Origin of the sequence: Bacillus proteolyticus, from assembly GCF_001884065.1 — a bacterium.
GTDB lineage: Bacteria > Bacillota > Bacilli > Bacillales > Bacillaceae_G > Bacillus_A > Bacillus_A proteolyticus.
On the sequence record NZ_MACH01000116.1, the window covers coordinates 230,687 to 417,517 of the forward strand.

Below are 186,831 nucleotides of genomic sequence, written 5' to 3' on the forward strand. Positions count from 1 at the left end.
GACCACCGCTACCACCAAATAAATCAAGAGCGATACCACCATCATAATAAGGACCTATCATATTAAAAATAGATTCTTTCACTTTATCTGTCGTTGGACGCGTTGTATTACCAGGTACCGCTTTAAGTGGGTGCCCTTTACATTTTCCTGAAACTACTCTCATCTGTTGTCACTACCTTTATTTCAATCTATAGAGCGATTACAGCAAATTCATTCCAATTAGGTAACCGCCACCAATTCATACTATTTCATACATTTTTTCATTAATCTATTATTTAACTAATTGAAAACCTCAGTTAAAATAACCGCTCGCTATTTCTTTCATATCCATTTCACTATTTGCAAGCAACAACCCTCTATGTACATCAGTTCCACTTTACCTTTTTTATCCTATCATAAAATAAAAAAAAGAAAAATAAAAAGCCTAACATAAATTTTAATTTCATTATGTATATCTTCATTTAGATTGGACATAAATAAATATAACAACATCACCTTCGATGTTGTTGCCAACCGCGGAGAAGACTTACGTTTCCCCATAAGTTCTTCCTCCGGTTTCTCCTCTCCCTTTGCCTTCTTACTAGTTCATACTAGTATAAGAAGGGCCCTGCATTGCAGGGTTTTTTTTCTTTGTCTACTTTTCATTTAAAAAGTGAGATGGTACAGTAAAAGAAAGAGGAGGAAAAAATATGATTCAACGCTTTATAGAACTCGGAGAAGGCTACTCTGATTTATATGAATTACTCGAAATTGCCAAAGCAAACAAAGAGCGTATAACACATATGTTACAATTTGAAACTGTAAAAAACGAAAAAAAAGTGTGTTCACTTGTTGTAATACTAAAACCTACAACTACTGGTGATTTCCAGCCATTATACATATGTCGTGAAGGCATTCCTGTACTTGAAAATAAAAAAAGCAAACGTGTTATTTTATTTGAAGAAACGGCAGAACAAATAGGGAAAAAAGTTACTACCTTTACTGTAAAACCGTCGACAACCTTCCCTGAAAAAGAACTCTTTTTTAATCATCTAATTGGTATTTTACGAATGAACAATTTCATTCCTCCAATGAAGTAACACGTTATTTCAAGTAAAAAAATCCCCTGCTAAATTTAGCAGGGGATTTTTTTTATTAGCTATAATCGTATTCCTTCGCCCGATCAGGACGTGAATTTTCGAATTCCGTTTTTAAAAATGGGCGATACGACTGTTCTACTTTTTTTACAAAAGGAAGTTTATTCAATTTTTGCATCATATGCTCAATTTGTTCCATATCACAATATACAACCGCATATTTCAATCGTTTTGATATGTAATGAATGTTACCATATTTCCTTAAAATCTTGGCATGTTTCAATGAATGTAAATAAACAATCATACTTTGTCGTTGCCCGAACATAATCTTCTCCATCTTCTCCTTTTAAAAACTTATATTCTTATCTTTTATGAAAACCAATCAGAAATTTATGACATTAAAGGACAAACTCTGTATACGTTTTCTTCCATATTCTAAAAAACGGGGTAAATTACCCCGTTTTTTTACAACCACAACCGCCTCCGGTACCACAACCACCGCCACAGCCACCCGCATCAAAAAACGGATTTCCTGTTGGAACTTTAATGGAAGAGGATACCTCCGAACCGATTGCTACACTAACTTCATCTAATAACTTTTGTAAAGCAGTTTCTGCTTTTTTAAAGGCTGCAATTTTATCATGCAAATCTACAGAACGCTTTAATTCCCTCATTTTCGTTGAAACGAAAGTGTAGTCAGGATGATATTTACCAAAGCGTTGCACTTCTTCATATCGCTCTTTCATCGCTGTAAACTGTTGAATTAGCGTCTGGACATCTATATCTTCTTGTATATCCTTATAACACTTACGATAATCTTCTGCTATATCTGAACAAATGATTGATTTTGCAAGCTGCTCTGCCTTATCTAAAATCAGTACGCTTTCCAGCGTCGCTACAATCATGAGAGACACCTCCGAGTATTCATCATAACACATTTGGGACAGAACTACTAATTGAAGTCTCTCACCTAAAAGAAAGATATGCTTCTAACTTCTTTTCATATAATCCTCTTATACTCCTATACGCTAATATGCTCCGCAATATTGTATTTAAGAACATCCCATTTCCCACTATTTTCTTTCACATAGCTAATACATGCGTTTTTTAACGGCGTTTTAAATGTAATTTCCTCTGGTGTAATCGCATGTAAAATCGCTTTTATTGCATGTGAATGCGCAACAATGATAATACGCTTATCTCCATGGGTTGCTGCAACCTCTTGTAAAGCGGTAAAACAGCGTTCTACAATCTCTTCGTCCCGCTCCATACCTTTTACATTACCTTCTGCAATTAACTCTCTAACTGTCGCAACTGGTTTCCCAGAAGCTTCTCCAAAATTACGTTCCATAAATCGCTCATCTAATAAAATAGATTGCAATCCAATAGCCTCAGCAATTTCCCTAGCTGTTTCTTGAGCTCTAATTAAAGGGCTACTGATAATAATATCCCACGATTCCGCTTGCAAGGCAGCTGCACTTTGACTCGCTTGCTTTTTCCCAACTTCGTTAAGCGGAATATCTTCGCGCCCTTGAATAATCTCTTGAAAATTCCAATCAGTTTGTCCATGTCGTACTAAACAAATTTCTGTCATGCTGCAACTCCTTTTTAAATAATCCGCTTCTATTGTATCAAAAGTTCTGCATGACGGACATAGTTTTCCCTTCCAATTATGTTGTATTTTGCTGCTTCATATACTGAAACATATCGATCATAATGGAAGCAACTGCTAATTGATTTTGGAATTTTTCAACTTTATCTGGTATCGTTTTTTTGAAATGTTGCATAGCAGCTAACTCAAAGGCTTCTTTTTCTTCAGGGTTTCGCGTTAGTTTTCTATACCAGTACGGTTGCTCCCTTATATAGCGAGATAAATCCTCATCAGCCTTTATAAACTCCATAATTTCTGCTCTCATCCTCTTTCCCCCTAATCCTTCTGAAAGAAAAATGGATTATTTTCGGAAGTACTTTCTGCTTGCTGTGTGCGGTTCCCTTGAAATTGTTGAATAACTTGTTGCACACTACCAATGGCACTCGTCACATTAGCTAAATGGTGTTGCATTTGTTCCACATCTAGCTTTTTAAAGAAAGAAAGCATTTGTCCCATCACATCAGCAGTTTTTTCCTCTTCAGTTCGATTATCTTTTTCTTTTTCTTGTTTATTTTCTTTTACCGAAGAAAAAGCAGGCGCTCCATCAGGTCTAAAAGTTGCCCATATCGGATCTTCTTCACCAAGTAAGTACCATTCTTCATAAAACTGTTGCCAAGTTTTGTGACCACTTCTAACCTCATGAACCATTTTAGGGTGATGGTTTACAAACTCTTTAAACTGTTGAACCGATGGATGTAACGGTCCTTTTGTTGTTGGCATAATCCTCACCTCTTCATGTATATCTACTATATAGTAAGAAAAAAAAGGCACATGGTTCGCCTATTTTTAGACGATTCATGCACCTTTTTATTTTCGAATAAAGTTTTGAGTATAAAACTTATCGTACACCCCAACACCTAATCCAGTAAATTGCTCATTTAATAAATTTTTTCTATGACCTTCACTATTTAACCAGCCTTGTACCGCTGCAATTCCATCACTATGTTTCGCCGCTATATTCTCACCAGCAAGTTGAAAAGCTACTTGACCACGTTGCAGGCGATCTCCTAACGTACCAAAAGTAGGCGAGTCATGGGAAAAATAATTATTATCCTTCATATCTTTACTATGGCCAAATGCAACGTCTGCCGTTTGTTGATCCCACGTTAACAACGTTAATTCATGACGACTTCGAATAATATTTGTTAAATCTAGGATTTGCTGCATATTTCCATTTTCTACTTGCTTCATTTTTTCTGGAGTCAATGGTTGTTCCGCTATTAATTCTCCTGAATAAACAAGCTGATACGGTCTTTGGCGTAATAACGTTTCATCATCCATATAACGAACACCAACAAGCTCATGTGTAAAATGATCAAAGTATAATTGTGCCCATCCATCTTCTACAGGTATTAGTGGTTGTTCCATTACTTCTGTATCAGATAGCTCAAATTGATAACTATTTTTTCCTCTTTTTAATGAAATCTCATGTGAAATCGGATTCTTTTTATATACTTCTTCATACTTTTCATTTATATAATAAGGTGTCACCTTAACTTGTTCACCAGCAACATACGCCGTTACAACTTTACGTTCAGCAACTCCAAATTGAACATACTGATTTAAATCTTGATTATACACCCACCATTCATATCCATAAGCAGACGGCTCTATTCGAGACGGTTCGCCCCACTTTGCTAATAAATTTTCAGAGTCCCCACCAATCATATTTAAAACAGTGTCTGAGGTTTCTTCATTTATTTGCTTTTTCTTTTTCACAATTTTATTTTCTTGCTTAGAGTGAGATGGGGTTAATATATATTGCGAAACGAGTAATTTCCCGTATAAATCCACAGCTAAAATTAAAAATGTAATGATTACGATACGTAATACTTTTTTCAAACGATATACCTCCTGAACAAAACATAAAATTGAGATATACACAAATCCTTTTCTTTCCTTTTTGTGTGTACCGTACTCTTTTCACTATATCATATTTTCACGAAAAAAGTCTGGATTATCCCTTTTCTCTCAATATGAATTGCACTTTCTTATTATTCATACTATTATAAAAATAATAGTATGAATAATAAGAAGGAGGTATTTTATGCAATTTACAAATGCGAAGTTTAATGATGCAGTCGTAGATTTAACTCTTTTAACTGAAATCATGGAAAACAACCATTTTGTACTCGCTGGACAATGGGATTATGAACGCATTACATATGATTATAAATTTGAAATATTAAAGGATATTTATTATTTACGTGTACAAGGTTTTGCTGTTGACGGTGACATCGGCGGTAGACACGCTCAAGTAAAACTATTACCCCCCTTATTAGGAAAACATTATTATCCTCATGGCGTTGAATATGGTGATGATGAGATTTTCCCAACGAATGTACTTCAAAAAAGCGAACAACTCCTACAAAATATTGAAAAAGAATTGAAAGAACTTCAGATTATTGAATAACAAAAAACGAGGGCATCAATAAGATGCTCTCGTTTTTATTTTGTCTGCAAATAAGGGGGTAATTCTTGCAACTGCTCTTTATCCTTTTCACGCTCTCTACGTGCCCATTTAAAGAACACATAGCCGATAATCGTACCGTACACTATTTCCTGGACAATTTTCATAATGATACCGCCTGTTTGCTGGTCTTGTACTACCGGCATCCAATGTAAAAATTCTGGTCCGGTTATATTTAAATCTGATAAAGTACCCGCTGGTACACAAAGTTCCATCGCCTTCATCCAAGCGGCTGGATCCGTATATGTTGCAAATAATGGTGCAGTCGCAAAAATTATTAATGCACAAGCTGGTGTTAATAATATACCATTAGCAAACATGTAACCAAGCTTCTTTATATCACTTAACGTTTGATATTCCGGCAACGGATTCAGCATAGGCCACCACATCATTATTGCTGCAAAAAACAATATAGCAAGGCAAATAGGATGCGCTATTTGACTTTGTTTTACTGTATCAAAAACAACTGGCAAATGATAAAAGGAAAACAGACCGTTAAATACGAACAACGCAATAAGCGGCTTTGCAAAAACCTTTAGCACAATTTGAACGAACTTAAAAGAAGTAATATATTGATATAACCATACAGGTATACCAAGCAGTAATAACGGGGGAACTGCAATATACATTATCGCCATTTCGAACATATGCGCGCTAAATATAATATGACCAATTAAATCAATAGGTCCTCCCTTTACAAAATACAAGAGGACAATCCCAGTCGTAAAATAAAAAATTTGCTTCTTACTTACCTTCGTCGCATTTTCAAATCGCGTTCTATATGGTCCAATAATTAAAAAGTACCCAATAAGAATCGAAAGCATAAATAATAAAAAGATCGGACTCCATAGAGCTTGAAAACCAAATATCCACAAGTTACTCATTGTCACACCCACCTTCTTAAGGTTATCCTTTCACATAATGTGAAGAGGGAGCTGTGACAACACAAGCCCCCTTATTTTTCACTTTTCAAATCCACACGATCGTCATAAAAGCTAAAATTGTAATTAACCCTATTAACAGACCAGAATAAAGAAAGAAACTTGCCGCTTCATGTCCTTTATGACTCATATGCATAAAATAATACAATTGAAAAATTACTTGTACCACTGCTAATAGTAAAATAAACGGTACAGAGAAAGTCGGACTAAAAGTTTTCGGATATGCAACTGCTACAAATGCAACTAATGTTAAAAAAATCATTAATGCAAACGTAATAACTTGATGCCTCATCTCCTCCGCACTTTTTCTCTTCCGATAAACAAGATCAACTTTAGGGTTATTCGTTTGCTTTACGGCCATTGTTTATCCCACCATTCCCATTAAATATACTACAGTGAAAATAAACACCCAAACTACGTCAATAAAGTGCCAATAAATTGATGCAACATAAAACTTTGGTGCATTGTATAAATTTAAGCCTCTCTTCGCATTTCTAAAGATTAATGTTAAAATCCAACATAATCCAAACAACACGTGAAGCCCGTGTGTACCAACAAGAGCATAGAATGCAGAACCAAATGCACTACTTCTCATAGTATGCTTAAATTCATGCGTATAATGATAAAACTCATATATTTCAAACCCCAAAAATCCTAAGCCAAGCAACACTGTTACAAGTAACCAAAGTTGCATTTTCTTAAAGTTGAAATTTTTCATATGATACATTGCATATACACTCGTTAAACTACTTGTTAACAAAAGCATCGTCATGATGAAAACGAGTGGCATTTGAAACATCTCTTGAGATGTTGGTCCGCCATTTGTAGAGTTCTTTAACGCTAAATATGTGCCGAATAAGGAAGCGAACAACACCGTTTCGCCTCCAAGAAATAACCAAAAACCGACAAACTTATTTTTCCCCTCAAGGGTTGCTTTTTCAGGCTCTGCTGGAAATGTTTCATTCGTTAATTTTTCATCTACATGCATTATGCCTTGCCCCCCTTATCCTCTAAATCTTCTTTATGAATATGATATCCATGATCATCGACTACTGAGCGAAGGAACATTGTGCCAAATGTAATGATTAAACCAATAATTGCTACTAACAACCAAAACTTATCTTTTCCACCCTGCATATACATCGCACCAAACGCGGCTATAAATAAACCTAAAGAAATGATAAACGGTGAAAACGAAGGGTTTGGCATATGAATATCACCAACTGGTTCCGCAGCTGTCATCTCTTTATTACCCTCACGTTTTTCAATCCAAAACGGATCTAACCCGCGAACAAATGGTAATTGTTTAAAATTATATTCCGGTGTAGGTGCTGGCATTGTCCACTCTAATGTACGTGCATCCCATGGGTCACGACCAGCCTTCTCTTTTGACACTGTTGTTTTAATTACATTGAATAAAAGAACGATTGTGCCAAGAGCCATAAATACTGCTCCAATAGAACTAATCATATTCCCCATTTCTAATCCTTGTCCCTCTAGGTATGTGTAATAACGACGTGGCATACCAATTAATCCAAGGAAATGCTGAATAAAGAACGTTAAATGGAAACCGATAAAGAATAACCAAAATGTTATCTTTCCTAGCGTTTCATTTAATACCTTATTAAACATAAGTGGCCAATAATAATGTGCACCTGCAAGTAAACCAAATACAACACCGCCGACAATTACATAATGAAAATGTGCTACTACAAAATAATTATCATGAAATTGATAATCAGCTGGTGCAGATGCAAGCATAACGCCTGTAACTCCACCCATAACGAATGATGGAATAAAAGCTACTGCCCACATCATTGGTGTTGTAAACCTAATACTTCCACCCCACATTGTAAAGAGCCAGTTAAATATTTTAATACCTGTTGGAACTGCAATCGCCATTGTTGCAACTGAGAAGATAGCGTTCGCAACAGGACCAAGACCAACAGTAAACATATGATGCGCCCATACCATAAACCCTAAAAAGCCGATTAATACAGTCGCGAACACCATTGATGAATAACCAAATAATCTTTTTTTCGAAAATGTGGCGAAGATTTCTGAGAATATTCCGAAAGCTGGGAGTATAAGAATGTATACTTCTGGGTGACCGAAGATCCAGAATAAATGCTCCCATATAATTGTATTCCCGCCCAATGCCGGATTAAAGAAACTTGTGCCAAATAAGCGATCTAGCATTAAAAGACCTAATCCTACAGTTAATGGAGGAAATGCGAATAATATAAGTGACGATGTTACAAATGTTGTCCATGTAAACATTGGCATGCGCATATAGGTCATTCCTGGCGCTCGCATATTAATAATTGTAACAAGGAAGTTAATACCTCCAATTAATGTACCGATACCTGATATTTGCAAGCCGAGTACATAAAAGTCAACACCATGCCCTTTTGAGGCTAAAGCTAAAGATGCATACGATGTCCAACCTGCATCAGGTGCTCCTCCTAAAAACCAACTTAAATTTAAAAATACTCCACCAAAGAAAAATAACCAGAATCCGAGTGAATTCAAAAATGGGAACGCCACATCACGTGCTCCAATTTGAAGTGGTACTGCGGCGTTCATAAATGCAAACACGAGTGGCATAGCTGCGAGGAAAATCATTGTTGTACCGTGCATCGTTAATACTTGATTATAAGCATCCCCAACAAGAAAAGCATTGTTAGGAATCGCTAACTGAAGGCGAATAAATAGCGCTTCTATTCCGCCTATTATAAAAAACACTCCACCTGCAATTAAATAGAGAATGGCAATCTTTTTATGGTCTACTGTCGTTAAATAATCCCATATGACAGCACCCATCCCCTGTTTTTTTGCTACAGAACTCACGTTTTCAACCTCCCCTTCGCAAATGATCCCTCTTTACTTTTCAATCTTTAACGTTTGTAAATATGCATTTAATGCATTAATTTGATCATCCGTTAAGTTGCCATATTTACCAGTCATTTTATTACCTGGCTTCATATTTTCAGGATCTTTGAGCCATTTTTTTAAGTTCTCTTCATTGTTTTCGGCAATACCAGCAACTGTATCGCGATCTGCAAAGTTTGCTAGGTTCGGTGCGATACGAGCAGAAGGTGGTCTACTATCATTTGATCCAACCGCATGACAACCAATACAGCTTTTATTAAATATTTCTTGACCTTCTTGCGCCTTTGTAGAAGCTACTTCTTTTTTTCCATCAATCTTCTTCATATCAGCAAGCCATTTTTTGTACTCGCTTTCATCCAGAGCTTTCACTTTGAATTGCATTAAAGAATGTGATGGGCCACAAAATTCTGTACAAAAACCATTATAAGTGCCCGATTTATCTGCCTTTAACCACATTTTGTTTACATTATCTGTATTTGTATCCATTTTCCCAGCTAAAGATGGAACCCAAAACGAATGTTTAATATCGGCACCCTTCAAATTCAAATACACTTTCTTACCTGTGGGGATGACTAAATCTTGAGAAGTTACTATTTTTTCTGATTTGTAAGAAAATTCCCACCAATAAAGATTCGCTGTTACATCAACAACGATAGTATCTTTATCAATATTCTTTTTCTCCATCGCACTTACATCAGCAAGCTTGAATGTATATGTAACAGTCGGAACAGCCAAGATTAACAAAAGAATAATCGGAATAACTGTCCATATAATTTCTAGTTTGTGATTTCCTTCAACTTGCTCTGGAATATAATCTTCCTCACCCTTTTTTTGTCGGAAACGCACAATTACATATAAGAAAATAATAGTAACTACAAGTACTACTCCTATCATGATTGCACTCGCTAGTAAGAGCAAATCATATTGCATTTTTGCTACTTCTCCTTGCGGAATTAAAGTAGATTGAAAGGCTTTACCGCATCCCCCTAACAGTAAAGCCAGCAGTGAAACGAACGAAAGCAGTCGCCACTGTTTCTTCATACAAACAACCCCCACTTTCTTTGTGAATTAGATTGTACTTTATAGTTAAGTAAAGTAAATCTCAACGTAAAGAAATCCAATCATGTCGTTGTCTTAGAAGAATGTAACTACAATCATTGACACAAATAAGATTGTTAAGTAATTCAGGGAATAAACAAACATTTTTACGGACCATTTGATGTCATCTTGCTTACGGAAGCCATAAAACCCTAGTACGATCCATCCGATGTTAAGCAATGTTGCAATTACCATGAATGTTATTCCAAGCCCACTCATATAAAATGGTAGTGGTAATAAACATACTGTCCAAATCATAATCTGACGTTTCGTAATATCAAATCCCTGTACAACAGGAAGCATTGGGATTCCTGCATTTCGATATTCATCAACACGTTTCATCGCTAATGCGAGGAAATGTGGGATTTGCCAAATAAACATAATTAAAAATAACATCCAAGCAATTGGATGATTTAAAGACGGATCAATTGCCGCCCATCCAATTAAAGGTGGAACTGCTCCTGATATACTACCTACAACAGTATTTAATGTATATTTTCTCTTCGTCCATAACGTATATAAAACAACGTATGTGAAGGCACCAATAAATGAGATGAATACTGCCATTGGTGTAGTAAGTAATAAAAATGCAAATCCAAGTAGTAAAATTACAAGTCCAAATGCCAGTGCAAATCCAGGTTTATATTTACCTGTTACCGTTGGACGGTTTTTTGTTCTTTCCATTAATGGATCGATATCTCGGTCAATGTAGTTATTTAAACAACATACCCCTGCCATAATTAATGCAGAACCAACGATTGTGAAAAACAGCTTATCTAGATGGTCCATAACACTTAATCCATTAAAATGTAAAGCCAGCCAAAATCCTGTAAATACAGTAAGTGTATTTGAGTTTACAATCCCCATTTTAACGAGTGCTGATAAATCTTGTAACCGAGTTGTTTCCGGTACACTTGAAACAGCTGACTCATCATGCAGCTCACTTGTTGCATGGTTCATCACTTTAACCCCCTCTTAAACCTATCATCTTTCTTAGCTTTTATTTCATATGAAATATTTCGCTTTATATAGCAATATTATTACAGTAGAAATATTGTTAACCCATTCTACTACTAATCTACGCCCATACTCCAATATATTAAATCATATTTCCCGAACTTTTTGTGAAAAAAACATGAACTTTTTGTGTCGAACATTAAAAAACTTTATTCTACTCTATCCTTATCATAACACGATGTTATCTTCTATAATAAACTATTTTGTCATATTTAGCATATATTCTCCCTATTTCTTTTTAAAATCGCCTTATTTTCACCTAAAATATGTATGTTAATTCCCATTTTTTCCTTCGCGATACGTACATTGCCCTCACCCTTCATTTCTTTGCTATTTTATTATTTTTTATATATCATAGGACTGTAGCACGTTTTATTCTATACATAATGGAATGAAAATATTTCGCAATAACTTCATAGCAGAAAGATGGTGAAAGAGATTGCAACGCTTTATTAAATGGTTAGCAGTCATTACAAGTCTCGATTTACTAATAGTTTTACTAGGAGGCGCTTTAGTTACAAAAACAGGGTCTGGCCAAGGATGCGGTAAATCATGGCCACTTTGTAACGGTGAATTGATTCCATCTAATTTATCAATGGAAACTATTATTGAGCTAAGTCACCGCCTTACATCAGGATCGGCAGGAATCCTTGTTACTCTTCTTTGTATTTTGTCCTGGAAATATTATAAACATGTGCGCGAAACAAAGACGTTAGCAATTTTATCCTTCGTATTTTTAGTAGCCCAAGCATTAATGGGAGCGGCGGCAGTTGTTTGGGGACAAATGCCTGCTGTATTAGCTATTCACTTTGGTATTTCCTTAATTTCATTTGCTTCTGTTATCTTGTTAACGTGTCTTATTTTTGAAATTGATCAAAAATTCGATGCACGTTCTCTTATTATGGACAAAAAAATGAAATTTCATATTTACGGTGTAACAATTTACAGTTATATCGTTGTCTACACAGGAGCTCTAGTACGTCACGAACGAGCGAGCTTAGCCTGTCCAGACTTCCCTTTATGTAGCAAAAATAGACCTATGCCAACTCAACTACATGAGTGGGTTCAAATGGGACATAGAGTTGCAGCGATGTTAATTTTCGCTTGGATACTATATGCGATGATTATCGCTATTCGCCATTACAAACAGCAACGTGTAGTATACTGGGGATGGATTATTTCATTTATCCTTGTTACACTTCAAGCTGTAGTGGGAGTTTTAGTCGTATTTACAAATGCTAGTTTATCAATGGCATTATTACATTCTCTCTTCATTTCTTGCTTGTTTGCTGTACTGTGCTATTTAGTTATGTTAGGTACAAGAAGTACGGTCAATGCAAAAGAAGCTGAATTGAATTCTAAGCAAAATAAAACAAAGTAAAACTTTAATCCCTTGCCAATTCGGCAAGGGATTATTTATACTAAAAAAAGAGCTGCTTTCACACAGCTCTTTTCTTTATTTTAGTGATCTAACTCAATGAGTAAGTCACCCGTTTGAATTGCATCACCATCATTAACATATACCTTCTTCACTTTACCATTGAACGGCGCTTGAACTGTCGTTTCCATTTTCATCGCTTCTGTAATTGCCATAGACTCGCCTTTTTTCACTTCATCGCCTTCTTTTACAACTACTTTAATAACTGTTCCTGGCATTGTTGCACTAATATGGTTTGGATTTTCACGATTCCCTTTCACACGTTGTGCAACTGTTGCTTTTACACTTTCGTCTTTCACAACAATCTCACGTGGTTGACCGTTAAACTCCAAGTAAAGTACACGGTTTCCATCTGGCTGAGGCTCCCCGATTGATACTAGTTTAACCATCAATGTTTTACCTTGTTCGATTTCCACATCGATTTCTTCACCTAGTCTCATTCCATAGAAGAATGTCGGTGTATCAAGCACAGATACGTTTCCATAAAGCTCAGCAACTTTTTCGTAGTCCATAAATACTTTTGGATACAACGCATATGCGACTACATCAAAAATCGTCACTTCGCGTCCAAGTTTATGGAATAACTCTTCTTGTAAAGCATCGAAATCTACTGGCTCTAATAATTCACCTGGTCTTACTGTTAATGGCTCTTTCCCTTTTAGAATTATTTCTTGTAATTTTTTCGGGAAACCACCATATGGTTGTCCTAAATCTCCCGAGAACATTTCAACAACAGATCCTGGGAAGTCCATAGAATGTCCACGCTCTAAAATATCTTGTTCTGTTAAGTGATTTTGAACCATAAATAATGCCATATCACCGACAACTTTAGATGATGGTGTTACTTTTACAATATCACCAAACATATCATTAACACGGCGATACATCACTTTAACTTCATCAAAGCGATCTCCTAAACCAACCGCTTTCGCTTGTTGTTGTAAATTACTATACTGTCCGCCTGGCATTTCGTGCATATATACCTCTGTGTGAGGTGCATTCATACCACTTTCAAACGGCGCGTAGTATTTACGTACATCTTCCCAGTAATGAGATAGTTTTTCTAATGAATCTATATTAACGTCTGGCTGTCTTTCGTTTCCGCCTAACGCATAGTATAGCGTGTTCGCACTTGGTTGTGACGTTTGACCAGCCATAGAACTTACTGCTACATCGACAATGTCAACACCTGCTTCAATTGCCTTCGTATACGTTAAAATACCATTTCCGCTCGTATCGTGTGTGTGCAGGTGAATCGGAATCGATACCGTCTCTTTTAATGCTGAAACTAGATCATATGCTGCATTTGGTTTTAGTAAGCCCGCCATATCTTTAATTCCTAAAATGTGAGCTCCTGATGCTTCTAACTCTTTTGCTAAGTTTTTATAGTAATTTAAATCATATTTACTACGTAACGGATCATGAATATCTCCTGTGTAACACATTGTCGCTTCTGCAATTTTACCAGTATCTCGTACAGCATCAATCGCAACTCTCATACCTTCTACCCAGTTTAAGCTATCAAAAATACGGAAGACATCAATTCCAGCTTGAGCAGAACACTCCACAAATTTTTGAATTAAATTATCTGGATAGTTTTTGTAACCTACTGCGTTTGAAGAGCGAAGTAACATTTGGAATAAAACGTTTGGCATTTTTTCACGAAGATCTAGTAATCGTTCCCATGGATCTTCTTTCAAGAAACGATATGCAACATCAAACGTTGCACCACCCCACATTTCCGCTGAGAATAAGTTTGGTAACATTCTCGCTGTCGGCTCTGCAATGTGATGTAAATCTTTTGTACGAACACGAGTTGCAAGTAATGACTGATGTGCATCACGGAATGTTGTATCAGTTAAAAGTACACGCTTTTGATCTTGTACCCACTTTACTAATCCATCCGCCCCACGCTCATCCAAAATTTGTTTCGTTCCATTTTGGATTGGCTCTGAGTGTATCACATTTGGTATACGAGCATCTGGGAAAATTGGTTTCTCTTTTTTCCCTACTCCTGGGAAGCCATTTACTGTTACTGTACCAATATAATTTAACATTTTTGTTCCGCGGTCTTTACGTTTCGGGAACAAGAATAGTTCAGGTGAAGCGTCAATAAATGAAGTGTCATATTCCCCTGATAAGAAGTTTTTATGTTTTACTACATTCTCTAGGAATGGAATATTGGTTTTAATACCACGAATACGGAATTCTTTTAAGTTACGTTCCATTTTTGCAGCGGCTTGTTCAAAAGTAAGTGCCCAAGTAGTAACTTTTACAAGTAAAGAATCGTAGTACGGTGTAATAACTGCACCTTGGAAACTATTACCTGTATCAAGACGAACACCAAAACCACCGCCTGATCGGTACGCCATAATTTTCCCTGTATCCGGCATGAAATTATTTAGTGGGTCTTCAGTCGTTACACGAGATTGGATTGCAAATCCATGCACAACCACTTCCTCTTGCTTAGGAACACCTACCATTTTACTATGTAATGCATGTCCATCAGCTATTAATATTTGTGATTGAACGATATCCACTCCTGTGATCATTTCTGTAATTGTATGTTCAACTTGAACACGTGGGTTTACTTCAATGAAGTAAAACTCATCACCTTTTACAAGGAATTCTACCGTTCCTGCGTTTAAATAGTTTACATTTTTCGTTAACTTAACAGCAGCATCACAAATACGTTGACGCAAATCATCTGAAAGCGATACACTCGGTGCGATTTCGACAACTTTTTGATGGCGACGTTGCACCGAACAGTCACGTTCGAATAAGTGAACAACATTGCCTTCTTCATCTGCTAAAATTTGTACTTCTATATGTTTAGGTTTTTCAACGAATTTTTCAACGTATACTTCATCATTACCAAAGGCCGCTTTTGCTTCTGATTTCGCGCGATTATACGATTCTCTTAATTCTTCACTAGCTCGTACTATACGCATACCTCGACCGCCACCACCAAGGGACGCTTTAATAATAATCGGGTAATCATACTTTTCAGCAAATTCTGCGACTTCTTCTAATGAATTTACTGGACCATCACTACCAGGAATAACTGGAATTTGTGCTAACTGCGCTTGTGTTCTTGCTTTAACTTTATCTCCAAACATATCTAAATGCTTACTTTTTGGACCAATAAAGATAATTCCTTCTTCTTCACAACGTTTTGCGAATTGAATATTTTCTGACAAGAAACCATATCCAGGGTGGATTGCATCTACATGATTACTTTTCGCAATCTCAATAATGCCTTCAATATCTAGATAAGCATCAATTGGTTTTTTCCCTTCCCCAACTAAATAGGACTCATCGGCTTTATAGCGATGATAAGAACCGCTATCCTCTTTCGAATAAATTGCAACTGTGTTTAATCCAAGTTCTGAACATGCTCGGAACACACGAATTGCTATCTCTCCACGGTTAGCTACCAATACTTTTTGAATACGTTGCAGCTTTGTCATGATTTTCCCCCTCTATTTTCCTACCACTCTAGAGATAAAATACATACACACTCTAAAGAGCGTGAAGTTCTTCACTTTCCACATTATATTATACTTAGAAAGCTTCACTTTATTTTTATCCATCATACCTTATTTTTCAACAAATGATAAGTTTTCTGATCAATTTGTTTCACAAAAACAGTATAGCATACCTCTTCCTTTTCTAACAACCTTATTGTATATCACATTAATTTTAATGTGATATATTTTTAATCAATATAACAAAATAGTATATCACATTAAAGTGAACGAAATAAAAAGCACACTGAGTTCTTCATCCCAGTGTGCTTTTTATTTTACAACAACAAGATGCGGTCCACCTTGTTCTCTTTCTTTAGTCATTTCGTTTTGTTGTTTCTCTTGTCGTTTTACATGACTAGCAATATTTAACAGTATACCCATTGCAAGCAGATTAGCTAATAAAGAACTACCACCATAACTTACAAACGGTAATGGTACCCCTGTAAGTGGTATTAACCCAGACATACCACCGACATTAATAAAAGTTTGAACTCCAAACAAACTTGCAATTCCAATTGCAATTAAACTTCCAAACGGATCTTTACACTTTTGTGCAATTCTAAATGAACGAATAATAATGAGTAGTAAACAGATTAAAATGACAGCTATACCTATAAAACCAAGCTCTTCAGATATAATTGCCATAATAAAATCTGTTTGCGGTTCTGGTAAGTATCCATATTTTTGTACACTATTTCCTAATCCTCGACCATTTAGCCCTCCTGAAGCAATTCCAATAAAAGAATTTATTAATTGGAACCCATCATTCTGAGGATCGTTAAATGGATCAAGAAAAACTGAAAAGCGAGCTTTTTGGTACGGACTTAACATATAATTCCCAATAAAATATAGCGCTGGAATCCATATTATAGACGTTAAGAGGAATCGCTTTATACTTAAATTAACATTAATTCCCGAGCAAAAGAACATAATCAGTACAGTTCCACCTATTAGTATATCAGTCCCTAAATCATTTTGAAGTAAAATTAACCCCATCGCTCCACCGACAACAGCTAGAGGAGGAATTATCCCTTGTACAAAAGCTGTTTGCGTTTCTTGTTTCTTAGCAAAAAAGTTTGCTAACGTAATAATAACCGTTATTTTCACAAACTCAGCTGGTTGTATACCTAATATCCATCCTTTTGCACCATTTACGTCCTTACCGAAAATCAAGGCTGCTAATAATAGACCAATACTCCCTATTCCCATTGCAATCAAAGCTATTCGCTTTCTCCACAACTTATAAGGAATAGAAACGATAATCGCTAACATTATCGTTCCAATAGCTAGAGCAATTAATTGTTTTTTAAAAAAGTAATTTGCTGGCCAGTTATGCCTCGAAATCGCAACAATGGAACTAGAACTATATACCATTATAACTCCCAGCACACATAAGATAACAAGAGGAAGTAACAATGAATAATCCATTGATTTCCATACTTTTTTCATTTCATTTCCTCTTTCTGTTTCAATTTAATTATTGTTGTATTCCATATGTATATAGGTTCTTCCTGCTTTATTATACAAATAAAAAGCCCAAACTATTTCAGTTTGAGCCCCCCTATTTGAACCCGTTATTGTTGTTTGTTTGTAAATGCTTCATGAAGTGCAGATAACTCACGTTCGAGCTCTCCTAACATTGCTTTCCCTTGTTCTTCTGCAATAAGACCAAGGCGAACTGCAAAATCGACCTCGCGGGATAGTCCAAACATTTGTGTGTCTAACACTTCTTCATATAATGGACATTGCGGCATTGTAAGATTGTCCATTTGCACCTTAATAAGTCTTAAGATTTTCTCCGCATCCGCTTGTAGAAGGGCTAGTGCCTTTTCCTGATGATTTGATACTGTCTCAGACGCCAAATTGATTCCCTCCGTTTCCGTCCTACTCTCACCTATCTATTAATATTAGCGATAGTTTTAATAAATTGCAATAGAAACATTTTTTGTGACAACAGTGTCTAATACTATTATACTGAAAAGTGGGAGTATAACACAAATGGGGGAACAACAATGAGCGAAATTTTATTTATTAATGGAAAAGTACGTTTTCCAATCACTATCGATCCAACTGTTTGGATTTTTGATGATCGAAAATTAGATTTGACAACTTACTTTGATGAAACTAGAGAAGAATCATCCGAATTAGAAACATACTTAAAACATACTTCAGAGCATTGGGATCGCGAAATCCGTGATGGCGCTGCCTTCCCGCCAATCCAACAAAGCGTAAAGAAATATAAAAAAGAACAGCTTATTAACGGAACATTTGGTATACCACTTCAGCCATTTCTTAAAAATGCTGAAATTTTAGAAGGTGCTACTCAAGTCGAAATTGAAACCACAGACAATTCGATTACACTCCCGTTAGAAACAGCCAATCAAGCAATTCTCGGTTTTTCAAAAGAAGGTAAACCATTAAGAGAAGACGGACCTGTTCATCTATATTTCCACGATGGATCTAATAAACAAAATCCGATTCGTAACATCCGTAAATTCACAATCATTTAAATTGTATAATTAAAAGACAAAAAAGGAGTGAGCTGAAGCTCACTCCTTTTTATAATAAATCCGCTGCTAGTTGAGCTAAATTAGAACGCTCTCCTTTAACAAACTTTACATGACCACTAATACGTTGCTCTTTAAACTTCTCTACAACATATGTTAAACCATTATTATATTCATCTAAATACGGGTGATCAATTTGCTGAGGATCTCCCATTAATACAATCTTACTTTTTTCTCCTACCCTTGTTAATATCGTCTTTACTTCATGCTTCGTTAAATTTTGTGCCTCATCAATTATAATGAACTGGTCTGGAATACTTCTCCCACGTATATAGGTAAGCGCTTCTACTTCAATCGAACCCATTCCAGCTAAAATTGCATCTAGCTCTCCAGGTTTTTTCGTATTAAATAAATACTCTAGATTATCAAAAATCGGCTGCATCCACGGTCTTAATTTTTCTTCTTTTTCTCCTGGCAAATAACCGATATCTTTTCCTACTGGTACGATTGGTCTCGCAACCAGTAGTTTTTTATATAATCCTAAATCTTCCGTTTGCATGAGCCCCGAGGCTAATGCAAGTAATGTTTTTCCTGTACCAGCTTTCCCGGTCAACGTTACTAGCGGAATATCTTCCCGAAGCAACAATTCTAATCCCATAATTTGCTGCACGTTTCGTGGGCGTATCCCCCACACTTGCTCATTGTGAAAAATAAGTTTCTTTACCTTCTTACCTAAATGATCCACAATCCCAAGTGCAGAACTAGAGCCCCCTAGTGCATCTTTCATTACAACAAACTGATTTGGATAAAAAGGATGATTTGCGATTTCAGATAAAGGTAGCTCACCTTTTTCATAAAAATAGTCTAACTGTTCTTTTGATATATACCCTTCTAAAAATCCTGAATATATATTTTCCACTTCAATTACTCGATCACTTAAATAATCTTCGGCCTGTAATCCGATTGCATCAGCTTTTACCCTTACGAGTACATCTTTACTTACTAAAATAACTGATTTCCCGTCCTCTTTTTCTTGCTCTTCTAAAGATAGGTTTTTCGCTACAGCTAAAATTCGATTATCATTTGTTTTTTCTACAAAAATATCTTGTAGTTGAACAAATGAGCGATGATTTAATTCAATACGAAATGTACCACCATTTTCTAGCGAAATACTTTCATGCAGCTTTCCTATTTCACGAAATTTGTCTATTAACTTAGACACATAACGAGCATTTCGTCCTACTTCATCCATATAACGTTTTTTCGAGTCAACCTCTTCTAATACAACTGCTGGAATCACTACTTCATTTGTTTCAAATGAAAAAATAGATAAAGGATCCTGCAAAAGTACATTCGTATCTAACACATAAATTTTATCCAACCTGTTACCCCCTGACTCCACTTTTAAATTTGTAGAACAAGGGTTTCATCCATAAAATATGGACGAACCATTGTTATAATTATATGTAACGTATAAACGAGGTAGAATCGAAATTCATAGAAATTAAACCTTTTCTTTATTTTTTATTCATTTCTATTCAATATATTACTTTTAATTATTATTTTTCACATTAAATCACAATACTCGATTACAAAAGTTAATGAACGACTTTCCTATTCATCCCATTTATAATTCTTTCATTCCTACCAACACTTGATTATCCAGCTTTTTCGCAGCTCGAAGATCATATGTTTTTTCATATACTGGTTCTGTAGCAAGTTTCGCTCCATAAAACATAACATCACGAACTTCTTGCACATTCACTTCTATTACAGCTAATTTTAGAGGAATCCCTTCCATTCTATCTGTTAAAATGTTACCTTCACCACATATGGAAAATACGGATTCATTCGCCATTATAGTCAATACTACCCCTATATTGCGCCGTATATTTTCCACAATACGTGAGCGTTGATCTACCGCAAATCGAATACTAGTTTCACTCACTGCATATACCCAAGAAATAGCACTTACGTTAGGAATTTGTTTTTCGAAATCTGTCGTTGCTACCATAACGATACACTCTTTACGTAACGATTGTACTAAATCATCTGTCAATGTAGGCTCTACTACATTCGCCATATCTCCACCTCCAAATAATCTTTCTATATCCCTATCATAACTTATTTTTCGAATTGCGAAAATATTATTTTTTCCCGCTATTATTCAAAAACATTATACTTCCATGATATACTTATACTGATAGAATTCGTATTGAGGTGACGAAATGAGAGTCAGATGTATGATTTGTGATAAAAAAGATATGTTAGATGACGAAAATCCTATGGCAAAAAAATTGCGTAATCGCCCTATTCATACATATATGTGCATGGAATGTACGGAACGCATTGCAGAGCGTACTATGGAACGCCATGCAAGTGGTAATTTCCGATTATATCGTGATAAAAAAGTAGAAGACGATTGGTAAACCGTAAATAAGTCCTTAATCATATAGATAAGGACTTATTTGTATTTTTCTGGTTCACGATTCATCTGATCCAAAAAACAATCAATTGCTTCTACTGGAAATCTTGCACACCTTATTTCTCCATCAATTTCATATGTAATTAAATACATTTCCTCGTTCTTTTCCACTTCTACATTTCGTAATTTATGCTCTTCATATATCATATTTCGAAATAATACATACGTTTCTTGTGCAGCGCTATCATCTGGACGCGCTTCCGCAACAGTTTTAATTGTTAACCAATTATATAGTGCATCTTGTACCGAGCGCATGAAGCTCCCCCTTTTCACCCTGCTTTTTGTTGTTTCACTTGACGTAAACGTAATCTATAAATTCCAAGTACAATTGCCGCTACAACAAGCCCCTCCCCCACAGGTAAAAAAACTGCAAAGAACGTTAAAACCGTACATCCAATCGCTAATGATATATATATCACTATATTTTTTATTATCGACAGTTTTCTTGCGAATCCCAAGTTATACACAAGCGCACTTAATATAATAATGATGCCATACAGTAACCACATCCCTAGTTCTGGATTTTCGTCAACTTTACACAATTTCGCAAAAAACGACATTCTTTCTAACACTATTTATCCCCCTTCTCATAAAAAAATAAAATCACTTTATGTACTTAATACAAGAGTAACCCGCGAAAAAAATACTGTCCACAAAAAAGAGTAAATATTCTAAAAAATACACACGATAAAAAAACAGCTACCTTTATTAAAGGTAGCTGTTCTATTATTTTACGCTTCTACAGATTTCTTTTTCTTAGCAGCTCTTTCGCGCTCGCTCTTATCAAGAATCTTTTTACGTAGACGAATTGATTCTGGAGTTACTTCACAGTACTCGTCTTCGTTTAAGTACTCTAATGACTCTTCTAAAGTCATTAAGCGTGGTTTTTTCATTGTTGAAGTTTGATCTTTCGTCGCAGAACGAATGTTAGTTTGTTGCTTCATTTTTACAACGTTAACTGTTAAATCATTTTCACGTGTATGTTCTCCGACAATCATACCAGCATATACTTCTGTACCTGGTTCAACGAAGATTACACCGCGATCTTCAACTTGCATAATACCGTATTGTGATGCTTTTCCTGTTTCAAGTGAAACTAGAACACCTTGGCGACGTCCACCAACTTGTCCAGCATGTACTGGTTGGTAGCAATCGAATGTATGGTTTAAAATACCGTAACCACGAGTTAATGTTAAGAATTCTGTTGTGTAACCAATTAAACCACGTGCTGGAACCATGAAAGTAAGGCGAACTTGACCGTTTCCGTTATTCACCATATCTAACATTTCACCTTTACGAGCACCCATTGATTCCATAATAGAACCAGTATATTCTTCAGGCACATCGATTTGCACGCGCTCTACAGGCTCACATCTTACGCCATCAACTTCTTTAATAATTACTTCAGGCTTAGATACTTGTAGTTCATAACCTTCACGACGCATGTTTTCAATTAAGATAGATAAATGTAATTCTCCGCGTCCAGATACGATCCATGCATCAGGAGAATCTGTATTATCTACACGCAAACTTACATCTGTTTCTAATTGTGAACGAAGACGCTCTTCAATTTTACGAGATGTAATGAATTTACCTTCACGACCTGCAAATGGGCTGTTATTTACAAGGAATGTCATTTGTAATGTTGGCTCATCGATACGTAATAATGGTAAAGCCTCTTCATGCTCAACCGGACATACCGTTTCACCTACGTTAATGTCTTCCATACCTGAAACAGCTACTAAATCTCCAGCTTTTGCTTCTTCAATTTCTTGACGTTTTAATCCAATATAACCAAATAATTTAGTTACACGGAATTGTTTTACACTTCCGTCAACCTTCATTAATGCAACTTGTTGTCCTACTTTCATTGTACCACGGAATATACGTCCAACCCCGATACGACCAACATAGTCATTGTAATCAAGAAGCGCTACTTGGAATTGAAGTGGCTCTTCGCTGTTATCAACTGGTGCTGGAATATGTTCAATGATTGTGTCAAACAATGATTTCATATTCTCTTCTTGATTTGCTGGATTTGAATCTAAGCTTGCTGTTCCGTTCATTGCTGATGCAAATACAACCGGGAACTCTAATTGATCTTCGTTTGCACCAAGTTCGATGAATAAGTCAACTACTTCATCAACTACTTCATCAGGGCGAGCGAAGTCACGGTCAATTTTGTTTACAACAACGATTGGCGTTAAGTTTTGCTCAAGAGCTTTCTTTAAAACAAATCGTGTTTGTGGCATACAACCTTCATATGCATCAACAACAAGTAGAACTCCATCAACCATTTTCATGATACGTTCTACTTCTCCACCGAAGTCAGCGTGACCAGGTGTATCTAAAATGTTAATTCGTTTATCTTCATAGTGAATCGCCGTATTTTTTGCTAAAATTGTAATACCGCGTTCTCTTTCTAGATCATTCGAATCCATTGCACGTTCTTCAACGTGTTCGTTTGCACGGAAAGTCCCCGCTTGACGTAATAATTGGTCAACAAGTGTTGTTTTACCATGGTCAACGTGGGCAATAATTGCTATATTTCGTAAATCTTGTCGTTTTTTCAACATGTCCAACTCCTAATGTCTTTTTAATCCTTCTCTATTATAAGAGCGAAGGGGATACTATGGCAATCAAAATAAAATCAAGAATGAAAATATAGTTGTATTCTTACTTTTGTGAAAGTAAAATGAGATTGGAGGGTGAAGAAATGGAACACATTCAATATCGCTTTTTATTAACTGCAATTATCGGTGTTATTTTCTTAATTGGTATCGGTATTATGATTGCTGAAAATAGTCCCATCGGTGTTATCATTTGCATTATCGGCACATTTGTTACAGTTGGATACGGTTTTGTAACAAAAAGAAAAATGCGTAAATCGCAATAACGTTAAAAAGTAAGAAGCTTCTTTTATAGCCTCTTACTTTTTTTGTTACTGCGATACAAATGGTAATAACTCTTCATATACTCCTGGTTTTGCAACTAACACACTGCTCTTCTCTATGATAGAAAGAGGAGTTCCAGAGAAGGTTGTTACTCTCCCGCCAACTTCTTCTACGATAATCTGTCCCCCGCCAAAGTCCCATGGCGATAAACGCGGTGTTACATACGCATCTAATCTTCCCGTTGCAACATATACCATTTCTAGCGCAGCACAACCATAAGACCTCGTTCCTCTCGCTTTCTTAACAAGCCTCATCATTTTTTTCGTATTCAGCAATGGATTATCAGTAAGCCATATCGCATTTAGAGCTATAATTCCCTGTTCTATTGTTCCTTCTTCTAGCATGGGAATAGGTAAATCATTATAAAAGGCCCCTTCTCCCTTTATCCCATGATATAATTCATCATGAACTGGATCATAAATAAGGCCAATTTTTCCGATACCGTTCTCATAAATTCCAATTGAAATTGCGAAATTTCTTTTTTGGTGAACAAAGTTCATCGTGCCGTCAATTGGATCAATTAACCAAACAACCCCATTAGAAGAAGTGATTTCATCTCCATAGCCTTCTTCTCCTAAAATATTATGGGACGGGAATGTTTCTTTAATTCTCCCAATTAAAAACCGCTCCGTTTCTCGATCCATGTTTGTTACTAAATCCGCTGCATTAGATTTTGTTTCTATAATAAGTGCTTTTTTCAGCGATCCCATTAAACGTTCTCCCGCTTCTCGAATCCACTGTTTTGCGTGTGTATCAATATCTTTCCATATCTCGTGCATGTTTAAACACTCCGATCTATACTGTTCACAGAAAAAACGAACCCTTTATAAGGTTCGCACCAACTAATTTTTTATTCATATACTATTATTACGCTTCTAAACGAATCATTTCAAGTCTTAACACTTCTAATTTTTCTACACACTCTTCTTTTTTCTGTTTGTCATTCTCCATCATTGCATCATATAAAGTTGCTAATTCATAATCTAGCTCCAAACGTAGCACCGGAATTCTTTTTTCAGCATCTGTTCTCTTTAACGCATTAATCACCTGTCTCATATTATTTGCCTCCTCCCAATATTCGTTTGCCCTCGGACTAGAATTGATTCAATTTTCTGATTTTTTGTTTTATACTATACTATGTTGGATAAATCATCTATGCAACAAAATTATATTTTTTTATTAAAATTTTTTTGTGCTGTTTTTTTTATGAATAGTACAAGCTATGCTAAAATAAAACAAAATAGGAGTTGGAGGAACAATCATGCCACTACAAACATTCACATCAACTGATTTTGAAGTTTTTACTGTTGATGGTCTTGAAGAACGAATGAGCGCAATTAAAACGAATATTCATCCTAAGCTAGAAGCTTTAGGGGAACAGTTTGCAGAATACTTATCAAAACAAACCGATGAAAACTTTTTCTACCATGTAGCCAAACACGCACGCCGCAAAGTCAATCCACCAAATGATACTTGGGTTGCTTTTTCAACAAATAAACGTGGATATAAAATGTTACCACATTTTCAAATTGGTTTATGGGGTACTCACGCTTTCATATACTTTGGTTTAATCTATGAGTGTCCGCAAAAAGTGGAGACGGCTCACGCCTTCTTAGAACATTTAAATGATTTAAAAACGAATATTCCAAATGACTTCGTATGGTCCATTGACCATACTAAACCAGGTGTAAAATTACATAAAACGCTTGAAACGGAAGACTTACAAAAGATGATTGAACGTTTAGCTACTGTGAAAAAAGCAGAATTATTAGTCGGTATTCATATATCACCAGAGGAGTTTTCAGCAATGACCAACGAACAATTCCTTGCTAAGATTGAATCTACGATGCAATCACTCCTTCCTTTATATGCAATTTCTAATCGATAAATCGATAGTAGAAAACGGACAATTTATATTGTCCGTTTTTAGTTGTTATCACATTATAGCACTTTGTATTTTATTTTTCAAAATATTTTTACATTTTTACAATCTTTTTTTCCGCTACTTCTTTTGCCTTTTGAATCGCACGATATATAGAATATCCACTTACTTCTTGAAATTCTTTATCAATTTTTTTCTCCGCTGCCTTCGATGGTACAATCTCTTTAAAACGACGATATAATTCCATCAAGTCTTCTCTCAAAACTCCTTTTTCATATACCTTTTCAATCGCTTCATAAAACTTTACAACTGCTACCATTTCTTCATTTGACCAATCGTAATCAAGTGGATATTGATATTCCATTTTTGCACCTCATTCAGTATTCTTTCTTTTTCCATTATGCTACCTTTAAAAGAACCTTTTATTCTTCACTATAGCCACTCTGCATTATACACCATTTATCCATTTCAATGGAATTGTCTTCCTCTTTGCAGTATTTAAAATATAACTATTAAACATACTCACCTTGAAAATGAAATTTTTCTATACATCTATAATTATTGGTGATATAATGCTTTTGTTTTATAGAAAGTAAAGTGAGACTACCATCCCCAAAAAAGCTTTTGTGAATGGCAGGAAAACAAGTCACGTTCTAAAAGTTAGTCATCTTAAATTCCTTTTAGAATGAGATGAAATCATATAAAACAAATTCTAATAAATATTACGAAGAAGAAGGGGTGTATAGATTGTCCCAATACGAAACACCATTGTTTACCGCTTTAGTTGAGCACAGTAAGCGAAATCCAGTTCAATTCCATATTCCAGGTCATAAAAAAGGACAGGGCATGGATCCAACATTTCGCGAATTTATTGGGCATAATGCATTAGCAATTGATTTAATTAACATTGCGCCACTCGATGATTTACATCATCCAAAAGGTATGATTAAAGAAGCTCAGGATTTAGCCGCCGCTGCTTTCGGTGCAGATCATACTTTCTTTTCTATTCAAGGTACAAGTGGTGCAATTATGACAATGGTGATGAGCGTTTGCGGCCCTGGTGATAAAATCCTCGTGCCACGAAACGTGCATAAATCTGTAATGTCAGCTATTATTTTCTCAGGTGCAAAACCGATTTTCATGCATCCTGAGATCGATCCGAAGCTTGGTATTTCACACGGGATCACAATGCAGTCTGTCAAAAAAGCTCTCGAAGAGCACTCAGATGCGAAAGGCTTACTTGTTATTAATCCAACATACTTTGGGTTTGCTGCAGATTTAGAGCAGATTGTAAAATTAGCTCATTCTTATGATATTCCTGTACTTGTTGATGAGGCTCACGGTGTTCATATCCATTTTCATGATGAACTACCAATCTCGGCTATGCAAGCAGGTGCAGATATGGCAGCAACAAGTGTTCACAAATTAGGAGGGTCTTTAACCCAAAGCTCTATTCTTAATGTAAAAGAAGGTCTTGTGAACGTAAAGCATGTCCAATCCATTATTAGCATGCTTACAACGACATCAACTTCTTACATTTTGTTAGCATCCCTTGATGTTGCTAGAAAACGTCTTGCTACAGAAGGAAAAGTTCTCATAGAACAAACAATAAAATTAGCTGAACATGTTCGTGATGCTATTAATGCTATTGAGCATCTTTATTGTCCTGGAAAAGAAATGCTAGGAACAGATGCTACTTTTAACTATGATCCTACAAAGATAATTGTATCTGTAAAAGATTTAGGTATTACTGGCCATGAGGCTGAAGTATGGCTTAGAGAACATTACAACATTGAAGTAGAACTCTCTGATCTATATAATATACTTTGTCTTATCACTTTTGGAGATACCGAAAGTGAAACTGATACACTTATCACAGCATTACAAGATTTAGCAACAACATACAGAAATAGAGTAGATACAGGTGTTCAAGTACAAGTAGACATTCCAGAAATACCTGTGCTAGCACTTTCTCCTAGAGATGCTTTTTATTCAGAGACGGAAGTCATTCCATTTGAAAATGCGGCAGGTCGTATAATAGCTGATTTTGTTATGGTTTATCCACCAGGGATTCCAATCTTTACTCCGGGGGAAATTATTACACAAGAAAACTTAGAGTATATTCGTAAAAATTTAGAAGCAGGGTTACCTGTACAAGGACCCGAAGATATGACGTTACAAACATTACGTGTTATTAAAGAGTACAAGCCTATCAGTTGATAGGCTTTTCTTTCACCTTTTTTTCCTTTTCTCATACGATATTAAAGAATGTAACGTATAGGTGGGGATACTATTATGATTGTAATAGGCCGTTCTATTGTACATCCTTATATCACAAATGAATATGAGCCATTTGCAGCTGAGAAACAACAAATTTTATCCATAATGGCAGGAAATCAAGAAGTTTATTCCTTCCGAACAGCTGATGAACTCAGCTTTGATCTTAATTTACGAGTTAATATTATTACTTCCGCGCTAGAACTTTTTCAAAGTGGCTTTCAGTTTCGTACATTTCAACAATCTTTTTGCAACACTCAGTTTTGGGAAAGAACATCCCTTGGCGGATTTAAACTACTTCCAAACATATCGCCTTCCATTGCCATCCAAGATATTTTCAAAAACGGAAAACTATATGGAACTGAATGCGCAACCGCTATGATAATTATTTTTTACAAAGCATTACTATCATTGTATGAGGAAGAAACTTTCAACCGGCTATTTGCAAACCTTTTACTTTATACATGGGACTATGATCATGATTTAAAGCTCATAACAAAAACGGGTGGCGATCTTGTTCCAGGCGATCTCGTTTACTTTAAAAATCCACAAGTGAATCCAGCTACAATCGAGTGGCAAGGAGAAAACACAATCTATTTAGGAAATTTCTTTTTTTACGGACATGGCGTAGGTGTAAAAACAAAAGAGGAAATTATCTACTCATTAAATGAACGACGAGTCCCTTATGCATTTATTTCGGCTTTCTTGACTGATACTATTACTCGTATCGATAGTCGTGCTATGAGCCACTACAGTTCGCCTAGCACACCACAAACATCAATAGGATTTATTCCAATTCGAGATGATGCAATCGTTGCAACAGTCGGACATACAACTACAATCTATTAAAAAAACGCCTACATGTGTAGGCGTTTTTTCTTCATTATTAAGCTTTTGAGTGTTCCTTTTGGTCACATTCGCAATGAGATCCACATTTCCCGTAAAGTACTGTTGATTTTTCATCTTCAAAATGTCCGATTGTTCCTTCACATACTTGGCATACGATTGTTCCCATTTTTCATTTCCCCCTGAGTTTTAATAATAATCTACTTATTTATAATTAAGCTTTCGCATTGTCTCTATTAGCACATTCACAATTTGTACCACATTTTCCGTAAAGCACTGTCGTTTTTTCATCTTCAAAATGTCCGATTGTTCCTTCACATACTTGGCATACGATTGTTCCCATTTTTCATTTCCCCCTAAGTTTATGGTCCTAAAAACTTTTAGCTGTCCATTTCCTATCAATTATTGGGCTTTTGTATGCTCTGTGTGATCACATCCGCAAGATCCACATTTCCCGTAAAGTACCGTTACTTTCTCATCTTCAAAGTGTGCAATTGTACCTTCACAATCTTGACATACGATTGTTCCCATTTTTCATTTCCCCCTAAGTTTATAATCCCAAAAACTTTTTTGTAACCGCTTAACTTTCTGTCTTTATTTTAATATGTTATACTTTTTACGTCAATAGGTTTTTAGTATAACACATTAAATATTTTAAAATTAAATTAGTATGCGATATTAACACAAAAAAACAGTCATATCTCATACGTACGACTGTTTCTTGTTAATTATTCTTCATACTCCGCATGCAAAGAAGTAGACGGAACAAGAAATTTAAAAAACTGTGCTAACTCCTCCGCCTCCTCTTCCGACCCTAACTTAAAAGTTTCTTTTATATAAGGAACATTTTCCACATCATCTCGTCCAAGCAAAGTAGATCTCCCTGTTTGCATACAAACAATAAGTGGCTTTCCAAAAAACATATTTGTATAAATAACTCCAAAATCATAACGTGTATCATGCGTCATAAATCCTAAAAATCGTACCTTCACACTTTCATGCTCATCATACAATTTTTCAAACATCAGTTTCCACCTTTCTCAATAACACTTCCTACTCAATAATATATTAAACAAAAAAAGTAATACTCCTTTTAATTGTCAAAAAATTCAGTAGGATGTAGAATGATATTATTCTACTAAACTAGGGGGGAATTTGTATGCAACACGCCTTTATCACACTTGTACCTAAATCCAATCAACAATCTGTTTCAATAGAGGATGTCAAACACCTTTTTGATAACTATAAAACCATTACTTCCAAGACTGGTGATCAAATTAATTACGCCTATACAAATACAGCTTTTCCTTATGAAATATTAGATACATCAGCAACAACATTAAAACTCCAATCGAGTCACGACCGATATAATTCTATTTATGTGGGGATTGGAATAGAAAATAAACGATCTTTCATACAAATTTCTTTACCCACCACAGCAACATTTGGCGATAAAGGAAAAGCAAATGAATTTAGCCGTTTTCTAGCGAAGAAATTGGAAGGAGAGTTACAATTATTTAATGGAAGAACAATGTATTTCTATAAACGTTAATTTAAAAAATTGAGAATATGATTAAAAAAAGTATGCAATTTGAACACGTAAGGAATAATGCCTGCTTCCTTGCGTGTAATACAAAACATGCAATTACATATGCCAAATAAAGAAATACGAAAAAGAGAATTACTTTATAATGAAACTTATCACCATTCGATAATGTTAATACAATGGAAAAACCACTCCATAATAGAAAATGATAAAATATAACATGTAATATTCTCATGGAACCTTCTCCTTTGACATGCCCTATTTTATTAATATATGGGATTAAGTTTGAATCAATTACATATTATATGAAAGTATATATACTGCTTTTGGATTAACGTATGTTCTAACGATTCATTTAAAGTATTATATATATTCATTCGACAAGTACATATAAAGACCTTGCAAGCCATTATATTAAAAATACCCCATCTCTTTAAATAAGAGATGGGGTATTTACATTACTTAAATTATTTTACAATGTGAATTGGCATTCCAAGAGCAACTTCAGCTGCTTCCATTGTGATTTCACCTAATGTTGGGTGAGCATGGATTGTTTGAGCGATATCTTCTGCTGTCATTCCAGCTTCGATAGCTAAACCAATCTCAGAGATAATATCAGAAGCGCCTGCACCTGCAACTTGTGCACCTACAAGAAGACCATCTTCTTTACGTGTTACAAGTTGTAAGAAACCGTCAGTGCTGTTTAATGATAACGCACGACCGTTTGCAGCGAATGGGAACTTAGATACAGCTACAGTCATTCCTGCTTCTTCTGCTTGTTTCTTAGTGTAACCAACAGATGCTAATTCTGGATCAGTGAAGCATACTGCTGGAATTCCGATGTAATCGATTGCTGATGCATGGCCACTAATTGCTTCAACAGCTACTTTACCTTCGTAAGAAGCTTTGTGAGCTAATGGTGGTCCAGGAACGATATCACCGATTGCATAGATGTTTGATACGTTTGTACGGCATTGCTCATCGATTTCGATGATACCGCGATCAGTCATTTTAACTCCAACTTGCTCAAGACCGATTTCTTGAGTGTTTGGACGACGACCTACAGTTACTAATACGTAATCTGCTTCTACAGTTTGGATTTCACCTTTAACTTCAAAGCTAACTTTTACGCCAGTTTCTGTTTCTTCAACGCCTTTAGCCATAGCTTTTGTATGGATATTTACGTTACCTTTTTTCTGTAGAGCACGTTTAACAACAGAGCTCATAGCTTTTTCGAAACCAGCTAAGATTTCGTCGCCAGCTTCTACTACAGTAACTTCTGTACCGAAGTTAGCATATGCAGTACCTAATTCCATACCGATGTAACCGCCGCCGATTACAACAAGTTTTTTAGGAATTTCAGGTAAGCTTAAAGCGCCTGTAGAGTTGATAACACGTTTAGAGTATTTGAATCCTGGAATTTCGATTGGTGTAGAACCAGTTGCAAGAACAGCATTTTTAAACGTATAAGTTTGAGCTGCATCTTCAGTCATTACGCGTAATGTGTTAGCATCTACGAAGTAAGCTTCACCGCGAATGATTTCAACTTTGTTACCTTTAAGAAGGCCTTCAACACCGCCAGTTAATTTCTTAACTACGCCGTTTTTCCATTCTTGAACTTTTGTAAAGTCAACTTTTACGTTCTCTGCAGTGATACCCATGTCATCAGAATGCATTGCATTCTCATAACGATGACCTGCATTGATTAACGCTTTTGAAGGAATACATCCAACGTTTAAGCATACGCCACCAAGGTTAGCTTTTTCGATGATTGCTACCTTTTGACCTAATTGTGCTGCACGAATTGCCGCAACGTATCCACCAGGACCTGCACCAACAACGACTGTATCTAATTCAATTGGGAAATCTCCTACTACCATTGTTATTACGCCTCCATTACTAATAATTGTGGGTCATTCAATAGACGTTTAATTTGGTTTAATGCTTTTTGAGCAGTTGCGCCGTCAATTAAACGATGGTCAAAGCTTAGAGATAATGCTAATACTGGAGCTGCTACAATCTCACCATTTTTCACAACTGGTTTTTCAGCGATACGGCCGATACCAAGGATTGCTACTTCTGGGTGATTGATAACTGGAGTGAACCATTGTCCACCTGCAGAACCAATGTTTGTAATTGTGCAAGAAGCACCTTTCATTTCAGCTGGAGCTAAACGACCATCACGTGCTTTACCAGCAAGATCGTTGATCTCGTTAGAAATAGTGAAGATTGATTTACGATCTGTATCTTTAACAACTGGTACTAATAGACCTTTGTCTGTATCAGCTGCGATACCGATGTTGAAGTAATGTTTATGAACGATTTCTTGAGAAGCATCGTCTAAAGCAGTATTCAACATTGGGAATTCACGTAATGCAGATGTTAAAGCTTTTACAACGTATGGAAGGTAAGTTAATTTAATACCTTTGTCAGCTGCAACAGCTTTGAACTTCTTACGGTGAGCAACAAGCTCAGTTACATCAACTTCATCCATTAATGTTACGTGAGGAGCTGTGTGCTTAGAGTTAACCATTGCTTTCGCAATCGCTTTACGGATACCACTCATTTTCTCACGAGTTTCTGGATATTCACCAGCTGGGATTGGTTGTGCTTTTGGTGCTGCTTCTTTCGCTGCTGCTGGAGTAGCTTCTACTGCTGCTGGAGCCTCAGTTGCTGCTACAGTTTGTCCACCATTTGCAAATGCATCGATGTCAGTTTTCACAACACGGCCGTTCTTACCAGAACCAGCTACTTTATGAATATCTACACCTTTTTCACGAGCATATTTACGAACAGATGGCATAGCGATTACACGCTCATTTACTACTTCTGCAGTTGCTGCTGGAGTAGCTTCCGCTGCTGGAGCTTCTACTGCTGCTTCTTCAGCTTTTGGAGCTTCATCATGATCGTCACCTTTAAATTTAAGGTTTTCGTATCCAGGAGCATCAAATTTAATTAATGTATCTCCTACAATTGCAACTGTTCCTTCTTCTACAAGTACTTCAAGTACTTTACCTTTAACAGGAGAAGGGATCTCTACTACTGCTTTATCATTTTGTACTTCAAGAAGTACGTCGTCTTCGTTTACTTCGTCACCTGGTTTAATAAACCATTTTACGATTTCACCTTCGTGGATACCTTCACCGATATCTGGTAGTTTAAATTCAAATGCCACGGAATTCAGCCCCCTGATTCATTTCATTATTATGGAATATGTACAAAAGAAACCAGCATGTGCTGATTTCTTTTGCACATGAAAAACTAAAAATTAGAAGTTCATTACTTTGTTAACAGCTTCAACAATATCTTTATGGTTTGGTAACCATACGCTCTCAGCTTGAGAGAATGGGAATACTGTATCAGCAGCTGCAACACGTACAACTGGAGCTTCTAAGTTTAAGATTGCACGGTCGTTAATTTCCGCTACAACGTTAGCTGCAATACCAGCTTGTTTTTGAGCTTCTTGAACTACAACTACGCGGCCTGTTTTTTCAACAGAAGCGATGATTGTTTCGATATCTAATGGTTGAACTGTACGTAAGTCAACAACCTCTAAAGAGATACCTTCTTTTTCAAGTTCTTCAGCAGCTTTTAATGCAGCATGAACCATAGCACCATAAGCGATAACAGATACATCTGTACCTTCACGTTTGATATCAGCTTTACCTAAATCAATTGTGTAATCGCCTTCTGGTACATCTTGACGGAATGAACGGTACAATTTCATATGCTCTAAGTAGATAACTGGATCGTTGTCACGAATCGCAGAGATTAAAAGACCTTTTGCATCGTATGGAGTAGATGGAATAACAACTTTTAGACCAGGTTGTTGTGCCACTAATCCTTCTAAGCTATCAGCATGTAGTTCAGGAGTATGAACACCGCCACCGAATGGAGAACGAATTGTTACTGGAGCAGTCCAACGTCCACCAGAACGGTAACGCATACGAGCTAATTGACCAGAAACTGAATCCATTACTTCATAAATGAAACCGAAGAATTGAATTTCTGGAACTGGACGGAAACCTTCAAGTGCAAGTCCAACTGCAAGTCCACCAATACCAGACTCTGCAAGTGGAGTATCCATTACACGATCTTCACCGAATTCAGCTTGTAAACCTTCAGTAGCACGGAATACTCCGCCGTTTACACCAACGTCTTCACCAAAAACAAGTACGTTAGGATCGTTTTTCATTTCAACGCGTAAAGCATCAGTGATTGCTTGAATCATTGTCATTTGAGCCATGGCTTACTTCGACTCCTTTTCTTTGTAAATTTCATATTGTTCAGCTAAGTTGTAAGGCATTTTTTCGTACATGATTTCCATTAAATCAGTAACTTTTTGTTTTGGAGCTTGGTCAGCCTTAGCAATTGCTTGTTTGATATCTTCTTTTGCTTCTTCGATTACTTTCTCTTCAACTTCTTGAGACCATAGGCCTTTGTTTTCTAAGAATGCACGGAAGCGTACGATTGGATCTTTTTGTTCCCATTCGTTTTCGATATCTTTTGTACGGTAACGAGTTGGGTCATCACCAGCCATTGTATGTGGACCGTAACGGAATGTTAAAGTCTCGATTAAAGTAGGGCCTTCGCCGTTTACTGCACGCTCACGAGCGAAAGCAGTTGCTGCGTATACAGCTAATGGATCCATACCGTCTACTTGAATTCCGTAAATACCTGCTGCTACTGCTTTTTGTGCTACAGTTTTAGCTGCAGATTGCTTTTCTACTGGAGTAGAGATTGCATAACGGTTGTTTTGTACAACGAAGATTGCTGGAGCTTTGAATGCACCCGCAAAGTTCATACCTTCGTAGAAGTCACCTTGTGAAGCACCACCGTCACCAGTGTAAGTAATTGCAACAGATTTTTTACCACGTAGTTTCATACCTAACGCAACACCAGCAGTTTGGATGATTTGCGCACCGATGATGATTTGTGGAGCAAGTGCATTTACGTTCTCAGGCATTTGGTTACCCATGAAATGTCCACGAGAGAATAAGAATGCTTGGTATAATGGTAGACCGTGCCACACTAATTGTGGAACGTCACGATATCCTGGTAAGATGAAATCTTCTGCTTCAAGTGCGAAATGACTTGCTAATTGAGAAGCCTCTTGTCCAGCAGTTGGTGCGTAGAAACCTAAACGTCCTTGACGGTTTAAAGAAATAGAACGTTGATCTAGTACGCGAGTATACACCATACGGCGCATTAATTCTTTTAATTGATCATCAGATAATTCAGGCATAGCTGCTTCATTCACAACTTCGCCTTTTTCATTTAAAATTTGTAATGTTTCAAATTGAGCTGCGATAGCTTTCATTTGCTCATCAACATTAAATAGGGTCTTTTTTGTTTTAGTACCCATTCCGTTCACCTCTTCCTCTCTTGAACCATATTCTGAAACGCTTTCACTATCTATTTGCTAGACTGAAAGCGCAACAATGTAAACCAACAAATTTGTTTGTCGGTTGAGAATAATTTTGTGTACCTAACAATCTGTACTAATGTTTTTCCAAAAACATATTAATACAATCTTGATCACGTTTTTTAGTTTACAACTATTCTAATTACGATGTCAATTACTTTGAATACGTTTTTTTATAAATAATATGCAGGTTTCCTCTACACAAACGTGTTTTTATTTTTCACATCTGTATTAGTAAGCAATAACCTACTGTTATATTATTCCCTTTTTAACTTGTTTTTTCTCTTAGAATAATATGTAAACGATTTAATTCTCTTTAGTTTTTCTCTCTTCTCAATAAAATTATACAAACACTTCTTCCTTTTATAGGTAAATACCTATACATTTCTGATCCTTCCTCCATACATTATAGTAACCGCAGTATTAGCGGGAAATGATAAAGGAGGTCATCTCATGTACGGATACTCATATTGCTATCCAACAACTTGTTCATATCCTTCCTACGGTTATGGCGGTTCTTGTGGCGGGTCTGGACGCGGCTTCGCCTTAATCGTTGTGTTGTTTATCCTTTTAATTATCGTTGGTGCTGCTTGCATTCGCTAATGTAAAATGAAACAACTATGGAAAGAAACAGACGGCTTTGCCGTCTTTTCTTTTATTATATAACTTATCTATAGAAGATTTGTTTCCAAGTAGATCTTCCTTACTTGCCGATGACTTTTTTTATCTCCTTTGGTAGACTAAAGAAGAAAGGAGAGATTACATATGCTTACAATGAATGAGGTAATTCGTGAAGGAAATCCGATTTTGCGCGACGTTGCAGAAGAGGTCTCCTTACCTGCTAGCGAGGAAGATACAAATACCCTTAAAGAAATGATTGAATTTGTAATAAATAGCCAAGATCCTGAAATGGCTGAAAAATATAGTTTGCGCCCTGGAATCGGATTAGCGGCTCCGCAAATCGGTATTTCAAAGAAAATGATTGCGGTTCATGTAACTGATACAAACGGTACGTTATATAGCCATGCACTATTTAATCCAAAAATCATTAGTCATTCTGTTGAACGTACATATTTACAAAATGGTGAAGGCTGTCTATCTGTAGACCGTGAAGTACCTGGTTATGTCCCTCGTTACACAAGAATTACAGTGAAAGCAACATCTATTAACGGAGAAGAAGTAAAATTACGTTTAAAAGGTTTACCAGCAATCGTATTCCAGCATGAAATCGACCACTTAAATGGTGTTATGTTCTACGACCATATTAATAAAGAGAATCCATTTGCCTCTCCTGATGAGTCGAAACCTCTAGAACGATAATAAAAAAAGGCGGAAGTTAATCTTCCGCCTTTTTTTATGAAATGGGTTCCATATTCACTTAAAGCAATCCAGCCCATTTTAATCCATGGTATATACCGTCTTCACTAACATCCTTTGTCACGTGATTCGCAAGTTTTTTCAAATCTTCATGACCATTCCCCATCACAATACCTGTCCCTACTGCTTCAATCATTTCCAAATCATTTAAGCCATCTCCAAATGCATACACTTGTTCACGGTTAAATCCTAATTTCTCAATGAATTTCTCAATTCCTTTTGCCTTAGAACCACCATTTGGAATAATATCCATTGAATACGCATGCCAACGAATAAAATGAAAATCTGGGTACTGATTAATAAACTTTTCTTCTTCATTTACTTCGCAGAAAAGCAGAGTTTGATAAATATTACGTTTCTCATAGAAATCAGGTTCATATGCTGGATGTTCAAAGTTTAAACTCCCAAAACCTTCTTTCACATAATCATGATATTCCACTGACGCTCTCATTTCTTGATGATCAAGATATACAAGTGGATATCCTTCTTGTTTTGCAAACTGAGTAAACTTATGTAGAGCCTCTGGGTGTAACGGATTATTAAATATTGTCTCACCTTCAAATACAACGTACTGTCCATTAAAACTAACATAATTATGTATATTGAGTTCCTTACGAATATCTTCAAACATAAATGGCGCACGCCCTGTCGCAATCGCTACGTGCACACCTTTTTCTTGTAAATCTTTTACTGCATCACGTGTAGATTGCGGAATTTTTTTATCATGATCTAATAATGTTCCATCAATATCAAAAAAGACAATTTTATCATTCATTTGTCAAAATCCTTTCTGGCACTCTATATTCCTATTTTAATTATCACTTTTCAAATTTCAAAAAAAAGTATAACATATTAAACATCTGTGAAGAAAGCGTTCACTTTCTGACCTTATTTATGAAATATGCATATAATAATAGTAAAAAAATGTGGATACTTGTTCGGATGAATTTTCTTTTCTATTCTTCCTCATACTATATCTATAACTAACGGCTACTAATCGTTACTACAGGATAACTTACACTATACTAAAAAGAACAAGATTCACTATTCACTTCTAATCTTCTTTCTTGTACGGGAGACGGAGTTATCATTAGTAACATGCATGTTTAAAATAAGGAAAGGAAGGAGTAATCATGCTGAAGAAGCTGAAGAAAAAGCTCAAGCGTTATTTAAACGATTTAGTCCGTAAGAAGACAATCGCTTAAATTGTGCCCATTTCGGGCTTTTTCTTCATTCCCATTCGAAAAAACATGAAAATCATGACTGTTTGCTTTATAATAAGTAACAGATAATGCAAAACATAGACAAGGAGAGGTTTTCCCAATGATTTTTAAAGTATTTTATCAAGAAAAATTAACTGAGGTCCCAGTACGTGAAAATACAAAAGTTTTATATTTAGAGGCTACGTCTCAAAAGGATGTTCGTAAAAAATTAAATAAGTTCGCATATAATATCGAGTTCGTTCAGTCTGTTACTGGTAATCATCTTGAATATGAAAAACAAAACGCTGATTTAATATTAGCGGAAATCGTATAGTCATATGAAATTTCTAAAGAATGATCAAGCTGCCGTTTTTGCTTTAGGTGGACTTGGTGAGATCGGTAAAAATACATATGCTGTTCAATTTCAAGATGAAATTATTATAATTGACGCTGGAATTAAGTTTCCAGAAGACGAACTCCTCGGAATCGATTATGTAATACCAGATTACACTTATTTTGTGCGAAACGAAGATAAAATTAAAGGATTATTCATTACACATGGTCACGAAGATCATATTGGTGGAATTCCTTACCTATTACGTCAAGTGAACATTCCGATTTATGGCGGAAAATTAGCAATTGCACTAATCAAAAACAAATTAGAAGAGCACGGATTACTTCGTAAAGCAAAACTTTATGAAATTCAAGAAGATGATGTTATTAAATTTAAAAAGACATCTGTTTCCTTCTTCCGTACAACTCACAGTATCCCAGATTCATACGGAGTTGTTGTAAAAACACCTCAAGGACAAGTCGTTCATACAGGTGATTTCAAATTCGATTTCACACCAGTCGGTGAGCCAGCAGATTTAACAAAAATGGCCGAAATCGGAAAAGACGGTGTACTTTGTCTCTTATCTGATAGTACAAACAGTGAAGTACCAAACTTTACGATGTCTGAGCGCCGTGTTGGTGATAGTATTCAAGATATTTTCCGCAAAGTAGAAGGTCGTATTATCTTCGCAACCTTTGCATCAAATATCCATCGCTTGCAACAAGTTGTTGAAGCAGCTGTTGAAAACAATCGTAAAGTGGCTGTATTCGGCCGCAGTATGGAGGCAGCGATTGAAATCGGACAAAACCTTGGTTATATTCGCTGTCCAAAGGATACATTCATAGACACATCTCAGCTAAACCGCCTACCAGCTAATAAGGTTGTTATTTTATGTACAGGTAGTCAAGGTGAGCCGATGGCAGCACTTTCACGTATTGCTAATGGTACTCATCGTCAAATTCAAATTATCCCTGGCGATACAGTTGTTTTCTCTTCTTCACCAATCCCAGGCAATACAATTAGTGTAAGTCGTACAATTAACATGTTGTACCGTGCTGGCGCTGATGTAATCCATGGAAAACTGTCAAACATTCATACGAGTGGACATGGCGGACAAGAAGAACAAAAACTAATGCTCCGTCTAATTAAACCGAAGTATTTCATGCCAATTCATGGTGAGTATCGTATGCAGCGTATGCATATGAAATTAGCTAATGATTGTGGTATTCCAGAAGAAAATTGTTTCATTATGGATAATGGAGATGTTCTTGCTTTACGTTCTGATGAAGCAAGCGTAGCTGGGAAAATTCCATCTGGCTCTGTCTATATCGATGGAAATGGTATTGGAGATATCGGGAATATCGTATTACGTGATCGTCGCATTCTTTCTGAAGAAGGACTTGTTATTGTAGTTGTAAGCATTGATATGAAAGAATTTAAAGTTGCAGCAGGACCCGATATCATCTCGCGTGGTTTCGTTTATATGCGTGAAAGCAGCGATTTAATCAACGATGCTCAAACATTAATTACAACACATTTAGAAAAAGTAATGGAGCGAAAAACAACACAATGGTCTGAAATTAAAAATGAGATTACAGACACATTAGCACCATTCCTATACGAAAAAACGAAACGCCGTCCAATGATTTTACCAATCATTATGGAAATATAAGAAAAAGGACAATGCCGAGGAGGCATTGTCCTTTTCTCTTATCTTAAAAAATGCTTAAAACGATCTACTTCATCGTCATGACCAATTACAATTAATATATCTCCCGCTTGAATGTTTTCTGTAGCTCGAGGAGATACGATAACTTCTTTTCCACGTTTAATTGCTACAATGTTCAAACCAAACTTCGCACGAATGTCTAATTCAATTAAAGAGTGTCCATCAATTTTTTTATTTGCAATAATCTCTACAATACTATGCTCATCTGAAAGCTCTAGGTAATCTAACACATTACTTGATGCAATATTATTTGCAATCCTTTTTCCCATATCTCGTTCTGGATGCACAATATGATCGGCCCCTATTTTACTTAGCACTTTTTCATGATAGTCATTTTGAGCTTTCACAGTAATATTTTTCACACCTAATTCTTTCAAAATTAACGTTGTTAAAATACTTGAATTTAAATTATCTCCAATAGCAACGACTACATGATCAAAATTGCGAATACCAAGACTTTTTAATACCATCTCATCTGTTGAATCTGCAATCACGGCATGCGAAGCTATATTTGCAAACTCATTAATTTTATCCTCATCTGAATCAATTGCCATTACTTCCATACCTAATTGAGCGAGTTCTCGGCAAATACTCCCACCAAAACGTCCAAGCCCAATAACAGCAAATTCTTTCTCTTTATCGCCCACAGGAATTCCTCCAATAATATCAAATACTATGTACTTTTATTGTAACATACTTTAGATTCGCTACAAAAACCTGTATATAATTCTTATTTTTGTTTTTGCATATAAAAATACTGTTGTAAATAAAATGCGATACCGAAAATTAACATACCGAATACAAAAATATTTCCAAATGAACTAAATGTTTCAAAAACAAACAATAACGTTTCTTGTCCGAAAAAAGCAAATAATAGTTGTGTAAATGCGAATACCAATGCCAATATATAATGATGTTGATGGAACAAATAATGTGTCGCGCCTAAAAAAGCTATAAACGAAACAATAAAAATCCACCAAGTTTCTAAAAACAGTTGCCAATTAGTAAATTGATATCCATTTACTAATACCGCAATAATTCCTATAACTGCCATCGTCGGCACACTCCATAATAATGCACGCCCTCTAAAGAAGCGTGTACCTTTTGCATCGCCTTTTTCATTTGCAATGTATGTTAGCACGACAGTACTTATATACAAAACCGAAAGGATTGTTAAAACAATGATAAGCCAAAAATGTAATTGATAATATTCATGTTCTATATTCGTCACGATTGCAGCTAACATACACGGAATTAGCATTCCTGTCCAACCATCTACTTTTCTTTCATTCCAAAATACCGTATTACCAATCCGAATTCCTAATAGCATAAAAATAATGATACCTAGCACAAATAATGTAGTCTTATTCCCTACTAAGCTCGTTGAGAAAGCAATTAATCCAATAAATAAAAAAAGAACAAATCCATTCATAATTTCTAGTACAGGTGATAAATATCTTTTCACCCATTTGTATGTTTCTTCATATTCACTATTATTCGCTAAACGATAGGCGTAAAAACTTATCCCAAAATAAACCGCCGCAATAATAACATATGCATATAAGACGAAACATAAAATCGCACTGCTAATTTGCACGTAATTCCCCACCCTTTTTTCTATGTATCACATTGATTTTACACACTTTTCATACTAAAAGTAAACATATATAAGTAGTTAAATAATTATCTTCTTTATTAGCAATAATTAATAATGAGCAGTGGCTAAAAACCCCCTGCTCATTATTAAAACACCAAATGTAACTTTACTCATTTGAATGAAAATGTCTAACACTAACAAATATGAAAGATATTTTCGTCTCGGAACTAAGAAGTCACCACTCTAAACTGTTGCAAAATTAGCGCGGGAGTTCACTTTCTATTTCCCTTCCACTTCACATATTGATTTAAAAATACAATCACTTTCTCAATAACCTCTTCGTCGGGTTTTAATTTTGCATGATGTAAACCATATTCTGAATTTACTCCAAGCCAAAACATAAATCCAGGTATCTCTCGAAGCATATAACCAAAGTCTTCACCTGTCATTGCCTCCGTACATGTAATTACGTCCATATTCGTTTGTTCACGTGTAAATTGCATAAACTCTCGCGTTAACTCTTCATGGTTATACACTTGATGATACATCGCTCCGTAGTCAATAACAGCCTCACATTGAAAAGAAGCTTCTATTCCCGCAACAATTGCCTCGATTCGGCTTTTAACACGTTTCATTGATTCCACTGATAGCGTTCGAATTGTTCCTTCTAAACGAGACTTTTCTGCGATGATGTTTTGGACTGTACCACCTGTAATTTTCCCAATTGTAATTACCGCACTGTCAAGAGGGTTCACATTACGACTAATAACTGATTGAAGTTGTGTAACGAGATGACTCGCTGCAACAATCATATCATTTGCTGTATGCGGATATGCAGCATGTCCACCTTTTCCTTTTAAATCAACGTATAACTCTGATGTATTCGCAAATAATAAACCTTCTTTTGTAGCAATTGTTCCCACAGAGTATTCAGGCGCAATATGAAGCCCAAGAATCATATTCGGCTTCCATTCTTTTAACTCTGCACTTTCTAACATAGGAAGTGCACCACCTGGCCCTTCTTCAGCTGGTTGGAATATAAACACAAGATCATCGTCTATTCTTTCGCTTACAGCCGCTGTTAGAAGTCCTAAACCGATTGTTGTATGCAAATCATGTCCACATGCATGCATCATTCCTTCATGGACGGAAGAGAATTCATATCCAGTTTCCTCTGTAATTGGTAGACCGTCTATATCTGCACGGTAACCTATTATTTTTTCTGGATTTTTTCCATTTACTTTAACAATTACACCTGTTTTCCATGTTTTCACTTCCAAATATTCATTAGGAAGCGTTCCTATATAGTCTAAAATATACCGTTGTGTTTTCCACTCTTTAAATCCGATTTCCGGAATTTTATGTAAATCTCTACGAACTTGAACAAATTTGCTTACTGTCATTTTTGCACCTCTATCTATAAAAAGCGTAAGAGCACATTCATGCTCTTACGCTTTTTGTTTTTTATTTCTCTGGGTTTAATTGACGAAGCTCTTGTTTAATTTCAGTTTTTGCTTTTGTCTTCTCATCAATTTCTTTAATTACACGTGCCGGAGTTCCCGCAACAACTGTATATGGAGGCACATCTTCTGTTACAACAGCTCCTGCTGCTACAACTGCACCTTTACCTACTGTAACGCCTTCTAGAACAACTACATTTGCACCAATTACAACATCGTCTTCAACGATAACTGGTTTTGCAGAAGGTGGCTCAATAACACCCGCAAGTACAGCTCCTGCACCTACGTGACAGTTTTTACCAACTGTTGCACGTCCACCAAGCACTGCGTTCATGTCGATCATAGTACCTTCGCCAATTACAGCACCGATATTAATTGTTGCATTCATCATGATAACAGCATTGTCACCAATTTCAACATTATCACGAATAATTGCGCCTGGCTCAATACGAGCTGTAATACCTTTTAAATCAAGCATTGGAATTGCAGAATTACGACGGTCGTTCTCAACTACATAGTCAACAATGTACTTGCTATTTTCATCAAGAATTGTCTTAATTTCAGACCATTCTCCGAATAATACACCAGATTTTTTATTTACAAATGCTTGTACTGTTTCAGGGAATGTTACTTCTTTTAAATCCCCTTTTATGTATACCTTTACAGGAGTTTTCTTTTCACTTTTTTGAATAAAAGAAATAATTTCGTTAGCGTCCATCATTTTCATTCTTGTTGCCTCCTAAATCCATTTATAATGTTACTCTACCAAACGATAGGGCGAGTAGCAAGACAATAATCTTATTTTTCCATTTGAATTTCTTCTATAATTTCTAAAAATGCTTGCACTTGCTTCAACTGCCTTGCCGAGTCACTCGTCAATAACCATGTTTCTCTCGTTAATTGAACAGGTGTTTTATACATGTTTTCCTGCACTTCTTTTAAAACAGTCGAAGGTAAAAGAGCATAGCCTATACCATTTAAAACAAGCTGTTTGCACGTTTCAATTTGGTCAACTACAATCGTTCGCTTAGGTGGATTGGAAAATAATCCATACCACCAATTTTGTATTTGTCCATAGTAGGTCGAATCACTTTTAAATTGAATAAAAGGTCTATTTGTCTCTTTCAACATTGTAATATCTTTTATTTCTTTATCAACTAAGTATAATTCATCTTCAAATAATTGTTGCTTCTGACCTTTATATTCTTGTGTCCCTCTTAATATGGCGACGTGAACGTCTCCTTCATAAAATTGCTTTTGCACTTCACTACTCCAGCCAGTAAACAGAGATATCTTCACAGAAGGATACTTTTGCACAAATTTTTTCAAAACAGGTGGAAGCCAATATTGACCAATGACTGACGCAACAGCTATTTTTAGCGTACCGTATGTTTCCGTTCTAAAAAGAGCCAGTTCACTTTTTATATCTTCTTCTTTTTGTAACATTTCTTTCGCATAATTTGCAACTTTTTCCCCTTCAGGTGTAATTGTCAATCCTTTTTGTGAACGAATAAAAAATTTCATTCCCCATTGTTTCTCCATAGATTGTAATCGTTGACTAAGCGCAGGTTGGGAAACAAATAAACGTTCCGCCGCTTTTCTCATATTTGATTCCTGAGCTAACACAACCATCATTTGAAAATCATCGATTTGCAACTTTCTCCCTCTTTCCTTAGCTTCCATACACCTAATTCTAATAAGCATTTCATCTTTAATTTAATTGAATAATTTTATACATTAGAACGGTTTGTTAGTTCAAACTTTTCTTATGTTTTATGTCCTTTTAAATATAATACATACACAACTGATATGCACGAAAAAAAGTGACTTCTCCTTTTCTGTGAAGTCACTTTTCCTATGTTATCGATTATGCTGTCTCACTTTTTTATTCAACAATTTTAAAATAGCTCGGCGTGTCAAAATACCCTCGAAGTAACCTTCTTCATTGACAGCGCAAATAAAAGGATGATCAATTGTCATTTCTAAAGCTTTTGCAAAGGAATCTTCTAACATAAGAACTGGAATCTCTTCCTTCATCACTTGTTCCACTTTCATATTCTCAAGTCTTTCAAACTCAATGCGCTCTAATCCTAAAATACCATCTAAAATCATAGCAGTACTAATCAACCCATGTAATTTATACGTAGGGTCTAAAACAGGAATCGCCGAATATCCAGATTTCACAAGAACGAGTAAAGCATGTTCTAAACCATTCCCTATTTGGACATGTGCTACTTTTTCTGATGAAATCATTAAATCCTTCACAAGAATTTGTTGAAACTCATCTTTCGGAATACTAATCATGTTACATCCCCCATTTTCCCTTTTTCCTGCTTATATTCTCTGATCCTATTCACATTTTATGATAGCGTTTTCATATTATTATTTTGTCCTGACATTCTTCTAATAAAAAAGATACACAGCTATTTTAGCATACAACATAAAAAAAAGACTACCATTCCGGTAGCGCTTAATACCCTTTATTTTTTAATCGGTAAAACAATCTTGTGATTTTTTTATATTGTGTCACATCTGTCTGTTTTAAACCATTCTCAATGTCTGTAAGCTCCACCGCTAAAATTTCGCTCGCAAAATTTTGCTGAAACAGAATATCCAACAATAAATCTTCTTCTTCTCTCGTTAAAACAAATTCCTTTTCCATATGTCCCTCTCCTTGCCCTCGCATCATCACTCTTATTATATAAAATTTTCAACTTATTTAATAGATGTAATATTCAGTTTTTAATAAAAGTATTTAGCGAACATATAGAAACCATTTCACATTATTTCGTATACCTGTTCGCATAACTAAACGCCGCATAAGCATCCGGTTTAATTTTTGCTGTTAATCCCATCGCTTGAATTTTCTTCGTCATATCTAAAATAAATTCTTTTGTTAAACCATCATTCCCAATATCTAAATGAATTTCCATTGTGAATCCCGCTCCATCTTGAGCGTATGGGTGCAATAAATCCCAGATTGTTTGTATATGATTTGGAGTAAATAGACAGGCAATTTCTTGACTAAACTGCGTTTCTAAATATATTTTCTCTCGCAAAGTTGCTGGCTTATTTTTTACTGATTTGTGGTGCAAACATCCCCATGCTCCTTTTCCAACCCGATGAATATGTATCGCTGTAATAAACCTCGTATCCTTTTGATGTGCTTGTGAGTCTGTCCCAATAGATAATCGATATAAATTTCGCGGATCCTTTTCAATGAAACTACAAATGCGGTTAAATACCATATCAAAATTCAAATGTCTCTCAGAAACATTATAAAATGTATGTTCACCGTCCACATAGTCACGTCCTTTCAATTAGACAGACTTTTCGTATTCTCATTGTATGGGACAAAAACAAAAATTATAACTCACTACCCTTTATTCGTTTCAATATTTCGGATTACATAATGACAAAACCTACACGTATAAATTACATTTTGATTAGACTGAGCAGTTAATACATGATTAATTTCAGCATGACTGTGACAATTAGGACAAATAACAATCGGTAAGCGTTCCATCCTTTTCACCTCCTATTACTATTTACTACCATTGTAGGAAAAATAAAAAATTCCTATACATATACATTTGTGGAAGTTCTTTTATTTCATTGCGACTTCCACTAATGTATAGCCTATTAATTAATATAACTAAAAAAGGTACTGCCAAATGGCAGTACCTTTTTTATATGTATCAAGAAATGATGTCGTAAATCTCAATTGCCACCATGTCGATGTTGTCGAATTGATACACTTGAGGTTTTTCACCTTGTTGATACACTTCTAACTCATACATTTCACTTTTATCGAAAAATTTCACGCTACATTTGCGCTCACCGTTCACTTCAAAATAGCGTTGTGCTACTTCACCGCTTTCAGCTTGTTCTTGTAGACTAACAAGTCGAGTTAAAATTCCTTGGAGTAGAGACATGAAATCTCTCCTTTCTCTGATCTTCCTACCAATAGGTTTTACAGCTATACTCATTCTATCCGTCATAACAGAAAAAATGTTCCACACTCTAGGATAAAGGTTCTTGGCCAGAAACTCAACTAAAATTTGTCGAAATACGAAGGAAAAAGAAGAAAGAATATCTTTTTCCTTCTTTATTGCTCTTTTTATACTGACAGAATATAATAAAACACAGAAAAAGGGAGGAATTACAATGAAAAAAATTGAGGTTTATACACAGCCTGATTGTCCGCCTTGTACCATTGTGAAAGAATTTTTAAAACATAATGACGTTGTGTATGAAGAATTTGACGTAAAAAAAGACGCCGCTGCACGCAATCGTCTTTTATATGACTATGACTCCTATTCAACTCCAACAGTTGTAATTGACGGAGAAGTTGTCGCAGGTTTTCAAATTGAAAAATTACAACAGCTACTTGGTATAGAATAGGAATAGGGAGAAACCTATTCCTATTCTCATAATTGTTGTAACCTTTTTATTTCAGCCAAAAGTTCCTGACTTTCATGATACCCTGCTAATTTCCATTTCCCATTATCCTTTTGTAATGTCACAATTTGATATTGTCCACTTTTTGCCCGTTCATAGACGTATAAATTTTTATGTTCCTCATCATATGACATTTTTGTTTCTGAATTAAAGGAAAACGGAGCTTCTTTTGCTGGAAGTAAATACTCACCACTTTGTTTTTCATTTCTACTGTTTTCATCTGTAAAAACTTGAAGGAAATTATTTGTAAAATATGGTGATAACGTCTCTATCATCTTATTCATTGGTATTTGCTTCCCTCGAATTGAAAATTGCGTCTCATAACCTTTTTGTATCGTTGTAAACACTTCTTTCCGATCCACTTTCACTTCTTCTTTCCCTAAAACAGTTGTGACGCTATAGCCAACTAGAAAGGCAACACATATAAATAGAACAAACCATATTCCATATTTCCTCATTTTTTCACCTTCCTTTTAAAAGAGCTTGTCTTTGTAGTATTCATTGTAACAATGATTATGCAAAGACAGGGATGATTTCGTTCGTAAAATCTTTACAACGATAGACAGCATTTTCATTATTATTTTCACTATTACCAATTTATGATAAAAACAAACAAAAAAATGCACGAATCTCTTCGTGCATTAAAATAAAACGTCTTCTTCATATAAATATTCATAAGATAAATCTATAAATAAAAAGTTTTCATCATCAATCGGAAAAGAAAATGTTCGTACCATTTCACCAGTTTCAATATCGGCATATAAATCCGAGAGCCTTGCCTTATTCTCAAAACGCATTTTCATGATATTCTCGAGAAAATACGGACGCCAACTCCAGTTTTTCATATAATACTCCGGCATCACAATCCATTCCCCATCTTTTTTCATAACATTACCTGATTGCTGGAAACCATCTTCATTACAAATAAATATCCGAAAACTACATTGTGATACACTTTGGCTAAATTGTAATAACCAGTCATTTATATCTTCATTCTTTTTTTGTTTTGACAGAACATCACCAATTCGATCACGTAACATCTCTGTTAAATTATAAATTTTTTGCAACTTCTTCTTCTCATGCAGAATAAATTGATGACATTCATTACCAAGTCGCTCTTTTAAAACATTCGTTTCAATAAAATCAGGTAAACATTCTTTCAAATAATTACCTTGATAATATCTACCACCGTTTTTCCAAGCATATTGTAGTTGATAAAAAGCATCAATCTCTTCATATAACAATGTCGCACCAATTCTTCTAGCAAGTAAAGATAAGGAATATAAAATATCTTGATAAGATTGTAAAAGTGCAGTTTGCCTTAGGTTTGTTAAATCTACTTTTAAAATATCCGGTGCTAACACGCTAATACGTTCTAAATTACTTGTACCCGTTCCTACTTTATTAATCGAAATTTGAATACCATATGTACGATAATACATCAGCAAATGATTAAATTGCTCGATATCTTCTTTACATTCATGTTCTGTAATCTCTAAAACAATGTGGTTCAAATTTAAACCTTGTTTTTCATACATCAATAAAAGTTGAAGTAAACTTTCATCTTCATCATTCATTAATACATTGGCATTCCGATGTATAAATAATAATAATTTTTGATCTGTTTCTAAATACCTATTTAACGCTTTTTCTACTATGATATTATCCGCTTCCAGTTGGAACTCACTCGGAATAGAATCATCATGGAAGAAAGACGCTAAACTTTGTATGCCCTCTTCTGTTTGAATACGTCCTACAACTTCATATCCAATTACTGTATGCTCATCAGCACTAAAAATAGCTTGATAATAAGGAAGGACTTTATCCAAGTTACTCATTACATCTAATGCATCTATCAACGTGCTTCCCTCCCTTTACTTTTCAAAAATTATAACACGATATTTACGGAAAAATAATAAAAAATCCCTTCAGTTTTCCTGAAGGGATTAGAGGGGTAAAATGCTAAGGGGAATTAGCAATTCTACTATGAAGAAAAAAGAGGTCTTAAATATACCGTATATATTCCCCTTTGTAAACACCTTTCTCTAACGTGTCACAATTCCGTCACATTTTACCAGAGAAAAATGAATACATCATCCATTTTTCATCCCTTTTAAAATGGATATTGGTGCAAATGTTGGCCACCATCCATTGTCATACAAGTTCCATTTATGTATGCAGCTTCATCTGAACATAAATAATAAGCTAGACCCGCGATTTCTTCTGGTGTCCCCAACCTACCAAGTGGGACACTCTGTATTGTACGCTTAGCCATTTCTTCTGAAATCCATAATTTATCGGCACCGCCCGTACGTTCAATCGGCCCTGGTGCGATAGCATTAACTCGTATCCCATATTTACGCCCCCACTCAACAGCAAGCGTTTTAGTCATCGCTAATACACCAGCTTTAGCTGCTGCTGAATGAATAACCCCTGGCCCTGCATCCCATGCATATGTTGCCACCATGTTAATGATATTTCCTTTTATGCCTTTTTCAATCCAATATTTTCCGACAGCCTGGCTACAATAAAATGTACCATTTAATACAATATTAATGACCGAATTCCAGCCATTCACTGATAGGTCCTCTGCTGGACAAATAAAGTTTCCAGCTGCATTATTTATTAAAATATCAATTCGTCCAAACTTCTCATCAATATGCTCAATCATCTTTTGAATTTCATCCGTATTTCGTACATCCATTTGTACAGGCAATACTTGCCCCGGAAACTGTTCAATCTCTAGCTTTGTTTCTTCTAATTTTTCTTTTGTACGTCCTGTAATAACAACTCGTGCCCCTTCTTTCGCAAAACGAGTCGCCATTCCTTTTCCCATTCCACTTGATCCACCTGTTATAATAACTACCTTCTCTTTCACATACATCCCCTCCAAAAAATGAATACACATTCATTTTATCATTTTATTTAACAGAAATCTTTATATTTTTAATATTTTCTGATATTTTAACGTAAAGAGGTTTCTTTTCGTTCATTTTTTCTTAATCTATACTACTTTTTTAATATTAAAAATATATTTTTAAAAAACTGAAAGGAGATTCAAGTAACCTGTATATGAAAAAAATTACAAGAAGAAATTTTTTAAAAGCTGGAATACGCACTTGTCTATATTCATTTATAACCGCTAGCATCGGCTATTATTATGCTAAATATATAGAACCCTATTTGCTTTCCTTTACCCAACACACACTTACATCACAACTCATACCAAAAAGTTTTCATGGTATGAAGATTCTTCAATTTAGCGATTTACATCTAGGATACTATCTCTCTCTCCAACATTTATCTCAAATCGTTTCCAAGATTAATGCTGAAAAGCCAGATATTGTCCTTTTTACTGGTGATCTCATTGATGATTATCAAACATATACCGAGGCTCCTTTTGTGGCATCCATTTTAAAGAATATACAAGCACCCTTCGGTAAATTTTCTATTTATGGTAACCACGACCATGGGGGATATGGAACCGAATACTATGATCACATCATGCGTGAATCTGGATTTGAACTTTTACAAAATAGTGAAAAGCGAATTCGTTTACTGGATAATAGTGAAATTTCCATTTTCGGACTCGATGATGTACTACTAGGTAAACCAAAAATAGCGGAAACTTTACAGCACGCAAAACAAAATATTTATACAATTGTTCTCGTTCACGAACCAGATATCGCGCCACAAATCGCTACATATCCAATCAACCTTCAACTTTCTGGTCATAGCCATGGCGGACAAGTACAAATTCCTTTTTTAGGTGCTATTATTACCCCGTCGCTTGCAAAACAATATATTGAAGGTTTCTATAACATTCAGGATTTGATTCTCTATGTCAATCGAGGTATTGGAAGAACACGTGTCCCATTCCGCTTTATGTCAAAACCCGAAATTACACTCTTCACCCTACAACATTCGTAACAATTCGCCTATTTTCTTACTTATCCTTTCTTGTACTCGCTCATCCACGCTTGGTCCACCATATGATAAAAATGAGTCCAATAAAGGAGGTTTGTTCATGTATCCATATTACCAACCTATCCCAGTTCGTTCAGCACCTATTGGCCCAGCAGGCGACTCACGCTTCTTTCCATTTTTCGGTGTTCCATTTCTAGCCGGAATTGCTGGAGGATTGCTCGGCGGAGCATTAGCTTTCGGCCCTAGACCGTTTTATCCACCTTACCCACCACCAGCACCTTATCCTTGTTACGGAGGGCCTTGTCAACAACCATACTATTACTAATTTAAAACAACGATTCTTCCACTTTTATTCTCTCAACTAAGCGATCCATCATACGCATATAATAAAAACTATTCTCCCTACTCATTCTTCCACTTTTGGAACACGTGAATAGAGACAAAGTAAAAACCTCTTAATCGAAATTAAGAGGTTTTTACTTTGTCTCTATTATTCAGCATCTGTATTTTGATAAGCCAACTTAAATAAACTCACTTGGCTATCAATTTCTTCTGCACCACTATTAATAATATAATAATAGTCACCATCTTTATTTTGTTCACGTGTTTTCACATTATCAGCTAAAGTAAGCTGTAAAATTGCCTTTATTCTCGCTTTCATTTCAATATCTAAAATTGGGAAAGATATTTCTACTCGTTTTTCCATATTTCGTGTCATCAAATCAGCTGAAGATAAGTATATTTTCTCATCTCCATTATGATGGAAATAATAAATACGACTATGTTCTAAATATCTTCCCACAACACTAACTACACGAATATTTTCACTTACATTTGGAATCCCAGGTCTTAAACAACATGTCCCTCTAACGATGAGCTCTACCCTTACCCCAGCTTGCGATGCTTCATACATTTTTTTTATTAACGGTTTATCTGTTAACGAATTCATCTTAGCGATAATATATCCATTTCCATATTGTCTATGGTAACGGATTTCCTCATCTATTAAATCCATAAATTGCTCTCTTATATCAAATGGTGCAACAGATAAATGATGAAAATGCGGTTTCGTTGTATAGCCACTCAAATAATTAAAGAAATTTGTTGCATCTATACCAAAGTCTTTTCGCGACGTAATATATCCAAAATCGGTATATAACTTCGCTGTTGCATCATTATAATTTCCGGTTCCGAGATGTACAAACCTTTCAATTTTTCCGTTTCTTCTTCTTACAACTAACGTAATTTTACTATGCGTTTTCAAGTGACTTACTCCGTAAATAACGTGACATCCGGCCTGTTCCAATTCTTTAGCCCAATGAACATTATTCTCTTCATCAAACCTCGCCTTTAACTCAACCAATACCGTCACTTGTTTCCCTTTTTCAGCCGCTACCTTTAGCGCCTGAATAATCGGAGAATCTCCACTTACACGATATAATGTTTGTTTGATCGCAAGTACATTCGAGTCATCTGCCGCATCACGGACAAAATCAACGACTGGCTGAAACGACTCGAAGGGATGGTGTAATAAAATATCATGTTCTATCGCTTTTTCAAATACATCTTCCTCATCACCTAAATCTTGAGGAGGTTGAGGAATAAGAGCCGGATATACTAGATGTTCATATAAAGGCGCTAGTTTTTTATATAAGGAGAATAAACATGTTAAATCTAACGGTCCATCCATCATGTACACATCTTCATCTTTTACTTCCAACACTTCATACAATAACGCTAACACTCTTTCATCAATGTGTTCTTTACCAACTTCTAAACGAACGGCAGCTCCCCACTTACGCTTTTTCAATTCTTTTTCAATTACTTTTAATAAATCGCGTGCACCTTCTTCATGGATTGTTAAATCCGCATTACGTGTAATACGGAAACGAGTAACGGGTGATACGTTATATCCTGTGAATAATTTATGAGTAAAACCACTAATTACATCTTCTAATAAAATAAATTTATGTTTTTGCCCTTCACTCGGTAAAAATATGAAACGCTCCAGTAAAGAAGGCACTTGGACAATTCCTAACTTCGTGCGATTTTCTTCCTCTGCCTGCTTCTCATCGTATAAAATAGTAGCTAAATTCAAGCTTTTATTTAATAACATAGGAAATGGACGATACGCATCAATAGCTACAGGAGTTAATACCGGAAAGATTTGTTCATCAAAATATTCTTCTATAAATTCTCTCTGCTCTTTCGTCAAATCATGGAATGTTAGACGCTCAATCCCCTCTAGTTCAAGCGCTGGCAATACATAACCTTTAAACGTGTCATACTGTACAGTCATTAACTCATGAGCTTTTATCGCAATCTTATTTAACTGTTTCTTCGGTGTTAAACCCGCTTTATTTTCTGGCTGATTAAATCCGGCACTTACTTGATCTTTCAAACCTGCTACGCGCACCATAAAAAATTCATCTAAATTTGAACTGAAAATACTAATAAACTTTAATCTTTCTAAAAGTGGATTATTTTCATCTTGCGCTTCTTGTAGTACACGTTCATTAAAAGCTAGCCAGCTCAATTCACGGTTATTATAATAAGCTGTATCATTTAAATTTACTAAATTCCCCTTTAGCAATTCCATTCTCTTCACACTTCCCTTTGAAACTTTTTCACTATAATTTAGTTACTTTTATTTTATCAAATTACTATATTCCAAAGTGTTAATTTTTTGTAAAGACATCCGTACAACTTAACGTTTTGATTCAAATGATAAGTTAATATTCGTTTTCAACACTCTTTCCAGCTGCTTTTTTTGCTTTTCAGCTTGTACTTTTTCTGATAACGCCGATTGCTCACATACAATTCTAAATGTTAATCCTTCTTTACTTTCTGTTATAGATATCGTTTCAACAAGCGATCTTTGTCTCACATTTAAAGCAGCTGAAAATTGCAAAACACCTCCTAATAACCGAATTTTTTTTTGTTCACTTTTCTCAAACCAACCTTCAAATGGAGCTAAATGTTGTTTAAATAACATTTTTGATTTGTATGAGGCAATAAGCGCTAATCTAACTCGGTCTTTATGCATCATACCATCAATTGTTTTATTCGCTAGTAAATAAAACGTATGTAATCGGCTCGCTTCTTCATCTATGTACTTCCCAATATTAAATACTTTCGCCGCTTGATGGAATATTTCCCAGTCTTTTTCCGACATAGAAATAAGCTCTACTCCTTCAAGTTGTTTACAAATCAATGTTCCTTGTTTAATAAGTTGAATTACAAATTCCATATCCATTTCGTATTCAAATGATAATAGATGTAAACTTTCTTCTACTACGTTTGGATAGTATGAAATCCCCAAATCTTTCGTTAATTCTTCATAGAAAACACCTTCTCTTAATCCTTTTTTACTCAATACAAATGCCGGCGACTCTATAACGTTAACAAGTATATGAAAGACTTCGATAGCTGGAATAATCGTATCCGCTCGATCTTTTGCTAACCCCTCTAACTTTTGAAGCTCTATGAACGACAATTCTTTTAATTCCTCTTTTACATGTTGAATATCTTCTTCTTTCATTTTGTATAAATGTAATCCAGCTATAGGATAACAAATTAAATTTTGATGGATTTTCACCAAGTTCCTCGCACTCCCACCAATTGCGATAAGAGGTAATTTTTTATCGATTAACCATGGTAACGTTCGAAATTGATTCCATAAATAGTTTTTGATTTCCTCTAACTCTTCTGTAGTAGGAATATCCCCTTGAATAAATTGTTGCTTTAAAGAAAGTGCTCCAAAAGGAAAGCTATGATATTCTAAAATTTCTCTATTTCGGAAGTATGTAACTTCTGTGCTTCCCCCACCAATATCAACTGTAATTCCTTCTGAAAATGAAGTAGAATTCATAACTGCTAAATAACCGTAACGCGCTTCTTCATATTCTGATAAAACTCTTAGAGTAAAATCTGTTTGTCCTTCAACAAGTTTTTTAATTTCATCTTGATTCTCTGCCTGTCTAATTGTTGCCGTTGCGACACAAAGCACATGGTGTAAATTATGGAATCGTGTACTTTCTTGAAATTGAAATAATGTTTGTAACAATACTTCTATTCCTTCTTCACTTAATACACCATCTACTAAGTAATTTCTTAACCTAGCGACCACTTTCGTATTTTCAATCTCTTTATAAAAGCCTCCGCTTTGTTTTTCATAAATAACTAAGCGCATTGTATTAGAACCAATGTCTATAATGGCATATTGTTGTTTTAATATTTCTTTCAAACTTCTCACTCTTTCATTATCAAATTTCTGAAACATATTCTATTACTATTATACAAAATAGTTGTTTTTTGTAACAATATTGCTTTAATATTGAAAATATATACAATTACTTTTTGCATATAATAAAAACCCATTTTATTTATGCTATAATAAGGAAAACTTGAAAGGAGATTCAATATGAAACCTTCACAACCACAATCTCAATTACATAACCAACATTCTATTAATAGACTAGCTCAATCTATTTTCGTTGTGAATCGTCATGCTAAAGCTGCAACTAACCCTAAGTACTTATACTGGTTAAAAAAGACTGCTTTAGAACGCTTAATTACTGAAAAGAAGGCTATCAAAGAAGGATTACATTTTTCTAGAAATCCACGTTTTAGTCAACAACAATCCGATGTCCTTATACGTTTAGGTGATTATTTTTTCCATATCCCTCCTACGAAAGATGATTTTCGCACCCTACCACATCTTGGTCACCTTGAATCCTCCTATCGAAATCCGAAAACAACCTTATCTTTAACAATAGCAAAAAAAACACTGCAAGATTATATTGGTCCTGAAGCATTAAAACAAGAAAAAAAATTAAGCGAACCAGTTCCATGGTATAGCCGTACCTATACAAAAAAATAAAACAGTTTGGCCAATTATAGGCCAAACTGTTTTATTTTTTCTCTTCTTTAATTTTAATATTTGCTTGTTTATAAAAAGCTATTTTTTCTGTATTATAGGATTTCGTGAATTCATTAAACTTATCTTTTTCTGATTCAATATCCTTATAAGATTGATTTACTACTTTTACTTTTTCACTTATATCTTTTAATTTTGTACCTTTATCTTGTAACATTGTATATAATTCTTTTTCTTGTTTTAACGATTTATTATAGCTATCATACATCTTATTAAATGAATCGTGTCGTTTCTCATATGTGCTTTTCACTTTATCCGCTTGATCTTTCAATTTCTTATCTTCAATTTTCTTCACATATTTATCTGCTGATTTCACTTCTTCTTGTGCCTTATTTAAAGATTCTTTTTCTTTTTTAAGTACTTTTTCTCGTTCATCTGTATTTTTCACTGCTTGGTTCAGTTTTTCCTTAACAGTTTGATTATTATCTTTTCCTTCTTGAACAATCTGGTTATATAATTCTTGTCCCTCTTTTTCTAAAGTTTCAAGTTTCTTTGCATCTTCAAACATTGTTTTTTCTTGCTTTGCAGCATTTTCAAATGTAACATATAATTCCTCTTCTGGTTTCGGTCCGAAACAACCGGCTAGTAAAGTCATTGATAATGCAGTTACAATTGCTAATTTATTATATTTCAACATCTTTTCCTCCTATTAGTAAACGATCATCGTGCCAAAAACCCCATGAAAACATGTAACTTCTTCATCTATTTCATGCTCGCATCTTTTTTACGAAGATCATCAATAATTATTTATACTGCTTGTACAATTTTAGCACTTGAAATTATGTAATGTCTTAAAACATAAAGGTATTTACTTTAATCTTACCTACTGCAAGAAACACTATAATGTTTCACCTGATAAAAGATAATCTATAACCTCTCATGTCTATCATTCCCTTTCTCGCTTTCTACCAAATAACCTCTTTGTCCATTTTACATAGTGCGAAGATGACCTCGCAACTCTTACAAAGATTCTTTTAATTTCTTAAAAAGGAAAAGTGTAGAGCATGTTTTCCTCTACACTTTTAAACTGAAAACATTGTGCAAAATGCATTGATACATCCACACACAATTATATGCTGATTCCATATATTTTTAAAGACTTTTGTTACAAAAAAGTTTTTCTTTGTAACAAAAGTCAAAAAAATGTTACAAAAACTCTTTATATCATACTTCTTCAAATCAAAATTTCATTCATGACTTTGCAATTTTCTATAATTATACAATTGATTTTGTGCTTTTCTAAGCAAATCTTCAAAAGTTTTCCCTTCTATCGGATAACTTGCAGCCCCAAATAATAGTGTGACATTTAATAAATCATTCGCTATTTCATTTTGAATATTTTTGATTAATCGATTTGTTATTGTTGACTTTTCATAGCCATTATCAACAGCTACGATAACATATTTATTTTCATCCCACCTCGTCACTACATCACCCTTTCGCACTGTCTTTACAATTGTACGTTCTACTCTTTGGACTAACTCATCTAATTTTTTTCTTGCACTGTGTCTTTTAATACATCCCATTCTTTTACAGAAAGGATATACACTGTAATATTACGAGAATCTCTTTCTGATAAAGCAGCTACTTTCCCGAAAAAATCAACGACAAAATCGTTGTTCGTCATTCCTCCTACTTCAATATTTTCATGCGTATTCGCTCTTTTATCGTACCGATGTCCAAAATAACAGCTTAGTATCATTTGCAGTATATAAATAATAAAGACGGTTAAAAATGATCGCGAATCTAGCTTAGCGATTACATCCTGAAGTGCAATCCATTCTGTAACCGCAACTGTGTTCCCAAGTAATAACCCACTAATTTTCCCTTTATATTTCATACTCTCCCCCCTTTTTATACCAATATATGTTTCTATAACAATAATGTTTTTCTACAAAATAAAAAATGTACATATTTAATGTACATTTCTACTTAAGCTTGTATACCTTTTCTAATTCATTTCATATATATAATATATATCGTTTTTAGAAAGGAGTGATATATATGCTTCAAAAAGAAAATCTATCAGATATTATACGTTTTCTAGCAGGTTTTCTGTTATCGTTAAAATTACTATTAAATTCTTTCGGAGTGAACTTTATTACAAACGATCAAATTGATGCTATTGTAAATGTTGCTTCCTTTCTTTTCATTCTATATTTTGGTTATAAAAACAATTATGTAGGAAAAAAAGGAATCGAGCAAAAAAAAGTACTCAAAAAACACAACCTTCACTAAAAAAGGAACCTTTCATACAGGTTCCTTTTTATCATTGCCGCACAACAACTTCATTTGTTTGCAGTGGACCATATGATAATCCTTTATATTGAAATGTATATGTAGCCTGAAATAATGCGTTTTTAAGTGCTTTATCTTTATTTGCTTTTATTTTACAAATTAGTTCTACCTTCTCATTCGGTAATAAATTTTCGATTCGCCACCTTACAAGCTGGAACAGAAACTCACTCATCCCCTTATCAACCTTTAATGAGTTTGGAATATATGCAAAATAATCTCGAATCATATGACTTACTACAACTCGTGAAATCATTTCCATTCCTTTATTTTCAACTTCAATTCGAATAATAAGTATGTCATTTACATCATAGGTCAGTTCATATGAAAATTTTTCTTTATACATACTACGGATTTGTAATGTAACTGCTACATTAGGACATTCGTTTTCCTTTTTTGAGCCATCAATCCATAACACCGGTTGTAGCGGTATTGAACGCCTTCCTTGATCCGAAATTCGTTTCCACATTTTCATAATAATATTCACCCCATTTCAGATGCATCATCCATACGACCTTATTCTGCCTCTCTACACGATATTAATAAAGCTTGTTACAAAAGATATATAGTTATTACTCTTCCTTTTATCCTATTCGACAATATAAAGAAAAAACCATTTTTCCTCTGTTAACAGCAGGTATTCTTACCGAAATATTTTTTTACAATTTCCTTCATTGACTTTATACCAATATTAAGTATTACTCACTCTTTCGCTGCCCATACAACAGAATATTTTGACGGAAGAAAAAGTTTGCCTTTTAGTCAAATTTGACTATAATATTCTTTATGGCTTTGTCAGTGCACTTGTGTAAATTGATTTGAAAGAACTATATTAATTTTTTTATGCGCTGCACTCAAAACTTAATATAGTGTACTTATTATTAAAGGAGGGTTATATTTGGAATCTCAATTATTAAAAAAAGACTCCAACAAGACAAAATTTGTTGTTGCTGGTTTACTACTTGGTATTTTAATGGCAGCAATGGATAATACAATCGTTGCAACAGCAATGGCAACGATTGTTGGAGATTTAGGAGGATTTGACAAGTTCGTTTGGGTCACATCTGCATATATGGTAGCAACAATGGCAGGGATGCCTATCTTCGGAAAACTTTCTGATATGTACGGACGGAAACGCTTTTATATTGGTGGCCTCATTCTTTTCTTATTCGGTTCCGCACTTTGCGGAACCGCATCTAGCATTGAGCAGCTAAGTATTTATAGAGCAATTCAAGGAATCGGTGGCGGCGCTCTTATGCCTATCGCCTTCACAATTATGTACGATATATTCCCACCAGAAAAGCGCGGAAAAATGACAGGTCTATTCGGTGCGGTTTTCGGGACATCTAGCGTATTTGGCCCTTTATTAGGCGCTTATATTACGGACTATATAAGTTGGCATTGGGTCTTCTATATTAATATTCCATTAGGGCTTATCTCCTTCTTCTTTATTACTAAATACTACAGTGAATCTCTAGAATTTAGAAAACAAAAAATTGATTGGGCTGGCGCTATTACACTTGTTATTAGTATCGTTTGCTTAATGTTCGCCTTAGAACTTGGTGGTAAAGAATACGCATGGAATTCCAATGTAATTATCAGTCTATTTACAACAGTTGTTATTATGCTTATTATTTTCTTCTTCGTAGAAAGAAAAGCAACTGAGCCTATCATTTCATTCCATCTATTTAAAAAACCTTTATTCGCAGCTAGCCAAGGGGTTGCCTTTTTCTATGGCGCCGCTTTTATCATCTGTACCGTATATATTCCAATCTTCGTTCAAGGTGTTCTCGGCGGTTCAGCCTCAAATGCTGGATTGATTTTAACACCAATGATGGTCGGCTCTGTAATTGGAAGTCAAACAGGTGGACAGTTAGCTTCTCGAACAAGTTATCGTAACATCATGATGGTGTCTGGTGTTTTCTTCGTTCTTGGTATTTATTTACTAAGCACCTTAACAATGGACACACCACGTGTACTCGTAACGCTATTTATGGTTCTCGCTGGACTTGGTGTTGGTTTCTCATTCTCAGTTTTAAGTATGTCTTCTATCCACAAATTAGAAATGAGAGACCGTGGTTCTGCTACATCAACAAACTCATTCTTCCGTTCACTCGGTATGACCCTTGGTGTAACGATTTTCGGTACCATTCAAAATCATATTTTTACAGATAAACTAAACACTGTGTTCCCTCCTGAACTAGCAAAATTAGCCCCAAAGGGTGGAGACACAAGTTTCTTATTATCACCAGGTGCTACCGATAAAATACCAGCTGAAATATTAACTGGTATTAAAGAAGCTCTTGCTACATCTATTGCCAGTACATTCTTCTGGGCACTTATCCCGGCTGTATTAAGTATTATTTGTATTTTACTTATGGGAAATGAACGCCTCTTTACCGGACCAAAAACGAAACAAAAACAAAAACAAGTAAGTTAGTATAGAAAAAAGAAACGGCATACCCTTTATGAAAAAGGGTATGCCGTTTATAATATATAAAGTAAAACTTTAATCAGCATAGGACCATTTCCACTGATTATAATCCCTCACCAATCGGGATTAAGTTTCTATATACAGGAGTTGAAACAGCATGAGCATAAAATTAGTCATTCTCGGCTTGCTACTCGAAGGGGATAAACATCCATATGAAGTGCAGCACATCATGAAAGAAAGACAAATGGATTGTTATATTAAATATGCAAAAGGATCACTTTACTACGCCTTCGAGCAATTAGAAAAGCAAGGTGCAATTAGTATTACAACTATTGTTCGAGATACGAATAGACCAGATAAAACAATCTTTCATATAACAGAAGAAGGAAAACGGTTATTTCACACGTTACTATTAAAACAATTCGAAGCAAAAAATCAAATATATAAACCAATTTATTCAGCACTCTCTTTCGCTCATTTTGGTGATGATCAAGAGTTACTTCCTATTTTAGAAAAGAAGAAAAATGATACCGTTCAATATTTACATAAAATGCAAACTATTTATGATTGTAGCAAAGGAAAAATTCCACGTGCACAACTATATATTTTGCAAAGCGTTATTGAACATATTACAGTTGAATTGCAATGGTTAAACACCCTCCTTACAGATGCAGTTGCAGGGCGACTTTCAGAAATTGATATAGATGAAGGTTAAGCTTGTAAAGAAGAGACTGTAAAAAGACAATAAAGTTATTTAATTTTAAAACCTAAGATAAACATACCCCCGTTCTAATTTAGGACGGGGGTATCATATAGTTGTTTAATTTTCGATATAGGATAATTCACTGTGCTCAAAAATATAACAATAAAATCGTTTGAAAATCTAATATTTATTCAACAATAGTGTCCTATAATAGAATTTCGTTTCTTAAAATTCTATATAAAAAGGTTGTTGATTTTCATCCAAACTGTATTCAATTCTTTGTCTAAAATTCATAAAACTCACCATTTCTAACGCCTGTTCAATAGGATAAAACCCTACTTCCAAACTTTCTGGTGTAGTCGTTAATTTACCGCCAACTGGTCTAGCTAAAAATAGCGTATTACATATTGAATGGTTCACATTTTGAAATACTCCACAAAATTTTAAAACTTCAATATCAATACCCGTTTCCTCTTTAGTTTCCCTTATTGCAGCATCTTTCAAAGACTCTCCTTCTTCAACTTGTCCACCTGGCATTTCCCACCCTCTTTTAGGTCCCTTGATTAATAGGATTTCTTTTTGTTCATTCATTACAATTGTCGCTGCTGAAACTATATGTTTTGGCGGTGAATAAATATTTTGTGTACTTTGTTCCAATTGAAATTCCCCGTTTCTATTAACTTAGTATATGCATCTTTATATAGCTATTTTGTTCTTTTTTTGTGATAACTTACTATTTCAAAATGAACTATCCAATTCCCTTCCTTATTCCAGAATATGGACCGGTTCTTAAATAACATAACTAGCATCTTATCCCTGTACAAGTACACAATTCTTTATAAGTTTAATCCAATTCCCCCTTATATCTAGTCAGAAAAATAAGAATAATAAAAATAAAAAACTTTGGAATTTTCTTATTTTAAAACAGTAGACAAAATTCTAAAAATTGTGTTAGAATTTGTTTCAATATCATATCGCTTGTTAAATTCCTTTCAAAAGGAAAATGGGTACACGAACATTTTGTTTCGTGTTTAAAAGGGAAGCTTGGTGAAACTCCAACACGGTCCCGCCACTGTAAATGCTGAGATTTCTTTTCTATACCACTGTGAAAATGGGAAGGTGAAAGAAATTATATGAAGCATAAGTCAGGAGACCTGCCTGTTTTAGCAACACTGATAGATTCACGGATGATGATGAGGTGTTAAAACAAAAAGGAAGGCTTATTTTCTATGCCTTTGTACTTTTTGTTATAGGTATTTCCTAGTAAACGGAAATGCTTACTTTCAATTAGGGAGGAATTTGAAATGGCAATTCAAACAAGTAATTTAGGTTATCCACGTATCGGACTACAACGAGAGTGGAAAAAAACATTGGAAGCCTTTTGGTCCAATAAAATCGATGAAGAACAATTTTTAACAACAATGAAAGAAATTCGCCTTCAACACGTTAAAGCACAGCAAGAAAAAGGGATTGAACTCATTCCAATTGGCGATTTTACATATTATGATCACGTTTTGGATACTGCTTATATGCTAGGATTTATTCCATCACGTTTTTCTGAGTTTACATCTTACCTTGATGTATATTTCGCAATGGCGCGTGGCTCTAAAGATCACGTAGCTTCCGAAATGACAAAATGGTTTAATACAAACTATCATTATATCGTTCCTGAATATGAAGAGGGATTACAAATCTCTTTAAAAGATAATCGTCCACTTCGCTTATATGAAGAGGCAAAACAAGAATTAGGAGTAGATGGAAAGCCTGTTATTTTAGGACCATATACTTTCTTAAAATTAGCGAAAGGCTATACACAAGAGCAATTTGCTACGATTTTAAACCAATTAGTTGCACCTTACGTACAACTAATTTCAGAACTACATGCAGCTGGTGCACAAATCATTCAAGTTGATGAACCGATTTTCGCTTCTTTAACGAAAGAAGAAATTCAACATGCAAAAGAAATTTACGAAGCTATTCATAAAGAAGTTCCAAATGCGACTCTTCTTTTACAAACATATTTTGATAGTGTAGAAGAAAACTATGAAGAAATCATTACATTCCCTGTATCTGGTATTGGATTAGATTTCGTTCATGGTAAAGAAGGAAATCTAAATGCTATTTCAAAATATGGATTCCCAGCTGATAAAATTTTAGCTGTCGGTTGTATAGATGGCCGTAACATTTGGAGAGCTGACCTTGATGAAGTTCTTACGTTATTTACAACGCTACAAAAACAAGTCCAAACGAAAGATTTCATCGTTCAGCCTTCTTGTAGCTTATTGCATACACCAATCGATAAAACAGAAGAAACTCACTTATCGACTGAGCTATTTGATGCGCTAGCATTTGCAAATCAAAAATTAGAAGAGTTAGTTCTTATTCATTCTGCTCTAACTCAGGGTACAGAAAGCATTAGTAATGAGCTAGAAACATACCGAAACGTACATCATACAATTCGTTCATCTGCTGCACGTAACCGAGAAGATGTTAAAGCAGCACGAACAGCATTAAAAGAAGAAGATTTCTCACGTCCTCTTCCATTTGAAAAACGATATGAACTACAGCAAGTAGCTTTACAATTACCGTTGTTACCAACAACAACTATCGGTAGCTTCCCGCAAACATCCGAAGTTCGTCAAACTCGTAAACAGTGGCGTAACGGTGATATTACAAATGAACAATATAATCAGTTCATTGAAAAGGAAACTTCGAAGTGGATTCGTTACCAAGAAGATATTGGTCTTGATGTACTAGTGCATGGTGAATTCGAAAGAACTGACATGGTCGAATATTTTGGTGAACGCCTTGCTGGTTTCTCATTCACTAAAAACGGTTGGGTACAATCATACGGTTCTCGTTGCGTAAAACCACCTGTTATTTACGGCGATGTTGCCTTTATAAATGGAATGACTATTAAAGAAACTGTATATGCACAAAGCTTAACAGAGAAAGTTGTAAAAGGAATGTTAACTGGACCTGTCACTATTTTAAATTGGTCATTCGTTCGAAATGATATTTCACGAAAAGAAGCTTCATATCAAATCGCACTAGCACTTCGTCATGAAATTGAATTACTTGAATCTTCCGGAATAAGAGTAATCCAAGTCGATGAGCCCGCACTTCGTGAAGGTATGCCGTTAAAAGAGAAGGATTGGGATGCATACATTACATGGGCAGTTCAATCATTCCTTTTAGCAACATCTTCTGTAGCAAACGAAACACAAATTCACACCCATATGTGTTACAGTAACTTCGAAGATATTGTAGAGGCGATTCGCGCATTAGATGCAGATGTGATTTCTATCGAAACATCAAGAAGTCACGGAGAATTTATTGATACATTAAAACATACAACATATGAAAAAGGAATTGGTCTAGGTGTATATGACATTCATAGTCCACGTGTCCCAAGTAAAGATGAGATGTTCGCAATCGTAGAGCAATCTTTACAAGTATGTGATCCTAAATATTTCTGGATTAATCCAGACTGTGGTTTAAAAACTAGAAGAACGGACGAAGTTATTCCGGCTTTAGAACACATGGTGCAAGCAGCAAAAGATGCTCGTTCCCTTTTAAAAACAAACGCATAATAAAAATGGGTTATCCTCCAAAAGGATAACCCATTTTTTATACTTTACTTTCAAAAAAGAATTCATATTGTATTTTATATAATTCATCATCCGTTGGCTCTTCAAGAGGAATTGCCTGTAATACAACGGTATACTCACCATTTGGAATATGGATTTGAAATTTATTTGAAAGAATACTAGTTACAACGATACATTCATTTTCAACTGTAAAAGGAACCGTAACCGTTCTAATCACTTCTTCTTTCTCAATATGTTTTCCACAAGTCACTTTTACTTCACAAGTATAATCAGAGAGTGCTTCAAAAATAACAGTTCCCTCCGCCTTAGCATAACCTCTTTCAAAATCTTCATCTGTCCAATCTACGTAAGGCTGCTCACCGTCATAGTTCATCAACATTAATTGTGAATAAGAAATTGTTAACTCCATAGTTCCCTTCTCCTTCATTATGAAATATGCAACTACTACTTCACTTCAAATTTCACACGCGTACCATCTGGATATTTGTCTAGCTTATTCCCTACCCAAGAACCTGCACCGCGGTTATCTGCTGGACTTATATATTCAATATGAGCTCCCTTTCCGCCTTCCTTACACATCGCCATCGGCCATTCATCGCGATCATAACCTTTCTTCGTCGGATATGGCGCTAACGATAATTTCCTTCTATCAGCTGCACCATTACGATCAATTGTACACATTTCTGAATGCCCTTCTTTTATAGCATCCGCTATATGTTTCCCGGTCTCTGGATATCGTTCTTTCGGGAACTCTAAAATTTGATCATACGTAGTTGTTTTTTTAGTACTTGTCTCCTCTGGCACAAGTACTTCATATACTGCTACCAAAAGAGAAAGAATTGCAATAATTGAAATGATAATACCTTTTAATTGCTTCATGTGTACCTCCGTGTTCCTACCAATTTCTTTTCCTCAGCTATTATAACAAACTTCTTCTATGTATGTTTTCAGACATTATTTTAGCTCTTCCTCTCCATTCCGCCAAAAACATTCATTTTTCCTCATCTTTTCACTAATGCTGTAGAAAACTAATAACCTTCCGACATTCTTTTTCAAAGGAAGTCTTCATAAAAGATTGAAATGATATATACGATACTTTTTGGGGAGGAAATTTCATGGAAGCTATTTATAAAACGAAAGATGTTACAAATAAAACAGGTATCCCAAAACATATAGTCCGAAAATATAGCCAACTCTTAGAGGAACACGGTTATATCATTTCAAAAACAGCTGATGCTCGTATTTATAAATTGGATGATTTAAAACTATTGAAATCTATACATGAAAGAGCTGCTACATTACAAGAAGATATTTCAGAAACAATACCTATTATTTTAAAAGAAAAAGAGTCCCCACCTGTACCTGTTATTCAAGATAAGCAAGAAATACAACCAAAAGAAAAAGAAGATGGACGTAACTTTGAGGAATTCATGTTAAAACTTGAAATGCTTGCTCAATTAAATGAAGCAATTATTCATCAAAACTCTACTCTCATTACACAAAATCGTTTAAAAGACGAGAAATTAGATGAACTTATGCAACAAGTTTATGTAAAGGAAGGATCTCAAGAAAAAATGTTACAAGAGTTAGTGGATCATGCGGCTCAAACAGATGCCCTGCAAAAAGAAAAGATGGACTTATTAATGAATCATATGTATAAACGAGAATCTAAGCAAGAAGAAAAAATGAATAAACTGGTAAATCAAATTTATAATAAAGACAGCAACCGTGATACACAACTTATGCAAGTGATTCGCGAAATTCAAGAAACAAAAAGATTAGTCGCAGCTTCGAAAGAACAAAGCTTTTTTCAATCATTTAGAAGTTTATTTAGCCGAACAAAACAAGAAAAAACATCTGAATAAAATACTATATTTTTTCCTATATAAAATAAAAAGTTACCTTCCATCGGTAACTTTTATTCCTTATTTCTTACAGCTGGCAATATAATAATCGCTTCAGTTCCTTTCCCACTTTCGCTTTTATATTCCAATGTACCATTATGTGCTTGTAAAATACTAAATGTTACCATAAGACCTAATCCTGTTCCTTTTTCTTTTAAAGAATAATACGGTTGTCCCAGCCTTGCTAACTGTTCTTTTGTCATCCCAACGCCACTATCTTTAACTCTTATTATTATCATTTCATCTTTTTGAATAGCCGTGACTTTTAAATACCCTTTGTTTCCTTGAATTGCTTCAATACCATTTTTAACAACATTCATAATAGCTTGCTTCAATTTCGTTTTATCACCGATAGTATAAAGGCTCTCAGAAATCTCAACTTGCAAATAAACGCCCTGCATCGCCGCAAATGATGACATAAGCGTTGTCATTTCAATTAATTGTGCTGATAAACAAATATGTTCTTTTTTTTCAATTTGAGGCCTTGCTAAATTTAAATAATCTGAAATAATCTGTTCAGCACGATCCAGTTCAGCTAATACGAGACGCATATAATCTTTGTTTTTTACGTCTTCCGTACTCTCTAGCAATTGAATAAACCCACGTACCACAGTGAGCGGATTTCGAACTTCATGTGCAACACTTGCAGCTAACTCACTTACAATATTAAGTTTTTCTGATTTTTGCATCTCAGTACGTAGTAATGCGTTTTCATTTAAATATTCCGTTAAATACACCTGAAATACCATAGTCATAACCATAATAAGCGAGGCAAATATAAACCCGCTATATATTTGCGAAATATACGGTGTAAAACCTGTTTCTAACAGCACATTAATCATGCCAAATACTAGAAAAACCAATACATAAAATGACGAAATCATAAATGCTAAAATTAGCTTCTTATCCCTTGAAAAAAGAGACCATTTCTTTGATAAGAACAATGGAACTATTAATAGAAATATTACTTCTACAACTGGAAGAAAGCTCATTCCTTTTAGTGCCCATTCATATGTAACAAAAATAACCGCTGGGATTAAACCGACAATCCCACCATATAAAAAACCACTGACAATTGGGATTGGGTGAAAGTTATACCCACAAACATTGTCAAAACAAATAGAATAGGTCATGGAGAGCACGAGCGTAACGCTAGATAAAAACATAATAAAGTAACGATTCGGCTTCGGAGGCATTTCTTGATAGCGATTTAAACGAATCGCTTCATATAAAAATAGTGGCAAAATAATGATAGCAATTTGGATCAATAAATCACGGATAAGCTCCATAGCCTCTCATCCCCTATATGTATTTTGATATGATTATATCATTTTATTAGTGCATTTGTTTTAAAATTTTGATTTTTCTTAACATATTTGTTAATTCTTTGTTAACAACCCATATTAATTGTTACAGATTTTCGAAATGATTGTAAACCCTGTACCAAATTCCCTTCATACAGTATACAATGAATACGGATTACAAAGAAAATATAAAAATACTTCACTAGACGGACAACTACAGTAAAATACAGCATATAATCCATACTATCTATGTTTACAAATAAGTGATCATTACTTTAGTAGGAGGAAGATAAATATGGCGGGTACTACGCTTGTTTTAAAAGAAGAAAATTTGGTTGTTCTAGAAAATGTTGAAAAATCAGTGTATGAGGAATTACAGCATAAAACAGGAGAAGCAGATTGCACATGTGCTGTGAACGAATCAGTTGTTCACCTTGGCAAAGTATCCTCTGTACTTTGGAATGAAGATGAAATAGATTGGGAATACGGATACTAAAAAGTCGCTTATAGCGGCTTTTTTTCTGTTCTCTCTTTCTAAATTTCATATACAAAGCGTAATCATAGAAAGTATGATAAAATGAACTTAATTTTCAAACGGAAGAAAGGGAGATACAATGGAACAATTCATTAATCCTAGAGTAAAGGACATCCAAATTTCTGGAATCCGCCAATTCTCTAATATGATTCAAAACTATGATAATCTTATCTCTTTAACAATTGGGCAACCCGATTTCCCTACACCTTCTCTCGTAAAAGAAGCGGCAAAACGGGCCATTACAGAAAATTATACAAGCTACACACATAACGCTGGTTTACTAGAATTACGAAAGGCCGCTTGTAACTTTGTAAAAGATAACTACGATTTACATTATTCAGCTGAAAACGAAACCATCGTTACAATCGGTGCTAGTGAAGCAATTGACGTTGCATTCCGAACTATTTTAGAACCAGGAACGGAAGTAATTTTACCTGCTCCTATTTACCCTGGTTACGAGCCGATTATTCGACTATGCGGTGCAACGCCAATTTTTGTAGATGTTCGTGAAACTGGATTTCGTTTAACAGCTGAAGCATTGCAACATGCAATTACAGAACGAACAAGATGCGTCGTTTTACCGTATCCTTCTAATCCAACTGGTGTTACCTTATCAAAAGAAGAATTAGAAGATATTGTATCTGTCTTAAAAGATAAAAATATTTTTGTTCTTTCTGATGAAATTTATAGTGAGCTTGTATATGAAGAAAAACACACATCTATCGCTCATTTCCCAGAAATGCGTGATAAGACGATTGTCATTAACGGCTTATCAAAATCACATTCTATGACCGGCTGGCGTATCGGACTTTTATTTGCTCCAGAATATTTAGCAAAACACATATTAAAAGTTCATCAATACAATGTTACATGTGCTACTTCAATCGCTCAATATGCTGCAATCGAAGCTTTAACAGCTGCTAAAGATGCTCCGAAGATGATGCGCTATCAATACAAAAAACGCCGTGATTACGTATATAATAGACTCATTCAAATGGGTTTAACGGTTGAGAAACCAACAGGTGCATTTTATTTATTCCCATATGTTGGACATTTAACATCTTCATCATTTGATTTTGCACTTGATCTTGTAAAAGAAGCCGGGCTAGCCGTTGTTCCTGGAACAGCATTTTCGGAATACGGTGAAGGCTACCTTCGCCTTTCCTATGCTTATAGCATCGAAACTTTAAAAGAAGGTTGTGACCGTTTAGAAGCCTTTCTAAAGCAAAAAGCTAAGAGTTAAACTCTTAGCTTTTTTTATGCATAGTGATCACAAGTTTGACGCTTCAGTAATTTATGCGGAATAATGATACACTTTGCAGTTAACTCAGCATTCTCTACTTTATCAACTAAAGCTTTTGCTGCTTCATATCCTAGCTGATATATATTTACATCAACTGTCGAAAGCGGAGGACTCGCAATTTCTGATAATAAAGCATTATTAAAGCTTACAATAGAAACATCCTTCGGTACAACGAATCCTTTTTTAGAAAGTGCGCTTAGTACACCAAGTCCAATTAAATCATCCGTTGCCATAATTGCCGTCGGTGGTTGCTTCAGTCCCATTAACTCTTCAACGGCTTGTTGACCACTTTCTCTTGAAAAATCAAAATGTAAAATATACTCTTTTGGTAATACAATGTCTGCTAGTTTTAAAGCATCACTCATACCGGCTAAACGATCTCTCGTTACAAGTAAATCTGATCCACCACCAATGAACGCGATCTGTTTATGGCCTAGTGAAATTAAATATTCTGCCACTTCTCTTGCAGCTGTATAATTGTCATTATCTACATATGTAATTTCATCTTTTCGATCATATGGTTTTCCAATTAAAACAAACGGGAAGTTTTGGTCATGCAAGTATTGAATAATCCGATCGTTCTCTCTTGAATATAAAAGAATAATACCACCGATTTGACGACCTTGTACCATTTTTACAACACCATTAAAAATTTCATCTTCCGTTTCACCAGTCGACATGTAAAGCGCATACCCTTCCACATGTGCAAATGAACTAATTCCTCTTATAACTTCTGGGAAAAACGGATTTTGAAAAGCTTTACTTGCAGAACTCGGCATAACAAGGCCAAGTGTCTTCGTCGTTTGGTTTGCAAGGTTTCTTGCATTTAAATTTGGATGATACCCTAATTCACTCATTACTTTTCGAACACGGCGCTTTGTCTTTTCACTTATACTTGGATTATCAGCAATTACACGAGAAACAGTTGATGGTGCTACGTTCGCCTTCTTCGCCACATCTTTAATTGTAACTGTCATAAAAATCCCCTCCTTTCACTTCTCTGCCATTTTCATATATTTTATCCCGCTATTTGCTGGGCAGTAAGACCCCCACCTCAAAATTCAGCGAAAGCAAAGAAGTTAGGTGGGGGACAGGCTGCCAGTAAAAGCCCGATTGGTGAGAGCTAATAATCAGTGAGGATGAACAACAACCCTACTGATTAAAGTTTCACTTTATCTTGCACTCTTTGCAAGTCATAGGAGAAGTCACAAACTTTCATTTATTTATTCATTTATTTATTCTATCTTGCAAAACTTATCATATTCTCCCTCTCCATGTATTGTAAGGGATATAGCTCTTTTTTCCTATACTATAATATACTATTTATTTCACTTCTTTTCATATGCGATGTCAAATCTCTTTTCATCTCTCTATAATTTTTTTATAGAGAGATGAAAAGAAAAATGGGACATAATGTCCCATTTCTCATCCCTTCGTACCTCCAGCTGTTAAACCAGAAATAAAGTATTTTTGTAATGATAAGAATAAAATCGAAATCGGGATTGCAATTAATACTGAACCGGCTGCAAACGTTGTAAATTCATTACCAAATTTCTTCGCTACCATTTCATAGAGTCCAACTGCTAAAGTATAATTTTCCGGTGTACGCAAAATAATACTCGCTAAAATGAAATCTGTAAATGGACCGATGAAAGTGAATAACGCTACAACTGCCACGATTGGCTTTGCAAGTGGCATAATGATTTGCCAAAAAATACGGAAATGTCCAGCTCCATCCATGCGAGCTGATTCATCCAACTCTTTCGGGATCGTATCAAAATACCCTTTCATAAGCCATGTATTCATAGGGATTGCTCCGCCTACATAAATTAAAATTAATGCAAGATGTGTATCGATTAATCCTGTTAACTGCGCTAATACATATAGAGCGATTAACGCCGCAAAGTTTGGAATCATTTGCAGAATTAAAAATGTTAATAAACCATTCTTTCTTCCAACAAAACGATATCTCGAAAATGCATAAGCAGTAAAACTAATTGCTAACACCGAGAAAATCATCGTTAAAACACTTACTTTTAATGTGTTTTTATACCAAAGTAAATAATTACTATTTTCCAGATCTAATAACTTACGATAATGATCTAACGTTGCATTTTGCGGAATAATACTTGATCCTGATAAACTATCACCCGGATTAAACGATGAGCCAATAATCCATAATAATGGATAAAAAATAATGGCACACATTACAAAGATAACTAAATAACTTAATGAGAGACGTAACATCTTTTGTCGTTTAATATTCATTTACATCATATCCTCTTCTTGGAATGATTTTGTTCTCTTAAATTGCCATAACGCAACTGTAATAACGATTAACGATAAAATCATTGTAAGAGCTGCTGCTTTTCCGTACTGCGCCGAAGTCATCGTTAACTTATAAATCCATGAAATTAAAATATCTGTTCCACCTGCATCTTGCCCCGCTACAGCAGGACCTCCGCCGTTAAATAGATAAATGATACTAAAGTTATTAAAGTTAAACGTATATTGCGTAATTAATATTGGTGCTGTTGCATATAAGACAAGTGGCAATGTAATTTTACGAAACTGTTGCCAAGCTGTAGCTCCATCTACTGTAGCAGCTTCATATAACTCCCCTGGGATCGATTGCAGTATACCTGTTGTCATTGCAAAGACGAACGGGAATCCAAGCCACGTTTGAATCATAATTAAAGCGATTTTTGCCCAAAACGGATCTGTCATCCAAGCAATCTTTTCGATTCCGAATAAAGCTAATACTTGATTGTTAATTGCTCCAAATGTTTCATTAAACATACCTGAGAAAACAAGAATAGATACGAATGCTGGGACCGCCCACGGTAAAATGAAGATTGTTCGAATAATTGCCTTCCCTTTAATACCAGGCTGATTTACGATAATCGCTAAGAAAATACCAAGCGCAACTTGTAATGTCGTTGCAACGAATGTCCAAATGACAGTCCAAGAAAATACGCTTAAAAATGTTTCTCTCCACATCGGTAATGTAAAGATATCAATAAAGTTTTTGAAGCCCACCCAATCTACTAATTTAGCTGGAGGAGAGTGGTATAAATCATAATTCGTAAATCCAATTAAAATTACGAAGATGATTGGAAATACAACTACAAAGATAAGTAATAGAAAACCTGGTGAAACCATTAAATATGGAAAACCTTGATCTAGTAAATTACGGTATTGCTCTTTTACAGAGTTTAATGGGGTTCCTATATCACGTTTCTTCCCGTTTTGGTATGCATCATATAAATTAAATGCATATATTCCGAGTCCAAACACGATGACAATGAGTGCCAAGATTCCTTCTACTAATAGAAAGACAGAATGGTCACGTGGAACTTCTGTACCAAGCGTTACAATTCCCCATAATCCCATATTTAATAAATCAGCAAAGGCTACAATAAATGAACCTGTTAATACTAGAAAAATAAGACCTTTTACAAATTGTTTATTATACATTTGGCCCATGCCTGGAATGATTGATAACATGGTTGCCATTTTCCTATGTTTTGAACCGTTTAAGCCGTTTGCTGGTTCCATAGATGTTTGCATGTTCCTTCCCCCTTTTTTCTGGGAGAGAATTCATGCCCCTCATATGAGAGGCACGAATTTCACCTTATTTTTTCTTACTATGATTTGCCTCAATATTACCTTTAATTTGCTTCACTGCATTATCAAGTGCTGCCTTTGGTGCCTCTTTTTCCGTAACAACTAATTGAAGTGCATCTCCAGCTGGTTTCCATACTTCTTGCATTTCTGGAATGTTCGGCATTGGAATCCCATTTTCAGATTGTGTTGCAACTGCTTTTGCAGCTTCATTATCTTTAATGATTGGATCTTCCATTACTGCTTTTACTGGAGGAATTTCTTTTGTTTTCTCAAATCTGATTTTTGCATTCTCTTCATTTGTTACCCATTCAGTGAACTTTGTAGCTAAATCATTTTGTTTAGAGAAACTTGTTACATGCCATCCTTTAACCCCAACAAATGTTTTCATCGGTTGACCGTTTGGTAATTTTGGCATTGGAGCAACGCCATAATCAATTCCGTTCTTTTCCATTGCTTGGAACGCCCATGGACCATTCATGATAGATGCTGCTTTTCCTTCGTTAAATAGTCCATCAGCAGCAGGTCCACCAGATTCACCGATAATACCTTTCGGGAATAACTTTTCTTTGTACCATTTTTGAAGATATTCCGCACCTTGTACTGCTCCGCTATTATTTAATCCAACATCACTTGCATTTGGCTTTCCGTCTTTTTCACCAAACACATAACCACCCATACCTGCCATGAATGCATTAGCAAAGTAGAAGTTATCTCCTAATGTTAAAAATCCGTACTTGCCATCCTTCGTAAATTCTTTTGAGAAGTTAAACAGCTCGTCCATCGTTTCTGGTGCTTTTGGCATTAATTTTTTATTGTAAATAAAGACCGGTGTCTCAATTGCTTTTGGTAAACCATATAATTTTCCGTTATATGTCTGTGCTGCTATTGATGAGTCAGTAAATTTACTCTTTACAGCATCATCAGCTTTCACTTCAGAAAGTAAACCTTCTGTTACTGCGTTTCCGATTTGATCATGTGGCAATGTTACAACGTCTGGTCCAGTCCCCGCTGGTCCATCAAGGCGTAACTTCTTCACTTGATCTGTCATTTGCATTTCAACAACTTTTACTTTTACTTTATATTTTTCCTCAAAGCTTTTCACGGCTGGTTCTAAACCAACACCTTTTTTATCATCTTCCCAAACGAGAAGATCATAATCTTTCTTCTCTTTACTTGCTTCCTTTTTCCCTGAATCTTTCGGCCCACATGCAGATAACATACCGATTGACAATGCCGAAATTGTTAATAGTGATAATGCTTTCTTCATCCCAAAAAACCTCCCTAAATTGTCTATGTACCTTAGAAATTGAAAACGTTTGCATTAAATAGTTTAATAGAAGCGCAAACAATATCCTAATCTATGAAAACGTTTGCGCTATTTGTCTATCATTATACATTCTTTTATTCATTTTGCAAATATTAATTTTCAAAATAATCCCCTCATACTCTTTATCCATTGACTTTACATAAAATGAATACTACTCTTATAAGCAATATTAAAGTTATGTGAAAGGAAATCGTTTGCAACATAATCTTTATTATTTCGTTTTAGGTAACAATATGTATAGAGATATTAAAGGGGGATTTTCTATATGCTTAAAGAAGCGATCTATCATAGGCCAAAAGATAATTATGCATACGCTTACAATGAAAAAACAATTCACATCCGAATACACACAAAAAGAGATGATGTTCACAGTGCCGCCCTCATCTACGGTGATCCCTACGAATGGCAAGATGGAAAATGGATTACAGCGAGTACACCGATGAAAAAAACCGGATCTACTGAATTATTTGATTATTGGTCGGTTTCAATCGAACCGAAATTTAAACGCTTACGATATGGATTCGAATTAAAAAACGACGTAGACACTCTTATTTATACAGAAAGAGGATTTTTTTCTAACATTCCAAATGACGATGTCGGTAACTTTTTCTGCTTTCCATTCATTCATGCAAAAGATGTTTTCAGGGCACCATCTTGGATTAAAGACACAGTATGGTATCAAATCTTCCCGGAACGATTCGCTAACGGGGACAGCTCATTAAATCCGATAAACACTCTTCCTTGGGGAAGTACCGAACCAACTCCAACTAATTTTTTCGGGGGTGATTTCGCTGGCATTCTTCAAAATCTTGATTACCTTGTGAAGCTTGGAATCTCTGGAATTTATTTCACTCCTATTTTTAAAGCCCATTCGAATCATAAATATGACACAATTGATTACATGGAAATCGACCCACAATTTGGGACGAAAGAAACTTTCAAAGAACTCGTTGAAGCATGTCATAAACGTGGTATAAAAGTAATGCTCGACGCTGTTTTTAATCACAGCGGATACTTCTTCGATAAATTTCAAGACGTGCTGAACCATGGTGAGAATTCCACCTATAAAGATTGGTTCCATATTCATGAATTTCCAATTATTACTGAGCCGCTTCCTAATTATGATACTTTCGCATTTACACCATACATGCCTAAATTAAATACTGCTCATCCAGATGTTAAAGAATATTTACTTGAAGTAGGTCGTTATTGGGTAAGAGAGTTCCATATAGACGGTTGGCGCCTTGATGTCGCAAATGAAGTCGATCACAGTTTTTGGAGAGAATTCCGTAGTGAAATAAAAGCATTAAATCCTGAAGTATATATTTTAGGAGAAATCTGGCATGATGCACTCCCATGGCTACAAGGGGATCAATTTGATGCTGTCATGAGCTATCCTGTGACAAACGCCCTACTTTCTTACTTCGCTAACGAGTCCATTCATGCGAATGAATTCATGAAACAAATTACGGATTCTCTACATTCCTACTCTATGAATGTAAATGAAGCGGCATTTCATTTATTAGACAGTCATGACACACCTAGAATTTTAGCAACATGTAATGGGGATACAAATAAGTTAAAGTTACTCTATGTATTTCACCTTTCTTTCATCGGTTCTCCTTGTATTTATTACGGTGATGAAATCGGTATGGATGGTGGTATGGATCCTGGTTGTCGTAAATGTATGATATGGGATGAAAAAGAACAAGACACTCTTTTATTCACACATATACAAACATTAATTTCATTACGGAAACAATATAAATCATTTGGAGGACACGGTATTTTTCAATTTATCGAAGCAAATGATGAACATAATTATATTTCTTATACAAAAACATATGAAGATGAAACTATCTTTTTCGCTTTAAATCCTACTAACAGTGAAATTACAGCTTCACTCCCTCTTCATATTACTGGGAAGAAAATAATTAACATTTACACAAACGAAGAATTTTCAGCGGAAGCAAGTGTATTACAAGTTACACTTCCACCATATGGATTCTCAATCTTAAAATGGTAACAAAAAATCCTTATGCCAAGGTGTGGCATAAGGATTTTTCTTATTTTAATTTAAATACCATCGCTTCATATGGGCGTAATGTAATATTATCTATCGACCCGATTTCCACGTCGTAATTGTGTATTAATAACTCTAATTCACTATAGCTAATATCCTCAGGCAATTCAAATACACTTTCGTCCGCAGTAAAGTTTGCAACAACAAGAATTTTTTCGGCTCCATAAGTTCTTACATAAGCAAAAATAGAAGGATTGTTTTCTAGTATTAAATCATATGATCCATACACAATAATCTCATTATTTTTACGTAGTTCAATTAATTTTTTATAGTAGTAAAAAATAGAGTTTTCATCTTGGATTGCATGCTCTACATTAATCTCTTTGTAATTAGGATTTACCGCAATCCAAGGCTCACCTGTTGTGAATCCAGCATGCTCTTTATTATCCCACTGCATCGGTGTTCTAGCATTATCTCGGCCTTTTATATAGATAGACTGCATCACTTTCTCTATATCTTCACCGCGATCTATAACTTTTTCCTTATACATATTTAACGTTTCAATATCTCGATATTCATCAATCGATTGGAATCGAACATTCGTCATTCCGATTTCTTCTCCTTGATAAATATACGGTGTCCCCTTCATCATATGAAGTACTGTCGCTAACATTTTCGCTGATTCATTTCGATAAGCTCCATCATTCCCGAAACGCGATACAACACGCGGCTGGTCATGGTTATTCCAATAAAGGCTATTCCAGCCTGTTTGTTCTAATGCTTTTTGCCATTTTGTTAAGTTTTCTTTCAGAGTAAGGAGTGAGCACGGTTTTACATCCCATTTCCCACCTTCTCCAGAATCTAAATCCATATGTTCAAATTGGAATACCATTTGTAGTTCTTTTCTAGCTTCACCTGTATATAATTTAGCCTCTTCTGTCGTTACACCTGGCATTTCCCCAACCGTCATAATGTCATAATGAGACAATACTTCTTCATTCATTTCATGCAAATATTTGTGAATGTTCGGACCGTTCATAAAATGTTTATGCCCTGAAACATATCCTTCTTCATCCGTTTCAACAGCTGGTAAGCCTTCTTCTTTAGAAATAAAATTAATAACATCCATACGGAATCCATCAATTCCTTTTTCTAACCAAAACTTCATCATGCCATAAACATCTTGTCTTACCTTTGCATTATCCCAGTTTAAATCTGGTTGTTTTTTAGAAAACAGATGTAGATAATATTCGTCGGTCATTTCATCATATTGCCATGCAGAGCCACTAAACGCTGCTCCCCAGTTATTCGGCTCTTTCCCTTCATTTCCAGGACGCCATATATAATAGTCTCTATATTTATTATCTTTGGATTTACGTGATTCAATAAACCAATTATGTTCATCTGAAGTATGATTAACAACTAAGTCCATCATAAGTTTCATATTACGTTTATGCATTTCATGTAATAGTTCATCCCAGTCTTCCATTGTTCCGAACTCGTTCATAATTTTACAATAATCACTTATATCATAACCGTTATCATCATTTGGAGATTCATAGACTGGTGATAACCAAATTACATCAATACCCAATTCTTTTAAGTAATCTAGCTTTGAAAGAATGCCACGAAGATCCCCTATGCCATCACCATTACTATCCATAAAACTACGAGGATAAATTTGATATACTACACTTTCTTTCCACCATTGCTTTTCCATTATGCTACCCCCATTTCATCTATACTATAATTTTTTCTTCTTTTAAGGCGCAAACGTTTTCATTAATGAATGATAACAGATTCTATCTTAATTTAAAATAGCGCTTACACTATTTATTCCTCTTTTTCTAAGAAAACAAGCGAAACTTACTATATTTTCTTGCGGAAATGAAAACGTTTTATTTTTTTCTAGTGTTTTTATTTCTTTTTTGAATCTATTCGTTTATAATGAACTCAAAGAAAACGTTTGCATAAATTTCTAGGGGGAAATATCATGGCAGAGCTTAAATTAGAAAATATTTATAAAATATATGATAATAACGTAACAGCCGTAACAGATTTTAACTTACACATTCAAGATAAAGAATTTATCGTATTCGTCGGTCCTTCTGGATGCGGAAAATCTACCACATTACGAATGGTAGCTGGCCTTGAAGATATTTCAAAGGGAGAATTTTCAATTGATGGTAAGCTAATGAACGATGTTCCTCCAAAAGATCGAGATATCGCAATGGTCTTCCAGAACTATGCTCTTTATCCGCATATGAGTGTGTATGATAATATGGCATTCGGATTAAAACTTCGAAAAATACCGAAAGATGAAATTGATCGTCGCGTGAACGACGCAGCAAAAATTTTAGGGCTTGAACAATATTTAACTAGAAAACCAAAAGCGTTATCAGGTGGACAACGACAACGTGTTGCATTAGGCAGAGCAATTGTTCGAGACGCAAAAGTTTTCTTAATGGATGAACCATTGTCAAACTTAGATGCAAAACTACGTGTTGCAATGAGATCCGAAATTTCTAAATTACACCACCGCCTTGGCACAACGACAATTTATGTAACACATGATCAAACTGAAGCAATGACAATGGCTTCACGTCTTGTTGTTATGAAGGATGGAAAGATCCAACAAATCGGAACTCCAAAAGAAGTATATGAAACACCTGAAAATATTTTCGTTGGTGGTTTTATCGGTTCACCCGCAATGAATTTCTTCCGCGGAAAATTAACTGAAACCGATTTCGTTATAGACAGTTCACTAAAGATTAAAGTATCTGAAGGAAAAATGAAGTTATTACGTGAACAAGGCTATGTAAATAAAGAAATTGTTTTAGGTATTCGTCCAGAAGATATTCATGATGAACTATTATTTTTAGAAGCTTCACAATCTACTACTTTCACAACAAAAATTGAAGTTGCAGAGTTGTTAGGGGCTGAATCTATTATATATATGAAACTTGGAAATCAAGATTTTGCAGCACGTGTTGATGCAAGACATACTTTTTCACCTGGAGATCAAATTAAACTTGCATTTGATTTAAATAAAGCGCATTTCTTTGACAGTCAAACAGAACAACGTATTCGCTAAAAAATTATCTTTTATATAACATACAAAAAAACCGTCCACATATATTGAGGGCGGTTTTCCATTATTATGCTAGGGCTTCTATTGTATGAAATGATTGTCCTCTCGTGCTAATAATACCAAAAACAGGTAAATCACTAAGCACCACTTCTTCTTGCTGTTTCATAAAAGATGACGTTAATTGTTTTATCTCTATCCAAACGTCATTAATACAAAGTACATTGGAATCGTTCTCTTGTTGGCGAGAAAAAATAGAATCTATTTTATATAGACCAGCATTTTGAAAAAGCATATCAACACGACTGTATGCCTCCATAGTAAAACTGATAACACGTTGCCAATCTCCTTGTTTTCCCATATCATAGGATACAAAAAGTGCCTCTCCGCCTAGATTCGTAATTTCTTCCACTGTTGCTTGTCCACTTTCTTGATCAATGTCCGTCACAATTACTTTTGCGCCTTGCTTAGCCAACAAAAGAGCTGTACTACGTCCAATACCGATGCCACCGCCAGTTACAATGGCAACCTTTCCTGCAAGCTTCATTTTCATTACCCCTTCTATATGTCTTACCGTCATTCAGTATACTCCTTTATTAGATTAGTCCGCAAGCAGGAAAAGTTAACCTCACAACTTGTAAGCGATTACTTTTTTGTTTCTTTTTTCTTACTATTATATTGATCAAAGGTTAAACCGATAAAAATAAGAATCCCCCAAAATATTAAGCTACCTCCGGTCATTCCAAATCCCCCTTTGTTATATAACAATATTATTTATATTCATTATAACATTAACTTAATTTTCAATCTATTCAAACGGAAAATAGGATGTTTGAATTAGCCACCGCTTCTTTAAACATCCTTCAGTAAGATGGAGAGTACTATATAGTAGATATCCAGCCCATATAAATTCCATTATATCAATTACATTTATCAAATTTCTAAAAAAAATAAGACTTTTTATATGCAAACAATAAAAAGTCTTATTTCACTATTATAACGTATAATCTAAATATCCCTTATACCAGACTCATCACTTTCGTCTTTGCAATTAAATCATGGAAACCACAATTATCTTTGCGGAATAACATCATATATACGTTACATATTAATGGGATTCCAAGTAACAATATGTTTGGTAATAACAATACAAAAAATCGTATTATTAATGTTTGTAACGTTAGTTTTTCACTTGTTAATGAAATTACTTTTGTTCTTGTTACCTTTTTACCTACTGTAGAACCGTTCCAAATAAAGGGTAACAAAATAAAATATATAGCCATTAGCATGAAAGCTACCGTAAGGTCATATCTATAGTCACCAAAACTTATATTAAAACGATTGAAAATAGCACTATAGTTTCCGGTGGTAACAGCTACTATCGCACCGTACATAACCGAGATTAAAAACATGTCAATAAGGGAAGCACCTATGCGATTCATTACAAGCGCTGGACGATGCATCTTTAACTTCATTCTATGTCGACTCCTTCATATCCTTCTTTACCCGTTTCATCGTACCACTTCTAAAAAACATTGTAAACTAGCGTTTCTCTTACTTTTCTTGTACAATGTGTTACAACAGCACTATAAAGGAGGTTCCCATATTGAAAAGATGGATAATCCTATTTGCCGCACTCTTATTAACAGGTTGTACAGGCAATACAAACCATTTAACCTATACAATTAACGACGAATATGAACTCATACATACTTCTGGAGATGCATTTGAACTTTTCCCCTCGCAAGATGCTGTATATGCTACACAATACATCCCTGCTAAAATCACAGAAATTGCTTGGGACGATAAATACATTATCGCAAAACAAATTGAGGAAAAATCAGATCCAAATAATCCCGATGCAGCAATTACAAATAAAAAAAGTGAACATTATTGGATTATCGATGTAAAGCATAATAAACGATTCGGTCCTTATAATGAAAAACAATTTAACGAACAAAAAGATGCATTTAAAATTACAGTACCTTTTCAAAGTGTAGATTCATATGTGAAAGAGCTAAAAAAACAGTCAGCATAAATTTTTATGCTGACTGTTTTCGTTTAAATACACACCTTACTTGGAAATTGAGATATTGAAAGTTTGTGGCTCTTGAACAGTTTCATGAGTATCTCCTGCCGCTAAATCATCTGTTGTAAACTTAATATCCTTTACCTTCTCTTTTCCATCATCAAGTATTAAACCGATAATTCCGGCTCGTGTCTCACCAGGCTTATAATCTTCCCTTGATACACTCTTTGTCCCCACCAGTGTGTCTTCTTCATATAAAAAGTTTTGAGTCGCTACATTAAAATGTTGTTTATCATTAATAATAACATCATTCATAGAGAAGAATTGCATGTTCTTATTTCCACTATTTTCTACCTTATATGTAATTTCAACATACCGAATCGTGTCGCTAATCTCTGTTCCACTTAACGATGCATATAATTCAGCATCTTCTTGACTCACTTTATCTCCCAATCTACGCTTTACTTCTTCAGGAGTTAATGCCGTATACACTTTCAATGTATTTTTTGCATCTTTGCTCATTTGTGATAATGAGATAACTTTAACGTCTTGTACATGAATTTTCATTGGGGCTACTTCAAATGTTTGATTCACAGAATGAATCTGTTCTAATTCAAATGTCCCCCATCCTTTTTCTTTCACTTTTTGTCCTACTTTTTTAAGCTCACGCCCACCATACTCTTTTGTTTCTGGAATAGATTCTTTCTTTTTAGGTTCTGCCTTCTTTTCTTCTTGATGGAAGCAACCACTTAACATAAGAAGAAAACTACATAATACAAAAATATTTTTCCATGCTTTCATCATTTAATTTCTCCTAACACTATCATTCATTAATATAAATTAGTCCCTTGCTTTGTAAACTATAGAAACAATGAGAAGTCCACAAAACGAACTTGTCAGTCCAGATACTATTATACCCCCTATTTGGAAAATATGAAAATAGGGATCTATGAACGCATGAACGATAAATATAATGGCTGCCAAACCAATAGATAAAGACCAGTACTTCCTTTTTTCCGAAGTTAAACTAGTATCTCTATCCATCCTTCTATATTTCCATAGTACATATATTAGTAATAGTAGACCGAAACATGTACTCCCATGCTGTAAAAACTTATAAATCGGAATACTATATACTTCTTGCTGTAACAGCGGCATTTTCATAACAAAATAGCCGGTCTTATGAGTAAACGCATCCCAAACGACATGCGTCACCATGCCAAACAATGCGGAATAGCAAAATACAAAAAAATCCTTCCAATTATAAAGCGCCCACTTCTCATCTACTACATATTTATAGTAACTAGCAAAAGGCTTAGGTAAATGTGTTATAAATGGTCCTTTTAAAATACAATGATATGCATACGCTAATAAAAAAACGAGTGGTAAATTCAAATATAAGAAACCAGCCCATGTATGGCCAATAATACCGTATGGCCTAAAATGTAAAAAATATTCAAAATCAGGTGCCATACTACCTAATATAAGAGCCGTTACTGAAATGTAACCTTTTTTCTTAACAAAAGGGAGAACAGCTGCTGGATGTGCAAATGTAAACGGCATGTTTAACTCCTTTTCATAATTTTAATAGAATACATACTATCATAACGACATGAATAATCTCCATGCAATATTTATTTTCACATTGGAATATGATAGTTTAAATGATATAATCCACATGAAATATTCAGAAAATAAGGAGGAGTTCCCGTGTCATTAACACTTGTCTTTTTTCTTGTTCTGTTTACCTTGTTTTTAAGTACATACATTGGATTTTTTCTATGGAAGCATTTAAGGATTATAAAATACACGCCCGCTCTCGTTGGCTTTATGAGCGTTCTTTTCATTTTTATATGGAAGAGGATGACTTTCGGCTGGGAAGGTCTCGGTTTTAGCGCACTTCAGTATACAATTCTAGCCGCAAGTTGTCTTACACTTGTATTCGCTGCCTTTTTAGAATCAAAATCCGTTATGAATTGAGGTTTATATATTGATTGACGTACCTTTTTTAAAAAATGTCACATTAAAAAAAGAAAGTATTCCTAGTTTTTCCGCATATCCTTACTGCTTACCCGCTATTCAAACATTACAATCACTAGATTTCCACCCAAATGTAACATTCATTATTGGAGAAAACGGAACGGGTAAATCAACATTACTCGAAGCAATTGCAGTTGCTTTAGGTTTTAATGCAGAAGGTGGAACAAAAAATTTCCGCTTTAGCACAAACGATTCACATTCGTCTTTACATGAATATCTTCGAATTTCCAAAAGTTTCAATACACCAAACGACGGCTTCTTTCTTCGCGCTGAGTCATTTTATAACGTCGCTTCTTATATTGATGAAATGGATGCTGATTCAGAGGCACGCGGAAATCCAGTTATTGACTCATACGGTGGTATCTCACTACACAAACAATCACATGGTGAATCATTCTTCTCATTATTTATGAATCGCTTTTCAGGACAAGGTTTATACATTTTAGATGAGCCTGAGGCAGCTTTATCTCCGATGAGACAACTTTCAATGCTCATTCGAATGCATGAATTAGCTAAGCAAGGTTCACAGTTTGTCATCGCAACGCATTCTCCCATTTTAATGGCTTATCCAGAATGTACTATATATTCTTTAACCCAAGAGGGAATTCATGAATCAACTTTAGAAGAAACGGAACATTACCAAACGACGAAGCTTTTCTTTGAAAATCGCGATCGATTATTTCATCATTTATTTAAGTCATAAAAAAGAGGCAGCAATCGCTGCCTCTTTTTTATAATGCTTCTATAAATAAAGCTACTCCAATGCCGCCTCCAACACATAGAGAGGCAATACCTTTCTCTAATCCGCGTCTTTTTAATTCGTGAATTAAACTTACAGTAATACGAGCTCCTGTACAACCGATTGGATGTCCAAGTCCTACACCACTACCGTTTACATTCACTTTCTCACGATCTAATCCTAACTCTTTCTCTACAGCTAAGTATTGTGCAGCGAAAGCTTCATTAATTTCAAGTAAATCTGCATCTTCTAATGACCAATCTACTTTTTCTAACCCTTTGCGAATTGCTGGTGCTGGTCCAATACCCATAATTTTTGGATCTACACCCGCTACTGAATATCCAACAATGCGAGCTAACGGTTGTAACCCTTTTTCTTTCGCTTTTTCCTCACTCATTAATACTAAAACCGCACTTCCGTCATTAAGACCAGACGCATTTCCTGCCGTTACCGATCCATCTTTACGGAAAGCTGGTTTTAATCCTGCTAATTTTTCCGCTGTAATATCTGCACGTGGATGTTCATCCTTCGAAAATACAACTTCTTTTCTACGTTCTTTTATCGTAATAGGAACAATTTGATCGTCAAAGTATCCAGACTCGATTGCTTGCAGTGCCAATGTGTGACTGCGAAGTGCAACTTCATCTTGTTCCTCTCTCGTAATTTCATATTGGTCAACTAAATTTTCCGCTGTTTCACCCATCATAATATGATGCAATGGATCTTCTAATATTTCCCACACTGTATCACGGATTTCTCCATGTTGTAGACGTTGTCCCCAGCGGTGTTGTTTTAATGCATAAGGGCTTGAACTCATTGCTTCTACTCCACCTGCAACAACAATATCACTTACACCTAATTGAATTTGCATTGCAGCAGACATAATTGCTTGCATACCTGAAGAACATTGACGTTGAATTGTATAACCAGTAACTGTGTCAGGAAACCCTGCCGCTAATGCAGCTGTTCTTGCCGTATTTGCTTCATCAGTTCTTTGAATACAATGACCTAAAATCACTTCATCAACTTCATGTGGCTCTACTCCGCCTCTTTTTACAGCTTCCTGAAGTACAGGAACAGCTAATTCTACTGGTGTGATATTTTTTAGTGCTCCTCCGAAAGTTCCAATTGGTGAACGAACTGCAGCTGTAATGACAACATTATGCATTTTGTACTTGCCCCTCTCTTATGTACCCTAGTAAGTTTTTAGATGGAATTCCATAAGATGTATGTCTACAATTATCATACTATAAACATACTAAAAAATCAAAATATTTAATATAATAAAAATAGAAGGAATTAACCTTCTATTCTGTTAATGCATATAAGAATTTTTGCAATATCTTCTCTGTCGTTTCATTCAATTTCGGTAACTTATCTACCGGAAAATATTGAAGTTGTAACCCTTCATGATCCAACCTCATGTCTCCACTCACATAATGTGCCTGATACAGATGAATTACATTAAAAACTTCATCTCCATTTGGATAACGGAAATAAACTTCTTTTCCCGAAAGAACACCCAGAAATTGCATTATTTTTGCACTTAGCCCCGTCTCCTCGAATAATTCTCTACGAGCAGTTTCTTCCGTCGTTTCTCCTAATTCCATTGCCCCGCCAGGCACACCCCAATCATATGTATCTGAACGATATTGAAGCAATACTTCTTGATTATCATTTAATATAATAATTGCTGACCCTACTAAAATAAGTGGTCTCGTACCAACTACTTTGCGTAACTCTTCAATATACCCCAATATGTAAACTCTCCTTTCCTCACCCTTCCTTATCATAACAAAATTCTCTTCCTTTTGTTGATGTAATTTTCAACAAAAAAGGAAGCTTTCGCTTCCTTTTTTTACCGTTACCTTGCTATTTGCGGGCGGTAAGACCCCTACCTCAAAATTCAGTGAAAATAAAGAAGTTAGGTGGGGAATGAACTGCCCGTAAAAGCCCGATTGGTGAGGGCTGATAATCAGTGAGGGATGAAGAACCACCCCACTGATTAAAGTTTCACTTTATTTCTTAAAGCTTTCATACTTTACAGCTTCAAAAGCTTCTTCAATTTCCTCATTGCTATAATGGACATATGTAAAACGCCCTAATTCTACTAATCTAGCTATTTCCTGTAACGCTTTATGCTGATCATATATTTCTTCAATTGTAATATGTACATAAAATTTCATTAATGGATGTTCATATAAAGGTTCTCCCACCTCTACATATACATCTTCAACCCCTTGCACAACTCTTACGTAACTCGCAAATTGATAAAGTGCTTCTCTGTCTGAAACGATTTTTAATGTATACATATATTCTCCCCCTTTCCTTTACTATAACAAAAAGATGACCACACTACGTTATAGAACTATGAAATTTTTTCGACTTGTAGTCTATATTTTCATGTAATAAGCAAGGCGTTTATCCATACATAGCATCTTTTCCCCACATATATTATAGGAAGAATTTTTTCATTTGAGGTGTCCCTTATGGATCCATACGTCAATATATGTATTTGCATTACTCCAGGCGCTAATGTTTCTGACGACCGCATCGCAAAAGATTTAGCAGTTGCAGAATCAATTTGGCATCCCATTACATTTCAAATTCAAGAAGTAATTGTGTTAAATGAGCTTTTCCGTTTTTCTGACCGTGAGATTAGTTATAAAAGTTCCATTCAAAGTCAGGAAAAATTAGCATCCTTTTTCCAAACGTGTGTAAATGAAGCTCCAGAATGTGATCTTTATATTTGTTATATTGGCAGTGATTATTTCAAAGAAACAGCAGTAATTGCCTGCGCTTATTCTTTAGCAAAACAACAACAACTTACTGGTTACATCGTTTTAACAAATTCAGCTGCTCCAATGAAAAATATATACACCCTCGCTCACGAAATTGGCCATATTTTATTCACAAGACGGATTCACGGAAAACTTACGCACGCAGATCCTCATTCTCCAACTGGCTCGGAACACCACCCTTCTCCATCAAATCTTATGTACCCTATCGTACCTCGTCCTGAAAACGTCCATATTCATTCCTTATTAACAAACGAACAAAAAGAGCTCTCTTTACAAAGCTCTTTATTGCAAAGAAAAAAACAGTAACTGTCCTGTTACTGTTTAAAACAACTGATTCCAATCCACAAACCAAATCCCGGCTGCTAGAAATACAAATAGGCAACTAAACATAAACGTAATACCTCTAAAAATCCCTATATAATATTTCTTTGGAAATAATTTTTTGCATATCCAGAGCAGCCCTTTTCCTATTAAACCGAAGAACAAAACATAACCCGATGTGTCATCTAATAAAGTATCGAAATAGTCATCATGTACCTTTTTTGAAAAGGTAGTATATAGCCCAAAAATCGTTAAACCTAAAAATATAATAGACAATATACCTAGAAATATACTTTGCATATTTGTTCCCCCTTAATAAAAAATTCAGTTCGCTCGCTATTAATATAAAGCTAGCTTACAGTTTTTTTCTCCTCATTTTTCAAAGACCATTTCATTAATACATATAAACTTCCGTACAAAAGTATAGGCTCTAACATTCCCAAATATGGGTTTTGCTTCCCTAATTCCTTAAATACAAACATAATTAATAACGGCACGATAACAGCTAATATGCCAATCCATCCAAGTATATATGCTTCAGCAATTAACAGCACAATTAAGATAGTTCCAGCTAATATATAACTTTGCATAGTAGTTAATTGTAATACAGGTGTCCCGTACCTTTTATTCATAAACATTAATAATACTAGTAATAAAATCGGTAGCAAAGATGCTACATAAATAATGCTAAATTCTTTTATTTTGCTCTTAAATGATGACATTTTAAAAGCAAATATAATTCCTCCAACAGTAACCATTAATACAATTGGATATCCAATCAACTGCACATTTGTTAATGTAAATTCATGATTAGGATTTTCAAATAATATATTAGTTAGTAGCCAATATCCACCAATACCAATAATCATCCCTAAAATACTCTTTATACTCCCACTTTTATCCCTCTCCATCTCTTTCGCCAATTCTTCCGCATATTCTTTTGGTGAATCACCGAATATATCCCTTACCGTCTTTCCCTCTTGCTCCCCTTCTATTAAATGAAGTTCTGCATCTTCTAGAAAAGCATCCACATCTTCTTCTTTAATTCCTTTTGTTATTAAATACACTTTCGTATCGATTAAAAACTTTTCTCCTTCTTTAGAAATTTGCATGATAACCTCTCCCTTATTTAACCGTTTCTCTTCTATTCGTCTTCATCATAATTTCAAGGAAAATTAAAATAAACAAACTTCCATATAAACATATAATTTGAAATAACATTGGCACGAGATCTTCCGATGTAAATGTTTGAAACACTAACATAATAGAAAGCGGAATGATTAAATATAAGTTTTTAAACCATCCTTCAAAATATATATTTATCGCTACTGTGATAATAAAAATCCCACCACCTAATATATAACTTTGCACTTGAGTGAATGTAACCATCTTTGTAGGGTATAACACATCCAATATCGTAAACGCTCCTAATAAAAACATTGGCGCTATCATGACTAAAAACCACATTGAAAACCATGTTTTTGTAAAGCTTGTTACAAAGGTCATTTTACGAAGTAGAAAATTAGGACCCATTACAGCTAAAATCAATGTAAAACTATAGCCAATGCACTGAATAAGTGAAATCTGTAAAACTCCATTATTCACTATTACAATAGAAGCAATAATCCAAAATGCTACGATATTCATTACCGTAAAACCAATTTGCTTCCACGTTTCCTGCCTATCTCTTTCCATCACTTTTACAAGTTCATTGGCGTATTCTTTCGGTGAGCTTCCGAAAATTTCTTCTACACTTTTCCCATCACTCTCACCTTCTATTAAATGCAACTCTGCATCTTCTAAAAAGCTTTCAATATCACTTTCTTTCACACTCTTTGCAGTCAAAAACAATCTCATATCTAACAAAAAATTTCGTGCTTCACTTGATAGCATTATTTTTTTCTCACCTTCCCTTCAAGCAAACGTTCTACGCTACTTTGCATCGCTTCCCAGCGATCCATAAATTCATCCAGTGCTTCCTCGCCTTTTTCTGTTAATGTATAATATTTTCTCTTTGGACCAGATGGTGACTCCTTCATTACGCTTGTTATTAACCCTTCTTTTTGCATTCGTATTAATAAAGGATAAATACTCCCCTCACTCGCCATTGTAAAACCATACTTCGCTAGCTTTTCACTCATTTCATAACCGTATATTTCACCTTCAGAAATAATAGCAAGTAAGCACCCTTCTAAAATCCCCTTCAGCATTTGACTTGTCGACATAATTCAAATCCTCTCGCTATCTTGTTTTACAAGATAGATAAGCGTAAGTATCTTGCTTTACAAAATAGTATAGCAAAGACTATTTTGCAAAACAAGATAGCTGGCAATATTTTTCCAAATTTTTGCAGGATTTTTATTATCCACTCTCTAAATAGAGCAATAAGAGAACTTTTATTATGAAGGAGTGTTTTTCATCATGGTTACAAATCGAGTTGTCTTTTTAACAGGTGCTGCGAGCGGTATTGGTTATGAAATGGGACGTGCTTTCGCCAAAGAGGGTGCTAAAGTTGTCATTAGTGATCGCCTTGAAGATCGTGCAAAAGAAGCTGCTGAACAATTGCAAAAAGAAGGCTATCAAGCTATCGGTTTAAAATGTGACGTTACAGTTGAAGAAGAAATTGTAGCAGCAATTTCTCAAACAGTTACTCACTTCGGCTCATTAGACATATTAATTAACAACGCAGGAATGCAACATGTTTCACCGATTGAAGATTTTCCAACTGAAAAGTTCGAGCTGTTAATCAAAATTATGCAAATCGCTCCTTTCATCGCAATTAAGCATGCCTTTCCGATTATGAAAAAACAAAAATATGGTCGGATTATTAATGTCGCTTCTATTAACGGCCTTGTCGGATTTGCTGGAAAAGCTGCTTATAATAGTGCGAAACATGGTGTAATCGGATTAACAAAAGTGGCTGCTTTAGAGGGAGCAACTCATGGAATTACTGTAAATGCTCTTTGCCCTGGATATGTTGATACCCCTCTTGTACGAAATCAACTACAAGACTTAGCAACTACGCGAAATGTACCACTTGAAAATGTTTTAGAAGATGTTATTTATCCTCTCGTACCGCAAAAGCGCTTGTTGCAAGTACAAGAAATTGCGGATTACGCTATGTTTTTAGCAAGCGAAAAAGCAAAAGGCATAACTGGTCAAGCTGTTATTATCGATGGTGGATATACTGCTCAATAAAGTGAAACTTTAATCAGTGGGGTCTTACTGCCCACAAATAGCGGGATAAAAAATAAAGTTTGCTCTTCGCGAGCAAACTTTATTTTACTTTCTATCGCGAGGATCTTTCTACTTTAGTAATTGTTTAGGGAGTTTCTCAATTGCAACAATCACTCCGTCTAATTTACTTTCAATGCGATGTAGTAAATATAGCGTTACAACAATTGGAAACCCCACATTACCTATCATCCTAATCCACTCTTCCATCTTTCTCTCCTCCCTTCATTACATAAATAAGAGAACAAGAGATTCTTAGGCATAAAAAAACAAGCTATTTGTGATTAGCTTGTTTTTTCAAATAATGATGTAATTTCTCGCTTATAATCTCCATGTAAAATACCTTTCTCAGTAATAATCCCTGTAATTAATTCATGCGGTGTTACGTCAAATGCAGGGTTAAATACAGGCGTTCCAAGTGGTGCTACTTGTTTCCCAAAAATTTTCGTAACTTCTGTTTCATCTCTTTCTTCAATAACAATTTCAGCGCCTGTTTGTTTCGTAATATCAAATGTAGATAACGGCGCTGCAACGTAAAATGGGATACCGAAATACTTTGCTAATATAGCTAAATTCAATGTTCCTATTTTATTCGCAGTATCACCATTTTCAACGATTCGATCTGCTCCTACGATAATCGCATCAATTTCTTTCGTACGAATTGCATGAGCTGCCGTATTATCTGTAATAAGCGTTACATCAATTTCCGCTTGTTTCAACTCCCAAGTCGTTAAACGTCCCCCCTGTAAAACTGGTCTTGTTTCACATGCATACGCATGTAAATGTACACCTTTCTCTTTCCCAATATAAAACGGTGCTAATGCAGTACCATATCTAGCAGTCGCGATACTCCCTGCATTACAAATTGTTAAAATTTTATCACCGTCTTTAAAACACGTTAAACCATGTTCTCCAATATTTCGGCACACTATTTCATCCTCTTGCTGAATGCGAAGCGCTTCTTCTTCTAATATTTTTTGAGCTTCTTTTATTGTAGTAATCTCTCGAATAGATTCTCTCATACGATCGATTGCCCAAAATAAATTGACTGCTGTCGGGCGTGATGTTCCTAAATAGTTACAATCTCTATTAAACTTCTTTTGAAACTCATCGATATTTATAGCATCGTATTTCTTTGCCGCAAGCGCCAAACCAAACGCAGCTACAATTCCAATTGCAGGTGCCCCGCGTACTTCTAACATAACAATGCTTTTCCATACCTCTTCAATAGTCGTTAATGTTTTAAACTCAGTAATATGCGGTAGTTTTGTTTGGTTTAATACCGCAATGGCATCGCCTTTCCAACTTACAGATCTCGGAACAGTAACAATTGTACTCATGCTTTTACCCCTCCAGAAACTGTCTGTTGAAATAGTGTTCGGAAGAGTTGAATATCAGCACTCTTAGATTCATATTTTATTAGTTCTTTTCCTAAGTATAGAGCTTGCTTCTTAGCTTGAATTCTTTTTTCTTTATTTGCTATTTCATCTAAATCAGCTACATGAGCTAAGCCAATTGTTCTACGAATCAGTTCACATCCGGCAAACCCGACGGCATCAGTAAAGATATTTTGCAAAATAATTGGTAACCATTGTTTTTCTTTCGTATATGCTTCTACCCCTTCTCCAATCCATAACCTCGTAAAAGCTTCTACAAAATAACTCCATGTCTTCTCTATATGGAAAAATAGTATATTTCTCTGCTCTTCTTCTCTTGATAAAGCATTTAATAATAAATTTGCAACAAATTGACCGATATCAAATCCAAATGGACCGTACGTTGCAAACTCTGGATCAATTACTTTCGTTTCAGAAGGTGATGAAAATATACTACCAGTATGTAAATCTCCGTGTATGAGAGCCTCTTTTCTCGTCAAAAACTTATACTTATACTGTGCTACTTTTAATTTTAAAGTTTTATCACTCCACAGTTCATCAACCACTAGTTGTAACTCTGGTTCATAATCATTTGTATCATAATGACTAAACGGATCTGTAAACACTAAATCTTCTGTAATTTTGCTAAGGTCTGGGTTTACAAATGTACCTTCTAGTACCCTTTTCTCTTCTGACTGTAAACCGAAATCTGAAGTATAAAACAACACATGTGCTAGAAAACGACCAATATGTTGGGATAAAAGTGGATATCCTTCTCCATCTATTAATCCTTTTCTTGTAATTGTTAGCCTTGATAAGTCTTCTATGACTGTTATTGCTAACTCTTCATCATGACTGTATACTACCGGCACATATTCCGGTACATACTTCGCGAAAATTTGTAATGCTTTACTTTCAATCGTCGCTCTTTTTATAGACAATGGCCAGCTCTCACCAACTACTTTCGCATATGGCAGTGCTTGTTTTATTATAATAGACTTCTCTCCATCATCTAATTTGAACACGTAATTTAAATTTCCATCTCCAATTTCATGACAAACTACATTTGCTTTCTTTTCAAAATAACCGTGTTCTTTCGCATATTGTATAGCTGTTGTTTCAGTTAATGAATAATATCCCATCGTCTTCTCCCCCTTTTAATTCAGAGGTTTTTCTAGCACAGAAAAACCTCTTTCCACAAAGAAAGAGGTTTGAAGTTTATCTTCTCCCCTCTTATCTGCCAGAAAGTAAACTTTCTGCTGGAATTAGCACCGTGCCTTTTGGCGTCATAAACGCCCCATTTCACAATGGTATTACGGTCGGTTGCTGGGCTTCATCGGGCCAAATCCCTCCACCTGCTCTTGATAAGAGTTATATAATTTTTTGAATTTTTAACTTTATGTTGAAGACTATACCAAGAATAAAAATCACTTGTCAACATTTTATTTGTATAATTCTGGACGGCGATCCGCAAAAACAGGAATTCCTTTACGTACCTCGTTAATTTTCTCGAATGTAAGGTCTCCAAATAAAATTGATTCCTCTTCATTTGCCTCTACTACAACTTCCCCCCAAGGATCCACAATTAAAGAATGGCCTGCAAACTCATTATTAGGATCCTTTCCTGCCCTATTACATGCCACAACATAACACTGATTTTCAACTGCTCTTGCTTGCAATAGTAAGCGCCAATGCGCTAAACGAACTAATGGCCATTCTGCTACAACAAATAAAACTTTTGCACCTTTAGCAGTATGAACGCGCATCCACTCTGGAAAACGAATATCATAACAAATGGTGCCGGCGCATTCTACATCATCTAGCTTAAATTCGCCTGTACTATTTCCAGCTACTAAATATTTATGTTCATCCATCAGCTGAAATAAATGTACTTTACTATATTCATTAACTAGATCTCCTTCTTTGTTTACAACATACATTGTATTTGTAACACCTTGCTCTGTTTGCTTCGCTATAGAACCACCAACAATATGTACACCATATTGTTTCGACCATTCTTTCAACGTTTCTTTCGTTTCTACTCCATCCCTATCTGCAATTTCAGAAAGTCTCGTTAAATCATATCCTGTCGTCCATAGTTCTGGTAAGACGATAACATCTGGTCTTTCCTTCATCGCTTCACTTATTTTATTTTTAGCGTTCTCCATATTTTTTGCTACATCTCCAAAGACAATATCCATTTGAATACATGCGACTTTCATTTTGTCAGCCCCATTCTTATTTTTTTCTTTACAAAATACTGGAAAGATTATATCATTTGTCACTAGAATTGTAACAACTTTCAAAAGAGGTGGAAAGTATGAAATTATTTCAACCTTCTGAGATAGTAACATCATTGCCTACACAATTTTTCGCTTCACTTGTTGCAAAAGTTAACAAGGTCGTTGCAGCTGGTCACGATGTTATTAATCTAGGTCAAGGTAATCCAGATCAACCAACACCGCAGCATATCGTAAAAGCTTTACAAGATGCTGCAGAAAAGACCATTCATCATAAATATCCGCCATTTCGCGGACACGAGAGCTTAAAAGAAGCCGTGGCAACATTCTATCAACGTGAATATGATGTAGTAGTAAACCCCAAAACTGAAGTTGCTATTTTGTTTGGTGGAAAGGCTGGATTAGTAGAATTACCAATGTGTTTTACAAACCCTGGTGATACTATTCTCGTTCCAGATCCAGGCTATCCAGATTATTTATCAGGAGTTGCTTTAGCAAAAGCACAATTTAAAACAATGCCGCTTATTGCAGAAAATAAATTTTTACCAGATTATACGAAAATTGATAGTACTATCGCTGAACGTGCAAAATTAATGTTTTTAAACTATCCAAACAATCCTACTGGTGCTACTGCATCAAAAGATTTTTTTGATGAAACCATTCATTTTGCTAATAAACATAATATATTAGTTGTTCATGATTTTGCTTACGGCGCTATTGGGTTTGATGGTCAAAAGCCGGTTAGTTTCTTACAAGCAGACGGTGCCAAAGATACAGGAATTGAAATTTATACTTTATCAAAAACTTTCAATATGGCGGGATGGCGTATTGCTTTTGCAGTAGGGAATGAAAGTGTTATTGAAACAATTAACTTATTACAAGATCATATGTATGTTAGTATATTTGGTGCAGTTCAAGATGCTGCCCGTGAAGCACTATTAAGTTCACAATCTTGCGTCGTAGACCTTGTAAATAGTTACGAATCTCGCAGAAACGCTCTTATTTCAGCTTGTCATTCAATTGGTTGGAATGTAGATATTCCAACAGGATCATTCTTTGCATGGCTTCCTGTACCAGAAGGATATACATCTGAGCAGTTTTCTGATATTTTACTAGAAAAAGCACACGTTGCAGTTGCTCCTGGTATTGGATTTGGTGAGCACGGCGAAGGGTATGTCCGCGTTGGTCTCTTGCATACAGAAGAACGATTACGAGAAGCCATTAATCGAATTGATAAATTGAATTTTTTCAAAAAGTCATTGACAACATGAAAAATATCTGACAAAATTCAGTTATCTTAAAAATTAAAACATTTCTAAATACTTCTTATCAAGAGCAGGTGGAGGGACGAGCCCGACGAAGCCCGGCAACCGATCTACATAATTGTAGACACGGTGCTAATTCTCGCAGCATTACGCTGACAGATAAGGAGCTGGTTGTAAAAAAACCTCTCCTTAGCTGAGAGGTTTTTTTATTTAACTAGGAGGTTATAACAATGAGCGGAATTATAGCGACGTATTTAATCCATGACGATTCACATAACTTAGAAAAAAAAGCTGAGCAAATTGCACTTGGGTTAACAATTGGCTCTTGGACTCATTTGCCACACTTATTGCAAGAACAATTAAAACAGCATAAAGGCAATGTCATTCATGTTGAGGAATTAGACGAACAAGAGCATACCAATTTGTATCTAGGTAAAAAAGTAAAACGCGGGATTATTAAAATCGAATACCCGTTATTAAATTTCAGTCCAGACTTACCAGCGATTTTAACAACTACATTCGGAAAGCTATCACTTGATGGCGAAGTGAAATTAATTGATTTAACTTTTTCAAACGAGCTAAAAAAACATTTTCCTGGTCCAAAGTTCGGTATTGATGGCATTAGAAATATTTTACAAGTGCATGAACGTCCCCTTTTAATGAGCATTTTTAAAGGGATGATTGGACGAAATATTGGGTATTTAAAAACCCAATTACGCGATCAAGCTATTGGTGGTGTAGATATCGTAAAAGATGATGAGATATTATTTGAGAATTCATTAACACCACTAACAAAGCGCATTATATCTGGAAAAGAAGTTTTACAAGCAGTATATGAAACATACGGCCATAAAACGTTATATGCAGTAAATTTAACAGGACGAACTTTTGACTTAACAGAAAATGCGAAGCGCGCAGTACAAGCTGGTGCTGATATTCTATTATTTAATGTATTTGCTTACGGACTAGATGTACTACAATCACTTGCAGAAGATGCTGAAATTTCAGTTCCTATTATGGCTCACCCTGCTGTGAGTGGTGCTTATTCATCATCCAAGCTATATGGAGTCTCATCTCCATTATTACTCGGAAAGCTATTACGTTATGCTGGTGCAGATTTTTCTTTATTCCCATCTCCATATGGGAGCGTTGCGTTAGAGAAAAAAGAAGCTCTCAACATTTCAAAGTATTTAACTGAGGAAGACACATTTTTCAAGAAGAGCTTTGCTGTCCCATCTGCTGGCATTCATCCTGGTTTCGTTCCCTTTATCTTGCGAGATTTCGGTAAAGATGTTGTTATTAATGCTGGTGGCGGGATACATGGGCATCCGAATGGAGCACAAGGTGGTGGAAAAGCTTTCCGCACTGCAATTGACGCTACTTTACAAAGCAAGCCACTCCATGAAGTAGATGAAATAAATTTGCATAGCGCACTACAAATATGGGGAAATCCCTCTCATGAGGTGAAATTATGAGTATTCAAGTATTTTGTGATTTCGATGGTACGATTACAAATAATGATAACATTATGTCCATTATGGAAAAATTCGCACCACCAGAAGCAGAAGAAGTAAAGAATAGAATTTTATCACAAGAGCTATCTATTCAAGAAGGTGTTTCTCAATTATTTCAAATGCTACCTACTAATTTACACGATGATATGATTCAATTTTTAAAAGAAACTGCCGAAATCCGTAGTGGCTTTCATGAATTTATACAATTTACAAATGAAAATAATATTTCTTTTTACGTTATATCAGGTGGAATGGATTTCTTCGTCTATCCACTCTTGCAAGGAATCATTCCCAAAGAGCAAATTTACTGTAATAAAACAGACTTTTCAGATGAACACATCACAGTGAATTGGCCTCACCCTTGTGATCATCACTGTCAAAATAATTGCGGATTATGTAAATCATCTTTAATCCGTAAATTAAGTGATACAAATGACTTCCATATTGTGATTGGAGATTCTATTACTGATCTACAAGCTGCGAAACACGCAGATAAAGTGTTCGCCCGCGACTTTCTTATTACCAAATGTGAAGAAAATCGTATTGCTTATACACCGTTTGAAACATTTCACGATGTTCAAGCTGAATTAAAACATTTGTTGGAGGTGAAATTATGAAACAACTTTTTCGTCAATGGTATGACTTAAGCGAGATTAAAAAAGAGTTAACAATACGAAATTGGTTTCCAGCAACAAGTGGTAATATTTCTATAAAAGTTAGTCATGAGCCACTTACTTTTCTTATTACAGCAAGCGGTAAAGATAAAACAAAAACTACTCCAGATGATTTTCTATTAGTAGATCATCTAGGGGTTCCCGTATTAGAGACTGAATTACGCCCTTCAGCAGAAACAATATTGCATACACATATTTATAACAATACGAATGCCGGATGCGTACTTCATGTTCATACAACTGATAACAATGTCATCACAAATTTGTATGGTGATGCAGTCACCCTTCAAAATCAAGAAATTATTAAAGCTCTTGATATTTGGGAAGAAGGTGCAACGATTCACATTCCTATTATTGAAAACCATGCTCATATCCCAACACTTGGAGAGGACTTACGAAAACATATACAAGGAGATTCGGGAGCAGTATTAATCCGTAATCATGGTATTACCGTATGGGGCCGAGATAGCTTTGATGCAAAGAAAAGATTAGAAGCTTATGAGTTTTTATTCCAATTTCATATAAAACTATTATCAATTCAAGGAGGCGTTTCTAATGGCGCAAATTCGTATTCATGAAGTAAATACTCGCATTGAAAATGAGGTGGAAGTATCAAAATTTCTACAAGAAGAAGGCGTTTTAAATGAGAAATGGAATATTTCTAAACTTCCTACTCATTTAAATGAAAATTATTCATTAACAGATGAAAACAAAGCTGAAATATTAGCGGTGTTTTCAAAAGAAATCGCTGATGTTTCAGAGCGCCGAGGTTATAAAGCATATGATGTGATTTCACTTTCTAGTAGCACACCTAACCTTGATGAGTTATTAATTAATTTCCAAAAAGAACACCATCATACTGACGATGAAGTTCGCTTTATTGTCAGCGGTCATGGCATCTTCGCTATTAAAGGAAAAGATGGTCGATTCTTTGACGTTGAACTTGAGCCTGGTGATCTTATATCTGTACCTGAAAATGCAAGACATTATTTTACCTTACAAGATGATCGCCAAGTTGTAGCTATTCGTATTTTTGTTACAACAGAAGGTTGGGTTCCAATTTATTAAGGTAGCTAGTTGAATAAAAGATTGGAACCCCTTTTCCAATCTTTTATTCACTCTACATATATACATCCTCCTATGGAACAGGCTTATTTCATAACATTGAAGTAAGCCTGATTTTTTATTCACTAAAATAATTTGTCCCTTTCGTTTATTCAAATCACACTTCCATTTTATCAAGTACATTTCGGAATACTTTTTGAACATTTATCGAACTTTTTTTGAATTTTTTCTGAAAATTCTGTTTTACGTATGATATACTACAACTAATAAGAAGGAAAAGAATATTGCAAGCAGAGGGGGATAATCATGAGTTTACTTATCGCACTTATACTAGGAGTTTCATGTGGAGCTATTCCTGTCATTTTAGGAGCTATTATGGAAGAATTAGAAGTTGGTGTTTTAGGTTTTGCAGCATCTTGTGTAAGCGCTTTATTTTTCGGTTTGTACGGTGCTATTCCTGTTTCTATCCTGTGCGCATTTTATATACTACGCCATGCTCGCGCAAAACAGTTTGGTCCTAATCACATTGCACAAGTTATTCCATTCCCAATTGAACGCTGCCGCCGCGCTTCCAGCCTATAAATTATCCAACTTAAATATTATGCCTGCCTAAATAAATAAAAAGTCCTCAGATGAGGACTTTTTATTTATTTTCTTCTAGAAATTGAAACAATTCTTGCAAATGAAGTGCATCTTCACTATAGCTAACGGACACGTGACATGTCCCTTCAATCTCAGCATGCATATAAAGGGCAATTCCATCTCGATCATATTTCAATGCCAAATAAAAATCCATTTCCTCTAACATCTTTTTCGAAGTTCGGATAACATAATGCCCTTTCTCATCTCGTCCATATTCGAAACTTGGCTCAAAATCGTATTTTTGTTTAAAAGCTTCTTTTTGCTTATCATTAATCTGTACACAAGTTGATTGCTGCACAGCATCAATCATCTCATCAAACTTTTGGAGATCCATCTCACTTACCCCCTATGTATTTTTTGTATAACACTTGCGTTCCGCTATTCTCTTCTCCAGCTACGATTAGTTCTTCATACAATTCCTTCGCTAAGGTTAAACCCGGTACTGGTAATTGTAGTTTTTCAGCTTCATCTAAAGCAATCTTCATATCTTTCATAAAATGCTTTACATAAAAACCAGGTTCAAAATCTCCCTTTAACATTCGAGGAGCTAAATTACTTAATGACCAGCTACCTGCTGCTCCTGTTGAAATACTCTCTAATACTTTATCTGGATCTAGTCCAGCCTTTTTCGCATAAGCAACAGCTTCACATACTCCAATCATGTTGGAAGCAATTGCAATTTGATTACACATTTTTGTATGTTGTCCACTCCCTGCTGGTCCTTGCAGCTGAATATTTGTTCCTAGTTTTTCAAATAACGGTAAACATTTATCATATATTTCGTTCTCTCCACCGACCATAATTGCGAGTCTTGCTTCTTTCGCACCGACGTCTCCTCCAGATACAGGCGCATCTAACGTATATATATTCTTACTTTTACCAGCTTCATTAATACGTTTTGCCAATGTTGGTGTAGATGTTGTGAAATCAATTGCGATCGTGCCTTCATTTGCATTCTCCAAAATCCCATCTATCCCAAAATACACTTCTTCTACATCATGTGGATATCCAACCATAGTCATTACAACATCAACTTGCTTTACTAACACTTTCGGTGTATCACACCAAATCGCACCCTCCTGTACTAAAGAATCCGCTTTTTCTTTCGTTCTATTATACACATATACTTTATAACCACTTTGCATTAAATGGTTAACCATACTTTTTCCCATCACACCTATACCAATGAAACCTATTGATAAATTTTTATTTTCCATCTTCTCATCCCCTTTGTTCTAATAAATCATTTACCATCTTTCGAAATTCCTTATTAAAATCATCATCCAAACCATTCTTCACATTTGAGAATAAAATAACAAACGTTCCTTTTTCTTTATTGAAATTATTAAACGTATTCCAACCAGATAATACACCATGATTATGAAAATAGTCCGGATATATATAAAAACTAAATGCATATTTCCGTTCTGCTGAAGGTGTAAACATCGCTTGTATACTTTGTTCAGAAAGAAGCTTTCCATTTATAATCGCTTCATCTAATTTTTTCATATCCCCTACTGTCGTATACATCTCACCAGATCCATATAACCAGTCCATTCCTAATTTTTGCGCTGGTACAAGTTCTTGATCTTTCTTCACATAACCCTTCGTGAAATTTTCATCTCCAGGTACCATATTTCCCATACCTGATTCATGCATCTCTGCCTTTGTAAATATATTTTCTTTTATATAATCTCCTAAAGGCTTTTTCGTTATATTTTCTATAATATAAGCGAGCACCATATAATTATAATCCGTATACTTCCAACCTGTCCCTGGTGGAAAATCTAACTTTTGACTTCCAATCCAATTTATTAAATTTATACGTGAAGCTACATTAACCTTTCCTTTCCCATTTTCCGGTAAACCAGATGTATGCGTTAATAAGTGATATAACGTAATGTTTTTATCTGCTGGAAATGAAGGAATGTATTTATTTACATTCTCTTGAATATTTAACTTCCCTTGTTCTTGCAACTGTAAAATGGACGTAGCAACAACTGTTTTCGTAATAGAACCGATACGATATTTTGTTTGAGGCGTATTTTCTATTTTATTTTGAACATCAGCATATCCATATCCTTTATTCAATATAACATGCTCTTTATCTGTCACCAAAACTGTCCCATTAAATTGCTTTCCTACTAAATATTGATCTAACTTTTGAGATATACTAGCATAATCAATTTTTTGTACTTCTTCTATATTATCCTGTACCTCTGACTCAATAGCGGGAGTTACCTTTGTTGTTAATACTGCTTGTTCCTTTAGATCGGGACTATAGAGAAAATAGTATACTCCGCTGCAAACTACAACAGACAGTGAAGCCATAATCATTATTTTTTTTTTCATATTGTTCCTCCATAATTACTTCGTGAAGAATGGTCCCCCATATTCTATTATCAGGCAATAAAAAAAAATCGCAACAATTTGTTGCGAAAAATCACATTTTTTCCTTTCTATATATACATACTTGATTTTTCCCATTTTTTTTTGCTTCATATAATGCAATATCCGCTCTTTGCATTAATTCCTCTTTAGTAATTCCTTGCTCATATAACGCAACTCCAAAACTCGCTGTTAATTTCGAAATTCCAGAGAACTGCTTTGTTTCAATGAAAAATCGTAACGATTCCGCAACTTGAAACGCTTCTTTTTCTACCGTATCTGTCACTAATATTATAAATTCTTCTCCTCCCCACCTTGCAAATATATGTTGATGTTCAACTTTAGATTTCATAAGATCTGCAAGTTGTACTAATGCTAAATCGCCAAAATCATGACCATATGTGTCATTTACTGATTTAAAGTTATCTATATCAAACAAAATAAGTGCTATTTTTTTATCATTACGTGTTACATTCTCCCACTCTGTCTCCAATATTTGTTGGAATTTCAAACGATTATATATTTCTGTCAATGAATCTATCATAGCCAGTCTTTCTTGCTCTTGATAGATTTCATCTAATTCTGTAATCTCTGTGCATTTTACTATAAATCGCGATAAGTCTTCTGGTAATGGTGTCGCACGTAATAAAAAGGTAGAAGCTTCCCCTTCATAATTGTGCATCTTAATTCTTCTTCCATTTGATAAAGTATCATCCAGCCATGTTACATCGTGAGTCGTCGAATAATATCCAGTCTCTCTTATAAGATGTTCTGCAAACACTAGATGTTGTTCACGATAGGTAATTAAATTATCATATCCGAAAAACTCTAAAAAATTTGTATTACAATCAACAATCTCATCATCTTCTACTATAAATAATAAATCATTTTGAAAATCAAACATCGTTTGAAGTAATTCCTGCTGCAAACTTACTTGTCGCACTAAAGAAAGCTGATATAAACTCTTATTCACTTCCTCCAATACTACTTGTGGGGTTACTGGTGCTATAACAATATTACGTATTCCTAACAGTAGTAAATCTGCAAACTCATTGTTTATCTGTTGATCCCAAATGATAATGAATGTGCTCTGTGAATTATATATATTCTTTATATATTTTATTTGAGCAAAATCTGTTACATACATAATTACAATATGCGGTCTAGTTCTATGAAACAACATTTCTCCTTCTTCAAAACTATTTGCTATAAACATACATTTTGGATGGACGTTTTCTATCGTTTGTTGATGTGTACATCCATCTTCTATATAAAGGACATTCAACTGAAGATCTTGTAATACATTTTGGAAAACAGTATTCTCTAATAAAAAATGTAGTATGTTCATCACTAGTCTTCACTCACTTCATATATCTTGTTCTACTGAATTCCTCGTAATCATTTTATAAAAAATAGTTCTCAAAAAAATCCGATTAGTGAGGAATGCATATTAACAAGCTAATTGAGAATGTTATCTTCGCTTATCTACTCTAGAAATTCCTTTTTTAGTGTATGATTATAGGAATTGTATCGTTTGTATGAATGCCCCATCTCGTCACTTAAAACTTGACAATTAAAATAAAGTTATTATATCCTTAAATTCAATAACTTACAAAATGTAAGTAGAATATATTACATTTATTTCATATTAAGTTGATATGTAATTTGGAGGATATATAATGACAAACAATGACTTTTTTAACGTTTTATATGAACGCACATCTACACGTGCATTCAACCCTGAAAAAGAAATTTCATCTACAGAATTACATGAAATTTTAAAAGCCGCTGCACAAGCACCTTCTGCTTGGAACTTGCAACACTGGAAATTCCTTGTTTTCCAAGGCGAAAACGTACAAAAACGATTACATCCAATTGCTTATAACCAACAACAAATTCTTGATGCTTCTGCCGTAGTCGCTATTTTAGGTGATTTAGAAGCATATAAAAATGTTGAACCTGTTTACGGTCCAATTGTTGAACAAGGATTTATGAAAGAAGAAGCAAAAGAGCGCTTAGCTAAAAACATTGAATCTGCATATACTCGTGAGCAATACCCACGAGATGCTGCCTTTTCAAATGCTGCTTTAGCAGCAATGCAACTTATGCTTGCTGCTAAAGCAACTGGTTGGGATACTTGCGCTATTGGTGGCTTCAACCCACAGGCACTAATGGAAGAATTTAATGTTTCATCTCGTTACGTACCAATTATGCTTATTACAATTGGTGAATCCACTTTAAAAGGTCACCCTGCACCACGCATGAGCGTAGAACAAGTGAGTGAATGGGCGAAATAATAAAAAAACGAAGGTAATTTCATTACCTTCGTTTTTTTATATTCTGTTACACATCCGTAATATTACAATGTATTATTCGACATCTATACATAGAAAAATCGTAATTTTCATGCTATCCCCATAAACAAATATGGCGTTTTGTGTCGAAATTTGTTAAACCACCGAAAGATAACCGTGTATTTTTGTTACAATTGTGATACAATGATAACAAATAGATAACAAGAGAGGGATTTTCATTGAGTTCATACGGAAGCTTTATCGCACTTTTAAGTTACATAGTAACTGTACTACTGCTATATTTTATTGGCGATGCTGCAAACATATCAGTGTTACAATTCCCAAAAGAAGAAGTGTTCCAATTAGAAGCAGAAAAACATACTGCACGATCCATTGCACCGCTACTCCTAGCTCTTCCTGTATATATCATCGTTTTATATAAAAGCAAAAAAGTGTAATGGCTACCTAATTTATTTCATTTCGGTGGTCTTTACATTTTTTTGTGATATTTCCCCTATTTTAAACATCATTCCGTAATAAACACCCAGCTAGTCATTTAAAATGAGAAAATCCCCTAGTAAAAATTTCATTCTCTGTCCAGTCACCGACTGCCGAACTTACATAGATTATAAGTGTGAAGGGGGTGATGAGGATTATGTTTGGATCATTTGGATGCTGTGATAACTTTAGAGACTGTCATCATCGTGAAAGAGAGTGTGACCATCGCGACCATCGCGAGAAAGAGAAAGAAGAAGTTAGACCACAACGAACTGCTGTATGTAACGTACTTGCTAGCATTTCAGTTGGAACAGAGCTTTCTCTTTTAAGCATTAGAGGTAACGGAACATTCAACAATGTAATTTTTGAAGGTTTCGCTAACGGCGTTGCTCTTTTCTCTGCTTTAGCTCGTAATAACGATAACAAAGATAACAATAAAGACGATAAGAACAATCAAAATCAAAATACTTTTACTGGTATTTTACGTGTATGCCCAACTGATATCGTTGCAATCGCTATCTAATTCTGTTCCTTATCCTCTATAGTAAGAAAATAAGATTTGCTTTTCTCCTAGAAAAAACCTGAGACCGATTTCAAATCGACTCAGGTTTTTTTACTATTATATACTTTTAACTAACTCAACAACTTCTTCAGCAGTTGACATCATTAATGCTTTTTCTGCTAATGTTTCCATTTCTGCTTTTGACAACTTGCTTAGTTGTGTTCTTGCAGGAAGGATAGATGTTGCACTCATACTGAACTCATCTAAGCCTAATCCTAATAATAATGGGATAGCAAGTGAATCTCCCGCCATCTCACCACACATACCAGCCCATTTGCCTTCTTTATGAGCAGCATCGATAACCATTTTTACAAGACGTAAAATAGATGGGTTATATGGTTGGTATAAGTAAGCTACTTGTTCGTTCATACGGTCCGCAGCCATTGTGTATTGGATTAAGTCATTTGTTCCGATAGAGAAGAAATCAACTTCTTTTGCGAATTGATCTGCTAATACTGCTGAAGCTGGGATTTCAACCATCATACCAACTTCAATAGAATCAGAAACAGTTGTACCCGCTTCTACAAGTTTTGCTTTCTCTTCTAATAAAATCGCTTTCGCTTGACGGAACTCATCAAGAGTTGCAATCATTGGGAACATAATTTTTAAGTTACCGTATACGCTAGCACGAAGTAATGCACGAAGTTGTGTACGGAACACATCTTGCTCATCAAGACATAGGCGAATTGCACGGTATCCTAAGAATGGGTTCATTTCTTTTGGTAAATGTAAGTATGGAAGCTCTTTATCTCCACCGATGTCAAGTGTACGAACAACGACAGGTTGACCTTCTTTTACACCTTCAAGAACTGCTTTATACGCATCGAACTGCTCTTCTTCTGTTGGAAGATTGTCACGGCCCATGTATAAGAATTCTGTACGGTATAAACCAACGCCTTCTCCGCCATTATCGATAATACCTTGTACATCATTTGGTGTTCCGATATTAGCAACAAGCTCAACGTGATGTCCATCGCTTGTTACAGTAGCTTGGTCTTTTAATTTTGCCCATACAGCTTTTTGCTCTTCAAATTTCGCTTTCTTTTCTTCAAACGAACGAAGAGTTTCTTCTGATGGATTTACAATTACTTCTCCATCTAAACCGTCAATGATTACGATATCGCCGTTTTGGATTTTCTCCATAACAACTTTCGTACCAACAACAGCTGGAATTTCCATAGAACGAGCCATAATTGCAGAGTGAGATGTACGTCCACCGATATCAGTTGTGAAACCTTTTGCATACTTACGGTTTAACTGAGCTGTATCAGATGGTGTTAAATCTTCAGCAATGATGATTACTTCTTCAGAAATTGTACCAGGATTTGAGAAGTTAATGCCTAGTAAATGTGCAAGAACGCGTTTTGTTACGTCGCGAATATCCGCAGCACGTTCTTTCATATATTCGTTATCCATGTTTTCAAACATAGAAATAAACATTGATGCAACTTCATCCATTGCAAATTCAGCATTTACTTTTTCGCTATTTACTTTATCTTTTACTGGATTTACTAATTCTGGATCATTTAATACTAATAAATGTGCTTCAAAGATAGCAGCTTTATCAGCACCTAGCTCAGCAAAAGCGTGATCCTTAATAGCTTCTAGTTCAGATTTTGCTTTCTCAAGCGCAGCGTCTAAGCGTGCAATTTCAGCAGCTTCGTTCGTAATTGATTTCTTTTCAATGTTAAATTCAGGATTCTCAAGTCTGAAAGCCTTTGCAATAGCAATCCCACTTGATGCAGCGATCCCTTGGATATTAAGAGTCATTATTCTCCTAATCCTTCGTTTTTCATAGTTTCTTCGATAGCTGCTAGTGCTTGAGCTGCATCATCACCATTTGCAGTGATCTTAATTTCCGCGCCTTGTTGAATTCCTAAAGACATAACACCCATGATTGATTTTAAGTTAACGTTTTTTCCGTTATACTCTAAGTTAATGTCAGAACCAAATTTGCTTGCAGTGTTTACAAGTAGAGTTGCTGGACGAGCATGAATTCCTGAATCGCTAGTTACTTTAAAGATTTTTTCCATGATAATTTATCTCCTTTAAATTACGTATTTTTTTAGTTGTATAGACGTGAGTACTACATCATCTATTGTATATAATAGGCGATGTTCGGTCAACCACATCGCCTATTATAATTATAAACATTTTGCGTCAAATTCCTATTGAATGTCAATAATAGCGTTTTCGCCCTTTTTAACATTTCCATCTTTTTTCAATTCGACTTGTTGCCCTTGTTGTAAATTCGTAAAGACGATTGGTGTAATAATAGATGGTGCATTTTCTTTTACAAATGCAAGATCTACTTTTAATAATGGTTGTCCTTGTTTCACTTTATCACCTTGTGCTACAAGCGCTTCAAAGCCTTCACCATTTAATTTTACAGTATCAATACCAAAGTGAATTAAAATTTCTTTTCCGCCTTCAGACTGAATACCAATCGCATGTTTTGTAGGGAATACATTTACAATCTCACCATTAACTGGAGAAACTACTGTTCCTTCTGTTGGCTCAATCGCAAATCCATCTCCCATCATTTTCCCTGAGAATACTTGGTCAGGTACTTCTGTAATCGGTAAGATTTTCCCTTCAATTGGTGAAACGATTGTTTCATTTTCATCAACTTGTTGAGGAGTTTCTTCCACTTTTACAGGCTCTTCTTTTTCAACATGAGGTGTACGACCTGACATAATATCATGAATTTGTGATTTTAATGTGTCAGATTTCGGTCCGAAAATAGCTTGAATGTTATTTCCAACTTCAAGTACACCAGCTGCTCCAAGCTCTTTTAAGCGGTCTTTATTTACATTCTTTTGTTCGTTAACTTGTACACGTAAACGAGTAATACAAGCATCTAAAGAAGCGATGTTTTCTTTACCACCAAGTGCTACTAATACTTCACGTGGAAGTTCACCTGCTTCTGTTTTTCCTGCGCCGTCATTAGCATTTGCTACTTCACGACCAGGTGTTTTTAGATCCCATTTACGAATTGCAAAGCGGAATCCGAAGTAGTAAATCACTGCTAGTACAAGACCAACAATAATTACCCACCACCATGCTGTACGGCCAGGTAGTACACCGAATAAGATAAAGTCGATTAAACCACCAGAGAATGTCATACCAATTTTAACACCTAAAATTTGCATTGTCATAAATGATAGACCAGCGAATACTGCGTGAATTCCGAATAATACTGGTGCTACGAATAAGAATGAAAATTCAAGTGGTTCTGTAATACCTGTTAAGAAAGATGTTAATGCAGCAGATCCTAAAATACCTGCTGCTAATTTTTTATTTTCTGGACGTGCTTCATGGTACATTGCTAAAGCGGCAGCTGGAAGACCGAACATCATGAACGGATACTTACCAGTTGTAAATGTACCTGCTGTTAATTCTACACCATCTTTTAACTGTGCCATAAAGATTTTTTGGTCACCGCGGATTAATTCGCCAGCTGCATTTGTATACTGACCGAATTCGAACCAGAACGGTGAATAGAAAATATGATGTAATCCAAATGGAATTAATGAACGTTCAATTAAACCGAATATAAATGCTGCTAACGTTCTATTTGCATCAATCATTTGATGTGAGAACGTATTTAAGCCACCTTGAATGTATGGCCAAACGAAGCACATGATAATACCTACTACTAAAGAGAATGTTGCAGTTGCGATCGGTACGAAACGCTTACCTGCAAAGAAACCTAAGTATGATGGTAATTCAATGTTGAAGTATTTATTGTAGCAATATGCAGCTACTATCCCGACGATAATACCACCAAATACTCCTGTTTGTAGTGTTGGAATTCCTAATACGTTTGCATATGCTGGATCTGCAAATCCAATTTTCACTGGATCTGTTCCAGAACTTGTTACTTTCACTAGCTTATCTACTTCTAAGAACACACTCATCGTTTTGTTCATAATTAAGTAGCCGACGAATGCTGCTAAACCAGCTACTCCGTCTCCACCAGCTAAACCGATCGCTACCCCAACTGCGAATAATAATGCAAGGTTAGCGAAAATAATATCACCCGATTGTTCCATAATTTTTGCAACCATTACGAACCAATCTGCTTTTAAAGCAGGAATAACATTTGTTAGCTGTGGATTTTGAAATGCATTACCAAATCCAAGTAAAATACCTGCTGCCGGTAAAATCGCTACTGGAAGCATAAGCGCTTTTCCGACTTTTTGAAGAACACCAAAGATCTTCTTAAACATGGAAACCCTTCCTCTCTTATCTATATTGATACTTTTCGACAAACGCCAAAAAGGCATGAGGAAAAAAAGATAGAACGATAGCTATACAAAGGGTAGTATGTCCCTTTATTTAGCTTACATTCCCAACTTTTCTCCACTCATGCCTGATCGAATCAGTAACACGTGTCAAAAATAGGATTACGTATAAGTTCACTATAATTAAGGCAAACGTTTTCGTTACTTACCTTAATGTGTTTGTCGAATTTTGTATAACTTTGCAATAGTTATTATACATAACTATTGTAAGCGATTCAATCATTTTTTTTAACGTTTTCATTTTAGACAAAAATATATGTCTTTTTACACATGTTCTGCTTTCACTAATCGTTGTAAATGCATCGTTAAATAAATACTCTCCGCTTCATATACAGGAAGTTGCAATTCTTTCTGCATTACTTTGACTAGTTTCCACGCCAAATTATAACAAACTGGATATTCCAACTTTAATAAATCAGCAAAACTCTGTGCTTCTTCTACTTTTTCTCCTTTTTTCACCCGCTCAATAGCATATTGTAAATGGCGAATAAGGCGTAAATAATGAATGCTTTCTTGGTCTAATGTAATTTGTAGGCTTGTCTCAATTAAAGACACAAGTTGTGCAATAAGACGAGAATTTTGATTAACAGAAGATAAATCAGAGTTTGTAAGCGAGCTGTAAATGTGAAGTGCGATAAAGCCAACTTCCCCTTCTGGCAATGTAATTTGCAAACGAGAATTTAAAAGATCTACAACACCTTCAGCGATTTCATATTCCTCTGGATATAGCATTTTCGTTTCAACTAAAAAAGGATTATCTATTGTAAGTCCTTGTTTCAGCCTTTTAATTGCAAAAGAAATATGATCTGTTAAAGCAATGTGAATATGTTCATTTAATGGCGATTTTGCCTTTTCTTGAATGTAGAACATAATATCATTCATCAATTCAATTAGCTTTTCACTCACATGTGGTACTAAAAGTTTGTATTGTTCACGATCACGTTCATTTTTTAAAACAAACATTTTCTCAATTTGTTCTTGCTCCAACACATCTTCAGCCTTTTTCCCAAATCCAATTCCTTTACCAATCACTACTACTTCCTCGTGTTCAGGATGGCTAGCAATGATGACATTATTATTTAAAACTTTTTTAATTTCTAGATAATTACTCATATAACACCACCCTCGTACTTAAATAGCCTACTTTTATGTTACAGAATATTCTTCTTTGTCGTCAATGTAAAACATCTACCATTTAATAAAAATTCATTTTTTAGACATGTTTGTATATGATGCGTATAATGTAAGGGCAACTGTACATAGAAAGGAGATTGCAACATGATTAAAATGTTTGTAAGTGATATTGATGGAACGATGATGCAACACGGAGGTTTTATTGCCGAACAAGATGTTATCGCTTTACGCAGCTTAGCTGAACAAAATGTAATTCTTTGTTTCGCTTCTGGAAGACTTGATAATGAAATTGCAGACTTAATGAGAGCGGTTAATACAAATTTCCATCGCATTAGTGTAAATGGTGTTTTTGTATATACACATGAAAATAAGCAGCTATTATCTGCAACTTTCGATTCCAGCATTCTTCCAGATTTGTTAGCTATGACAAATGAAGACCCTTATTTCCGTTATGTAAGTGATGAACATAACTACTACATTGAAGAAAAAACACCGTTTATTCATGAACTTGAACAACAAGTAACGATGACTTCTGTTGAAGAACCTAATCTATTACAGAAAATTGATGATACAATTTTTCCAAATAAAATTTCTGTCGGTGGAACGAAGGAAAGCTTACAACTCCTCCAGAAAAAAATTGATGAAAAATTTCACGGAAAAGTTAGCACCTTCATTTCAGCAGAACAATGTTTAGATGTAATGCCACCTAATATTAGTAAAGGTTCTGCTATTTCTATTTTATTAAAAGAATTTCAAATACAACCAGAGGAAATTGCTTGCATAGGGGATTCTTATAATGATATTCCAATGTTCTCTTTAACTCCTCACAGTTTTGCTATGTCTCAAGCAGATGACGCAGTAAAAGAGCACGCTCACTATGTAGTAAATACGGTTAAAGATGCAGTTAACCACGTAATTGCTCATAATAAAAATACGACTCACTCCTTATAAGGATGAGTCGTATTTTTATTTCTTTACATGTTGAAAACATCAAAGTTCACTGTACTTCACAAACTGAAATATATTACTTGTTACGTGCGATGTTCGTAATAAACTTATAACGGTCACCACGATAAATACATTTCACATACTCTAACGGTAACTCACCTTCTGAATAAGACCATTGACGCATTACAAGTACAGGCGCCTTTTTAGGAATATGCAGATGTTCAGCTTCGTTATCCGTTGCAATTGAAGCCTCAATTGACTGAGTAGCGCGAACTAGCTTAAAGCCCAGTTTTTTCTCTAAATGTTCATATAAAGATTGTTGCAATATTTCTTCGTTAATATCTTTCACAAGAGTTGGCGACAAATATGTCGTCTCAAATGCAATCGGTTCGTCATCAGCTAAGCGAGTACGCCTCACCTCATAAACCGATTCTCCCTCTTGTATTCTTAGCCGGTCTGCTATTTTAGCAGTAGCTGGAACTAGGCGGAAACTTAATAACTGGCTGCTCGGTTTCATACCACGAGAAATCATGTCTTCTGTGAATCCCGTCATCCCTTGCAACTTTTGCTCCACTTTCGGAAGTTGGACGAACGTTCCAATTCCACGCTTCCGATATAAATACCCTTGTTCCACTAAGTTATTAATTGCCTGTCTGATTGTCATACGACTCACTTCGAACTTATCACAAAGTTCATTCTCAGATGGAATTTTATCTCCCGGCTTCCATTCGCCGTCCTCAATTAGCTGTTTCACCCACTCTTGAATCTGATAATAGATCGGAAATGGTGAATACTTGTCGATGTTCATCAGCAATCGCCTCACTGCATAAAGATAGAGCTTCTGGATCTGCGATTACGGTTACATTCGGATGACGTTGTAAAACTGTAGCAGGACACGCCTCACTATATTCACCTTGCAATAATTCTTTAATAGCTTCTGCCTTTTTAGATCCCATAGCAACAAGTAGAATTTGTTTCGCTTTCATAATGCTTCCAATTCCCATTGTAATCGCATGAGTCGGCACATCTTCTTCATTTTCAAAGAAGCGAAGATTTGCTTGGCGTGTAGATTCTGTTAATTCCACAATGTTAGTTGGAGAATTAAATGGTGTTCCTGGCTCATTAAATCCGATGTGACCGTTTTCACCGATTCCAAGAATCTGTAAGTCAACTGGGTTAGCTGCTAGAATGCCTTCATAACGCTTGCACTCTTCCTCTAAATCACTTGCCATCCCGTTTGGTACATAAGTTTGTTTAAATGGAAGATGATCAAACAACTGTTCTTGCATGAAATAGTGATAGCTGTTTTTATCTTCGTGTGGTAAATTTACGTACTCATCTAAGTTTACAGTGGTTGTATGACTTGTATCAAGTTTATTTTTTCGCATTTCTGCATAAATACCTAATGGAGAGCTTCCTGTAGCCATTCCTAATGTTGGATTTTCTTTTAATTTTACAACTTCTTCAATTAACTTGAAACCTGCTTCTGCTAATTCTTCTGGAGTTTTTACAACAAGAATGTTCATCTAATTACTTCCCTTCCTTCATATGAATTCCTAAACGAACCGTATCATATACATGTAATTCTTCAGTCATAACAACAAAGTCTGCATCTTTACCTGCCGCTAACGCACCTTTATTATTTAATCCAAACTCTTCTGCTTGGTTAACCGATGTCATGAGTACTGCATCCTCGATTGAACATCCTGTAAATTCAATTACATTTCGGAAAGCTTGATCCATTTTCAAAATACTACCAGCTAACGTTCCATCTTCTAATCGGGCACTGCCATCTTTTACATGCACTGGCTGTCCGCCAAGCTCATATAATCCATCTTCAAGACCTTTTGCACGCATTGCATCTGTAATGACACTTACTTTTTTCGGTCCTTTTAATTTATATGCTAATTTCACCATATCAGGGTGAATGTGAATACCATCTGTAATTACTTCAACCATTACATCTGGATTTAATAACACATGACCAACAACTCCTGGTTCACGGTGATGTAATCCACGCATTTGATTGTATAAATGTGTTGCATGTGTAATTTTTCTATTTTTCAGTTGTGCATCAATCGCATCTGTATGCCCCATTGTGCCAACAACACCTGTTTCAGCAAGATACCGTTCAAACTCTAACGCACCTTCTTCTTCCGGTGCATATGTTACTAATTTAATTAGATTACCGCTTGCTTCCTGCCATTGTTTAAATTGCTCGATACTCGCAGGAACAATATGTTCAAGTGGTTGTGCACCCGCACGTTTTTTTGAAACATATGGTCCTTCTAAGTGAATATATTCGAAATGTGCTCCCTTATCTTTCGCTTCCTTCGCAGCACTTAGCGCCGCTTCAATTGCTTCTGGAGCTTGTGTCATTGTTGTTGGGAAGTAAGTTGTAACTCCTTCTTTTAACATTTCTTTACCAAGAGTTACTAATCCATCGCTATTTGCATCCATCGCATCAATATCGTATCCACCATGAATATGAACATCAATCATACCTGGAATCACAATCTTTCCTGCCGCATCTAACACAGTTTCATTTTCTTGTGATACATATTGAGCCATCAAACCAATTTCTTTAATTGTTTCTGCGTAACGAATAAATCCGTTTTCCACTACTTCTTTACCTGTATAAATTTTGGCATTGATGACAACTTGCGTTTTCATTTTCATCGATCCTTTCCCATGAAATACCTACTTGTTATTATTACCTTATTCGCCTAATTCCATCTTAATATACACACGAGTAGTTGTCTATACATTCTAATGAAATTTCCTCTTCATTCAGCAGAAAAAAGGAAATTTATTTCTTTTTCATTATAATATATGTTATTCATTTTTTCCAAAATGGAAAATACCTTCTTATATAATTAATTACTTAAGTAATGGCATAAGACCGCTCGACCCCATAGTAATATGTTCACCGTCTGTTTCTATTTCTACTGTATGCTTGTTTGTTCCGTATATCATTATACCACGCTGTTTTAATCGTCTTACAACACTTTGATGAGGATGTCCATATGGATTTCTACTCCCGTACGAAAGAATAGCGAATTGTGGGTCTACTTTTTTTAAGAATGTTTCACTCGTTGAAGTATACGAGCCATGATGCCCTACTTTTAATATATCTGCATGTACATCAAATTGCTTTAATATTTCATTTTCTGTCCGTATATCAGCATCACCCATTAATAAAAAGTCCGCTTTACCATATCGAATCTTTAATACAATTGAAGACTCGTTATTCTCGTCTTTCGATTTCCCATTGTTCAATACTTGTATAGAAACATGTGGATCTAGCGGTATGTATTGTCCTTCCTTCACTGAAATGAAAGGAATGCCCCTTTTTTTAATATTATTTCGATACGTATGATAAGTAAATGAACTATATGTTTTCCCGCTATCTAATACGAGGGAAACTGGCATTTGCTCTACAATTGGAATAAGTCCTCCTATATGGTCCATATCAGGATGAGTACTTACAATCACATCTAAATGATTAATTCTTTTTTCAATTAGTTTTTGAATAATGACCTCTCCCGCTTCATAAGGACCCCCATCTATTAACATCGTTTGACCATTTGGCAATGTAATAAGTGTCGCATCACCTTGTCCAACTTTTAAAAAACTCACTTTCATTTTACCAAAATGTTGCCGCTGCATATGTATAGAAGACGCAGTATGAATAGACATCATATATCTTTTAGCCGATGCGCTGTTTAACGTAAAACATAATAAAACAGAAACCAACAATAGAATATTCCGTACACCTCTCATAACTCGTCTCCTTTTTTCATTTAGTATGGCACGCTCTGTAATTGATATACAAAAAAAGCTTAGCAAAATGCTAAGCTTTTATTTTGATAATTCCTGTAAAGAACCGAAGAATAAATCTGCTTCATTCATTTGTTCATTTTCTTCCGAAAGAGGTGGTAAATCATCTAGCGTTTTCAATCCAAATGTATCTAAAAACTCTTTCGTCGTTCCGTATAAGATAGGACGCCCCGGCCCTTCTGCTCTTCCCATTTCTTTTATAAGTAAGTGTGAAACTAACGTTTGTAATGCCTTGTCTGTTTTCACTCCCCGAATCTCTTCCATTTCTGTCCTTGTAATCGGTTGACGGTACGCAACGATTGCCAACGTTTCAAGAGCTGCTTGAGACAGTGAAGCCGTTGTTGGGGTATCTATTAATTTTTGATAGTATGACGCATGTTCTTTCTTTGTTGCAAAACGATACACTTTTGCATATTGTACAATTTGCAAACCGCGATTCGATCCTTCACATTCTTTTTGCATTTCCTCTATACTATTTATTACTTCTTCCACTTCAACTTCCAGAACTTTAGCTATCTGTTCCGGATAAATCCCTTCGTCACCTGCAACAAATAAAAGCCCTTCAATAATCGCTTTTTGTTCTTTTCTATCCATTTTACGAACTCCTTCCTCCTATTTTTCTATAAAAATACACATAAAAAAACCGAATCACAGTAAATGCGTTCGGTTCAATATTTCTTCTCTCGTTCCAAACGATACATTAAAACCTAACATGAGATAAAATATTTCTACCCCATCTTCATATGCTGGCTCTATACGGATTTACTAGAGCTTGATACGAAAATTTCATCAAAATTATGTTCTTGCTCAATTATGATTTGTTGATTTTTCATCAGCTCAAGAACCGCTAAAAATGTTACAACCATTATTTCACGTTCTTCATCAGCAAACAAATCATAAAAGCTTTGACGACCGCCTTTTACTTCTAACTGTTGTAGAATATCAGTCATTCGCTGTTCAATTGGTATTTCTTGGCGAGTAATTCGCGTTGTTACGGGTTTCTTTGCTTTTTTACGACGCATTAGCTTTTGAAATGCCGCTAACATATCATATAACGTAACATCAAGAGGTAAACTTGTCTCCTCTTCTTGTTGAAATGATGTAAAATCAATTGGCGGACGTGTATATAGCTGTGCTCTTTCTTGTTCTCTTTCTTTTAACTCAGTAGCAACTTGCTTATATTTCTTATATTCAATTAACCTCTCCATCAATTCTTGACGAGGGTCATCTATAAAGTCTTCACCGTTATCAGGTACATCTTCTTGTTTCGGTAACAACATTTTACTTTTAATTTGTAATAACGTTGCAGCCATTACTAAATACTCACTGGCAACATCTAATTGTAGTTCTTTCATCGTATGGACATAAGATAGATATTGCTCTGTAATTTCCGCTACAGGAATATTATATATATCAATTTCGTAACGATGTATTAAGTGTAACAATAGATCTAAAGGCCCTTCAAAAGCCTCTACTTTAAAATTATACTGCACAAAGCATCCCACCACATTTTTTCTATAACAACATAAGTATAGAGCATACTCATGTTCTATCCAACCTTTTTAAGAAATTTAATTAAAAATAGACCTATGCCCATGTCATAATGCCCACCGCTTCATATGATAACAATGTAGTAAGAACAATGTAGGAGGTCAAAAAACTATGGGTCACGTTGATTGCGGTTTTAGCGGTGGATTCGCATTACTTGTTGTACTGTTCATTTTACTAATCATTGTAGGAGCAGCTTGCTTCTGCTAATATGAAGCAATAAAGCGACTAGGGATATTTCCCTAGTCGCTTATTGTTAATATTTCTATGATACACTGTACATATAACCGTTAGACAGGAGCGAAAAAAATGTATCCTACCGAGTACATACAATTTTTAATTCATTTTCACGGAGACTATGATTATTTTGAATGTCATGAAATACTAGAAGAGTATTGGAAATTAAAGCCTAGAGGAGAACGTGACAATTACTTAGTCGGTCTCATTCAAATTGCTGTTTCCTTATACCATCATAGACGATCCAATTGGAATGGTGCAGAGAAGATGATAAAAAGCGCAATAACAATTTTAGAAAAGAACAGCGCGCAATTACATCAATTCGGAATAGATCATAAACAACTTACATTCTTATTAAATGAAAGATTACAATCTATCCACAAAAAGGAAAATTTCGCCCCGTTCTTTTTACCATTATTAGACGTATCGTTAGAAAAACAATGCATACAGTTATGTACGAAACAAAACCTCTCTTGGAAAGATGCGAACGTTATTCCTGGTGAATACATCATAAATAAGCACACATTGCGTGATCGAACAGAAGTTATTTCTGAACGACACGAACAACTACAAAAAAGAAAGCAGAGATAATAAACTACTTATCCCTGCTTTTATGAATGTATATTTTGTTCAAACTCTTTACACTTTTTGCAAAAACTTGCTGTTTGCTCATTTCCGCAAATTGTAAACTCAAGGAATTTACTCTTAAGCTCTTGAACCATCTTCGTCCCAATACCCATATGACGGTGAGACGGATTCACGCTCAAATGCTGAATTTCCAATACCTGATCTTCTTTTTTTATAATCCCCATTATCCCAACAAAATCTTCATTTTGTTTCCACAAATACAATTGCCAATCCTCTTTCGCCTCATACTCTTTCATTGTCAATTGTAATGTTTTCACATCTTTTTCAGTTGGCATAAATGAAAGAAGCCCCATTGCAATTTTTTCATAACTTTTTTTAAAACGAATTAACATAACCCTTATCCCTTCTTACAAAAGTTACAAACTATTTATCCCCTCAGTCACTCTTTTCATATCACATTCATTCTACAATATTTTTAACAGAGTGAGAAGAGGCTGAAACAACTTGATAATCATACAAAGCGTTAAGAAGAAAGTCAAATATATGTTTCCACGCTATTTTTTTCTATTATACCGCTCAGAAAAGAGACAATACTGTATAGAAACTAAAAGGAGAATCCCCCTGCTCATCACATTTTAATTATTAATCACTTTTGAACGAAATAGTTCTATTAAAAACAATATGTTAAGAGAAATCCATTTATTGAAGCATATAATTGGTACTCCATTCTATGTATTTTGTTAAAATTATGTTCTCATGAACAATATATTTTAACGTTAGTAGCCGTCCTATTTACATCATATATTTCGAGATATATACCAATTATTGTTCATACGAAATAAAAAAAGAGAGCATAATCGCTCTCTTTTTCTTGTAACTTATTCTTCCCAAACTTTAACTTCTTTCATTACATCGCCTTGACGCATGTTTAATACTGTTTCAATACCGCTTGTTGCTTTACCGAATACAGTATGTACGCCATCTAAATGCGGCTGTGGCTCATGAACAACAAAGAATTGGCTACCACCTGTGTTACGGCCAGCATGTGCCATAGAAAGTGAGCCAACAAGATGTCTATGAGGATTTCCATCAGTTTCACATGGGATAGAGTAACCTGGGCCACCTGCTCCTGTGCCTGTTGGGTCTCCACCTTGGCTTACGAAGCCAGGAATAACGCGGTGGAATGTCACACCATCATAAAATCCTTGCTCTGCTAATTTTTTAAAGTTTTCTACTGTTTTTGGTGCCTCTTCTGGGAAAAATTCTAATTCGATTTTTTCACCATTTTCCATTAATATGTATCCTAAAGTTTTCATACGTATATGTCTCCTTTCAATTATCTCAGCACTATATTACCACATTCATGACTAGAAACAAAAAGAATCCGACAATCTACATACTTCTTTTTTGAAATGTGGAAAAAGCTAGGTGACAAATAAGAAATATATACTATAATAACTGTGTTGCCCGAAAATTTTAGAAAGAGAAAGGGAGCGATTTTTCGTGAAAACGAAATTACTAGCTCTGCTATTAGCTGTAGCCGTATTTATGATACCAACAGCTTCATTTGCAGACATCATTGAGGGAGAATCAATTGTCACACTAGGAGAGAACTTATCTGAACAACAAAAACAAGATCTGTTAAAAGAAATGAAAGCGCCAAAAGATGCTACAATCATTACTGTGTCTAATGCAGAAGAACATAAATTTCTAGAAGGAATTGTACCAAAAGCGCAAATTGGTACGAGAGCAATTTCCTCTTCTATGATTACATACACAAAACCAGGATCTGGTCTCATTGTACGTTCAAAAAACATTAATTCGATAACAGATGCAATGTACACAAACGCACTTATTACAGCGGGTGTGAAAGATGCAGAGATTCAAATTACTGCACCATTTAAAGTTTCAGGAACTGCTGCTTTAACAGGTTTAATGAAGGCCTATGAAACAACCTCGAACAAAACAATTCCTGAGGAAGTAAAAAAAGTAGCCAATGAAGAAATGGTACAAACAGCCCAGCTTGGTGATAAAATCGGTGAAGAAAAAGCAGTTCAACTTGTTGCAAAAATTAAAGAGGAAATTGCAAAAGAACAGCCAAAAACAACTGAAGATTTACGTTCATTAATTAAAAAAATCGCTGATCAACTCGGCATTACATTGACAGATGAACAGTTAGATAACTTAGTAGCGTTATTTGATAAAATGAAAAATCTTAATATCGATTGGAATCAAGTTGGTAGTCAATTAAATAAAGCAAAAGAACATGTCTCTGCCTTTTTAGGATCTGAAGAAGGGCAAAGTTTCCTAGATAAAGTTAAAGATTTCTTCTCTAGTATCATTGATTTCGTTAAATCTTTATTCAAGTAAAAAAGAAGCTCGTCAGTGACGAGCTTCTTTTTTTATACAAGCAACGGTAATTTCATAACAGCTTCTTCAACAGAACGAACAACATGATTTGCTTTCTCCTTCACATACGGATGAGCATGATGAAGGGTGAAGGAATGCGGGGTTACTTCAAACATAGAAATATCATTGAAAGAATCTCCAATACACGCAACTTCATTTGCTTCAATTTGCAAATGTTCCATTAATCGCTTCAGAGCGCTTCCTTTACTTACACCTCTTGGCATAATATCAACATAGCGCTTACCCGATATAAAAACTTCCGCTTCGCTATGAAATGTATCTCGCAACTCTTGATCTAATGCTACAATTTTTTCTTCTTCACCAAAAACAAATAATTTTGCTGGATGTACAGTTTTCCCAAATTCCTCTTCTAAGGCTTCAATTTCAGCGATATGCACTCCCATATACTCTTCAAAAGTATGATGATTTTCATTCTTTCTTTTTGTATATCGCTGCTCATTTGCACAAACAATATCTGCTAGTCCCTTGTTATGTATATATCGATATATTTCCTGGGCAACTCTATTTTCAAAACTTGATTCATGAAATATTTTTCCGTTTGGTAGTATCATTGTCGCCCCATTTAAACCAGTTGTATAATACGGGAATGAAAACCTTTTTACGACTTCATCAATTCGGTGAGTAAAGCGGCCAGAGGCAAAACAAATATTTGTCCCTTTTTCAGCCAGCCAACAAAGTGCACGTTCATCTTCTTTTTGCATATCATTCACATTGTAAACGAGCGTGTCATCTAAATCACTTACAAATAATTTAATCATGTCCTCTTCCCCTCTCATACACAATATCTACTCTAAGTGTACACAAAAAATGTTGGGTTTTTGTTAAAAAATAATAAATTTTTGATAAAGTGAAACTTTAATCAGCGGGGGTTTTGTTCATCCCCCGCTGATTATTAGCACTCACCAATCGGGCTTTTACGGGCAGTTGTCTCCCACCTAACATCCTCGCATCCGCCAAATTTTGAGGTGGGAGCCTTACTGCCCACAAATAACGGGATAAAAAAATAAACGGGAGCATAATCCCGTTTATTTTTGTCTTCTTACATTTTGAGGTCGTACAATACTAGGACGTACTTTTAAACTAGACATAGTTGGACGGAGTAAAATTTTCGTTAACGCGCCCCAATCAAACGGTAAAAACGGCCATAAATACGGTGTTTGTAAGCTTTTTATAGATGTTAAGAATAGAATCAGTATCGTCATTCCGATTACAAATCCCATCTCATGAAATATGCCTGTTAAAATAATTACAAACAATTTCCCTATCTTATTCCCAAGCCCTAGTTCATAACTCGGCGTAGCATATGCACCGATCATAGAAACTGCTACGTATAAAATAACTTCTGGCACAAACAAACCTACATCAATTGCAATTTGACCAATTAATATAGCTGAAATTAATCCTGCTGCCGACGACAATGATGTCGGCGTATGAATGGCAGCCATCCTTAAAAATTCAAGTCCGATTTCCGCCATCAAAATTTGTAATAAAATCGGTAAATGCGTCATCTTATTTGGTCCAATGAAAGCAAGATTTTCAGGTAAAAGAGTTGGATCAAATACAAAAACTAACCAAAACGGCAACAAGAACAGCGAAAATATAACACCTAAAAAACGTACCCAACGTAAAAATGTGCCTACAGCTGGATTTTGTCTAAACTCTTCTGCATGCTGTAAATGGTGGAAATATGTTGTTGGAGTGATCATGGCACTTGGTGATGTATCAACAAGTACTAACACATGTCCTTCTAACAGATGATTTGCTGCTACATCTGGTCTTTCTGTGTATCGAATAAGCGGGAATGGATTATAACCTTGTTTGACTACAAATTCTTCTACCGTTTTATCCGCCATCGTAATCCCATCTACTTCAATGCTATTTAATTCTTGTTTTATAATCTTCACTAAATCCGGATTTGCAACATCTTGTACATATGTAATACAAATATCCGTTTGCGATCTATCCCCTACTCGAATCATTTCATTTCGAAGACGTGGGTCGCGTATCCTTCTGCGAATTAACGCTGTATTTACAACGATATTTTCAACAAATCCATCTCTTGCACCACGTACTACTTTTTCTGTATCTGGTTCTGTCGGTGTCCGACCCGGATAACTACGAACATCTATTGCGAACGCTTCCGTTTCACCTTCTACAAATATAACAATAAGTCCTGATAATACTTGGAGCATTACATCATCCATCGTTTTTACTTTACTTACTTGTTGGTGAATTAAACGATTTTCTAAAAGCTTTACTGTATCTTCTTCTACATCCCTTATTTCATTTGTATCCACTGCTTCTTCTAAAATAGGGATAATATAATTCGTATCACAAAGTCCATTTACAAATAACACACCAATTTCTTTATTTAAAATTTGAAATTTACGAATACCAACATCGTATGTGACACCCAATCCCACTGTTTGCTTTAAGTAATTTTCATTATCACTTAAAAAAGATGAAATCGGGATACTCATTTTTTTAGGTTTCGTCATAAAATCCACTCCTTTCCAAAATTAATTGAATCGCTTTTCTAGTAATAGGTGACCCTCTCTCCCATTCATCATTTCCACACATCTTACCAATATCACCGACACCAACAATGACAGGAACATTCAAGTCATCCAAACAATAAATTGTATCTCCGCTAATTCTGCCAATTTCACCATCTGGAAGTCCAAATTTATCAACGCCGTATTCTGTCAAATTCCCATTTCTATCTACACTTACATCTACACGCGCCCATTCCCAATGATGTGTATTCGACGCTACTGCTAAAATACCCAGTACATCAACTTGTTTATGTGTTGCAACATACTTTAACGCCTTTTCACCAGACCCTTCTCCTATAAATCCGCTGTCATCAAACATGACAAATACAGGGTCATATGGCGTCTGCATAATAAGCTCAACAACTTTCTTCCCTGTCAATTTGGTCGGATTACTTTGCGATGCTGAAATACACCTTCCCCCAAATTCCTTTGTTAAAAGCTCAATTGTCCGCTTTGCATATTCATCTCCATCTGTGACCAAAACAACCCTTCGTCTCATTTGATTTATCCTTTCGGTTTACATATAAGTGCAACAAAAAACGAAAACAATATCGCCGCTGAAATCCCCGCAGACGTTAAGCTAAACATACCGATTCCAATCCCTAAATATCCATGTTTTTCTGCCGCATGCATTGCCCCGTGCAATAGTGAATGCCCAAAACTTGTAATAGGGACCGTTGCCCCAGCACCTGCAAATTTTATAAGCCTATCATACAATCCGAATCCGTCTAAAATAGCTCCGGCGACTACAAAAGTTGCCATTAAATGTGCCGGTGTTAACTTTGCAAAATCTAGCAACACTTGTCCAATGACACAAATAGCTCCTCCTACAAGAAATGCATATATAAAATCCACAATTCACTCTCCTTTAACTCTTTCAAACACAACACCATGCGCAATCGTTGGAATCGTTTCCTTCTGCTGCATCATCATCGGGCTTAATAAAGCTCCAGTTGCCACGACAAAAATTCGTTGTAAGTTCCCTTTTTGCATTTCACGCAATAAATGACCGTATGTTACAATAGCTGAACAAGCACAACCACTACCACCTGCAAACACTTCTTCTTGATTTGAATTGTAAATCATTAATCCACAATCGTTGTAAATATGCCCAAGATCATACCCTTCCTCAAGTAAAAGTTGTTTCGCAATTGGTGTCCCCACAGCTGATAAATCACCCGTAACAATAAGGTCATAATCAGCGGCACTTCTTCTTAAATCTTCAAAATGCTGTTGAATTGTATGAGCAGCAGCTGGTGCCATTGCCGATCCCATATCTAAAGGATTAGCAATTCCTAAATCTTGTACTGTTCCGATTGTTGCTGCTGTTATTTTAATTGCGCTTTCTTCATTGCTAATTAATATGGATCCTGCTCCGGTAACAGTCGAGTTTGCTGTCCCAGGCTTTTGTCCTCCGTACTCTGTTGGATTACGAAATTGTCTTTCAGCCGTTGCATTATGACTACTTACTGTCGCTAAGACACGATTCGCAAATCCACCATCTATAAATGCTGATCCAACCGCCAAAGTTTCCATTGACGTCGCACAAGCACTGAACATCCCTAAAAAAGGAATACCACAATCTCGAGCAACATAATTTGCCGTCACTGTTTGGTTTAATAAATCACCTGCTAAAAAGAAATCAATTTGTGATGGTTTTATATTTCCTTTTTGCAATGCTTGTTGAATTGAGTCTGACATTAACCTTCGTTCAGCAAGTTCCCAGTTTTCCTCTCCACAATGTAAGTCTGAATATGAAATATCAAAATCCTTTCCAAGAGGGCCTTCAGCTTCTTTCGGACCGACAGCGGTACCAGTTGCATTCACGAAGATATCATTTTGAAATACCCACGTTTGTTTTCCTGTCAATCTCATACCTATCCCTCCTTTAAGACATTAAAATTTGAAATGTATATCTTATTAATCCGATAATGTAAGCACCGACGACCCCAAACACAATGACGCTTCCTGCAAGCTTAAACATGTTTGAAGCGATGCCTAGAACAATCCCTTCACTCCTATGTTCTAGCGCAGCACTTGCCATAGAATTCGCAAATCCAGTAACTGGTACTGCTGATCCCGCTCCAGAAAACTGCCCGATTTTATCATAAACACCACATCCTGTTAAAATCGCTGATAGTAAAACGAGAGTTGCAACTGTAGGGTTTCCTGCCTCTTGCTCACTAAAGTGAAAGTAATGTATATAAAATTTCATCAATACTTCTCCGACGGTACAAATGAATCCCCCAACAAGAAATGCCTTCACACAATTTATTAAATAGTTCGGTTTTGGATGGTACTCTTTCACTTTATTTATGTAATCATCTTTCAGTTTTCGCCCTGCCATATATATATTGCCTCCTACTTTACGAAATAAATCCAGTGAAACAATGAGCCTATTACTTTTCCCAGTACAAGAGCAACGAGTAAAACAACAATTTTCCCCTCTACCCCGACTCGTTTCGCTAAAATAGGTAAAACGTTTAACACTTCCGTTAACGCCGCAGCTAGCATTCCAATGAATGTGCCACAAAATAACCCTAATATTACGAGCCAATATTGCGACGTTTGAAATGTAATATTCTTTAAACTACACCAAGCCCCAGTTAAAGTGCCCGCAATGACAGCCCACTCAAAATATTGAATATGCTTTCCACTTCTCGTTAATTGAGCTAAACGAGGGATTATACCAAGTACAGCTAAAAACGCAACATATCCGCTGCCTACAGCAATCCCTCCAGCTAAACCAATTAAAATCACGAATCCAGACTCAATCATCGGTAAGCTGTTTCATATTATCCTTGTTTTCATGAACAATTACATATTGATCAAGCGACTGTTGATATTGAAACATCTCAACTTCCAAAGGGCTCGGCTCTTCATTAATTCGCTTTTGAAATACATGATTAAAAAATAAAACCATACCTACTCCAAGACCTAATGAATAAGGAATTTGAAATAAAAGTGGTTGCGCCTTAAATTCTCCTGTAATCATGTAATATAACCGTTGGTGTACTTGTTGCATACTTACATCTTCATGAAAATAAATAATTGCAAGTGCTGCTCCAATGAAAAGTAACAACCATACAAGTCCGAAGAAAACCGGATGCACTTTCTTTTTTTCATATATAATTTCAACAAGAGTTTGTCCAGAACCAAGTAAATTAATTTGTAAGTGAGCCGCTTTTTGTTGAACAATCTCAATCACTTTCATAACATCAATTACAACATGTGTTTTATCATGCGCTGTTATTTTGTAAATTATCTCATTTTGTAACGACTCAACTACCAAAGAATCTCCAGCAAGTTGAGCAACATCGCTCAGTTTTACTTCATACGTAGGAGACACTTTTAATCGATTGCGCATTTTAATATAAATCGTTTGTTCCAATTTTCATTCACCCCTTCACTCTTCCTCGTAGTTGTAGTATGGTTATTGGAATTTTTTCTAATACAATTTTTTCATAAAAAAACATCTGTACCGTTTTGGTACAGATGTTTTTCTGCTAAGCCTTTTTCTTAAATAAATTTGCAATGCTTAATGCGAGCCCTCCCCAAATGACTACCATACCTATAACCATCATCATAATCGCTGATCCGCTCATCATGAAACACCTCGATCCTTCCATTCTTTTTCAAGCTGGACAGAGTCTGAATGTATTTGTGCATTCCATTTCTTCAGACTAATGACTAGTGCAACTATAAGAAATGCTGCTGCAATTGACCAACCATACGTTACAACAAACTCCGTTGGATAATCTCCGTAGTTCTTTTTAATATTTTGGATTGTGCCATCAATTAACATATACCCTAACATAAGTGGAGTAATAACGAGTAAACTCACTCTCCAAAACGTCCCTAACTTAATATCCGATACAAAGTTTGCATGATTTTGATAGACTGGTAAACGGCGCAATATAAGACCTATTGCAACTACTTCAGCTAGTGCAATTGTAATTAGCCCAAAATTGTTAGCGAAATAATCAACAACGTCTAAGAACATAAGTCCACCACGCGTTGCAAAAACAAGAGAAACTAACACGAGAAGTGTTCCCATAATTCCAATCGTCTTTGGACGACTCAAGCTGAATTTTTCAGATACAGCAGCAAAGCATACTTCCGCAAGTGAAATGAGTGATGTAATTCCAGCAACGGTTAAAGATAAGAAAAATAATACTCCAAATAACGATGACATCGGTAGTTCATTAATAATTTGCGGGAATACTACGAACGCAAGTCCCACACCAGCACTAGCTACTTTATCAACCGGTACCCCCATGTTATTCGCCATAAATCCAAGCGCTGCAAAGACCCCAATACCTGCTAATAATTCAAATCCTGAATTTGCAAATCCAGTAATAAAAGCATTATTTGTTGTATCTGAGTTTTTCGGTAAATAACTAGAGTACGTAATCATAATTCCGAATGCTAAAGATAAACTAAAGAAAATTTGACCGTAAGCAGCAAGCCATACCTTTCCATCAAAAATACGGCTCCAATCTGGTTTAAAGAATGCATCTAATCCTTGCATCGCACCTTCCATCGTGACTGCACGAACAACGATAATAAGAAACATAACAACTAGTAAAGGAATGAAAATACGGTTAACAACTTCGATTCCTTTTTTAACTCCTTTAAATGCAACACCAAGCACAATAATCCAAACGAGAGCTAACGGAATTAATACTTCCGGCACAAGCCCCCCAAACTGTCCTGGCTTATCTGCAACCTGTAAATATTCTTTAAATAAAAATGATTCCGTGTCTTTCCCCCATGCACCAGTAATTGCAAAATATGTATAGGAAATAGACCAAGCAATAATTACTGCATAATATGTTGAAACGATAAATGTTACACACATTTGCCACCATCCAATAAATTCAGCACGTGGATGAATACGGAAGAATGTAAGTGGTGCCGAACCACGATGACGATGCCCAAGAGCAAACTCGAATGCTAATAATGAAATACCAGTTGTTAATAATGCGAATAAGTACGGTAAAAAGAATGCGCCTCCTCCGTTTTCATACGCTGTATAAGGAAAACGCCATATGTTTCCTAATCCAACGGCAGAGCCGACCGCTGCGAAAATAAATCCAGCCCTCGTTCCCCATTGTTGCCTCGTTTCCATGTTTCCTTCCTCCTTTGTGACAAGTTCATACTTGGATTATATTTTAAATTAACTAAATTATCAATAAATTCTGTAAATTATTTAACAATAGTTGGAATCCCCCCCTTTTCATGACAATAAAAAAAATCGAATAGATAGCTATTCATCTATTCGATCTTTCATCTGTTTCAATATTTTCTTTTCCAGTCTGGAAACTTGTACTTGCGAAATGCCTATGCGCTCCGCTACTTCTGATTGGGTTTGGTCTTTATAGTAGCGCAAATACACAATTAGACGTTCTCGTTCATCCAATTCTCTAATTGCTTCTTTTAAAGCAATTTTATCAAACCATTTCGTTTCCGATTGATCTGCAATTTGATCTAAAATAGTAATTGGATCTCCATCATTTTCATACACAGTTTCATGTATTGATGAAGGAGCACGACTCGCTTCTTGCGCCAGAACAACTTCTTCTGGTGTTAGTTCCAGAGCCTCCGCTACTTCATTAATCGTTGGAGCCCTTCCGAACTCTTTCGAAAGCTCGTCCCTCATCTTTCGAATTTTGTTTCCTGTTTCTTTTAGGGATCTGCTTACTTTCACTGATCCATCGTCACGTAAAAATCGTTGTATTTCACCAATAATCATTGGAACTGCATATGTTGAAAATTTCACGTCGAAAGATAAATCAAATTTATCTACCGATTTTAAGAGCCCAATACATCCAATTTGAAATAAATCGTCTGGTTCGTATCCTCGATTAAGAAACCGTTGCACAACCGACCATACGAGACGCATATTACTTTGAACGATTGTATCTCTCGCTTGTTGATCTCCATCTTGACTTTTTTGAATTAACGCTTTTAGCTCGTGGTCCTTTAACTGAGGTTTCTTCTTCTCTTTTCTGACCTCTATGTCCATTGGCTATTCTCCTTAATTGCATAGAGCGTTACTATTTGATAAGTACTTTGTCAAATGGATTGTTGTCCCGAAAGATTCGTTTGAAATAACTTCTACTTCATCCATAAAATTTTCCATGATAGTAAATCCCATTCCGGAACGCTCTAATTCAGGTTTAGTTGTAAAAAGGGGTTGTCTTGCTTCATCTAAGTTAAAGATACCAATCCCTTCATCTCGAATCGTGAGTTTCACCATTGCTTCTTCCAAAATCACTGAAATATAAACAACACCTTCTGCATTTCCTTCATACCCATGAATAATTGCATTTGTAACCGCTTCTGACACAACTGTTTTAATCTCTGTTAATTCTTCCATCGTCGGGTCTAATTGTGCAATAAAAGCAGCTACTGTAACGCGAGCGAATGATTCATTCTGACTTAACGCTGAAAATTGAAGGTTCATTTCATTTCTCATTTATGCCACCCCCAACGTCGCGAGCGCGTGCGCTTCACTTTCTTCTAAACGAACAATTTTGAATAGGCCTGACATTTCAAATAAACGTTTAACAGGCGGTGAAATTGCACAAACAACCATCTCTCCACCTAATCCCTTTACATGTTTATATCGGCCTAATATAACACCTAAACCGGAACTATCCATAAATGATAAGTTCTCCAGGCTCAAAACAATATGATGAACACCATGTGTCTCAATCATATCTGTTACTTTCGTTCGCAACTCTTCAGCAGTATGATGATCTAATTCACCCTCCAGCCTCACACATAAGACGTCACGTTTTACTTCTAAATGCATGGAAAGACTCACACGATTTCCTCCTTATGCTCAAACTTTACTCATTAACATAAGATTTTCGTGATATAAAATAAGAATCCTTCCTACTGACAAAAGAAGAACTATTTCGTCATAATGTGAAACCGTTCAGCAATTATTCCCGTACATACGAACAGAAAAGCGGCAAAATTTTTGCCGCTATTTTGATGTTGAAAACATCCCAAAACTTCTTTTAAATAACTCCCACCAGCTCGCTGCAGCAACATCTTCTTTTGCTACAATAGTTTGTTTTAATAAAACATCTTTATCTTTTTTAATGACAAGTGTGCCAAGCGCGTCACCTTTTTTAATCGGTGCCTTCACTTTCTTTTCAGCGATTACTTCTTGTTTTACTTTGTCCATATTTTCGCCCTTCTTCATAAGAAGAGATACGTTATCTGACGCAACTAAATCTACTTTTTCTTTTTTCCCTTTTCCTACTTGTACAGTCTTAATTTTTTCACCACGTGTATACAATTTCTTTGTCATATATTGTCCAAATGCATAATCAAGAAGCTTCGTTACTTGATTGTTCCGCTCTTTTGATGTAGGTGCTCCCATAACAACTGAAATGACACGCATTCCATTCTTTTCAGCTGATGCAGTTAAACAATATTTTGCTTCTGTCGTAAAGCCCGTTTTCACACCATCTACTCCAGGATAAAAACGTACTAACTTATTCGTATTAACGAGCCAAAACTTCTTATCCGTATCTTCACGTAAATAGTCTTCATATTTACCTGTGTATTTGCGAATAAGTGGATACTTCATCAATTCTCTCGCCATTATAGCCATATCATTTGCTGTAGAATAATGATCTTTGGCCGGGAGACCTGTTGGGTTTTGAAAATGTGTATTTTTCAGTCCTAAATCTTTCGCTTTTTTGTTCATCATATTTACGAATCCTTCTTCTGAACCAGCGATATGCTCAGCTACTGCAACAGATGCATCATTTCCAGATGCAATGGCAATGCCCTTTAGCATTTCATTTACGGTCATCTCTTCCCCAGGTTCTAAAAAGATTTGTGATCCACCCATTGAAGCTGCGTGTTCACTTGCTCTAACTTTATCGGTCAGTTTTAGTTTTCCTTTTTCAACTTGTTCCATAATTAATAGCATTGTCATAATCTTCGTCATACTGGCAGGTGGTAACTTTTCATTCGGATTTTTATCAAATAAAACTTTACCTGTATCTTGCTCAATTACGATTGCTGACGACGCTTGTTCCGCTAACTTCGGCGTGGTTTCTTCTGTTTTCTCCTGCTTCGTTTTCTCAGATTGTGCAAAACTAACTGAAGTACCAGAAAGAAATAACATGAAACAAACAAGTATTCCAAAAACTCGCTTCATGACTAACCCTCCATTCTATATCAGACCTATTTTTTCCAATTTATTCATTTTTAATACCATATTTTTCTATCATTTTCAGTTGACAAATAAATTCATTACTTATATTGTATTAAGTGTATTGCATACAGTAATACACTTAATACTCATCAGGAAGGAGACATTGCTCTTGCATATTCAAATTGATCCAAGAAGCAACACTCCGATATGGGAACAAATTGTTCAAAATATAAAAGAGCTCGTATTAAAAAACATGTTAGCTCCACGTGATAAGCTCCCTTCTGTACGCGAGCTCGCTTCTTTACTCGTTATAAATCCAAATACAGTAAGCAAAGCTTATCAAGAATTAGAGCGACAAGGGATTATTGAAACATTACGAGGAAAAGGAACATTTGTATCCCAATCGATTACCCCAACATTAGACGAAAGGAAAATCGCTATGGTTGAAAAGCAGTTTCATCAATTACTATTAGAAGCCTCTTACCTCGGGATTACGAAAGATAAAATTCATGATTGGATAGATTCATACTACAAAGAGATTGGAGGAAATGCAGATGCTGAAAGTGACAAGCTTGAAGAAAACAATTGATAATCAAACGATTTTAGAAGATGTTTCTTTCACATTACAAAAAGGTAGTATCGTCGGATTACTCGGAAGAAACGGTGCGGGAAAAACAACTTTATTACGAACGATGGTCGGTATTTTAGACCCTGATGCAGGGACTGTTACATATGAAGATACAAACATTCATCAATGTCCTGAAATAAAGCAAAAAATCGTATACGTTCCAGATTCTACTAACATACTGAACGGCTATACGATAAAAGAAATTGTAAAGTTTTATAAAGCCGTTTATACAGCATTTGATGAACAGTATTTCTATGAACTGTTAGAACGCTTTAACTTACCAAACAAACGAATTCGTAGTTATTCAAAAGGAATGAAAGCACTGCTCGCCATCATTTTAGCCGTTTCTACAAAGGCCGAATATATCATTTTAGATGAACCGACAAATGGACTTGATCCTATCGTGAAAAGGAAAATTTTACAGTTTCTCGTTGGAGAAGTTGCCGAAAAAGAAATCACCATTTTCATCTCAACTCATCATTTAAATGAAGTAGAACAAATTGCAGATACAATCATTATATTAAAAGAGCACACCGTAGCATCTATTACGTCACTAGACGATGCAAAATCACGATTCGCAAAAATACAAGTAGCTTATGAACGTTCATTACCTCAAAAACTAGAAAACTTAAGCAATATTAAAATATTAAATCAAACAGGAAAAGTATATACAATCTTAATTGAGGGAAATGTGGCTACAACACTGGAGAAGTTTTATAAAGAGCAACCAATTCTCATTGAAGAATTAACAATGTCGCTTGAAGATGTCTTCGTTACGACACTTGAGGAGGATGGGTATGTTTCATAAAGCGTTGTGGATGTGGAATTGGAAGCGCGGGAAATATGCTGTGTTACTATTTTTCTTTAGTTCACTTTATTTTTTATCTTTCGGATACTTTAGAGCAGCCGAGCGACAACTTGCTGAATATCACGATTTGCAAGAAAAGGGAACGTACTATTATTCCTATTCTTTTGGGTTAGGAGAAAGTAATAGCTTTTCGTTAACTGTTCTTATCATTGCTTTAGCTTGTTTATTGATGGGATGGGAACGTAGTAACCAGTCTAATACTTTACTTATGACGATGCCTTTTAAAAGAAAAGATGTCTTCTTATCTAAATGGGCTTTCGGTTCCTTTTGTATTGTAAGCTCGTTACTTATAAATTGGATTCTTATGTATGTTATTTATAGAACAACTATTCATTTTGATTATCAATCATTTGGACCATTTCATCGATACTTTCTTTATGCAATTGTCTCTTATGTTGCAGTATATACAGCTGCATTATGTATCGGTACTTTTACTGGAAGCGTTGTTTCGCAAATCGTTTTTTGTATTCCGTGGCTTCTAATGGGGCTTACATTTATTCCATTAGTGTACACTTTTACAATAAACCATTTACACGCTACAGATACTAGAAATAACAACTTGTATGAACAACTTCATGAAATCAATCAAAAAACAAATATAGTTGCACCAATATATAATTTCACGATTTATTACGATTATGATCCTGAATTACGTAAAAAAGAAAAGGACTCAACTACTTTAAGAGATCCAGCATCTTATCACTATTATTCAGCTAAATCGATGTTAGTCCCTATTTTTTATACAATAGTTAATTTACTACTTGGCGCATATTTATATATACGATCGCCAAATGAAAACACTCAAAAAATATTTATTTTCCAAAAACATTTAAAAATATGGGTATGGGGGACAACCATTTACTTTGCATTACTAGGTGGCTATAAAATAAATCAATTTAATTTCTTACTTAACTACTATATCAGTTTGCTTCTCGCTGGAATCATTACTTATGTTGTACTATCACGTCTAACAAATTATAAAGTTTTTTAAAGGAGGGGGCCTATGTTTCAAAAAGCACTATGGCTAAGAACATATCAACAAAGTAAATATGTTGTGTGGTTGTTTTGGTTCGTTAGCTTCTATACTTTATCATATAAATACTATATGGCTTCTATTCAACAGCTATACTTTCTAAATGACAATAAAAAGTGGAACTATGTATATCACTACCACTTTGATTTAACACTTATAGACCCTGTCCTACTGTTAGGTGGTATACTTATCGTTCTAGCTTGTACATTAATTGGTTGGGAAAGACAAAATAACTCTAGTGACTTGCTATGGTCTATGCCATTTAAACGTTCACACATCTATATAACAAAGTGGTTGTTTGGGATCTGCAACATCGCAGCAATCATCGTATTAAACTGGGGACTATTCGCCATTATGAAAAAAACAACTTTTCATAATAAATATCAAATATTTTCACCATTTCATACTTATTTTCTATACATGTTAATTGTGTTAATCGCTATTTATACGCTTGCATTATGTATAGGAACAATTACTGGGAATATTCTCTCGCAGGGTCTCCTTACTGCAGCTATATTCATGTTTCCATTGTTATTTCCATCCCTTATCTCAGCGGTCATCGCTGTTCACTCGAATACTGACTTTCATGAGGACAATGGTAATATGCATCGTATTATGGAAAACATACGCATTTCGGGTCCAGCAGAAAATTTTCATATTAGATTTGATTATAATCCACAAAATGCTTATACCGATAATGATGGCGTGCGTCATAATGAACCAAACTTTACAGAAATCCCTTCAGTAAAAACATTGATTGGACCTATTGCACATGTCATTATTTTATTACCACTCGGTATATATTTATATGTTCGTTCAGTCAATGAGCGAAATGGTAGTTTCTTACTATATCCAAAGCTTCAAAAGATATTTATGGTCTGCGCTATTTTCTGTATCGGAATTAGCGGCGGTTTAATAATTGGTGGGACCCATTCGTTGCTTAATTTTTACGTTGGTTTGTTCGGAACAAGCATAATTAGCTATTTTCTTCTATCTAAAATATTGAGATTGAAGGTCTCTTGGAATTTCAAATAAAATAACCTCCTCACTAAGAGGCGGTTATTTTATATTCTCTCTCCTATCTCCATACACCATCTCTTCTTTCATCCCAAACCCATCACCATTTTGCACAATTTGATCTGTTGGAGCAACTACACTTTCAGCAATTTTCCATTCCCCGCGCTCTTTCATAAATACTTGCAGAAAATAGTTCATGCCATTTAGCTGATATGCATTTTCTTTTTTCACATTATAGTGCACCGCAATGTAGTACACTTGAATGTTTTCTTTCCCTGCTTTTGATACGTATTGCGATAATCTTGGAATGTACATTGATGCTTTCTTAAATGGTAAGTGCTTCGCTTTAACGAGCGATGAACTTGTTACATTACGTAATGTGTCCTGATTACGAATGTTATCACTATGATGAAATAATACTGCATTTTGCATAGAACGAACCCATAATTTCGAATACAAGACAGTATTATCATTTTCAATATACTTCACTTCTTTTTGCACCACTTGAATAGGGGTATCGGCGTACATGAATGTATTAAAGCAGAAAAAGCTTCCAAGTAAAACGGTAAGTGCCGCAATATATTTCATAATCTTTCCTCCGATCTTTTTAATTAAAGTATCGGAGTTTCAAAATATTTTTATTCAAAAGAAAAAGGATAGGAAAGCTCTTGCTTCCTATCCTCATTTATTATAAGACGCGGCCAAATAGTTCTAAAACCATTTCTATCTCTTGGTCGCTCCAACCTTTAAATCTCTCTTTATAATATTCTTTACGCACAGCTTCAAGTTTTTCAGTTACTTCTCGTCCGTTTTCTGTAATTTCTAAGTATACGATACGACGGTCTGAATTTGATCTCTTTCTTTCAACAAACCCTTTTCGCACGAGACGATCTGTTACAGCTGTAATATGACTGGAGGTTACGTTTACTTCACTCGCAATTTGCGAAGCCATCTGTGGACTTTTTAAAAATAACGCACGTAATACAGAGAATTCATTATATGGCATATGCTCTGAAAAACGTGTATTAATATCATTTTGTAATAAACGTATCATCTTTCGAAATGATGCAGATAAATCTAAAATCAGTGTTTCTCTATTTTCGTTCACTAGCCTCGTCCCTTTTTTATCATATTTATACATATTATAATCTATAAATACCTATGTTGTATATGCTTTCTTCCCTTAACATTCTCATTTATGTAACTTTTTTCATACGATTTTCTTTTTTGTTCACACATATACATGTAAAAAAGGATGGTGAACATAAATGCAAAGTGGAATGAATCCGTATTTACATAATATCCGTACGACAAATACTGGTAAAGAAGCTACTATTACTGTACAAGGAGAAGGCATTATAAAAGCCAAACCAAATGTTGTCATATTAACACTAGGCATTCGAACAGATAGTAAAAATGTAAAACAAGCGCAAGAAGAAAATGCAGTGCAATCGAAACAATTGCTTGATGCACTCAAACAGCTAGGTATTGCCGATAAAGATATAGAAACTATTTCTTATACGATTACCCCTCAATACGAATATGTAAATGATAAAGCCTTACTACAAGGCTACCGTGTGGAGCATTTGTATGAAATTACCGTTTTAAATGTACAAAAAGCAGGGGAAGTATATGATATAGCCGTGACGAATGGTGCAAACGTAGCAAAAGGGTTACGCTTTCGAATATCTCATCCAAATAAATATTATGAGCAAGCTCTCATTCAGGCTCTGCACCAAGCAGTAGAAAAAGCTCGTGCTATTGCGAGTACCTACAATTTAAACATTAATCCCGTTCCCCTCTCACTCGTTGAAGAATCTGCCCAATTGCCACGGGAGGTTGCATCCTATGCTACTTTACATGCACAAGCAGCCCCGCCCATTCAATCTGGAGAACTAGAAATTATTTCAACCATACGAGCCATTTTTACGTATTTATAAATAATTTCGTTTATAAGTAAACGTTATCATTTTCGTTGTTGTAAAAACATGATGTTCTGATATAATAAAGGACGGTGAGCTCTTACAAAAGAGATATCACGGGTGGGAGAGGGATATGAAAAAGAAGGTTTAACATGAAAGGAATACTTGAAAGAACATTTAAATTAGACTTACACCAAACATCACCAAAACAAGAAGTTTTAGCTGGAGTCACGTCATTTTTCACGATCGTTTATATTATGATTGTAAATGCGTCAATCTTATCAGATGCCGGCATTCCTCTTGAAGCTGGAATTTTAGCAACTGTTTTTAGTTCATTTGTCGGATGTCTACTTATGGCATTTTGGGCAAATGCACCTGCTATTCTTGTCCCAGGTATGGGTGTAAATGCATTCTTCACGTACACTGCTGTGCACACGCTCGGTCTAGCTTGGCAAGAAGCATTAGCAGCTGTTTTTATCGCCGGTATTATTTTTGCAATTGCTGCTTTTACACCGATTGCTCGCGTGCTTTCGGTATCGATTCCAAAGTCATTAAAGGAAGCGATCACTGTCGGTATCGGGTTGTTTTTAGCTTTCATCGGCTTGCAAAAAGGTGGTTTAGTCGTTTCGCATCCTAATACTGCTGTTGCAATGGGGAAATTAAGTAGTCCTGTCGTTCTTGCAACACTACTTACTCTTATTGTGGCACTTGTACTATTTGTGCGTAACGTACGTGGAAACTTTTTATGGACGATTGCAATTGGAACTGGTATTGCATGGCTATTTGGCCTTGTTGATACGAGTCAAGTGGGAAATAGTTCATTTTCATTCGCTAATTACGGCGATGTGTTTGGAGCTATGTCATTTGGGAAACTTTCTTCCTTACCATTTTGGATTGCAACATTCTCCTTAAGCATGGTGCTTATTTTTGAGAACATGGGACTACTGCACGGTTTATTAGAAGATGACCGTAAATTCCCACGTGCTTACCAAGCAAATGCAATTTCAGCAATGACATGTGGTCTATTTGGCACAAGCCCTACCGTTTCAACAGTAGAGAGTGCCGCAGGTATTACTGCAGGCGGAAAAACAGGTCTGACGTCTATCGTTACAGGGTTATTATTCTTCGCGTCACTGTTTGCTCTTCCGTTTGTCAAACTAATTCCTGATAGTGCCATTGCACCAATCTTAATTATTATTGGCGGCCTGATGATTACAAGCATTCAACAAATTCCTCTGAACGACTTTTCAGAAGGATTTCCAGCGTTTTTAATTATCGTTATGATTCCGCTCACATATAGTATCGCTGATGGCATTGCGTTCGGATTTATTGCTTATCCTATCTTGAAAGTTGCTATTGGAAAGCGTAAAGAAGTCGCACCGTCCATGTATATCATTACATGCTTATTCTTAGCCATGTTCGTATTACACGCTATTGGCTAGTAAAAAAACACCGAGGAAACCTCGGTGTTTTTTTACTTAAACCAACCCTTTTTATAAAACCAAGCCATCATGCCCCCACCAATTAACGCCATAATTAATAGACAAATAAAGTAACTATACTTCCCGCCAAGCTCTGGCATATGCGAAAAGTTCATGCCGTATACCCCTGCAATAAATGTTAACGGCATGAAAATAGTTGAGAAAACAGTTAATGTTTTCATAATATTGTTCATATGGTGGGAATTCAGTGAAAAGTAACTATCGCGAATATCTGCTGTTAATTCACGGCTTGCTTCAATCATCTCTGTCAGTTTAAGCAAATGATCATGTATATCTTTAAAATAAATTTCATGATCGCTTATACCGTAAAAACGAGTTGAATTTAAAATGCGGTACAATAAATCACGCATCGGAATAATCGTACGCCTTAGTTTAGATAAATCTGTACGAATATCAAATACCTCTTCTAGCACACTTCCTGCTGTCTCACCCGTTAAATTATCATCAATTGCATTTAAATGGTCTTCAATGTAATAAACAGGCGCGAAATAATCATCTACAATTTGGTCAATAATTGTATGTGCTACATGTAAAGGGCTCTTCTTAATACGTTTTTTCTCACCGAGCGTTTTCCATACTCTTTCAATCGCATTATTATGAGAGAAGTGGAAAGAGACTATATATCGATCACTAACAAATAAATCGATTTCATGCGGTTCTAATCCGTCTTCTCCGAATGCATGGAGAACTAAAAAGTTATATCCATCATAAAAATCTACCTTTGGTCTCTGTACATACTCTACACAATCTTCAATCGCAAGGGGATGGAACTTGAAGTGATCTTGTAAAATATATGTATACTCCTCTTTCGTCGGCTTATATAAATCAAGCCAATACCATACGATGTTTTCTTTTTTCGTGTCTTCCAGCGAAACATCATATAAAACTTCATTTTTTTTCGTTATTGCACAAATTCTAATCATAATTTCACCCATTATTATTATAAACAAAAAATAGTAAAAAAAGCCAAGGAGAAATACTCCTTGGCTCTTCTTTATTATTTAGTAACGATGCCGTGCACTAGTGTCGGCGCATCTACATGGTCTTTAGCGATTTTCATGTTCTCATAAATTTTCGCTTTTACATCTTCAACATTTTCGCGGTTTGCGTAAATTGTAACAAGAGAGTCCCCTTTTTTCACGCTATCGCCTACTTTTTTGCGAAGCATTAGACCAACTGCTAAATCAATTTCAGACTCTTTCGTTGCACGCCCTGCTCCTAAAAGCATTGCTGCTGTTCCGATTTCATCTGCAACGATTTCCGATACGTAACCGTCTTCTTTCGCTTCCACTTCAATTTTAAATTGTGCTTGTGGCAATTTAGAAGGATCATCAACAACAGATGCATCGCCGCCTTGCGCTGATAAGAACGTTTTAAATGATTCTAGCGCTTTACCATTGTTCATTACTTCAATTAACTTTTCACGCGCATCTTCTAAAGATGAAGCTTGTCCAGCAAGGTACACCATCTGACTGCCAAGCGTTAAACATAACTCTTCTAAATCTTTCGGTCCTTTACCTTGTAATGTATCAATTGCTTCTTGTACTTCTAATGCGTTACCAATTGCTTCACCAAGCGGCTGACTCATATCAGAAATAACCGCCATCGTATTACGACCAACGTTATTACCGATGCGTACCATTGCTTCAGCTAAACGTTTTGCATCTTCATCCGTTTTCATAAATGCTCCTGCTCCAGTTTTTACATCAAGAACAATTGCATCTGCACCAGCAGCAATTTTTTTACTCATAATCGAGCTTGCAATAAGCGGAATTGAGTTTACTGTTGCCGTTACATCACGAAGTGCATATAACTTTTTATCAGCAGGTGTTAAGTTTCCACTTTGGCCGATAACAGCAATTTTATTTTCATTTACAAGACGCATGAATTCATCATTTTCAATTTCCACATGGAATCCTGGAACTGCTTCTAATTTATCAATTGTACCACCAGTATGTCCTAAACCACGTCCAGACATTTTCGCTACTGGTACACCTAAAGCAGCTACTAGTGGACCTAATACAAGTGTCGTTGTATCACCAACACCACCTGTTGAATGCTTATCTACTTTTACCCCTTCGATGGCTGATAAATCAATTGTATCACCGCTATTTACCATTGCCATCGTTAAATCTGCACGTTCTTGATCATTCATATCTTGGAAGAAAATTGCCATTGCAAGTGAACTTACTTGATAATCAGGAATATCACCATTTGTATATCCTTCAATAATAAAGTTAATTTCTTCTGTCGTTAATGCTTGTCCATCACGTTTTTTTGCAATTAGGTCCACCATTCTCATTGTGAAGTCACCCCTTCATTTGTTTTACGATTGCTTTTACTAATGCTAAGAAGTTAGCTTTAACACGTTCTGTCGTTTCAATTACTTCATCATGGTGAAGTGGCTGATCTAAAATACCAGCTGCCATATTTGAAATACAAGAAATACCAAGTACTTTCATACCAGCATGACGAGCTACAATTACTTCCGGTACTGTTGACATACCAACTGCATCTCCGCCAAGTGTACGAAGCATACGAATTTCAGCAGGTGTTTCATATACAGGACCTGTCATTCCAACATATACACCTTCTTGTACTTTAATGTTTAAGTCTGCTGCAACTTGTTTCGCCATTTCGCGAAGTTCTGTCGTATAAGATGTAGACATATCAGGGAAACGTACACCCATTTCAGAATCATTTGGTCCAATTAATGGATTCGTACCCATGAAGTTAATGTGGTCTGAAATTAACATAAGATCGCCTGGTTCAAATGATGTATTTACACCACCAGCTGCGTTCGTTACAACAACAGTTTCTACACCTAGTTCTTTCATAACACGAACTGGAAATGTTACTTTTTGCATGTCATATCCTTCGTAGAAATGGAAACGTCCTTGCATTGCTACTACAGGTACACCTTGAAGTGTACCGAATACTAGTTGACCTGCATGTCCTTCTACAGTTGATACTGGGAATTCAGGAATTTCGCTGTAAGGCACTGTTACCGCATTTTCGATTTCATCTGCTAATACACCTAGTCCAGATCCAAGGATTAGTCCTACTTGTGGTGTTTCTTGAAATTTCTCTTTTAAGTATGAAGCTGATTTTGTAATAAGTTCACGATTCATTTGTTTATCCCCCTATTTCTTTAGCTCGTTTAAGAAGCTTGTTCCGTATTCTGGCATTTTCACACCGAAGTTTTCTGCTACAGTTGCACCAATATCAGCAAATGTTTGACGAAGTGCTAATTCTTGTCCGCCTTCTTTCATGCTTGGGCTATATGCTAATAACGGTACATATTCACGTGTATGATCAGTACCAGGATGTACTGGATCATTACCATGGTCTGCTGTAATTAATAATAAATCATCTTCTTTAAGTTTTTCGAATACTTCTGGAAGACGTGCATCATACTCTTGCAGAGCTTCTCCATATCCTTGTGGATCACGACGGTGACCGAATAATGCATCAAAGTCAACTAAGTTTAAGAAGCTAAGACCTGTAAAGTCCATGTTTAATGTATCTACAAGCTTATCCATTCCATCCATGTTAGACTTCGTACGAAGTGATTCCGTTACCCCTTCGCCATCATAAATATCAGAAATTTTACCGATAGCAATTACATCGTAGTCACTATCTTTTAATTCATTCATTACCGTGCGACCAAATGGTTTTAATGCATAGTCATGACGATTTGGTGTACGTGTGAATTTCCCTGGTTCTCCAACGAATGGACGAGCGATAACACGTCCTACCATGTACTTCTCATCTAACGTTAGTTCACGGGCAATTTTACAAATTTTATATAACTCATCAAGTGGCACTACTTCTTCGTGTGCTGCAATTTGTAATACGCTATCAGCAGACGTGTAAACGATTAAAGAGCCTGTTTCCATTTGCTCTTGACCAAGCTCATCAAGAATTTCTGTTCCAGAAGCTGGCTTATTACCGATAATTTTACGGCCTGTTTTTTCTTCTAATTCATCAAGTAATTCTTTTGGGAATCCTTCAGGGAATACTTGGAATGGTGTATCAATGTAAAGGCCCATAATTTCCCAGTGACCTGTCATTGTATCTTTACCGGTAGATTTCTCTTGCATTTTTGTATAATATCCAAGCGGTTTCTCTACTTTAGAGATCCCTTTCATTTCACGAATATTACCAAGACCTAATTTCACCATGTTTGGCATGTTTAATCCATTCATATGTTCAGCGATATGACCAATTGTATCAGAACCTAAATCACCAAACTGCTCAGCATCAGGTGCCTCACCGATTCCCACAGAGTCCATCACGACTAGGAAAATACGTTTATATTTATTCATAACTGCAACCTCCTATATGTTCAGTTCTACTTCTTGTAGTATGTTCAAAACGCTATAAAGTGAAACTGTTATCAATGGGAATTATCTTTCGTCCTCATTATTAAACAGTACTGCTTTAAATCATTCTCTAACTTTTTCGTTTTACTTTCAAACGAATCAAAAAAATTTCTAATTTTTTCTAAGTCAGATGTCAGACATCTGATATTGATATCATAACATGTTTACGCTTTCTTTTTAATACATTTTCGTAGAATTTCTTATTTTATTCACACTTCTATTGTAATCCATTCTGCGAAGAAGTGCTAATTATTTTATAACATATTTCCTAATATAAAAATAAAAAGCAGCTCTAAAGAGCTGCTTTTTATTTTACTTCTACTGTTTCTTCTTTGTGTTCATGTAATTCGCCTTTTCTTACATGAACTTTCACTTTGTAAGCACCATTCTCTTTGAAAGTATGCTTACTTTCATATTCGCCTTTATTCCCCTCTTTTGCTGGAATAAATTCATGCTTTTCAACGCCGTCTTTCCAAATTTCAAGTTGTACTTCAGCACCAGTTAGTGCCTCTTCTTTTTGTTTTAAATGAACTTTCATTGTTGACTCAGCATTTGCTTTAATATCACCAGCCATAAGGTGTATCATCGTATCACTTTTATGGTCTCCATGGCCTTCTTCTTTTTTCGCATCTTCAACTTTTGCATTTCCCACAGCCACTTTTACTTCCGGCATAACATGCATTTCACGTGCATTTGTATGAGCAATAATATGATATACTCCATCAGTTTCGAATGTTTTCTCTACAGCATAAACACCTTTTCCTTTATGCTTACCGTCTAACATCTCGTGTTTTTCGTCGCCTGTTTTCCAAATTTCAAACTTTACATCATCAGCATCCGTTACTTTTTCTTTTCCTTGTGTAACAAGTGCTTGTACTTCTGTTTTTTCACCAGGTTTAATTTCCTTCGGATTCGTTTGAACTGCTACTTTTACAGCTTCAAGTTTCTGTTCTTTTTTCGGTTCTTCTTTGTTTGTATTACAGCCAGCTAAAGCTAGCATCGCGATAAATAACGTCATAATAAGTTTTTTCATCATCATTTCCTCCTTCATACTTTCTTTAGTATAGAGGAAAAACATTGTAATATTCCAGTCTTCTGCTGAAAACAATATACGAAATGTTTGTGAAGTTTCTGTGAAACGATTTACTCTTCTTAATCTATGAAAAAAGAGCATAATAACTATGCTCTCGGATGAAACTGTTTATATACATCTTTTAATCTAGCTTTTGAAACATGCGTATAAATTTGCGTCGTTGAAATATCTGCATGTCCAAGCATTTCTTGCACGGCACGTAAGTCTGCCCCATTTTCTAATAAATGCGTAGCAAACGAGTGACGCAACGTATGCGGTGTAAGCTCTTTTTCAATATTTGCTTCTTTCGCTAATCGCTTTAAAATTTTCCAAAACCCTTGTCTTGATAATCGATTACCATGATGGTTTAAAAAGAGTGCATCTACTGCTTTTTTCCCCATCAGTTCTCTTCTTCCTTTTTCAATATACTTTTGAATTGCTTCCGTTGCTAAGCTTCCTAATGGAATAATTCTTTCTTTATTCCCTTTCCCTATGCAGCGGACAAATCCCATAGTCAAGTGTACATCTTCTAAATTTAATGCAATTAATTCTGAAACACGAAGTCCTGTTGCATACAATAACTCCAACATTGCCTTATCACGAATCCCAAAAGCGCTCACCGCTTTCGGAGTCTGAAGTAATGCTTCTACTTCGTCAATCGATAATACTTTTGGTAATTTCCGTTCCCCTTGCGGCGTTTCAATATGTACCGATGGGTCATGCTCCACCGCTCGTTCACGAAGTAAAAATTGGTGAAACGAACGAATCGATGCAATATGACGTGCCAATGTTTTTGAAGATTTTCCGTTTTCTTTTAAATACTGCAAAAAGTTAACAATGTGTATGCGCGTCACTTCATGAAATGTCTTCGTCTGTTCTACATTTTGCAAATACTTCACATAGCTTTTCAAATCACGTTCATAAGATACAACTGTATTTTTCGCTAACCCTTTTTCAACAATCATATAATGAATAAAATCTTTTAATTGATCTTCCAATATACACTACTCCCCATTTTCATAGAAAAACATCATTCTATTTACGAAAGCATCCTTTGCCGGCTCCTCATTCCCTGATACTTTTTCTACAGTCTCTTCTTTTGGCTTTTCATAACGATGGTAACTTTCATATTCTTCATTTATCCATAGTATAGCGAAATAAAACAAAATCGTACAACTCGTAAATAATAAAAATACTTTCATCCCATCAAAAGTTAATTTTAAAGCTCGGCGCATTGTAAATTCCTCCAAAATATAAGTTATTACAACATATGCCAAGCTTTCACCAATTTATACCTTATTCAAATAAAAAACCTCTTCCTAGTTAAATAGGAAAAGGTTATTTTTCATCCGTTTCATTTTCTTGACAATTTTTACAAATCCCATGGAATGTTAAACGATGATCTTTCACCTTAAAGCTCCAGTCTCGTTCTACTTTATTCTCCACTTCACCAAGTAAATCTTCTTGTATTTCTTGTACAGCACCGCATTGTGTACAGATTAAATGATGGTGGAAACGCTGTGCACCTTCCTGGCGTAAGTCATAGCGCGAAACACCGTCTCCGAAGTTAATCTTATCGACAACTTTTAACTCAGACAATAACTCTAGAGTTCGATAGACGGTTGCTAATCCGATCTCTGGCGACTTTTCTTTTACAAGGAGGTATACATCTTCTGCGCTTAAATGATCTTCTTCATTCTCTAGCAGCACACGAACTGTTGCTTCACGTTGTGGTGTCAATTTATAGCTCGCTGCATGTAATTGCTTCTTAATTCGTTCAATTCTTTCTTCCATTCGGTACTACTCCCTCCTCGCCACTCTTACACCATTATATCAGAAGAAGGGCTTCTGTCAAAAGAAAAACAATAAAAACAAATTGATAATTATTCTCAAAAAGTATTTATTGTTTGTTAATAGCCTCCACGACTTCTTTCATTAAAACTGGTGATGCATATGCCTCAACACTAGAAGCAAGAGCTAACACCGCTCCGATCACTAGAAAGAAACATGTATAACGAATTAATAATGGTAATAGTGGCTCGGTTATTTTCCTAATAAACTGATGCCTAATCATGCGTAAGGAAAAGCTTGCAGCAATTGTTGTCATAATGAGAAATACAGGAATTATAATTAAATTTTGCGGCAATACAGACACAAACGCTAACAATAATCCATTCCATCCGTGCTGACTTACTAAAAAACCTACTGTAAATCCAACAACTACTCCTTTTAAAAATAATAAGATGAAAATGAGTGGTAACCCAATAATCGAAATCCCCAAAATCCAAATAAAGCCGATGTATTTTAATTGCGAAAAGTAACTTTCTCGAAACATTTCGCCCGCGATTGCAAATTCTCCTTTAGAAACTTGTCCAAAAAAACGTTGTAAATAAAATGATAAATCTTGCTTTTGGTTTATTTGTAAACTATTCACAAGAATCGCTCCAAATATTACCCCCATCAATAATAAAACAGCATTAAATATATATAATGAAGAGTTTTCCTGTATGTGAGACATTACACGGTCTTGCCAAGTTTTTCGCCACATTTTCCTTCCCTCCGTTCACACTCTTACTAAAAATGTATGAAAGAAAGAAAAAAAGTATGACGAATTAACATTGAAATTCCGCTCTACTTTGCTAAACTAAATAGTAGAGAATAGGAGGGATTTCTCTTGAAACCATTATTATTAGATTTTCCAACGTTATTTCAAACTGAGCGACTGCAAGTACGTAAGCCGTTTCCGGGTGACGGTACAGAAGTATATGAAGCAATCCAAGCTTCTCTAGAAGACTTATTACCGTGGATGCCAATTACAGCCGAAACAGAAGAGAGTGCGGAAGAAATTGTTCGCGAAGCTCACGGACAGTTTTTACTTCGTGAAACACTTGATTTTCACTTATACGATAAAGTATCTGGTACATTCATCGGAGCTATTACTCTTAAGCCTGAAAACTGGGACATTCCAAAGTTTTCACTTCACTTCTGGTTACATAGCGCCTATACAAAACAAGGCTACATGACAGAAGCTGTTAAAGGTGCGATTCAATTCGCTTTTGATAAGCTAAGTGCTAGAAGAATTGAAATTCGTACTGATGCAACAAACGTGAACGCATGTAACTTAGCAGAACGTCTAGAATTTATTTTAGAAGGTACTATGGAAAATGATTTCCTAGCACCAGATGGTAGCTTACGCGATGCACGTGTATATGCAAAAATTAATTAAAAAAACACTCGCCTAAGGCGAGTGTTTTATTTTTGTAATTGTAAATATTGCACAGCGAACATCGTCTTCGCATCATGAATGCGAAGGTCTTTCATAAGATCAATGGCTTCTTCTAATGACACTTCCATTAACTCCACAAATTCATCTTCATCTAAAGCTGCTTTATTTTCTTTTTGTTTTAATCCTGTCGCCTTATATACATATAAAATCTCATCTGCAAAGCCAGGTGATGTATAAAAAGATGTAATAAGCTCCATATTTTCACATACATATCCTGTTTCTTCTTCTAATTCACGAACTGCTGTTACTTCTGGCTTTTCTCCAGGTTCTAACTTCCCAGCAGGGATTTCCACAATTGCCTTTTCAAGAGCTTTACGATACTGCTCGACAAGTACAATTTTCCCTTCATCAGTAATAGCAATAATAGCAACTGCCCCAGGGTGATTTACGATTTCACGTTTACTCATTTCTCCATTTGGTAATACTACTTCATCAACACGAACTTTTATAACTCTACCATCAAAAATCGGTTCAGTTTTTACTGTTCTTTCTGCAAGATTACTCATACTACTTCATCTCCCTGTTCTATTTCCTATTCTTTCCTCATACATTTTACCACATTGAAAGGAGCGTGATAGAAATGAAAGTTTATATTTTACCAAATCGCGTCACTTTAGTCGGAAAAGCATGGCAAATTCGTCATAAACTAAAACAATACGGCAAAGAGTATACAACTGTACAAGAGTGGATTAAAGCAAGTAAAAAGTAAACGTTTGTCAACCTCTTTTCCCTTGCGTACAATAAAGATAAGGAGGTTGACCTATGAAAAAACGTCAATTAGGAAATTCAGATTTGTTTGTTACAGAAATGGGACTTGGCTGTATGTCTCTCGGTACATCTGAAACAGAAGCTATGGGCATTATCGATGAAGCAATCGATTTAGGAATCAATTTTTTTGATACAGCGGATTTATATGATTATGGATTAAACGAAGAATTTGTCGGTAAAGCATTGAAGGGAAAACGAGACCAAATTGTTCTTACAACAAAGGTTGGAAATCGATGGACAGAAGAAAAAAACGGCTGGTCTTGGGATCCTTCTAAGGATTACATAAAGGCTGAAGTGAAAGAAAGTTTACGTAGACTTCAAACTGATTATATTGATCTTTATCAACTTCACGGCGGGACGATTGAAGATCCTATAGATGAAACAATTGAAGCCTTTGAAGAATTAAAAAAAGAAGGTATCATTCGCCATTACGGTATTTCTTCTATACGTCCAAATGTCATCCGTGAGTATGCCAAACGTTCAAATATCGTTAGTGTACTAATGGAATACAGCCTTTTAAATCGTCGCCCTGAAGAATGGTTCCCACTTCTAAATGAACATCAAATTAGCATTATTGCTCGTGGACCACTTGCAAAAGGAATTCTAACTGACAATAATGCAAGAAAGATAGAAAGAGTAAAAGAAAAAGATTACCTTTCTTATTCTTACGATGAATTATATACGACACTCGCGAGTGCAAAAGAAATAATCGGGGAAAGCTCTTTAACAGGAACAGCTATTCAATATTGCTTACATAACGAAACTGTTGCAGCTGTTATACCTGGTGCAAGCTCTATTCAACAATTGCAGGAAAATGTACAGGCTAGCCAACAGTTATCTTTAACAAAAGAAGAATATGTACAACTTCAAAAAATTGTTAAGTATGATTCATATGCTTTGCATCGCTAAAATATTGATACCGATAAAAGCAAAAGACTGCCCCCAACACTAGGCGGCAGTCTCTTTTTATAACGTATCATATTTATCAGGATTCGTTCCTACATGTAAATTACGATTTAACGTATTAATTTGATCCATCTCTTCTTCAGTTAATAAGAAATCAAAAATAGTAAAGTTCTCTTTAATACGAGATGGCGTAACAGATTTAGGAATAGTCACAATCCCACTTTGAATATCCCACCTTAATATAACTTGTGCAGGTGTCTTCTCATATTTTTTAGCAATATCCTGAATAATTGGATGCTGAAATACTTCGCCGCCCCTCATTAAAGGACTCCAAGCTTCCATTTGAATTTGCTCACCTTGACAGAAATCACGCAATTCAAATTGTGCTAACATTGGATGAAGTTCCACTTGGTTTACCATCGGCTTCACTTTGCAATTTGGTAATAACAGTTCTAAATGATGTCTATGAAAATTAGAAACACCAATGGCACGCACTTTACCTTCTTCGTATAGCTTTTCTAGAGCACGGTACGTATCAACATACTTCCCTCTTATCGGCCAATGGATTAAATATAAATCTACATAGTCCATTTGTAATTTCTTTAAACTTTTTTCAAACGCCTCAAGAGTCTCCTCATACCCTTGATCGTCGTTCCAAACTTTTGTTGTAATAAACAAGTCTTCGCGCGGGATTCCAGATTCACGAACTGCTTCTCCGACACCGCTTTCATTTTCATATACAGTTGCTGTATCAATCGAACGGTATCCAACTTCTAACGCTGTTTTTACTGCTTGTTTAACTTCGTCGCCTTCTTTCGCTTTATAAACGCCTAGACCAATCATCGGCATTTTCACACCATTATGAAGTGTAGTTGTTGGAATATGCACAGTCTTTCTCCCTTTCATTCTTACATTTTTATAAACCATAACTTTATTTCAACAAGATTCATTCAAAATGTCAAAACATACGTACAGTTTACATAATAATTTTATACCTCTTTAGAAAGTAACATGAACTCAGTCGTTCACGTTACTTTCTATCCATTCTTTCGCTTTTTCATCAACATCACGTACAAATTCATTTTTTCCTTCTGTATACAACGTGCCATCATATGTATATTTTTCAGCTAGTTCTTTCTTTAAAGTCGCATACGCTTCTGCTTCTTCACAATGAACCATCATATAATCACGAAATGCTAAATGCCTTGTAATCTCAGGATTTCCTTTTTCAAATACATGCAAATGATACGAGCGTTTCTCCTCAGTTCCATGAATAAAAAAACGACGACCTGAAATACCATTTTCTCCTTTCACAATGTAACCAAGCTCATCAAACTTTTCATTCCAATGATCTACTCTTTCAATACTATCTACTTCCATTATCATATCAATGATAGGCTTTGCCGCAAGTCCTGGCACTGATGTACTACCAATATGATGGATTCTCACCGTTTCTGGCATCGCCAATTTTAATCTTTCGGCCTCCATTTGAAATTTCTCACTCCAATGATTTTCATACGGAACGACTACAATTTTCCTCATTCTAACTCCCCTTTTCTTACAAACTCGTCAAAAAAATGATCAGTGGCATCTCACTGATCATTTTTTATTATTTAAAGTCTTTCCAAGTAAGGTTACTTTCACTTAACAGTTCTTCAAATGATTTATTCTTTTCACGTTCTTTTTGTTCTTTACGTTTTCTTTCTTGCTCTGCTGCCTCTTTTTTCTCTTCTCTCACTTGCAACTCTTTTTTCTTATTCTTTAATTGTTGCATTAACGAATCGTTCAATTGATCACCTAGTGTAAGCGATTCTTTCTCTGGTTGATTCATTTGAGAGTGTCTTTGCATTTGTCTTTGCTTCTTTTTCTTCATACTACTCACCTTTTACTTTTTTCTCCATTATAGAGGATACACAGTGAAATCTACAATAAAAAAGGTGTATTACTCCCCGATTCTCTATTATTCTTTTTTTGTAAATATGTTAATTTTTCGAAAAAACTAAATTTTATTGTAGATATAATCCTAGTAATCTATTAAAATTATGTCGTATGATGTCAGATTATAAAAAAAGGAGAAATTAATTATGTGGAAAAAAATTATTCCTGCTGTCGCTATTTTAAGCACCATGACTTTTTCAAGCGTGTTCGCCGCTCCTCCATCTCAGACTCCTGCTGAACAAAACCGATACATAGACGTACAAATGCTTGGTATTAACGATTTCCATGGACAACTAGACACTGTAAAAAAAATTAACAATAAAGAAGCTGGCGGCGCTGATTATTTAGCTACTTATTTAAAAGAACGTAAAAAACAAAACCCTAATACACTTCTCGTACATGCCGGTGATATTGTCGGCGCCAGCCCACCAGTTTCCGCATTATTACAAGACGAACCAACAATTGAATTTTTAAATGACTTAAAGTTTGATGTTGGTACAATCGGAAACCATGAATTCGATGAAGGTATCGATGAAATGAAACGCCTCATTTACGGTGGTTACCATGAAAAAACAGGGAATTTCAAAGGAGCAAACTTCCCTTATGTCGCTGCAAACTTCTATAACAAATCAACTGGCCGCTTATTTTTACCACCATTTACTGTAAAAATGGTTGACGGAGTTCCTGTAGGATTCATTGGAGTTGTTACAACGGATACGCCAAATGTCGTTATGCCTACTATGCTTAAAAATGTAGAAATCACTGACGAAGTAGAGGCTATTAATAAATCAGCGCAACAATTAAAGCGTCTCGGCGTTAAATCTATCGTAGTCCTTGCGCATGTCGGCGGAACAACTGATGAGTCTGGTGTAACAAATGGAGACCTCACTCGAATTGCAAATGAAACAGATCCAGAAGTTGATGTTATTTTTGGTGGACATAGTCATACGTATGTAAATGGTACAGTTAATAATAAACTTATCGTCCAAGCGAACTCTTACGGAACGGCTTTCTCAGATGTAGATGTAACAATTGATCGTAAAACAAAAGATATTGTTAAGAAAAAAGCTGAAGTTATTACAACATATCATGAAGGTGTAGAGCCTGATAAACAAGTAAAACAAAAGCTAGACCAATATAAAGAAAAAATCGCACCGCTTGTAAATGAAGTTGTCGGAAAATCTACAGCAGCTATCGACCGTAAACAAAACGATGCTGGTGAGTCTACTCTTGGAAATGTAATTGCCGATGCACAGCGACAAACAATGCAAGCGCAAATCGCTCTTATGAATCCTGGCGGCATTCGTAATGACTTAGACGCTGGAGATATTACATGGGGCGAATTATACGGTATTCAGCCTTTCGGGAATCAATTAATTAAAGTAGATTTAACAGGTCAAGATATTCGCGAGATTTTAAATCAACAATGGCAAAAAGGTGCAACGAGAATGCTCCAAATCTCAGGTATCCAATATACTTGGGATGCAAATAAACCGAATGGTGAAAAGGTTACTAATATCCGTTTAACAAATGGGGAAGAATTAGTTTCCACGAAAACGTATAGCGTAGTTGCAAATGCTTTCCTAGCTTCGGGTGGTGATGGATTCGTATCATTTAAAAATGGAAAAAATGCTGAAACGGGTCCAAACGACTTTGAAGCGTTAGTCGATTATGTAAAACAATTGAAAGAACCGATTCAGCCGATTATTGATGGACGGATTCAAAAATTAAATTAAATATTTTTCAAATAACTGTATGTGCTGTAAATGGGAAATGTCGTTCCCTATAAAAGGAGCACTTTTCATTACAAATTATACGCACATACCCTTTAACTTTTTCGTAATATACATGAACCTGAAAAAGGATACTCGTTCTTACTTTGAACATAGTATCCTTTTCTTCATTTATCTAAATGTGATACCTCATTAAAATCATATCGTTGCAAAAATTCCTGTAGTGCTCCTTCTACAATTTTAGACTTTTGAATCCCTTTAACTTCGGATATAACATCTAATCTCGCTAATATTTCCGTATTAATAGAAAAGGTTCGTTTCTTTTTCTCTGAAATTCCACTTATAATCGGCACGCTTACTTCTTCTCTTTTTCTTAACAATTCATAAATACTTTGCAATTGTTCATAAATTAGTAATTGATAATCCGTTTTTGCATATTGAAGGGCAGTAGCTTCTTGGATTTGTAAATGACGCGGCTCTTCTCCATCACCTATAAAGATGCGTTTTTTCTGCTCTCCATCATATTCATATCCAATCATTCTTAATTTCTTTGATAATGTATATGGGCTCATTTCAAGCCGTTTTGCTATAATTGCGATTGATTCGCGTCTATTTAAAGAATCAATAATTTCTCCAATCGTCACATTCTCCCTCCTCTCTTAATCGCCTAAACTTGAAACCTGACCAGTATGTTATGATACAATGATTTTCTAGTAGTATATGCAAAAGAAAGAACCTGTGCGCTTCATACCATTTAAGAAAAGGAGGTTTACATATGCTTTTTCGTAGCTATACACCTCAGTTTTATAACGAAAAGAAGCAATTAATCCCTAACAGTATCGCTACGATAGAAAGCGTTATGATTAATGACCGGAAACAATCTCTCCTTATACGCGGGCAAAACGTGGAACAGCCTATTTTATTATGCTGTCACGGCGGGCCTGGTATGGCACAAATTGGCTTTATTCGTCATTTTCAAAAAGAGTTAGAAAAGCACTTTATCGTTATTAATTGGGATCAACGCGGGGCTGGTAAATCCTTTTTATTGCGAGATATCCAAACAAATTTTACGATTGATCAATTTGTTTCAGATGCAAAAGAAGTCATTCAATATCTTCTTAAAAGGTTCAATAAGAAAAAATTAATTCTTGCCGGTCATTCATGGGGAAGTATTATCGGACTAAAAGTCGCTAGTCAATGCCCTGAATATATAGAAGCATATATCGGCATCGGTCAAATCGTACATATGAAGCAAAACGAAGAATTACTATATCAACATTTAATTAGCTCTGCAAAAAAACATGACCATAAAAAAGCATTAGCTTCTCTTTTAAAATTAGGGAAACCGCCCTTTTTAGATACACGACGTCTCATCATTCAAAGAAAGTGGCTTGGCACATTCGGCGGAGCAATCCAAAACGGATCTTCCTTTTCTTTCATACGAAAAGGTTTCTTTTCTCCTGAATATACGCTATTAGATTGGTTCAAATTTCTCGCAGGAAATTTAAAGTCAGGAGTTTTATGGGAAGAGATGCTAACAATCGATTTCTTTTCGTCTATTTCAAGTTTATCTGTTCCGGTTTATTTTTGTTCTGGTCGCTATGATTATCAAACTCCTTACGCACTCGTTCAACAATATTGCGATATTATTCACGCTCCGATTAAAAAAATGATTTGGTTTCCAAACTCGGCACACTCTCCAGATTTAGAAGAGCCTGAACTATTCGCTCAATCTTTACAATCAATTAAACAAGAGCTATCTTTTCAACATGCATAACGACAGGCTCTTTTACATTTCATAAAAAACATCTTATAATAATATGTCGCAAGTATATGTCACTGCAAACATTTGCTTGCCTTAACAGAATAAAAATTAGGGAGATTACATTTATTATGAACGCTGTACTCATCGCAGTAGCAGTCATGCTAGTGCTTAGTTTGTTACGTGTCCAAGTCATTGTCGCCATTATCGTTGGAGCTTTAACAGGCGGACTTATCGGTGGACTCGGTATTTCAGAAACAATTAGTACTTTTACAACTGGTCTTGGGAACAGTGCTCCTATCGCATTAAGCTACGCAATGCTCGGTGGATTTGCTATTTCACTTTCAAAAACAGGACTTCCTGATGCAATGATCCAATCAGCTTTAAAATGGATCGGCAACGAACAAGACACGAAAAAACAAGTCTATTCTAAAATACTCATATTATTTATCATTTTAACAATGGCTTGTTTCTCACAAAATATTATCCCTGTTCATATCGCCTTCATCTCAATCTTAATTCCAGCACTTTTAAAAGTATTAAATGAGCTGAAGGTGGATCGTAGGCTTGTAACATGTCTTATTACATTTGGATTAATTACCCCTTACATGTGGGTCCCAGCAGGATTCGGAAAAATTTATCATGACGTATTGCAAACAAATGCTGCGCAAAGCGGGCTTACATTTGATGTCGCTCTTATTCCAAAAGCAATGACTATTCCAGCAATCGGTATGATTATTGGATTATGTGTAGCGGTTTTCATTACATACCGAAAACCACGTACGTATGAAACGGAACAAGTTCATGCTACACAGAATGAAATCGTTCCCTATACAAAAAGAAGCATTACTTTTGGTTTATTATCAATAATCGCTACATTAACTGTTCAATTAGCAACAGAATCAATGATCTTCGGTGCTTTAGCAGGTATTATCGTCTTATCAGTTAGCGGTAGTCTCCCTCTTAAAGAAGCCGATGCTATTTTAACGAGCGGAATGCGTATGATGTCCTTTATCGGATTTGTTATGATTTCTGCCGCTGGATTTGGCGCTGTTCTTCGAAAAACTGGACATGTTGAATCTCTTGTGCAAACGAGTGCACATATAATCGGAAATAATAAACCGCTTGCTGCATTTCTTATGCTCGTTATTGGACTTCTCGTTACGATGGGAATTGGTTCTTCCTTTTCAACCATCCCAATCTTAACAACAATTTTCGTACCCTTATGCGTCCAGCTTGGATTTAGTCCAATGGCAACAATCGCAATTATCGGTACAGCTGGTGCACTAGGTGATGCAGGTTCTCCAGCATCTGATAGTACACTTGGACCAACGTCCGGTTTAAATGCTGATGGTCAGCACCACCATATATGGGATACATGTGTACCAACTTTTCTACACTATAATATACCGTTACTTATATTCGGCTTTATTGCCGCAATTACACTATAAAAGGTGCGTTTTATCAACGCACCTTTTACTTTGTTGTTTCTCTCTCAATACATCTAAATTCTGTTTCCACTTCTTCTTGTCCCACTTGTTTCTTCTTTATTTTTCCTATTAACTGCTGAAATGCTATTTCCCCATTTTCTTCGATATAACTTCCAATCGTCGTTAATGATGGGCTTATCCATTCACCCTCTGCACTCCCGTTAAATCCAATGATTTGCAACTTATCTGGTATATGAATATTAAGCGTTTTCGCCGCCCTGATTAGCTCAATAGCTATCTTATCACTTGAAGCTACAACCCCATCTATGTATGGATGTTTTTGTAACAATTCAAGAAACTGTTGATTCGTATACCCTTGTACAATTTCCTCTCGATAAGAAAGTCCTTCTTTCCAAGCAGTATCTAAAAACCCTGCCACATGCTCTTCCATTTCTTCACTTTCTACTCCCTCGCCAATATAAGCAAGAAACTGGCAGCCTTTCTCTTTCAATAAAGAAACAGCTTTCTGCCCACTTTCATAATAACTAGTCAGAGATTGTCGTTCTTCAAGCACAGCGAAAGGAAGTGAGATTTCTCCTATACTTTGAAAAACAGATTTCGTCAATATAACGCCTGCGATGTTATTTTGCGCCAACATATCTATGTATATATTCTTATTTTCTATATTACAAACTACTACTTGATACCCTTCTTTATATGCTATTTCCTCAACGAAACGGAGCAAAGTGATGTATGATGGATTATGCAAAGTATCTACCAGTAATGCAATCATTGTTGAAGGTTGCTTAAATAAAGGCTTTGCTGTAGCATTCGGTCTATATTGTAACTCTTCAATTGCTTGCTTTACTTGTTTTACCGTATCTTCATGGACATATCCTTTTTCATTAATAACTCTTGAAACGGTTGCAACTGAAACACCGGCCAATTTTGCAACATCACGTATAGTTGCCACATCGTCACCCCTTAATATGGTAATAGATTACAATTTTAAACTAAACCAAAATATAACATTCGTCAAGAATATTGTTTTATATTTCTGAAAATTGTTACATAACTTTCACTTTACTTACAAAGTATACTCCAACTGAATTTCATGTGAAATTGCAATATTATCATAACCAATAAACGGAATTTCTTTCTTTATTTTTCGCGCCTCCTTTACGGCATCCATGTATAAGTTCGTCATTATAAAATTACGTTTTTGGTAAAATCGGAGTGCGTTCATATTATCATTCGTCGTAATGAGCCACACTTTTTCACACTCATTTTCCCTTGCCATTTGCAATACACAATCCACCAGTTTTGTTCCAATCCCATTTCCTTCCTCAAAACTATCTAACGATACAATTTCACACATGTTTTTTAGCACTTCACACGTTATAATTCCCACTATTCTGTCATTTTTAAGTGCGATAAAACCAGGTAATTGTTCTAATTGATGTGCTCTGCCTCGCGAGACCATCATTGAACTCCCCCAGTTTTCACACATAAACCCCCGAATTGTTTCTTTCATTTCTGGTGTGATTTTTTGTATATGAACCATAGACGATTTCTCCCCTTTTTATATCATTGTGATACAATGTAAGTGTATCATATGTAGAGGTATTTGGAGGATGAGGTAAAGTATGAAACGTTTTTTTACAGCATTGTTTACTATACTAGGTGCACTAACTGCGATCGGGATTTTCTTTACAAATAAAGTTATGTACTTGAAGAAAAAAACAGAGGAAGAAGTTTTAGAACGCGAAACGAGAAAACATTTTCATTTGGACGATTTTAACGCGATTCAAAAAGAGGAGGTTCACATCCCTTCTCAATTCGGATATGAACTTCATGGATATTACATGCCAGCTGGTCATTCTAATAAATTTATGATTTTTTGCCACGGTGTGACTGTAAATAAAATGAACTCTGTTAAATATGCAAACTTATTTTTAAGCAGAGGATATAACGTATTTATTTATGATCATCGCCGTCATGGTAAAACTGGTGGTAAAACGACAAGCTACGGCTATTATGAGAAACATGATCTAAAGTCAGTAGTTGACTGGCTAAAAGATCGTTTTGGAACGAATATTACACTCGGAATTCATGGGGAATCTATGGGTGCTGCAACTCTTCTTCAATATGCGGGACTTGTAGAAGATGGTGCCGATTTTTATATTGCTGATTGTCCTTTCTCTGATTTTTATGGACAGTTACAACATCGTTTAAAGGTTGAATTTCATTTGCCAAAATGGCCTTTATTACCTTTAGCAAATGCCTTTTTAAAAGTTCGTGACGGCTATACAATTCGTGAAGTTTCACCAATTGATTGTATAAAAAACATTAATAATCCTGTTCTTTTTATACACAGTAAAGATGATGACTATATTTTATCTGATATGACGAAATCACTTTATGAAGCGAAAGAAAATAATAAACAACTTTATATTGCAGAACATGGTGCACACGCTTGTTCTTATAATGAAAATAAAGAAGAGTACGAAGCTGCCATCGATCAATTTTTAAACACATATGTAAAAGAAACAAAAAACAGGCTTGCATAAGCCTGTTTTTTTACTGCGCTAAAACGTCTGTAACTTGTTCCATATTTTCAGAAATCCACTTTATTGCCTCATCTAGCGTCAGAAATTCCGTCGTTTGAAAGGTCACCTCATCTTGCAATAACCAAACATCTTTCGGTTCTTGTCCTACACCTGCGATTGACCAATGAAGTAAACTATATGGATGATTATCATTCAAAAATGATGCCCACGTGCGCTCATTTGCAATATTTTGTAGTGTTCGTAATTTTTTATCCATCTTTCGTCACCTTACTCTAGTCAGTTATAAAAACTATTATAACACTCTCTTCTCTCTCAAATAAAGTGCTCTTTTTGTATTGTCAAGTACTCTCCCTGATTATATGATGAGATTAAGCGTTTGGGAAGGAGGGATAAGGTTGGCAAAAGTACAAATTAAAGTAAATGATAATGGCTCTTTTCGCGTTACAGGGGACGTGGAATTAGTTGACTCACAGGGGAATGTATTCCCAGCAAAACCAGCATTTTCTTTATGTCGTTGTGGTTTATCGAAAAACATGCCTTATTGCGATGCTTCGCATAAAGGCAAATTCGAGTCTGTTGTTAGAGCACCCGAGGCAGAATAGTTTTGTACGTAACATGCACATTTTTTTGTGCATGTTTTTTCTTTTTAGCAACTCCGTTATATCCCTTCTCCTTACAACATTTCTCATACTTTTTTCCCCATTCCAGCCTACATATATTTTCACACAATTCTTCACATTCGAATATTTTTTTCTAGCCTTTTATTTTTTTTGTGCTATAATTTGAGCAAACAACATCCTTCGGGGTCGGGTGAAATTCCCAACCGGCGGTGATGAAGTGCAAACTTCTAAGTCCGTGACCCGTTTTCAACTCGAAAACGGTGGATCTAGTGAAACTCTAGGGCCGACAGTATAGTCTGGATGGGAGAAGGATATGTTTTCTAGTAATTTTATATAGCGAATACACTTTTATTTCAGTATGCATATTTTTAAAGTTTCATTTTGAATCTTTATATATGTTTTATTTTGTATACTTATGTTTCTATACTGGAATAAAAAGATACGACTAGCGTTTGAAAAATTCGATATTTTGCTAGGCTTTTTTCCTTATGCCAAAATATCAGTCATCGTTAGGTTTCTTTCCTATACTTTCGTATTCGAACTATATTTCTAGAAATCACGTCTCCCAAACCCCAAGGATTTTATATCCTTGGGGTTTTTTGATTTTTTCAGGAGAGGTGAAGAGAATGACAGATCAAGAATATATGAGGATTGCCTTGCAGTTAGCACAAGGTACAACTGGTCAAACGAGTCCAAATCCTATGGTTGGTGCTGTTGTTGTAAAAGATGGAAACATTGTTGGAATAGGTGCCCACATGCATGCTGGTGAAGAACATGCTGAAGTTCACGCTCTTCACATGGCTGGTGAAAGAGCAAAAGACGCTACTGTTTATGTAACACTTGAACCATGTAGCCATTTTGGAAAAACACCCCCTTGCTGTGGATTACTCATTGAAAAAGGAGTTCAGCGCGTTGTAATTGCTACCCTGGATTGCAATCCACTCGTTTCTGGCAATGGAAAAAGGAGATTAGAAGAAGCTGGAATCGAGGTAACTACTGGTGTTCTTGAGGCGGAAGCCACTTTATTAAATCGATACTTTTTTCACTATATGAAAACGAAACGTCCCTTTGTAACAATAAAAACAGCAATGAGCTTAGATGGAAAAACAGCAACAGTAACGGGTGAAAGCCAGTGGATTACAGGCAAAGAAGCACGCGCTGATGTTCACCAATATCGTCATATGCATGATGCTATCCTAGTCGGTGTGAATACAGTTCTAACTGATAATCCACACTTAACAACACGAATTCCAAACGGAGGTAAACATCCTATACGTGTTATTTTAGATACCCACTTACGAACGCCGCCATCTTCTCATGTCATAACAGATGGCTTAACTCCGACATGGATTATTGTCGGTAAGGATGTAAATAAAGAGAAAATAGCGTCTTATGAATCTAACAATATAGCTGTATTCCAAATGAAAACACAGCAAATTGAAATACAAGATGTCCTATCCCTACTCGGTGAAAAACAAATTCTTTCTCTGTTCGTTGAAGGTGGTCAAACGGTGCATGCAAACTTCTTAAAAACAAATAGTTTTAATGAAATTGTGACCTATATAAGCCCGAAATTAATTGGTGGAAAAGATGCACCCACTTTATTTGGCGGAGCTGGTTTTTCGAAGTTACAAGACGCACTTTCCTTAACAATTCAAGAGATGAAACAAATTGGTAATGATATAAAAATTGTTGCAACCTTAAAAAGCGAGGTGACGGAATGTTTACAGGAATTGTAGAAGAGTTAGGAACGATATCAAGCATGACTCAAAGCGGGGAAGCAATGAAACTAACTATTAGCGCAAATCAAATTTTATCGGATGTTAAGCTGGGTGATAGTATCGCGGTTAACGGCATTTGCTTAACCGTAACTAATTTTACAACTACTTCATTCACTGTCGACGCAATGCCCGAAACAATGAAAGCAACATCACTTCGTATGCTAAAGCCCAGTTCCAAAGTGAATTTAGAACGGGCGATGGCTGCAAACGGACGATTCGGTGGACATTTCGTCACCGGACATATCGATGGTATCGGTACGATTTTAACTAAAAAACAACATTACAATGCCGTCTATTACAAAATAGCAATTTCTGATGAATTACTACGCTATTGTTTGCATAAAGGATCCGTTGCTGTTGATGGAACGAGTTTAACGATATTTGATATAGACGATTCTTCTATTACCATTTCACTCATCCCGCACACAGTAAGCGAATCTGTTATCGGGGACAAGAATGCTGGAGATATCGTAAACATTGAGTGTGACATGATTGGTAAATATATCGAACGCTTTATTACTAAACCTGTAAAAAGAACAGATTCAATGACCGAAAGCTTTTTACAAGAAAACGGATTTCTATAAGGGGGAAGCACAATGTTTCATCGTATTGAAGAAGCTCTAGAAGATTTAAAACAAGGAAAAGTCGTTATCGTATGTGATGATGAAAACCGGGAAAATGAAGGCGATTTTATTGCCTTAGCAGAGTACATTACACCAGAAACGATTAATTTTATGATTACACACGGTCGTGGTCTCGTTTGCGTACCGATTACGGAAGGGTACGCAGAACGTCTACAGTTAGAACCAATGGTTTCTCATAATACGGATTCGCATCATACTGCCTTTACAGTAAGCATCGATCACGTTTCTACAACAACAGGCATTAGTGCTCATGAGCGCGCTACAACAATACAGGAATTATTGAATCCCGCATCTAAAGGAACTGATTTTAACCGTCCTGGACATATCTTTCCATTAATCGCGAAAGAAGGTGGCGTCCTTCGCCGCGCGGGTCATACAGAAGCTGCTGTCGATTTAGCAAAACTTTGCGGAACTGAGCCAGCTGGCGTCATTTGCGAGATTATAAATGAAGATGGGACGATGGCACGTGTACCTGATTTAATGCAGTGTGCAAAACAATTCGATATAAAAATGATTACAATTGAAGATTTAATTGCTTATCGCCGTCATCACGAAACACTTGTGACGAGAGAAGTGGAAATTACATTACCTACAGATTTCGGTACTTTTCATGCAATTGGCTATTCTAACTCATTAGATATGAAAGAACATATCGCACTCGTAAAAGGTGATATTTCAACAGGCGAACCTGTACTTGTACGCGTTCATTCTGAATGCTTAACAGGCGATGTATTTGGTTCGTGCCGTTGTGATTGCGGACCACAGCTACATGCTGCACTTGCTCAAATTGAGCGTGAAGGTAAAGGTGTTCTTCTCTATATGAGACAAGAAGGACGAGGTATTGGTCTTCTTAATAAGCTGCGTGCTTATAAGTTACAAGAAGAAGGGTTAGATACTGTAGAAGCAAATGAAAAACTTGGGTTCCCAGCTGATCTTCGTGATTACGGTATTGGGGCTCAAATTTTAAAAGATTTAGGCTTACAAAGTTTACGATTATTAACGAATAATCCACGAAAAATTGCTGGCTTACAAGGTTACGATTTAGAAGTAACCGAGCGTGTACCGCTGCAAATGCCAACAAAAGAAGAAAATAAAACGTATTTACAAACGAAAGTAAACAAATTAGGACATTTACTAAACTTATAATTAAGGGAGAGATAAATTATGGTATTCGAAGGTCATTTAGTTGGTACAGGATTAAAAGTTGGGGTTGTTGTTGGGCGCTTTAATGAGTTTATTACAAGCAAGTTACTTGGCGGAGCTTTAGATGGATTAAAGCGTCACGGTGTAGAAGAGAATGATATTGATGTTGCATGGGTTCCTGGTGCATTTGAAATTCCTTTAATCGCTAAAAAGATGGCGAATAGTGGAAAATACGATGCTGTTATTACATTAGGTACCGTAATCCGCGGTGCTACAACGCATTACGATTACGTTTGTAATGAAGTAGCAAAAGGTGTTGCGTCTTTATCACTACAAACTGACATCCCTGTTATTTTCGGTGTATTAACGACAGAAACCATTGAACAAGCGATTGAACGTGCAGGTACGAAAGCTGGTAATAAAGGATATGAATCAGCCGTTGCTGCCATTGAAATGGCTCACTTATCAAAACAATGGGCATAAAAAAAGAGGCTGCGGCCTCTTTTTATTTTTTCGCTTTTTTTCGTACATCTTTTATTAATTCATTCATCGTTTTTCCTTCTGTCTTTATACGAAGTGCTTGCGCTGTTCTCCATACATTCTCTCTTTTTTTCGCTTCTTCTATAATAGTAATTTCTTTTCGTACTTCCTTTAAATCTTTCCCTTCCGTTTTCAATCCAAAATGTTCAGCTTTCGTTCGAAAATGTTGTTCAATTCTTTGTTGCATCTCTTTTTGTTCAGGATTTTCAGCGGCCTTAACTGGATCAGTACTTATTGCTTTTATTAAAATTAGACAGGTCATAATCGCTAATATGTATTTGTGCATGTAAAATCCTCCAACCCAATATAAATTACATATTTACTATGTACAACTAGGGCTTGGAAAATTCGTCCACAAAAATTATTTTTCTCACTCAAAACCCATTCGTATCAAGTGATAATAGCCTTTTATTACATTTTATTTACAAAAAAAGCAAACTCTTTTACAAGTTTGCTTTTTCCTCTATCTTATAGTGCACATTCCTCAATCTCAAAACCTAAATCTTCAATCATACCCCAGTCCGCAGTCGGTTCTTGTCCAGCTGTTGTTAAGTAATCCCCTACGAAAATAGAGTTTGCTGCAAATAAGCCGAGTGGCTGTACAGAACGTAAATTAATTTCGCGACCTCCTGAAATACGAATTTCTTTTGTTGGGTTTACGAAACGCATCATCGCCAATACTTTTAAACATTCTACAGGTGTTAACTCTTTTTGTCCTTCAAGCGGTGTACCCTTTACAGCAACGAGGAAATTACACGGAATAGAATCTGCATCTATACGTTGTAATTCAAATGCTATTTCAGCACGTTCTTCAATTGTTTCTCCCATTCCAAAAATCGCCCCAGAGCATGGTGAAATACCAGCTTGTTTCGCTTTTTGAACTGTATCAACACGATCGTCATACGTATGAGTTGAGCAAATGCTATCATAATTGTTTTCATGCGTATTTAAGTTGTGGTTATAACGATGAACACCCGCTTCTGCTAAGCGTCCTGCTTGATCTTCGTTTAAGAAACCTAAACAGCAACAAATCTTCAAATCTGTCGTTTCACGAATCTCCTTCACAGCCCCAATTACGTGATTTACCTCTTTATCTGTCGGGCGACGGCCAGATGCTACAATACAATATGTACCCGCTTTACGGCGAATTGCTTCATGTGCTCCTTCTACAATCTTCTCCTGCGTTAACCATGCATATTTATCAATTGGTGCTTCTGAAATAATAGACTGTGAACAATACCCACAATCTTCAGGACATAAGCCAGATTTCGTATTAATAATCATATTCAATTTTATTTTCTTACCAAAATGATGATGACGAATGATGTAGGCGGCATTCATAATTTCTAAAACTTCTGTATCATCAGCTTCTAATATTGCTATTGCATCTTCTTTCGTAATCATTTTCTCTTCTACTACGTCGTATGCAAGTTTTTTCCAATCCCTTTTTGTTTGTACTTGTTTCATTTCATCTCTTCCCCTCTTTTGTTATATACGTAAATAAAGCATGATATGTTGCCATTATCCCTTCTTCTCCCGTGAAGTCTCTTTCGTATATACGAAGCATCGTACGAAAGAGTGAAGGGCTTTGACAGTAAGACTCTTCATTACTATTGGTTGCCCCTACTTTTCGAATAGAATGTAGAAACTCCCTAACTTCTGTAAAGCTTTCTATGTAACACGTTTCAGAAACATGTACATTTCCTAATGGATTTTTGCATATATTCACTAACTGTTCTTTCGAAACGAATCGTTGTCCTATTGAAGTACAATTGTGTATCCCCTTTTCTTTCTTAGCACGCTGGAAAGACGTATGCAATTCTTGAAAAGTCGTATTACCGAACGTGGAAAATAATAACATTCCTTCTTCAGACAAATAGTTAAATAAATTTTTCACTGTCTCTTTTAAATCATTAAGCCATTGAAATGTAGCATTTGAAATAATGACATCATATGAATTTTCTAATTTTAATTGTTCAATATCTTCACATCGAAACATCACATTTCCCACATTTTTTCTAGTTTTCGCGACTGCAATCATCTCATCGGCAAAATCCACAGCTGTAATATGCGCTTTCGGAAATAAATTTGATAATTGCTCTGTTACATATCCTGTCCCGCATCCAAGTTCTAAAATACGTATCGATGATGTTTCACTGTATCGCCGATTCAATGTAGAAAGTAACGAATGCGCCATCTTTTTTTGTACATTTGCATATTGATCGTAGGATACAGCCGCCCCGTTAAACCGTTTTTGCAGTAACGTTTTGTTGATCATGTCGTATCCCCTCTACAAATTGAATGATTTCGTTTGCGCAATATTCAAAATTCGTTACGCATAATGCATGCCCCGCCTCGCTTACTACCTTTAACGTAGCATTCGTATTCTCTGTCATACTATGAGCTGCGGATAATGGACATATCACATCCTGTTCTCCATGAAGAAGTAATAAAGGGACTTTGACACTTGTTAATTCGTTTCTCATATCTGTTTCTATTAAATAATCTAAGCCTAATTGTAAAGACTGAATCGAGTCTCCTTTAAACTTCAGCGCAATCTCTTCAAAACTTGTATTCTCCCTCAGCTCACTTTTTGTAAACATATTTTCATAGAAACGCTTCAAAGTATCTTCTTTCTTTCTCTTTAAATTCTTTTTCATACGTTCTACATGTAAGGAATTCCATCCACTTGTATAGTCACTTGTATTGGTAAATTTAGTGGTACCACCAATTAGTACCATACCTTGGGCCTTAATCTTTTTATAAGCTTGTACTGCTGCTAATGCTCCTAGTGACCATCCAACTAAAATTACATTTTCATCCTGCGCTACATCTATTATTCGCCCCGCAAATTCACTTTGTTCTTTCACGTTACGCCAATCTATGCATTGAACAGAATATCCTTTAAAATACGGCAGAACTAAAGTCCAAACACCTTCTTCCATTCCCCATCCTGGAATAAAAATAAGCTTTAGCTCTTTCATACTAAAAACCCCTCTTCTTTACCAATGCGTATAATATGCTGAATAGCCCATTTTAAATCTGCTATTGTATGTTGTGACGTAACTGCAAAACGGACTCGAGAACTACCAACCGGAACAGTCGGCGGACGAATTGCAATGGCTGCGATACCTACCTCTTGTAACCTTTCACTAAACCGTAAAGTATTTTCATTTGACCCAACTACAATCGGTACAATATGAGTTGAGCTATTCCCAATATCAAAACCAGCTTCTTGTAAATGCGTCCTGAAATATGCACCATTCTCTATAAGTCGCTCTCTTCTTTCGTTATCTTCTTTCACAATTTCAATTGCTTTTCGTATCGCCCCTAATGTTCCTGGTGGTAAAGCTGTAGTGAAAATCAAGCTTCTCATCATATTTTGTAAATACTCTATATAAATGGAATCACCCGTTAAATACGCACCATAACACCCTAAAGCCTTACTAAACGTCCCCATATGTATATCAATTTTCCGAGTAATATCTTTTTCTATATGAGCTAATCCAGCCCCGCCAATACCATATATTCCACTTGCATGTGCTTCATCAACTATAATGATTGCCCCGTATTTCTCTTTAAGCTGAACTAAGCCTCTCAAATATGCAATATCTCCATCCATACTAAAAATCGTATCTGTTACGATTAATTTTCTCTTTTCTGGTGACGCTATTTGCAACATCTTTTCTAAATGATCCAAATCATTATGGCGATATCTTTTATGCTCTGCTCCGCTTAATATAATCCCATCAACAATACTTGCATGATTTAATTTGTCACTAAAAACAATATCGCGGCGGCAGGCCAACGAAGAAATCGCCCCAACATTCGCGGTATATCCACTATTTACAATTAAGGCTTTTTCAGTGCCTTTCCAATCGCATATACTTCTCTCAACCTCTTCATACAGTGGATAATTTCCTACAACGAGACGAGATGCTGTCGCTCCAGTTCCATATTTTCTTGTACAGGCAATAGCAGCTTCTTTCAACCTTTCATCTCCAGCTAATCCTAAATAATTATTCGATGCTAAATTTAGCATCTTTTTCTTATTTCGAATAAGCCATGTCTCTTCGGATCGCTCTGTTACATGTAAATTACGATACTGCCCTTGCTCTTTTAATTGTTCTACTTTAGATTGAAGATGCGCGCGCCACATTTGATTCATTTTGGATGAGCTCCTCTAATTTTGAAATCATAATATGCTCTTTTGCCGATTCTAATAATTCTTCCTTTGTAAACTCTCCTTCAAGGAATGGTAATAACCCTAAAACCGGCACGCCACTTAACTCCTCAATCATTATTTTATTTTCTTGCACTCTTTCTTTTTCATATTCTTTACATCCAGATAAAATTACACCTGCTACTTTTAATCCATGTGCTTTTGCATAAGAAATTGTTAAAATAGTATGATTAACTGTCCCAAGCGTAGGACGCGCTACTACAATAAGAGGAAGCTGTAATTCTTTTGCAAAATCAATCACTAAAGCATCTTCTGTATATGGGACGGCAAGCCCACCAGCCCCTTCTACAAATAGGCTGTTAAACTCTTTTAATAGTTCATTATAGTGATCAGTAATTTCTTTTAACGTTACTGTCCTTCCAGCTCTTTTCATAGCAAGTCTCGGAGCAAGTGGTTCTTCAATGGAATAAGGACAAATTTTATCTTCTTTTGTCGGTACACCCGATAACGCTTTTAATCTCGCTGCATCACCCTCAATATTTGATGCAACATGTCCACTTTGCAACGGTTTATATACACCAACATTATGTCCACGCTCTCGAAATATACCTGCCAATGCTCCTGTCACTACCGTTTTACCAACTTCTGTATCCGTTGCTGTTATAAAAAAACCACTCATTCCTCTCCCTCCGTAACATCCGAGATTGCTTTATATAAAATGCGTAACATCTCATCAATCTCATCAATTGTAGAAGCAAGAGGAGGCATAAATACAATAGTGTTACCGAGTGGACGTAAAATCATCCCTAACTCTCTTGAGCGTTTACATACTTGAACACCGACTCTTTCTGTCCATTCAAACGATTCCTTCGTTTCCTTCTCTTTCACAAGTTCAATGCCAACCATTAGCCCACACTGACGAATATCTCCTACGTGCTTATATTCATTAAGGGCTTCTAATTGTGCTGCTACATATTCTGCTTTATGCGCAGCATCTTCTATTAAATTAGTTTTTTCATATAGTTCTAAATTTGCAATTGCTACGGCACACCCTAATGGATTCCCTGTATAACTATGACCATGGAAGAATGTTTTTTGTTCTTCATAGTCCCCTAAAAAGGCATTATAAATTTCATCTGTCGTTACCGTAATTGCCACCGGTAAATAACCACCTGTTAGGCCTTTTCCCGCAGTTAAAATGTCTGGCGTCACATCCTCGTGTTCACATGCAAACATTTTCCCGGTACGCCCAAATCCAGTCGCTACCTCATCTGTAATAAATAATACATTGTATTTTGTACATAAATCGCGAAGCCCTTTTAAGTATCCTTTTGGCATTGTAATCATCCCACCAGCACCTTGCATTAATGGCTCCACAATAATAGCTGCTACTTCTTCATGTTTTTCTTGTAGCAATTCTTCCATTTCTTCTAAATGTTTCTTTACAATTTGTTCCTTATTATCTCCATAAGGAGAACGATATGTATATGGATACGGCATTTTAATTGCCTCAAATAATAGTGAACTATACACTTGGTGAAACAAGTCTATTGCTCCTACTGAAACAGCACCTATCGTATCACCGTGATATGCTTCTTTTAATGTAACAAATCTTTGTTTTTTCGGTTTTCCTTTATGCTGCCAATATTGAAAAGCCATCTTAATTGCAATTTCAACAGCGGTAGAACCAGAGTCTGAATAGAATACTTTCTTCAAGCCTTCTGGTACAACATCAATTATTTTTTCTGCTAATAAAATAGATGGAACGTTAGCAAGTCCTAACATAGTAGAATGGGCAATTTTATTTAATTGCTCACGAATTGCCTCATCTAGTTCCGGTACTTGATGTCCATGAACATTTAACCAAATAGACGAAACACCGTCCCAATATTCATTTCCATTTACATCGTATAGCTTTCTTCCCTCTCCACGTTCAATAATGACAGGATCTTCTTCTAAATAATCTTTCATTTGTGTAAATGGGTGCCATACGTAATCTTTATTCTTCTTCGATAATTCTTCATATGTATAAGACGATTTTTCACTCGTGTTACTATTAACAGCCACAATTGCCACCCCTTATGTTAACTCGTTTATAAATATAGTTAACATTAAATCTAAATGACTGTCAATTATTTTTAAATCAAATGGTTCTTAAAAAAGAACAACTTATCATACGATAAGTTGTTCTACTTTCCATGTTGTATCTTTCCAATTTCTAAAATGATCTCTTCATCTTTTTTTCCTTCTGTATCAATTCCAAGTTGCTTAGCATGCTCAATTAACAAATCATGACGCTGCTCAAATCTAGCGGTATCTACTTCTTTTGTAACCTCTTCTTTTGTTTTCCCCTCAGTAGAAACTCCTAGTTTCGCAGCTGCTTTTTCCATCGATTTCTTCTCTTCAGTTTCTTTCACTTTCTTCACTTCTGACTGCTGTATTTGCTTTTGTTTCGATTGCACTGATTCAGCTGCAAAAGCTGTGTAAATTCCAGCACTTCCGCCAACGACTAGTAAGGTGGTAAAAAGAATTATTTTTTTCTTCACTCTTTCCTCCCCTTTCAAATTCATTATAACGCACGTTTTTACAGTATGAAAAACATTTCTCCTTTATTTCCCTAAAAAAATATTGAACATTTTTATTGACATGTAAGACTAATATATGATAAAAATTTAACTAACATCATATGAATCGGCGTTGATAGGATTTAGTAGTATTTCGATTTCTGATTTCAGAGAGCTGGTGGTCGGTGCGAACCAGTACAGAGCGATTTATGAATTACCCCCTGGAGCTTCTTTTGCGAAACGTAAGGAGTAGTGAAAGACGGTTATAGACCGTTATGTCTAAAGAGTGGTGAAACGACACTGTTTCACAATTTAGGGTGGTACCGCGAATTTTTCGTCCCTGCATATATTGCAGGGGCGTTTTTATTTTATTAGCGCATATCATATGACCCTTTATTTTGTGATACATTCATTTCACAAGCTAGGGTGGTACCGCGATTTCTTCGTCCCTGCATAATTATATGCAGGGACGTTTTTTTATTCCAATCTTTGTTAAGCGATTATCCTAAAAATTTGAAATAGGAGAGATACAAAGCTTGATAAATCCCGATTATTTATACTTTATGATGAAAAACAATTACCGGTAATTTGTCACAAAATTCTAAATTTTAGAAGGAAATATACAATATTGGCGAATTTTATATAAAAAAGATCTATTTTAGATTACTTAGGAGGGAAAAACAATGGTTTCAAAAATTGAATCTGTTCTTTTAACATTATTTATCTTTTTCTGTATTGGCTTTAGTGTTATCCAATTAGAAGTTTCACCACACATCCCAATTTTATTTGGTATCGTTCTTTTATTAGCATTTGGATTTATGAAAAAAATCTCTTGGTCTACTATGGAAAAAGGGATGATCGGTAGTATTTCAGCTGGTATTCCATCTATTTTTATTTTCTTACTTGTAGGCGTATTAATTAGTGTTTGGATCGCTGCTGGAACAATTCCAACCTTAATGGTATACGGCTTCCAGCTTGTATCTCCTAAAATTTTCGTCCCAACTGTTTTTGTTGTTTGTGCAATCGTTGGAACAAGTATTGGTAGTGCATTTACAACTGCTGCAACTGTAGGACTTGCCTTTATGGGAATGGGCACTGCCCTTGGATACGACCCAGCTCTTATCGCTGGTGCAATTATTTCTGGTGCATTCTTTGGAGACAAAATGTCCCCTTTATCTGACACAACAAACTTAGCTCCTGCTGTAACGGGTGTAGATTTATTTGAACATATTCGTAACATGCTTTGGACAACAGTTCCTGCTTTCATTATTGCTTTTGTCGCATTTTTCATTTTAGGAAGTGGCACTGGGGGAGACGTTGATTTCTCAAATTTTATTAATACGCTAGAAAAAAACGCAACAATTTCTATCGTTACACTGATTCCAATTTTATTACTATTTTTATTCGCATTTAAAAAAGTTCCAGCAGTTCCAACATTACTTGCTGGAATCGTAGTAGGGATCATTATTCTCTTTATTTTTAAACCTAGTACTTCTTTAGCTGATTTAATGAAAATTATGCAAGACGGTTACGTTTCTAAAACTGGTATAAAAGATATTGATAGCTTATTATCTCGCGGTGGTTTACAAAGTATGATGATGTCAATTGCTCTTATTTTCCTAGCTCTTTGTATGGGAGGATTATTACAAGGAATGGGTATCATCACGCAGCTAATGAATATCATCTCTAGCTTTGTAAAAACTAGTACACGCTTAATTATTTCTACTGCTTCAACTGCAATTGGTGTAAACTTCTTACTTGGTGAGCAGTACTTATCCATCGTTTTAACAGGACAAGCATTTGCTAACAAGTACGATGAAGTCGGTTTAGAACGTCGTAATTTATCACGAGTATTAGAAGATGCAGGTACAGTGATTAATCCGCTCGTACCGTGGGGCGTAAGTGGTGTGTTCTTAACAAACGTCCTTAGCGTTCCAACAATCGATTATGTTCCATACGCAATCTTCTGTTTAGCTTGTCCAGTCGTAACTATTATTGTTGGATTTACTGGATTCGGTCTTTCTTGGAAAAAAGAAAAAGCAGTAACAGTTTCATAATATAAACATAAAAAAGGATTACCGTAATTGGTAATCCTTTTTTGTACAATACTTTACTATCTATTTGCTTTCTTTCTTCTAAATAACATAAGTAAACCTGCTCCTACAAACGCAAGACCCGCTCCAATTGTAGAAACAACACTTGTACCTGTTTTCGGTAAATCACGTTCTTCTTTATTTTCACTTACAGCTGTTGTTTCTTTTGAATTTTGATTATCCGTTGTAGTTTGTCCAGATCCTGCATTATTTCCATCTTGTTTTGGTTCATTTCCATTATTACTTTCACCTGTTGGTGGTGTCGTTGGATTTTCTCCGTTATTGCCTTCACCTGTTGGTGGTGTTGTTGGATTCTCTCCGTTATTGCCTTCACCTGTTGGCGGTGTTGTTGGATTCTCTCCGTTATTGCCTTCACCTGTTGGCGGTGTTGTTGGGTTCTCTCCACCAGTTTCCTTATCGTCATTCTTCTTCGTTATATCAATTGCATATTTAGCAAATTCATTTTCAGATGGGCCAACATATGATATTTTCCCATCTGTCTTTATATACTTTTGTGCATTTGGTGAAGAATCAAATGTCGTATTTAATTTATCTGCAATAATCGGTTTAAACGCCCAATTTTGATCTGCTGTTGGATTAATAACTGGTGTTTCTTGCATGTACTTCACAATAATTTGACGTGTTTCATCTTGCGATTGGTATACAACTTCACCTTTACTTACACCAGGGAACGTTTGGCTACTTCCACGATAGTTATTTGTAGCTACAATGAACTCTTGATTGTCAGCTACAGGCTTTCCTTCATACGTCATATTTACAATACGATTCGTATTTCCATTTACAACTTTACCATCTTTATCGTATTTCGCTGGTTGCGTTACGTCAATTTCGTATTTTAATCCATCTAAAACATCAAAATTATATGTAGGATAGCCTATATTTACTAGTGGCTGTTCTTCTGTTTTCTTTGAATCAATTTGATTAAATTGACCGGCAGACATTTCAAGCCATTCTTTCACTTGTGCACCACTTACTTTTACAGCATATAATGTATTTGGATATACATATAAATCCGCTACGTTTTTAATCGCTAACGTTCCAGCTGGAATATCAGTATAATATGTAGCACCGTTTCGGCCACCCGCTTTAAATGGTGCTCCTGCAGATAATACTGGAATTCCTTTATATTTACTATATTGTCCGTTTTCAGCAAATAGCTTTTCTACATACCATTTTTGTGCATTTGTCACTAGTTGTACAGAAGGATCATCTTGTACTAATGAAAAATAACTATTAATTGGTGCTGTCGTTTTACCTACAGCTGTATTCACATAATCAATTGTCGCTTGATGATCATCTTTAATTTCATTAACTAGTTTTTGATCTGATTGTACTAATGAGTTTCCTTTACTATCAGCAATCGGACGAAGTTGCGGCTTAGACTGATCTTTTTGCACTTCCCATTTTCCGTTTACCTTTTTCAATTGCATATCAATAATACCTAAGTTACTACCAAAAACACCAGGCATTACAACTGGAACACCATTAAATATATCCTTCACTTCAGTATGTGAATGTCCCATTAATACTGCATCAACGCCAGCAACTCCTGTTAAATAATATGATGCGTTTTCCATTCCAACATTGTATCCACTCTTATCAACACCTGAATGGGCTAGTGCAACGATAACGTCCGCACCTTTTGCCTTCATTTCTGGAACTAACTTTTCCGCTGTTTGAACAATATCTTTCGCTTTAACTTTTCCTTCTAAATTTGCTTTATCCCAGTTCATAACTTGAGGTGGAACAAATCCCATTACACCAATTTTCACCTTTTGCTTTTGACCAGATTCATCTTCTACTTCTTTTTCAATAATATGATATGGTTTAAAGTAATTTTGGTCGTTCTCTTCATTATTATCTTTATCGTCTTTATAGACGTTCGAATTAATAACCGGGAATTCTGTTTTACTAATTACTTTGTTTAAATAATCTAAGCCATAGTTAAATTCATGGTTCCCAAGAGAAATGACGTCATACTTCATTAAATTCATTAGACGATATAATGGATGTACATAACTCGGATCAACCGGATTTTTCGGATCATTTATTTTATTCGCCACATAATCCCCAAGTGGCGTACCTTGTAATGCATCCCCATCATCAAATAGGACAGAGTTCTTCGCTTCTTCACGCGCTTTATTAACAAGTGTTGCAGTTTGCACAAGACCTACTTTATTATCTGTTTTCGTTTGATAATAATCATAATTCATTAAGTTAACGTGAATATCTGATGTTTCTAAAATTCGTAAGTTAACTGTACTCTCCCCAGCTTTTTCCTCTGCTTGAGCTGTTGTTGGCAACACTTGCGGTGCTATAACGCCAATAGCAAGTGTTGCTCCAGCTAGCATTTTTTTTGACTTCTTCACAAAAAATCCCCCTTATACAATTACCCCAAAATAATGAAGTGAATCTCAATCAGTCTCTAACCACATACCTTTTTTCTTCTATTAGAGCGATGATCTTCACCTTATCTGACATTATCATATCTAAAGTACTTTCATATCGTCAATATTTTTTGACATACTTCTACAAATTTTCTGTAAAGTTATTGTAAAGTTTTCATAAACATATACTATGCCCTTACATGGCTTCTACTGATGAATATGATACAATTACCAATTACAAGGAGGATAAATTTATGAAAAAAGTCATCTTAACAATTGTCTGTCTCCTCCTTCTAATCATTTCTTGTTCTAATTTTGAAAAGAACGATGAGATAGAACAAAAAGAAACTGAAGGAAAAGTAGGAAAAACATCTGCTCCGAGTTGGATTGATAAGCAAACGAACAACTCCTTTTATCATCTCGTATTAGGTGATTCACTCGCCAAAGGATATGGATCTACACAAGGGGGATTTGCCGAATTAGCTTCTAAGCAACTAGAAGGACAAATTCATAAACCAATTACGGTAGAAAATCTCGGTGTAAACGGTCTCACCACAGGTCGTCTCGTAAAAAAAGTTCAGTTAGAAGAAGTACAACAAAAAATTAGGGAAGCCAATATCATTACTATTAATATTGGCGGAAACAATTTATTTCGCTTAAATCGTGATGTAGGTGTTATTGATGGTATTAAAATGTTAAATAAAGAAAAAACTCGTTTTGAAACGGATGTAAACACTATTGTAAAGACCGTTCGAGATCAAAATCCGAATGCTTTACTTATTCTCTCTGAACTCTATAACCCTTTACAACTCGATGACTCCATTGCCAGTTACGCAGATATGTTTTTAGATACTTGGAATGATTCTGTTTATGCTATTTCAAAAGCGAATCAGCCATCTATCGTTTTACCAATTCGAAAATTAATATCAAATGATAAAAAAGATTTACTATTTGACCAAGTACACCCAAATGATAACGGTTATGCAATTATTGCGAATACATTTACAAAACAAGTGTTATCCTACAAATATTAAGGTGACCGTGAAACAATTCTATTTTTATACCTTGTCTTTTTTGTTACAATGATAGTGGAAGGGGGCCGTTGTATGGAATCACGCGAGTGGGAACGTATTGTTGATCATCTTCTTTCGCTAGTGCCTCTTTTTTATCGCAAATTTATGCTTCCTGGAGAGTTTTCTTCTCAAAGACATATGCCGCCATCACATACGCAAGTGTTACTGCTTTTGCATGAAAATGGTACATTAGCAGTTTCAGAAATTGGCAAGCGGCTAGCGATTTCACGGCCTAATATGACCCCTCTATTAAACAAACTTATTCAAGAAGAACTAATAGAGCGTCATTATAGCGAAAAAGATCGACGGGTCATTTTAATTTCCCTAACAACTGAAGGGAAATTGCTAGTAAATCAGTATCAGCAATTCATTTTAGACAAACTAAAAGAAAATTTTCAAACATTATCTGAGGAAGAGCGTGAAAAGCTCATTCATTCTCTTAAAACCATTCAAAATTTAATTTTGAAAACAAACGCATAAAGCTGCTTCTAAATAGAAGCAGCTTTATGATTCATAATAGTTACCGTAGTATACATTTGAATATGGCCATGTCGTTAAATATGGTTTTTGATCTTGCGTAGGTTGTTGTGGTGGTATTTGTGGCAATTGCTGAAATTGTTGCTGTTGATACACTCCAAATTGCTGTCTCATATCATTTACAGGATAATAATTTATATATGGGTATACTTGAGGTACATAGTAATAATACATCCATTCTCTCCCCCTTTTTCTTAAACATATTCAAAGGAGAAAATGAATGTGCCATTCTTTATATTTGTACAAGTGGTTCTCTCACTTTTTTCTTTCTGTTCTTCAAACGTAACTTACGATTCTTTTCATATAAATAATGCACAACGAAATATGAAACTACACCGAACACAACTCCTAAAATCGTCATTCCAATTAATACATATACTTCACTCTGTAATAAGCTCTTTAACATCGTAAAAATGTGACTTGAAAACAAGTCCGATATCGTAAATGGTTCATGATGTATTTGTTGTACATGAAATGGATAAATCATTTTCCCTAGCGCATACGCAAACGGAAATAAAAATACTGGGAGAAACGATATTTTCCCAATAATATTACCAATGACTGCGGCTGGAAAAGATCCTTTTGCTAACCTGACAATTGGATAAAATATTAAATATACGAGCGATGCCGTATAAATTACCAACATTTCTAAACCAAATCCAATAGCAAACCCTAACGATACTTTCTTTGCTCCTTCTGGCGATCGAAGCAACTTAAAATATTGAAACTTTAATATTCTCCACATCCGCTGAAAAAACGGATATGTTTTCTTAGTTGTTTTCACCCTCATCATCTCTTTAACTATATTTTTATACCTAGTATGCCCTTACATACTCTGAAAAACAAATTTCATTTTCTCTTTTATTATAAATGATATCAAAATGGTTAACCAAATATACATATGACATTTCAATATAAAAAAGTAAACCTCCAATTGTTATTCATGCCTAACAATTGGAGGTTTACATCATTTAGGAAGGCTCTTCTACATTTTTAAATAAACTTACTAATAATGCTTTTTGCGCATGCAATCGATTACCAGCTTGCTCAAATACGATAGACTGTGATCCATCTATAATTTCTCCTGTTACCTCTTCTTCACGATGGGCAGGTAAACAGTGTAAGAAACGATATGTTTGCTTTGCATGCATAACAAGTTCTTTATTAATTTGGTAAGGTTGAAATAAAGTATATTTCTCTTCTTCTCCCTCTTGCCCCATGCTCATCCAAACGTCAGTATAAATGAAATCTGCTTCACTCACCGCTAGTTCAGGGTTATGCAAAATTTCAATTTCAGCTCCTGTTTCTTCAGCAATCGCTAACGCTTTTTTTACAATTTCCTCACTCGGTTCATACCCTACAGGCGTTGCAACAGTCATATGCATTCCGACTTTCGCACTCGCTAACAACAATGAATGACATACATTATTTCCGTCACCTACGTAAGCCAATTTAATTCCTTTAAATGTATTTGTTTCTTCATAAATCGTCATTAAATCTGCCAACGCTTGACAAGGGTGATGATCATCCGTTAATCCATTAATAACAGGTATGCTCGATTCTTTTGCAAGCTCTTCTACATCGGCATGTGAGAATGTACGTATCATGATCCCGTCAATGTAATGAGATAATACTTTTGCAGTATCTGAAACGGTTTCTCCTCTTCCAATTTGCATCTCTTTTCCACTTAAAAACATTCCATGTCCTCCGAGCTGTACCATTCCTGCTTCAAAAGATACGCGAGTACGCGTTGAATGTTTATCAAAGATAAGCCCTAATATTTTGCCTTGTAATAAAGGCTCCTGCTTATTCTTTTTTAAATATATAGCGAACTTAATTAAAGAAATAATTTCTTCTTGCGTCAATTCTTCTAATGTTAAAAGATCTTTCGTATTTAATTTCGGTACTTGTACAGTTGACATGAGACTTCCCCCTTATATGATTGATACGTTTTTTGTACAAACTACTTTTTTTATCATATATACTGCCTGTTCTAACTCTTCATTCGTTACAATGAGTGGCGGTAATAGTCTTATAACATTAGGTCCTGCTTGTAATACGAGAAGTCCTTCTTCTTCTAGTTGTTCTATAAAACTTGCAACTTCATGCTTACACTCAATTCCAATCATAAGCCCCTTACCACGTATATTTTGAATACATTCGACATGTTGTAATTCCTCTTGCAACTTCTGTAATACGTACTCGCCCTTTTCTTGTACTTCTTTAAAAAACGATGGTCTTTTACTTACTTGTAATACTTCTTTCGCTGCAGCCATCGCAATATAATTCCCGCCAAAAGTTGAACCGTGTGATCCTGCAGTGAACGATGTTCCGAGTTCTTTCCGGCCAATCATCGCTCCAACAGGAATACCATTTCCTAGTGCCTTTGCAACAGTAACGATATCAGGTTTTATTCCCATTTGTTCGTAAGCGAATAGTGTTCCTGTTCTTCCTATCCCCGTTTGTACTTCGTCTATAATAAATAAGGAGCCAAACTTATTACATAATGTTTCAATTGCTTTCAAAAAAGATAGAGCGGCAGGTATGACTCCTCCCTCTCCTTGAACAACTTCTACCATTACCGCCGCAACTTCTTCATTCATTACTTCCTCTAACGCCTTTATATCGTTAAAAGGGATATGTAAAAAAGACGGAAGTAGTGGGCCAAATCCTTCTTTCACTTTATTTTGCCCCGTCGCACTCATCGTTCCGAATGTTCTACCGTGAAAAGACTGCAGACATGTTACGACGAGAGATTTTCCAGTATGCTTACGGGCTAGCTTCAAAGCTGCTTCATTCGCTTCTGCCCCGCTATTACAGAAGAACACATAATCTAATGCTATATTTTCTGTTAATAATGACGCGACTTCTTCTTGTAAGCTGTTTGTAAACAGGTTAGATATATGCCATATATCATGAAGTTGCTCTTGTACAGCTTTCATCACTGTAGGGTGACAATGTCCTAAATTACATACTCCAATACCTGAAGTGAAATCTAAATATTGCTTACCATTTGTATCAATAACTTTCGTTCCCTTTCCCTTTACAAACTCAATAGTTCTTCTCCCATACGTTTGAAAAAGGTGACTTGTCATACGATACTCACTCCTTTCGTTACTGTCGTTCCGATACGCTCTCCCGTAACTTCAGTAAAATCTTTTGTACCGTTCACAATACTTATCTTTTGCACTCCCATTTTTAATGACGCTAGTGCCGCCTGTACTTTCGGAATCATCCCGCCTGTAATAACCCCTTTTTCAATAAAAGTATCAATTTCAAATTCGTCCGTTTTCTTTACTAATTTTCCTTCATGTACTATTCCATCTACATCTGTAATAAAAATAAGTTCTTTTGCGGATAGCGCGGCCGCAATTCCAGCTGCGGCGGTATCCGCATTTATGTTATAAATCTCATTATCATGTATGCCGACTGGAGCAATAACTGGAATATAATTCATATTTATTAATCCTTTTAGTAAGGCTGTTTCGACATAACTTACTTCTCCCACATATCCTATCTCCTCGCTGACAGGTTGAACTTGAAGTAAATTGCCGTCACATCCTGAGCAACCTACCGCAAGTAAATTATGCTTTTGTAAATTCATTACGAGTTTTTTATTCGTACTTCCGCATAGCACCATTTGAACAATATCCATAACTTCTTTTGGTGTTACTCGTAACCCATCTCTTTTTTCTACTTTGATGTTACAATCTATTAATTTGGCATCAATTTCTGGACCACCACCATGAACAATCACTACCTTATACTTTTGTTGCAATTTCTTTATACAATCAAAAAACAGATCATTTAATTGATTCAACATACTACCGCCGCATTTCACTACAATATAATCGCTCATCTTCCCTCTCCTTATGTACGATAACAAGCGTTTATTTTCACATATTCATAGCTTAAGTCACAGCCCCAAGCTGATCCTGTTTCTTCTCCTAAATGTAAATAAACATCAATAATAATTTCATGTTCTTGTAATCTCTTTTTCATTTCCTCTTCAGAAAATGTTTGAGGCTCACTATTTTTTAATACCGAGATAGATTGAAGAGTAATATCAATTGCATTTGGATTAATAGCTACTTCACTTTGTCCAATACTACTAATAATTCGCCCCCAATTTGGGTCCTCACCATGTATTGCTGTTTTCACAAGACTCGAACCGACTATTTGCTTTGCGATTTTCTTTGCCTCTTCATTCGTTTGAGCTCCTAGCACATTTACTTCTATTAACTTCGTAGCGCCTTCACCATCTTGTGCAATTTTTTTGGCTAAATCTTCACATACCTTCTGTAAAGCAAATACGAAAGTTTCCCACTCTGTATGTTCCATATTGATTGGTTTCGTTTCTGATAATCCACTTGCCATAGCGATGACCATATCATTCGTAGAAGTATCTCCATCCACCGTAATTTGATTAAATGTATGATTCGTTATTTGTGATAATGCTGTTTGCAATACGTCATGCTCTATATTGGCATCTGTTGTAATAAAACTAAGCATCGTTGCCATATTCGGATGAATCATGCCTGAACCTTTAGCAACACCAGCGATGGTCACTGCTTTTCCATCAATGATCATCTCATAGCAAGTTTCTTTCGTTATAAGATCCGTCGTTAAAATCGCTTCAGAAAAAGAATGCGCTTCACTTACTTCCTTTGTCGGTATAAGAGTTGCAACTCCTTTTCGGATTATATCCATCGGCAGCGGAACACCAATTACACCTGTTGAAGCCACTGCAATGTAATTTTCTTTCACTCCAAAATGTTCCGCCCCTAATGCACGCATCTCGTATGCATCTTGTAATCCTTTCATTCCTGTACAAGCATTTGCATTTCCACTATTGACGATAATTGCTTGCAATTTCCCCTCAGCTGCTATACTGTCTTTCGTTACTTGCAGCGGGGCTGCTTGTATTTGATTTGTTGTATAAACAGCGGCACATGATGCTGGTACATCACAAACGATTGCACCTAAATCCTTTTTCTCCTTTTTCAAACCATTTGCAGTACCGATTGCCGAAAAGCCTTTCGGCGTTACCATTGAACCATTTTCTAATTTTGTAATAGACTCTACTTTGATCATCATGTCCCCCTTATAGATAAAGCGGCATATGCTGTAAACCCGTTGTTTCTTCTAGTCCCGCTAATAAATTTGCATTTTGAACCGCTTGCCCAGCTGCGCCTTTCATCATATTGTCTATAACAGAAACGACTGTCACTCTTCCTGTTCTTTCATCGTAAGCTATCCCCATATCACAATAATTTGAGCCCCTCACTTCTTTTGGACTTGGAAACTCTCCTTGCGTGCGAATTCGAATAAAAGCCGATTGTTCATACGTTTCTTCATATAATTTTTGAAGTTGTTCTATTTTCATTTCTCGTTTCACTTTCGCATAAAGTGTAACCATAATCCCCCGTGATATCGGTATTAAATGTGTACTAAACGTGATTGGATTCGTTTCCCTATTCCACTCTGCAAGCATTTGCTCAATCTCAGGAACGTGTTGATGCTCATTTACTTTATAAATGTGCAAGTTATCGTATAACTCAGGAAAGTGAGTCATTGTTGTTGGCGTTTTGCCCGCTCCAGATACTCCTGATTTCGCATCAATAATAATCGAATCTTCTTCAATCATGCCGATACGTACTAACGGCGCTATCGCTAATAATGCCGCTGTAGCAAAACATCCTGGGTTTGCAATTAAATCTGCATTTTGAATCTCGGACCTTTTCCATTCACTTAACCCATATACTGCTTTCCTAAGAATTTCTTCCTGTGCAGCTTGCCTTTTATACCACAGTTCATATGACGAGGGATCTATCATACGAAAGTCTCCAGATAGGTCAATTACTTTTAAACCCACCTGTAATAATTTTGGAGTTAACTCTACCGATACTCCTGCCGGGGTTGCTAAAAATACAATTTCCGCGGTCTTTTCTATTGCCTCCACATCAATTTCTTGTAACGTATGGACAAGAACATTTCGAAGATGCGGATATACATTTGTTATACACTCACCAACTTGTGAAAAAGAATGGAGAGATGCTATCGAAAAATATGGATGTTGTTCTAATAACCGAATTAACTCAATGCCTCCATATCCAGTTGCTCCAATAATTGCGACTTTCATAAGCTCCTCCTCATATCGATTCTTTAAATTAAGTATGATTATAATATTGTATATTTATAGAGTCAATTAAATATTTATAAATTTTTAAAACTTAAAAAACTTAATTTTACTAAGAAAACAATATATACGATCTAATTTTTATACAAAAACAATGTATAATAGTATTTTTATTTCACTTCAAGTACAATAAAACAATACATGTATACATACAGGTGGGGAAAAACATGAATGAAAAATTAATTGAGAAAATGATTACAAAAAGTTTTCGGCAATATCAATGTAATCCTGTTTCAAAAGAGGATCAGGAAATGCTAATTAAACATATTCAAACGATGATTCATTCAAATACTGAAATTGATGTATACGAGGCAGTTGAGGATATCGTTTACGATTATGTGACTGGACAATAAAAAAATAGGAGATTTCCATATGGAAATCTCCTATTTTTTACTTAATGATTTGCCTGCAACACGTTCAAATAAACCTGGGAATAATGCATAGAGCTTTGGCCCCATTCCCATCCACTTCGGCAAGTTTACTTCACGTTTTTTCGTTTGCATCGCCTTTACGATTTGTTCTGCTGCATATGTTGGCTTTAACATGTAACGTCCCATATTTTTCACATATGTACCTGATTGATCGGCTATTTCAAAAAAGTTCGTGTCTATCGGTCCTGGGTTAATTGCTGTTACATACACATTTGTGTTAGATAACTCCATACGCAAACTATTCGTAAATCCTAATACAGCGTGTTTTGTTGCTGCATAAGCACTCGACTTCGGAGTTGCAATTTTTCCAGCCAATGAAGCAATATTAATAATTTGTCCTTCGTTCCTTTTTACCATATAAGGTAATACTGCTTTCGTACAAGCTACTAATCCAAATACATTGACTTGAAACATATCCTTTACTTCATCCATTGAAGCATCTTCAAACGTTTTAAAAATACCAAACCCAGCATTATTTACCAATATATCAATACGTCCTACTTCTTGTAATACCTTTGAAAAAACAGATTGTACTTTCGTTTCTTCACTTACATCTAATACATAGTAATAGCAAGGCGTATTATACGTTGCTTTAATTTTGTCTGCTAATGCTTGTAGCTTCTCTTCTGTTCGAGCCATTAATACTGGAGTTGCTCCCTGCTCTGCAACTTGCATTGCAACTTGCTCTCCAATTCCACTAGAAGCACCTGTAATGACGATTACTTTGTCCTGTAAACGTCCCGTCATTGCTGTCACCTACTTTGCATAATAAATCAATTGTGGTGAAGATTCATCAATCATCACTTGTTGATTATATGCTAAAAAGTCTAATTGTCCAACAGTTTCTGAGATAGTAAGTGGCAATTGCTCTTTATATAATACCGGAAATAGTTTTACACATACTTCAAATGCTGTCATTGGCTTTTCCTTTAATAGCTCCAGCACTTTAAAAGCACGTGTCTCTTGCTTTTGTAATCTTGTTTCAATAAGTTGTTTCACATTCAGAACATCTTCCCCATGCCCGGATAAAATACGTGAAATATTCATTTCACTTAAACGTTTTAACGTTTGATTATACTGCAACAAAGGATGCGCTCTTTCTGTTTGCCCTTCATATGGTGGTTCTAATATTGGATTTGAAGAAATATGACTAATGAGAGCATCCCCACCAATTAATATTCCATCTGATTCTCTATATAATGAAATATGAGTAGAAGCATGACCTGGGGTTTCAATCACTGTAAATCCAGGTAACGAATCTATACGATCTCCCTCTCTCACGGTATGTGTTAACGACCTATTACAAGAATATTTAATTGTCTTCGTCGTCAATAATGCCTCACCATTCAAAAATGCTGCTGGAACGCCGAACTGCAAGGCCGTCTCTTTAAAAAATTCATGATACCTCTTTAAAAATTCGGCATTCTGCGTGATCCAAGGTTCATTCCAAGGATGTCCAATAATTTTTACTTTTTCAGAAAATGTATTTAAAAGTCCACAATGATCCGCATGGTGATGCGTAATAACTACCGTTTCAATATCTTCTATCTTATACCCTAATGCACCTAATTGGCTTTCTAGTGCCTTCTTTGCTTCTTCTGTATTTGTCCCTGTATCAATTAACGTTAATGCTTCTCCCTCAACTAAAAACACATTCACTGTCTCAACTGCAAATGGAACAGGAATCTCCATTCGATGAATCGCCGTCATGCTTAGCCCCCCTGTCTTTTTCCGGTTCAAAAATGAATACCTCTTCAGTTTACAACTTCCCTATAAATTTGTCATTATTTTCAGATAAAAAGAGGTGTTTTCCATAAAAAAACGAATTTATGTACATTTATAAGTATTTCTAACCAAATTTAAAGGAGGAACATCATGTCTATTCAAAACATTTCCTTTCTCGGTGCAGGCTCTATTGCCGAAGCGATTATTGGTGGTTTATTAAACGCAAATGTTGTTAAAGGGGAACATATCACTGTAAGTAATCGTTCTAATGAGACAAGATTACAGGAGTTACGTAAAACATACGGTGTCAAAGGTACACATAACAAAAAAGAATTACTTGCTGATGCAAATATTCTTTTTCTAGCTATGAAGCCAAAAGATGTCGCAGAAGCGATGATTCCCCTTAAAGAATACATAAATAATGACTTGCTTATTATTTCGTTGTTAGCAGGTGTTTCTACTCATTCAATTAGAAACCTACTTCAAAAAGACGTTCCGATTATTCGTGCGATGCCAAATACATCTGCGGCTATTTTAAAGTCCGCTACTGCTATCTCACCTTCAGAACATGCAACGGAAGAACATATTCGCATTGCAACATCGTTATTTGAAACAATCGGTCTCGTCTCTGTTGTAGAGGAAGAAGATATGCATGCTGTCACTGCATTGTCTGGAAGTGGACCAGCTTATATTTATTACGTAGTAGAGGCGATGGAAGACGCCGCAAAAAAAATTGGTTTAAAAGAAGATGTTGCAAAATCACTTATTCTTCAGACGATGATTGGTGCTGCTGAAATGCTAAAAGCAAGCGAAAAACACCCTTCTATTTTGCGAAAAGAAATTACTTCTCCTGGCGGAACTACCGAAGCAGGTATTGAAGTGTTACAGGAGCATAATTTTCAACAAGCATTAATCTCATGTATTACACAAGCAACGAAACGATCACATGATCTTGGAAAAACATTAGAAAAAATAGCAGAAGAAACATAAAAAACGGAGCTCAATTTTATTTGAGCTCCGTTTTTATTTTAATCATATGCTTCTAGTTATTACTCTTACCAAAAATCTCTTCTTGCAGACGACGACCTGTTGGTGTTGCTGCAAGTCCACCTTCTGCGGTTTCACGAAGTGCTACTGGCATCGTTTGTCCAATTCTAAACATCGCCTCAATAACTTCATCACATGGAATTGTACTAGTTACACCAGCTAATGATAAATCAGCTGAAATCATCGCATTCGCAGCTCCTGCTGCATTACGTTTTACACAAGGTACTTCTACAAGCCCTGCAACAGGATCGCACACTAAACCAAGCATATTCTTTAATGAAATTGCCATCGCTGTAGCTGCTTGATCTGGTGTTCCACCAGCCATCTCAACTGCGGCTGCCGCTGCCATTCCAC

General features: G+C 35.6%; 212 protein-coding genes, 1 pseudogene, 4 riboswitches and 1 other annotated feature (1 of these 218 running past the window's edge). Of the genes and pseudogenes, 68 read left to right on the forward strand and 145 right to left on the reverse strand.

The window, feature by feature from the left end; genetic code table 11:
- Positions 1 to 163 carry the beginning of a 16S rRNA (guanine(966)-N(2))-methyltransferase RsmD gene (gene rsmD, locus BAQ49_RS20645; protein ID WP_001266992.1) on the reverse strand. It extends 404 nt beyond the left edge of the window, so 163 of the gene's 567 nt are visible here — the first part of the coding sequence; its start codon is at positions 161 to 163; its stop codon lies beyond the left edge, outside the window.
- 526 nt (positions 164 to 689) lie between these two features.
- Here rsmD and BAQ49_RS20650 point away from each other — a divergent pair.
- On the forward strand, positions 690 to 1,079 hold the full coding sequence (locus BAQ49_RS20650) for a DUF7147 family protein (RefSeq protein ID WP_000616004.1): 390 nt from the start codon (positions 690 to 692) through the stop codon (positions 1,077 to 1,079).
- A 55-nt stretch (positions 1,080 to 1,134) separates the two neighbouring features.
- Here the strand turns inward: BAQ49_RS20650 and BAQ49_RS20655 are convergent, their stop codons facing one another.
- The 6 genes from BAQ49_RS20655 to BAQ49_RS20680 form a co-directional block, all read right to left on the reverse strand.
- On the reverse strand, positions 1,135 to 1,401 hold the full coding sequence (locus BAQ49_RS20655) for a YlbG family protein (RefSeq protein WP_002088292.1): 267 nt from the start codon (positions 1,399 to 1,401) through the stop codon (positions 1,135 to 1,137).
- A gap of 127 nt (positions 1,402 to 1,528) precedes the next feature.
- Positions 1,529 to 1,981 carry a YlbF/YmcA family competence regulator gene (locus BAQ49_RS20660; protein ID WP_000634367.1) on the reverse strand — a complete coding sequence of 151 codons (453 nt, stop codon included), beginning with the start codon at positions 1,979 to 1,981 and terminating at the stop codon, positions 1,529 to 1,531.
- A gap of 116 nt (positions 1,982 to 2,097) precedes the next feature.
- Positions 2,098 to 2,670, reverse strand: a complete 573-nt coding sequence (locus BAQ49_RS20665) for a histidine phosphatase family protein (protein ID WP_071746855.1) — start codon at positions 2,668 to 2,670, stop codon at positions 2,098 to 2,100.
- Between the two features lie 76 nt (positions 2,671 to 2,746).
- Positions 2,747 to 2,992, reverse strand: coding sequence for a YlbE-like family protein (locus tag BAQ49_RS20670; protein WP_001200991.1), 246 nt, complete (start codon positions 2,990 to 2,992; stop codon positions 2,747 to 2,749).
- Between the two features lie 11 nt (positions 2,993 to 3,003).
- Complete coding sequence (locus BAQ49_RS20675; protein WP_071746856.1) at positions 3,004 to 3,447, reverse strand: YlbD family protein; 444 nt, start codon at positions 3,445 to 3,447, stop codon at positions 3,004 to 3,006.
- Positions 3,448 to 3,534: 87 nt separating this feature from the next.
- Entirely contained in the window at positions 3,535 to 4,569 is a 1,035-nt protein-coding gene (locus tag BAQ49_RS20680) for a CAP domain-containing protein (RefSeq protein WP_071746857.1), read from the reverse strand.
- Between the two features lie 205 nt (positions 4,570 to 4,774).
- Between BAQ49_RS20680 and BAQ49_RS20685 the strand changes: the two genes are divergently transcribed.
- Entirely contained in the window at positions 4,775 to 5,140 is a 366-nt protein-coding gene (locus tag BAQ49_RS20685; protein ID WP_071746858.1) for a YugN family protein, read from the forward strand.
- Between the two features lie 35 nt (positions 5,141 to 5,175).
- On the opposite strand, the gene ctaG is transcribed toward BAQ49_RS20685, so the two are convergent.
- From ctaG to ctaB, 6 genes are all read right to left on the reverse strand, one after another.
- Complete coding sequence (ctaG, locus tag BAQ49_RS20690) at positions 5,176 to 6,081, reverse strand: cytochrome c oxidase assembly factor CtaG (RefSeq protein WP_071746859.1); 906 nt, start codon at positions 6,079 to 6,081, stop codon at positions 5,176 to 5,178.
- A gap of 85 nt (positions 6,082 to 6,166) precedes the next feature.
- The gene (gene ctaF, locus BAQ49_RS20695) at positions 6,167 to 6,499 is read right to left on the reverse strand and encodes a cytochrome c oxidase subunit IVB (RefSeq protein ID WP_071746860.1); all 333 of its coding nucleotides are present in this window, start codon (positions 6,497 to 6,499) and stop codon (positions 6,167 to 6,169) included.
- Between the two features lie 3 nt (positions 6,500 to 6,502).
- The gene (ctaE, locus tag BAQ49_RS20700) at positions 6,503 to 7,126 is read right to left on the reverse strand and encodes a cytochrome c oxidase subunit III (protein WP_000557861.1); all 624 of its coding nucleotides are present in this window, start codon (positions 7,124 to 7,126) and stop codon (positions 6,503 to 6,505) included.
- Complete coding sequence (gene ctaD / locus BAQ49_RS20705; RefSeq protein WP_175472357.1) at positions 7,126 to 8,961, reverse strand: cytochrome c oxidase subunit I; 1,836 nt, start codon at positions 8,959 to 8,961, stop codon at positions 7,126 to 7,128. Before ctaD ends, ctaE begins: the two co-directional genes overlap by 1 nt.
- Positions 8,962 to 9,021: 60 nt before the next feature.
- Positions 9,022 to 10,071, reverse strand: coding sequence for a cytochrome c oxidase subunit II (coxB, locus tag BAQ49_RS20710; RefSeq protein WP_071746861.1), 1,050 nt, complete (start codon positions 10,069 to 10,071; stop codon positions 9,022 to 9,024).
- A gap of 93 nt (positions 10,072 to 10,164) precedes the next feature.
- Positions 10,165 to 11,088 (reverse strand): protoheme IX farnesyltransferase, encoded by a 924-nt coding sequence (ctaB, locus tag BAQ49_RS20715; protein ID WP_071746862.1) that lies wholly within the window; start codon positions 11,086 to 11,088, stop codon positions 10,165 to 10,167.
- 496 nt (positions 11,089 to 11,584) lie between these two features.
- Here ctaB and ctaA point away from each other — a divergent pair, with 496 nt between their 5' ends.
- Entirely contained in the window at positions 11,585 to 12,526 is a 942-nt protein-coding gene (gene ctaA / locus BAQ49_RS20720) for a heme A synthase (protein WP_071746863.1), read from the forward strand.
- Between the two features lie 80 nt (positions 12,527 to 12,606).
- Here ctaA and pyc read toward each other — a convergent pair whose 3' ends face one another.
- The 3 genes from pyc to BAQ49_RS20740 form a co-directional block, all read right to left on the reverse strand.
- A complete protein-coding gene (gene pyc, locus BAQ49_RS20725; protein ID WP_071746864.1) occupies positions 12,607 to 16,053 on the reverse strand; it encodes a pyruvate carboxylase in 3,447 nt (1,148 codons plus the stop codon).
- 330 nt (positions 16,054 to 16,383) lie between these two features.
- The gene (gene ftsW / locus BAQ49_RS20735; protein ID WP_071746865.1) at positions 16,384 to 17,562 is read right to left on the reverse strand and encodes a putative lipid II flippase FtsW; all 1,179 of its coding nucleotides are present in this window, start codon (positions 17,560 to 17,562) and stop codon (positions 16,384 to 16,386) included.
- A 125-nt stretch (positions 17,563 to 17,687) separates the two neighbouring features.
- A complete protein-coding gene (locus tag BAQ49_RS20740; RefSeq protein ID WP_000135698.1) occupies positions 17,688 to 17,975 on the reverse strand; it encodes an Fpa/YlaN family protein in 288 nt (95 codons plus the stop codon).
- A 150-nt stretch (positions 17,976 to 18,125) separates the two neighbouring features.
- On the opposite strand from BAQ49_RS20740, the gene BAQ49_RS20745 reads away from it, so the two are divergent.
- Positions 18,126 to 18,623, forward strand: a complete 498-nt coding sequence (locus BAQ49_RS20745) for a hypothetical protein (protein ID WP_071746866.1) — start codon at positions 18,126 to 18,128, stop codon at positions 18,621 to 18,623.
- A gap of 49 nt (positions 18,624 to 18,672) precedes the next feature.
- On the opposite strand, the gene BAQ49_RS20750 is transcribed toward BAQ49_RS20745, so the two are convergent.
- Entirely contained in the window at positions 18,673 to 20,001 is a 1,329-nt protein-coding gene (locus BAQ49_RS20750) for a PhoH family protein (protein WP_071746867.1), read from the reverse strand.
- A gap of 246 nt (positions 20,002 to 20,247) precedes the next feature.
- Positions 20,248 to 20,703 carry a PNPOx family protein gene (locus BAQ49_RS20755; protein WP_071746868.1) on the reverse strand — a complete coding sequence of 152 codons (456 nt, stop codon included), beginning with the start codon at positions 20,701 to 20,703 and terminating at the stop codon, positions 20,248 to 20,250.
- A gap of 145 nt (positions 20,704 to 20,848) precedes the next feature.
- Here BAQ49_RS20755 and BAQ49_RS20760 point away from each other — a divergent pair, with 145 nt between their 5' ends.
- Positions 20,849 to 21,049 carry a YlaI family protein gene (locus BAQ49_RS20760; protein ID WP_002094429.1) on the forward strand — a complete coding sequence of 67 codons (201 nt, stop codon included), beginning with the start codon at positions 20,849 to 20,851 and terminating at the stop codon, positions 21,047 to 21,049.
- 35 nt (positions 21,050 to 21,084) lie between these two features.
- Here the strand turns inward: BAQ49_RS20760 and BAQ49_RS20765 are convergent, their stop codons facing one another.
- The 3 genes from BAQ49_RS20765 to typA all read right to left on the reverse strand — a co-directional run bounded on the left by BAQ49_RS20765 (position 21,085) and on the right by typA (position 23,681).
- Positions 21,085 to 21,360 carry a hypothetical protein gene (locus BAQ49_RS20765; RefSeq protein ID WP_002033723.1) on the reverse strand — a complete coding sequence of 92 codons (276 nt, stop codon included), beginning with the start codon at positions 21,358 to 21,360 and terminating at the stop codon, positions 21,085 to 21,087.
- A 14-nt stretch (positions 21,361 to 21,374) separates the two neighbouring features.
- Positions 21,375 to 21,677, reverse strand: coding sequence for a YlaH-like family protein (locus tag BAQ49_RS20770; RefSeq protein WP_071746869.1), 303 nt, complete (start codon positions 21,675 to 21,677; stop codon positions 21,375 to 21,377).
- Positions 21,678 to 21,836: 159 nt separating this feature from the next.
- Complete coding sequence (typA, locus tag BAQ49_RS20775; protein ID WP_071746870.1) at positions 21,837 to 23,681, reverse strand: translational GTPase TypA; 1,845 nt, start codon at positions 23,679 to 23,681, stop codon at positions 21,837 to 21,839.
- Between the two features lie 140 nt (positions 23,682 to 23,821).
- Here typA and BAQ49_RS20780 point away from each other — a divergent pair, with 140 nt between their 5' ends.
- Entirely contained in the window at positions 23,822 to 24,001 is a 180-nt protein-coding gene (locus BAQ49_RS20780) for a DUF5325 family protein (protein ID WP_071746871.1), read from the forward strand.
- 45 nt (positions 24,002 to 24,046) lie between these two features.
- Here BAQ49_RS20780 and BAQ49_RS20785 read toward each other — a convergent pair whose 3' ends face one another.
- Both BAQ49_RS20785 and BAQ49_RS20790 read right to left on the reverse strand, forming a co-directional pair.
- Positions 24,047 to 24,838, reverse strand: coding sequence for an inositol monophosphatase family protein (locus tag BAQ49_RS20785; RefSeq protein WP_071746872.1), 792 nt, complete (start codon positions 24,836 to 24,838; stop codon positions 24,047 to 24,049).
- Positions 24,839 to 24,926: 88 nt separating this feature from the next.
- A complete protein-coding gene (locus BAQ49_RS20790) occupies positions 24,927 to 25,115 on the reverse strand; it encodes a YkzI domain-containing protein (RefSeq protein ID WP_001250167.1) in 189 nt (62 codons plus the stop codon).
- A gap of 205 nt (positions 25,116 to 25,320) precedes the next feature.
- On the opposite strand from BAQ49_RS20790, the gene BAQ49_RS20795 reads away from it, so the two are divergent.
- Entirely contained in the window at positions 25,321 to 25,947 is a 627-nt protein-coding gene (locus BAQ49_RS20795; RefSeq protein WP_071746873.1) for a YktB family protein, read from the forward strand.
- A gap of 88 nt (positions 25,948 to 26,035) precedes the next feature.
- Here BAQ49_RS20795 and BAQ49_RS20800 read toward each other — a convergent pair whose 3' ends face one another.
- Complete coding sequence (locus BAQ49_RS20800) at positions 26,036 to 26,305, reverse strand: UPF0223 family protein (RefSeq protein ID WP_071746874.1); 270 nt, start codon at positions 26,303 to 26,305, stop codon at positions 26,036 to 26,038.
- A 383-nt stretch (positions 26,306 to 26,688) separates the two neighbouring features.
- Here BAQ49_RS20800 and speA point away from each other — a divergent pair, with 383 nt between their 5' ends.
- Both speA and BAQ49_RS20810 read left to right on the forward strand, forming a co-directional pair.
- Positions 26,689 to 28,161 carry an arginine decarboxylase gene (speA, locus tag BAQ49_RS20805; protein ID WP_071746875.1) on the forward strand — a complete coding sequence of 491 codons (1,473 nt, stop codon included), beginning with the start codon at positions 26,689 to 26,691 and terminating at the stop codon, positions 28,159 to 28,161.
- A 75-nt stretch (positions 28,162 to 28,236) separates the two neighbouring features.
- Entirely contained in the window at positions 28,237 to 29,067 is an 831-nt protein-coding gene (locus tag BAQ49_RS20810) for a protein-glutamine gamma-glutamyltransferase (protein WP_071746876.1), read from the forward strand.
- A 37-nt stretch (positions 29,068 to 29,104) separates the two neighbouring features.
- Here BAQ49_RS20810 and BAQ49_RS20815 read toward each other — a convergent pair whose 3' ends face one another.
- The 4 genes from BAQ49_RS20815 to BAQ49_RS20830 form a co-directional block, all read right to left on the reverse strand.
- Entirely contained in the window at positions 29,105 to 29,233 is a 129-nt protein-coding gene (locus BAQ49_RS20815) for a GapA-binding peptide SR1P (protein ID WP_000536797.1), read from the reverse strand.
- A 45-nt stretch (positions 29,234 to 29,278) separates the two neighbouring features.
- Positions 29,279 to 29,407 carry a GapA-binding peptide SR1P gene (locus BAQ49_RS20820; protein ID WP_000536808.1) on the reverse strand — a complete coding sequence of 43 codons (129 nt, stop codon included), beginning with the start codon at positions 29,405 to 29,407 and terminating at the stop codon, positions 29,279 to 29,281.
- Positions 29,408 to 29,466: 59 nt separating this feature from the next.
- Positions 29,467 to 29,595: a GapA-binding peptide SR1P gene (locus BAQ49_RS20825; RefSeq protein ID WP_000536778.1), complete on the reverse strand. Its 129-nt coding sequence runs from the start codon at positions 29,593 to 29,595 to the stop codon at positions 29,467 to 29,469.
- Between the two features lie 197 nt (positions 29,596 to 29,792).
- Positions 29,793 to 30,089, reverse strand: coding sequence for a DUF3055 domain-containing protein (locus BAQ49_RS20830; RefSeq protein WP_071746877.1), 297 nt, complete (start codon positions 30,087 to 30,089; stop codon positions 29,793 to 29,795).
- Between the two features lie 134 nt (positions 30,090 to 30,223).
- On the opposite strand from BAQ49_RS20830, the gene BAQ49_RS20835 reads away from it, so the two are divergent.
- The gene (locus BAQ49_RS20835) at positions 30,224 to 30,616 is read left to right on the forward strand and encodes a DUF1885 family protein (protein WP_071746878.1); all 393 of its coding nucleotides are present in this window, start codon (positions 30,224 to 30,226) and stop codon (positions 30,614 to 30,616) included.
- A 1-nt stretch (position 30,617) separates the two neighbouring features.
- Here BAQ49_RS20835 and BAQ49_RS20840 read toward each other — a convergent pair whose 3' ends face one another.
- The 5 genes from BAQ49_RS20840 to pdhA all read right to left on the reverse strand — a co-directional run bounded on the left by BAQ49_RS20840 (position 30,618) and on the right by pdhA (position 35,975).
- On the reverse strand, positions 30,618 to 30,845 hold the full coding sequence (locus tag BAQ49_RS20840) for a hypothetical protein (protein ID WP_001221349.1): 228 nt from the start codon (positions 30,843 to 30,845) through the stop codon (positions 30,618 to 30,620).
- Between the two features lie 232 nt (positions 30,846 to 31,077).
- Complete coding sequence (gene lpdA, locus BAQ49_RS20845; protein WP_000260106.1) at positions 31,078 to 32,490, reverse strand: dihydrolipoyl dehydrogenase; 1,413 nt, start codon at positions 32,488 to 32,490, stop codon at positions 31,078 to 31,080.
- A gap of 5 nt (positions 32,491 to 32,495) precedes the next feature.
- On the reverse strand, positions 32,496 to 33,785 hold the full coding sequence (gene pdhC / locus BAQ49_RS20850; protein WP_071746879.1) for a pyruvate dehydrogenase complex dihydrolipoyllysine-residue acetyltransferase: 1,290 nt from the start codon (positions 33,783 to 33,785) through the stop codon (positions 32,496 to 32,498).
- A 93-nt stretch (positions 33,786 to 33,878) separates the two neighbouring features.
- Positions 33,879 to 34,856: a pyruvate dehydrogenase complex E1 component subunit beta gene (pdhB, locus tag BAQ49_RS20855; protein WP_000068162.1), complete on the reverse strand. Its 978-nt coding sequence runs from the start codon at positions 34,854 to 34,856 to the stop codon at positions 33,879 to 33,881.
- A 3-nt stretch (positions 34,857 to 34,859) separates the two neighbouring features.
- The gene (pdhA, locus tag BAQ49_RS20860; protein WP_000536893.1) at positions 34,860 to 35,975 is read right to left on the reverse strand and encodes a pyruvate dehydrogenase E1 component subunit alpha; all 1,116 of its coding nucleotides are present in this window, start codon (positions 35,973 to 35,975) and stop codon (positions 34,860 to 34,862) included.
- A 513-nt stretch (positions 35,976 to 36,488) separates the two neighbouring features.
- Here pdhA and BAQ49_RS20865 point away from each other — a divergent pair.
- Positions 36,489 to 36,638, forward strand: coding sequence for a YjcZ family sporulation protein (locus tag BAQ49_RS20865; RefSeq protein WP_000274565.1), 150 nt, complete (start codon positions 36,489 to 36,491; stop codon positions 36,636 to 36,638).
- A gap of 162 nt (positions 36,639 to 36,800) precedes the next feature.
- Positions 36,801 to 37,355, forward strand: a complete 555-nt coding sequence (gene def, locus BAQ49_RS20870; protein ID WP_071746880.1) for a peptide deformylase — start codon at positions 36,801 to 36,803, stop codon at positions 37,353 to 37,355.
- A 58-nt stretch (positions 37,356 to 37,413) separates the two neighbouring features.
- Here the strand turns inward: def and BAQ49_RS20875 are convergent, their stop codons facing one another.
- Complete coding sequence (locus BAQ49_RS20875) at positions 37,414 to 38,187, reverse strand: Cof-type HAD-IIB family hydrolase (protein ID WP_071746881.1); 774 nt, start codon at positions 38,185 to 38,187, stop codon at positions 37,414 to 37,416.
- Positions 38,188 to 38,735: 548 nt separating this feature from the next.
- Between BAQ49_RS20875 and BAQ49_RS20885 the strand changes: the two genes are divergently transcribed.
- Together BAQ49_RS20885 and rnjA are read left to right on the forward strand one after the other, a co-directional pair.
- Positions 38,736 to 38,948, forward strand: a complete 213-nt coding sequence (locus tag BAQ49_RS20885; protein ID WP_060632082.1) for a DNA-dependent RNA polymerase subunit epsilon — start codon at positions 38,736 to 38,738, stop codon at positions 38,946 to 38,948.
- Positions 38,949 to 38,952: 4 nt separating this feature from the next.
- Positions 38,953 to 40,620, forward strand: a complete 1,668-nt coding sequence (gene rnjA, locus BAQ49_RS20890; protein WP_000670372.1) for a ribonuclease J1 — start codon at positions 38,953 to 38,955, stop codon at positions 40,618 to 40,620.
- 38 nt (positions 40,621 to 40,658) lie between these two features.
- On the opposite strand, the gene BAQ49_RS20895 is transcribed toward rnjA, so the two are convergent.
- From BAQ49_RS20895 to BAQ49_RS20940, 10 genes are all read right to left on the reverse strand, one after another.
- Positions 40,659 to 41,324, reverse strand: a complete 666-nt coding sequence (locus tag BAQ49_RS20895; protein ID WP_071746882.1) for a potassium channel family protein — start codon at positions 41,322 to 41,324, stop codon at positions 40,659 to 40,661.
- A gap of 83 nt (positions 41,325 to 41,407) precedes the next feature.
- Positions 41,408 to 42,274: a cytochrome C oxidase assembly protein gene (locus tag BAQ49_RS20900; protein ID WP_071746883.1), complete on the reverse strand. Its 867-nt coding sequence runs from the start codon at positions 42,272 to 42,274 to the stop codon at positions 41,408 to 41,410.
- A gap of 272 nt (positions 42,275 to 42,546) precedes the next feature.
- On the reverse strand, positions 42,547 to 43,677 hold the full coding sequence (locus BAQ49_RS20905; protein WP_071746884.1) for an N-acetyldiaminopimelate deacetylase: 1,131 nt from the start codon (positions 43,675 to 43,677) through the stop codon (positions 42,547 to 42,549).
- A gap of 61 nt (positions 43,678 to 43,738) precedes the next feature.
- Complete coding sequence (gene dapD / locus BAQ49_RS20910; RefSeq protein WP_071746885.1) at positions 43,739 to 44,461, reverse strand: 2,3,4,5-tetrahydropyridine-2,6-dicarboxylate N-acetyltransferase; 723 nt, start codon at positions 44,459 to 44,461, stop codon at positions 43,739 to 43,741.
- A gap of 71 nt (positions 44,462 to 44,532) precedes the next feature.
- On the reverse strand, positions 44,533 to 45,417 hold the full coding sequence (locus tag BAQ49_RS20915; RefSeq protein WP_071746886.1) for a transcriptional regulator CcpC: 885 nt from the start codon (positions 45,415 to 45,417) through the stop codon (positions 44,533 to 44,535).
- Between the two features lie 177 nt (positions 45,418 to 45,594).
- Entirely contained in the window at positions 45,595 to 46,038 is a 444-nt protein-coding gene (cbpB, locus tag BAQ49_RS20920; protein WP_000623577.1) for a cyclic-di-AMP-binding protein CbpB, read from the reverse strand.
- A 166-nt stretch (positions 46,039 to 46,204) separates the two neighbouring features.
- Positions 46,205 to 46,396 (reverse strand): antirepressor AbbA, encoded by a 192-nt coding sequence (abbA, locus tag BAQ49_RS20925; RefSeq protein ID WP_071746887.1) that lies wholly within the window; start codon positions 46,394 to 46,396, stop codon positions 46,205 to 46,207.
- A gap of 121 nt (positions 46,397 to 46,517) precedes the next feature.
- Positions 46,518 to 47,036 carry a ribonuclease H-like YkuK family protein gene (locus BAQ49_RS20930; protein ID WP_071746888.1) on the reverse strand — a complete coding sequence of 173 codons (519 nt, stop codon included), beginning with the start codon at positions 47,034 to 47,036 and terminating at the stop codon, positions 46,518 to 46,520.
- Positions 47,037 to 47,110: 74 nt separating this feature from the next.
- Positions 47,111 to 47,260, reverse strand: a complete 150-nt coding sequence (locus BAQ49_RS33090) for a hypothetical protein (protein ID WP_071746889.1) — start codon at positions 47,258 to 47,260, stop codon at positions 47,111 to 47,113.
- Between the two features lie 172 nt (positions 47,261 to 47,432).
- Positions 47,433 to 47,669, reverse strand: a complete 237-nt coding sequence (locus tag BAQ49_RS20940) for a YkuJ family protein (protein ID WP_000055151.1) — start codon at positions 47,667 to 47,669, stop codon at positions 47,433 to 47,435.
- Between the two features lie 232 nt (positions 47,670 to 47,901).
- Between BAQ49_RS20940 and BAQ49_RS20945 the strand changes: the two genes are divergently transcribed.
- Positions 47,902 to 48,138 (forward strand): glutaredoxin domain-containing protein, encoded by a 237-nt coding sequence (locus BAQ49_RS20945; RefSeq protein ID WP_000717868.1) that lies wholly within the window; start codon positions 47,902 to 47,904, stop codon positions 48,136 to 48,138.
- 26 nt (positions 48,139 to 48,164) lie between these two features.
- On the opposite strand, the gene BAQ49_RS20950 is transcribed toward BAQ49_RS20945, so the two are convergent.
- The 3 genes from BAQ49_RS20950 to fadH all read right to left on the reverse strand — a co-directional run bounded on the left by BAQ49_RS20950 (position 48,165) and on the right by fadH (position 51,073).
- Positions 48,165 to 48,653, reverse strand: coding sequence for a DUF3993 domain-containing protein (locus BAQ49_RS20950; RefSeq protein ID WP_001233796.1), 489 nt, complete (start codon positions 48,651 to 48,653; stop codon positions 48,165 to 48,167).
- A gap of 183 nt (positions 48,654 to 48,836) precedes the next feature.
- Positions 48,837 to 50,054, reverse strand: coding sequence for an EAL domain-containing protein (locus BAQ49_RS20955; RefSeq protein ID WP_000564312.1), 1,218 nt, complete (start codon positions 50,052 to 50,054; stop codon positions 48,837 to 48,839).
- Positions 50,055 to 50,308: 254 nt separating this feature from the next.
- A complete protein-coding gene (fadH, locus tag BAQ49_RS20960; protein ID WP_071746890.1) occupies positions 50,309 to 51,073 on the reverse strand; it encodes a 2,4-dienoyl-CoA reductase in 765 nt (254 codons plus the stop codon).
- Positions 51,074 to 51,267: 194 nt separating this feature from the next.
- Here fadH and BAQ49_RS20965 point away from each other — a divergent pair, with 194 nt between their 5' ends.
- Positions 51,268 to 52,125, forward strand: a complete 858-nt coding sequence (locus BAQ49_RS20965; protein ID WP_071746891.1) for a metallophosphoesterase — start codon at positions 51,268 to 51,270, stop codon at positions 52,123 to 52,125.
- A 97-nt stretch (positions 52,126 to 52,222) separates the two neighbouring features.
- Positions 52,223 to 52,447: a hypothetical protein gene (locus BAQ49_RS20970; protein ID WP_071746892.1), complete on the forward strand. Its 225-nt coding sequence runs from the start codon at positions 52,223 to 52,225 to the stop codon at positions 52,445 to 52,447.
- Between the two features lie 165 nt (positions 52,448 to 52,612).
- On the opposite strand, the gene BAQ49_RS20975 is transcribed toward BAQ49_RS20970, so the two are convergent.
- The gene (locus BAQ49_RS20975) at positions 52,613 to 54,721 is read right to left on the reverse strand and encodes a polyphosphate kinase (protein WP_071746893.1); all 2,109 of its coding nucleotides are present in this window, start codon (positions 54,719 to 54,721) and stop codon (positions 52,613 to 52,615) included.
- A 108-nt stretch (positions 54,722 to 54,829) separates the two neighbouring features.
- Positions 54,830 to 56,404: a Ppx/GppA family phosphatase gene (locus BAQ49_RS20980; protein ID WP_116733489.1), complete on the reverse strand. Its 1,575-nt coding sequence runs from the start codon at positions 56,402 to 56,404 to the stop codon at positions 54,830 to 54,832.
- Between the two features lie 141 nt (positions 56,405 to 56,545).
- Between BAQ49_RS20980 and BAQ49_RS20985 the strand changes: the two genes are divergently transcribed.
- A complete protein-coding gene (locus tag BAQ49_RS20985; protein ID WP_000804854.1) occupies positions 56,546 to 57,004 on the forward strand; it encodes a YkyB family protein in 459 nt (152 codons plus the stop codon).
- A 31-nt stretch (positions 57,005 to 57,035) separates the two neighbouring features.
- Here BAQ49_RS20985 and BAQ49_RS20990 read toward each other — a convergent pair whose 3' ends face one another.
- Positions 57,036 to 57,698 carry a YkyA family protein gene (locus tag BAQ49_RS20990; RefSeq protein ID WP_071746895.1) on the reverse strand — a complete coding sequence of 221 codons (663 nt, stop codon included), beginning with the start codon at positions 57,696 to 57,698 and terminating at the stop codon, positions 57,036 to 57,038.
- A 550-nt stretch (positions 57,699 to 58,248) separates the two neighbouring features.
- Positions 58,249 to 58,901, reverse strand: a pseudogene (locus BAQ49_RS20995) (diguanylate cyclase domain-containing protein).
- Positions 58,902 to 59,065: 164 nt separating this feature from the next.
- On the opposite strand from BAQ49_RS20995, the gene BAQ49_RS21000 reads away from it, so the two are divergent.
- The gene (locus BAQ49_RS21000; protein WP_071746896.1) at positions 59,066 to 59,299 is read left to right on the forward strand and encodes a phage holin; all 234 of its coding nucleotides are present in this window, start codon (positions 59,066 to 59,068) and stop codon (positions 59,297 to 59,299) included.
- Between the two features lie 31 nt (positions 59,300 to 59,330).
- Here BAQ49_RS21000 and BAQ49_RS21005 read toward each other — a convergent pair whose 3' ends face one another.
- Positions 59,331 to 59,831 carry a hypothetical protein gene (locus tag BAQ49_RS21005; RefSeq protein WP_071746897.1) on the reverse strand — a complete coding sequence of 167 codons (501 nt, stop codon included), beginning with the start codon at positions 59,829 to 59,831 and terminating at the stop codon, positions 59,331 to 59,333.
- Positions 59,832 to 60,254: 423 nt separating this feature from the next.
- On the opposite strand from BAQ49_RS21005, the gene BAQ49_RS21010 reads away from it, so the two are divergent.
- Both BAQ49_RS21010 and BAQ49_RS21015 read left to right on the forward strand, forming a co-directional pair.
- Positions 60,255 to 61,796, forward strand: coding sequence for an MDR family MFS transporter (locus BAQ49_RS21010; protein ID WP_071746898.1), 1,542 nt, complete (start codon positions 60,255 to 60,257; stop codon positions 61,794 to 61,796).
- A gap of 151 nt (positions 61,797 to 61,947) precedes the next feature.
- A complete protein-coding gene (locus BAQ49_RS21015; RefSeq protein ID WP_071746899.1) occupies positions 61,948 to 62,505 on the forward strand; it encodes a PadR family transcriptional regulator in 558 nt (185 codons plus the stop codon).
- Between the two features lie 213 nt (positions 62,506 to 62,718).
- Here the strand turns inward: BAQ49_RS21015 and BAQ49_RS21020 are convergent, their stop codons facing one another.
- Positions 62,719 to 63,150: an NUDIX hydrolase gene (locus BAQ49_RS21020; RefSeq protein WP_071746900.1), complete on the reverse strand. Its 432-nt coding sequence runs from the start codon at positions 63,148 to 63,150 to the stop codon at positions 62,719 to 62,721.
- Positions 63,151 to 63,481: 331 nt separating this feature from the next.
- Positions 63,482 to 63,669: riboswitch (cobalamin riboswitch) on the forward strand.
- A gap of 128 nt (positions 63,670 to 63,797) precedes the next feature.
- Between BAQ49_RS21020 and metE the strand changes: the two genes are divergently transcribed.
- On the forward strand, positions 63,798 to 66,086 hold the full coding sequence (gene metE, locus BAQ49_RS21025; RefSeq protein ID WP_071746901.1) for a 5-methyltetrahydropteroyltriglutamate--homocysteine S-methyltransferase: 2,289 nt from the start codon (positions 63,798 to 63,800) through the stop codon (positions 66,084 to 66,086).
- A 37-nt stretch (positions 66,087 to 66,123) separates the two neighbouring features.
- Here the strand turns inward: metE and comJ are convergent, their stop codons facing one another.
- Together comJ and nucA are read right to left on the reverse strand one after the other, a co-directional pair.
- Positions 66,124 to 66,513 (reverse strand): competence protein ComJ, encoded by a 390-nt coding sequence (gene comJ / locus BAQ49_RS21030; RefSeq protein WP_071746902.1) that lies wholly within the window; start codon positions 66,511 to 66,513, stop codon positions 66,124 to 66,126.
- 35 nt (positions 66,514 to 66,548) lie between these two features.
- The gene (gene nucA / locus BAQ49_RS21035) at positions 66,549 to 66,983 is read right to left on the reverse strand and encodes a DNA-entry nuclease (protein ID WP_000811509.1); all 435 of its coding nucleotides are present in this window, start codon (positions 66,981 to 66,983) and stop codon (positions 66,549 to 66,551) included.
- A 236-nt stretch (positions 66,984 to 67,219) separates the two neighbouring features.
- Here nucA and BAQ49_RS21040 point away from each other — a divergent pair, with 236 nt between their 5' ends.
- Positions 67,220 to 67,969 (forward strand): DUF3967 domain-containing protein, encoded by a 750-nt coding sequence (locus tag BAQ49_RS21040; RefSeq protein WP_071746903.1) that lies wholly within the window; start codon positions 67,220 to 67,222, stop codon positions 67,967 to 67,969.
- A gap of 53 nt (positions 67,970 to 68,022) precedes the next feature.
- Here the strand turns inward: BAQ49_RS21040 and kinB are convergent, their stop codons facing one another.
- Positions 68,023 to 69,297, reverse strand: coding sequence for a sporulation sensor histidine kinase KinB (gene kinB, locus BAQ49_RS21045; RefSeq protein WP_071746904.1), 1,275 nt, complete (start codon positions 69,295 to 69,297; stop codon positions 68,023 to 68,025).
- A gap of 310 nt (positions 69,298 to 69,607) precedes the next feature.
- Between kinB and BAQ49_RS21050 the strand changes: the two genes are divergently transcribed.
- Positions 69,608 to 69,808 (forward strand): protein YkzT, encoded by a 201-nt coding sequence (locus BAQ49_RS21050; RefSeq protein ID WP_000929282.1) that lies wholly within the window; start codon positions 69,608 to 69,610, stop codon positions 69,806 to 69,808.
- A gap of 118 nt (positions 69,809 to 69,926) precedes the next feature.
- A complete protein-coding gene (locus tag BAQ49_RS21055; RefSeq protein WP_071746905.1) occupies positions 69,927 to 71,090 on the forward strand; it encodes an aminotransferase A in 1,164 nt (387 codons plus the stop codon).
- Positions 71,091 to 71,104: 14 nt separating this feature from the next.
- On the opposite strand, the gene malR is transcribed toward BAQ49_RS21055, so the two are convergent.
- The 4 genes from malR to BAQ49_RS21075 form a co-directional block, all read right to left on the reverse strand.
- Positions 71,105 to 72,127: a maltose operon transcriptional repressor MalR gene (gene malR, locus BAQ49_RS21060; protein WP_071746906.1), complete on the reverse strand. Its 1,023-nt coding sequence runs from the start codon at positions 72,125 to 72,127 to the stop codon at positions 71,105 to 71,107.
- A 448-nt stretch (positions 72,128 to 72,575) separates the two neighbouring features.
- Positions 72,576 to 73,418, reverse strand: a complete 843-nt coding sequence (gene malD, locus BAQ49_RS21065) for a maltosaccharide ABC transporter permease MalD (protein ID WP_001022608.1) — start codon at positions 73,416 to 73,418, stop codon at positions 72,576 to 72,578.
- A complete protein-coding gene (gene malC, locus BAQ49_RS21070) occupies positions 73,419 to 74,720 on the reverse strand; it encodes a maltosaccharide ABC transporter permease MalC (RefSeq protein ID WP_071713149.1) in 1,302 nt (433 codons plus the stop codon). It lies immediately after the preceding gene.
- A 64-nt stretch (positions 74,721 to 74,784) separates the two neighbouring features.
- Positions 74,785 to 76,044 carry an extracellular solute-binding protein gene (locus BAQ49_RS21075; RefSeq protein WP_071746907.1) on the reverse strand — a complete coding sequence of 420 codons (1,260 nt, stop codon included), beginning with the start codon at positions 76,042 to 76,044 and terminating at the stop codon, positions 74,785 to 74,787.
- A 325-nt stretch (positions 76,045 to 76,369) separates the two neighbouring features.
- Between BAQ49_RS21075 and BAQ49_RS21080 the strand changes: the two genes are divergently transcribed.
- A complete protein-coding gene (locus BAQ49_RS21080; RefSeq protein WP_071746908.1) occupies positions 76,370 to 78,130 on the forward strand; it encodes an alpha-glycosidase in 1,761 nt (586 codons plus the stop codon).
- A 40-nt stretch (positions 78,131 to 78,170) separates the two neighbouring features.
- Here BAQ49_RS21080 and BAQ49_RS21085 read toward each other — a convergent pair whose 3' ends face one another.
- On the reverse strand, positions 78,171 to 79,847 hold the full coding sequence (locus BAQ49_RS21085; protein ID WP_071746909.1) for a glycoside hydrolase family 13 protein: 1,677 nt from the start codon (positions 79,845 to 79,847) through the stop codon (positions 78,171 to 78,173).
- Positions 79,848 to 80,120: 273 nt separating this feature from the next.
- Between BAQ49_RS21085 and BAQ49_RS21090 the strand changes: the two genes are divergently transcribed.
- A complete protein-coding gene (locus BAQ49_RS21090; protein WP_071746910.1) occupies positions 80,121 to 81,221 on the forward strand; it encodes an ABC transporter ATP-binding protein in 1,101 nt (366 codons plus the stop codon).
- 64 nt (positions 81,222 to 81,285) lie between these two features.
- Here the strand turns inward: BAQ49_RS21090 and BAQ49_RS21095 are convergent, their stop codons facing one another.
- From BAQ49_RS21095 to BAQ49_RS21105, 3 genes are all read right to left on the reverse strand, one after another.
- Complete coding sequence (locus BAQ49_RS21095) at positions 81,286 to 81,795, reverse strand: SDR family NAD(P)-dependent oxidoreductase (RefSeq protein WP_071746911.1); 510 nt, start codon at positions 81,793 to 81,795, stop codon at positions 81,286 to 81,288.
- A 65-nt stretch (positions 81,796 to 81,860) separates the two neighbouring features.
- On the reverse strand, positions 81,861 to 81,956 hold the full coding sequence (locus tag BAQ49_RS21100) for a hypothetical protein (RefSeq protein ID WP_000145641.1): 96 nt from the start codon (positions 81,954 to 81,956) through the stop codon (positions 81,861 to 81,863).
- 278 nt (positions 81,957 to 82,234) lie between these two features.
- The gene (locus tag BAQ49_RS21105; RefSeq protein WP_071746912.1) at positions 82,235 to 82,690 is read right to left on the reverse strand and encodes an RDD family protein; all 456 of its coding nucleotides are present in this window, start codon (positions 82,688 to 82,690) and stop codon (positions 82,235 to 82,237) included.
- Positions 82,691 to 82,821: 131 nt separating this feature from the next.
- On the opposite strand from BAQ49_RS21105, the gene BAQ49_RS21110 reads away from it, so the two are divergent.
- Complete coding sequence (locus BAQ49_RS21110) at positions 82,822 to 83,253, forward strand: DUF3997 domain-containing protein (RefSeq protein WP_071746913.1); 432 nt, start codon at positions 82,822 to 82,824, stop codon at positions 83,251 to 83,253.
- A 36-nt stretch (positions 83,254 to 83,289) separates the two neighbouring features.
- On the opposite strand, the gene BAQ49_RS21115 is transcribed toward BAQ49_RS21110, so the two are convergent.
- Both BAQ49_RS21115 and BAQ49_RS21120 read right to left on the reverse strand, forming a co-directional pair.
- Positions 83,290 to 84,048: a hypothetical protein gene (locus BAQ49_RS21115; protein WP_071746914.1), complete on the reverse strand. Its 759-nt coding sequence runs from the start codon at positions 84,046 to 84,048 to the stop codon at positions 83,290 to 83,292.
- Positions 84,049 to 84,084: 36 nt separating this feature from the next.
- The gene (locus tag BAQ49_RS21120) at positions 84,085 to 84,807 is read right to left on the reverse strand and encodes a DUF4184 family protein (RefSeq protein ID WP_071746915.1); all 723 of its coding nucleotides are present in this window, start codon (positions 84,805 to 84,807) and stop codon (positions 84,085 to 84,087) included.
- Between the two features lie 147 nt (positions 84,808 to 84,954).
- Here BAQ49_RS21120 and BAQ49_RS21125 point away from each other — a divergent pair, with 147 nt between their 5' ends.
- Together BAQ49_RS21125 and BAQ49_RS21130 are read left to right on the forward strand one after the other, a co-directional pair.
- The gene (locus BAQ49_RS21125; RefSeq protein ID WP_071747013.1) at positions 84,955 to 85,224 is read left to right on the forward strand and encodes a hypothetical protein; all 270 of its coding nucleotides are present in this window, start codon (positions 84,955 to 84,957) and stop codon (positions 85,222 to 85,224) included.
- Positions 85,225 to 85,234: 10 nt separating this feature from the next.
- Positions 85,235 to 85,987 (forward strand): AAA family ATPase, encoded by a 753-nt coding sequence (locus tag BAQ49_RS21130; RefSeq protein WP_071746916.1) that lies wholly within the window; start codon positions 85,235 to 85,237, stop codon positions 85,985 to 85,987.
- Positions 85,988 to 86,015: 28 nt separating this feature from the next.
- Here the strand turns inward: BAQ49_RS21130 and BAQ49_RS21135 are convergent, their stop codons facing one another.
- From BAQ49_RS21135 to BAQ49_RS21145, 3 genes are all read right to left on the reverse strand, one after another.
- Complete coding sequence (locus BAQ49_RS21135; protein WP_071746917.1) at positions 86,016 to 87,191, reverse strand: acetyl-CoA C-acetyltransferase; 1,176 nt, start codon at positions 87,189 to 87,191, stop codon at positions 86,016 to 86,018.
- 139 nt (positions 87,192 to 87,330) lie between these two features.
- The gene (locus BAQ49_RS21140) at positions 87,331 to 87,780 is read right to left on the reverse strand and encodes an NUDIX hydrolase (protein ID WP_071746918.1); all 450 of its coding nucleotides are present in this window, start codon (positions 87,778 to 87,780) and stop codon (positions 87,331 to 87,333) included.
- 261 nt (positions 87,781 to 88,041) lie between these two features.
- The gene (locus tag BAQ49_RS21145; RefSeq protein WP_071746919.1) at positions 88,042 to 88,335 is read right to left on the reverse strand and encodes a DUF3928 family protein; all 294 of its coding nucleotides are present in this window, start codon (positions 88,333 to 88,335) and stop codon (positions 88,042 to 88,044) included.
- Between the two features lie 177 nt (positions 88,336 to 88,512).
- On the opposite strand from BAQ49_RS21145, the gene BAQ49_RS21150 reads away from it, so the two are divergent.
- The gene (locus tag BAQ49_RS21150) at positions 88,513 to 89,130 is read left to right on the forward strand and encodes an ImmA/IrrE family metallo-endopeptidase (RefSeq protein ID WP_071746920.1); all 618 of its coding nucleotides are present in this window, start codon (positions 88,513 to 88,515) and stop codon (positions 89,128 to 89,130) included.
- A gap of 15 nt (positions 89,131 to 89,145) precedes the next feature.
- Here the strand turns inward: BAQ49_RS21150 and BAQ49_RS21155 are convergent, their stop codons facing one another.
- The 4 genes from BAQ49_RS21155 to BAQ49_RS21170 are packed head-to-tail and all read right to left on the reverse strand — an operon-like array spanning position 89,146 to position 91,370.
- Positions 89,146 to 89,445 carry a DNA-binding protein gene (locus BAQ49_RS21155; protein ID WP_071746921.1) on the reverse strand — a complete coding sequence of 100 codons (300 nt, stop codon included), beginning with the start codon at positions 89,443 to 89,445 and terminating at the stop codon, positions 89,146 to 89,148.
- 50 nt (positions 89,446 to 89,495) lie between these two features.
- Entirely contained in the window at positions 89,496 to 90,257 is a 762-nt protein-coding gene (locus BAQ49_RS21160) for a DUF1129 domain-containing protein (RefSeq protein ID WP_071746922.1), read from the reverse strand.
- A 13-nt stretch (positions 90,258 to 90,270) separates the two neighbouring features.
- Positions 90,271 to 91,038 (reverse strand): DUF1129 domain-containing protein, encoded by a 768-nt coding sequence (locus BAQ49_RS21165; RefSeq protein ID WP_071746923.1) that lies wholly within the window; start codon positions 91,036 to 91,038, stop codon positions 90,271 to 90,273.
- Positions 91,038 to 91,370, reverse strand: a complete 333-nt coding sequence (locus BAQ49_RS21170) for a PadR family transcriptional regulator (RefSeq protein WP_071746924.1) — start codon at positions 91,368 to 91,370, stop codon at positions 91,038 to 91,040. Before BAQ49_RS21170 ends, BAQ49_RS21165 begins: the two co-directional genes overlap by 1 nt.
- Positions 91,371 to 91,566: 196 nt before the next feature.
- On the opposite strand from BAQ49_RS21170, the gene BAQ49_RS21175 reads away from it, so the two are divergent.
- Positions 91,567 to 92,343 carry a 3-hydroxybutyrate dehydrogenase gene (locus BAQ49_RS21175; RefSeq protein WP_071746925.1) on the forward strand — a complete coding sequence of 259 codons (777 nt, stop codon included), beginning with the start codon at positions 91,567 to 91,569 and terminating at the stop codon, positions 92,341 to 92,343.
- Positions 92,344 to 92,451: 108 nt separating this feature from the next.
- On the opposite strand, the gene BAQ49_RS21180 is transcribed toward BAQ49_RS21175, so the two are convergent.
- The 4 genes from BAQ49_RS21180 to BAQ49_RS21195 all read right to left on the reverse strand — a co-directional run bounded on the left by BAQ49_RS21180 (position 92,452) and on the right by BAQ49_RS21195 (position 96,061).
- On the reverse strand, positions 92,452 to 92,589 hold the full coding sequence (locus BAQ49_RS21180; protein WP_000393342.1) for a YvrJ family protein: 138 nt from the start codon (positions 92,587 to 92,589) through the stop codon (positions 92,452 to 92,454).
- A 74-nt stretch (positions 92,590 to 92,663) separates the two neighbouring features.
- A complete protein-coding gene (mtnA, locus tag BAQ49_RS21185) occupies positions 92,664 to 93,719 on the reverse strand; it encodes an S-methyl-5-thioribose-1-phosphate isomerase (protein ID WP_071746926.1) in 1,056 nt (351 codons plus the stop codon).
- Positions 93,716 to 94,897, reverse strand: coding sequence for an S-methyl-5-thioribose kinase (gene mtnK / locus BAQ49_RS21190; RefSeq protein ID WP_071746927.1), 1,182 nt, complete (start codon positions 94,895 to 94,897; stop codon positions 93,716 to 93,718). Before mtnK ends, mtnA begins: the two co-directional genes overlap by 4 nt.
- 88 nt (positions 94,898 to 94,985) lie before the next feature.
- A riboswitch (SAM riboswitch) is annotated at positions 94,986 to 95,126 on the reverse strand.
- A gap of 71 nt (positions 95,127 to 95,197) precedes the next feature.
- Positions 95,198 to 96,061 carry a carbon-nitrogen family hydrolase gene (locus BAQ49_RS21195; protein ID WP_071746928.1) on the reverse strand — a complete coding sequence of 288 codons (864 nt, stop codon included), beginning with the start codon at positions 96,059 to 96,061 and terminating at the stop codon, positions 95,198 to 95,200.
- A gap of 14 nt (positions 96,062 to 96,075) precedes the next feature.
- On the opposite strand from BAQ49_RS21195, the gene BAQ49_RS21200 reads away from it, so the two are divergent.
- The 6 genes from BAQ49_RS21200 (at position 96,076) to BAQ49_RS21225 (ending at position 101,095) form a co-directional block, all read left to right on the forward strand.
- The gene (locus BAQ49_RS21200) at positions 96,076 to 97,266 is read left to right on the forward strand and encodes a pyridoxal phosphate-dependent aminotransferase (RefSeq protein ID WP_071746929.1); all 1,191 of its coding nucleotides are present in this window, start codon (positions 96,076 to 96,078) and stop codon (positions 97,264 to 97,266) included.
- A gap of 52 nt (positions 97,267 to 97,318) precedes the next feature.
- Positions 97,319 to 97,426, forward strand: a riboswitch (SAM riboswitch).
- Between the two features lie 64 nt (positions 97,427 to 97,490).
- Positions 97,491 to 98,735 (forward strand): 2,3-diketo-5-methylthiopentyl-1-phosphate enolase, encoded by a 1,245-nt coding sequence (gene mtnW, locus BAQ49_RS21205; protein WP_071746930.1) that lies wholly within the window; start codon positions 97,491 to 97,493, stop codon positions 98,733 to 98,735.
- Positions 98,732 to 99,391, forward strand: coding sequence for a 2-hydroxy-3-keto-5-methylthiopentenyl-1-phosphate phosphatase (locus tag BAQ49_RS21210; RefSeq protein ID WP_071746931.1), 660 nt, complete (start codon positions 98,732 to 98,734; stop codon positions 99,389 to 99,391). Before mtnW ends, BAQ49_RS21210 begins: the two co-directional genes overlap by 4 nt.
- Entirely contained in the window at positions 99,388 to 100,026 is a 639-nt protein-coding gene (locus tag BAQ49_RS21215) for a methylthioribulose 1-phosphate dehydratase (RefSeq protein ID WP_071746932.1), read from the forward strand. The genes BAQ49_RS21210 and BAQ49_RS21215 overlap by 4 nt, the downstream gene beginning before the upstream one ends.
- Positions 100,004 to 100,516 (forward strand): 1,2-dihydroxy-3-keto-5-methylthiopentene dioxygenase, encoded by a 513-nt coding sequence (locus BAQ49_RS21220; RefSeq protein ID WP_071746933.1) that lies wholly within the window; start codon positions 100,004 to 100,006, stop codon positions 100,514 to 100,516. The genes BAQ49_RS21215 and BAQ49_RS21220 overlap by 23 nt, the downstream gene beginning before the upstream one ends.
- A gap of 303 nt (positions 100,517 to 100,819) precedes the next feature.
- Complete coding sequence (locus BAQ49_RS21225) at positions 100,820 to 101,095, forward strand: hypothetical protein (RefSeq protein WP_071746934.1); 276 nt, start codon at positions 100,820 to 100,822, stop codon at positions 101,093 to 101,095.
- A 61-nt stretch (positions 101,096 to 101,156) separates the two neighbouring features.
- Here the strand turns inward: BAQ49_RS21225 and BAQ49_RS21230 are convergent, their stop codons facing one another.
- The 4 genes from BAQ49_RS21230 to BAQ49_RS21245 all read right to left on the reverse strand — a co-directional run bounded on the left by BAQ49_RS21230 (position 101,157) and on the right by BAQ49_RS21245 (position 104,891).
- Positions 101,157 to 101,489, reverse strand: coding sequence for a DUF3909 family protein (locus tag BAQ49_RS21230; RefSeq protein ID WP_071746935.1), 333 nt, complete (start codon positions 101,487 to 101,489; stop codon positions 101,157 to 101,159).
- Between the two features lies 1 nt (position 101,490).
- Positions 101,491 to 102,372: an NAD(P)-dependent oxidoreductase gene (locus tag BAQ49_RS21235; RefSeq protein WP_071746936.1), complete on the reverse strand. Its 882-nt coding sequence runs from the start codon at positions 102,370 to 102,372 to the stop codon at positions 101,491 to 101,493.
- A gap of 4 nt (positions 102,373 to 102,376) precedes the next feature.
- Positions 102,377 to 103,507 (reverse strand): serine hydrolase domain-containing protein, encoded by a 1,131-nt coding sequence (locus BAQ49_RS21240; protein ID WP_071746937.1) that lies wholly within the window; start codon positions 103,505 to 103,507, stop codon positions 102,377 to 102,379.
- A gap of 91 nt (positions 103,508 to 103,598) precedes the next feature.
- The gene (locus tag BAQ49_RS21245; RefSeq protein ID WP_071746938.1) at positions 103,599 to 104,891 is read right to left on the reverse strand and encodes a GGDEF domain-containing protein; all 1,293 of its coding nucleotides are present in this window, start codon (positions 104,889 to 104,891) and stop codon (positions 103,599 to 103,601) included.
- Between the two features lie 331 nt (positions 104,892 to 105,222).
- Between BAQ49_RS21245 and BAQ49_RS21250 the strand changes: the two genes are divergently transcribed.
- The 3 genes from BAQ49_RS21250 (at position 105,223) to BAQ49_RS21260 (ending at position 106,858) form a co-directional block, all read left to right on the forward strand.
- Positions 105,223 to 105,840, forward strand: coding sequence for a nitroreductase family protein (locus BAQ49_RS21250; protein ID WP_071746939.1), 618 nt, complete (start codon positions 105,223 to 105,225; stop codon positions 105,838 to 105,840).
- Between the two features lie 236 nt (positions 105,841 to 106,076).
- Complete coding sequence (locus BAQ49_RS21255) at positions 106,077 to 106,295, forward strand: hypothetical protein (RefSeq protein WP_071746940.1); 219 nt, start codon at positions 106,077 to 106,079, stop codon at positions 106,293 to 106,295.
- Between the two features lie 197 nt (positions 106,296 to 106,492).
- Entirely contained in the window at positions 106,493 to 106,858 is a 366-nt protein-coding gene (locus BAQ49_RS21260) for a DUF3915 domain-containing protein (RefSeq protein ID WP_071746941.1), read from the forward strand.
- A gap of 96 nt (positions 106,859 to 106,954) precedes the next feature.
- Here BAQ49_RS21260 and ptsP read toward each other — a convergent pair whose 3' ends face one another.
- From ptsP to glcT, 4 genes are all read right to left on the reverse strand, one after another.
- The gene (gene ptsP / locus BAQ49_RS21265; RefSeq protein ID WP_071746942.1) at positions 106,955 to 108,667 is read right to left on the reverse strand and encodes a phosphoenolpyruvate--protein phosphotransferase; all 1,713 of its coding nucleotides are present in this window, start codon (positions 108,665 to 108,667) and stop codon (positions 106,955 to 106,957) included.
- A complete protein-coding gene (ptsH, locus tag BAQ49_RS21270; protein WP_000411079.1) occupies positions 108,667 to 108,930 on the reverse strand; it encodes a phosphocarrier protein HPr in 264 nt (87 codons plus the stop codon). The genes ptsP and ptsH overlap by 1 nt, the downstream gene beginning before the upstream one ends.
- Positions 108,931 to 109,065: 135 nt before the next feature.
- On the reverse strand, positions 109,066 to 111,129 hold the full coding sequence (gene ptsG, locus BAQ49_RS21275; RefSeq protein ID WP_071746943.1) for a PTS glucose transporter subunit IIABC: 2,064 nt from the start codon (positions 111,127 to 111,129) through the stop codon (positions 109,066 to 109,068).
- A 339-nt stretch (positions 111,130 to 111,468) separates the two neighbouring features.
- Positions 111,469 to 112,317 carry a glucose PTS transporter transcription antiterminator GlcT gene (gene glcT / locus BAQ49_RS21280; protein WP_071746944.1) on the reverse strand — a complete coding sequence of 283 codons (849 nt, stop codon included), beginning with the start codon at positions 112,315 to 112,317 and terminating at the stop codon, positions 111,469 to 111,471.
- Between the two features lie 165 nt (positions 112,318 to 112,482).
- Between glcT and BAQ49_RS21285 the strand changes: the two genes are divergently transcribed.
- A complete protein-coding gene (locus BAQ49_RS21285) occupies positions 112,483 to 113,289 on the forward strand; it encodes a Cof-type HAD-IIB family hydrolase (RefSeq protein WP_071746945.1) in 807 nt (268 codons plus the stop codon).
- A gap of 73 nt (positions 113,290 to 113,362) precedes the next feature.
- Here BAQ49_RS21285 and phnF read toward each other — a convergent pair whose 3' ends face one another.
- From phnF to scpA, 6 genes are all read right to left on the reverse strand, one after another.
- Complete coding sequence (phnF, locus tag BAQ49_RS21290; protein WP_071746946.1) at positions 113,363 to 114,094, reverse strand: phosphonate metabolism transcriptional regulator PhnF; 732 nt, start codon at positions 114,092 to 114,094, stop codon at positions 113,363 to 113,365.
- Positions 114,024 to 114,812, reverse strand: a complete 789-nt coding sequence (gene nagB / locus BAQ49_RS21295; RefSeq protein ID WP_071746947.1) for a glucosamine-6-phosphate deaminase — start codon at positions 114,810 to 114,812, stop codon at positions 114,024 to 114,026. Before nagB ends, phnF begins: the two co-directional genes overlap by 71 nt.
- A gap of 4 nt (positions 114,813 to 114,816) precedes the next feature.
- Positions 114,817 to 115,959: an N-acetylglucosamine-6-phosphate deacetylase gene (gene nagA, locus BAQ49_RS21300; protein WP_071747014.1), complete on the reverse strand. Its 1,143-nt coding sequence runs from the start codon at positions 115,957 to 115,959 to the stop codon at positions 114,817 to 114,819.
- Positions 115,960 to 116,166: 207 nt separating this feature from the next.
- Entirely contained in the window at positions 116,167 to 117,069 is a 903-nt protein-coding gene (locus tag BAQ49_RS21305) for a ComEC/Rec2 family competence protein (protein WP_071746948.1), read from the reverse strand.
- 78 nt (positions 117,070 to 117,147) lie between these two features.
- Positions 117,148 to 117,720, reverse strand: coding sequence for an SMC-Scp complex subunit ScpB (scpB, locus tag BAQ49_RS21310; RefSeq protein WP_071746949.1), 573 nt, complete (start codon positions 117,718 to 117,720; stop codon positions 117,148 to 117,150).
- A gap of 158 nt (positions 117,721 to 117,878) precedes the next feature.
- A complete protein-coding gene (gene scpA / locus BAQ49_RS21320; RefSeq protein ID WP_071746950.1) occupies positions 117,879 to 118,619 on the reverse strand; it encodes a segregation/condensation protein A in 741 nt (246 codons plus the stop codon).
- 169 nt (positions 118,620 to 118,788) lie between these two features.
- Here scpA and BAQ49_RS21325 point away from each other — a divergent pair, with 169 nt between their 5' ends.
- Positions 118,789 to 118,884, forward strand: a complete 96-nt coding sequence (locus BAQ49_RS21325; RefSeq protein ID WP_000510194.1) for a YjcZ family sporulation protein — start codon at positions 118,789 to 118,791, stop codon at positions 118,882 to 118,884.
- A 99-nt stretch (positions 118,885 to 118,983) separates the two neighbouring features.
- A complete protein-coding gene (locus BAQ49_RS21330; protein ID WP_071746951.1) occupies positions 118,984 to 119,502 on the forward strand; it encodes a DUF309 domain-containing protein in 519 nt (172 codons plus the stop codon).
- A 20-nt stretch (positions 119,503 to 119,522) separates the two neighbouring features.
- On the opposite strand, the gene ribT is transcribed toward BAQ49_RS21330, so the two are convergent.
- On the reverse strand, positions 119,523 to 119,891 hold the full coding sequence (gene ribT, locus BAQ49_RS21335; RefSeq protein WP_071746952.1) for a GNAT family N-acetyltransferase RibT: 369 nt from the start codon (positions 119,889 to 119,891) through the stop codon (positions 119,523 to 119,525).
- Positions 119,892 to 120,377: 486 nt separating this feature from the next.
- Entirely contained in the window at positions 120,378 to 120,815 is a 438-nt protein-coding gene (locus tag BAQ49_RS21340; protein WP_000853789.1) for a peptidylprolyl isomerase, read from the reverse strand.
- Positions 120,816 to 121,002: 187 nt separating this feature from the next.
- Between BAQ49_RS21340 and BAQ49_RS21345 the strand changes: the two genes are divergently transcribed.
- Positions 121,003 to 121,869, forward strand: coding sequence for a DUF1002 domain-containing protein (locus tag BAQ49_RS21345; RefSeq protein ID WP_071746953.1), 867 nt, complete (start codon positions 121,003 to 121,005; stop codon positions 121,867 to 121,869).
- Between the two features lie 32 nt (positions 121,870 to 121,901).
- Here BAQ49_RS21345 and BAQ49_RS21350 read toward each other — a convergent pair whose 3' ends face one another.
- From BAQ49_RS21350 to dacF, 14 genes are all read right to left on the reverse strand, one after another.
- Entirely contained in the window at positions 121,902 to 122,705 is an 804-nt protein-coding gene (locus BAQ49_RS21350; RefSeq protein WP_071746954.1) for an HAD family hydrolase, read from the reverse strand.
- 249 nt (positions 122,706 to 122,954) lie between these two features.
- A complete protein-coding gene (gene spoVAF, locus BAQ49_RS21360; RefSeq protein ID WP_071746955.1) occupies positions 122,955 to 124,427 on the reverse strand; it encodes a spore germination protein SpoVAF in 1,473 nt (490 codons plus the stop codon).
- Positions 124,414 to 124,983, reverse strand: coding sequence for a stage V sporulation protein SpoVABEA (spoVAEA, locus tag BAQ49_RS21365; protein ID WP_071746956.1), 570 nt, complete (start codon positions 124,981 to 124,983; stop codon positions 124,414 to 124,416). Before spoVAEA ends, spoVAF begins: the two co-directional genes overlap by 14 nt.
- Before the next feature lie 5 nt (positions 124,984 to 124,988).
- Positions 124,989 to 125,339, reverse strand: a complete 351-nt coding sequence (spoVAE, locus tag BAQ49_RS21370; RefSeq protein ID WP_071746957.1) for a stage V sporulation protein AE — start codon at positions 125,337 to 125,339, stop codon at positions 124,989 to 124,991.
- Between the two features lie 3 nt (positions 125,340 to 125,342).
- The gene (spoVAD, locus tag BAQ49_RS21375) at positions 125,343 to 126,359 is read right to left on the reverse strand and encodes a stage V sporulation protein AD (RefSeq protein ID WP_071746958.1); all 1,017 of its coding nucleotides are present in this window, start codon (positions 126,357 to 126,359) and stop codon (positions 125,343 to 125,345) included.
- Between the two features lie 13 nt (positions 126,360 to 126,372).
- Complete coding sequence (gene spoVAC / locus BAQ49_RS21380) at positions 126,373 to 126,831, reverse strand: stage V sporulation protein AC (protein ID WP_071746959.1); 459 nt, start codon at positions 126,829 to 126,831, stop codon at positions 126,373 to 126,375.
- Between the two features lie 14 nt (positions 126,832 to 126,845).
- Positions 126,846 to 127,262 (reverse strand): stage V sporulation protein SpoVAB, encoded by a 417-nt coding sequence (spoVAB, locus tag BAQ49_RS21385; protein WP_071746960.1) that lies wholly within the window; start codon positions 127,260 to 127,262, stop codon positions 126,846 to 126,848.
- Positions 127,255 to 127,875, reverse strand: a complete 621-nt coding sequence (locus BAQ49_RS21390; RefSeq protein WP_000438373.1) for a stage V sporulation protein AA — start codon at positions 127,873 to 127,875, stop codon at positions 127,255 to 127,257. Before BAQ49_RS21390 ends, spoVAB begins: the two co-directional genes overlap by 8 nt.
- 115 nt (positions 127,876 to 127,990) lie before the next feature.
- Positions 127,991 to 128,092, reverse strand: coding sequence for a methionine/alanine import family NSS transporter small subunit (locus tag BAQ49_RS21395; protein WP_002094424.1), 102 nt, complete (start codon positions 128,090 to 128,092; stop codon positions 127,991 to 127,993).
- Positions 128,089 to 129,615, reverse strand: a complete 1,527-nt coding sequence (locus BAQ49_RS21400; RefSeq protein WP_071746961.1) for a sodium-dependent transporter — start codon at positions 129,613 to 129,615, stop codon at positions 128,089 to 128,091. Before BAQ49_RS21400 ends, BAQ49_RS21395 begins: the two co-directional genes overlap by 4 nt.
- Before the next feature lie 138 nt (positions 129,616 to 129,753).
- Positions 129,754 to 130,512: an RNA polymerase sporulation sigma factor SigF gene (sigF, locus tag BAQ49_RS21405; RefSeq protein WP_071746962.1), complete on the reverse strand. Its 759-nt coding sequence runs from the start codon at positions 130,510 to 130,512 to the stop codon at positions 129,754 to 129,756.
- A 12-nt stretch (positions 130,513 to 130,524) separates the two neighbouring features.
- A complete protein-coding gene (spoIIAB, locus tag BAQ49_RS21410) occupies positions 130,525 to 130,965 on the reverse strand; it encodes an anti-sigma F factor (protein WP_001243400.1) in 441 nt (146 codons plus the stop codon).
- Complete coding sequence (gene spoIIAA / locus BAQ49_RS21415; RefSeq protein WP_000059128.1) at positions 130,966 to 131,316, reverse strand: anti-sigma F factor antagonist; 351 nt, start codon at positions 131,314 to 131,316, stop codon at positions 130,966 to 130,968.
- 165 nt (positions 131,317 to 131,481) lie between these two features.
- Entirely contained in the window at positions 131,482 to 132,672 is a 1,191-nt protein-coding gene (dacF, locus tag BAQ49_RS21420) for a serine-type D-Ala-D-Ala carboxypeptidase DacF (RefSeq protein ID WP_071746963.1), read from the reverse strand.
- Between the two features lie 166 nt (positions 132,673 to 132,838).
- Here dacF and BAQ49_RS21425 point away from each other — a divergent pair, with 166 nt between their 5' ends.
- From BAQ49_RS21425 to BAQ49_RS21440, 4 genes are read left to right on the forward strand one after another with little or no spacing between them, the layout of a single operon-like run.
- A complete protein-coding gene (locus BAQ49_RS21425) occupies positions 132,839 to 133,258 on the forward strand; it encodes a GntR family transcriptional regulator (protein WP_071746964.1) in 420 nt (139 codons plus the stop codon).
- Complete coding sequence (locus tag BAQ49_RS21430; protein WP_071746965.1) at positions 133,224 to 134,105, forward strand: ABC transporter ATP-binding protein; 882 nt, start codon at positions 133,224 to 133,226, stop codon at positions 134,103 to 134,105. The genes BAQ49_RS21425 and BAQ49_RS21430 overlap by 35 nt, the downstream gene beginning before the upstream one ends.
- A complete protein-coding gene (locus tag BAQ49_RS21435; RefSeq protein WP_071746966.1) occupies positions 134,095 to 135,156 on the forward strand; it encodes an ABC transporter permease in 1,062 nt (353 codons plus the stop codon). Before BAQ49_RS21430 ends, BAQ49_RS21435 begins: the two co-directional genes overlap by 11 nt.
- A gap of 12 nt (positions 135,157 to 135,168) precedes the next feature.
- Positions 135,169 to 136,233, forward strand: coding sequence for an ABC transporter permease subunit (locus tag BAQ49_RS21440; RefSeq protein WP_071746967.1), 1,065 nt, complete (start codon positions 135,169 to 135,171; stop codon positions 136,231 to 136,233).
- Between the two features lie 24 nt (positions 136,234 to 136,257).
- Here BAQ49_RS21440 and BAQ49_RS21445 read toward each other — a convergent pair whose 3' ends face one another.
- Both BAQ49_RS21445 and BAQ49_RS21450 read right to left on the reverse strand, forming a co-directional pair.
- Positions 136,258 to 136,803, reverse strand: a complete 546-nt coding sequence (locus BAQ49_RS21445) for a hypothetical protein (protein WP_071746968.1) — start codon at positions 136,801 to 136,803, stop codon at positions 136,258 to 136,260.
- Positions 136,804 to 136,903: 100 nt separating this feature from the next.
- Positions 136,904 to 137,323, reverse strand: coding sequence for a MarR family winged helix-turn-helix transcriptional regulator (locus BAQ49_RS21450; protein ID WP_001004995.1), 420 nt, complete (start codon positions 137,321 to 137,323; stop codon positions 136,904 to 136,906).
- A gap of 160 nt (positions 137,324 to 137,483) precedes the next feature.
- Here BAQ49_RS21450 and BAQ49_RS21455 point away from each other — a divergent pair, with 160 nt between their 5' ends.
- Both BAQ49_RS21455 and BAQ49_RS21460 read left to right on the forward strand, forming a co-directional pair.
- A complete protein-coding gene (locus BAQ49_RS21455; RefSeq protein ID WP_071746969.1) occupies positions 137,484 to 138,155 on the forward strand; it encodes an SIMPL domain-containing protein in 672 nt (223 codons plus the stop codon).
- A 134-nt stretch (positions 138,156 to 138,289) separates the two neighbouring features.
- Entirely contained in the window at positions 138,290 to 139,579 is a 1,290-nt protein-coding gene (locus BAQ49_RS21460; RefSeq protein WP_071746970.1) for an NCS2 family permease, read from the forward strand.
- Positions 139,580 to 139,611: 32 nt separating this feature from the next.
- On the opposite strand, the gene corA is transcribed toward BAQ49_RS21460, so the two are convergent.
- The 9 genes from corA to spoIIM form a co-directional block, all read right to left on the reverse strand.
- Positions 139,612 to 140,574 (reverse strand): magnesium/cobalt transporter CorA, encoded by a 963-nt coding sequence (corA, locus tag BAQ49_RS21465; RefSeq protein WP_071747015.1) that lies wholly within the window; start codon positions 140,572 to 140,574, stop codon positions 139,612 to 139,614.
- Positions 140,575 to 140,636: 62 nt separating this feature from the next.
- Positions 140,637 to 141,941, reverse strand: a complete 1,305-nt coding sequence (locus BAQ49_RS21470) for a pyrimidine-nucleoside phosphorylase (RefSeq protein ID WP_071746971.1) — start codon at positions 141,939 to 141,941, stop codon at positions 140,637 to 140,639.
- 7 nt (positions 141,942 to 141,948) lie between these two features.
- Positions 141,949 to 142,770: a purine-nucleoside phosphorylase gene (locus tag BAQ49_RS21475; RefSeq protein WP_071746972.1), complete on the reverse strand. Its 822-nt coding sequence runs from the start codon at positions 142,768 to 142,770 to the stop codon at positions 141,949 to 141,951.
- Between the two features lie 12 nt (positions 142,771 to 142,782).
- Positions 142,783 to 143,967, reverse strand: coding sequence for a phosphopentomutase (gene deoB / locus BAQ49_RS21480; protein ID WP_071746973.1), 1,185 nt, complete (start codon positions 143,965 to 143,967; stop codon positions 142,783 to 142,785).
- A 364-nt stretch (positions 143,968 to 144,331) separates the two neighbouring features.
- Positions 144,332 to 145,060 carry a FixH family protein gene (locus tag BAQ49_RS21485; protein ID WP_071747016.1) on the reverse strand — a complete coding sequence of 243 codons (729 nt, stop codon included), beginning with the start codon at positions 145,058 to 145,060 and terminating at the stop codon, positions 144,332 to 144,334.
- A 143-nt stretch (positions 145,061 to 145,203) separates the two neighbouring features.
- Positions 145,204 to 146,094: a site-specific tyrosine recombinase XerD gene (gene xerD, locus BAQ49_RS21490; protein WP_000390077.1), complete on the reverse strand. Its 891-nt coding sequence runs from the start codon at positions 146,092 to 146,094 to the stop codon at positions 145,204 to 145,206.
- Between the two features lie 6 nt (positions 146,095 to 146,100).
- Entirely contained in the window at positions 146,101 to 146,331 is a 231-nt protein-coding gene (locus BAQ49_RS21495; RefSeq protein ID WP_001250436.1) for a YqzK family protein, read from the reverse strand.
- 103 nt (positions 146,332 to 146,434) lie between these two features.
- The gene (fur, locus tag BAQ49_RS21500; RefSeq protein ID WP_000392654.1) at positions 146,435 to 146,890 is read right to left on the reverse strand and encodes a ferric iron uptake transcriptional regulator; all 456 of its coding nucleotides are present in this window, start codon (positions 146,888 to 146,890) and stop codon (positions 146,435 to 146,437) included.
- A 106-nt stretch (positions 146,891 to 146,996) separates the two neighbouring features.
- A complete protein-coding gene (gene spoIIM, locus BAQ49_RS21505) occupies positions 146,997 to 147,644 on the reverse strand; it encodes a stage II sporulation protein M (protein ID WP_000269098.1) in 648 nt (215 codons plus the stop codon).
- A gap of 126 nt (positions 147,645 to 147,770) precedes the next feature.
- On the opposite strand from spoIIM, the gene BAQ49_RS21510 reads away from it, so the two are divergent.
- On the forward strand, positions 147,771 to 148,322 hold the full coding sequence (locus BAQ49_RS21510) for a GNAT family N-acetyltransferase (RefSeq protein ID WP_071746974.1): 552 nt from the start codon (positions 147,771 to 147,773) through the stop codon (positions 148,320 to 148,322).
- Between the two features lie 26 nt (positions 148,323 to 148,348).
- On the opposite strand, the gene BAQ49_RS21515 is transcribed toward BAQ49_RS21510, so the two are convergent.
- Positions 148,349 to 148,888, reverse strand: coding sequence for an NUDIX hydrolase (locus tag BAQ49_RS21515; RefSeq protein WP_000067049.1), 540 nt, complete (start codon positions 148,886 to 148,888; stop codon positions 148,349 to 148,351).
- A gap of 74 nt (positions 148,889 to 148,962) precedes the next feature.
- On the opposite strand from BAQ49_RS21515, the gene mciZ reads away from it, so the two are divergent.
- Both mciZ and BAQ49_RS21525 read left to right on the forward strand, forming a co-directional pair.
- Positions 148,963 to 149,091, forward strand: a complete 129-nt coding sequence (gene mciZ / locus BAQ49_RS21520) for a Z-ring formation inhibitor MciZ (RefSeq protein ID WP_071746975.1) — start codon at positions 148,963 to 148,965, stop codon at positions 149,089 to 149,091.
- Between the two features lie 53 nt (positions 149,092 to 149,144).
- Positions 149,145 to 150,059, forward strand: coding sequence for an aldo/keto reductase (locus BAQ49_RS21525; RefSeq protein WP_071746976.1), 915 nt, complete (start codon positions 149,145 to 149,147; stop codon positions 150,057 to 150,059).
- Positions 150,060 to 150,116: 57 nt separating this feature from the next.
- Here BAQ49_RS21525 and BAQ49_RS21530 read toward each other — a convergent pair whose 3' ends face one another.
- The 3 genes from BAQ49_RS21530 to BAQ49_RS21540 form a co-directional block, all read right to left on the reverse strand.
- Complete coding sequence (locus BAQ49_RS21530; protein WP_071746977.1) at positions 150,117 to 150,944, reverse strand: aldo/keto reductase; 828 nt, start codon at positions 150,942 to 150,944, stop codon at positions 150,117 to 150,119.
- A gap of 129 nt (positions 150,945 to 151,073) precedes the next feature.
- The gene (locus BAQ49_RS21535; RefSeq protein WP_071746978.1) at positions 151,074 to 151,598 is read right to left on the reverse strand and encodes a GrpB family protein; all 525 of its coding nucleotides are present in this window, start codon (positions 151,596 to 151,598) and stop codon (positions 151,074 to 151,076) included.
- A 67-nt stretch (positions 151,599 to 151,665) separates the two neighbouring features.
- The gene (locus BAQ49_RS21540) at positions 151,666 to 151,929 is read right to left on the reverse strand and encodes a YqkE family protein (protein WP_002122262.1); all 264 of its coding nucleotides are present in this window, start codon (positions 151,927 to 151,929) and stop codon (positions 151,666 to 151,668) included.
- A 211-nt stretch (positions 151,930 to 152,140) separates the two neighbouring features.
- On the opposite strand from BAQ49_RS21540, the gene BAQ49_RS21545 reads away from it, so the two are divergent.
- Positions 152,141 to 153,730: a bifunctional metallophosphatase/5'-nucleotidase gene (locus tag BAQ49_RS21545; protein ID WP_071746979.1), complete on the forward strand. Its 1,590-nt coding sequence runs from the start codon at positions 152,141 to 152,143 to the stop codon at positions 153,728 to 153,730.
- A gap of 164 nt (positions 153,731 to 153,894) precedes the next feature.
- Here BAQ49_RS21545 and BAQ49_RS21550 read toward each other — a convergent pair whose 3' ends face one another.
- Positions 153,895 to 154,371 carry a ribbon-helix-helix domain-containing protein gene (locus tag BAQ49_RS21550; protein ID WP_071746980.1) on the reverse strand — a complete coding sequence of 159 codons (477 nt, stop codon included), beginning with the start codon at positions 154,369 to 154,371 and terminating at the stop codon, positions 153,895 to 153,897.
- A 131-nt stretch (positions 154,372 to 154,502) separates the two neighbouring features.
- Between BAQ49_RS21550 and BAQ49_RS21555 the strand changes: the two genes are divergently transcribed.
- Together BAQ49_RS21555 and BAQ49_RS21560 are read left to right on the forward strand one after the other, a co-directional pair.
- Positions 154,503 to 155,504, forward strand: a complete 1,002-nt coding sequence (locus BAQ49_RS21555) for an alpha/beta fold hydrolase (protein ID WP_071746981.1) — start codon at positions 154,503 to 154,505, stop codon at positions 155,502 to 155,504.
- A 116-nt stretch (positions 155,505 to 155,620) separates the two neighbouring features.
- Positions 155,621 to 156,940, forward strand: coding sequence for a Na+/H+ antiporter family protein (locus BAQ49_RS21560; protein WP_071746982.1), 1,320 nt, complete (start codon positions 155,621 to 155,623; stop codon positions 156,938 to 156,940).
- Positions 156,941 to 156,965: 25 nt separating this feature from the next.
- Here the strand turns inward: BAQ49_RS21560 and BAQ49_RS21565 are convergent, their stop codons facing one another.
- Complete coding sequence (locus BAQ49_RS21565) at positions 156,966 to 157,892, reverse strand: LacI family DNA-binding transcriptional regulator (RefSeq protein WP_071746983.1); 927 nt, start codon at positions 157,890 to 157,892, stop codon at positions 156,966 to 156,968.
- Between the two features lie 114 nt (positions 157,893 to 158,006).
- Positions 158,007 to 158,483, reverse strand: a complete 477-nt coding sequence (locus BAQ49_RS21570; protein WP_071746984.1) for a GNAT family N-acetyltransferase — start codon at positions 158,481 to 158,483, stop codon at positions 158,007 to 158,009.
- Between the two features lie 82 nt (positions 158,484 to 158,565).
- Here BAQ49_RS21570 and BAQ49_RS21575 point away from each other — a divergent pair, with 82 nt between their 5' ends.
- The gene (locus BAQ49_RS21575; protein ID WP_071746985.1) at positions 158,566 to 159,489 is read left to right on the forward strand and encodes an alpha/beta hydrolase; all 924 of its coding nucleotides are present in this window, start codon (positions 158,566 to 158,568) and stop codon (positions 159,487 to 159,489) included.
- A 10-nt stretch (positions 159,490 to 159,499) separates the two neighbouring features.
- Here BAQ49_RS21575 and BAQ49_RS21580 read toward each other — a convergent pair whose 3' ends face one another.
- Positions 159,500 to 159,745: a DUF2552 family protein gene (locus BAQ49_RS21580; protein ID WP_071746986.1), complete on the reverse strand. Its 246-nt coding sequence runs from the start codon at positions 159,743 to 159,745 to the stop codon at positions 159,500 to 159,502.
- A 139-nt stretch (positions 159,746 to 159,884) separates the two neighbouring features.
- Here BAQ49_RS21580 and BAQ49_RS21585 point away from each other — a divergent pair, with 139 nt between their 5' ends.
- From BAQ49_RS21585 to ribH, 5 genes are all read left to right on the forward strand, one after another.
- The gene (locus tag BAQ49_RS21585; RefSeq protein ID WP_001151582.1) at positions 159,885 to 160,091 is read left to right on the forward strand and encodes a CDGSH iron-sulfur domain-containing protein; all 207 of its coding nucleotides are present in this window, start codon (positions 159,885 to 159,887) and stop codon (positions 160,089 to 160,091) included.
- A 190-nt stretch (positions 160,092 to 160,281) separates the two neighbouring features.
- Positions 160,282 to 160,425, forward strand: a riboswitch (FMN riboswitch).
- A gap of 310 nt (positions 160,426 to 160,735) precedes the next feature.
- Positions 160,736 to 161,848, forward strand: a complete 1,113-nt coding sequence (gene ribD, locus BAQ49_RS21590; RefSeq protein ID WP_071746987.1) for a bifunctional diaminohydroxyphosphoribosylaminopyrimidine deaminase/5-amino-6-(5-phosphoribosylamino)uracil reductase RibD — start codon at positions 160,736 to 160,738, stop codon at positions 161,846 to 161,848.
- Complete coding sequence (gene ribE, locus BAQ49_RS21595) at positions 161,830 to 162,474, forward strand: riboflavin synthase (RefSeq protein WP_071746988.1); 645 nt, start codon at positions 161,830 to 161,832, stop codon at positions 162,472 to 162,474. Before ribD ends, ribE begins: the two co-directional genes overlap by 19 nt.
- A 12-nt stretch (positions 162,475 to 162,486) precedes the next feature.
- On the forward strand, positions 162,487 to 163,680 hold the full coding sequence (gene ribBA / locus BAQ49_RS21600; RefSeq protein ID WP_071746989.1) for a bifunctional 3,4-dihydroxy-2-butanone 4-phosphate synthase/GTP cyclohydrolase II: 1,194 nt from the start codon (positions 162,487 to 162,489) through the stop codon (positions 163,678 to 163,680).
- A gap of 18 nt (positions 163,681 to 163,698) precedes the next feature.
- On the forward strand, positions 163,699 to 164,160 hold the full coding sequence (gene ribH / locus BAQ49_RS21605; RefSeq protein WP_000230892.1) for a 6,7-dimethyl-8-ribityllumazine synthase: 462 nt from the start codon (positions 163,699 to 163,701) through the stop codon (positions 164,158 to 164,160).
- Positions 164,161 to 164,182: 22 nt separating this feature from the next.
- Here the strand turns inward: ribH and BAQ49_RS21610 are convergent, their stop codons facing one another.
- The 8 genes from BAQ49_RS21610 to BAQ49_RS21645 all read right to left on the reverse strand — a co-directional run bounded on the left by BAQ49_RS21610 (position 164,183) and on the right by BAQ49_RS21645 (position 170,946).
- Positions 164,183 to 164,503, reverse strand: a complete 321-nt coding sequence (locus BAQ49_RS21610) for a hypothetical protein (RefSeq protein WP_000549775.1) — start codon at positions 164,501 to 164,503, stop codon at positions 164,183 to 164,185.
- A 182-nt stretch (positions 164,504 to 164,685) separates the two neighbouring features.
- The gene (gene bioB, locus BAQ49_RS21615) at positions 164,686 to 165,684 is read right to left on the reverse strand and encodes a biotin synthase (RefSeq protein ID WP_071746990.1); all 999 of its coding nucleotides are present in this window, start codon (positions 165,682 to 165,684) and stop codon (positions 164,686 to 164,688) included.
- Position 165,685: 1 nt separating this feature from the next.
- Positions 165,686 to 166,495 carry a malonyl-ACP O-methyltransferase BioC gene (gene bioC, locus BAQ49_RS21620; RefSeq protein WP_071746991.1) on the reverse strand — a complete coding sequence of 270 codons (810 nt, stop codon included), beginning with the start codon at positions 166,493 to 166,495 and terminating at the stop codon, positions 165,686 to 165,688.
- Positions 166,461 to 167,201 (reverse strand): alpha/beta fold hydrolase, encoded by a 741-nt coding sequence (locus tag BAQ49_RS21625; protein ID WP_071746992.1) that lies wholly within the window; start codon positions 167,199 to 167,201, stop codon positions 166,461 to 166,463. Before BAQ49_RS21625 ends, bioC begins: the two co-directional genes overlap by 35 nt.
- Positions 167,198 to 168,385, reverse strand: coding sequence for an 8-amino-7-oxononanoate synthase (bioF, locus tag BAQ49_RS21630; RefSeq protein ID WP_071746993.1), 1,188 nt, complete (start codon positions 168,383 to 168,385; stop codon positions 167,198 to 167,200). The genes BAQ49_RS21625 and bioF overlap by 4 nt, the downstream gene beginning before the upstream one ends.
- Positions 168,351 to 169,079, reverse strand: a complete 729-nt coding sequence (gene bioD / locus BAQ49_RS21635; RefSeq protein ID WP_071746994.1) for a dethiobiotin synthase — start codon at positions 169,077 to 169,079, stop codon at positions 168,351 to 168,353. Before bioD ends, bioF begins: the two co-directional genes overlap by 35 nt.
- Positions 169,076 to 170,467 (reverse strand): adenosylmethionine--8-amino-7-oxononanoate transaminase, encoded by a 1,392-nt coding sequence (gene bioA / locus BAQ49_RS21640; RefSeq protein ID WP_071746995.1) that lies wholly within the window; start codon positions 170,465 to 170,467, stop codon positions 169,076 to 169,078. The genes bioD and bioA overlap by 4 nt, the downstream gene beginning before the upstream one ends.
- A gap of 122 nt (positions 170,468 to 170,589) precedes the next feature.
- Positions 170,590 to 170,946: a hypothetical protein gene (locus BAQ49_RS21645; protein ID WP_071747017.1), complete on the reverse strand. Its 357-nt coding sequence runs from the start codon at positions 170,944 to 170,946 to the stop codon at positions 170,590 to 170,592.
- Between the two features lie 142 nt (positions 170,947 to 171,088).
- Positions 171,089 to 171,309 (forward strand) — a binding site (T-box leader).
- Between the two features lie 338 nt (positions 171,310 to 171,647).
- Here BAQ49_RS21645 and nhaC point away from each other — a divergent pair.
- On the forward strand, positions 171,648 to 173,021 hold the full coding sequence (gene nhaC, locus BAQ49_RS21650; RefSeq protein ID WP_071746996.1) for a Na+/H+ antiporter NhaC: 1,374 nt from the start codon (positions 171,648 to 171,650) through the stop codon (positions 173,019 to 173,021).
- A 56-nt stretch (positions 173,022 to 173,077) separates the two neighbouring features.
- Here the strand turns inward: nhaC and cpdB are convergent, their stop codons facing one another.
- Positions 173,078 to 175,447 (reverse strand): bifunctional 2',3'-cyclic-nucleotide 2'-phosphodiesterase/3'-nucleotidase, encoded by a 2,370-nt coding sequence (gene cpdB / locus BAQ49_RS21655; RefSeq protein WP_071746997.1) that lies wholly within the window; start codon positions 175,445 to 175,447, stop codon positions 173,078 to 173,080.
- A gap of 272 nt (positions 175,448 to 175,719) precedes the next feature.
- Between cpdB and BAQ49_RS21660 the strand changes: the two genes are divergently transcribed.
- Together BAQ49_RS21660 and BAQ49_RS21665 are read left to right on the forward strand one after the other, a co-directional pair.
- Positions 175,720 to 176,499: a GDSL-type esterase/lipase family protein gene (locus tag BAQ49_RS21660; RefSeq protein ID WP_071746998.1), complete on the forward strand. Its 780-nt coding sequence runs from the start codon at positions 175,720 to 175,722 to the stop codon at positions 176,497 to 176,499.
- A gap of 72 nt (positions 176,500 to 176,571) precedes the next feature.
- Positions 176,572 to 177,018 (forward strand): MarR family winged helix-turn-helix transcriptional regulator, encoded by a 447-nt coding sequence (locus BAQ49_RS21665; RefSeq protein ID WP_002111682.1) that lies wholly within the window; start codon positions 176,572 to 176,574, stop codon positions 177,016 to 177,018.
- Positions 177,019 to 177,042: 24 nt separating this feature from the next.
- Here BAQ49_RS21665 and BAQ49_RS21670 read toward each other — a convergent pair whose 3' ends face one another.
- The 7 genes from BAQ49_RS21670 to argC form a co-directional block, all read right to left on the reverse strand.
- Positions 177,043 to 177,249 carry a hypothetical protein gene (locus BAQ49_RS21670; protein WP_071746999.1) on the reverse strand — a complete coding sequence of 69 codons (207 nt, stop codon included), beginning with the start codon at positions 177,247 to 177,249 and terminating at the stop codon, positions 177,043 to 177,045.
- A 58-nt stretch (positions 177,250 to 177,307) separates the two neighbouring features.
- Entirely contained in the window at positions 177,308 to 177,868 is a 561-nt protein-coding gene (locus tag BAQ49_RS21675; RefSeq protein WP_071747000.1) for a DUF2062 domain-containing protein, read from the reverse strand.
- 178 nt (positions 177,869 to 178,046) lie between these two features.
- A complete protein-coding gene (gene argF / locus BAQ49_RS21680) occupies positions 178,047 to 178,997 on the reverse strand; it encodes an ornithine carbamoyltransferase (protein ID WP_071747001.1) in 951 nt (316 codons plus the stop codon).
- Positions 178,998 to 179,009: 12 nt separating this feature from the next.
- The gene (gene argD, locus BAQ49_RS21685; protein WP_071747002.1) at positions 179,010 to 180,170 is read right to left on the reverse strand and encodes an acetylornithine transaminase; all 1,161 of its coding nucleotides are present in this window, start codon (positions 180,168 to 180,170) and stop codon (positions 179,010 to 179,012) included.
- Positions 180,167 to 180,934, reverse strand: a complete 768-nt coding sequence (gene argB / locus BAQ49_RS21690) for an acetylglutamate kinase (RefSeq protein WP_071747003.1) — start codon at positions 180,932 to 180,934, stop codon at positions 180,167 to 180,169. The genes argD and argB overlap by 4 nt, the downstream gene beginning before the upstream one ends.
- A gap of 11 nt (positions 180,935 to 180,945) precedes the next feature.
- A complete protein-coding gene (gene argJ / locus BAQ49_RS21695) occupies positions 180,946 to 182,169 on the reverse strand; it encodes a bifunctional glutamate N-acetyltransferase/amino-acid acetyltransferase ArgJ (RefSeq protein ID WP_071747004.1) in 1,224 nt (407 codons plus the stop codon).
- A gap of 10 nt (positions 182,170 to 182,179) precedes the next feature.
- Complete coding sequence (gene argC, locus BAQ49_RS21700) at positions 182,180 to 183,217, reverse strand: N-acetyl-gamma-glutamyl-phosphate reductase (RefSeq protein WP_071747005.1); 1,038 nt, start codon at positions 183,215 to 183,217, stop codon at positions 182,180 to 182,182.
- A gap of 224 nt (positions 183,218 to 183,441) precedes the next feature.
- Here argC and BAQ49_RS21705 point away from each other — a divergent pair, with 224 nt between their 5' ends.
- On the forward strand, positions 183,442 to 183,627 hold the full coding sequence (locus BAQ49_RS21705) for a YqzH family protein (RefSeq protein ID WP_071747006.1): 186 nt from the start codon (positions 183,442 to 183,444) through the stop codon (positions 183,625 to 183,627).
- A gap of 30 nt (positions 183,628 to 183,657) precedes the next feature.
- On the opposite strand, the gene BAQ49_RS21710 is transcribed toward BAQ49_RS21705, so the two are convergent.
- Entirely contained in the window at positions 183,658 to 184,452 is a 795-nt protein-coding gene (locus BAQ49_RS21710; protein WP_071747007.1) for an SDR family oxidoreductase, read from the reverse strand.
- A gap of 9 nt (positions 184,453 to 184,461) precedes the next feature.
- A complete protein-coding gene (locus BAQ49_RS21715) occupies positions 184,462 to 185,415 on the reverse strand; it encodes an MBL fold metallo-hydrolase (RefSeq protein ID WP_071747008.1) in 954 nt (317 codons plus the stop codon).
- Between the two features lie 165 nt (positions 185,416 to 185,580).
- On the opposite strand from BAQ49_RS21715, the gene proI reads away from it, so the two are divergent.
- Complete coding sequence (proI, locus tag BAQ49_RS21720) at positions 185,581 to 186,420, forward strand: pyrroline-5-carboxylate reductase ProI (RefSeq protein ID WP_071747009.1); 840 nt, start codon at positions 185,581 to 185,583, stop codon at positions 186,418 to 186,420.
- Between the two features lie 52 nt (positions 186,421 to 186,472).
- Here proI and BAQ49_RS21725 read toward each other — a convergent pair.
- Positions 186,473 to 186,831, reverse strand: a 359-nt coding sequence (locus BAQ49_RS21725; RefSeq protein ID WP_175546548.1) for an L-serine ammonia-lyase, iron-sulfur-dependent, subunit alpha, incomplete at its 5' end; no start/stop codon positions are given.

What these genes read in the sequence shown, in the direction of transcription:
- kinB (WP_071746904.1), bottom strand. Translation starts at nt 69,297, where the DNA reads ATGGAGCTTATCCGTGATTTATTGATCCAAATTGCTATCATTATTTTG.
- dapD (WP_071746885.1), bottom strand. Translation starts at nt 44,461, where the DNA reads ATGAAAATGATGGACGCTAACGAAATTATTTCTTTTATTCAAAAAAGT.
- BAQ49_RS21075 (WP_071746907.1), bottom strand. Translation starts at nt 76,044, where the DNA reads ATGAAGAAAGCATTATCACTATTAACAATTTCGGCATTGTCAATCGGT.
- ctaB (WP_071746862.1), bottom strand. Translation starts at nt 11,088, where the DNA reads ATGAACCATGCAACAAGTGAGCTGCATGATGAGTCAGCTGTTTCAAGT.
- nagB (WP_071746947.1), bottom strand. Translation starts at nt 114,812, where the DNA reads ATGAACATTCTTGTTGTAAAAACTCCAGAAGAATTAGCAGAAGCAGGT.
- BAQ49_RS21170 (WP_071746924.1), bottom strand. Translation starts at nt 91,370, where the DNA reads ATGTCGACAAGTCAAATGCTGAAGGGGATTTTAGAAGGGTGCTTACTT.
- BAQ49_RS21260 (WP_071746941.1), top strand. Translation starts at nt 106,493, where the DNA reads ATGTTTGGATCATTTGGATGCTGTGATAACTTTAGAGACTGTCATCAT.
- rnjA (WP_000670372.1), top strand. Translation starts at nt 38,953, where the DNA reads ATGAAATTTCTAAAGAATGATCAAGCTGCCGTTTTTGCTTTAGGTGGA.
- typA (WP_071746870.1), bottom strand. Translation starts at nt 23,681, where the DNA reads ATGTTGAAAAAACGACAAGATTTACGAAATATAGCAATTATTGCCCAC.
- BAQ49_RS20655 (WP_002088292.1), bottom strand. Translation starts at nt 1,401, where the DNA reads ATGTTCGGGCAACGACAAAGTATGATTGTTTATTTACATTCATTGAAA.
- BAQ49_RS20665 (WP_071746855.1), bottom strand. Translation starts at nt 2,670, where the DNA reads ATGACAGAAATTTGTTTAGTACGACATGGACAAACTGATTGGAATTTT.
- BAQ49_RS21575 (WP_071746985.1), top strand. Translation starts at nt 158,566, where the DNA reads ATGAAACGTTTTTTTACAGCATTGTTTACTATACTAGGTGCACTAACT.
- ctaG (WP_071746859.1), bottom strand. Translation starts at nt 6,081, where the DNA reads ATGAGTAACTTGTGGATATTTGGTTTTCAAGCTCTATGGAGTCCGATC.
- BAQ49_RS20865 (WP_000274565.1), top strand. Translation starts at nt 36,489, where the DNA reads ATGTACGGATACTCATATTGCTATCCAACAACTTGTTCATATCCTTCC.
- mtnW (WP_071746930.1), top strand. Translation starts at nt 97,491, where the DNA reads ATGAGCGGAATTATAGCGACGTATTTAATCCATGACGATTCACATAAC.
- nhaC (WP_071746996.1), top strand. Translation starts at nt 171,648, where the DNA reads ATGGTTTCAAAAATTGAATCTGTTCTTTTAACATTATTTATCTTTTTC.
- BAQ49_RS20985 (WP_000804854.1), top strand. Translation starts at nt 56,546, where the DNA reads ATGAAACCTTCACAACCACAATCTCAATTACATAACCAACATTCTATT.
- BAQ49_RS21240 (WP_071746937.1), bottom strand. Translation starts at nt 103,507, where the DNA reads ATGAAAAAAAAAATAATGATTATGGCTTCACTGTCTGTTGTAGTTTGC.
- def (WP_071746880.1), top strand. Translation starts at nt 36,801, where the DNA reads ATGCTTACAATGAATGAGGTAATTCGTGAAGGAAATCCGATTTTGCGC.
- BAQ49_RS21220 (WP_071746933.1), top strand. Translation starts at nt 100,004, where the DNA reads ATGGCGCAAATTCGTATTCATGAAGTAAATACTCGCATTGAAAATGAG.
- BAQ49_RS21440 (WP_071746967.1), top strand. Translation starts at nt 135,169, where the DNA reads ATGTTTCAAAAAGCACTATGGCTAAGAACATATCAACAAAGTAAATAT.
- scpB (WP_071746949.1), bottom strand. Translation starts at nt 117,720, where the DNA reads ATGGATAGAAAAGAACAAAAAGCGATTATTGAAGGGCTTTTATTTGTT.
- BAQ49_RS21485 (WP_071747016.1), bottom strand. Translation starts at nt 145,060, where the DNA reads ATGATGAAAAAACTTATTATGACGTTATTTATCGCGATGCTAGCTTTA.
- BAQ49_RS21245 (WP_071746938.1), bottom strand. Translation starts at nt 104,891, where the DNA reads ATGAACATACTACATTTTTTATTAGAGAATACTGTTTTCCAAAATGTA.
- BAQ49_RS21250 (WP_071746939.1), top strand. Translation starts at nt 105,223, where the DNA reads ATGACAAACAATGACTTTTTTAACGTTTTATATGAACGCACATCTACA.
- pdhA (WP_000536893.1), bottom strand. Translation starts at nt 35,975, where the DNA reads ATGGGTACTAAAACAAAAAAGACCCTATTTAATGTTGATGAGCAAATG.
- BAQ49_RS21660 (WP_071746998.1), top strand. Translation starts at nt 175,720, where the DNA reads ATGAAAAAAGTCATCTTAACAATTGTCTGTCTCCTCCTTCTAATCATT.
- BAQ49_RS21175 (WP_071746925.1), top strand. Translation starts at nt 91,567, where the DNA reads ATGGTTACAAATCGAGTTGTCTTTTTAACAGGTGCTGCGAGCGGTATT.
- BAQ49_RS20840 (WP_001221349.1), bottom strand. Translation starts at nt 30,845, where the DNA reads ATGAGAATATTACATGTTATATTTTATCATTTTCTATTATGGAGTGGT.
- BAQ49_RS21145 (WP_071746919.1), bottom strand. Translation starts at nt 88,335, where the DNA reads ATGTATACATTAAAAATCGTTTCAGACAGAGAAGCACTTTATCAATTT.
- mtnK (WP_071746927.1), bottom strand. Translation starts at nt 94,897, where the DNA reads ATGGGATATTATTCATTAACTGAAACAACAGCTATACAATATGCGAAA.
- bioB (WP_071746990.1), bottom strand. Translation starts at nt 165,684, where the DNA reads ATGAAACAAGTACAAACAAAAAGGGATTGGAAAAAACTTGCATACGAC.
- BAQ49_RS21235 (WP_071746936.1), bottom strand. Translation starts at nt 102,372, where the DNA reads ATGGAAAATAAAAATTTATCAATAGGTTTCATTGGTATAGGTGTGATG.
- BAQ49_RS20950 (WP_001233796.1), bottom strand. Translation starts at nt 48,653, where the DNA reads ATGAGGAAATATGGAATATGGTTTGTTCTATTTATATGTGTTGCCTTT.
- lpdA (WP_000260106.1), bottom strand. Translation starts at nt 32,490, where the DNA reads ATGGTAGTAGGAGATTTCCCAATTGAATTAGATACAGTCGTTGTTGGT.
- comJ (WP_071746902.1), bottom strand. Translation starts at nt 66,513, where the DNA reads ATGGAGTTAACAATTTCTTATTCACAATTAATGTTGATGAACTATGAC.
- dacF (WP_071746963.1), bottom strand. Translation starts at nt 132,672, where the DNA reads ATGAAGCGAGTTTTTGGAATACTTGTTTGTTTCATGTTATTTCTTTCT.
- BAQ49_RS20785 (WP_071746872.1), bottom strand. Translation starts at nt 24,838, where the DNA reads ATGCACGAGATATGGAAAGATATTGATACACACGCAAAACAGTGGATT.
- BAQ49_RS20790 (WP_001250167.1), bottom strand. Translation starts at nt 25,115, where the DNA reads ATGAGACAGGTGATTAATGCGTTAAAGAGAACAGATGCTGAAAAAAGA.
- BAQ49_RS20795 (WP_071746873.1), top strand. Translation starts at nt 25,321, where the DNA reads ATGCCACTACAAACATTCACATCAACTGATTTTGAAGTTTTTACTGTT.
- BAQ49_RS21225 (WP_071746934.1), top strand. Translation starts at nt 100,820, where the DNA reads ATGAGTTTACTTATCGCACTTATACTAGGAGTTTCATGTGGAGCTATT.
- BAQ49_RS20685 (WP_071746858.1), top strand. Translation starts at nt 4,775, where the DNA reads ATGCAATTTACAAATGCGAAGTTTAATGATGCAGTCGTAGATTTAACT.
- BAQ49_RS20675 (WP_071746856.1), bottom strand. Translation starts at nt 3,447, where the DNA reads ATGCCAACAACAAAAGGACCGTTACATCCATCGGTTCAACAGTTTAAA.
- argD (WP_071747002.1), bottom strand. Translation starts at nt 180,170, where the DNA reads ATGACAAGTCACCTTTTTCAAACGTATGGGAGAAGAACTATTGAGTTT.
- BAQ49_RS21665 (WP_002111682.1), top strand. Translation starts at nt 176,572, where the DNA reads ATGGAATCACGCGAGTGGGAACGTATTGTTGATCATCTTCTTTCGCTA.
- BAQ49_RS21570 (WP_071746984.1), bottom strand. Translation starts at nt 158,483, where the DNA reads ATGGTTCATATACAAAAAATCACACCAGAAATGAAAGAAACAATTCGG.
- BAQ49_RS21015 (WP_071746899.1), top strand. Translation starts at nt 61,948, where the DNA reads ATGAGCATAAAATTAGTCATTCTCGGCTTGCTACTCGAAGGGGATAAA.
- BAQ49_RS21230 (WP_071746935.1), bottom strand. Translation starts at nt 101,489, where the DNA reads ATGGATCTCCAAAAGTTTGATGAGATGATTGATGCTGTGCAGCAATCA.
- nucA (WP_000811509.1), bottom strand. Translation starts at nt 66,983, where the DNA reads ATGAAGCAATTAAAAGGTATTATCATTTCAATTATTGCAATTCTTTCT.
- BAQ49_RS21325 (WP_000510194.1), top strand. Translation starts at nt 118,789, where the DNA reads ATGGGTCACGTTGATTGCGGTTTTAGCGGTGGATTCGCATTACTTGTT.
- glcT (WP_071746944.1), bottom strand. Translation starts at nt 112,317, where the DNA reads ATGAGTAATTATCTAGAAATTAAAAAAGTTTTAAATAATAATGTCATC.
- argJ (WP_071747004.1), bottom strand. Translation starts at nt 182,169, where the DNA reads ATGATCAAAGTAGAGTCTATTACAAAATTAGAAAATGGTTCAATGGTA.
- spoIIM (WP_000269098.1), bottom strand. Translation starts at nt 147,644, where the DNA reads ATGTGGCGAAAAACTTGGCAAGACCGTGTAATGTCTCACATACAGGAA.
- malD (WP_001022608.1), bottom strand. Translation starts at nt 73,418, where the DNA reads ATGAATATTAAACGACAAAAGATGTTACGTCTCTCATTAAGTTATTTA.
- spoVAC (WP_071746959.1), bottom strand. Translation starts at nt 126,831, where the DNA reads ATGGCAGGGCGAAAACTGAAAGATGATTACATAAATAAAGTGAAAGAG.
- BAQ49_RS21715 (WP_071747008.1), bottom strand. Translation starts at nt 185,415, where the DNA reads ATGACGGCGATTCATCGAATGGAGATTCCTGTTCCATTTGCAGTTGAG.
- BAQ49_RS20940 (WP_000055151.1), bottom strand. Translation starts at nt 47,669, where the DNA reads ATGTCTCTACTCCAAGGAATTTTAACTCGACTTGTTAGTCTACAAGAA.
- ribE (WP_071746988.1), top strand. Translation starts at nt 161,830, where the DNA reads ATGTTTACAGGAATTGTAGAAGAGTTAGGAACGATATCAAGCATGACT.
- mtnA (WP_071746926.1), bottom strand. Translation starts at nt 93,719, where the DNA reads ATGAGTACAATTGTTACTGTTCCGAGATCTGTAAGTTGGAAAGGCGAT.
- BAQ49_RS21470 (WP_071746971.1), bottom strand. Translation starts at nt 141,941, where the DNA reads ATGAGAATGGTGGACCTAATTGCAAAAAAACGTGATGGACAAGCATTA.
- bioD (WP_071746994.1), bottom strand. Translation starts at nt 169,079, where the DNA reads ATGAGTGGTTTTTTTATAACAGCAACGGATACAGAAGTTGGTAAAACG.
- BAQ49_RS21055 (WP_071746905.1), top strand. Translation starts at nt 69,927, where the DNA reads ATGGAACAATTCATTAATCCTAGAGTAAAGGACATCCAAATTTCTGGA.
- BAQ49_RS21095 (WP_071746911.1), bottom strand. Translation starts at nt 81,795, where the DNA reads ATGACGGTAAGACATATAGAAGGGGTAATGAAAATGAAGCTTGCAGGA.
- BAQ49_RS21340 (WP_000853789.1), bottom strand. Translation starts at nt 120,815, where the DNA reads ATGAAAACTTTAGGATACATATTAATGGAAAATGGTGAAAAAATCGAA.
- BAQ49_RS20975 (WP_071746893.1), bottom strand. Translation starts at nt 54,721, where the DNA reads ATGGAATTGCTAAAGGGGAATTTAGTAAATTTAAATGATACAGCTTAT.
- spoVAB (WP_071746960.1), bottom strand. Translation starts at nt 127,262, where the DNA reads ATGATTGAGTCTGGATTCGTGATTTTAATTGGTTTAGCTGGAGGGATT.
- BAQ49_RS21005 (WP_071746897.1), bottom strand. Translation starts at nt 59,831, where the DNA reads ATGAAAATGTGGAAACGAATTTCGGATCAAGGAAGGCGTTCAATACCG.
- BAQ49_RS20970 (WP_071746892.1), top strand. Translation starts at nt 52,223, where the DNA reads ATGTATCCATATTACCAACCTATCCCAGTTCGTTCAGCACCTATTGGC.
- BAQ49_RS20965 (WP_071746891.1), top strand. Translation starts at nt 51,268, where the DNA reads ATGAAAAAAATTACAAGAAGAAATTTTTTAAAAGCTGGAATACGCACT.
- argC (WP_071747005.1), bottom strand. Translation starts at nt 183,217, where the DNA reads ATGAAAGTCGCAATTATTGGAGCAACTGGATATGGAGGCATTGAGTTA.
- BAQ49_RS21330 (WP_071746951.1), top strand. Translation starts at nt 118,984, where the DNA reads ATGTATCCTACCGAGTACATACAATTTTTAATTCATTTTCACGGAGAC.
- BAQ49_RS20980 (WP_116733489.1), bottom strand. Translation starts at nt 56,404, where the DNA reads ATGTTTCAGAAATTTGATAATGAAAGAGTGAGAAGTTTGAAAGAAATA.
- argB (WP_071747003.1), bottom strand. Translation starts at nt 180,934, where the DNA reads ATGAGCGATTATATTGTAGTGAAATGCGGCGGTAGTATGTTGAATCAA.
- BAQ49_RS21000 (WP_071746896.1), top strand. Translation starts at nt 59,066, where the DNA reads ATGCTTCAAAAAGAAAATCTATCAGATATTATACGTTTTCTAGCAGGT.
- BAQ49_RS20755 (WP_071746868.1), bottom strand. Translation starts at nt 20,703, where the DNA reads ATGGCGAATGTAGTAGAGCCTACATTGACAGATGATTTAGTACAATCG.
- BAQ49_RS20825 (WP_000536778.1), bottom strand. Translation starts at nt 29,595, where the DNA reads ATGGGAACAATCGTATGTCAAGATTGTGAAGGTACAATTGCACACTTT.
- ctaF (WP_071746860.1), bottom strand. Translation starts at nt 6,499, where the DNA reads ATGGCCGTAAAGCAAACGAATAACCCTAAAGTTGATCTTGTTTATCGG.
- abbA (WP_071746887.1), bottom strand. Translation starts at nt 46,396, where the DNA reads ATGGAAAAGGAATTTGTTTTAACGAGAGAAGAAGAAGATTTATTGTTG.
- BAQ49_RS21160 (WP_071746922.1), bottom strand. Translation starts at nt 90,257, where the DNA reads ATGCAAATTTCTAAAGAAGGAGAAAAGTTTTTAATCGATACGAAAGTG.
- phnF (WP_071746946.1), bottom strand. Translation starts at nt 114,094, where the DNA reads ATGAACATCGACAAGTATTCACCATTTCCGATCTATTATCAGATTCAA.
- pyc (WP_071746864.1), bottom strand. Translation starts at nt 16,053, where the DNA reads ATGACAAAGCTGCAACGTATTCAAAAAGTATTGGTAGCTAACCGTGGA.
- BAQ49_RS21515 (WP_000067049.1), bottom strand. Translation starts at nt 148,888, where the DNA reads ATGAGTAATCTTGCAGAAAGAACAGTAAAAACTGAACCGATTTTTGAT.
- BAQ49_RS20885 (WP_060632082.1), top strand. Translation starts at nt 38,736, where the DNA reads ATGATTTTTAAAGTATTTTATCAAGAAAAATTAACTGAGGTCCCAGTA.
- BAQ49_RS21495 (WP_001250436.1), bottom strand. Translation starts at nt 146,331, where the DNA reads ATGCGCCGAGCTTTAAAATTAACTTTTGATGGGATGAAAGTATTTTTA.
- cbpB (WP_000623577.1), bottom strand. Translation starts at nt 46,038, where the DNA reads ATGATTAGTATTCCGAAAGATGAGTTTCAACAAATTCTTGTGAAGGAT.
- bioC (WP_071746991.1), bottom strand. Translation starts at nt 166,495, where the DNA reads ATGATCAACAAAACGTTACTGCAAAAACGGTTTAACGGGGCGGCTGTA.
- ftsW (WP_071746865.1), bottom strand. Translation starts at nt 17,562, where the DNA reads ATGAAAAAAGTATGGAAATCAATGGATTATTCATTGTTACTTCCTCTT.
- BAQ49_RS21395 (WP_002094424.1), bottom strand. Translation starts at nt 128,092, where the DNA reads ATGATGAGCGGATCAGCGATTATGATGATGGTTATAGGTATGGTAGTC.
- BAQ49_RS21080 (WP_071746908.1), top strand. Translation starts at nt 76,370, where the DNA reads ATGCTTAAAGAAGCGATCTATCATAGGCCAAAAGATAATTATGCATAC.
- BAQ49_RS21580 (WP_071746986.1), bottom strand. Translation starts at nt 159,745, where the DNA reads ATGGATAAAAAATTACGAACACTACAAAATATTGCAAATGAGCGCACG.
- coxB (WP_071746861.1), bottom strand. Translation starts at nt 10,071, where the DNA reads ATGAAGAAACAGTGGCGACTGCTTTCGTTCGTTTCACTGCTGGCTTTA.
- BAQ49_RS21105 (WP_071746912.1), bottom strand. Translation starts at nt 82,690, where the DNA reads ATGAAGTTAAAGATGCATCGTCCAGCGCTTGTAATGAATCGCATAGGT.
- BAQ49_RS20990 (WP_071746895.1), bottom strand. Translation starts at nt 57,698, where the DNA reads ATGTTGAAATATAATAAATTAGCAATTGTAACTGCATTATCAATGACT.
- malR (WP_071746906.1), bottom strand. Translation starts at nt 72,127, where the DNA reads ATGACAGTTACAATTAAAGATGTGGCGAAGAAGGCGAACGTAGCACCA.
- BAQ49_RS21350 (WP_071746954.1), bottom strand. Translation starts at nt 122,705, where the DNA reads ATGAGAGGGGAAGAGGACATGATTAAATTATTTGTAAGTGATTTAGAT.
- BAQ49_RS21435 (WP_071746966.1), top strand. Translation starts at nt 134,095, where the DNA reads ATGTTTCATAAAGCGTTGTGGATGTGGAATTGGAAGCGCGGGAAATAT.
- BAQ49_RS20905 (WP_071746884.1), bottom strand. Translation starts at nt 43,677, where the DNA reads ATGACAGTAAGCAAATTTGTTCAAGTTCGTAGAGATTTACATAAAATT.
- BAQ49_RS21305 (WP_071746948.1), bottom strand. Translation starts at nt 117,069, where the DNA reads ATGAGAGGTGTACGGAATATTCTATTGTTGGTTTCTGTTTTATTATGT.
- BAQ49_RS21200 (WP_071746929.1), top strand. Translation starts at nt 96,076, where the DNA reads ATGAAATTATTTCAACCTTCTGAGATAGTAACATCATTGCCTACACAA.
- BAQ49_RS21285 (WP_071746945.1), top strand. Translation starts at nt 112,483, where the DNA reads ATGATTAAAATGTTTGTAAGTGATATTGATGGAACGATGATGCAACAC.
- BAQ49_RS21115 (WP_071746914.1), bottom strand. Translation starts at nt 84,048, where the DNA reads ATGATGAAAGCATGGAAAAATATTTTTGTATTATGTAGTTTTCTTCTT.
- spoVAF (WP_071746955.1), bottom strand. Translation starts at nt 124,427, where the DNA reads ATGACGAAACCTAAAAAAATGAGTATCCCGATTTCATCTTTTTTAAGT.
- BAQ49_RS20810 (WP_071746876.1), top strand. Translation starts at nt 28,237, where the DNA reads ATGATTGTAATAGGCCGTTCTATTGTACATCCTTATATCACAAATGAA.
- spoIIAB (WP_001243400.1), bottom strand. Translation starts at nt 130,965, where the DNA reads ATGAGAAATGAAATGAACCTTCAATTTTCAGCGTTAAGTCAGAATGAA.
- BAQ49_RS21210 (WP_071746931.1), top strand. Translation starts at nt 98,732, where the DNA reads ATGAGTATTCAAGTATTTTGTGATTTCGATGGTACGATTACAAATAAT.
- BAQ49_RS21460 (WP_071746970.1), top strand. Translation starts at nt 138,290, where the DNA reads ATGAAAGGAATACTTGAAAGAACATTTAAATTAGACTTACACCAAACA.
- BAQ49_RS21180 (WP_000393342.1), bottom strand. Translation starts at nt 92,589, where the DNA reads ATGGAAGAGTGGATTAGGATGATAGGTAATGTGGGGTTTCCAATTGTT.
- BAQ49_RS21535 (WP_071746978.1), bottom strand. Translation starts at nt 151,598, where the DNA reads ATGAGGAAAATTGTAGTCGTTCCGTATGAAAATCATTGGAGTGAGAAA.
- BAQ49_RS21215 (WP_071746932.1), top strand. Translation starts at nt 99,388, where the DNA reads ATGAAACAACTTTTTCGTCAATGGTATGACTTAAGCGAGATTAAAAAA.
- BAQ49_RS21525 (WP_071746976.1), top strand. Translation starts at nt 149,145, where the DNA reads ATGAAAAAACGTCAATTAGGAAATTCAGATTTGTTTGTTACAGAAATG.
- BAQ49_RS21705 (WP_071747006.1), top strand. Translation starts at nt 183,442, where the DNA reads ATGAATGAAAAATTAATTGAGAAAATGATTACAAAAAGTTTTCGGCAA.
- ptsH (WP_000411079.1), bottom strand. Translation starts at nt 108,930, where the DNA reads ATGGAAAAAATCTTTAAAGTAACTAGCGATTCAGGAATTCATGCTCGT.
- BAQ49_RS21155 (WP_071746921.1), bottom strand. Translation starts at nt 89,445, where the DNA reads ATGCAAAGTATATTTCTAGGTATATTGTCTATTATATTTTTAGGTTTA.
- BAQ49_RS21545 (WP_071746979.1), top strand. Translation starts at nt 152,141, where the DNA reads ATGTGGAAAAAAATTATTCCTGCTGTCGCTATTTTAAGCACCATGACT.
- mciZ (WP_071746975.1), top strand. Translation starts at nt 148,963, where the DNA reads ATGAAAGTTTATATTTTACCAAATCGCGTCACTTTAGTCGGAAAAGCA.
- BAQ49_RS20800 (WP_071746874.1), bottom strand. Translation starts at nt 26,305, where the DNA reads ATGGAATATCAATATCCACTTGATTACGATTGGTCAAATGAAGAAATG.
- BAQ49_RS21610 (WP_000549775.1), bottom strand. Translation starts at nt 164,503, where the DNA reads ATGCACAAATACATATTAGCGATTATGACCTGTCTAATTTTAATAAAA.
- BAQ49_RS21120 (WP_071746915.1), bottom strand. Translation starts at nt 84,807, where the DNA reads ATGCCGTTTACATTTGCACATCCAGCAGCTGTTCTCCCTTTTGTTAAG.
- argF (WP_071747001.1), bottom strand. Translation starts at nt 178,997, where the DNA reads ATGTCAACTGTACAAGTACCGAAATTAAATACGAAAGATCTTTTAACA.
- malC (WP_071713149.1), bottom strand. Translation starts at nt 74,720, where the DNA reads ATGCAAACATCTATGGAACCAGCAAACGGCTTAAACGGTTCAAAACAT.
- BAQ49_RS20760 (WP_002094429.1), top strand. Translation starts at nt 20,849, where the DNA reads ATGAGAGTCAGATGTATGATTTGTGATAAAAAAGATATGTTAGATGAC.
- BAQ49_RS21400 (WP_071746961.1), bottom strand. Translation starts at nt 129,615, where the DNA reads ATGGAAACGAGGCAACAATGGGGAACGAGGGCTGGATTTATTTTCGCA.
- BAQ49_RS21625 (WP_071746992.1), bottom strand. Translation starts at nt 167,201, where the DNA reads ATGAAAGAGCTAAAGCTTATTTTTATTCCAGGATGGGGAATGGAAGAA.
- ribH (WP_000230892.1), top strand. Translation starts at nt 163,699, where the DNA reads ATGGTATTCGAAGGTCATTTAGTTGGTACAGGATTAAAAGTTGGGGTT.
- BAQ49_RS21455 (WP_071746969.1), top strand. Translation starts at nt 137,484, where the DNA reads ATGCAAAGTGGAATGAATCCGTATTTACATAATATCCGTACGACAAAT.
- metE (WP_071746901.1), top strand. Translation starts at nt 63,798, where the DNA reads ATGGCAATTCAAACAAGTAATTTAGGTTATCCACGTATCGGACTACAA.
- BAQ49_RS21675 (WP_071747000.1), bottom strand. Translation starts at nt 177,868, where the DNA reads ATGATGAGGGTGAAAACAACTAAGAAAACATATCCGTTTTTTCAGCGG.
- BAQ49_RS20915 (WP_071746886.1), bottom strand. Translation starts at nt 45,417, where the DNA reads ATGGAAGCTAAGGAAAGAGGGAGAAAGTTGCAAATCGATGATTTTCAA.
- BAQ49_RS33090 (WP_071746889.1), bottom strand. Translation starts at nt 47,260, where the DNA reads ATGGAACGCTTACCGATTGTTATTTGTCCTAATTGTCACAGTCATGCT.
- BAQ49_RS21135 (WP_071746917.1), bottom strand. Translation starts at nt 87,191, where the DNA reads ATGCATAATGTTGTCATTACAGCTGCAGTTCGTTCACCAATTGGAACT.
- BAQ49_RS21475 (WP_071746972.1), bottom strand. Translation starts at nt 142,770, where the DNA reads ATGAATCGTGAACTTATTACAAAATCAGCTTCATACTTAAAAGAGAAA.
- BAQ49_RS21085 (WP_071746909.1), bottom strand. Translation starts at nt 79,847, where the DNA reads ATGGAAAAGCAATGGTGGAAAGAAAGTGTAGTATATCAAATTTATCCT.
- ribBA (WP_071746989.1), top strand. Translation starts at nt 162,487, where the DNA reads ATGTTTCATCGTATTGAAGAAGCTCTAGAAGATTTAAAACAAGGAAAA.
- ptsG (WP_071746943.1), bottom strand. Translation starts at nt 111,129, where the DNA reads ATGTTTAAGAAGATCTTTGGTGTTCTTCAAAAAGTCGGAAAAGCGCTT.
- proI (WP_071747009.1), top strand. Translation starts at nt 185,581, where the DNA reads ATGTCTATTCAAAACATTTCCTTTCTCGGTGCAGGCTCTATTGCCGAA.
- pdhB (WP_000068162.1), bottom strand. Translation starts at nt 34,856, where the DNA reads ATGGCTCAAATGACAATGATTCAAGCAATCACTGATGCTTTACGCGTT.
- BAQ49_RS21090 (WP_071746910.1), top strand. Translation starts at nt 80,121, where the DNA reads ATGGCAGAGCTTAAATTAGAAAATATTTATAAAATATATGATAATAAC.
- BAQ49_RS21560 (WP_071746982.1), top strand. Translation starts at nt 155,621, where the DNA reads ATGAACGCTGTACTCATCGCAGTAGCAGTCATGCTAGTGCTTAGTTTG.
- ribT (WP_071746952.1), bottom strand. Translation starts at nt 119,891, where the DNA reads ATGTTAATTCGTTTTAAAAAAAGTTATGAAAAAATTGCAATGGGGCTT.
- BAQ49_RS20660 (WP_000634367.1), bottom strand. Translation starts at nt 1,981, where the DNA reads ATGATTGTAGCGACGCTGGAAAGCGTACTGATTTTAGATAAGGCAGAG.
- BAQ49_RS20835 (WP_071746878.1), top strand. Translation starts at nt 30,224, where the DNA reads ATGCAACACGCCTTTATCACACTTGTACCTAAATCCAATCAACAATCT.
- BAQ49_RS21430 (WP_071746965.1), top strand. Translation starts at nt 133,224, where the DNA reads ATGCTGAAAGTGACAAGCTTGAAGAAAACAATTGATAATCAAACGATT.
- BAQ49_RS20945 (WP_000717868.1), top strand. Translation starts at nt 47,902, where the DNA reads ATGAAAAAAATTGAGGTTTATACACAGCCTGATTGTCCGCCTTGTACC.
- BAQ49_RS20815 (WP_000536797.1), bottom strand. Translation starts at nt 29,233, where the DNA reads ATGGGAACAATCGTATGCCAAGTATGTGAAGGAACAATCGGACATTTT.
- BAQ49_RS21150 (WP_071746920.1), top strand. Translation starts at nt 88,513, where the DNA reads ATGGATCCATACGTCAATATATGTATTTGCATTACTCCAGGCGCTAAT.
- spoVAD (WP_071746958.1), bottom strand. Translation starts at nt 126,359, where the DNA reads ATGAGATTGACAGGAAAACAAACGTGGGTATTTCAAAATGATATCTTC.
- ctaD (WP_175472357.1), bottom strand. Translation starts at nt 8,961, where the DNA reads ATGGGTGCTGTCATATGGGATTATTTAACGACAGTAGACCATAAAAAG.
- BAQ49_RS21165 (WP_071746923.1), bottom strand. Translation starts at nt 91,038, where the DNA reads ATGCTATCAAGTGAAGCACGAAATTTTTTGTTAGATATGAGATTGTTT.
- BAQ49_RS21100 (WP_000145641.1), bottom strand. Translation starts at nt 81,956, where the DNA reads ATGACCGGAGGTAGCTTAATATTTTGGGGGATTCTTATTTTTATCGGT.
- deoB (WP_071746973.1), bottom strand. Translation starts at nt 143,967, where the DNA reads ATGAATAAATATAAACGTATTTTCCTAGTCGTGATGGACTCTGTGGGA.
- BAQ49_RS21040 (WP_071746903.1), top strand. Translation starts at nt 67,220, where the DNA reads ATGGAAGCTATTTATAAAACGAAAGATGTTACAAATAAAACAGGTATC.
- BAQ49_RS20830 (WP_071746877.1), bottom strand. Translation starts at nt 30,089, where the DNA reads ATGTTTGAAAAATTGTATGATGAGCATGAAAGTGTGAAGGTACGATTT.
- bioF (WP_071746993.1), bottom strand. Translation starts at nt 168,385, where the DNA reads ATGAATCAAATGTGGCGCGCGCATCTTCAATCTAAAGTAGAACAATTA.
- BAQ49_RS21540 (WP_002122262.1), bottom strand. Translation starts at nt 151,929, where the DNA reads ATGAAGAAAAAGAAGCAAAGACAAATGCAAAGACACTCTCAAATGAAT.
- BAQ49_RS21670 (WP_071746999.1), bottom strand. Translation starts at nt 177,249, where the DNA reads ATGTATTATTACTATGTACCTCAAGTATACCCATATATAAATTATTAT.
- fur (WP_000392654.1), bottom strand. Translation starts at nt 146,890, where the DNA reads ATGGAAGAAAGAATTGAACGAATTAAGAAGCAATTACATGCAGCGAGC.
- BAQ49_RS21555 (WP_071746981.1), top strand. Translation starts at nt 154,503, where the DNA reads ATGCTTTTTCGTAGCTATACACCTCAGTTTTATAACGAAAAGAAGCAA.
- BAQ49_RS20765 (WP_002033723.1), bottom strand. Translation starts at nt 21,360, where the DNA reads ATGCGCTCGGTACAAGATGCACTATATAATTGGTTAACAATTAAAACT.
- BAQ49_RS20820 (WP_000536808.1), bottom strand. Translation starts at nt 29,407, where the DNA reads ATGGGAACAATCGTATGCCAAGTATGTGAAGGAACAATCGGACATTTT.
- BAQ49_RS20875 (WP_071746881.1), bottom strand. Translation starts at nt 38,187, where the DNA reads ATGAATGATAAAATTGTCTTTTTTGATATTGATGGAACATTATTAGAT.
- nagA (WP_071747014.1), bottom strand. Translation starts at nt 115,959, where the DNA reads ATGAAAACGCAAGTTGTCATCAATGCCAAAATTTATACAGGTAAAGAA.
- ptsP (WP_071746942.1), bottom strand. Translation starts at nt 108,667, where the DNA reads ATGACTCTTAATATCCAAGGGATCGCTGCATCAAGTGGGATTGCTATT.
- BAQ49_RS21050 (WP_000929282.1), top strand. Translation starts at nt 69,608, where the DNA reads ATGGCGGGTACTACGCTTGTTTTAAAAGAAGAAAATTTGGTTGTTCTA.
- spoVAEA (WP_071746956.1), bottom strand. Translation starts at nt 124,983, where the DNA reads ATGAGACGAAGGGTTGTTTTGGTCACAGATGGAGATGAATATGCAAAG.
- BAQ49_RS21445 (WP_071746968.1), bottom strand. Translation starts at nt 136,803, where the DNA reads ATGAAATATATTGCGGCACTTACCGTTTTACTTGGAAGCTTTTTCTGC.
- ribD (WP_071746987.1), top strand. Translation starts at nt 160,736, where the DNA reads ATGACAGATCAAGAATATATGAGGATTGCCTTGCAGTTAGCACAAGGT.
- BAQ49_RS20745 (WP_071746866.1), top strand. Translation starts at nt 18,126, where the DNA reads ATGAGCGAAATTTTATTTATTAATGGAAAAGTACGTTTTCCAATCACT.
- ctaE (WP_000557861.1), bottom strand. Translation starts at nt 7,126, where the DNA reads ATGCATGTAGATGAAAAATTAACGAATGAAACATTTCCAGCAGAGCCT.
- sigF (WP_071746962.1), bottom strand. Translation starts at nt 130,512, where the DNA reads ATGGACATAGAGGTCAGAAAAGAGAAGAAGAAACCTCAGTTAAAGGAC.
- BAQ49_RS21710 (WP_071747007.1), bottom strand. Translation starts at nt 184,452, where the DNA reads ATGACGGGACGTTTACAGGACAAAGTAATCGTCATTACAGGTGCTTCT.
- BAQ49_RS20670 (WP_001200991.1), bottom strand. Translation starts at nt 2,992, where the DNA reads ATGAGAGCAGAAATTATGGAGTTTATAAAGGCTGATGAGGATTTATCT.
- BAQ49_RS20780 (WP_071746871.1), top strand. Translation starts at nt 23,822, where the DNA reads ATGGAACACATTCAATATCGCTTTTTATTAACTGCAATTATCGGTGTT.
- BAQ49_RS20650 (WP_000616004.1), top strand. Translation starts at nt 690, where the DNA reads ATGATTCAACGCTTTATAGAACTCGGAGAAGGCTACTCTGATTTATAT.
- corA (WP_071747015.1), bottom strand. Translation starts at nt 140,574, where the DNA reads ATGGGTGAAATTATGATTAGAATTTGTGCAATAACGAAAAAAAATGAA.